The sequence below is a fragment of the Geomonas diazotrophica genome, from assembly GCF_018919385.1.
Taxonomy (GTDB): domain Bacteria; phylum Desulfobacterota; class Desulfuromonadia; order Geobacterales; family Geobacteraceae; genus Geomonas; species Geomonas diazotrophica.
In genome coordinates this window covers 113,340-344,025 of the sequence record NZ_JAHLMF010000001.1, presented here as the reverse complement: position 1 = coordinate 344,025, position 230,686 = coordinate 113,340, and the positions used below count along the sequence as shown (strand labels likewise).

Sequence of the window (230,686 nt, the reverse complement as noted above, 5' to 3'; positions counted from 1 at the left end):
GTGCGTCTGGCACGGGGGGGGGCGGTGCCTATGAAGGGGGTGAGGGTGGAACTGGTCGGGGCAGGAGAGCAACAGGGCAGGCTGCAGGCTACGACGCTGTCGGAGGAGAGCGGCTACTACCTTTTCAAGACGGTACGGCCCGGCAAGTACCTGGTTCGCATACCGGTCGAAGAGGTGCAGCGCCTGAAGGCGAACGCGTTGTCCCCGCGCGGGGTGACGGTGCCGCCGGGGGGGGACATGGTGTCAGGAATTGACTTCGTGCTGGCACAAGACGATGCGGCGCCGGGGAAGATCATCAACGGGTCGGCGCCGGTGGCGGATAAGGAGTAGGGACGGGCTCAGTTTCTGGCGGGGAGCAGGGTGGCCTGCAGCAGGTCCCGCAGTGCCTTGTCCGAGCCGGATTCGCGGTTCACGATGGTCTTTCTTTCCCGGCGGGAGATGAGTATGGCGAGGTGCTCGGCGGCTTCGGCGGTCCCTCCGGCGATGGAGGCGGAGAGCTGGCAGAGGATCTGGACCGGCAGGCCGTTTCTGAAGCCCTGCACCAGCTTGGCGATCTCATCGTGGCGCTGCTCGTAGCTCCAGGTCTGGTAGACCTCGTCGCCGATGTTGTTCAACTTCCCCTGTATGCCGGCCAGCTTGTTCAGCATCTAGATTCTCCTGTAGCCCCGCGGGGCGTCCGCAGCGTGCTGCGTAGTTTATTTCTTGTGTTCGTGGCTGAAGATGTGGTCCCGGCAATAGCCATACTGACCGTTGCACTTGGGGCAGTAACGGAAGTCCATGTCGGGATGCGTCTTCTCGGTGATGCCGCAGGTGGTGCACTTGTGTACCAGTTCCTTTTCACGGAACTGGAGTCCGCCGACCTTCTTCGTGAGCTGCCTCTTGCCGTGGCGCAGGTTGAGGTAGATGTCGTTGGCGAAGAAGATCAGGTAGTTGGCGATCGCGGCCAGTACCATGACCCTGGAGGGCCAGCCGCCGATGATGCATTGGTAGGCGTACCCAAGCCAGGTCAGAAGCGCCAGCCACTTGATCCTAACCGGCAGCACGAAGAAGAGCAGTATCTGGAATTCCGGGAACAACGTGGCGAAGGCGAGGAAGACCGAGCCGGCGAGAAAGGCGTTGCTGACCGGATACGCAGGGATCAGGAAAGAGGACGCGAAGGTGATCAGGCAGCCGAGCACCAGGTAAGCGTTGTAGCGGAAGGCGCCCCAATGCTCCTCGAGGGTAGAGCCGAGCATGTAGAAGAAATACCAGGCGATCAGGGTGAAGATGAGGCTGGACTGCGGCGGATCGAAGGGGATGGTGAAGATGCGCCACCACTCCCCGGACAGGAACAGCTCCGCGGAGAAGTAGGTGGCCATCCGGTCCAGCTTCCCCGTCATGTACATCAGGTAGAAGAACGACTGCCCCGCGATCAGGTAGATGGTGAGGTTGGGGACGGCGTAACGGCCGATCTTTCTTTCCAAACGGTCAATAAATTTCATGCTGATGGGTCCGGTCCTTTTGGTCCTTCGCGCTCTTCAGTGGCGTTGCCTGGGGCAGGTCCTTGTCGTCGGCAGGGCGCGGCCCCTCCGCCGTGTGGACCAGTGGCGGCCCCTTGGGTGGTTCCGGACTCTTCGGAAACTTCTCCTTCATGATCCTGTCGCGCTCCTCGGGGGTGATCACCTTGAGGATGGTCAGCTGCTCCAAGTCGTTGGGCCGGGCGAACTCCACGGCAAAGGCGAAGTCTTCGCTGTCGTAATCGCTCCCCTGCTTGTAGGTGGCGCGCACCATCGATTGCATGGGCGTAGGGTTCTTGGCCAAGTACTGGCGCCAGTCTTCACGCTGCTGCGCCGTCATGCCGGTATACCAGACGTGGTGCGCCAACTCGTGCAGCATCACCGAGCGCAGCTGTCCTTCGCTGTACTGCTGAAAGAGATTGCGATAGATGAGCTTCATGTCCGGGCGGTAGGCGCCGAGGTGAAATTTCACCTCGCTGGGCATCATCACCTCATCGAACGAGGGGCCGGAAACGCGAACGGTGCTGCGGTCCGGGTCGTAGCGGTTGAAAAGCGCGGCAAGGAAAACGTCCTCTTTCGAGAGTTTCTTGACGGTGTCACCCTGTCCCCAGCTGATGGGGACGTAGGTAGTAGCGCAGCCGCTCAGCACCAGGGCAATGAGTGCACATAGCAGTTTTTTCAACAAGCCTTGCATTACAACTCCCTCGGGATGTGACTGCGCCAATGCCGGCCCGGCAGCAATCTATCACAATTACAGGCGGCAACGCAACCAATAGCGCGCTCACGGCGATCTTTGTCTTGCTCACATGAACCGAATAATATTGATTATTCCTCTCCCGTAACCTAAAATGTGCCACTAAAAACCAAGGGAACCCATGACGCGCGTCCTCCTCATCGCAGACACCCAGCGGGTGCAACGAATCTTCCACGACATGTCAGAGCAGGGACTTCTGCAACTGCAGACAGCGTCAACCCTCGCCCTGGGCGAGTTCGAACTCTCCGCCTTTTCCCCCGATATCACCTTCGTGCAAAGCCGTATCTCCGGTTTCTCGGGGGACATCCTGCTGCGTCACCTGGACAAGATGCTCCCCACCGGGGGGGGGCTGGTGCTGCTGGCCGGCGACAGCGAGGATGCCGCCCAGGCCAAAAGGCACGGCAGGGTCTCGCTCGACCTCACCATGGATGATGCGCTGCTGGAGCAGTCAGTGGCGGCGCTGCTGGCGGGGGATCCCCTGGCGGCAGCGCCGCCGGAAGAGCCGCAGCCTGCCAGACCCGCGCCATCCAAGGGGAGAAAAGCCGCTCCCGCCACCGCCGCGGCGCAGGAAGAGGCCCCGCAGCAAGGCGCAGCGCCGACGTGTCCGGAACCGGCAGACCTCGAGCAGCCGACAGAAGAGGCCACCCCTGCTCCGGTAGTTGAGTTTCAGCCACTGCCGGTGGAGCCGGCAGGCGCGGGGGAGTATCCTGCCTTGCGGGGGGGCGGCAAGAGCGACGTCTCCGCCTTCGAGGAGGTCATGCAGCAGGCCGAGGGGAGGAACGCCCCCATGGAAGCGGCGCTCTCGGAGGTGGAAGACCGCGTGGAGGTCAGAAAGGGGGTCTCCGGTAGGGAGCTCCTCGAGGAGGCCACGCCTGCTCCCCCCGCACTCGATTTGGCGACCAAGGAGGGCGGCGGCTACTACACCGGCGAGACCGTTGCCGAAGCGCTGCTTCGGGTCGAGCAAAAGAAGCGGCGCCGGCCCTTTCTGTTCATCGTGCCGGCCCTGGTCCTGATCGCCATTCCGCTGGTGTCGTACCTGGCCGGCAGGAATTCCGCCCCCGAGCAGGCAACCATGCCGGCCGCGAAGCCGGCAGTGAGACCGGCGCCATCCCCGGCCGCCCCGAGCGCTTCCGCGCCGGCCGCCCCGGTGCATGCCCCCGGCGCTGCTCCGGCACCCTCAAAGGGGGTGCCGTCCGCTGCCCCGCCGGCAGCCAAGGCCCCAGCTACCCCACCCGTCCCGGCGGTGAAGCCGCCGACGCCTCCCGGCGCCAAGCCGGGGGGGCAGCCCCAGGCCAAGAGCGCCCCCCGGCGCGGTGTGGAGGGTCTCCCCGCCATGCTCGAAGGGACCAAGCTGGATGCTGAGTACGGCAAGAAGAATCCAGGCTGGGTGAGATACCTCGGCATCCGTGCGGAGTACAAGCTGTTCAAGGAGAATAACGTCTATCGGGCCATCCAGGTCATTCCCGTGCCCGGCGGCACGATCTCTGACGATCTCTTCAAAAGGGTGCTGCGCCAGTTCGGCGGCGCGGACAGCTACCGCGTCGAGTCGAGCGCAGGCAAAGGCGACTACCTCGTCGAACAATGCGCGGCGCCGGGCGGCGCTGCGCTGACGATCTACCGCAATAAGACCAATAAAAAGATGAAGGCCCTGGTGGTCTACTACCCTTGAAAAGAGGCAACCCGATGACCCCTGCCAACAAGGCCGCACTGCTCCTGGCGCTCCTGGTGATCCCTGCCCGGCTCCACGCCGCGACTCCCGAATTCCAGATCGACATCAAGGATTTGGAGCGTCAAAAGCCGGCTGCGGCGCCGAAACCCGTCCAGAAGCCGGCCCCGAAGGAGCACAAGCCGGTGCCCAAAAAGAAAGAGCCGGAGGCGAAGGCCAAGCATGAGGCCAAAAAAGAGCAGGGTACTCCCGGTGCGGAGTACGTGCGCTACACCGTCAAGCCGGGTGACCACATCTTCAAGATCCTGGTCACCCATTTCGGCATGTCCAACGAGGCGGCCGAGCGCCTGGTCCCGGAGATCATCGAGCTCAACGACATTAAGAACATCAAGACGCTCGAGGTGGGGCGGACCCTGCTGATTCCGGCTGCGGCTCTGCACAAAGCCGAGGCGAAGCCGGCCAAGAAGGAGAAGGAACGCACGCGTCCCGAAGCCTTGCCCTCCAAGGCAAAACGGACAGAGGCTCCCGAGGAAACCAAAGCGGCACCGGTTGAGGCTCCCCGGGCCCCCGAGCCCGCCGCACCTGTTCCGGCGCCGGTCCCTGCGCCCAAAGCTGTCCCCGTCCCTGCCCCGGCACCTGCACCTGCACCTGCACCGGCACCGGTCCAGAAGGCCCCGGTTCAGGCTGAGCCGCAACCTGCTCCGGTACCGGCAACCAAGCCTGCACCGCCCCTGCAGCCCGCGCCGGCAACCAAGGCCGAACCGGTCCCGGTCCCGAAAACCGCACTGGCACCGGCACCGGCACCCGCACCCGCACCGGCACCGGCTCGGAAACCCGCTCCTGCTCCGGATGCTACGCCTTCAAAGGTGGCACCTCCTGTCGCCGCGGCGCCGTCCGTGCCGGCCATCCCCCAGGCGGCGACCTGGGTCTGCTCGGTCAGCCGGCATGATGCCGGCAGTGTCGTCGATTCGGTGCTCAACGCCATCTCCGCCGCCTGGAGCCGCAACAAGATCATCCAGTCCCCCGAAGGCTCCGCAACTCCCTTCAGCATAAGGGTCGACCGCTACTTCGAGTACAAGGGGAACCGCTGCATCGTAAGCATCGGCGAGAATGACCCGTATAACTACACCCTGATCCGAATACTGGAGACAGCAGGGTATCGGGTGCTGATGCTGACCGGGAAGGAGGATTTCCAGACGGTGACGGAGAGGTTGTTCAAACTGGTGGGGATCGCGCCCGATTTCGGGAAGCACATCCTGCAGGAGGGGAGGCAGGCGAACGGGTTCCTGGTTCAGCAGGACGACGCGGCCGGGAGGCGCGTCCTGATCACCGACACGGCGCCTTCTCCGGGGCACAAGTGGGTCATGCCCGCCGGATGCGGCGCCAGGTAGCTATGTCTAGGGGATGGGGATTGCCGAGTGCTCCCCATCCTCGGTGTAGTAGCCGATGTTGTCCTGGGAAATGGAGTTGCTCGGGGGAGTCGCCGGTGGGAGAGCGCTCTTCGCGGTGGTCTCGGCGGGAGCGGCTTTTTGCTGCAGCACTTCCTTGGGAGTCGGCACGGTTCCCTTCACCTTCTCCTTGAATTCGTCACTCTTCCCTTTCGCCGCCTCGTCCACCCAGCCGTCCACCTTCTGACGCACCAGAGCCTCGAGGCTGTCCTTGAGAGGCCTGTACTCCGCTTCCTGCCGCACCGGCTTCACTCGCTGCAACTGGTCGAAGACCTTTTTCGAGTAGCGGTCCCGTTTGTCCGGGGTCTGGCTGTTGTAGCAGCCGATCGCCTTCCAGGTGTAACCGTACTTCTCCATGCACATGGAGAGGATCCAGGCGCCGGTCTTCACGCTGTTGCACGGGTCACCAAGGGAGTTCCAGCGCTGCTTGCCGATGGTCGGAGCCCAGCTGGAGTTGATCTGCATCAGCCCGAAATCGTAGGTGCCGTTGGTGTTGTAGTTGACGGCGGCAGGGTTGAAGTTGGATTCTACCTTGGCGATCGCCCGCAGGATTTGCGGGTTGATGCCGTATTCCACGCCGGCTTCTTCGAAGCAGAACGCGGAAGCATCTGTTGCCGCTACGAGCATCAGGGCGGCGGCCGCGTAAAGCAGTCTGGCTTTACCCATCACGGGTTCCTCATCAGGGGGGTGGAGTCATCCGCCGCCGAGGGTGAGGCTGGCACGGGCGGATGCCGGCGGGCGGGTACGGCTGCCGGCCGGAGCGCAATTCCGCTTCATAATACATTTTCCGAATGGGCATGTCATCTGATAAAGTACCGTTGCCGGGCGAGGCGCCTGCAACTGCGGTCGCGCCTGCCGCGATTTTCATGCAAAGGAGCAGCCGATGAGAATGAACCTGACCGAGCTGGAGATCAGGATCCTGGGGTGCCTGATGGAGAAGGAACTCACCACCCCGGAGTACTACCCGCTCACCCTGAACGCGCTCGCCGCGGCCTGCAACCAGAAGTCGAACCGGGACCCGGTGATGAGCCTCTCCGAAGCAGAGCTGCAGCGCGGCCTCGAGGCCCTGGGGGCACGCGGGCTGGCGCGTCTCACCACCACCGGCGGGCGTGTCGACAAGTACGTCCACTCCGTGGGGGACAAGCTGGGGCTGCCCGTTCCCGCCCACGCGGTTCTCGCCGAGCTCATGCTGCGCGGAGCGCAGACAGCGGGGGAGCTGCGCAGCCGCAGCGAACGCATGGCTGAGGTCGGCGACCTGGCGGCGGTCGAGGACATCCTGCTCAAGCTGCAGCAGCACGGCCCCCCCCTGGTGCTTCGGCTGCCGCGCCAGGCCGGGCGCAAGGAAGTACGCTACGCCCAGCTCTTCGCGGGTATGCCGGAGCTTCCGGAGGAGGAGCCGGAGCAGCCGAGCGCCGCGCCGGTTCCCAGGCTCCGGCCGGGCAACGAGCGCCTGGAGCACCTGGAACAAGAGGTCGGGACTTTGCGCCAGGAGATCGCCGAGCTGAGCCGGGAGGTGGAGGAACTGCTGGCTGCCTTCTCATAGGCCGGCGCCACGTTGTCATCCCGCTGTTCCCCTTCGCAAAGGGGGACAGCGGGACAAGTTATTGACAATTGCCGTTTCTTTCCCGGGAGCGGGAGGACCAAAAAAGAAGGCTCGACCGGATACGGTCGAGCCTTCTTCGTTATTCCTGGTCCAGCGGCGCCTCTGACTAGATCAGGCCGTGGGCCACCATCGCCTTGGCGACTTTGATGAAGCCGGCGATGTTGGCGCCGTTCACGTAGTTGCCCGGGGTGCCGTACTCGGCGGCGGTCTCGTAGCAGGTGTCGTGGATGTTCTTCATGATCTGGGCCAGGCGCTGCTCGGTGTACTCGAAGGTCCAGGCGTCGCGGCAGGCGTTCTGCTGCATCTCCAGCGCCGAGGTGGCAACGCCGCCGGCGTTGGCCGCCTTGCCCGGGCCGTAGGCGATGCCCGCCTCCAGGAACACCTTCACCCCTTCCGGCGTGGTCGGCATGTTGGCCCCTTCACCAACCGCGACGCAGCCGTTCTTGACCAGGGTGGCCGCGTCTTTGCCGTTGATCTCGTTCTGGGTTGCCGAGGGCATGGCCACCTGGCAGGGGATGCCCCAGATGTTGCCGTTGGGGATGTACTTCGCGTCCTTGTGGTACTTGGCGTAGTCCTCGATGCGGCGGCGCTCCACTTCCTTCAGCTGCTTGACGAGTTCGAGGTCGATCCCTTTCTCGTGGAAGATCACCCCGTTGGAGTCGGAGCAGGTGACGCACTTGCCGCCGAGCTGGTGGATCTTCTCGATGGTGTAGATGGCCACGTTGCCCGAGCCGGAGACGGAGCAGGTCTTCCCTTCGAAGCTGTCCTTACGCACCTTCAGCATGGCATCGACGAAGAAGGTGGCGCCGTAACCGGTCGCCTCGGTGCGCACCAGGGAGCCGCCCCAGTCGAGCCCCTTGCCGGTGAGGACGCCCGGCTCGAACCGGTTGGTGATCCGCTTGTACTGGCCGAACATGTAGCCGATCTCGCGTCCGCCGACCCCGATGTCGCCGGCCGGCACGTCGGTGTGCTCGCCCAGGTGGCGGTACAGCTCCGTTATGAAGCTCTGGCAAAAACGCATGATCTCGTTGTCGGATTTCCCCTTAGGGTCGAAGTCGGAACCGCCTTTACCGCCGCCGATGGGGAGGCCGGTGAGGGAGTTCTTGAAGATCTGCTCGAAGCCGAGGAATTTTATGATGCCGAGGTAGACCGAGGGGTGGAAGCGCAGGCCGCCCTTGTAGGGGCCGAGCGAGCTGTTGAACTCGACGCGGAAGCCGCGGTTGATGTGGACGTTGCCGGCGTCGTCCTGCCAGGGCACCCGGAAGATGATCTGACGCTCCGGTTCGCAGATCCTCTCGATGATCTTGCGCTCGGTGAACTCCGGGTGTTTCACAAGGACCGGGCCCAGTGATTCCAGGACCTCGCGAACTGCCTGGTGGAACTCGACTTCGCCCGGGTTTCTCTTCAGGACTTCCTGAAAAATGGGCTCTACTTTCTCGTCAATCTGTGGCGACATACATTCCTCCTTTGATCATTGTAGGAGTGGGTTGACCACTCTTTCATCAGCTGTGTCGGGTTGGGGAGACGACGTGCTGAAATATGCCGCAGAGATATGCATGTCATGAACCATTTTTGGGCAGTGCTGTGCATAAAGTGTGCAATTGGTGGAATGATGCTGATTTTGTTGGCAAAACCGACGAGGTCAGGTGGGGTTTGTTGCCGATAAATTAATCAGCAGGAGAAGTGTGAATTACTTTTGTTACTCTCTTTAATCTTTGAGAGTACACAGATGGGTGCGTGCGGCGGGTGCAAGGCGCAAAAAAGGGACCGCGGCACGATCCGTGGTCCCCTGTACGATCCGTGCGGCGGATCTAGTTGGTGAACATGAGCTTGCGCTCCAGGTCCATGGAGTGGGACAGGCGCTTGGCCTCCTCCATGGTGATCTGCTCCTGTTCGTGCAGTTGGATCAGGTGCTGGTCGAGGGTCTGCATCTGGTACTGGCTGCGGCCGTTCTCCATGTGTGCCTCGATCTCGTCCAGGCGCCCCTCACGGATGCAGCTCTGGATGGTGGTGGTGGCGCGCATGATCTCCATTACCGGGATGATGCTCTCGCCGGTCTTGTTCATCACCAGGCGGATAGAGACGGTGGCCACCAGGATGTCGGCCAACCTTTGCCTGACGATCTCCTGCGCGTCCGGCGGGAAGTGCCCGACGATCCTGTTGATGGTGGAAACCGCGCCCTGGGTGTGCAGGGTGGACATCACCAGGTGCCCGGTCTCGGCGGCCATCAGGCAGGATTCGATGGTGTCGGTGTCGCGCATCTCCCCCACCATGATCAGGTCCGGGTCCATGCGGAGCGCGGCCTTGAGCGCCGAGCTGAAGTTGTCGGTGTCGATCCCGACCTCGCGCTGGATGATGCAGCTCTTTTCCGACTGGAACAGGAACTCGATGGGGTCCTCGATGGTGATGCAGTTGTAGCTGAAATTCTCGTTGATGTAGCGCAGCATCGAGGCGAGCGTGGTCGACTTGCCGTTGCCGGTCGGGCCGGTCACCAGGATCAACCCGTTGGGGGCCTTCACGATCTCCCCCAGGACCGGCGGCAGGTGCAGCTCCTCGAAGGTGCCGATGTGGGCGGGGATGACCCTCATGATGATGCCGAAATGGCCACGCTGGCGGAAGATGCTGACGCGGAAACGCGCACCGCTTGGGAGGGAGAAGGAGGTGTCGAACTCCTTCTGATCCGTTTCCCAGCGCCGGCCGTGGTGGGTCAGGATCTGCGCGGCGATGAATTCGGTATCCTCGGCGCTGAGGTTGGGGAGCTTGGAGCGGATGATCTGCCCTTTACCGCGGAAAAAGGGAGGGTTGTCCACCTCGAAATGCACGTCGGACACCTTCTTGCTGAAGGCTATTTCCAGTATCTGGACGAAAATCTTGGCATCCATGGCTGTCCCTCTCTTGCTGCAGCAAATTGAATTGAAGATGGGTGTTCTTTTCGGCGCGCCGGGCGACGGGCTTGAGCGGCCGGCGCTCTATTTCTGGGCGCAGCGCTTGCGGTACAGGATGTTGTCGATCACCAGACCGGCGTGCTGGGCCAGGATCTCCAGCAGCGGCAGTTGCGGGTCGGTTCCGGTCCCCGGGCCGAAGTCGGCGTAGATGACGGCGATGACGCGGCCGAAGCTCTTCACGGGGAGGAGCAGCGCCTTGCCGGTCAAGGGTGTGCCGATGGCCCCGTACATGGTGTCGCGCAGCGGCTGGTCCGCGTCGCAGTAGCAGATCTCGCCGTTGAGGGCGCGCTGGTACAGCGACTCAGGAGGCGCTGTCAGGCGCAGCTTGGCCGAGGTGACGGCGCCGGCGGCGTCCACCCCGATCGCCCGCTCGGCGATGAGCTCGGAACGCACCACCACCAGGGTTACCCCGCGGCGGAAGACGCCGCAGGCCGCCTGCAACAGTGCGAAGGTGACCTCCGGAAGGTCGCGCTGCTCGGCGAGGGAAAGAAACTGGCCGCGGAATTTTCCGGACAGGTCTTGCACCGGTTTGCCGTGGTCCTGCTCCAGGTAGGCCGCCAGGGCTCGGCAGCTGTCGATGGTGTCGGAGATGAAGGTGTCGGGACGCTGGTCGCGGCTGGGGCGCGGCAGCAGCGCGGTCACGCCGTTTTCCTGCGCGGCGGCGCATAGCGCGTAGTCGGCAGGGGTGACGAGTAGCACGATGGCGAGGTCGGGAAAGCGCTCCCGGTTTTGCCTGAGTAAAGCAGCCAGGTCGCGCCCATTTCTCCCGGAGGGCTCTCCTGCGTCCAGCAGCAGCAGCGGGGACTTCTCACGGGAAAGCGCCTGGTCGATGATGGGGTCGAGCTGGTCGGGATCGTCCGTGGCGCAGATGAAGCGCTGGCCGCAGACCGTGGAGCAGCACTCGCGCATGAGTTTCGCGGAGGTGAGAAGGATCACGCCGAGGTCGCTGCCGGATTCCTGGGCACGCCCCGAGAGCTGCTCCAGGTAACGGAACAATTCCTGCTGCTCGCCGGCCGGGATCCCGGACAGTTCCCCCTGAAGCCGGCTGGCCGGGGTGTCGGGGACCTCCTCCTGGAGCGCCGAGAAAAAGGTCGGGATGTGCCTCTCCAGCCCCTCCAATTCCTCAAGCCCAAGGTCGGCGGCGGAGATCTCGGCTGCTGAGCCGCGCTGCGCTTCGGGGGCGGCGAGGTTGCCGAAAATGGACTCCGGGGTGAGGGTGCCGTCGCGCTTGCGCTCGTCGTAGATGCGCAGGGCGTCCATGAGGATACTCTGCGTGTTCATGTTGATCTGCTCGGGGAAGTAGCGGTATTCGTCGGAGACGACGACCTTGTTCACCTCGAGGCAGAAGGTCCCCCGGGTCCAGGTGAGCACCTCGACGATGGTCATCTCGATGAGAGCTTCGAGCCCCTGGTATGCCGCCTGGTTTTCGACGGTACCATTCTCGATCAGCATCTGGATGATCGGCTTGCGGTCGTCGCCGGCGCTGCGCTGCTCGACAAGGGTCTTCTCAAGGGCCTCGCGGCTCAAAAGACCCATGTCAAGCATGACCTGGCCGATACGGATGGAGTTGTTGACGTGGTTCGCGCTGACGATGAAGCCGTCACGGAAGACGAGCTGGCTCTCCCCTTTCACGCTCTTCAGCGTAAGGGTGCCGGTCTTGCCGGTCTGGTGCAGCAGCTGAATGACATCCACTAAGGGAAGGTGTTCCAAATCGCCTTCAAAGGACATGCCGGTACCCTTGTCTGCCTGTGGTGGGTGAGGTGGAGCGGGTCAAGCGGGGAGATTCTAACATGTGACCGGGGGTAAGTAAACCGGTATTGCTAGGGAATTGCCAGAAAGGGGGGGCGGGGGCTAGGCGGCCTCAAGTTCTCCGGTGTGGCTGAGCCAGGCGAGGGCGAGGGCGAGCAGGCCGGCGACCCCTCCCATGGTGAGGCTGCGGCTTACGTAGTGGGCGTTACGCTGGGCGAGGAAGGAAAGGAAATCGTCGCGTTGCGCCACCATTCGTTCCAGCAGCCGGCCGTCTTCGCGGACGGTTTTCAGGCCGCTGCGGCCGCCGCTGCGCAGGGTGGTGCTGTCCTCCACCGTCTGCATCAGCCTTCCCATCATGGCGAACACGGCGCTGCCGCGGTTGCCTCCCTCGGCGAGCTCGCGCCTGTACACGGGAAGTGCCTCGTCGAAGAGGCTGGGCAGGCCGGCCAGGGCCTCCTCGCGGATCCCACCTCCCTGAAAACGGTTGCGCACCCGGTGCGCAGAACCCGGTTCCCCGTGCTCGAAGAAGAGCTCGGCGAGACCGGCGATCGAGGCGCGCAGGCTGGCCTCGTCACGGCCGGGGGCGCAGGCGCTGGCGCAAAGGACCAGCCCCCCCAGGAAGATGTACCCCTTGTGGCAGCTGGTCCCAACGGCCCTCTGGACCGCGCGCTCGGCGGCGACCCCCAGGCGCACCCGGGCCGCCAGGTCCTCGCCGGAAAGGACCGCGTCGCACAGGTCCATAAGGTACAGGGAGACGATCTTCAGCGACGCCTCCATGCGGGGCACGGAGAGCTCGGGGTGGGCGCCGCAGTCGCAGAGGTCGACGAGACCCGGCTTGGGGGTCAGGTAGAGCTCCATGAAGGCGCCGCGCACCAGGTTTTTGGCGAGTTCGGGGAGGTGGCTGGTCATCTCTTGGGTCAGGCTCCGGTTTTGGCTTGGACGATGTGTGCCATAATAGCATTTTTTCGCCGCAGAAGAGAATGTGTATACATTATAAAGGGATAAGGGCTCCGACCGGCGCGCCTCGAGGGGCACGGGCGACGCGGCGAAGGGTGGACGATGTCGGTCCTCGGGATGGCGCGCGACGGGCGGGCGAAGCATAATAACCTTGAATTACTGCGGCAATCTGGGATACTCTTCGTCTTGGCGCCCGGCTCCGGGTTCGGCATAACCAAGGTGCACCCGCAGATTCCCGACCAGCTCTACCCTTGCCGCAGGGGGGCAAGGAGCTTCCCGCCTCCCCGAACATCGGCCTTCCGGGTACGCCAGGCCATGATCCAGCGCACGCATCAACCCGATTGGAGACCCTCTCGACATGGAAATCTACAAGGCGCAGCCGCGACAGCAGCAGCGCAGGTTGAAAAAAGCACCCACGCCCACCCTGAAGTACCTGCTCTGGGTCGCCGCCGGCGGCTCCACCCTCATGCTGCTCGCCTTCCTGGGATATTTCTTCTACCTCCTGGGGGCGCTCCCCAAGGTCGATCGTCTGGCCGACTACCGCCCCCCCATCCTCTCGCAGGTCTACGGCCAGGACGGCACGCTCGTCGGCGAGTTCTACCTGGAGCGACGCACCGTGGTGCCGGTGGACAAGATGCCCAAACGGCTGATCCAGGCCTTCGTGTCCGCCGAGGACTCCAACTTCTACCAGCACAAGGGGATCGACTACGTGGGCGTCGCCCGCGCCGCCTTCAAGAACCTGATCTCCATGCGCAAGAAGGAAGGGGCCTCCACCATCACCCAGCAGGTGGCGAAGTCCATGCTGCTCACGCCGGAAAAAAAGTTCTCCAGGAAGCTCAAGGAGGCGATCCTCGCCACGAGGATGGAGGAGCGGCTCACCAAGGACGAGATCCTCTACATCTACCTGAACCAGATCTACCTCGGTGCGGGGGCCTACGGCGTGCAGCTCGCGGCCGAGACCTACTTCGGCAAAGAGGTGGACAAGCTGAACCTGGCCGAGATGGCGATGCTCGCGGGGCTCCCCAAGGCGCCCAACAGCTACTCACCCATCAAGCACCTGGAAAGGGCCAAGGAGCGCCAGGGGTACGTCCTGGAGCGGATGGTGAAGGAAGGGTACATCACCCAGGCCGAGGCGGAGTACGCCAAGGCGACCCCGATCGTGATCCAGCCCCTCAAGAAGGTGAACGCCGAGCAGTCGGCCTACTTCCTCGAGCAGGTCAGGCAGCAGCTGGTCGAGAAGTACGGTGAGGAACGCATCTACAAGGACGGCTTGAAGATCTACACCACCATGAACGCCGAGATGCAGAAGGCCGCCTACGATTCCGTGGTGAACGGCCTCAAGGCGGTCGACAAGCGCCAGGGTTTCCGCGGCGCGGCCAAATACCTCTCCGAGGCCGAGGTGGAGCCTTTCTGCAAGAAGGTCGAGGACGACATCGACGAGCTCTCCCTGAAGCAGGGGGCGGTCTACCAGGGGGTGGTGACCGGGGTCGACCCGGCGAAACACGAACTGACGGTCCGGGTGGGCGACCGCACCGGCACGCTCCCTAAAAAGAACATGGACTGGGCCGGCCGCGTCGAGCTGGTCAACAGCTACGGGAAGCCGCAGGCCAAGCGGGCCATCGGCCTCGGCGCGGTGCTCGAGCTGCAGGTGAAGGAGCCGGACAAGAACCGCTCCGGCGCCGTGTTCGCCCTGGACCAGTCCCCCGAGGCGCAGGCGGCGCTGATCGCCATCGACCCCATGACCGGCGGCGTGCGCGCCATGGTCGGCGGGTACGACTACAAGAAGAGCCAGTTCAACCGCGCCATGCAGGCCAAGAGGAACCCCGGCTCCGCCTTCAAGCCGGTCATCTACGCCGCGGCCCTCGAGCACGGCATGACCACCGCGAGCATCATCGACGACTCCCAGGTGGAGTACGAAAGCGGCGGCGACAAGGCCTGGAAACCAAAGAACCACGACAACGTCTACCGCGGCCCGGTCACCATGCGCGAGGCCCTCACCAACTCCATCAACGTGGTCAGCGTGAAGATCCTGGAGCAGATCGGGGTCGGTAGCGCCATCGATTACGCGAAGAAGCTGGGGATCACCTCGCCCCTGGCCAGCAACCTCACCCTCGCCCTGGGGTCGTCCAGCGTCACGCCGATGGAGCTCACCAGCGCCTACGCGGTGTTCGCCTCCGGCGGCTACCGCACCACCCCCTACTTCGTCACCAAGGTGCTGGACCGCGACGGCAACGTGCTGGAAGAGGTGCAGGAGCCGAAGGTCCCCGTGTTCGGCCAGATGTCGAGTGTACCGGCCGATGGACCGGCGGAAGGGGAGGAGGGGAAGGCCCCGCCGGCCGTGCCGCAGCCGGGGCAGCCGGTGCTCTCCGAGGCGACCGGCGGCGTAATCCCGGCGATCCCGCCCGAGACCGCCTTCATCATGACCAACCTCATGCAAAGCGTCGTCTCCAGCGGTACCGGCGGGCGCGCGCGCGCCCTGGGGCGCCCGGTGGCGGGAAAGACCGGTACCACCAACGACATGAAGGACGCCTGGTTCGTGGGGTACGTGCCGCAACTGGTGGCGGGGGTCTGGGTCGGCTATGATCAGGAGAGGAGTCTTGGAGCCGGCGGCTCGGGCGGCCAGGCTGCGGCGCCGATCTGGACCGAGTTCATGCAGCGGGCCCTGGCCGGGATGCCGGTGAAGTCCTTCCCGACCCCGGGCAACGTCACCTTCGCGCTCATCGACCCGCGCAACGGCCGCCTGGCCAAGGAGGGAACCCCGGGAGCGGTGCAGGAGTGCTTCGTCTCGGGGACGGAGCCTACCAGCTACAGTGCCGAACCCGCAGTTGACGCGGTTTCAGCGCCGTAAATGACCGGTATTACAGGGTTTATCGGTGTCGGGGGCGGTTGTTTCGCCGCCCCAAACGGGTTCCCGTAAACCCTTGCCAGGAGCGGATCGAGGGGTCAAAATCGGGCTAGAACCGCTCCTGTCGCGGATAAAATGGAAGCCGGCACAAGAAAACCCTTGCAAATTACGAATATATGATTATAGTGGCGTTAATTTAATCCAGCCAAGGAGGGTCTCACATGACTAAAGCAGAACTGGTCGAAGCAGTGGCGAAGTCCGCAAACATCCCCAAGGCCGCAGCCGAGAAGGCCGTCGGTGCATTCATCTCCACCGTGAGCGGTGCGCTGAAGAAGGGCGACAGGGTAACCCTGGTAGGTTTCGGCAGCTTTGAAGTCGCGAGCCGTCAGGCCCGTACCGGCAGGAACCCGCAGACCGGCAAGGAGATCAAGATCGCCGAAGCCAAGGTGCCCAAGTTCCGCCCGGGCAAGGCCCTGAAGGATGCCATCGCTGCCAAGAAGAAGTAGTCTCTGACCAGCCAGCGACGTGCCCCTCCACGACTGTTGCTACGTCTCCGGCACGCACAGGGAACCCCGCCTCCAAAGCGGGGTTTTTTCGTGTAAACGTATACGTTGAAAAGAAAACTTGCCTTTACTGGGTTACTGTAGTAAAGCTGTTCGTCTGACTGACATCAGTTCCACCGGGGTAATACCCCTCCCATCGATCCAACCCCTCGCATTCAGGTTAATCCCCACGAGAAATGCGGCAGCAGCTAATTGGTTGGCAACGATGTATGGTTTGCCGGTCATATGGCGTGTTGCCGATAATATTCAGCTAAGCCTGCGACAATCGTTGTCGCGGCAGGTTTGGCACGCCCCACATTTCACCGCCTTCCGGCGCAGCAGCCACCTTTTCCCGTGGGGATTCCCGGGATACAGCGTGGCCCGGCTTTGTCGCGAGGGTACGTAAAGGAAACACATGTCTTTTGAATCACTGAATCTCTCCGCCCCTCTCCTCAAAGCAATCAGCGCCTGCGGCTACACCGAGCCGACCCCGATCCAGGCCGAGTCGATCCCGCTGGCGCTCTCCGGCCGCGACCTGATCGGCAGCGCCCAGACCGGCACCGGCAAGACCGCGTCGTTCGTCCTGCCTGCGCTGGAGCGCCTGCTGGTCCCGTCGCCGCTGCGCGGCAAGGGTCCGCGCATCCTCGTGCTCACACCGACCCGCGAACTCGCCATCCAGGTGGTGGACGCGGTCAGGACCTACGGCAAGTTCATGCGGGTGCGCTGCGGCTCCATCCTCGGGGGGATGCCCTACCGCGACCAGATGATGCTCCTGTCCAGCCCGGTCGACATCATCGTGGCCACCCCGGGGCGCCTGATCGACCACCTGGACCGCCGTTCCATCAACTTCTCCCGCCTGGAGATGCTGGTCCTGGACGAGGCGGACCGCATGCTGGACATGGGCTTCTCCGAGGACGTGGACCGCATCGCGGCCGCGGCCCCGACCGAGCGCCAGACCCTGCTCTTCACCGCCACCATGGATGACGCCATGGCGAAGCTCGCCCAGCGCCTGCTGAAGGACCCGGTCCGCGTCGCGGTAGACGTCAAGCAGATCACGAGCCTCCAGATCGAGCAGCGCCTGCACGTCGCCGACGACATGCGCCACAAGAACCGCCTGCTGCAGCACCTGGTCTCCGACGCCAGCGTCACCAAGGCGATCATCTTCTCGGCCACCAAGAGGGATGCCGACCAGCTCGCCTTCGAGCTCTACTCGCAGGGGCACGCCGCCGCCGCGCTGCACGGCGACATGTCGCAGGGGGCCCGCAACAAGACCATCACCAACATGCGCCGCGGCAAGGTGCGCCTTCTGGTCGCCACCGACGTCGCCGCCCGCGGCCTCGACGTCTCCGGTATCAGCCACGTCATCAACTACGACCTCCCGAAGTTCGCCGAGGACTACGTGCACCGTATCGGCAGGACCGGCCGCGCCGGCGCCACCGGCATCGCCATCTCCTTCTGCTCCATGAACGAGGTCGCCTACCTGGACCGCATCGAGCGCCTGACCGGCAAGCCGCTGCCCCAGCACGTCATCGAAGGGCTGGAACCGACCCGTCCGCTCAGAAGGAGCAGCTCCGGCCCCGGCGCCCGCAAGGGGCGTCCTGGCTTCGACCCGCGCAAGAAAGGTTTCGCACCCAAGGGACGTCCTGCCCAGGGGGCGCGTCCGGGACAAGGGAACAGCCGGCGCGATCCCCAGCCGTTGGTGGAATACCGCCGCGGCAGGGGCGGGGCAGGAAACTAGCCTTTTCCTTGCTTTAAGTCGTTGGTTTTGGTATCGTTTGCATCTGTGTATACGGCCCCCCGGCATCCTGCCGCGGGGGCCGCTTGCGAATGAGCGCCGCCGGCTTCCGGCAGCCATGAGAGATACGAAGGGGGTAGCAGATGTCAGCAGCAGTCGAACTTGGAAAGGGTCTCCACTGGATCGGGGTCAAGGATCCCAGCCTCACCGTCTTCGACGACCTCTTTCCCACCCAGTACGGTACCACCTACAACTCCTACCTGGTGCAGGGGGAGTCCCATATCGCCATCATCGATACGGTGAAGGCCAAGCGCTTCGACGAGTACCTGGAGAAGATCCGCTCCATCATCGATCCGGCCGACGTCGACTACATCGTCGTGAACCATTCCGAGCCGGACCACTCCGGTTCCCTGTCGCAGCTTCTGAAGCACTGCCCCAAGGCGACCGTGGTCTCCAGCCAGGCCGCGCGCACCTTCCTCGGGAACCAGATCCACCTTCCTTTCGAGTCCCGCATCGTCAAGGACAACGACCAGATCGACCTGGGGGGGCGCACCCTGCGCTTCATCGCCGCCCCCTTCCTGCACTGGCCTGATACCATGTTCACCCTGCTGGAAGAGGACCAGGTGCTCTTCTCCTGCGACGCCTTCGGCTCGCACTTCTCCCCGGACGGGCTTTTCGCCGACGAGTGCCCCGACTTCTCGGGCGAGACCCGCTTCTACTTCGACTGCATCATGCGCCCGTTCAAGGAGCGCATCCTGCAGGCGGTGGCGAAGCTGGACGGGGTCGAGTTGAAGATGCTCTGCCCGAGCCACGGCCCGGTGTACCGAAGCGACGCCAGGAAGGCGGTGGAACTGTACCAGAAGTGGTCCCAGCCCAAGGCGGCCGGGCGCCGCGTTGCCATCTTCTACATCTCCCCGCACGGCAATACCGAGCAGATGGCCGAGGCCGTGGCCAAGGGGGCCGGCGATGCCGGCGTCCACGTTACCCTGTGCCATATCAACCACGCCTCCGTCGCCGACATCCGCGACCTCATGGAGGAGTGCGACGGGCTCATCTTCGGCACCCCGACCATCAACCGCGACATCCCCAAGCCGATGTGGGACGTGCTCGCCTACCTCTCCACGGTGAGCCTGAAGGGGAACGTCGGCGGCGTCTTCGGCAGCTACGGCTGGTCCGGCGAGGCCTGCCGCATGGCCGAGGAGAGGCTGAAGAGCATGAACTTCAAGCTCCCCGCCCCCTTCGTGCGCACCCCCTTCATGCCCAAGCCCGAGGCGATCGCCGACTGCGAGGCCCTGGGACGTGCCGTCGCCGAAGAGGTCCTGAAAAAGTAACACCCGCCTCAACCCCTCTCCCCCCCCCGGGGAGAGGGTGCCCGCAGGGCGGGCGAGGGCAGGGCGCAGCGTCCCGATTTCCCTTCTTCTCCCTCTCCCGACCTCTTACCGCAAGACCCATCTCTACCCCATGCAGACAGACCACCCCCACATCGTAGAGGTCGCCATCCCGCTCCCACTGGAGGGAAGCTTCCACTACCTGGTGCCCGAGCGTCTGTCCCCAGCGGTATCCCCCGGCAAGCGTGTCCTGGTCCCCTTCGGGAGGCGCAAGGTCACCGGGTACCTGCTCGGCGACGCCGATGCGCCGGCTGCCGGTGAGCTCAAGGAAGTGCTCGAGGTCCTCGACGAGGAGCCGCTGTTCACCGCGGCCGAACTCGATTTCTACCGCTGGATCGCCGGCTATTACCTGCACCCCTTGGGCGAGGTGATCAAGATGGCGCTCCCGGCGGGCATCAATCTGGTGAGCCGCTACCGCTGCGAACAATCCGAGGACGGCACCCCGGTGCTCAAGGAGTACCTGGCCGGTGGGAAGAGCGTGCGCACCGAGCGGGTCTACACCGCGGTCCCGGACTGCACGCTCCGCCCGCGGGGCAAGGGGCTGGAGATCCTGGAATACCTGCTGGAGGTCGGCGAATGTTCCGGCCCTCAGCTCAGGGAGCGCTTCGGCCCCTGCACTTCCCAACTGGGGCGCCTGGTGGAGCTGGGGGCGGCGCACCTTTCCCAGCGCGAGGTGTACCGCGACCCGTTCAAGGCGAAGGAGTATGGCCACGACGGCCCCCTCCCCTTGAATCCGGCCCAGGCCGAGGCCCTGGCCAAGGTCGCCGCGGCGCTGGAAACGGGCGAGTTCTCTCCGTTTCTCTTGCACGGCGTCACCGGCAGCGGCAAGACCGAGGTCTACCTGCAGTCCATCGCGGTGGCGCTCGCCGCCGGCAGGAGTGCGCTGGTGCTGGTGCCCGAGATCGCCCTCACCCCGCAGCTGGTCGGGCGCTTCAAGCGCCGCTTCGACTGCGGCATCGCGGTGCTGCACTCCGGGCTTTCCGACGGGGAGCGCTTCGACGAGTGGCGCCGCATCCGGCGCGGCGAGGCATCCATCGTGATCGGTGCCCGCTCCGCCCTGTTCGCGCCGCTTGAGCGGATCGGGGTGATCGTGGTCGACGAAGAGCACGAGGGAAGCTACAAGCAGTCCGAGGGGGTGCGCTACAACGCGCGGGACCTCGCCCTGGTGCGGGGTAAGCTTGCCAAGGCCGTGGTGGTCCTCGGCTCGGCGACGCCGCTGGTGACCAGCTACCACGCCGCCCAGACCGGTCGTCTCGGCTACCTGCAGCTCCCGGACCGCGTGCGCGATCTCCCCATGCCGGAGACGAGGATGCTGGACGCGCGCAACCACAGGGGGGAGATCTTCCTCCCCGAGCTCATCGAGGCCATGGGGGAGAACCTTGACGCCGGCGGCCAGACCCTGCTCTTTTTGAACCGGCGCGGCTTCGCCACCTACCTTGTCTGCGAGACCTGCGGCCACGTGCTGCGCTGCCCCAACTGCGCGGTGACCCTCACCTACCACCGCATCAAGGGAAAGCACGTCTGCCACTACTGCGACTTCACCATGCTCCCCCCGAGCACCTGCCCCGACTGCCAAAGCGGCGCCATCACGTTGCTCGGGCGCGGCACCGAGCGGGTCGAGGACGAGGTGCAGAAGCTCCTTCCCGACGCGCGGGTCTCCCGCATGGACCGGGACTCCACCCGGGGCAAGGGAGGGCACGCACGGGTCCTTAAGGAGCTGGAGGAAGGGACGGTGGATATCCTGATCGGCACCCAGATGATCGCCAAGGGGCATGACTTCCCCGGGGTGACCCTGGTGGGGGTACTCTCCGCCGATGCATCCCTGAACCTCCCCGATTTTCGCAGCGCCGAGCGCACCTTCCAGCTGGTGACCCAGGTGATGGGGCGGGCGGGGCGCGGCGACAAGCCGGGACGGGTGCTGGTGCAGACGCTGGCGCCCGAACATTACGCGCTCACCCACGCGGTGGCGCACGACTATCTCGGCTTTTACCGGGAGGAGATCGCGTTTCGCGAGGAGGTGGGGTACCCTCCCTTCGCGCACCTGGCGGCGCTGACCTTTTCAGCGGTGGCGGCGGGGCAGGGGGAGAGCGCTGCCGCAGAGGCCGCGGCGCTTCTGCGCCGTATCAAGCGCGAGGCACGGCTCAGGGTGGAGGTGCTCGGGCCGGTCACGGCGCCGCTGGGGAAGGTGCGGGGGCGGTTTCGCTGGCAGATACTGTTGAAGGGGGTGGAGCGGGCCGACCTGCACCGGCTCCTCTTCCACTTCCGGGGCGGCTTCAGCCACCCCTCCACGGTGCGCCTCACCATCGACGTCGACCCGGTGGACATGCTGTAACGCCTGGCGCCTTCTCGCCCTCTTGATCTCTCCCTCTCCCGGGAGAGGGCCGGGGTGACGGCGCTGCCACGAAGTAGACACGCCCGGGCTTCCAACCCCCTCACCCCTTCCCCTCTCCCAAAGGGCGAGGGGTTTTTACTGCCCGGCGCAAAAACGGAAAAAAGGGCCTCCCGAATCGGGAGGCCCTTTTTTGTTGCATGGTTCAGCAGCCGCTTAGTGGTGCGGGTGCATGAAGGCGTAGATCATCAGCATCAGCAGGGTGATGCCGATGAACAGCGCGGTGAAGCCGAAGGTCTTCAGGCAGAAGTCGTAGAAGATGCCGGAAGACTTCTTGGCAGCGAACTTCTCGGTAATCCCTTCCTTCTCGTAACGGGCCCACTGGTCGCCACGCTCTTCCACGAACTCATGTTTGGACATCTGGCCGTTGAAGATGACGAAGTCCATCGGGAACTTCTCCGGACGCCCGTGGGTGTTGAAGAAGTGGACCGAGAAGATGAAGCCGGTAGCCAGCAGCGCCTCGTCGGAGTGAACGATGGTGGCCACGTTGAAGGCCCAGCCCGGCAGGAACATGCCGAAGAACTCGGGGAACCAAAGCATCAGGCCGGAGCCGCCGATGGCGAACATACCCCAGAAGACCGCGATGAAGTCGAATTTCTCCCAGTAGGTCCACCTTTCGAAGGCCGGTTTCGGCCCTTTGAAGAAGAACCAGCGGACCATGCCGATGACGTCGCTGATGTCGCGCAGGTTCGGGCAGAGGGAGTCAGGTCCGAACAGCCTCTGGAAGAAATTGCCCTTGATGTCCTTCCTGATGAGCAGGAAGTGGACGCTCATGACCAGGGCCATCGAGAAGTAGATGAAGGTGATGCCGGCGCAGATCCTGTGGAAGAAACCCGCGTTCGGCGCGCCGCCGTACAGATCCATCAGGAACTTCGCCCAGATCTGGTCGCTGAACTTGAGCGGCAGGCCGGTGAGGGAGAGGCCGAGGAAGCTGATGATGACCAGCAGGTGCATGAACACGTGGACCCTTCTGAAGCGGCGGTACTGCTTGTGCCCCTCGGGTACGTGGTGCAGGATGATGCCTTCTTCGAGTGCTGCGGCCTTCTCGCGGTTCTCAACGAAGCCGCGGATCATCCAGAGCAGGGTGTGGATCCAGAACACGGTGAAGGTGCCGACCAGCAGGCCGGTCATCGCGATGAAGGTGTAGAACAGGATGGGGTACTTCTCGCGGTCGTTGTGCTCGCCGTGGGCATAGAACTTCGTGAAGAGCATGCTCCCCTTGCGGTGGCACTTGGAGCAGGTCTGGACCAGGTTCGCCGGGTTGACGGAGGACTTGGGATCCTTGGACGGCAGGATCGCGTGGGCGGTGTGGCAGTCGGCGCAGCCGGCGACCTTCTCCGGGTAACCCAGGCGGTAGTTCTTGCCGTGGTAGCTCTCCATGTAGCTCTTGACGGCGACTTCGGAGATGTGGTTGCGCTCGACCAGTTTCTGGTCTGCGTGGCAGCGGAGGCAGACCTTGGTGTGGAACTCACGGTTCTCCTTGGAGTTCGGATCGCCCAGCGCCTTGATTTCGTGCAGGTTGTGGCAGTCGTTGCAAGCCGCCGAATCCTGGTTCCCGGCGAGTACGCCCTTGCCGTGTACCGACTGGCTGAAGCCGCGCTCGTCCTTGTGGCACTGGGTGCACTTGACGATGACCCTGCGCTTGTCCTTGTTCCAGTAGGTGTGGCTGTGCATGTCGGTGTGGCACTGTGCGCACCCGATGCCCTTCTCGCTGTGGATACTCTTGGCGTGCTCGGCGGCTTCCTTCTTGTGGCAGCGGACGCACTGTACCTTGCCCACCTTGATCTCGCCCCTCATGTGCTTGGCGAGCTCGACAATCTCGATGTGGCAGCTGGTGCAGCCGTTTTTGCCGTGCACGGAGTTGGCCATCTGCTCGGCGGAAATCTTGTTGCCGTGGCAGCCCAGGCAGGTTGCCGGGTCGATGGCCAGGCCCTGTGCGGCGAAACCGGGCCGGGCTAATGCTAGGAGCAGTAGCAGCGGGATGAGGCGTGTGAAGACTTGAACCATTGTATTCTCCTGTATTTAGGATCGTTTTAGAACGCTTTAATCTATTGGGGCGCTCGCAACGGCGCCTACTTTAATACGCGCGGCTTCATAAATCAACTGAAAAAGCGTCAATTAATAAGCAGGATACAACTTTGCTAACGCTGTTTTGCCGGATTGTCTGTCACGAACGATAACGACACAGTAATTATTGTGTACTGCTAATAGAAATTGGTTAAATGCCCGGTTTGACGTTACTGTAAAAGACGAACGGCAACTGTTGGTGCTGAAATTTTTATTAAATCGACAGAATGAAGAGGCGGGTAAATGAGTGCCGGTTGAATATAGATATTGTGTATACGGATCCGGCGGCGGTGTGGGCGGGGCGGGAAATCAAAGCGGAGTAAAAGGATCCAATTAAACCTGGCGGGCGGAGGCCAGCTGCACGATGCCTTCAGCGAGGGCGAATTCCAGGAACTCGCGGGCCTCGTCCACGGAGAGGCGGATCCTGCGGCAGAGGGCCTGTGCGGTTTGCTTTCCGTCCAGTGCCTGCAGCAGCTCGAAATAGGGAGGGGAGACCGACTCGGTGCAAACCTCGCCGTGCGCGGGGTAAATGAGGGCGCAGGAACCCGTCGCGTTGAAGCAGGCGGAGAATTCGGCCAGGTCAGGCTCGCCCGCGTCCAGGATCTCGAGTACCTCGTAGCTGAAGCGCGCCAGGGTGGTGCTGGCGGCGAGCACCAGCGGCTGCTTGAGCGGGTCGAGCAGGCTAAGTTGTTTCGGTGAGGGGGGCTCCGGAGGGGTGGCCATCAGCGCCGCGGCGTAGTGGTGGTGGTAGTCCGCGAGGTCGAGCGCCAGCGGCAGCAGCTTGGCTTTCTTCCTTTGCTTGAAGATCCTCTCCAGGAAGCTTCTCTGCAGCCCCCAGATCTCCTCCTCGGCGATGTCCGCCTCCCCGCGCTCCCCCAAGAAGGCGGCGAAGGCGGACAGGAAGGCGCTCGGGGTCAGCTTGAGGGGGGCGACGACCGAGTTGAACCAGGCGACCGCCTTGCCCCGGCTGTAAAAGACGTCACAGGCGGCGGCGAGACGGCCGGTTTGGTCCAACTGCTCCAGGGTGTAGCCGGCGGTGGCGTAGACCGTGTACGGCGGGTCCGCCAGGTGCCGCAGCCCGAGCGTTTGCGCCTTGCCGTAGAGCCTCGTCCCGGGGAGCACGGCCAGGGGAAAGATGTCCAAGTGGTTCGGGTAGAGCGAGAGGGCGAAATCGAGCGAAGAGCGGAACAGCTCGGGCGTGTCGCCGGGGAGCCCGTAGATCAGGTCGAAGCCGAAGATGGCGCCGCTTTGGTTCAAAAGAAAAGCGCGGTTGACGAAGTCCTCCCGGTCGAAGCCGCGACCGACGGCGCGCAGGACGGCGGCGTCGGCACTCTGCAGGCCGATCTGCAGCGAGCAGGTGATCGAGGCGAATAGTTCCGCCATCTCGGCGTCGATGAACTCGCTGCGCACCTCGAAGTGGAAGTGGATCCCGGGGGCCGTCTTCCGGATCAGGCGCAGGATCTCCTTCGCCCTCTTGGGGTCCTTGTTGAAGGTCGAGTCGAGCACGAAGATCTGGGGGACCTGGAGCCGCGCGAACAGGCGGAGTTCAGCCTCGATGCGCTCCATGGAGAAGCGGCGCACCCCGCCGCTTCCCTTGTGGTCGAAGCAGAAGGAGCAGGCGAAGTCACAGCCGCGCGAGAGCTGCCAGAGCGCACCGCCGGGGATGGTCGGGTCGAGCCGTCCGGACAGGTACGGGGACGGGACCGAGTCGAGGTCCAGCGGCGGGGGAAGGGTCGCCGCCGGCTCTCCCGGCAGCACGATACCCGGAACCCCCGCAGGTGTCCCACCCGCGGACAGCAGCCGGACCGCCTGCACCAGTGCCCCTTCGCCCTCGCCTCGCACCAGGAAGTCGAAGACTCCCTCATTGAGCAGACCCGCCGGGTTGGCGGTCGGCTCGGCGCCTCCGGCGCAAAGGACGGCGCCGGGAAGAAGCGAGCGCAACTCCCTGGCCACGGCTACGGCGTGGTCGCGGCTCCAGACGTAGACGGAGAAGGCGACCAGGTCGGGCGCGTTCACGGCGATTCCCCGGGCGCAGGTGGCGGCGTCGTCGTGCAGGAAGAACTCGGCGATGGTGGTCTGGAGCGACCCCTTCAGCGTCTGGTCGGCGAGGAGCGCTTCCTGCAAATAAGCGCAGGCCAGCGGCACCGCTTGCGGGGAAGGGTGGGGATGGATGGCAATAAGGGCTATTTTCATGTAGTCTTGGGGCGGGCCTTCAGGGAGGGCTTGCCGCCCTCGATCACCACGACGAAATCGACGTCGCGGCAACCGTACTTCTGCATCAGGACGGGCTTTTGCCGGTTGATCGCCTCGGCGACTTTCTCCCTGGTGACATTGTCCACAGGGAGGTTGCAGGCCAGGCGCGCGTTGACGTACTGCTGGAAGACGGATTCCACCTGGGCTTCGGGGGAGGCGGGCGTGGGGGTGGACTTGCTTGGCTTCTCGGCCTTTTCGGCCTGGTGCAGAGACATCCTGAAGCGGTCCCTCTGGAACTTCCCCTCTTCGATCAGACGGTTGGTGCGGGTCCACTTCTGCTTGTGCACGCTCAGCGTGGCGACCAGTGAATCGTACTTGAACCTCTGGCTGGTGTTCGGGATGCTGACGTTCTGGTAGCGTCTGACGGCCCGTTCCACCGCGTCGAGCAGCCGCAACGGCTCCCTCTTCTCGATTCCGAAGAAGTACTGTTCGTACTTGATGACAAGTTCGCGCAGGTCAAGCTCCAGCTTGGCTATGTCCTCGGCGACACCCATTCAAACCTCCACTGCAGGACTATAACGGTAAGTTACGGTTTAGTAAACGATAAAAAGCACATAGGTTGCGCGAATAGCGGGAGTGAAACAGCTTGACCTCACCAGGCATTATTGTTAATAAAGAACAATTTGCTCAGCGGCAAGGGGGACTACGATGAACAAGATATCTGCAATAGTGCTGGCAGCCGGCATGGGAACCAGGATGAAGTCGGACCTGGTCAAGGTGATGCACCCGGTGGCCGGCCCGCCGATGATTGAATGGCCGGTCGCCGCCGCCTTCGCCGCAGGAGTGGAGCGTTGCGTCCTGGTGGTGGGGCACCAGCAGGAAAAGGTGCGGGATTACTTTGCCGGGCGCACCGAGGTTGGGTTCGCGCTGCAGGCCGAGCAGCTCGGCACCGGACATGCCGTGCGCTGCGCCATGCCCGAGATCGAAGAGGATGCCGAGACCGTGCTCATCCTCTGCGGCGACACCCCGCTGCTCACCGCGGACAGCCTGCGCGGCATGCTCGACGCCCACCAGCAGAGCAAGGCATGCGTGACGGTCATGACCGCGACGCTGGATGACCCCTTCGGCTACGGCCGGATCGTCAAGGATGCGGACGGCAAGGTGGTCGCCATCACCGAGCAGAAGGATGCGAGCGAAGCGGAGCGCCTGATCCGGGAGGTGAATGCCGGCGTTTACTGTGTCGACCGTGGCTTCCTCGCGGAGGCGGTTGCCCGGCTCGAGAACAACAACGCCCAGAAGGAGTACTACCTCACCGACGTTGTGTGCCAGGCCAACGCCCGTGGGCTTGCCTGCCGCAGCTACCAGGTTGCCGACCCCCTGGAGATCTCCGGCGTGAACGACCGCGTCCAGATGGCCGACGCGGCGGCGGTGCTGCGCCAGCGCATCAACCGGGAGCTGATGCTCTCCGGCGTGACCATGATCGATCCCTCCGTGGTCTACATCGACCGCGGGGTCAAGATCGGCCGCGACAGCGTGGTCTACCCGGGCGCCGTCATCAAGGGGAACACGGTGATCGGCGAGCGCTGCAAGATCGGCCAGAACGCGCTGATCGAGGGGTGCCGGATCGCCGACGACGTAGTGGTCAAGGCGGGGAGCGTGCTGGAGGATTCCCTGGTCGGCCCCGAGGCGGCCATCGGGCCGATGGCCCACCTGCGCCCCGGCACCGAGCTTTCGGCGCAGGTGAAGATCGGCAACTTCGTCGAGACCAAGAAGGCCTTCATGGGAGTGGGGTCCAAGGCCTCGCATCTCACCTACCTGGGTGACGCCACCATCGGCCGCGACGTCAACATCGGCTGCGGTACCATCACCTGCAACTACGACGGGGTCAGAAAGCACAAGACCGTCATCGAGGACGGCGTCTTCGTCGGGAGCGACGTGCAACTGGTGGCCCCGGTCACGGTGGGGAGGAATGCCCTGATCGCGGCAGGCACCACGGTCACCAAGGACGTCCCCGCCGATTCCCTGGCCATCGCCCGCTCCCCCCAGGTGAACAAGGAAGGGTGGACGCTCAGGAAAAAATAACTGTTGCGGACCTGGCCGAGATGCTATCCTGTACCGTCTGGGCCTGCCCCATTGTTAATTAACAAATAGATTAAACGGAGTCATACATGTGCGGTATCGTTGGATTCACCGGGCGGCAGGAAGCCACCTCCATCATTATTGAAGGGTTGAGAAAGCTCGAATATCGTGGCTACGATTCCGCCGGTATCTGCACCATGAGCGACGGCAAGGCGAGCATCCGTCGCAGCGAGGGAAAGCTTTCCAACCTGGAGAAGCTCCTCGCCTCCAGCCCCGTGCTCGGCACCGTCGGCATCGGACATACCCGGTGGGCCACCCACGGCCGTCCCTCAGAGATCAACGCCCACCCGCACCAGGCCGGCCCCATCGTCGTGGTGCACAACGGCATCATCGAGAACTACCTGCAGCTGCGTGAGGGGCTCAAGGCGCAGGGGCATGTCTTCAAGAGCGAGACCGACACCGAGGTCATCGCGCACCTGATCGACCAGAAGATGAAGGAATGCGGCAGCTTCGAGGCCGCGGTGCGCCAGGCGTTGAGCATCCTTAAAGGGGCCTACGCCATCTGCATCGTGAGCGAGAGCGAGCCGGACCAGCTGATCGCGGCCAAGCACGGCGCCCCCATGGTGGTCGGGCTCGGGGACGGCGAGTTCTACGTCGCCTCCGACATCCCCGCGATCCTGTCCCACACCCGCTCCATGATCTTCATGGAGGACGGCGAGATGGTGGTGTTCAAGGGGGGAAGCGCCGAGTTCAGCAACGTCAACGGCGAAAAGCTGGAGAAGACCCCGCGCCACATCGACTGGTCGCCGCACATGGCGGAGAAGGGGGGCTACAAGCACTTCATGCTCAAGGAGATCTTCGAGCAGCCCCGCGCCGTGCGCGACACCATCGCCGGACGGCTCCGGGAGGAGCAGGGGGACGTCTACCTCGAGGACCTTTCCCTCAGCGACGCGCAACTGCAGAAGGTTAACCGCATCTGCATCATCGCCTGCGGCACCTCCTGGCATGCGGCGCTGGTCGGGAAATTCCTGATCGAGGAGTACTGCCGCGTTCCGGTCGAAGTGGACATCGCCTCCGAGTTCCGCTACCGCAACCCCGTGGTGGACGAGAACACCCTGGTGATGCTGATCTCCCAGTCCGGTGAGACCGCCGACACCCTGGCCGCCATGCGCGAATCCAAGCGCCGCGGCGGTACCTGCGTCGCCATCTGCAACGTGGTCGACTCCTCCATCGCCCGCGAGGCCGACGGCGTCATCTATACCCACGCCGGTCCCGAAATCGGTGTCGCCTCCACCAAGGCCTTCGTGACGCAGTTGATCGCCCTCTACCTGTTCACCATCCGCCTGGGGCGCTCCCGCGGCAAGATGGACCAGGAGCAGGGGAGAAAGCTCATCTCCGCCATCGTGCGCGTTCCGGGACTCATGGAAGAGGCCCTCAAGCTGAACGAGCAGGTGGAAAAGGTTGCGAGAAATTACATCTCCGCCCGCGATTTCCTCTACCTTGGGCGCGGAATGAACTACCCCATCGCCCTTGAGGGCGCGCTGAAGCTGAAGGAAATCTCCTACATCCACGCCGAGGGGTACGCCGCCGGCGAGATGAAGCACGGTCCCATCGCCCTCATCGACGAGCACATGCCGGTCGTGGTGCTGGTGCCGAAGGGAGCGACCTACGACAAGGTCTTCTCCAACATGGAAGAAGTCATCGCCCGCGGCGGCCGCGTCATTGCGGTCTGCTCCAAGGGTGACGCCGAGGTCGCCGGCAAGGTCGAGGTCGCGCTGGAGATCCCGGAGGACGGCGAGGAAGTCATGCCGATCATCATCTCGATCCCAATGCAGCTTTTGGCCTATCACGTCGCCGTCCTGAAAGGGACCGACGTCGACCAGCCCCGCAACCTGGCCAAGAGCGTCACGGTCGAATAAACCGATTCGCACGCCGGGCCAGACGACATAGCCAATTTCACCTGACCAAAAGACCCCGGCCGCCGAAAGGCGCCGGGGTCTTCACGTTTCCACACTATCCACCCGGCTTGTCGGCAAAGAGATGGCCATAAAAATCGGCGCGAGCGTGAATCAACTTACCTAGTACACTATAAGAGCGGGACCAAAACCGATCTCAGCATCATCAAAAGACTAGCGAGGTGGAGATATGACCGTTCTGGTAGGTCGTGAAATATGGGATGCCATCAATCGAGGGGAGATAAGCATCGACCCTTTGCAGGATTCACAGGTAGGCCCGGGGTCGGTTGATCTCACCTTGGGCAACGAATTCAGGATCTTCAAGAAAGAGACGGGGGTGTGTCACGTACACAACGAATCTGACTTTGCCGATGTCACCGAAGCCGTGTCGGTCGCGGATGGAGACTACATAACCATAGCCCCCTGCGAGATGATCCTGGGCATCACCAGGGAGAGGATCACCCTGTCCGAGACCATGGCGGGGTGGCTGGAGGGGAGGAGCCGTTTCGCCCGCTTCGGGTTGGCGGTCCACGTCACCGCCGGCTTCATGCAGCCGGGCATTTCAAACCAGCAGGTGCTGGAAATCGTTAACCTGGGGCACAAGACCCTGGCGCTTTATCCCGGGACGAGAATCTGCCAGTTCGTCTTCGAGCGCTGCCTGGGAGCTGCGAAATATAAGGGACGGTTCGTCGACCAGGTCAAACCGTGACCAATGCGCGCCCGCGCAGTCGCAGGATCGAAACGGGAACCGGGTCTCGGGGCAAAAGAAGGGAATAATGGAAACAGCCGATTCTTTTTTCCCAGGTTTTTCAAGCTGTTAAGAGAATCGACACACACGGTTCCGGGTCACTTCCCGGCGAACCGGACCTGGCACTTAAGCCCCGCCGGTAGTTGGTGTTTCGGGTTTTTCACCTCCACCCGGACCCCGTACATCCCTCCCGCGTCGACCACCGGGTCGATGACCTTGACCACACCCCGGTATTCTCCCTTCCCCGGCGGCTCCGGGCGTATGAACGCCTTGTCACCCACCTTGATACTGCGCAGTTGCGCGGCCGGAACGTAGATCTCGGCGTTGATCGGGTCGATCTGTGCCAGCTTCATGATGGGTTTCTCCTCGACCCGCTCTCCCGGCGAAAGGAACCGCTGCACCACGACCCCGTCCACTGTGGTCCTGATGGTGCGCCGGGCCAGGAACTGGACCGCTTCGTCGTACTCGCGCTGCGCCACCTTCACGGCCGTCTCGGCCTCGTCGATCTCCTGCGAAGAGATGATCCCCTTCTTGAAAAGCTGCTTCTTGCGCTCCTGTTCCCGGGCCAGGTATTCGAGCCGCTCCCGCTTGAGCTCCTTGGTCTGCTGCTCCACCTTGGAGTCCAGGCGGGCGATGACCTCCCCCTTCTTGACGTAATCCCCGCGGTCGACCGGCACCTCGGCGAGCACGCCGATAACCTCGCTTCCCACGTTGACTGTCATGTAAGGGGCCAAGTAGCAGTCCAAATCCTGCGGCAGAGCGGTTGCGACAGTGGCCAGAACAATCACGACAGCAGGTAAAATGGGAAACAGTGTCATAGCCGTTCCTCGGTTTGGGATAGCAACGGACCCAGCAATTATGGGTGCAGTTGCAGTGCTGTCAACTGATGCTCATGGGCTCTCACTGATACTGTCGATATCCTTGCCATGTCTGTGTCGTTATTCTTTACAAGACAATGGGACATATTTGATCCAATTCAATTAAAACTCATGTGGTTTGAATCAGTTTTGGGCAGGTGCCCGGTCGACCAACCATTGGCACAGAAGATGCTCTATTACCAATTGGTGGAGTTCACCCTGAACTCATCCCGGGCTCCCCATTGCCTTTGGTGCCGTTCGCCCCCTTCGGCCTGGCGACGGTGAGCCGCACCCTGCAGCCGCAACTCCCCGAATACCTGCTGGCGCTCGCGAAGAGCGACGGTTTCGACCAGACCCTGGTCCAGGGCGTCAGCGATACCGCCCGCCAGGGCGAGCCCTACGCGGAACTGGGCATGGTACGGCAGCAGGATCCGGCCTGGCAGGACCAGACCGGCGCGCCGCGCGACATCCAGGCCGGCAACATCCCGGGCGGCAAGCGCGACGTGATCAGGAGCTCCGACTTCAACAACGGCAGCACCCAGGCCTTCTTCGCCGACAGCGGCAAGTGGAGCGTGGTCAACGGCAGCCTCAGGGTCGAGGCGACCAGCAGCGCCACCGACGCGGTGGCGGTCTACGATGTCGGCCAGTACCTCCCCAACTACTACGAGGTGCTCGCGACCCTCAAGGCGGACAAACCGACCGCCGGTTGGAAGGCGAACGCCTACATCATCTTCGACTACGTGAGCCCGACCGACTACAAGTTTGCCGGCGTGAACATCTCGACCAACAAGTTCGAGATGGGGCACCGCACCTCCTCCGGTTGGGTGGTGGACGCCCAGACCCCGCTGCAGGTGAAGCCGAACAGCACCTACAACCTCATGGTGGCGGTGAACGGCACCACGGCGACGCTGCTTCTGGACAACACCAAGCTGTTCAGCTACGCCTTCGCGGCCCGCGTCGTCGACGGCATGAGCTTCGGCCTCAACTACGGCATGATCGGCATGGGGAGCGTGGGGGCCAAGGGGTACTTCGACAACGTCGCGGTGCAGAAACTGGCGCCGGTCTTCACCTACACCGGTATGGAAAACTTTGACGCCGCCCCGAGCCTCTTCACCGAACAGCGGACCGGGAGCTGGACCACTTCCGGCGGCTACTTTACGGCCACCCCGACCACAGCCCCGGCGGTGAACTTCATCGACCTGAGCCAGGCGGCGGGTGTCCCGGCCGGCACCTTCTCCATCAGCCCCTCCTCGGTGCTGGTCCTTGAAACCAAGCTCCATTCCACCGGCACGGCGGGTGTGGTGTTCGATGCCTACGGCACGGACAACTATAAGTTCGCCGCCTACAACGCGACCACCAAGGAAGTGGTTATCGGCCACGTGCAGAAGGGGAACCTGGTCATCGATACCAGGATCTCCCGGACCCTGACCGCCGGCGACCATACCCTGGGCGTCACCATCAAGGGGACCACGGTGAGCGTCACCGTCGACACCCAGGCGGTGCTCGGCTACACCTTCAATGCCCTCTCCGTCGACGGTAAGATGGGGCTCTTCGCCCAAGGCGCCGCCGGCTACTTCGACAGCTTCACCGTCAAGACCGACGACCCGGCCTTCACCAAGGTCCAGGCCATGATGGCGGCGGCACCTGCCGATGCGGCACAGGTGGGTGGCGGCGACGTTCTCACCGCCGATAGCTTGGCGCCCATCATCCCGGTGGCGATCGAGTACTGGAAAATCGCCCTGCAGTTGGACGAGCAGGCGGTTGCCGGGCTGCAGAACCTGAAGTTCGTGGTGGCGGACCTGGACGGCCTCACCCTGGCCCAGCGGGTGGGCGACACCATCTGCCTCGACCGTGATGCGGCAGGCTACGGCTGGTTCGTGGACGGCACCCCCGAGGAGAGCGCCGAGTTCGTCAGAAACGACAGTGGCGACTTGGTGGCCCGGAGCGACAGCGCGGCCGCCGGCAACATGGACCTCTTGACCGTTGTGGTCCACGAGGTGGGGCACGTCCTGGGCGTCCCGCATCTGCTCACCGGTGACGATGCCGTGATGGCCCCGACCCTGGACGCCGGCGAACGCGAGACGGCGTCGGTGGCGGGTTACCAGTACGAGGCGCTCCTCTATGACGAGAACAGCGGCAGGTTCGTCCCGGCGGCGGAACTCACCGGGAAGCATGCGGGCGCGCCGGTGGTCGACTGGACCCGGAGCCCGAAACATCCGGCGGGGCTGCCGGGTTGGGTGGTCAACCTGTAGGTCTAACCGGGAATCCGGGGAACAGAGCTTTTAGAAGCTTTCTGCTTGGAAACTGATTGGGCATCATCTTCCGCCGCGTCCACCATCCCCTCTCCCACAGGGAGAGGGGACCAGAGGGAGATTGTCGCCGATCAGAAATTTGAATAGGAGGGGTTATGGCTGACAAGGACAAGAAGGACGAAACCGCCGGAACCGGAACCAACGTCCCGGTCGTCAAGTGGGATGACAGCGCCATGGGGACGAGCTACGCCAACGTCTGCAACGTGACCAGCACCCGCGAGGAGGTGACCCTGCTGTTCGGGACCAACCAGACCCTCTACGCGGGGCAGCAGGAGGTCACCGTGAAACTCGGCAACCGGATCATCCTCAGCCCCTACGCGGCGAAGCGGCTCTGCAAGCTCCTGGAACACGTGGTCGGCCAGTACGAGGCGCGCTTCGGCGAGCTGAGCCTCGGCCACGCGGTCCAGACCACGGAGAAATAGTGCCATGCCCGACACACCTTTTCCTTCAGTGCATCCCGCCCGTCCTCACGGCGACGAGAGCTGGGCCGCCTACAGCGACCCGTCGCTTTGGTCCTACCTCGTGGACGAGGCATCCGACATCGAGTTCTGCAGCGCGTGGCTGCAGCTCATGTCGAAGATCATCTCCGGCGTGAGGACCGGGGTCGTGGTCCTCTCCCAGGGGGAAGACGCCCCCTTCGTCCCGGTCGCCGTCTGGCCCGCCAGCGGCGCCGAAACCATGAAGCACACCGCCGTCATCGAGCGAGCGGCCAAGGAGCGCAAGGGGGTGGTGATCCGCGACGGCGGCGAGGCGGTCGGGCCGCTCAACACCGAGCCCCTGCTCTGCATCGCCTTCCCGGTGCTGAGCGCGGAGCGCATCTTCGGGGTCATGGCGCTGCGCGTCACGCAGCGCAGCGGTGACGCGCTCCAGGTTGCCATGCGCCAGCTGCAGTGGGGCACCTCCTGGATCGAGAGCCGGATGCTCAAGCGCGAGATACAACTGGCCCGTCAAGCCAACGAGCGCGTATCCGGCGCCCTCGAGTTCGTGGCGGGGGTGCTGGAGGAACCCCGCTTCAGCGCGGCCGCCTCTTCCTTCGCCACCCTCCTCGCCACTCGCCTTACGGCCGACCGGGTGAGTGTCGGCTTCGTCAAGGGGCGCCACGTCAAGGTGCGGGCGCTCTCCCACAGCGCCCAGTTCAAGGAGCGCATGAACCAGGTGCGTGCCGTCGCCTCCGCCATGGACGAGAGCCTGGACCAGGAACGCTCCGTCGCCCTTCCCGCGCCAAACGGGGGAGGCCCCGTGGTCTGCCGGGTGCACGGGGAACTTTCCGCAGGCGAGGGTGAGCGCGCCATCTGCACCGTCCCCTTCTTCGATTCCCAGGGGAGGGGACTGGGTGCCATCACGTTGGAGCGTCCGCTGTCATCTCCCTTCACACCCCACGAGATCGAGTTCTGCGAGGTGGTGGCAGCGGTGGTGGGGCCGATCCTTGAGGAGAAGTTGCGGCTGGACCGTCCGGTCCTCGTGCATGCGGCGATCGCCGCCGGCGACCAGTTGGGGAAGCTGTTCGGGCGGGGGCACCTGGTCTACAAGACCGCCTTCGTGCTGCTCCTTGCGCTGGTCGCCTTTTTCTGCGTAGCCAAAGGCGACTACCGGATTTCGGCGCGTACCACGATGGAAGGATCGCTGGTGCGCGCCATTACCGCACCCTACGACGGGTTTATCGCCGAGGCGCCGGCCCGGCCGGGCGACGTCGTGCGCAAGGGAGCGCCCCTGGCCCGCCTGGACGACCGCGAGAAACGCCTGGAACGCCTGAAGACCTACAGCCTTTCCGAACAGTACTCCCGCCAGTACCGCGAGGCGCTGGCCAACGGCGACACGGTGCAGATGCGGGTGTTGAAGCAGCAACTGGAACAGGCGCGGACCCAGCTGAAGCTCCTGGACGAGCAGCTCGGCCGCTCGCGCCTCACCGCCCCCTTCGACGCGGTCGTCTTGTCGGGTGATCTCAGCCAGTCGCTGGGCGCGCCGGTCGACCGGAACAAGGTCCTCTTCGAGGTGGCGCCGCTGCAGGATTACCGGGTCAGGCTGTACGTGGACGAGCAGCGCGTCTCCGACCTGAAGCTGGGACAGCGGGGCATGCTGGTGCTCAATTCCCTTCCCGACAGCGATTTCCCGATCACGGTCAGGAAGATCACCCCCATCGCCATGACCGTGGAAGGGAAGAACCAGTTCCTGGTCGAGGCGTCCCTGGACCGCCTGAGCGCCAGGATCAGGCCGGGCATGGAAGGGGTGGGCAAGATCTTCGTGGAGAGGCGCCTGCTCTTCTGGATCTGGACCCATGAGATGGTCGACTGGCTGCGCCTTTGGGCGTGGTCCTGGCTCCCGTAGGTGACGAGATGACCCAACAGCTTTTCAGCTCATCGTGGTACCGCATCTGCCGGCTGCAGCCCCGCCTGCGCCGCCATGCCCAGTTGCATCGGCACGAGTACCGGGGCGAGGTGTGGTTCGTACTGCAGAACCACGTCACCGGCCAGCTCTACCGTTTCAGCCCGGTGGTCTACCACGTCATCGGGCTCATGGATGGCAAGCGGAGCGTCGAGGACCTCTGGAAGTTCTCCGTCGATTCCTTCGGGGACGATGCGCCCACCCAGGACGACCTGCTCCGGCTGCTGGCGCAGCTCCACTCGGCGGACGTACTCTTGTGCGACATACAGCCCGACACCCGGGAGCTGTTCCAGCGCGGCGAGAACCTGCGCCAGGGGAAGCTGCGCCAGACGCTCCTGTCGCCCCTTTCCTGGCGCTTCCCGATCTTCGACCCGGACCGGCTCCTGAACCTGCTGCAGCCGCTCTCCCGCGCCATCTTCAGCCCGGTGAGCGGCGTCATCTGGCTTGCCGTCGTGCTCGCGGGGGCGGCGCTCGCCTTCGGGCACCGGGCCGAACTCTCGCACGACGTGCTGGACCGGGTGCTCTCCATGCACAACATCGCGCTCCTCTGGGCGGTGTACCCCCTGGTCAAGTTCTGCCACGAGATCGGGCACGCGCTCGCCGTGAAGAGATGGGGTGGCGAGGTGCACGAGGTGGGGATCATGCTCCTCGTGCTGATCCCGGTCCCCTACGTCGACGCCTCGGCCGCCTCGGCCTTCCCGCAGCGGGGGCGGCGCGCCATGGTGAGCGCCGCGGGGATCATGGCAGAGCTCTTCATAGCCTCGCTGGCGCTCATGCTCTGGCTCTGCGTCGAGCCGGGGTTGTTGCGCTCCGCCTTGTTCAACGCCATGTTCATCGGCGGCGTATCCACCATCTTCTTCAACGGCAACCCCCTTCTACGCTACGACGGCTACTACATCCTCTCCGACCTGCTGGCCATCCCGAACCTCGGGCAGCGCGGGCAGCGCTACGCGGCGTACCTGGTGCAGCATCACCTGTTCGGCCTGAAGAAGCTGGAGGCGCCGCACCTGGCCCCCGGAGAACCGTTCTGGCTCCTCGCCTACTTCGGGACATCGTTTGTCTACCGCATCTTCGTCTACCTCGGCATCGTCCTCTTCATCTCGCAGAAGTTCTTCTTCATCGGGGTGATCCTGGGGGGGTGGGCGCTCGTTTCCATGGTGGCCCTCCCGCTGGGGAAGGCGATCTACTTCATCTGCTTCAACCCCGCCCTGTACGAGCGGCGCCTGCGCGCGGCGTGCACCGCCGCGGCCCCGGTCGCCCTCCTCGTCGCGCTTTTCTGCGCCCTTCCTTTCCCCTGCTGGAGCCGGGCGCAGGGGGTGGTCTGGGTCCCCGAGGAGTCGGTGCTCCGGGCCGGTGCCGGCGGGCTGATCCGGAAGGTGAGCGTGCTGCCGGGAAGCGTGGTGCGACGGGGCGAGACGCTTTTGGAGAGCGACGATCCCGAACTGGAGGCGGAACGCAAGGTCCTGGCGGCGCAGCTCGCCCTGCTCAAGGCGCGACGCGACTCCGAGCTCTTCACCGACCGGCTCAAGGCCCGCATCACCGCCGAGGAGATGGTCCCGGTGCGCGAGCGGATAGCCTGGGTCGACGAGCAGTTGGCGCGGCTCAAGGTGGTGAGCCCGGTGGCGGGTAAGCTGGTCCTGCAGCGCGACAGCGACCTCCCGGGGCGCCACCTGCAAAAGGGGGAGGTGGTCGGCTTCGTGCTGCAGGGGGACCGCCCGACGGTGCGGGTGGTGGTGACCCAGGCGGACCTCGACCTGATCCACACCCGCAGCCTCTCCATCGAGGTGCGCCTGTCGCGCCGGCTGGACCGGAGCATCCCGGCGACGCTGCTGCGCGAGACCCCGGCGGGGCTGGAGCGTCTCCCTTCCACCTCCCTGGGGAGCGCCGGGGGGGGGCGGCTCCCCACCGATCCCAGCGACCGCGACCAGGTGAAGACCTTCGAGAGGACCTTCCAGCTCGACCTCCGGCTCCCGCTGGCGCTCAACGAGGTGAGCGTGAACGAGCGGGTCTATGTCCGCTTCAACTTCCAGCCCGAGCCGCTGGCAAGCCAGTGCTACCGGTCGGTACGGCGGCTGTTCATGAGGCGCTTCGATGTTTGACCTGAGCCTTTTCCCACCCGCGCGCCTGCACGGCCGCTACCCGGAGAACCTCCTGACCGAGTCACGCCTGGAACACGCCCTCCGCGCCGGCCTTGGGAGGCTTCCCCTGGCGGCGACGGTGCGCCCCTCACTCTTGCGGCGCCTGGCCGGGCGGGTGGAGCAGGCCGGCGAGTCCATGCGCCTTCTGGATGATCGCGAACTTGCCGCCGTCGCCCGGACCTTGAAGCCGCAGCTGCGCCGTGCGGGGTTGCGCCGCGACCTCGTGGTCCGCGCCTTCGCCCTGGTGCGCGAGGTGGCGTCCCGGCGCGTGGGCATGCGGCATTACCCGGTGCAGGTAATGGGAGGCTTCGTGCTTTTGCTCGGCATGGTGGCCGAGATGGAGACCGGCGAGGGGAAGACACTCACCGCCACCCTCGCCGCATGCACCGCGGCGCTGGCCGGGATCCCGGTGCACGTCATCACCGTGAACGACTACCTGGCCCGGCGAGACGCGGGGATCACCCGCCCCATCTACGATTTCCTCGGCCTGTCCGTCGGCACCATCGTCTCCGGGATGAGCCCGGCGGCGCGCCGCGAGACTTACGCCTGCGACATCGCCTATTGCACCAACAAGGAAGTGGTTTTCGACTACCTGAAGGACCGCATTGCGCTCGGGAGCCGCCCCGGAGCGATCCAGCTTTCGGTGCGGCGGCTGTGCGGCAAGGGGGGGCAGGCGTCGCTGCTCATGCGCGGGCTTCCCTTCGCCATCGTGGACGAGGCGGACAGCGTGCTGATCGACGAGGCGAGAACGCCGCTGATCATCTCCGGTCCCGGGGCCGAGGTCTCGGACGGCGAGGAGCTCTACCACAACGCCATCGAGACCGCCGCCCGGTTCGAGGAGGGGGCGCACTTCACCATCGACCACGGCAAGAGGACCCTGGAGCTGACCGAGGACGGCAAGGGGCTGATCGCCCTTCTCGCCGCCGTCTTGGGGAGCGCGTGGCAGGGGGCGCGTCGCCGCGAGCAGCTGATCACCCAGGCGCTCTCGGCGTTGCACCTTTTCAAGCTGGACCGCGACTACCTGGTGCACGACGGCAAGGTGAAGATCATCGACGAGTACACCGGCCGGGTCATGGCGGACCGCTCCTGGGAGCTCGGGCTGCACCAGCTGATCGAGGCGAAGGAGGGATTGGCCATCTCGCCGCGCAACGAGACCATCGCCAAGATCAGTTACCAGCGCTTCTTCCGCCGCTACTGCTTTCTCGCCGGCATGACCGGGACCGCCCGCGAGGTTGCCGGCGAACTCTGGTCCGTGTACAGGCTCAACGTGGTCAGGGTAGGCACCAACAAGCCGCTGATCAGGACGGCGCTCCCCTTCCGCTACTACAAGAGCCTCGAGGAGAAGTGGCGAGCCCTGGGTGAGCGGGTGCGGGAGCTGCACCAAAGCGGGAGGCCGGTGCTGATCGGGACCAAGACCGTGGCGGCCTCGGAGGAAGTGAGTCGCAGGCTCTGGCGGGCGGGTGTGCAGCACGTGGTGCTGAACGCGAGGCAGGACGAAAACGAGGCGCAGATCATCGCCGAGGCGGGGAACGCCGGGAAGGTGACCGTCGCCACCAACATGGCCGGGCGCGGCACCGACATCCATCTGGGGCCGGGAGTGAAGGAGCTGGGGGGGCTGCACGTAATAGCGACGGAGTTGCACGATGCCAAGAGGATAGACCGCCAGCTTTTCGGCCGCTGCGGCAGGCAGGGGGATCCGGGGAGTTACGAGGCGCTGGTTTCCTTCGAGGACGAGATTTTCTCCAGGAGGAGCAAGACCCTGGTGGGTGTGGTGGCCTGTCGTTGCGGGGGCGAAGGCGTGTTGGGGCGGGTGGTGGCCCGGCTTTTCTCCGACGAAGTGCAGCGCTGGATGCAGAACGCCCACTTCCACCTGAGAAGCGAGCTGCTCCGGTTCGACGAGCAGAGCGAGAAGAGCATGGCGTTTTCGGGCAAAGGGGAATAAAACCCGTTCTACGTTCTACGTTCTACGTTCTACGTTCTACGTTCCCATTATTCCCATCGCTCCCTCTTCCTTGACGGGAGAGGGACTCAGTGTTTGCCCGCCAACAGCTCTTCGACCGTCCTCCCGTTCACCGTTATCCCCTCCCGCTCCAGCAGCTCGCCGGTTGCCTGCAGATACTGCGTCACGGCGGTGACGTAGTTCACCTGCGCCTTGATCTGGTTGCTGCGCGCCCGCGCCAGGTCGTTCTCCACGTCCAGGACGTCGCGGGCGGTCGCCAGGCCAACCTCGGACTTGGAGATGTAGGCGGAGAGCCGCTCCTCGGCGAACTCCTTCTCCCTGGCCGTCACATCGAGCTGCTTGAAACTGGCATCCATGGCCCGCAGCGCGGAACGCACGTCGGTCACCACCAGCGAATTCAGGTTGTTCAACTGGGTCTTCGACTGGTCCAGCCGCAGCCTGCTCTTCACGTACTCCGCCTCGGCGGCATCGTTGCCCAACGGGTACTCGAACTGCAGCCCGGCGGTCCAGACCGGAGTGTCAGCGCGAACCAGCCGGTTCATATCCTGGTTGTACTGCTCCCCCATGCCGCCGTAGGTCCAGGTACCGTACAGGTTCAGGCCGGGCAGGGTCTTGTTCCTCGCCCCCCGGCGCTGCGTCTCGGCGCTCTCGATCTGCAGCTTCGCCTCGTCCAGTTCCGGCCGCAGGGCAAGCGCCCGCCGGATCCCTTCGGCCTCGTCCGCCGTGACCCTGGTCAGGTCGGGAGCGTCGACCGCGTTGATCTCGCCGGGAGGCATCTGCAGGATCTGACGCAGGAGGTCGACCTGGTCCCGCAGCGCCTTGTCCGCGTCGATGACCTCCTTCTCGCGCGCAGCCACCCCGTACTTCGCGTTCAGGATCTCCATCGGCGGGAGCACGCCGGCCTTGACCCGTTCCTCGATCTCCCCGAGCACCCTGCGGGACAGCCCCAGCGACACCTCCCGCGACCGCAGGTCCTCGCGCAGGCTGTGCAGCTTGAAATACTCGATGCGGATCTGCGCCACCAGGTTCTGGATCCTGCCGGCCACGCGTTTCACCGCCCCTTCCCGCGCCTGCTCAGCGACCACGATATTCAGGTTGGTCACCTGCGGTCCCAGGTTTCTCAATAGCGGCTGATTAAGGGCGAAGGTGACCTCGCTCTGCCAGTAACGGGGATAGGTGGAGGAGCTGTAGTCGGTCTCGTTGTAGTAGTTGTTGAACTGAAAACCGAAGGTGCCGCCGGTGGGGACCAGCCGATTGATGCCGGTGAGGAGCTTCAGGGTCTTTTGCCTGCTGGGCCCGCCGGTGCTGACGGGAAAGGTGTCCGAATCCTGCCACGACGCGCCCAGGGTGAGCCCGGTATTGTAGATGCCGCGGGTCTTGCGCACCTCTGCCTGCGCTATGGCGGCGTTGTACAGTTCCGCCTTCAGGGCCAGGTTCTGTTCGACCCCCAGCCTGACCGCCTGTTTCAACGTGAGATCGACAACCTCCGCCCACGCCTCGCACGGGATCAGCGCGAGGGCTGCTGCAGTCACCAGGGCCGGCACATTCATGCAGATGCTCCTTCTGCCCCGGACGCGTAGAGGAGAGGATGGGCAACTACGAGATATAAGGAGCGTATCACATAACTACTGAATCTGAAGCGGATGTAACTGACATAGCAAAATAATCAACTGTATCAGGGCCGCCTCTGAGTCAGACCATAGATGGATATAAATTACGGCAAGATGGTGAGTAGTCAGAGAACTGTTTTCTTAAAGGGTCTGGCTGGAGACCCCGAGGGGGGGCGGCGTGCCGGGAGATCAGGGTAAAGCCAATACGTTCCCCCCTTTGCGAAGGGGGGACAGGGGGGATTTGTCTTTGAGGTGTGGCGCTTCGTGGGGAAACTGCTTACGTCGTGGTCCACCTTTCGATCAGTTCCTGGAGCTGTGCCAGGTTGAAGGGCTTGCTGAGAAAGTCGTCCATGCCGGCGCTCAGGCAGCATTCACGCGATCCGGCCATGGCATGGGCGGTGAGCGCGATGATAGGCGTGTGCCTGCCGGAGCCGCGCTCCTGCTCCCTGATGGCGCGGGTGGCCTCGTAGCCGTCCAGCTCCGGCATCTGGCAGTCCATGAAAACCAGGTCGTAGGCCTTGCGCGCCAGGGCCGATACCGCCTGGCTCCCGTTCTGGGCCACGTCCACCTGGCAGCCCAGGGCGGTCATCATGGCGTGGGCCACCTCGCAGTTGACCGGGTTATCCTCGGCCAGGAGCACGCGCGCGTCGAACCGCGCTTGGCAGGGGGGATCCTCCAACGGGTTCTCCAGCTCTATAGGAAGGTCCTCGTCCTCGGTCGCGGCCTCGGGGGGGGCGTGCAGGTAGACGATGAAGGTGAACACGGAACCGCGCCCCGGCTCGCTTTCCACCCCGATTTCTCCCCCCATCAATTCCACCAGTTGCTTGGCTATGGCCAACCCGAGACCGGTTCCCCCGTACTTGCGGGTCGTCGAACCGTCGACCTGGGTGAACAGTTCGAAGATGGTCGGCATGGCCTCGGGGGGGATGCCGATGCCGGTGTCCCTCACCTCGAAGCCGACGTAGTGGCCGTTGCCGCTTTTCTCGACCAGGGAAGCCCTGACCTGAACGGAACCCTTCTCGGTGAACTTCAGGCCGTTGTTGACGATGTTGAGCAGCACCTGGCGCAGGCGGTTCGGGTCACCCAGGGCGCGGCGGGGGACGTCGGCGGCGATATGCAGCTCCACCGCCACCCCCTTGCGGCGCCCCACCTCGTGGTACAGCTCCACGGCCCCCCGCACCGTCTCGTGCAGGTCGAAGGGGATTTTCTCGATCTCCAGCTTCCCCGCCTCGATCTTGGAGATGTTGAGGATGTCGTTGATGATGCCCAAAAGCGACTCGCCCGACTGGTGCAGCATCTCGACGTAGCCACGCTGTTTCTGGTTCAGCTCGGTGTGCAGCAGCAGTTCAGCCATCCCCAGCACGCCGTTCATCGGGGTGCGGATCTCGTGGCTCATGTTGGCGAGAAACTGCGACTTCGCGCGGTTGGCCGCCTCGGCCGCCTCCTTGGCCTCCCTGAGTTCGGCGATGATCGCCTTTTGCTGCAGGTTCGCCTTGGAGATCTCCGCGGTGCGCTGGGCGACCTTTTCCTCCAGGTCGCTGTTCGCCGAGCGCAGTTCCGCCATGATGCGGGTGTTTTCGATGGCGAGCTCGGTCAGAGTGCGCACCAGGTGGTCGTGCGCCTCCAGCAGGCGGCGGCGCTCCAGGGCCCTGTTCACCGTGGCCACTACCATCTCGAGGTCGTCGAAGGGCTTGAACAGGTAGTCCTGGGCTCCCAGCCGCAGGGCCTGGACCGCGGTCTCCAGCGACACGTGACTGGTCATGATGATCACATCGGTCCAGGGATGGTCGTCCGCGATGGCGCGCAGGACCTCTATGCCGCCGATGCCCGGGAGGCGCACGTCCAGCATGACCAGCTTGTAGCCTGCCCGGCGCAGCTCTTCCAGGCATTCCTCGCCGCTGGCGACACCTGCGCTGTCGTACCCTTCCTTGCGGAACAGGTCGACCAGGACATCGGTCACCACCTCGTTGTCGTCGACGATCAGTATGTCTCGTCCCGCGCCCATGCAGATCTCCCGGTCAAGAAAGCACATTGGTGGATATTAACAAAAATGGCGACTGCCACAAGCAACTGATTGGATGGAATCAGCCCTGTTTCCTGCCCGCAGCGGCGGCGCAGGTGCAAAAGGAGCCGTCATGGTGCATCAGTTTCTCTTTTCCGGCCGTTCAATCCTCGTGGCGGCCGTTGCATATTGCGTTTGGGGTGCTTAACTTCTGCTGTTGCCTCACGGGCAGACGAGCTCATTGTGGGGAGAACTCTGACAGCAATTCTGACTTCTTTGTCAGAACAACTTCAGTTGAGCGCGACACAGGATTTGGCAGATACTGCAAACACTTCAAGAGGTGCACATGCACGTGTTGGTGATAGAGGACGAGAAGAAGGTGGCCGATGCCCTCAAGGCCGGGCTGGAGGCCGAGCAGTACCGGGTCAGCGTGGCCTACAGCGGTGAAGAAGGTTTCTTCCAGCTGAGCGCCGGTGCCTTCGACCTGGTGCTCCTCGACCTGATGCTCCCCGGGCGCGACGGGCTGGAGATCCTCACCACCATGAGAAAGCGCGGCTTCGATACGCCGGTGCTGATCCTGACCGCACGCGACTCGATCGAGGACCGCGTGCTGGGGTTGGATAGCGGCGCGGACGAGTACCTGGTGAAGCCGTTTGCCTTTCCGGAGCTCCTGGCCCGCATCCGGCTCATACTGCGCCGGGAAAAGAAGGAGGCCCAGGTGCAGCTTTCGCTGGGGGGGCTGGAGATGGACTTGGTGGGGCGGAAGGTGAAACGCGACGGCGAGGGGATCGATCTGACCGTGAAGGAATTCCAGCTTCTTGAGTACCTTCTGCGCAACCGGGGCAACGTGGTGACCCGGGAGATGCTGTCGCGGGACGTCTGGCAGGTGAAGGAGCGTTCGACCCCGCTCGACAACGTGATCGACGTGCACATCGCGCGGCTCAGGCGCAAGGTGGACGGCCCGTTCGAGCGCAAGCTGCTCAAGACGGTCCGAGGACTCGGTTTCACCATGGAGGAAGGGGAATGACCCTCAGGCCGCGCAGCATACGGGTGCGCTTGGCCATCTGGTACGCCGCGGCACTTGCCGCCATCGTCGTTGCCTTCGCGCTGGGTATCTATCTCTTCGTCCGCTCCAGCCTGCTGCGCGAGGTGGATGCGCAACTGGAACGCGACCTCGCGACGGTGAGCCGGGTGCTGCGCGAGGAACCCTTTGAAATCAACGAGCTGGCGCAGCACGGCTCAGTGGAATTTTTCCAGGTAAGCCAGGGAAACGAGGTGGTCGCGGAGACCCCGGGCTGGAGCCGGGAGGTGCTGGAAAAGGCGCTGGCGGGGCTGCCGCACGGCCCGGGACGCTCCTGGCGCTCGCACAGCGGGCAGGCCTTCCGGATCAGGAGCGTCGTCTTGCCGGGGGCGGGGCAGAGTCGGGTGGTCGCCGTAGCCGAGAGCGAACAGACACTGAGAACGAGCCTGGAAAGCATCGGGATGATCCTGCTCTTCGGCATTCCCATAGCCGTGGTGCTGGCGGTAGCGGGCGGCTACTTCCTGGCGGGTCGGGTGCTCAACCCGATTGAGGAGATCACGGCGCTGGCGGGCGCCATCACGGCGGAGCGGCTGTCCGAGCGGCTCCCCGTGGACAATCCCGGCGACGAGTTCGGCCGCCTGGCGCAGATGCTGAACGGCACCTTCGCGCGGCTGGAGGATTCCTTCGAGAGGTTACGACGCTTTAGCGCTGATGCTTCCCACGAACTGCGCACGCCGCTCACCGCCCTCAGGAGCGTGGGGGAGGTTGGGCTGCAGCGGGAACTGGACGCCGCCGGCTGTCGCGAGGTGATCGCCAGCATGCTGGAGGAGACCGACCGGCTCACCAAGCTGGTAGACTGCCTGCTGACCTTGAGCCGCGGCGACGCGGGGGGGCTCACGGTGACACGGGTGCGGGTGGACCTCGCCGAGATGGCGGCGGATGCCGTGGACATGATCGGCGTACTGGCGGAGGAAAAGGGGCAGGTGATCGAGCTGGAGGCAGGAGCTGGGGTCTGCGCCATGGTGAACCCGGAGATGCTGCGCCAGGCGCTGATCAACCTGCTGGACAACGCGGTGAAGTACTCGCCGCCGGGACGCATCGACCTGCGCGTGTACCGGACGGAGCGGGGCGAAGCCGCCCTCGAGGTGCAGGATCAGGGGCCGGGGATAGCGAGGGAGCACCAGGAGCTGATCTTCGACCGCTTCTACCGTGCCGACCCCGGACGATCGCGCGAGCAGGGGGGGGCGGGGCTCGGCCTTGCCATCACGCGGCAGGCGGTGGAGCTCAACGGCGGCAGGATCCAATTGGAGAGCGAGGCGGGGCAGGGCTGCAGGTTCACCATTCTGTTCCCGCTGGTATAAATCACCCTGGACGGGGTAAAAAAGGCGGCGCAGCCGCTACGGAGGAAAAATGAAGAGAGCCATCGTATCAGGATGCACGGGAGCCATTGTCATGCTGTTGGCCGGTGCGGCGCTGGCCGCTGCCGCGGGGGGGATGGACTTCCCGCAGGGAACCGCCACGCCCTCCGAGACCTGCGGCGGTTGCCACAAGGCCATTTACCGCGAGTTCGCCTTCGGTTTTGGCAGCGACCTGCACTACCAGCCGACCACCATCCCTCAGAAGGAAGGGGAGGCGATACCGATGCCGGCAGGGGTTTCGGCAACGGCTACCGCCCACGCCTTCGCCGGGGCCGAACGGTACCCGGTGCATGCCCGGGAGGCAGAGGAGGAGGGACGCTCCTGCAACGCTTGCCACTACCCGGAGCCATTTGCCATCCCCGACATCAACGTGGTCGAGATGACCAAGCCCAAGGCGCGCGGCAAGGAGAAGGAGGCAGTCGGCATCACCTGTGCGAGCTGCCACCTCACACCGGAAGGGAAGATCCGTTCCGCCCATGCCGTCACCGCACCGCACCAGACGGTGGCCGATCCCGCCATTCAGACCTCGGCCATGTGCGCCTACTGCCACAGCATGGGCAAGCGGGCGGTCGGCAAGCAGACCCAGACCTTCCTTGAGTGGCGCGAGGACTTCTTCAAGCCGGGGCTGGGCAAGCAGCAGTGCCAGGACTGCCACATGCCGCGTACCATGCGTAAGGTTGCCGAGGAGTTCGACAACCCCGAGCGCCCCGTGGCGCGGCACCTGTGGACCGGCGGGCGTTCCCAGCAGCGTCTGGCGAGCGCGCTCAGCATGGTGATCAGCCAGCCGACCGAGGGTAAACCTGATCTCGCCTTCCACCTGATCAACATCGGCGCCGGGCACTCGGTTCCGACCGGCTCCAACCGTCGCGCCGTGTACCTGAACATCACGGTCCTGGACCCGATGGGCAAGCCGGTGGCGACCAGGGAATGGATGTTCGCCCCCTCCTACGGTCCCCGGCCGGACGACAGGAAGTTCCTGGAAGAGGACAAGAAGCGGCCCGATGCGGTGGCGGCGAGCCAGGCCGATGCGCAGGGGCCGCACGAGGCGATCATCAGGGCCGGCGAGGAGCGCATCCTCACCTGGACACCCGCACTCCCTTCCGGCGATTACACCGTGAAAGCGCGTCTGATCTACGACCTGAACCGTTACAACAACCGCTCCTTCACCGACGATCAGACCGACATGAACGGGGCCACCCTGGTATTGAAGATCAAGAAGAGCTGACGAGCTGAGGAGCAATACCCGCTGTAAACGGTCGATTGTCAGCGACGCCGCGCGTGTTCCACCGCCCCTCCCCCCTCCGGGGGGAGGACGCCTGGGCAGGTTGCTGGGCGCGCCGAAAAACGACGGCAACGCATGAGTGCCGGCAGGAGTGCTGAAAGATGAGCCAGGTAAAGAGAAGCGGCAGGAAGATCGTGATGTGTGTGGTGGCGGCGCTGGCAATGGTCGCGGCGGCGTTACCGGCCCTGGCCAAGGGGGCGCAGCAGATCGGTTTTGCCAGGGAGGCACCGGGAGCCGAGGCGCGGAGTTTCAGCGCACTGGTCGGGACGTGGCACGTTGACCGGGACGGCTCCCGCCCCGTCTACGCGGTGGATGGTCGGAACTGGGAGCAGGGTGTAATGGCTCCGGGGGGCGCAGGCAAGGCGAAGGCGCTCTACGGAGCGGGTTCCGCGGAATTCCTGGCCGGGCTGGAGCGCTACCGTTACTTTCCGCTGTCGGTCTGCAACGACGTGAAAAGCTTCCGTGGCGGGAGCATCGAGGTGGCCTTCAAGGGGGTGAGCGGCAGGATAGACCAGGCCGCGGGGATTGCCTTCGATATCAAGCCCAACGGCGATTACCTGTTGTTGCGCGCCAACGCGCTGGAGGACAACCTGGTCCTGTTCCGGATGGAGCAGGGACGGCGCGCCACGGTGCAGTGGGCCGGCAAGGTGCCGGTCCCGTCCGGCCAGTGGCACGATCTCAAACTGGTGCTGGAAGGGAAAAGGATCCTGGGATACCTGGACGGGGTCAAGTATGTGGACCAGGCCTGGACCGAACCGGTCAACGGCCGCATCGGTCTATGGTCGAAGGCCGATTCCTACGTTTTCTTCGACAAGTTCACCGTCTCGGAAAAATGACCTGCCGCATGGCTGTTGGAAGGCTGAGGTGGCGGCGCCGGTGTATACGCATCGCCGGCGCTGCCCACCTTGCCTTTTGCGCACCACCTGCTTCATAATGCGCCGGTAACTCTCCTGGAGGAGATATCGATGCCGAACAAGATGAAGCTTTCCGACGCAGACCTCCTCGCACTATTCCACGCCGACCCCGACTTCCAGGCCAACTTTACCCCGCGCCACTACGCCAAAAAGACCCTCGTCTATTCCCCCTTCGAGGAGAAGAACCTCGTGTTCGTGGTGAGAAGCGGCCGGCTCCGCATCTACCTCGCCTACGAGGACAAGGAATTCACGCTCGCGCTGCTGGAAAGGGGCGATGTCTTCAGCACCCATACCCCCGCTTTCGTGCAGGCCCTGGAGGGGACGGAGATCCTGGTCTGCAGCACCGCGACTTTCGGGCGGGCGCTCGCCCGCCGCCCGGAGCTTTCGCTCACCATGGTCAAGGTGCTCGGCGAGCTGCTGCAGAACTCCATCCAGACCATCGAGGGGCTCGCCTTCAAGGACGTCCGGCTGCGCCTGGTGGACTTCCTGCTCGGGGCGGCGGCCGACAGGGGACGGATGACCCCGGAAGGGACCGTGGTGCAGTTGGGCCTCGGTACCGAAGATATCGCCCTCCTGGTCGGCACCACGCGCCAGACCATCTCGCAGATCATCAACGACTTCATCAAGACCGACCTCCTTGTGAAGATCGACCGCAAGACCCTCCTCATCAAGGACCTCGCCGCGTTTAAGACGTTGAAGGAAACCCCGTAACGCCGCGGCTGCGGCCGTCTTTTCTCCAGCCGCTTTCCCCAGACAAACAGCCCCTTTGCAGCAGAACTTCTCCGGGCATCCAATATCCCCCTCTCCCCCCGGGAGAGAGCCGGGGTGAGGGCGTTGCAATCTGTGATGCTTCCGCTTCGCGACACCTCTCCACCCACCGTCCGCCCCCCTCCCCCTCCGGGAGAGGGGACTGGCGGGAGGTCATAATTAATCCCGAAAAAAACATAACTGTCGGCTGCCCGACAGACCGCCACCCGTTTTTCACCTACATTGCCGCCCATGCTGCAACTTGTCTGCAACGGGGAGAGCGCGATGCACATCGAGGTAGAAGAAACGGCAGTCGGGCCGGTGCGGCTGTTCCGCATCAACACCGGGTCCTGCAACGGCTGCGACGTGGAACTGGCGGTGACCTCGGCGGTGACCGAATTCGACGTGGAGCAACTGGGCTGCCGCTACACAGAATCGGCGCACGAGGCGGACATCGTCCTCATCACCGGCCCACTCACCATCCGCGCCAGGGACGAAGTGCTGCGGCTCTACGCGCAGGCGCCACGGGACAAGGTAACCGTCGCTGTGGGCGTTTGCCCGGTGTCCGGTGGCGTCTTCCGCGACAGCTACGCGGTGGACGGTCCGATCGAGCGTCACCTGCCGGTGGACGTGAACATCCCGGGCTGCCCGCCGCGCCCCCAGGCCTTGTTGGCGGGAATCGGCGCAGCGCTGGAGATCCGACGGGCCCGGCGCGATGGCGAGGAGCCGGCCCGAAACCCCGATCACCGGAAGCATCATGGAACCGATAACTTCCCCGCCCGCGGCAGGATGAGCTACGACGCCAAGGCCTGCGTGGACTGCCGCATGTGCCGCCACGTCTGCGCGGCGGGAGCTATCCGCTTCGAGGCGGGAGACGGTGGCGTCCGCCTGACCCTCTGGCACAACAGCTGCGTCTTCTGCGGCCTGTGCAGCCACTACTGCCCCACCGGCGCCCTTTCCGTCACCGGCGACTGGCGCCTCGACCACCGCGCTGCCGATGCTTTCACCCAGATCGAGCGGGGCGAGGTTCCTTACGCACCCTGCACCGGCTGCGGCGAGGCCATCATCCCCACCGCCCCGCAGCTCCTGCACGCCGCCTTCCGCCGCCCCAACCCCGAGATCGAGAAGCTCAAAAACCTCTGCCCGGCCTGCCGGCAGTTGATGAGCATAGGAGTGCCCAGACGATGACTGATTTGACGACCAACGTTGCCGCCGCGCTGGCGATGGCAGCGGGCGAAGAAATAAACGTGCTGTGGCGCCGGGACCGCAAGGGCGTCCTGACCGGCTGGTGCCGCCTCCCCTGCGGCGAGGCGCTGCTCCCGGCGGCCCGCGCCGTGGCGGAACTGGAGGGGCGCCTTGCGATGGTCACCCCCTACCTCCCGGAACGGGCCAAGGAGAAGGGAGAGCGCGAAATCGCCTACCACTTCGACCTGGACGGCGCCACCCTCACCCTCACCGTGGTGCTCCCCCTGGAGTGGGCGCGCGTTCCCTCCCTCACCCCGATCTTTCGCAACTGCGACTGGCAGGAGCGGGAGCTGATGGAACTCTATGACGTCCAGGTGGTGGGGCACCCCGACCCGAGGCGCCTGTTCCTCGACCACACCCTGCCCCACGCCCCCTTCGAGCGCCTGGTCCCCTATTCGACTTTCACCAACGCGGCGACCGGCAAGGCCCTCTGGGACAAGGTGCTGGCGGGCGAACGGGAGGACGCATGACCACGAAAATCATCGAACTGGGGGCGCACCAGTTGGCCCTCGAAGAGCCCATGTATTTCCGGGTGAAGCTGGAAGGGGACCGGGTGGCCGACCTGGACGTCCTGCCGGGACAGGTGCACCGCGGCATGGAGCACCTGGTGATGCGCCGAAACCTCTACCAGAACATCACCCTCCTGGAGCGGCTCTGCTCGCTTTGTTCCAACAGCCACCCGAGCACCTTCTGCGCGGCCGTCGAGGAGGTGGCGGGCATCGCCATTCCGGAGCGGGCCGAGTACCTGCGCGCCGTGGCCGACGAGATCAAGCGCATCGCCTCGCATCTTTTCTGCTGCGCGGTGCAGGCCAACGCGATCGGCGAGACCCCCCTCTTCAGGCGCATCATGGAGGTTCGCGAGATCATGCAGCGCGCCAAGGAGGCGATCTACGGCAACCGGATGGACCTGGCCGCGAACGTGATCGGCGGCGTGCGCTACGATCTCACCCCCGAGGCCGCAGCCTACCTCGCCGGGGCGATGGAGGAGATGAAAAGGCCGCTGGACGAGCTCTACCTGCAGTTCGGCAACAACCCGGCGCTCATGGCCCGCATGGCGTGGGTGGGGGTGCTGCCGCGCGAGGCGGCGGTCGAGTGCGCCGTGGTGGGGCCGGTGGCCAGGGCCTGCGGCATCGACTACGACGTGCGCAAGAAGAGCCCCTACGGTGCCTACGACCGGCTCAAGTTCGAGGTGCCTTCGCAAACGGCAGGGGACGTCCGGGCGCGCAACCTGGTGCGGCTAGCTGAGGCGCGGCAGTCGGTCTCCCTCATCGAGCAGTGCCTGGCGCAACTCCCCGCGGGCCCGCTCTGCGCCGACAACCTCCCCGAGATCCCGGCCGGGGAGGCCATCGCCAAATCAGAGGCGCCGCGCGGCGAGCTCATGTACTACCTGAGGACCGATGGCTCGGACTTCCCGGTGCGGCTCAAGTGGCGCGTCCCCTCCTACATGAACTGGGACGCCCTCAAGGTGATGCTCAAGGGTGAGCCGGTCGGGAACATCCCGCTCATCGTGAACAGCATCGATCCCTGCATCGCCTGCACGGACCGCTAGGGGGCGCCATGCACGAGATCACCCTGGTGACGGGGCTTTTCGAAATCATCAACGAGCAGGTGGCAGTGCGCGGCATCGAGTCCATCTCCAAGGTGCGCCTGAAGGTGGGGGAGCTGGCGGCGGTGGAGCCGATGACCCTTGCCGCCTGCTTCGAGGTGGTGGCACAGGGGACCGTGGCCGAAGGGGCAGAGCTGGAGATCGAGGAGGTGCCCCTTGCCGGCCGCTGCCGTGGCTGCGGGGAACGCTTCAGGATCGTAAATTTCAACTTTATCTGTCCCTGCTGCGCCGGAGGCGACGTCGAGATGACCGGCGGCAGGGAACTGTACCTGGAGAGCCTGGAGGCGAACATTAATCCGGATCGGCCGATGGTTTCTCCCTCGCCCTCCGGGAGAGGGTGGCCGCAGGCCGGGTGAGGGGGGCGCCACGAAGTGAGGAGAGTGCTACTGCAGGCGCCCTCACCCTGGCCCTCTCCCGGAGGGAGAGGGGATGTGGACGAGAGCGGGCGGAAGAGCTTGTGTAATAAGGACATGCAAAGGAGATCACAATGAAGCGACAACGTGAAAATGCCATCGTATTTGCCGACCCCGAGCGCTGTCTCGGCTGTCACGGCTGCGAGTTGGCCTGCGCCGTGGCCCATTCCGGGAGCGGGCTGCACCAGGCGGCGCTCTCGGGGCTCACCCTGAGGCCGCGCAACAAGGTGGTGGCGGCGGGGGGTGTCATGATGCCGGTGCAGTGCCGCCAGTGCGAGGACGCCCCCTGCGCCGCGGCCTGCCCCACCGGCGCCATGCTCCAGGAAAGCGGGCAGGTCGGTGTACGCGAGAAGAACTGCGTCGGGTGCAAGGTCTGCGTCATGGTCTGCCCATTCGGCGCGATAAGCGTGAAGCACGAGGGGAGCGATCCGGAGAGCTTCCGCACCAACGGTGGTATCGCGCGTAAGTGCGATCTCTGCGCCGGCACCGGGCGCGACGTACCGGCCTGTGTCGAGGGTTGCCCGACCAAGGCGCTCTCGCTCATCGACCTGGAAGAGTACCGTCAGACCCTCATCGAGGCGCGGGCCGCCGAGCTGGCCCAGTCGCTACAACATCTCAAATCAAGGAAGGCAAGGATATGACCATGAAGCTCAGCACCGATCCGTCCGCGGCGACCCTGTTGCCCATCGCCAAGAAAGAAGGGATTGCCACCGTCTGGGACCGCCACCGCGCCATGCAGCCGCAGTGCGGCTTCGGCCAACTCGGGGTCTGTTGCCGCATCTGCTGGAAGGGCCCCTGCCGCATCGACCCGTTCGGGGACGGCCCCCAGCGCGGCATCTGCGGCGCCGACGCCGACACCATCGTGGCCAGGAACGTGATCCGCATGATCGCGGCCGGTGCGGCGGGACACTCCGAGCACGGCCGCCACGTGGCGCTCGCCCTGCAGGGTGTCGCCGAGGGAAGGCTCCCTGCCTACCAGATCCGTGACGAGGCGAAGCTGCGCGCGGTTGCGGCGAAGCTCGGCATCTGCACCGAAGGGCAGGACGTACCTGCCATCGCGGCTGCGGTGGCCAAGGCGACCCTGGAGGACTTCCAGAACCAGGACCACGACGCCCCCTGCAACTGGATCGAGGCGACGCTCACGAAGAAACGCCTGGAGCGCCTGCAGGCCCTGCACGTCTTGCCGCACAACATCGACGCCGTGATCACCCAGATCATGGGGCGTACCCTGGTGGGATGCGACGCCGACCCGGTCAACCTGATCCTGGGGGGCATCAAGGGGGCGCTCGCCGACTTCGACGGCATGTGCCTTGCGACCGAGCTCTCCGACGCCCTCTTCGGCTCACCGACCCCGGTGGTCACCGCCGCCAACCTCGGCGTGATCAAGCCGGACGCGGTCAACATCGCGGTGCACGGCCACAACCCCCTTCTGAGCGAGGTGGTCTGCGAGGTCGCGGGGCAGATGGACGAGGAGGCACGCAAGGCGGGCGCCAAGGACGGCATCAACATCGTCGGCATCTGCTGCACCGGCAACGAGGTCATGGTGCGACACGGCATCCCGCTGGCCGCGAACTACCTCTCCCAGGAGCTGGCGCTGGTCACCGGCGCGGTGGACGCCATGGTGGTCGACGTGCAGTGCATCATGCCCTCGGTGAGCGAGATCGGCGCCTGTTTCCACACCGCCGTGATCACCACCATGGCGGAGAACAAGATTCCCGGGGCCACCCACGTGGACTTCAAGGAGGAGGCCGCCCTGGAGAGCGCCCGTCGCATCGTGGCTACCGCGATCGAGGCCTACAAGCGCCGCGACCCGCGCCGGGTGAACATCCCGGACGTGAAACAGACCGCCATCGTCGGCTTCGGCGTGGAGTCCGTGGTGGGTGCGCTGGCGACCTTGAACGCCGCCGACCCGCTCCAACCGCTCATCGAGAACATCGCCAACGGCAACATCCGCGGCATCGCCCTCTTTGCAGGGTGCAACTCGACCCAGGTGGCGCAGGACAGCAGCTTCGTGACCATGGCCAAGAAGCTCGCGGCGAACAACGTGTTGATGCTCGCCACCGGCTGCGGCGCCGGCTCCTTCGCGAAGCACGGGCTGATGACCCAGGAGGCGACGCTGGAGTACGCCGGGGAATCGCTCAAGGGGGTCATGACCGCCATCGGCACCTCGGCGGGGCTGAACGGGCCGCTGCCGCTCGTGCTGCACATGGGCTCCTGTGTGGACAACAGCCGCGCCGTACAGGTGGCGGTGGCCGTGGCCGACAAGCTCGGCGTCGACCTCGACCAGCTCCCGCTGGTGGCCTCCGCGCCCGAGGCGATGTCGGAGAAGGCGGTCGCCATCGGCACCTGGAGCGTGGCGCTGGGCATTCCGACTCACCTGGGCACCATGCCGCAGGTGACCGGCTCGGCCAAGGTGACCGAGCTCCTGACGCAGACCGCTAAGGATCTGCTCGGAGGGTATTTCCTCGTGGAGCTCGACCCGAACCTCGCCGCGGACAAGCTCCTGGAGGTGATCGAGGAGCGCAGGAAGGGACTGGGGATTTAACGGGGCAGGGCGTCGGCGTCCACACCCCCTCTCCCCCCCGCGGACCATAGCCCTTCGGAGGGCGAAGGCCGGGAGGGTGAGGGGATGACCAGCAAGTTTGCATGAAAGAGGGAGAAGGAACTATGTGCGACCATCACAACCACGCGCATGACCACGACCATGAGCATGATCACGATCACGAGCATGATCACCATCACGACCACAGTCACGACCATCACCATCCCCGCCTCCACGCGGTGCCGCAGCGCGGAGCGGGACTGAAGATCGCCATCACCGGCAAGGGGGGCGTGGGGAAGACCACATTCGCGAGCCTCCTTTGCCGCGCCTTTACGGCCGACGGCGCCAGGGTGCTCGCCGTCGACGCCGACCCGGACGCCAACCTGGCCGCGGCGCTCGGCATCCCAGCCGATCGCGCCGAAAGCCTGCAGCCGGTGGCGCGCATGAAGGAACTCGCGGAGGAGCGCACCGGGGCCAGCGGGGGCTACGGCTCCTTCTTCAAACTGAATCCCAAGGTGAGCGACCTGCCGGAGCAGTTCTGCCTGGAGCACGACGGCGTCCGTTTCCTCTGGATGGGGACCCTGGAACAGGGGGGGAGCGGATGCGCCTGCCCGGAAAGCACCCTGGTCAAGCGCCTGATGGGGCACCTGCTCCTGGAGCGTGACGAGGTGGTGATCATGGACATGGAGGCTGGACTCGAGCACCTGGGACGTCGGACGGCCGAATCGGTGGACGCCCTGGTGGTCGTTGTGGAACCGGGGCAGCGCAGCCTGCAGACTGCCCGCCAGATCGAACGGTTGGCGGGCGACCTCGGTATCGAGGAGGTCTTCGTGGTGGGAAGCAAGGTGCGCGACGACGAGGACCGGCGGCTTATCGAAGGGGAGATCCCTTCGCGGCAGCTGCTCGGGACCATCTCCTTCTGCGAGGAGGTGCGCCGCGCCGACCGCGAGAACTGCGCGCCGGACCGGCTCAGCGCACAGGCGCTCAGTGAGGTCCGGAAGATCAAGGAACGCCTGCTCTCGTTGCGGGGGAAGTGACGGCAGGGGAGTCCCCCGCCCCCTTCCCCCTCCCGCAAGGGAACGGGGACTGCAGGAAGAAAAATATTGGGGCAACCTGAAGGGCCGCGCAGCGATGCGCGGCTTTTTTTCAGTTTCTGCCCAAACCTGCCGAAGAGTTGGTGGTCAACCAGCGGCTTGACTTGCCCGGCCCCACAGCGTATTTTATTCGAAAAAATCTATATTCGAAACTGGAAGAAGGGAGGTGCGCCTTGCAACCCACCATACTGCTCGTGGATGACCTGCAGATGTTCCTCGAAATCGAGAGGGATTTCTTCAAGCATACCGATGTGAACATCGTCACGGCGCGCGACGGCGTGGAGGCTCTCGAGGTGGTCAAGAGCGAGAAGCCGTCCCTGGTCTTCATGGACCTGCAGATGCCCAACATGGACGGGGCCGCCTGCTGCCGGGCCATCCGCTCTCATCCGGATCACGCCGACGTCCCGGTGGTGATCATCTCCTCCACGTCGGTGCAGCAGGACAAGGACGACTGCCTTGCCGCCGGCTGCAACTATTTCCTCACCAAGCCTGCCGGGCGGGACCGCTTCCTGGAGATCGCCCGGGAGTTCATTCCCGGCATCGACCGGCGCGAGAGGCGCCGCCCCTGCAGCCTGTCCGGGACCCTGCAGCTCAACGGCGAGGCATCCTCCTGCACCCTGTACGACCTCGGTGTGGACGGGACTTACGTGGTCACCGACCTCCCCGCCAAGTCCGGCAACGTGGTGAATCTCTCCTTTACCCTTCCCGATGGCACCCTGGTGGATTCTCCCTGCAAGGTGATCTGGTCCGGCGAGAAGACGGCGCTGCGGCCCAAGGGGCTTGGACTGAAGTTCGCCCTGCTCCCCAAGCCGATCCGTTCCGCCCTGGCCCGGTCGCTGGAAAGGCTCTAGCGACATTCCCTTTTGACCTGGCTGGGGCTAAGTGGTATAAATAGGCGCTCGGCACCCCGCGGCGCCTAAGCCCCGGCAGGTCTTAAGGAAAATCATGAAACTGCTCCACAATCTGAACCCTCCCCAGCAGGAGGCGGTGCTGCACGGCGAGGGACCAATGCTGGTCCTTGCCGGCGCCGGCTCCGGCAAGACGCGCGTCATCGTGCACCGCATCGCCTACCTCATCCACGAGCGGGGAGTCCCACCCTGGCAGATCCTGGCCGTAACCTTCACCAACAAGGCCGCCGGCGAGATGCGCGAGCGCATCAAGCACATGCTGGGGGAGGGGGACGCTCCTCTCGTCTCCACCTTCCATTCCACCTGCGCCCGCATCCTGAGAAGCGACATCAAGAGCCTCGGTTACGACTCGAACTTCGCCATCTACGACGACAAGGACTGCGAGCGCCTTTTGAAGGACTGCGCCGCCGAGCTGAACCTTGACGAGAAGCGCTACCCGGTGAAGCTCTTGGGGAGCGCGATCGACGAGTTCAAGAATCAGGGGATGAGCCCCTTCGACGTCCCGGCGGATTCCCCCTACCAGGCGACCCTGGCCCGGGTCTACCGCTGCTACCAGGAACGCCTGAAGCGCTGCAACGCGGCCGACTTCGGGGACCTGCTCCTTTTGACCGTGCAGCTCTTCGAGGAGCACCCGGAGGTGCTGGACAAGTACCTGCAGCGCTGGCGCTGGATCATGGTGGACGAGTACCAGGACACCAACCCCGTGCAGTACCGCCTGGTCCAGCTTCTGGCCGGCGCCCGCCAGAACCTTTGCGTGGTGGGTGACGACGATCAGTCCATCTACGGCTGGCGCGGGGCGGATATCCGCAACATCCTGGAATTCGAGAAGGATTTCCCCGGGGTCAAGGTGGTGAAGCTGGAGCAGAACTACCGCTCCACCAAGACCATCCTGGACGGCGCCTGGCACGTGGTGCAGAAGAACAGGGGGAGAAAGCCCAAGCGCCTCTGGACCGACAACCCCGAGGGCGAGCGCATCGTGTACCGGACCCTCCCCAACGAGTGGGAGGAGGGGCGCACCGTCTGCCGGGAGGTCGAACGTTTCCTCGCCGAAGGGGGCGATCTCTCCGAGGTTGCTGTCTTTTACCGGACCAACGCCCAGTCCCGCGTCATCGAGGAGGCCCTGGTCGGGGCCCAGATCCCGCACCACATGGTCGGAGGCGTGCGCTTCTATGCGAGGCTCGAGGTGAAGGACATCCTCGCCTACCTGAAGGTGCTGGACAACCCTTCCGACGACGTGGCGGTGAAGAGGATCATCAATACGCCGCCGCGCGGCATCGGCAACACCACGGTCCAGAAGATCTCCGATTTCGCCAACGAAAAGGGGCTCCCTTTCTACGACGCCATGCTGGAAGGGGCCTACGGGCCGCTGCTCCCCGCCGCCGCCCGGGGCAAGGTCGCCGCCTTCGTCAACGAGTTGGAGGGGTACAAGAGCCTGAGCGAGAAGCTCCCGTTGTCCGAGCTCACCGCCGCCGTCATCAACGATTCCGGCTACTACGCCCGCCTGAAGACCCAGCGGACCGACGAGGCCCAGGAGCGGATCGACAACCTGCAGGAGTTGGTGACCGCCATGCAGACCTACGAGAGTGGGCCGGGCGAGCACGGGCTGGCCGATTTCCTGGAGCGGGTCGCGCTGGTCTCCGACCTGGAGCACGAGGGGGAGGGGAAGAAATCCTCCGCCACGCTGATGACCCTGCACTCGGCCAAGGGGCTGGAATTCCAGCTGGTCTTCATGATCGGCATGGAGGAGAAGCTCTTCCCCCACGTGCGCGCCCTGGAGAACCCGGAGCAGATGGAGGAGGAAAGAAGGCTCTGCTACGTGGGGATGACCCGCGCCAAGAAGCGCCTGTTCCTTCTGAACGTGCGCCGCCGCCACATCTTCGGGCAGGAGCAGATGAACGCCCCCGCCCGCTTCATCGCCGACATCCCCAGGGAACTCCTGGACAGCGGCGACCTTTGGCAGCGCCCCGAGCCCTCCCGCGACTTTTCTGCCTCCTCCCACAACCTCGCCGCCCTGTTCGAGGACGAGATCGAGCCGGAGTTCGAGGACAACGAGGTGCGCATGGTCCCCGACGATGAGGACGACAGCATCTGGGTCGGCATGAAGGTGCGCCACGCCCAGTTCGGGCCGGGGACCATCAGGAAGATAGAAGGGGAGGGGGACAACCAGAAGGTGATCGTCTGGTTCAATTCCCTGGGGGGGCCGAAGAAGCTCCTGGTGCGCTTCGCCGGGCTTGAGCGGGCCTGAAAACCGGTATATAGTTTAGTATCCGTCACTAATGAGAATAACAAGGAGACAACCCATGAGAAAACTAGCCGTCTTCATGATAGCCATGCTGCTATTCTCCGGATGCACCCACTACAAGAGCCAGTACGTTTCCTTCAGGCCGCCCGAGGCGTACCAGAACCACCTGGAACAGTCGGGCGTTTCGCTGGGCGGTGAGGCGTATGCGACGCCGGACGCGGCGGAGAAGGCCTTCGGCTTCGACATCAAGGGAGCGGGGCTGTTGCCGGTCATGCTGGTCATGGACAACAAGAGCGGCAAGACCCTGGAGCTCATGGCCGGGCAGACCTTCCTGGTGGACGAGGGGGGGAACTACTGGCCCATGGTCACCAACAAGGTGGCCTTCGACCGGCTGGAGAGCTCGACCCAGTTCGCCTCCTTCTTCGGCAAGGGGGCCGGCAAGGGTGCCCTGCTCGGGGCCGCGGCAGGCACGGTCCTCGGGGCGGCGTTGGGGATCGTTTCCGGCAGGAGCGTGGCCGGGTCGCTCGGCAAGGGTGCCGCACTCGGTGCGGCAGGGGGCGCCGTCATCGGCGGCACCCAGGAGGGGACCTCCAACGACCGCGAGAACCGTATCTCGGACGACCTGAGGAGCAAGGGGTTGGAGGGTAAGCCCATCCCGGCCGACAGCCTCTCCAACGGTTTCGTTTTCTTCCCGGGCGAGGCCCCGAGCGCCAAGGAGCTGAGGCTGCAGTGGCGCGAGCGGGAGACCGGCTTGGTGCAGAAGCTGATCCTGCCGCTCAACGTGCGCAAATAGGTGCCTGGGGCGCAGGTGGGGCTGGCTCCGCCGGCTGCCTGCCCCCTTGGCTGAAACGCGGATAGGGGCTCACCGGCCCCTATTCGTTTGTGCGGTATCCCTCACCCCTGCCCCTCTCCCGGAGGGCGAGGGGGGGACGGGCGCGCCGCTGTGGGCAAGTGCCCTGATGGTTCTTTACCCTCGCCACCGAGGGTCTATGGTCCGGGGGCGGGAGAGGGTGGCCGAAGGCCGGGTGAGGGCGCTGGCCCGGGCCGTGGAGCTGCTGGAAGGAGACCAAGTTTGGAAAAACCGATCATAGCCGTCACCATGGGCGACCCGAGCGGCATCGGCCCTGAGATCATCGCGGCGGCGCTCGCCGACCCCGCCGTCACCAAACTGTGCCGCCCCCTGGTGCTGGGCGACCGCGCCGCCATAGAGCGCGGCATAGCCGTGGCCGGGGTCGACCTCACGGTGGTCTCGGCGCCGGACCTGGTACCCCCGGCCGATCCGCTGCCCGGAACCCTCTACCTGCGCGAGCTCTCTACCCTTGCCCCCGAGGAAATGGTCTTTGGCAAGCCCGGCCCGGCCGGTGGCGACGCCTGCTACCGCTACATCTGCGAGGCGGCCACGCTCTGCATGGACGGGGTTGCCGCGGCCATGGCGACTGCTCCCATCAACAAGGAGTCGCTGAACAGCGCCGGGCACCGCTTTCCGGGGCACACGGAGCTGCTGGCCGAACTGACCGGCGGACAGGAGGTGGTGATGATGCTGGCGGGGGACCGCCTCAGGGTCACCCTGGTCACCATCCACGAGGCGCTTTCCCGCGTCCCCGAGCTGGTCACCTTCGAACGGGTCCTCTCCACCATCAGGATCACCCACGACTCGCTCTCCCGCTGGTTCTGCAAGTCTCCCCGCCTGGCCGTGCTGGCGCTCAACCCGCACTGCGGCGAGGGGGGGATGTTCGGCGACGAGGAGAGCAGCATCATCGCACCGGCCGTGGCCGCGGCCCGGGAAGAGGGGATCGACGCGGTGGGACCGCTCTCGGCGGACACCCTGTTCCACTTCGCGGCCCAGGGTGGCTACGACGCGGTGGTCTGCATGTACCACGACCAGGGGCTCATCCCGCTCAAGCTTCTGCACTTCGACGACGGGGTGAACGTCACCCTCGGCCTCCCCATCATCCGCACCTCGGTCGACCACGGCACCGCCTACGACCTCGCCGGGACCGGCAAGGCGAGCCCCGCCAGCATGAAGGCCGCCCTGGTCATGGCTTCCCAGATGGCGCAGACGGGGCAGGAAAACCAGTAAAGGAACCGCTGCTATGAAATGGAAGAAATACCTCATCTGGGGCGCCGGTCTCTGCGCCGTGTACGCGGTCTACGTCTCCGTCTCGCTCTTTTTCCTCCCGCCGGTCACCGCGCTCAAGGACAAGAAGACCAACCTGACCATCCAGGTCAAGGACTGGCAGGGGAACTACCACCCGTTGGTGGTCGGCCCCAAGAACCGCTACTGGGCCCCCCTGTCGCAGATCCCTTCCGAGATGAAGTGGGCGGTGATCCTGGCCGAGGACGCCTCCTTCTACAAGCACGAGGGGATCGACGTCAAGGCGATCAAAGAGGCGATCAAGTACGACCTTGAGAAGCAGAGCTTCGCCCGCGGCGCCTCCACCATCACCCAGCAGGTGGCCAAGAACCTGTTCCTCTCCCGTGAAAAGACCCTGACCCGCAAGGCCAAGGAGCTCTACCTGGCCAAGCGGATGGAGCAGGAGCTCACCAAGGGGCGCATCATCGAACTCTACCTGAACGTGATCGAACTGGGCCCCATGGTGCACGGCATCGGCCACGGTGCGCGCTACTACTTCGGCAAGTCACCGGCCGCGCTCACCCCGCGCGAGTGCGCCTTCCTGGCCGCCATGCTCCCGGGGCCGCGCGTCGCCTACAACCCGTACAAGAACCTGGACAAGGTGCTCAAGCGCTCCAACATGATCCTCAAGCTCCTGGCCAACAAGGGGGTGCTCTCCTCCGGCGAGTACCAGGCGGCCCTGGCCGAGATGCCCAACGTCGGGCGGATGCAGAGGAAGGTCGACGAGAGCATCAAGCAGGTCGAGGTCATGGCCAACCGCACCAGCGCGACCGTCCCGCAGGGGCTTGTCTCCGAACCGGACAAGGGGCAGGGCGAGCCCGCCGGCGCCCCGGCCGAGCAGCATCCGGCGGCAACGGAACCTGCACCGGAGAAGCCGCAGGACGGTGCCGCCCCGGCGAAGGAAGGGGCGCCCCAGGAGAAGCAGTAGGACCGTGCCGCCGGACCGGTCAACCCGGCTCCAGAAGCCCAGGCAACCGCCCACTACAAGGCTCCGCCCCAACCCACACCAATCTACTTCCGCCCCCGGCCCTCTCCCCCCGGGAGAGGGCCGGGGGGAGGGTGCAGCGATCAGCCACGGCAGCATTTCTGGCAACAACCCTCACCCCTACCCCTCTCCCAGGGGGCGAGGGGACAGGCCTGCCTGCCTCTCACAGCTCTCACAGCTCCCACAGCTCCCACAGCTCCCATAGCTCCCATAGCTCCCATAGCTCCCATAGCTCCCCCCACGCGGACTTTTCCGCCACCTCGCTTAGACTTATCTTAGAATTCTCCCCCTCAAGTTCCCATTAAATTTGCCGAAAACTAACAAGAAGACGATTCAGCGTCCCCAGCTATTGGAGAACTGTGATGGAAACAGCTATATCAGGCCGCGTCATCTTGGTAGATGACGACCCATATGTCTTGGAAAGCGTTGCCCTGCTCCTTTCTGTGAGCGGCTTCGAGGTGCACCCTTGCTCAAACGGCATGGATGCGCTGGAACTGCTGCGCCAATCCCCTCCCGATGTCGTGCTCACCGACGTGAACATGCCGCAGATGTCGGGGATCGAGCTCCTGGAACAGATCCACGAACTCGACAAAGACATCCCGGTGATCCTGATGACGGCGTACGCGGAGCTGGAGATGGCGGTATCGGCCATCAAGAAGGGCGCCTTCGACTTCATCATCAAGCCTTTCAAGACTCCCTACCTGATCTACGCGGTGGAAAAAGGGATCAACTACCAGAGGCTGTTGCTGGTGGAGAAAAACTATAAGGCGGAGCTGGAGCGCCAGGTGCTGGACCGGACCCGGGAACTGGGCGAGGCGCTGGTGCAGATGCGCAGCATGAGCCGCGAGACCATCGAGAGGCTGACTGCCGCGGCCGAACTGAGGGACGAGGATACCGGCAAGCACATCGCCCGCATCGGGCTCTACGCCAAGCGGCTGGCCGAACAGCTGGCGATGCCGCGCGAGTTCGTGGACGGCATCGCCATGGCCTCGCCCATGCACGACGTCGGCAAGATCGGCATCCCGGATGCCATCCTCCTGAAGGCCGGTCCGCTCACCACGGAGGAGTTCGGCATCATGAAGAGCCACACCACCATCGGGGGTAAGATCCTCGCCGGCTCCAACCACCTGGTGCTGCAGATGGCTGCCTCCATCGCCAACACACACCACGAGCGCTGGGACGGCGGCGGCTACCCGCGAGGCCTCGTGGGGGACGCGATCCCCATGGAGGGGCGCATCGTCATGCTGGTGGACCAGTACGATGCCCTCAGGAGCAAGCGGGTCTACAAGCCCGCCCTGGATCACGAGAGGACCGTGGAGATCATCACCAAGGGGGATGGCAGGACCATGCCCCATCATTTCGACCCCCAGGTCCTGGAGGCATTCGAGGCGACGGCCGCCGATTTCGCGGCCATCTACGCCACCCACAACGACTAAAAACCGAGAAACGATGGCTAGGTTCAGCCTGAAAATAAAACTGGCCCTGGTGGTCTTCCTCCTGATCGTGATCGTGAGCACGGGGGTCGCCGGACTGGGCCTCATGTTCTTCATCAAGGAGTTCAAGGCCAGCATGGCCAGCCGCCAGTATTCCGTGGTGACCGCCATGGCCGCGGACCTGGACGACCGCATCGCATCCGCGCAGCGGGAACTGGTCGCGGTGGCCATGAGCATCCCCCCCTCCCTGGCGACCGATCCGGAGCGCCTGCAGCACTTCCTCGACTCACGCCTCGACCTGCACCAGGTCTTCAGCGACGGCACCGGCTTCTATTCCCCCAAGGGGATCCTGCTCGCCTCGGCCCCGGGGCAAACCCTCTTCATCGGCAAGGATTTCTCCAGCCGCGAATACTTCATCCGCACCGTCGGCTCAGCGAAGCCCTTCATATCCGAGCCGCTGATCTCGGCGCGGGGAAGGCTCCTGGTGGTATTCACCGCGCCGGTACTGGGTACCGACGGCAACGTCATCGGGGTGCTCGGGGGGAGGGTGGAGCTCGCGGAGGAGAACTTCCTGAGCCGGTTGGGGCGGCTGCGGGTCGGTGATGGCGGCAACTTCTTCCTCTTCAACGAGCAACGGCGGATGATCGTGCACCCCAATCGGGATCGGCTCCCGCTTCCGCTTCCCCCCCCGGGGAAGGATGACCTCCTGGACCGGGTGATCGGCGGCTACGAGGGGAGCGGGGAGATGGTCGGTCCCTCCGGCGTCGACGGGATCTATTCCTTCAAGAGGCTGCAGACAACCAGGTGGATCCTGGCGGCGGAGCGGCCGCTCACGGAGGCGTACGAGCCTATCTACCGGGCCCGTGCCCTGGTGCTCTACAGCCTTTCGGCACTCCTTCCCGTCGCCCTGGCCTTCGTCTGGGTCTTCGTCGGGCGCCTGACCACCCCGTTGCTGGCCTTCGCCGCCAGGGTGCGCAGCATGGGGGAGGGGACCTCCTTCGAACCGATGCCGCCGCCAAGCCGGGACGAGTTCGGAGAGCTGGTGCAGGCCTTCAACACGATGATGCAGGAACTGACCAGCCAAAGGCGCCGGCTGGAGCACGAGAAGAGCTTCGCCGTGCAGCTGCTGCAGCACAGCGCGCTCCCCTGCTTCGTCATCGACGCGGAGCACCGGGTCATCATCTGGAACAAGGCGATGGAGGAGCTGACCGGGGTTGCCGCAGAGAGCCAGGTGGGGAGGGCGGAGGCATGGCGCGCCTTCTACCCGGAAAAGCGCCGGGTGCTGGCCGACGTCGTGGTGGACGGCGCCCTGCACGAGATGGCGGACCTGTACCAATGTTACGCGGATTCCGAGCTGATACCGGAAGGGTTGCGGGCCGAAAGCTGGTTCCGGCTCAAGGGGAAGCAGCGCTACCTCTGCTTCGACGCCGCCCCGATCAGGGACAGCGAGGGGAACGTGGTGGCCGCCATCGAGACCCTGCAGGACGTGACCGTCAAGGCGAAGACCGAGGAGCGGCTCACCAACATGGTGGCGGCCATCGGAGAGAGCGAGGAGCGCTTCCGGCGCCTGGTGGAGCTGTCGCTGGACGGCATCGCCATCCTGGTCGGGCGTCGCTTCGTCTTCATCAACCCCGCCGGGAGCGAGCTGCTGGGTTGCCAGTCACCGGACCAGCTCGTGGGGCGGGAGATGGTGGAGTTCATCGAGCGGGAGTCGGCGGAACTCTTTCTGGAACAGGTGCTGTACGCTGAGCAGGGGGACAGCAGCGCCCCCTGGATCGAGGAGCGGCTGTTGCGCAACGACTCGACCAGCATCGAGGTGGAGCTGGGGGTGGGGCCGTTCGTCTATCGCGGCGAGCGGGCGCTGCAGGTGATCTTCCGCGACATCACCGAGCGCAAGCTGGCCAAGGCGAGGCTGGAGACCCTGGCCCACTACGACTCGCTCACCTCGCTACCGAACCGGGTGCTCTTCTTCGACCGGCTGAGGCACGCGCTCTCCGAGGCGAAACGCTACCACCACCCGATGGCGCTCATGTACCTCGACCTGGACTGCTTCAAGGAGATCAACGACCGCTTCGGCCATGCCGCCGGGGACGCCGTGCTCCTGGAGGCCGGTCAGCGGCTCAAGGACTGCGTGCGTGCCTGCGACATGGTGGCGCGCATGGGGGGGGACGAGTTCACCATCATCCTTACCAAGATGGCGGAGCCGCAGGATGCGACGGTGGTGGCGGAGAGGATCCTCGACGCCTTTGCCCGCCCCTTCCTGGTGGAAGGGGCGGAGGCGGGTGTCGGCGTGAGCATCGGGGTCTGCATCTATCCGAGCTGCAGCGAGGACCCCGACAGCATTGTGCGCTGCGCGGACAGCGCGATGTACCGCGCCAAGCAGGAGGGGAAGAACGTGTACCGGATCAGCCAGCAGGAGCCGGGGGCGTGTTGCGGCGGGAGCGGGGCCTAAAGCCGGACGCTCTCCACGGCCGCCTCGTCCATGGCGTTGGTAGTGGCGAATTCGGTTTCCGCGCCGTCGCAGGTGACGGCGATGGTGGCCGCGGCTCCCGGCTCCGCCTTGGTGTAGCGCAAAAGGATCTGGGCGGCGCGCTCCAAAAGTTCCGGCGAGCTCTCGCCCATGAGCGCCGCCAGGGGGCTCTTGCCCTCCTTCCAGCGCAGTGCCGCCTCGCCGGGCTGGATGGCCCGCTCCAGAAGCTCGTTCTCGGCCTCGTTTCTCCCCATGACCACCTTGGTGCGGCGCCCGATCCTGAAGTGCCTGCCGAGCTTCAGCATCCGGAAGTCCCTGAGGTTCAACTGGTCCGAGTGGTCGAAGACGTCGCGGATCTTGCCGACGAAGGAAAGCTCGGTCAGGAGGCAGCCGCCGGCCGGGCAGGGGTAGTTCTTCACGTCCAGTTCCTCGGCCAGTTCGAACTGCTCCTTGCGGGAGCGTCCCGAGATGGAGAGGAGCTTCTCGCGGTCCACCCACCCTTCCTGCTCGGGGATGGTGGGCTGGAAGTGTTTCGCTGAGAGGGGGCGCAAAAGGAGCCCTTCCAGGCCGCTCTCCCGCTCGATGATGCGCAGGGTGTCGCGGCGCTGGCTCATCGGGCGCTGTCCCAGCACCTCGCCGGTGATCACGAAGTCGGCACCGGATTCCTTCATGTACTCCTTGGCCTTTTGCAGCAGGTAGATGCGGCAGTCGATGCAGGGGTTCATCCCCTTGCCATAGCCGTGCTTGGGATTCCTGATGATCTCCAGGTAGTCGGCACCCTTGTGCATCACCTTGATGGGGATCTTGAATTCCTCGGCCACCCGCACCGCCTCGGACTTGCAGCCGGCGTTCTTGCCGGTGCAGGTGCAGAAGGGGGAGGTGAAGTTGAGCGCCTCGACGGCGATCCCCTGTTCCAGGAGCACCTTGACGGCGAGGGTGGAATCGAGGCCGCCCGAGAGCAGGGCGATGGCTTTTCTTTGCATGCAAACTCCTTATTCAATTGACAATTGATAATTGGCAATTGACAATGTGTGGTCTTTTTCTGTAATGATGGCAGTGACTTGCAACGCGACTGACAGATAAGCGGGAAAGGGATCTGCGTTGAGGTTCTGCTTGGCCGAGGTAGTGCATCCGGGGTATTGGTGCCATCTGGCAGCGCGGGCCTTGTCACTGGCCCTGCCGCGTCGGCATCGTTCAATTGTCAACCGTACATGTCAATTGAGTCCGGCCATTGTCAATTGTCCACTGTCAATTGTCAATTGATTTGTCTGCTCCATTGTCATTGTCAGTTGATTTGTTTTCGGGTACATTTGCCCCTGGCACCGCCACCTGCAGCATCCTGGAGGTTATGCAATGAACGGGCTTGTCAAGGAAGGGTCCATCGGTGAGGTACTCTTCAAATCCCAGATCATCACCGAGCACGAGTTGAGGGCCGCCCTCGAGGCGCAGAAGGTCTCGGGATGCCGGGTCGGCGAGGCGCTGGTCCGGATGGGGGTCGTCACCCAGGAGGACATCGACTGGGCGCTCGCCAACCAGCTGAACATCCCCTACGTACGGCTCAAGAAGGAAAACATCGACCCCGCCGCCGTTGAGAAGGTCCCGGGCCAGCTGGCCAGGCGCCACAGCCTCTGCCCGGTGGTCCTCTCCGGCAGCGAGCTGTCGGTGGCCATGGCCGACCCGCTCGACAAGGAGGCGATCGAGGAGCTCTCCCGCGTCTCCGGTTGCCACGTCAACATCTCGGTAGGCCTCATCCGTGAAATCCGGGAGATGCACGAGACCCTGTACGGGCCGGACGTCACCCAGCCGGAGCTGGGCTTTTCCTCCGGGCACTTCAGCGCCAGCGTCCTCGGGGCGATCAACGCCGACCTTACCGGCGCCATGCTCCTGAATCACCTGCTGCTGCGCGTGGTGCAGAAGAAGCTGACCGGCATCGCCCTGCAGCCCCTGGGGGACCAGGTCCGCGTGCTGGCGCGCAGCGGCCACAAGAGCGCAGAGCTTGGCCGGATCGCCATCACCCACTACGCCCGCCTGACCGAGCGGATCCGGCGCCTCTCCAACCTTCCCTCCGAGGGAGAGGGGGCGGCCAGCGGCGTGCTGAAGTTCCTCTGGCAGGGGAAGAAGATCCCCTTCCAGGCCCTGCTGATGGCCGGCGACGGCGGCGACTACGTGACCCTCAGGCTGCACGCCGTCGCGCCCCAGCTGAGCACCATGGACGACCTGGGGCTCACGCCGCGCCAGCGCGACGACCTCGGGGCCCTCACCGCCGCCAGGGAGGGGCTCATCCTCTTTGCCGGCCGCTCCGCCGAGGAGCGCAGCCGGTTGATCGACCTCTTCATCGATTCCTGTGACCATGCCGGCCGCACCGTGCTGCTGATCGGCGACCGGCTTGGCCGCGGCAGGACCCGCTTCCCCCGCCTTTCCAGCGTCCGCTGCTGCGTGGATGACAGCGCCGCGGTGATCGGGGCGGCCCTGGAGCACGACCCGGACACCCTGGTGATCGAGGACGTGACCGACCTTCCCACCTTCATCGCGGCGAGCAAGGCGGTCATGCGCGGCAAGCTGGTGGTGGCGGGGATGTCGCAGGCGAGCAAGACTGAGGTGCTGAAGCAGCTCATCTACCTGATCCAGAAGAACTTCCTTATTCCGACCCACATCAGGGGAGTGGTATCCAGCCGTTGCGCGCTGCTTTTGTGCCCCGAGTGCAAGGAGCGCTACGTCCCGGCGCCCGAGGAGCTGGCGGCGCTCAGGCTGGGGGGCGGCGACCGCAACTACTACCGCCCCGCCGGCTGCCCGGCCTGTGACCAGACCGGCTACCGCGGCAAGAAGTACCTCCTGGACGTGATCCGGTTCGACAAGGACCTCCTGGAGGCGTTGGAGATGATCCGCAACAGCGACGAAGTGGTTCGCTACCTGAGGGACACCGGCTTCCGCGGCATCGCGGAGGAGGGGGCGGAACTCCTGGAGCGGGGCGAGATCGCCCCCGGCGAATACGTCGCTTCAATAATACTGTGACGGAGATAAGACATGGCAAGGATTGATGCGCTGTTCAAGCTGCTAAACGACGCGGGAGCATCCGATTTGCACCTTTCCGCAGGCTCCCCGCCGATCTTTCGTTTGCGCGGCGAGATGGAGCGCCAGAACTTCAAGACCCTCTCGCACGAGGAGCTGAAGGCGATCCTGTACGAGATACTGACCCCGAAGCAACGCGAGCACTTCGAGGAGAAGCACGACCTCGACTTCGCCTACTCGGTTCCGGGGCTGGCGCGTTTCCGCGGCAACTACATGATGCAGCATCGCGGCATCGCGGCGGTGTTCCGCATCATCCCGAGCAAGATCCTCTCCGCCGACGACCTCGGTCTTCCCGAGGGGGTCCGCAACATGACCAAGCTCAGGAAGGGGATGGTGCTGGTGACAGGCCCGACGGGGAGCGGCAAGTCGACCACGCTGGCCGCCATGATCGACCTGATCAACAGCACGCGGCGCGAGCACATCCTCACCCTCGAAGACCCGCTGGAGTTCATCCACGAGAACAAGATGTCGCTGTTCAACCAGCGCCAGATCGGCGAGCACTCCGAGAGCTTCGCCAGCGCCCTCAGGGCGGCGTTGAGGGAGGATCCGGACGTCATCCTGGTGGGTGAGATGCGCGACCTGGAGACCATCAGCCTCGCCATGAGCGCCGCCGAGACCGGCCACCTGGTCTTCGGCACGCTGCATACGAGCTCCGCCGCCAAGACCGTGGACCGCATCATCGACGTCTTCCCCAAGGACGCCCAGGAGCAGGTGCGCGCGATCCTCTCCGAATCGCTCAAGGGGGTGGTCTGCCAGCAGCTTCTCAAGACGGCGGACGGCAAGGGGCGCGCCGCGGCCCAGGAGATCATGGTCTGGAATCCCGCCATCGGCAACCTGATCCGCGAAGGGAAGACCTTCCAGATCCCCTCCATCATGCAGACCGGCCGGAAGGACGGCATGCAGCTCATGGACCAGCACATCCTGGACCTTTTGAAGACCAAGAAGGTGGCGCCCGAGGAGGCGTACCGCTGCTGCCAGGACAAGCGGCAGTTCGAGCAGTACCTCACCTCCCCGCCGCAGGAGCACTGAACCGAGCCGACCATTGACCACGCTCGCTACAGCGCGTAGGTACGGAGCAGATCTGAGAACATCCGAGACAGGCAGACCGGACACGGGCTTTTTGGGTTAAACCAAAAGGCATTGTCTTGCAGCCTCTCTCGGATTTCCCCGGATTTTCTCCGTGGCCAATGGTTTTTTCGGTATTGCCTTTCCCGCTAGAGCCGGAACTGGCGCACCAACTGCTGCAACTCCTCGGCGTTGCGGTTCAACAGCGCCGCCGCGGTCACCGAGTCCTGCGCCCCCTGCGAGGTTTCCTGCACCACCAGGGTGATCTGCTGCATCCTGTCGGCGATTTCCTCGTTGGTCGCGCTCTGCTCTTCGGCGGCAACGGCGATCTGCTGCACCTGCAGCGCCACCGAGCTCACCTGTTGCAGGATCTCGCGCAGGGCGCCCCCCGATCCCGAAGCCTCCGAGGTCCCCGCCTCCACCTGCCGCACCCCCTGCTCCATGGCGTCAACCGCTTCCCTGGTCTCCCGCTGGATCGCCTTGATCATCTCGCCGGTCTCGTGGGTCGCCTTGGTGGTCCGCTCGGCCAGCGCCCGCACCTCGTCCGCCACGACGGCGAAGCCCCGCCCCTGTTCACCGGCGCGCGCCGCCTCGATGGCGGCGTTGAGCGCCAGGAGGTTGGTCTGGTCCGCGATGTCCTCGATGGTGCCTATGATGGCTTCGATCTGGTCCGAGCGCTGCCCGAGGCTCTCTACGGTGCGGGCGCTCTCCTGCACCTTCGCCGCGATCTGCGCCATCACCGTCACCGTGTTCTCGACCACGGCGGCGCCGGCCTGGGCCGCCTCGGCGGCGTTATGAGCCCCCTGCGCCGCCAGTTGCGAGTTGGAGGCGATCTCGCTCGAGGTGGCCGACATCTCCTCGCCGGCGCTTGCGACCGCCCCCGTCTGCACGGCCACGCGCTCGGCCCCGCCCGCGATGCGCTCCGCGGTGCCGTGCATCTGTGCGGCCGCGGCGGCCACCTGCGCCGCGTGGTCGGCAACCTCTCCGATGATGCGGCGCAGGTTTTGCGCCATGGTCTGCACCGCTGCGGTCAGCTCGCCGGTCTCGTCGCGGGAGGTCACCGCGACCTCGCATCCGAGATCGCCGCGGGCGATGCTTTGGGCCACCAAGACCAGCTTCGCGAGCGGCACGGTGATGGAGCGTGCCGCCAGGTAACCGAGCAACCAGGCAATGAAGGCGGCTGCGCCGGAGAAGAGGAGGATGCTCACCTTCAGGCGATGGCTGGTCGAGACCGCCTGCTGCGTGGTCGCGTCCATCTCCTTTTCCATGTTGTCGGCGAACCGGATGCTCAACGCTTCGGAATCGTGCGTCGCCGTTTTGTACTCCTCAATCGCCTTGTTGGCGTCCTGCGGAGTGATGATCTCCCCGGCCGCGACGCGGCCGGCCACCTTGCGGAATCCTGTCGCGTAGGCGTCTATGTCCCGGCGCATGGCGGCGAGGCACTCCTGGTCGCGTGCGGCGCTTGGGTAGCCGGGCGCGGAGACAAGCTTCTGCGAGGAATCCACCAACCGGTTCAGTTTGCCCAGCGTATCGTTCCATTTCTTCTGGTACCCCGCCATCTTGGCGGGATCGCCCATGTTCAGGAAGAGGTCCTTCTCGTAACGCCTCATCATATTGATGTGGGCCAGGGCGAGCTGCGAGTTGTCCTGCAGGGCGCCGCGGTTGCTGGTCAGGTCGCTCACGTGGGACTGCATCCTGCTCATGCTCCAGTAGCTCGCTGCCCCGATCAGCACGATGAAGAGAAGTACTGTGTTGAATAGGATGAAAAGGCGTGTGCCTATCCTCAGGTTGGCTAGCATCAATTACCTCCGTAGGGGCTTTTCCCCGGTAACACGGTAGGTTACCGGTGTGGAATGGCTTATCGCCAGCTCGACGGGGCAACTTTACCTTTCTGATCGGGTTTTAACATTATTTGCCGTTTACATGTTTACCAGCCTGGGGATAAACCCTTGGCCACCGAGCGGTCTCCCTCAGATTCCCTCGTATTGTCTCCGTGACCAATGGTTTTAAGTTTTGCTTGCCGCAGGCACTGCAACAGTTGTATTAAGGGGCGTGCGGCCAAGCCGCCGTTGCTCGTGAAGGGGGGGAGTATGAAGTTTCCCGTTTCGGAACTGATTGAGAGGGTCCACCCGCCGCCGATCTCGGAGGTGAAGGGGTGGCTCGCGGCCGCCAACCCGAAGCTTGCACTGATCGATCTCTGCCAGGCGATACCCGACTATCCGCCGCCGCCCGAGCTGATCGATCACCTGGCACAGGTGATGCGCGACCCGCTCACCTCGCGCTACAGCATCGACGAGGGGCTCCCCGAGGTGCGCGAGGCGATCTGCCGCGGCTACCGGCGGCTCTACGACGCCTGCATCGATCCCTCCCAGATCTGCCTCACCATCGGGGCAAGTCAGGCGCTCTGGCTCGCCATGGTGACCCTGTGCCGTGCCGGTGACGAGGTCATCGTGCAGCTGCCCGCCTACTTCGACCACCCCATGGCGCTTGCCGTACTTGGGATCCGCTGCGTTTTCGCCCCCTTCGACGAGTCGACCGGCGGCCTCCCCGACACCGCCGCCATCGCAGGCCTCATCACCGACAAGACCCGGGCCATCCTCCTCGTCACCCCCAGTAACCCCACCGGAGCGGTGACCCCGCCGGAAACCATAAGGGAGCTCCATCAACTGGCACGTCGGCGCAACGTGGCGCTGGTGCTGGACGAGACCTACAACAGTTTCATCACCGGCGGCGTCCGTCCCCACGACCTGTTCCGGGATCCCTCCTGGGGGGACCATTTCGTGCAGATCGCCTCCTTCGGCAAGACCTTCGCGCTCACGGGGTATCGGGCCGGAATGCTGGCCGCCTCGGCGCGGTTCATCGAAAACGCCTTGAAGGCCCAGGACACCATGGCGGTCTGCCAGCCCCGGGTCACCCAGCATGCGGTGCGCTACGGTTTCGAGCATCTCTCCGATTGGGTGGCGCAAAACCGGGTCATGATGGAGCGGCGCCACGAGGTGTTTCGGGCCGAGATGGCGCAGCCGGGGAACCCCTTCCGGCTGGTCGCCAGCGGCCCTTTCTTCGGCTGGGTGGGGCACCCCTGCGCGGGAAAGAGCGGGCGGGAGGTGGCGAAGCGGTTGGTCGAGGAATCGGGGATGCTTCTTTTGCCCGGCGAGGTGTTCGGTCCGGGGCTGGAGGGGTATCTGAGGCTCGCGTTCGGGAACATCACCGAGGAGACCATCCCCGAGGCGGTGGAGAGGTTCAGGAAATTCCAAACCTGAAACTCAAGACATACCCGGCTCCGCCCAGCTTGGTGAGAAAGGCGGAGCCGGGGAGGGGGATCAGCTCTTGGAGACGTCCAGCAACGCCGCGATGAAGGCGGGGTCGGCGAAGAGTTTCTGCATTCCCTGGGCGAGGGCCTGCTCCAGGGCGAGCCGCGCATTGTCTCCGCCGGCGATCATGCCGTTGCGCTCCGCTCCCTCGGTCATGTACTGGCGGGAGAAGAGCAGGTTCCCTTTCTTGCCTTTAACGGTGACGCCGAGGCTGCACTCGGCGAGGGCGTCGACGGAGACGAAGCCCATCTTGAAGTCGCTGTAGAACTTGTTCAGCTCGGCGTCCACGGTGACCAGGGCCTCAGGGCCGATGGCGAAGCCGCGGGCCTTCAGCTCCTGCTCCAGAGCCTTCTTGAAGGTAACATTCACGTCCTCGGCAGTTATGATGCGCGCCATTTCCATGCCGAAACCGTTCTTCTTGCAACTGACCTTGTCCTGGATGAGCCGGTTGTCCTTTACCTTCACGTCCACCACCACCGACTGGGCGCCCGGCAGGGCGGTCACCCCGGACTGGGGCTGGTAGTTCACCGCTATGGTGTCTGTCGTAATGGCGCACCCGCTAATGCCCATCACAGCGATAGCCGTCAACCCCAGTGCTACTAACTTCTTCTTCATGCTCCCTCCTCTGTATTGAATGTAGCTGCCTGCTTAGTTGGTCACCGGGAGCATAAGCGCCGGCCGCCACCAACTGGAAATGATCACGGGCACTTACCGCGCTCATAGTAATCTCCTCCGGCCTCAAAGTGAAGAAAAAACAATTACAATTCGAAAACTCTGACGACAGCCACCTCTCTCCCCGGGACATGCCTGGGTGAGAAGCACATCCCCATCTTGAAAATAACTTCACGAAGGGGTGCAAAAAAACATTCACTTGTCGTTGAACGTATACGGGGGGCGCGGATCCACGACTGGAGCGGATTTTCCCACACCGTGCCTCCGGTCGCACTTTCAAGTCGCGACAGCCTTCGCCGTCCCGCACGACTCCTTTCCTGGCCGTAACTATTCGACAAATAACATGAAAATTATTTTTACCGATGTGGCACGGTCCCTGTAAATACATGGGCATTGGTTCAGCCAAAAACGGGACGGACCTGTGATTGAAACGGCGACATGACAATGACTGGGGGTAAAGGAGGAAACGGTTATGAGGCGATTAATGACGATGACAGCGGGATTGATACTGTCCCTTTCCTTGGCGGTAACCGCGAATGCTGCTTCGGCCGGAAAGGGAACGGCTCCCAAGACAGGGCAGGGCGTCCAGAACGCCAAGAAGGTAGCGCAGTCCAAGATGGAACGGAGCAAGAAGATGCAGGAAGTGGAGAAAAAAGGACACGCAAAGAGACAACAGGGGATGAAGAAGTAAACCAGCAAGCAATGAACCACCTTGATATGTAAAAAGGAGGAAGTTATGGACAGGCTGAGAACAACATTGGTGGCGTGCCTGGCGACGCTGGTGATCACGCTTTGGGGACTCGCTCCCCCGCCGGCACAGGCGATCGATGAAACGAAAGTACCCCATTATTTCGGACCGGCTCCCAACTGGGCGCTGAGCCCGCTGCCGACGGTCGACCCGGTTACCGGTGCGGCCTCCGGCGGCATCAAAAAATTCGTAAACCGTCTGCCCGGTCTGGGCGAGAGCAACTCCAACGACCTGGGCCAGTATCTCCCGGTGGCGGTTGCCGACACCACCACCTATCCCGGCTCGGACTACTATGAGATCGGCCTGGTGCAGTACCGCCAGAAGATGCACTCCGACCTGCCGCCGACCCTGCTGCGCGGCTACGTGCAGCTTTCCACCACCGTGGTCCCCGGCAAGCAAATTCCCCTCACCAACGCGATGGTTGATGGCAGCACGGTATCGATCGCCGGCTACACCGGCGTGACTCCCCCCAACTACCTCGGACCCGTCATCGTGGCCCAGAAGGATCGTCCGGTCAGGATCCTGTTCCGCAACCTGCTCCCCAACGGCGCGGGTGGCGACATGTTCCTCCCCGTCGACTCCACCATGATGGGCTCGGGCATGGGACCGATGTCCATGGTGACCCCGATGGACGCCGGCACGGTAACCGACGACGTGCGCAACCCGATGTGCACCGCCAACCCCAAATCCGACATGTGCTTCAAGGACAACAGGGCCACCCTGCACCTCCACGGCGGCGTGACCCCCTGGATCAGCGACGGTACGCCGCACCAGTGGACCACCCCGAAAGACGAGATGACCCCCTGGCCTGCCGGCGTGAGCGTGAAGAACGTTCCCGACATGCCCGATCCGGGCCCCGGCGCCATCACCTTCTTCTACACGAACCAGCAGAGCGCGCGTCTCATGTTCTACCACGACCACGCCTGGGGCATCACCCGCCTGAACGTGTATGCTGGCGAGGCTGCCGGTTACCTGATCGAGGACCAGACCGAGCAGGCGCTGATCAGCAAGGGGCTCATCCCCGGCCCGGACAGCACCATCCCGCTCATCGTCCAGGACCGCACCTTCGTGCCGCAGGGCGACAAGGTCGCCCGCACCGGCCAGCTCTACGACCAGGACCCGACCTGGGACGCCGACCGCTGGGGCGGCTTCGGCAACCTCTGGTACCACCACGTCTACATGCCCGCGCAAAACCCGAGCGACCCGAGCGGCATGAGCGCCTTCGGCCGCTGGATGTACGGCCCCTGGTTCTGGCCCCCGGCAAAACCGATGTACCCGCCGATCAAGAACCCGCGCTACAACATGGACCCGGCGACCGCCTTCACCACGCCGCTGCCGGTTGCCTGCAACCTGGACGACCCGGCCACCTGGCAGTACCAGACCGACCCGTTCTGCGAGCCTGAAATGATCCCGGGCACCCCGAACATCTCGGTGGGCATGGAGCAGTTCAACGACACCCCGGTGGTCAACGGCACCGTCTATCCGTACACCACGGTCGATCCCAAGGCGTACCGCCTGCGCATCCTGAACGCCGCCAACGACCGCTTCTTCAACCTGCACATGTACGTCGCCGACGCCGCCACCGCCAGCACCGCTCCCAACGCGGACGGCAACCCGATCGGCGGCACCGAGGTGGCCTTCAAGGCAGCCGAGCTGGCAGCGGCACAACTCGACCCGAACGTGTTCCCGACTCCGGACACCACCCTCTCCCCGAAAGGGCCGGACTGGATCCAGATCGGCAGCGAAGGCGGTTTCCTCCCGGCACCGGCCGTGATCCCGCCGCAGCCCATCACCTGGATCACCGACCCGACCCGCTTCGACGTGGGCAACGTGGACCAGCACTCCCTGGCACTGGCACCGGCAGAGAGGGCCGACGTGATCGTCGACTTCTCCAAGTACGCCGGCCAGACGCTGATCCTGTACAACGACGCCCCGGCCGCCTACCCGGCCCGCGTGGCGAGCTACGACTACTACACCGGCGCTCCCGACCTCTCCCCGGTCGGCGCCCCCGGCGTAATCCCGGGCTACGGCCCCAACACCAGGACCGTGATGCAGATCAGGGTCAACCCGCTCCCGGACCCGACCGTTACCCCGGCGTCCTTCGACCTCGCCTCGCTGCAGGCAGCGTTCGCGCACCAGGCCGACGGCTCCGGCGTCTTCGAATCCGGTCAGCACCCGATCATCGTCGGCCAGGCCGCCTACAACTCGGCCTACGGCACCAAGTTCCCGGCGGCCAGCTGGTGCAACGCCCCGGGGAGCACCAACCAGTCTTGCGACGGCTTCGCCCGCATCTCTGACCAGGGGGGTGACCTGTTCGGCTTCAACACGCTGCTCGCGCCGACCACGAAGTTCCAGATCCCGCTGGCGCCGAAAGCCCTGCATGACGAGATGAATGCAGTTTCCTTCGACGAGTTCGGCAGGATGACCGCAAACATCGGCGTCGAGGCGGTTCCGGCCGCCCCGGGCGCACAGAATGTAGTTCTCTACCCGTACGTCAACCCGGCAACCGAGCTGATCGACGGCACCAACCTGCCCAAGGGGGACCTGAACATCACCCCGATCTCCACCCAGGACGGCACCCAGATCTGGAAGATCACCCATAACGGCGTGGACACCCACCCGATCCACTTCCACCTCTACGACGTGCAGGTGCTCAACCGGGTGACCTGGGACAACATCATCATCCCGCCGGATGCCAACGAGCTCGGCTGGAAAGACACCGTGCGCATCAGCCCACTCGAGGACACCATAGTCGCCCTGAGGCCGATCGTCCCGACCCTGCCGTTCGAAATTCCGAACAGCATCAGGATGCTCAACCCGATGATGCCGGCCGGCTCCACCGCGATGTTCGAGCCCACCGACGTCTCCGGCAACCCGACCGACCCGATCGTCAACCAGCTGGTCAACTTCGGTTGGGAATACGTATGGCATTGCCACATCCTGAGCCACGAGGAGATGGACATGATGCGTCCGGTCTCCCTGGCCCTGCCGCCGAAACAGGCTGACGGCCTCGCCTTCACCACCGCCGGCTCCGGTAACAAGGCACGGCTCACCCTGGCCTGGAACGACAACTCGATCAGCGAGACCTCGTACGTGGTGAGGAAAACCACCAACGGCACCACCTGGACCACCGTGGGCAGCATCGCCTCCCCGCTGGACCAGGCCAACACCACCGGCGTGAAGACGCTGCAGGACCCGGCCATCTACAACCCGAGCGTGGTGACCGAGTACCAGGTGCTGGCGCTGAACACCGTCGGCTACGGCGGGCAGATGCCGAGCCTGACCGTGCAGTCGGCCTCCGCGCCACTCTTCACCGGTAGCGCACCGGTTGACCCGACCAACATGACCGCGGCCCTGGTTGCCGGTCCGAAGGTGACCATCACCTTCACCGACAACGCGACCACCGAGACCGGCTTCGTACTCGAGCGCTCGGTGAACGGCGGTGCCTTCGTGCAGATCGCGAAACTTCCGGCCCGCAGCAACACCGGCAACGTGAGCTACACCGATAACCTGACCCTCTCGGCAGCCGACACCACCTACGTCTACCGCGTCGCCGCGGTGAACGTGGCCGGGCTCTCCGGTTACGCGGTTTCCCCGACCATCCTGCTCCCGGCACAGCCGGCCGCCCCGGGGAACTTCACCGCTGCCAACGGCGCGAACAACGGCAACAGCAGGAGCGTGGTCCTTAATTGGCAGGATCTCTCCAGCAACGAAACCGGCTTCACCATCCAGAGAGCCACCGATTCGGCCTTCACCAAGAACCTGAACAGCGTCACCGTCAATGCCGGGGTGACCACCCTGACCCAGACCGGGCTTTCCCGCAACACCAAGTACTGGTACCGGATCAGGTCCAACAACGGCACCATCGTTTCCTCCGGATGGGTGAACGCTACGACGTTCCCCATCACCACCAACCCGTAGCATCAGCCGTCCTGCCTGGGGAGGAGGTGCTGGTCCTCCTCCCCGGGGATTTTTTTCCCGACCAGCAGCAATGCAAAAGGCCCCCTGGCAAGAGCAAGGGGGCCTTCGCTGTGTCCGCTCACGGAGGGGTAGGGTCAGACCCTGAACCACCCCACCATCCCCTTCAGATCGCCGGCCAGGCTCGAAAGCCCGTCGGACGATTCCCGGATGCCGCTGCAGGCCGTCCGCAGTTCGCGGGTGAGCCCGGCGATCTCGTCCACGTTGCCGGCGACCTCGCTGCTCGTTGCCGACTGTTCCTCGGTTGCGACCGCGATGCGCCGCACCATCTCGTTTACCTGGTCTACGTAGCTCGCGATACGGTCTATGGCCTGCTCCGTCTCCTGGACGCTGCCCAGGATGGCGCCGACCGCGGCCCGTTCCTCACCCATCTTGGCAACTGAGCGGTTCACGCTTTCCTGCATCACCCGCACCGTCTGGTTGATATCGGCGGTGGCGACGGCGGTGCGCTCTGCCAGTTCCCTCACGCTGTCGGCCACCACTGCAAACCCTCTCCCCTGCTCGCCGGCACGGGCGGCCTCGATGGCGGCATTCAGCGCGAGCAGGTTGGTCTGGTCGGCGATGTCCCTGATGAGTATCCCGATCTCGCTGATCTGGGCGGACTGGCCGCTTAGCTGCTCCACCATGCCGGCTGTCTCGGAGAAGGTATGCGCGAAGCGCTGCAACTCTTGCGCGGTGAGCTGCATGGCGCGCTTTCCCTCCCGGGCGATCTCCTTCATGGTGTCGGCGGCGCCGGCAGTCTGCGCGGTGCTCTGGGCCATGTTCGCGGTGGTGGCGTTCATCTGCGCCATGGCCGTGGCGGAATCGTGGACCCGGTGCTCCTGGCGGGTCGCGCCCTGCTCGAGGATCTCCGCCGTAGCGGCCATCTGATCGGAACTGGCGGCGAGCGTGCTTGTTGCCGCCCCGATCCTTACCATCACCTCCCTGAGGCTCGAGAGCATGCGCGCCATGGCCCCCTGCACCCGGCCCACCTCGTCGCTGCCGGTCGCCGAGAGGGTTACGGCAAGGTTCCCCTCGGCGGCCTGCTCGGCCGTCGCGACCAGTTGTGCAATCGGACGCGAGATGCTGCGGAAGATCCACATGCCGACCAGGTTCCCGATCAGGGCGGTGGTGACGGCTATCACCAGGATCAGCGTCATGCTGAAGCGGATGGTGCGGTTCACCGTGCCGATGGCCTGCTCCTGTCCCTCCTGCGCCGCTGATACGGTCTTTTTCCCCTGTTCCGCCTGCCTGGCAACCACGTCGCGCAGCCTGGCCCCCCCTTGCTCCGCTTTTTCCTGGAGCTGCATCTTCTGGCGCAGTTTGGCGACGATGCCGTCGGAGGCGAATACGGTCTCCCGCACGCCTGCCAGGGAGGCGGAGACGCCGTTCAGGATGCGCATCTCGCGCTCCGCCCCGGCGGTCTGCAGCAGGGAGGCGACCGATTTCTCCACCGTGGCAAGCCGGGCGTACTGCTGGTTGAACTCCGCCGCGACGGCATCGAGTTCCTTCTGCGTGTTGGCGAAGAACAGTCGGCCCGAAAGCCCCTCGAGCGACTTGCCCAGGGAAACGAGCTCGGTGTTGCCGGACAGGACGTTTACCGCCGCGTTGGCGCGGGAGAGGTAGCCGGGAAGCTTTCCGGAGATCCTGCCGACCTGCAACTGGGACTTGTCGACCTCATCCTCGATCTCGTCCTCCACCTCGGAGAGCGCGTCCAGCGCCTCTTTGAGCTGCGCCTCGGTCCGGCGCGGGTCACCCTCCGCCATGATCTTCATGAACTGTTCGGTCTTGGAGCTGAAGAGGGCGAACTGGCCGCCGATCTTCCTGTTGTTGCGGATGTTGCCGTTTTGCTGGATTTTCTTCTGGGTGGCCAGGTACTGGTTCTGGATCTGCTTTTTCTCGGGCGCCCGCTGCATGTCGTAGAGGAGGTAGCGAAGCTCCTTCAGGGAGACCTTGAGCGTCTCTATGCTGGCGATGTTCTTGGAGGTCTTGTCCGCCTCGTCGTTGGCTTTGGCGTAGGCCGATGAGCTTGACTGCTGCAGGCTCCTGACTTTCCCCTCCAGGTCCTGGAGCCGGGCACTCGCCTCCCGGCTTTTCTCCACGATCATGGCGTGTGCCCGGGCGGATTCCTGCTCCGAGGCGAGCCGGGCGGTCATGGTGGCGAAGAGCTCTTCGGCGATGCTGTTGAATTCCGCGGACGCCTCCAGTTTCTCGCCGGAAACCGCCTCGAGTTTTGCCTGGGTGCCTGACACTTCCGCGAGCGACTTCAGCGCCTCCCCCTTGGCGGCGGCGAACTCGGCCTGGCTGCGGGCCGCTCCCACCTTGACCAGGTCGGCAGTCGCTCCCTGTAACGCCCTTTGGAACTCCATGGTGCGGACCTGGTAGGGGGTGCTTTTCTCGGTGAGGTACGAGAGTTTGCCCTTGATCGAGTTCATGCTGAGGAAACTGGCGACGGAAACGGCAGCCACGGCGATGAGCACGATGGTGGCATTCAGGATCAGCTTGGCTTTGATGGTCACGGTAAGGCTCCTGTGCGGCGGGGGATGCAACGGTCGACGCGCGGCAAGATTCCCGCACGACCTGTGAGGCTATTCGACGCAATATCGCTTTTCTAAAGGAGAAAGCGTCGCGAACCTCATGAGGAAAAGTGGAGATGGCACCTTCGCATTATCCCATCAGGGTGAGAGAAACCGCTTCCCGGCTCGATCGAGCCGGGAGAGAGGGGAGATGAGGAAAGTCCGGGAGGAGAGGCGGGTAGCGGGGCTAGCCGGTTGTGCCCAGTCCGGCGGCGATGGCGTTCACGGTCTCCAGGAGCCGGAACAGCAGTTGGGAAGACATCTCCTTGTTCTGGTGGGCGCCTAGGTGGCGCCATTGGCGCAGCAGGGCGATCTGTCGCTCGTGCAGCACCTTGAGGGCGTCCTCGCGCCGGGCAAGCGAGCTGTGCACGGCGGCGCGCCGCTCGGCCAGCGACCCGCCGTAGATCTCCTCGAGCATCCTGACGGTGCGTTGGTACTCGCCGCCGATGGCGGAAAAGATCTGCTCCCGTATCGCCTGGTCGTGGACCAGTGCGGCGTAGCGCCGCATGATCTCGAGATTGGCGCTGGCGACGCTGGTGGCGGCGTTGCTGATGATGTAGTGCAAGACGGTCCAGCTCTGGCAGTTGCGGACCAGCTCGCCGAACAGGGACGGCTCCTGGTTCATGAGCTCCTCGAGCGCGCAGCCGATGCCGTACCAGCCGGAGAGGAAGTAGCGGGCCTGGCTCCAGCTGAAGACCCACGGGATGGCCCGGAGGTCGGCGAGGCTCGCCTGGGCGGTGCGGCGCGCCGGGCGGGAGCCTATGCTGCTCGATTCGATGACGTCGATGGGGGTGGCCTGGCGGAAGAAGGTGACGAACCCGTCGCTCTCCAGCAACTGCCGGTACGCCGACCGGCTCCGCTCGGCAAGGCGGTCCATGACCGGCTCCAGCGGGTGCCCCGGTCCGGGGGCGCCGCGCCGCGGGATGCTGACGCCGGCCGTTCCGGCCAGCAGAAGTTCCAGGTGGTAGGCGGCGTTCAGCGGGTTGGAGTACTTCTGGGAGATGACCTCGCCCTGCTCGGTCAGGCGCAGGTCCCCCGCGGCCGACCCCTCCGGCAGCCCGCGCAGGAAGCGGCTCGTGGGGCCGGCCCCGCGGCTGATGGTGCCCCCCCTGCCGTGGAAGAAGCGCAGCCGCACCCCCTGGCGCCGCCCCGCTGCCAGCATGGCCTCCTGGGCGCGGTACAGCCCCCACAGGCTCGCCATGATCCCGCCATCCTTGTTGCTGTCGCTGTACCCGACCATGACCTGCTGCACCGGCTCCCCGCCGCAGAGAAGGGCCAGGGTGCGGCGGGTCATGGGATGCTCCAGAAACTGTTCCAGGATGACGGCGCTGCCGGCGAGGTCGTTGATGGTCTCGAAGAGGGGGACCACGGGGAGGAGGCAGGCCAGTCCCTGTCCCGTGCGCACCGCGAGGCCCGCCTCGCGCGCCAGGAGGTAGACCACCAGGAGGTCGGTGAGGGAGCGGGTCATGCTGACGATGAGGGCCCCCAGCGACTCGGAGCCGTAGTTTCGGATCTGGGCCGCCAGCACGCGATAGCAGCTGATCACGCTCTCTGCTTCATTGCCGGGGCTTGCGTCCGGGAGGAGGAAGGGACGGGGCGAGGCGAGCTCCCGGTCCAGAAAGGCGAGACGCTCCGGCTCCTGCCACTGCGAAAAGCCTCGTTCAGTCATCCCGGCCGCAGCCATGAGCTGTTCCACCGCCTTGTCGTGGAAGGCGCTGTTCTGCCTGATGTCCAGCGAGGCCAGGTGGAAGCCGAACACCTCCACGCTGCGCAGCACCGGCACCACGTCGGCAAGGGCGAGCCGGGTGGCCCCCGTCGCCACCAGGGTGTCCCTGAGCAGGCGCAGGTCCTCCTCGAGTTCGCCGGAGCGGCAGTAGCGGGCGCCGGAGTCGCCGCAAAGGGTCTCCTCTTTCCCGGTGACGTCGACCGGGAGCCTGGCCTTCATAAGGTTCACCAGCTGGCGCCAGGGCTCCTCCGGGTTGCGCTTGAGCGCCTCGACGCCCAGTGCCCCGGTCGTCGCGGCAAGCATCTCCAGGCGCCCGGAGAGCTCGGGGGGAGGGGGAAGCAGCAGCCGGGAGATGCTGAGCCTGCTCCCGAGGGTGGTGAGCTGCCCGTGGATCAGCAGTAACGCGTTCAGCCTCAGTTCCCTCAGGGTGGCGGCGGTGACCTCGGCGGTCACCAGGGGGTGCCCGTCCCGGTCCCCCCCCACCCAGGTGCTGAAGGAGACTCGGGGGAGGCGGTCGGTGAGCGGAGAGAGGGGCCTGGTCAGCCCCGTCTCGCGCCAGGCGCGGCAGATCCTCTTGTCCAGGATCGAGATCGCCTGGGGAAAGATCTCGCGCAGGTGGTAGATGATGGTCGCCAGTTCGTTCAAGACCTTCGGCTTTTCCAGGTGGATCTCGCCGGTATGCCAGAGCCGCTCCAGCATGGCCACGATCTCTTTGCGGATCTCGTCCCGCTCCAGGGGGGTCCAGACCGTGTTCTCCCGCTTGACCAGCAAGAGGTAGAGTTCGCGCAGGTGTCTCAGTACCGAGGCCCGCTTGGCCTCGGTGGGGTGGGCGGTCAGTACCGGCTCCACCCTGATCTGTCCCAAAAGGTACGCAACCTGTTCCTGCGGCACCCCGCTGCGGTTGAGCTTTTCCAGCACCCGTCCCCAAAGGCCCGGTTCGGCCACCAGACCCTGGCCGGCCTCCACCGTCCGCCGTGTCTGCACCGCGAAGTTCTCCTCCGCCATGCTGAGCAGCTGAAACGCTATGGACCAGGCCCTGACGAACTTGCAGTCCTCGGAAGGAGCAACCGAGCCGGTCTTCGGCAGGCAGGCCGCGAGCTGCGACTCGCCCAGCCCGTTGAACATCTCGGCCAGGCACTCCATCAGGTAGTCCAGGTCATCCTGCAGTCTTTCCGGTATGGCTGCGCCGGTTTCAGACATAACGGCCCCTCCTTGACGCGCCCCTTGCGAAGGGGCGCGCAGCACGGCTGGTATCGGGCGGAGAACCAGAGATGAATGATACCGTAGAATCCCGCCCTGTGAATGCGGGGGGCGGGGAGGGCAGCTTGTTCATGTGAAGAGCCTTGTGGTAAGGTCTTATTAAGGGAGGCAAAGGCGGCTTATAATGAAAACGATACTGCTTGTGCTCCTGATCATCATAGCGGTCGTCCTGACCATTTGGCTCCTGGTGATTCCCGCCGAAGTGCTGATAGGTTCCTTCAAGGCACTGCGCCGCGGCGAGTGGCGCGGCTGGAGACGAGACAAACCCCGGTAGAGGGGCAGCTTGAGGCGATGCGGGTCTGCGGGTATGGGTGCGGGAAAAAGGCCCTTGGCTGTGCCAAGGGCCTTCGTTTTGGGGAGGGTGGCGTCGAGCGCTACGGGACGCTGTTGAAATCGTCGCGGTGGAAATCCTCGGTCGTTCCGTAGGAGTAGGAGAAATTCACCCGCTTCACGCTTTCCGGCCGGGGGAGGGGGATATCCATGGTGAAAGCTTCACTCCCCGTGAAGCGACCCTCGAAGTTCTTGGTTCCCTTGCCGAGTTCCTTGCCGCTGTCATCGAGCAGCTTGGCGGTCAACTGCAAAGAGGTGTAGGGGAGATCCGGTCGCACGTTCTTGAGGGTACCGTCGATGCGCATCCCCTTGTCGGTGTTTTCCGCTTTCCAGGAGATGTCGAGTTCGTGATTGCTGAAGTGATGGGAACTGTAAGCGGGGTTGGAGTCGAGCTTTGCGCGTGGTACCGCACAGGCGCAGATGAGGGAAAGGATCGCCATTGCCAGCATGAGCTTCTTCACCATAAGTCACCTCCGCAATTTGATGGAAACCTAGTGAGTGTAGCGCCGTTATCCACCCATGCAATGTGACTTTTTCCGTTGCTGGTTTCGAAATTGCCGACCGGTTGTTGCGTCAACTCGGCGGCGACGCGACTGGCGCGCCGGGCGCAAAAACAGCGGGGCGTCCGGGACGCCCCGCTGCAGTGACAGCTTTGCCGTCTGTCGTGGTGCTACTTCTTGTGGCCGGACTCGCGGATCATCGCGGCGGCGTCCGCCTTGATATCCACCAGGTCCTTCTGCAGTTCGGCCAGGCCGTACCAGGTGACGTAGTCGGGGTTCATGTGGAACGCCCCCTGGAAGGCACGCATGCGGTGCTCCAGGAACATCACGTACAGGGTCTGCTCGATCGGGGTCCTGGTGTCGTAGAAGGTGAGCAGGTCCGGATACGCCGGCTGCCCTTTCTGCGGCTTGATGATCCCCTTCTCGTACAGGTCGGCCACGATGGTGATCGCCTCGGCCATCAGCTTGTCCGCCTCTTTGATCATCTGGTCGGCGTTGCCGAGCTGGGTCTTCGCGTAGGTCGCGCTGTGGCACTTGCTGCAGATCCCGATCATCTTGTCGCGGGACGCCTGCCACTCTTCCTTGCTGAGGCGCGCCACCTTGCCCGCCTTGACCAGTTCCAGGCGGCCGGTCGGCTTTCCTGCCGGGTCGAGTACCCCGAGACCTTTCAGTATGGTGACGCGGTATCCCATCCACTCGGCGTCCTCTTCGGGGAGGCGCAGCGCCAGGAAGCCCCAGGAGGTCATCACGTTGTGGTCGCCGTCGCTCATGTGGCAGGTCTGGCAGGTGGGTGCGCGGCCGGTGTCACCTTCCATCTGGTAGATGGAGCCGTGCTTGGAGTTGGACCACATCTCCCACTGCGGGTGATCGAAGCCCATGTGGCAGGTGCGGCAGGCTTCCGGCTTCTTCGCCTCGGCCTTGCTGAACTTGTGGCGGGTGTGGCAGGAGTTGCAGGGGGAGCCGTACTGCCCGTCGGCGCGGGACTTCTCGTCGCGGATACCGACCTTGTGGCAGCCGCCGCAGCCCTTCATCCCCTGGATGTAGGCGTGGGGCTGGATCTTGTTGGTCGGCATGGCGTCCATCGCCACCCAGGCGGCGGCGTGCTTGCCGGAGGCGTACTGGTCGTGCTGCTTGGTGTGGCACTCCTTGCAGGTCTTCTCGGTCGGCATGGTCACCTTGGCGACGTCTTTGGCGCTCTGGTGGGCGGTGCCGTGGCAGCTGGAGCAGTCGACGCTGCCGCTTTTGCCCATCTCGCCGGACAGGAAGTCCTTGACGATGTTCGGCGTCACCTTCTCGTGACAGGTGATACAGTTGCTCTTCCCTGCGAAGGCGGCCCCGGCCAGCATCAGCACCAGCGCCAGCGCCCCTCCCAGCTTCCTCAAACCATGAATCATGTAATTTCCTCCCCATTAATAAGTAAAAAAGCAGGGCACATGTAAACCACATGCCGGGAAGGAATTCCTTGATCTAGATCAAAAAACCGGAAACGACCGGGGTTCCGGCCAGGGGCTCCCAGACGACAAGCTACTGCTCCACGGCCAGTGCCACCATGAACCAATCGTCCTCCGAATCGAAGAGCAGGGTCATTACCTCCGGTTTCTTCGACACGTGAATCGCGTATTGTTTCCCGGAGACGATGGACGGGGTGGAGAGCCGGATGGCCAGGGACTCGGGGGAGAGGTGGCGCTTGAAGTCGCCGGCCAGGACGTTGGCGAGCTCTCCCAGGGCGTCCTCGACCTCTTCCTCGCTCGGCTCCTCGGTGTCGAGGAGCTGTCCCGCCAGGCGCTGGGCCAACTGGGTCGACACGTGCAGCCCGACCAGCCCGTTGTATTCGCCGGCCAACCCAACGAGAGCGCTTATGCAATCCGTGAAGTTGGATGCCGGGTTGACTGCCAGCGGCAGATGCAGCAGGTGGTCCATCCCCATCATGGTTGAGAAGATCTTTCTCACCTCCTGGATCAGCGTCTTTTCCAGGACCGGTCCGCTGGTGCCGATGGTTGCCAGTAAGTTGTCCGAGAACATGTTGGTTCCTCCTCAAGCTCCGATGTGGGCCGCTGTCCCCAGAAGGTGCAGCCGGCCGGCCTGCCATAGCGGAGTAGCAGGGGGTGTACCATCATGCTCTATCGCGAATTTTCAAGGAGTTGCAAAGAAGAGGTGCGGCGCCGGTGTCCGCAAAAAGGACAGAGTGGGTGCCGATGGGACAAAGCGTTGTGCCGGCGAGAGGGGTCGCTATACTGTCAGGCGTCGAATTCCAATCTTGACCGGTGTTGAGAGGGGGAGGGAGGTTCAGCTATGAAGAAGAAGGCGCGTCCCGGTTCCGTTCCGAGTATCACCTTCCAGAAAGAGACCCACTGCGGCAGGATCTACGTCACCGTCACCACGGATCCCAGGGGAAAGCCCTTCGAGATCTTCGTCCGGTTCGGCAAGGCAGGCCACTGTGGGGCTGCCGTCTTCGACGGCCTGACCAGGATACTCTCCTATGGCCTGAGGTCGGGCCTGGACCCCCGGGAGGCGGTGAAGGCCCTGGGGGGGATTGGCTGCTACTACGGGAAGGACACCTGCATGAATGCGGTCTCCGAGGCCCTGCGCGAGGTCGTGGAGTCCCCCGATGCCGCAGCCGCCGGTCACCGGGGCTTGCGGGGACCCGGTGCGAAATAGCGGCCCACCTTGGCATCCATCTCGTCTATCCAACCCGCCTTGGAATCGGGGAAGGCGTCGGCATACGGGACGTACGGTTTGATGTCCAGAATGGGCGTACCGTCCAGCAGGTCCACCCCGCGCAGGTGCAGCGTTTTCCCTTCCACCCTCACCAGTTCCACGGCCGACAGCCCGATGGAGTTGGGGCGGTGCGGCGATCTTGTTGCCAGGACGCCGCGTTTGGGCCCCCCGCGGGGTGGCTTCACGTTGCTTTTCCACCCTTCGCTGCGGTGGAAGGCGAAAATCAGCCAAAGTCTCTGGAAGCCCCCCAGGTCCTGGATCGCCTTTTCCTCCAGCCAGTCCCGGAGTTCCAGGGTGGCAGTGGCGAAGTCGCCGGTTTCGGTGCCGGCTATCACGGTGCCCTGGTGCGGCGCCTCGATGCGGCGGGAATAGGGGGATCGCAAGAGGCCGATGGGGCGGTAGGTAAAGCTTTGCTCTTGAATCATGCAGCCTGACACTTCCTTTGGTTCTAGTGGAGCCGGAGCGAAAACGAAAGCCCTCGGCGTTGGCCTGAGGGCTTTTTCTGTTGCAACGGAATGGAGGTGTTGGGAGGTCCGGCCCGGCAACCTCGGCCCACGGTTGCCTGCGACGGTACCCTAATGAAAATCGTTCCTCTTGTCAAGGACGGTGCCCACCCCGGTCCGGCCTGCCGGAAAGGAAGACGTCAAGGTGTAACCGGGGAGGGTGCGGCTACGGAGTTGATAATCTGTTTCTGTGCGGTATTCAGCCTCTGCACAGTTGGCCCGGAACCGTTGTTCAGGTTCTGATGCGTGCGGGGGGGGCAGAACACCACCGCCGGCGAAGTAATGAAAGAAAAAGAAGAGCCCTCGGCTGTTGCCGAGGGCTCTTCCTGCGTGGCGAACGTGGTGCCGGAAGCCGGTTGCAGCGTTACGGCAGAACCGTGAAGTTGGAACTGGAGGTGCCGGTCCCCCCTGCGGTGGTCACGGAGATCCTGCCGCTCTTGGCTCCGGTCGGCACCGTCAGCAGCACCTTCCCGGCGGAAACCACGGCGAACGGCGCACCGACCCCGCCGATCCTCGCGGACGTCATGCCGCCCAGGTTGGTGCCGGTCACGGTGATGGTGCTGCCAACCTTGCCGGAACTGGGGGAGAAGCTCTTGATCCTGGGAGCGACGCTCTTGCCGGAGACGGAGAAGCTCGAGCTGCTGGTCGCGGTGCCGCCGGTTGCGGTGACGGTGAGCTTGCCGCTGGTGGCCCCGGCGGGGACGCCGGTGACCAGGGTCGTGCCCGAAGTGACGGTGAAGGGGGCGCTCACGCCGTTGAATTTGACGGCGGTCACGCCGGTGAAGTTGGAGCCGGTGACGGTGACGGCAGTCCCGACGCCGCCGTAGCCCGGAGTGAACCCGGTGATGGTCGGGGAGACCAAAACGGTGAAGGAGGTCGAGCTCGTGGCCGTACCGTTGGCCGTGGTGACGCTGACCGGGCCGGTGGTGGCGCCTTGCGGGACGGTGGCGCTGAGCTGGGTCGCGGAGACCTGGGTGAAGCTGGCGCTCGTGCCGTTGAACTTCACCGAGTTGACCCCGACGAAGTTGGTGCCGTTCACGGTGACCGTGCTCCCGGCGCTCCCGGAGGCGGGGGTGAAGCCGGTGATGGCAGGTGCCGGGTAGGTCACGGTGAGGACGGCGGCGCTGCTGGTGGCGGAGCCCGCATAGTTGCTCACCACGGCATAGTAGGAACCGGCGTCGACGGAGCCGGCGGCGGGAATGGAGAGAACCGGTGTCGTTGCTCCGGCGACGGCGCTGCCGTTCTTGAACCACTGGTAACTCAGGGGAGCGCTGCCGGATGCCGCGACGGTGAAGCTGGCTGCACTGCCTGCCGCCACCGTGACGCTGGCGGGATTCTGGGTTATGACGGGGGCGCCGGGGGCGATGGTTACCGTGCCGGTGCCGAGGTTGGAGTTCTTGGCGCCGTCGTAGGCTGCGAAGGTGAACGTGTCGGTCCCGGTGAACCCTTCACCGGGGTAGTAGGTGGCGACGCCGTTGACAAGACCTACGGTGCCGTTGGCGGGTTGGCTCACGATGCGCAGGACGGCGTTCACCCCGGTAACCGGTATGGTCATGACTACCGAAGCTCCGGCCACTCCGGCGCCGGTCACGTTGCCGACGGTGGGGGCGGCTGCACTGTTGAACCCGGAGTTGGACGGCCCCTGGTGGCAGGTGTAGCACCCAATGGTCGCCCCGCGGAAAAAGGACTGGGTGCCGAAGTCGCCCAGACTCATGGTGCGGTCTGCCTGCATCCTGGAGAGGACGGTGCCCCGGTAATCGGTGCCGTGGCAGGCCTTGCACGAGGCAACGCCCACGGAACTGATCAGGTCATGGTGACCGCTGACCCAGCTCTGGCCGACCGGGTGCATCCCGTGGGGGCCGCCGTTGGCGGTGGTGGGCGTGCTGGCATGGCACGCGGTGCATTCGACCGTCACCCCGCCGTGCCCCTGGAGCTGGACGTTCCTGATGTTGTCGTTTCGGTGCGAGGAGGGGAACTCGGCGTGGGTGGAGCCGTGACATGCCGAGCACTGCAGGCCGCCGTGGCCGACCGAGAAGCGGTACAGGGACAGCCCCGGTGCCGGGGTGTCGGGCGTGGTGGCGAAGGTCGGGTCGGCGGGGATACGCGGTCCGCCGGTGCTGTCGAACACGCTGGTATAGCGTATCTGCCCGCTGTTCTTCACCGCGGTGCCGGTGTGACAGTTCTGGCAGTTCGGCTCCATGAACCAGCCGACCCTGGAGCTGGAACCTACCTGGGACATGCTGCCGTGGCAGCTCTGGCACTGCATCGCCATGGAGCCGTCGGTGGCTATGGCGCTGCCCATGGCGCCGCGCAGGCAGCGCGTGGCCGAGCCGGGGTGGCAGCGGTAACAGGCGTTACGGTTTGTGGCATCGTCCAGGGTGACGTTCAGGACCGGGTCTTTCACGGCGGCGTGCTTGGTGTGCATGGAAGAGGTGAGCGGCGGCACCGAACCGTTGCTACTGGTGAAACTGGCAGTGCCGAGTGCCTCGGAGGCATGACAGGCCGCGCAGAGGATCGGTCTTCCAGCGGCTACGGTTGCGTAGAGCCCTCCGGCGTCCAGTCCCTTGGCGGCGAGTGCGTCCCGGTACAGTGCACCGTTTTGGCCGAACTGCTGCTCGTCGTGCAGGCGGATGATGTTCAGGCGGTAATCGCGATCCTTGGTCGGGGCGAAGACCCAGCCGGAAGCGGGTTGCGCCGCCGCCATGGTCCCGGAGCTGTGGCAGACGCTGCAGTCCATCTCGTCGGATACCGGCAGGACGATGTCGCTCTTCGCGATCACCGTGTTGCCCGCGTCCCGGGCCACAAGGCGCATGAGCGGGTACGAGTTCTTGTTCCCCTTGTCGTCGATCGGGGTGATCGGGATCCCTTCGGCGCGGAACCAGTTGACCGGCGTCGAGACGCCGGAAGCCGGGGCGTTGTAGGTCTCGAACCTCATCCGCTGCGGGACGTTGGCCAGGCCCGGCATGCTCCAGCCGGCCAGCCCGTTGTCGGCGCTCGCGGAAGCCGGCAGGCCGTAGAGGGCGTTGGCGAACTGCCCCCAGTTCCCCTTGCCGATGGACGTGGAGTTGATGGATCCGTCGGGATCGGCGACTGCCTCGTAGCTCACCGTGTAGCCCGAACCGCTCTGCATGAGCTTGCCCCCCACGAGGAGCTGCGCCTCGATGGTGTTGTAGGGGGGGAGTATGGAAAAGACGGAGTAGTCGCTGTCCATGCAGTGCATGCCCAGGTTGTTCCAGCCGAGAATGGCGGCGCTTGCCCCGAATGCTTGCGACAGCAGCCCGGAAAGGGTGAGGCAACAGAGTACGACGACGAGTACCAGGCGGGTTTGTTTCATAAAACCTCCTTCTTGCGAAAAGCTTCTGGTTGTCCTTCCCCGGGGGTAAAACCCTCCGGGAGTGCCTTGGGCGAGCGAGTTCGGCTCGCTTACCGTGAACAACTCCGGATGTGCGCACAAAAAAAGCCGGGTTGCTTCGATATCGTGAGATATTTCGGCAACCCGGCTGTCTCTGTGAGACCCTGTAGGCTTTCCGCCCCATCCTCGCGGATGGTTTAGTATTATCGTCTATCGTATTTTACGCTGTCGCGACGCCGGTCGTGCCGGATGACTCGTGCAGGCGTGGCCTTTCAGGCAGATGCAGACTGTGCCGGTTTTGTAAAACGCGGTATTCGCCTGTATGCTGCTGCTCGTTGTGCCATAACGCTGAGTTTTATGCACAGTGTCACGTAGTGCCTGTGACAGCAGCATGCACGATTCTGTCTGGAAAAAAGTGACGAAAAGGTAGCATGTTGCGATGGGGCGAGTAAATAATTTTTTTATGCATATGTTGATATTTGGAATTATAATTATTATAGAATTTTGTTATAAAACCGAAACGTTTGGCGGGAGTCGCTCCAGGCGGTCAGGTTTTTCTCGTGGCGGCAGGCAAGCATTTCGGGAGCTTACAGGGCTCGCAGACGGCACTCTCCCTCATGAGCTAAGAGAGCTGCACGGTATTCCCCTCACCTCGTAGTGCAGGTCGTCAAAACGACGTGACGTTGCCGGCGCGCTTTCAATCCGGGCGCCGACCCGCTGCCGGGGCCAGGCGCGGTTCGGCGGCATCGCCGGCTTATGCCGGTGCCTTGGCAGGGAGGTTGAAAAAGGCGGGGTCCTCAAACTGCCTGATGTTCGCAAGCTGAGTGTCACCGTCCTGATCCGGCGTGCAGATCACCCGCCACTCCAAAAGGGTGGCGAGTTCGTGGGTGATGTCCTTGACGACCAGGGTGGAGGAGCCCTTGTCGTAATCGAAGCAGTGCCACCTGGTCGGCGTATTCGTCCACAGTAGCCGCCCCAGGGGGATTGTCTGGCTGAACTTGTTGCTGTTGAGGTCGTAAAAGGTCCCCTTGCCGGTTGCGAGACTGATGAGGGCCGTATCGGTCTCGGTGCATAAAGCCATGACGCCTGGCGAGGAGACGAACGTTCCCGCGGAGGAGTTCGGATACTGCTTTATGATCCTCAGCTTCGAGTTGAGGACCTTGACGACATTGTCTGAGATGTACACGTTCAGCTTCTCGATGTGGAGGGCGAACAGCCGCATCGGGAAAGTGCGGGCCAGCGGGCTCGAGCCGTGGGGAAGGTCAAGGTTGCTGTTGAGGAGGAAGGTGCCGCTGTCGGTGCATATCAGGAGCGTGTCGGGGTGGTACGAAGCCCTGCTGATACCGCTCACCTCGCCTTTGAGGTGAAAGCTTCTCACCGTGCTGCTATGCACATCGAGGCTCTGTTTCACCACCCTTACCCCGTCACTCTCCTCGATGCACGCGTAGTAATCGTTGTCCTTGCTGCTGGACATGAACATCCCGATGAAGGAAGCACGCCCCTCGTAGGTGTAGTTCCGGTTGACCTCTATTTCGGCGCAGAAACATGCCTCCGCTTCCGACAGCTTTGCCCGCCACACGTTGTTGCAGGTAACGGTGTTGGCGAACAGGAAGATGTCCCTGTCGGGAAGGGAGTCGAGGTAGCCCAGGTTTTTGAAGTGAGGGGACCTGTACCTCGCTGCTCCTGGCCTGGCGAGGTCCACGACGATGATGGTTTCCTCGTCCTCCCTGAAGAGCACATGTCGGGGAGATTCGCCGATCTGGGTCAGTGGCGACCCCGGTTCGCTTGTCAAGTCTAAGGGGGCGTCCGGCGAGACGGTCACGGCAATGGGTTCCACGGAGATGGCGAAATACTCGGCAGTCTCACGGTCGATCGAGGCGACCCGGTCGCGATCGCTGATGGACTCCCGCAGGGAGGCGGCCTTGGCGGCATTGCCGATCAAGAGCAACGTCCGGTAATCATCGAGATTATCTTCCTCGCTGTTTTTAGGGATGTGATACGAAACCGCCAGGTCGATCATGGACCGGAAGCGGGCGACTTCATCGGGTGGCAGCTTCGTTATCGTCCTGCGCAGCCGGGCGGCGAGCACCCTTGCCTCCATCAACGACGAGGCTTCAAAATAGAGCTCCTTCATCAGTTTATCCGCCTCGTTCCTGGCAGCCTCCGACTCGCAAGTTACCAGGCGATCGTACTCCTCGCTGAAATACGGGTAGCTATCAAAGTAGCGCTTGATCTGTTCGAAGCGCTCAAGGCAACCATCCTGGTTCCCGTCCAAAAGCCGCGCCTTGACCGCCACAAGGTCAAGCCATATCTTCTTGGCTTCGGGCGCGGGGAGCTTGAACAGCCTGCGGTTACGGTAGAGCACGGAGAAACTTGGGGCAATGTCGAAGGCGACATCGAACCTCTCAGCGTCGTCCTGGCGAGTCAGCCAATGGAGGATGTCGAAGCATCGCGACCAGTCCTCCCGGGCCGCGAGGGTGGCGAGTTCCTGCAGGCGGTCATCTGCCGTCCTCCGCCTGACCAGAGCCTTCTCTGTAGCAATGAGGCCTTTGATGCGCTCCTCGTTGTTCGTGTCGAGTTCCAGCAGCTTTCCAAGCAAGTCGAGCCTTTGTTCAGGCGCCGCCATCGCCTCGTACTGCGACCACAGGGCTCCGATTTCCCCGGCGGTCTTGATCGCATCCACCTTCCTGAGCAGTTGGCGGGCCTCCTGGTAGCGTGGGGAATGTGCAAGAGCCTGCCGGGCCAGCGATTCCACCTGTTCCAATTCGCCCGCCGCGAACGCGCCCTCAGCCCGCCGCATCAGTTTCTCCGCCTCCGCCCGCATGCACGCCTCGATTTTCTTCCTGAGCTCCGTTTCCGCCGGCAGGATCCCCTCTTTCGCCTCCGAAAGCTGCAAAAGAGCCATCGCGGCGGAGAGGTTGCCGTCCCGGAAAGAGATGTCGGCGTAGGCCAAAAGGGCGCTCTTGCCCAGCTCGTCGGGGCGGAGCGTGTCCAGAAGCGCCCTGGCCTCCGGGATCATGTCCCTGCCGTAGCAGGACAGCGCGAGGAGTTCACGCACCCGTCTCTCGCCCTGGAACTCCGCAGGCTGGGAGAGGATGGTAGCCGCGGCGCTTTCGTAGGCACCCATTTCTTCGACAAGGATGCGCACCCCCTTGATCAGGTATGTCAACTCTTTCCGGTCCCTGATCCGGATCCCCGTGAGGCGCTCCTCCGCGCCGGGGAAGTCGTACTCGGCGAGCAGTTGCTGGGCGGTGTTGAGCGCCTCCCCGGCAGGAGCACCCGGTTCCGCCTGGCTCAGCCGTTTTTTCGCTGCTGGCTTCGCCGTGGCTGCAGGTACCGGAACGGGCGGGGGATCGTCAAGTGCGTCGAGCGCCTTGGCGGACAGCGATCTGATGTGGGTATGGCAGGCGTCGACGGTCGGAATCGACCTGTGTCTGATGAGGAGGATGTTGTCGCTGTAGGGATGCCGGTCGAGCCGGAAGCTCTCGCCGTAGTTCTCCAGGAGCAGGTTCTGCAACTCGCTCTTCAACCGGTAACCCCGTTCCCTATCCGAGTCGGAAAGTGGAAGAGACGTTGGGTTGACCCGCTTGATGAGAGAAATGATCTCCTCGGACCCGGGGATGCGGGAAGCTCGCAGCTTCACTTCTGCCTGCCGGGCATGTGTCTCCCAGTTCATGATCGCCCTCCCTTATGGCATCAAATTAAAACAGGCTAATTTTACCCTCGCCGTCGGCAGGCGCAACAAAGGTGTCAGGGGATTATCGCAGGCGGCGCTGGCGCGGAGCGACCCGAAGCCTTGGGAGAAGGAGAAAATAATTAAATAAAAAAGAGGTATTGGCCGATAGGCAGAAAAAACAGTTGATAGGAGGTTTTATGAGGCCCGGCAAGCGGCTTACCCTGGCTTTTATTGCAGTGCTCGTTTTTCTCTCCGGCTGTAACGGTGGCGGTGCCGACACGGCTCAGTTCCTGCCGAACATGAACCAGTACATAACGCCGCTTGCCCCTCAGGGGGCCCGGTTCGAAACGTTGAACCCGGGGCTGCTCGACAAGCCGGAGTGGCTGGCAGGGCAAGCGGTCACGTCGGTGACGAGCCCGGACAACAAGACCCTGCTGGTGCTGACCAGCGGATACAATCGCGTCTATACCTCCACCCCCACTGCTCCCTATCCCTGGTACACCCCGGACTCCAACGAATACGTGTTCATCTACGACATCTCCTCCGGGACGCCGGTAAAAAAGCAGGTGGTGCAGGTCCCCAACAGCTACAACGGGATTGTCTTCGACCCGTCCGGCAAGGCCTTCTACGTGAGCGGCGGGGTGAGTGACAACGTCCATGTTTTCACCCGGATCGCCGACGGAACCTGGGGCGAGGTCGTGGCACCGCTCGCCCTGGGGCACAACAGCAGCGGCAACGGTCTTCCCTGGAGTGCCAATTTCGGGAATGGCTCCATAAACCTCCAGATCGGCGTGAAGCCGTGCGCGGCCGGTCTGGCCATTTCCAGCGACGGCAAGACGCTCGTGGTGGCTAACTACTACAACGACTCCATTTCCATCTTCAGGGGAGGCCTCAACAACTGGGCGCCTGCAGCGGAATTGGATCTGCGTCCCGGCAAAAGCGGCGGCGCCGCGGGGGTGCCCGGCGGTGAGTACCCGTTCTGGGTGGCCGTTAAGGGTACCGAGGCCGACGGGACCGCGACAGCCTACGTGTCGAGCGTTCGCGACCGAGAGATCGTCGTCGTCAAGCTGAACGGCTCCCCGGCCGTGACGGCAAGGATAAAGGTCGTGGGGCAGCCGAACAAGATGGCGTTGAACAAAGACCAGTCGCTCCTTTACGTGGTCGAAGACCAGTCGGATTCGGTCGACGTCATACGCACCGGCGACAACGCGGTCGTCGGCACCATCCCCGTCATCGCGCCGGCGTCGGTACTCCCTGCTTCGCTCACGGGACTCAGGGGCGCAAACCCAAACAGCGTCACCATCTCGCCCGATGAAAGGCGCCTGCTGGTCACCAACGGGAACCTGAACAGCGTCGCGGTGGTGGAATTGAGCGACACCCGCACAAGCGGTGAGGTCGCCGGGCTCATTCCCACCGGCTGGTATCCCAACTCGGTCAGCGTCAGTGCGGACGGGAGCTGGTTGTACGTGGTCAACGGGAAATCGGCAACCGGTCCGAATGCGGATTTCCGCTACAGTTACGGACCTCCTTCGCGTCCGAACGGCTTTCAGACCAACCACTACAACCCCCAGCTGACCAAGGCCGGGCTCCAGAGCCTCCCGCTTCCCGCTGCAGCACAACTGCAGACACTGACGGGGCAGGTCATCTCCAACAACCGCTTCTCCTATGCCGACGGTGCCAGGGACAGGGAGGTCATGAGCGTTCTCCAGGCCAACGTGAAGCATGTCATCTTCATCATCAAGGAAAACCGGACCTACGATCAGATCCTGGGAGACCTGGCAGTGGGCAACGGGGATCCGGCGCTCGCGGAGTTCGGGGAGCGCTACACCCCGAACCAGCACGCCGCAGCGCGGACATTCGTCACCCTGGACAACTTCTACGACACTGCCGAGGTGAGCAACGACGGCTGGGCCTGGACCACGTCCGGGCGCGCCCCGGATGTGGTGGAGCGCCAGTATGCGGTCGCCTATGCGGGGCGCGGGCTCAGTCTGGACACTGAAGGGACCAACCGCAGCGTGAACGTCGCCTACGGGACCCTCGCCGAACGCAAGGCGGCCAACCCCCTCACCCCGGACGACGACGACCTCCTGCCCGGACAGACCGACGTGGCAGCGCCGGATGGCCCGGGCAACGAGGTGAACAAGGGGTATCTTTGGGACGCGGCCCTGCGCCGGGGTCTTACGGTCAGAAACTACGGCTTTTTCCTGGACACGACCCGCTACAACATCCCCCTGGCTGCAGGCGGCATACCTCTTTTGAAGGATCCGGCCGCCGTTGCCACCCAGGTCGCCTACCCCTCCAGCGCCGCGCTTGCCCCCTGCACCGACATCTATTACCGCGGCTTCGACAACTCGTTTCCCGATTATTACCGGTTCAAGGAATGGGAGCGGGAGTTCGATGCCTACGAGACTTCCGGCACCCTTCCGGCGCTCAGCCTGGTCCGCCTCATGCACGACCACACCGGCAACTTCGCCACCGCGATCGACGGGGTGAACACACCGGAAATACAGCAGGCCGATAACGACTACGCGGTCGGCCTGCTCCTGGAAAAGCTCTCCAAGAGCCCCAAGTACAAGGACAACACGCTGGTCTTCATCATCGAGGACGATTCCCAGGACGGCGGCGACCATGTCGATTCCCACCGCAGCATCGCGTTCGTGGCGGGGGCGTACGTGAAGCAGGGAGCGCTCGTCTCCTCCCACTACAACACGGTGAACTTCCTGCGTACCATCGAGGAAGTCCTGGGGCTTACGCCGATGAACCTGAACGACGCCCTGGCCCGGCCGATGACCGATTGCTTCACCACGACCCCGGCGCCCTGGAGCTTCACCGCCAAGCCGGCAGCGATCCTCTACGGGACGACCTTGCCGCCGTTTGCCGGGCTCGCCCCCCTGGGCAAAAAGGCGCAGGCGCCGAAGCCTACCCACGACGCGCAGTACTGGGCGAAGGCCACCAGGGGAATGGATTTCTCCTCCGAGGACAAGTTCGATTTCGCACGTTACAACCGCATCCTGTGGAAGGGGTTGATGGGCGAAAAGCCCTATCCCGCGGCCCCTAACGGAAAGGACCTGCGCCGAAACCGCAGGGAACTGCTGTCCCGTTACAAACTGGCGATGAATTAGTCGCGAGGAGGGGGGCGAACCGGCGCCGGACGCAGATGTGGCCGGGCCGGTTCGCATAAAACGGAGAGGGGGGATTTCGTGGGCAAAAAAGAGGTGCGGGGCGACAAGCCGGTCTCCGGTATGAGCAGGCGTGACTTCATGAAATGTTCGGCGGGAACCGTCGCGTGCCTCTACCTGGGTGCGTTGAACACGGGGTGCGGGAGCTCAGCGGCCGACGATTTCCCGGTGGTGGTATTCTCCGACGTCCATTTCAACCCCTTGTACGACGGAACGCTTTTCCAGGCGCTGATAGCAGCCGATGCGAGCCAATGGGACGGGGTTTTCAAGACATCGGGCATCACCTCCCCTTCGGCGTGGGGCAAGGATTCCAATTACCCCTTGCTCGAGCTTGCGCTGGAGAGCATAAAGGCGGATCTCGGCGCAAGCCCGTTCGTGATTTTCACCGGGGATATCCTCGGGCATGGTCTGCCACAGATCTTTTACTACCACCTAAACGGCACCACTACCCCCCGGGATGCCGCGGATACCGCGGCCATGCAGGCCTTCACGGACAAGGCGGTTGCCTTTTTCATGGACAAGGTGAGGAAGGCTGTCGGAAAGCTCCCGGTCTTCTTCGCCCTCGGCAACGGCGATTCCTACACCGGATACGGCCCGGACAGTACCTTCCTCTCCAATACGGCGGAACTGTACTACACGGCGCTGCTAAACGGCATGGGCGAGCATCAGGAATTCCTGAAAACCTTCACGAGCGGCGGATATTACTCGGTGGAACCTCCAGGAACGAACCTAGTGGTGATAGGGATGAACACCATAATTTTTTCTCCGCTGGTAGCGCCGGTTCCCGGCGCCAATGACGCCGCCGTAGCCGCGCAACTGGACTGGCTGGACTCAAGGCTTGCCGCCGCAACGGTCGCCGGCAAAAAGGTATGGCTTTTGATGCACGCCCCCCCCGGCGCGGATCTCGGCACCACCGCGCAGCCTGCCCACGTGGATGCCAATGGCCATATTTCCAGCGCCACCATGATGTGGGTGGCAGGGTACCAGACAAGGTTTCTGAAGATACTGGACAATTACCCCGCAGTGGTTTCTCTTACCCTTGCCGGACATACCCATATGGATGAATACCGTATCCTCCCTTCTTCCGGCACGGTCGAAATAACGCCTGCCATAGCTCCATATTTCGGCAACAACCCGGCTTTCAAGGTTTTCACCATTTCCGGCCGTACCCTAAAGCCCGTTGACTACAGCTCATTCAACTACGTCCTTGCCGCTGTTCCTTTAAGCTTCTCCCGTTATTACACCTTCTCGGCGGCCTATTCCCTGACTGGCAACCTGGATGCCTCCCTGGCCCGGCTTACTCCGGCGCTGGTGACCAACACCGCAGACCAGGCGCTCTACCGGGGGTACTACTATTCCGGCCACAATACGCCGGTTTCGGTCAGCGATACCTTCGTCAACACCATTACCGGTACCAACTGGCCCATCTACTGGAGCGGCATCGGGAATATGGATGAAGACGAGCTCGTCGCAAGCGTAAATGCTTATTGAGATAATCTGAACGGGTCAGAAAGAGGCGAAGCAGGGAGCTTCGCGTGGAGTGAAGCAGGGAATGAAAAGGCCCTTGGCATTTGCCAAGGGCCTTTTCGTTTGCCGGCGGAAGGAAAGAGCCCTTTTAGTGCAAAGCAAACGACCTGCGCGGCAGGGCCCAGAGCGGGAATGACAAAAATCGCTGCCAAGCTGGCGACTATGCCTGTTTGACACTCGGAAATGGGCCGGTACATTCTTTTACTGGAAACAATTTCGACAGTTCGCGTTCACTACCCCAACCGCGGTAGAGCCGAGGGAGGAGCACCGGGGATGCCCGGCCTTTTTCACGATGATAACCGGTAATGGAGGTTTCCATGAACGTACCCGAAAGAAACTTGGTTCTCTCACCCCGATGGTTGGTGACCGCCGTGGTCACGTTCCTGTTCGGATTCACGGTGCTGGGCTATCTCGCCTACCGCAACGCCAATGAGGGTCCCCCGGTTCCGCGGGAGGTGAGGGCGACGAACGGCACGCTGCTGTACACCGGCGACGACATCATCGGCGGTCAGTACATCTTCCAGAAGCTGGGGCTCATGCAGTACGGCACCATTTTCGGCCACGGCGCGTATCTCGGCCCGGATTTTACCGCACAGTACCTGCACTTAAGCGGCGAGAAGGAAGCCGGGTACTACTCGGGGCAGGGGCTTTCGGCCGCAGACGCGGCAGCCAAGGTGCGTGCCGAGCTGAGAGAAAACAGTTACGCCGAGGACGGGGGGGTGCTCACCTTTTCCCCTGAGCGGGCGCGTGCACACACGGAGCTCATCGACTACTACCGCGGCTGGTTCGGGCCGCCGCAGTCACAGCAGGGGTTGCAGCGGCCTTACCTGGGCGACCCCGAGGAGATCAGAAAGCTCACCGCCTATTTCTCCTGGGCTGCCTGGGCAAGCACCGCCCGGCGTCCCGGCACCGACCACTCCTACACCAACAACTGGCCGCCCGATGAGCTGGCGGGCAACCGCCCCACCCCCGGGATAGTGATGTGGAGCGTGTTGAGCCTGATAGCCCTGCTGTGCGGTACCGGCGCCATCCTTTTCGTGTTCGGCCGCTACGAGTTCCTCGGCTGGCATGCGGCGGATGAATACTCGGCGAAGATGGAGGCGCCGGAAAAGGTGCGGCTCACCCCCTCGCAACGCACGGTGGCCTGGTACTTCGTGGTCGTGGCGGGCCTCTTCCTCCTGCAGGGGCTGCTGGGAGGGGTGAACGCCCACTACCACGTGGAGCCCGCCGGATTTTACGGCTTCTCTTTGGGGGACGTTCTGCCGTACAACCTCTCCCGCATGTGGCACGTCCAGCTCGCGCTCTTCTTCGTCGCCTCAAGCTTTCTCGCCATGGGGATCTTCCTCACCCCCATGATCGCGGGAAAGGAGCCGCCGCATCAGGAGAAGCTGGCGCTGATCCTTCTGGGAGCGCTGGTGGTAGTGGTGGTGGGGAGCCTCACGGGGGAGGCCATGAGCCTCAAGGGGATGCTTTCCACCGCCGGGCCATGGTTCTATGTCGGGTCGCAGGGGTGGGAATACCTCGATCTGGGGCGGCTGTGGCAGATACTGCTGACGGTGGGGATGCTGATATGGCTGGTCATCCTGGTACGCGGAATGAGGGAAAGGCTCCGGGGGGAGCATCCGGGAAACATGCCGTGGCTCTTCATCTACAGCGCCGTTTCCATCCCCCTCTTCTATGCCGCGGGGATGCTCTACGGCAAGACGGCCCACTTCAATCAGGTGGAGTTCTGGCGCTTCTGGGTGGTACACCTGTGGGTTGAGGACTTCCTGGAGCTCTTCACCACCATCATGGTGGCCTACGTCTTCATGCTCCTTGGGGTGGTGCGCATGCGGGTCGCCACCACCATCATCTACCTGGACATCATCCTCTACTCCATAGGCGGGGTGCTTGGAACCATGCACCATCTCTACTTCAGCGGTCAGCCTGAGGTGCACATGGCGTTCGGTGCGTGCTTCTCCGCCCTGGAAGTGATCCCCCTGCTGCTACTCACCTACGAGGCGTGGAAGTTCATGGGCCTCGGGGCCCCGGCCGGCAGCTCCATGCTCAGCACCGCCGCCGAGGTGTTCCCGCACAAGTGGGCGGTGATGTTCCTGATAGCGGTCGGGTTCTGGAACTTTCTGGGAGCGGGGGTGTTCGGCTTCCTGATCAACCTCCCCATCGTGAGCTACTACGAGATCGGCACCCAGTGGACCGCCAACCACGGTCACGGTGCCATGATGGGAGTGTACGGCATGCTCTCCCTGGGCTTTTTCATGTTCGTGACGCGCTACTTCGTCCCCCTGGACCGTGCCAGCAACCGCGCCATGGCCATCGCTTTCTGGTGCACCAACCTGGGGCTCGCCTGCATGCTTTTTTTAAACCTCTTTCCGGTGGGGCTGCTCCAGTTGAGGAAGATCCTTGCCACCTCTTACTGGCAGGGGCGGCAGCCGGAATTCTTCGCCGACCCTGCGGTGCGCTTCTTCGAGTGGCTGCGTCTGCCGGGTGACATCCTCTTCATCGTAGGGATCCTCCCGGTGGTGTACCTTGCCGTGCGCATGTTCCTGAACCGGAACCATCCGCGTGTTCTCTAGGTCCGACGCTGCCCCCCGCTTTGCCGGCGGATAGAAACCGGGAGAAATCCTGCATCGAAAAAGGCCCTTGGTGCCATCCCAAGGGCCTTTTGTCATGAATCGCGGCAGTGAGCGCTTCGTGCTTCAGCGCCGGAGCCGGCGCTGCGCCCTTGTTAGGCCCCGGCCGATTCGGATTCCGGCTCCGTGCTGTACTGCTCCAGTACTTCCCTCAACGCCTTGAAGTCCACCGGCTTGGTAATCACCTGGGTCACCCCGCCCGCCAGGAAGCGCTCCTGGGCTTCACCCATGACGTGAGCGGTGAGGGCGAAGACCGGGACTTCGCGGTTGGGGTTGTCTTGCGGCAGCTGCCGGATGGCCTGCGTGGCGCTGAGCCCGTCTATGTCGGGCATGGAGATGTCCATCAGGATGACGTCGAACTCTTCCTCGGCCACGCGGGAGAGGGCCTGCCGCCCGTTGGCCACCACCGTGGTACGGTGCCCCGACCGTTTGAGCATCTGCGTCAAAAGCTCCCGGCTCACCGCGTCGTCCTCTGCCAGCAGGATCTTGAGGGCGTTGTCACGGTGAGGGGACGCCGCATCCCTGCCTTTTTGCTCGGCCGCCCCCGAACTTGCGCTCTCGGCGACCTGGCAGACCACGGTGAAGTGGAATACCGCACCCCGCTCCGGCTTGCTGGCCAGCCAGATGGTCCCTCCCATAAGTTCCACCAGCTGCTTGCAGATGGCGAGCCCGAGGCCGGTGCCGCCGAACTTGCGGGTGATGGAGTCGTCCGCCTGGGTGAACGGCTCGAACAGGTGCTGCGCCATCGAGGGATCGAGCCCGATCCCGGTGTCGGCGATGATGAAGTGGAGCCGCAACTGTCCGGGACCTGCGGGGGAGGTCTCCACCTGCAGCGAGATCACCCCCTGATCCGTGAACTTGATGGCGTTGGACAGCAGGTTGGAGAGCACCTGTTTCAGGCGCAGCGGATCGCCTATCAGTCCCAACTGCAGCGCGTCCAGCGGCGTGCAGTCAAGTTTCAGCCCCTTCGCCAGAAGTCGCGGCGTGTGCACGCGCAGCGTCTCGTCCATGACCTCGCCCAGCAGGAACCGTTCCTTTATGATGCCGATTTTGCCCGCCTCGATCTTGGAGAAGTCGAGGATGTCGTCGATGATGGCGAGGAGGTTCCCCGTCGCCTGCTGCATCGTTTTCAGGAAATCCCGCTGTTCGGCCGAAAGCGAGGTCATCTCAAGGAGCTGCACCACACCGAGGATGCCGTTGATCGGCGTGCGGATCTCGTGGCTCATGTTGGCGAGAAAGAGGCTCTTCGCTACGTTCGCCTTGTCTGCCGCCTCCTTGGCCAGCCGCAGCTCCTGGGTGCGCTCGTCCACCTTGCGCTCCAGCTCGCGGTTCGAGAGGTTCGCCTTTTGCTCCGCGCGCTTCAGGTCGGTGATGTCGGTGAAGGTGAGCACCACCCCGTCCACCGACCCGGATTCGGTCCGAAACGGAAAGATCCGGTTCAGGAACCATTGCCCGTCGCCGCTGCAGTCCTCCTTCTCGATGTGCTCCCCGGTTCTCAGCACGGTCTTGGCATCCTCCAGCATCGATTGCCGGTGGGTGAGATGGTACGCGATGTGGTCGATGGGGCGGCCGATGTCCTGGGGGAGCAGCTTGAAGATCCGCTCCAGTGATGAGTTGTACCTGCGGATGCGCAGGTTGTGGTCGAGGAAGACGAGCCCGACTTCGATGCTGGAGAGCAGGTTGTCGTGGTCCCGGTTGAGCTGCAGCAGCTCCTTGTTCTTCAGCTCGAATTCCGAGTTCACCGTGTAGAGTTCCTCGTTTACCGAGTGGAGCTCCTCGTTGGTGCTCTGCAGTTCCTCGTTGCTGGCCAGAAGCTCCTCGTTGGTTGCCTGGAGCTCCTCGTTGGAGGTCTGCAACTCTTCGATGGTGGTGCTGAGGCTCTCCTTCACGGCCTGCAGTTCCCCCTCGAGCTCGATCATGCGCTGTTTGACGTGCTCCGAAGCAAGCTCCGCGGTCGGGGGTGGCTGGTCCCCTTCCTGGGCGGCCCGGGGATGCGCTTTCGAGGGGGTAAAGGATATGAAAAAGTGAGTCAGGTGGGCCTTTCGGTCCTGAATGGGGCGCACCAGCAGGTCGAAGCGTCTCTGCTTCTCGCCGTCCCGCACCACGATCTGTTTCATGCTGATGTCGGTGTTGGCCTTTTCGGCGCGATGGAAGGCGGTGCTCAGGGGTATCTTGAGGGCGTCGTCCACCAGGGTGAGGATGTCGTTTTCGTAGCGCCCCGTCGGGAGTTTCAGGAGCGACGAGGCGTCCCCGAAGTGGTGCAGGATCTGGCGCTTCTCGTTGACCAGCACGCCTGAAGGCATGTACTGGCCGAGCAGGAGATCGTAGTCGTACAACAGCTGGCGGTCCATGCTGACCGAGGGGCGTTCCGTGCGCTGCAGGGCTGGAAGGACGGAGCGCGCCGGTACGTTCTTGATGTCGATGTCGCTGGCGAACTTGAGATCGCGGGTCTTGCGGAACATCTTGGACGGGCTGTCCAGCGTCTCGAAGTCGGCGGCACGCTTGCCGAGTCCCTCGCTGCTGCCGAGGAACAAAAAACCCTTGCTGCGCAGCGCGAAGCTGAACAGTGCCAGCACCTTGTCCTGGGTCGGCTGGTCGAGGTAGATGAGCAGGTTGCGGCAGCAGATCAGGTCCATTCTGGTGAATGGGGGATCGCTGATCAGGTTGTGGGTGGCAAAGACGATCATCTTGCGCAGCGCCGGGCTCATGTGGTAGTGGGTCCCCTCCTGGTGGCAGAAGTGGAGCAGGCGTTCCTTCGACATGTTTCTCAGGCGCTGCGCCTCGTACTTCCCGTGGGAGGCGAACTCGATGGATTTGCGGTGCGCATCCGTGGCAAAGATGGTGATCTTTCCGGTGAAGCCGAGTTCCTGGGCTTTCTGGGTGCAAAGGATGGCCAGCGTGTAGGCCTCCTCTCCGGTGGCGCACCCGGCTGACCAGATCCTCACCTCGTCGTGGTCCTTGCGGTCACGCAGTATTTCCGGGATGACGATGTCTTCCAGCACCTTGAACGCCTTCGGATCGCGGAAAAACTCGGTCACCCCTATCAGCAGGTCGCGGTACAGTGCGTCCAGCTCCTCGGGGTCCCGGGCGAGCAGCGCCGCATAGGCGGTCGATTCCCCGACATGGCAGAACTCCATCCGTCTCTGGATACGGCGCGTTATGGTTGGCGGTTTGTACTTGGAGAAGTCGATGTTGTACTGGCTTCTCAACAGCGCGAAGATCTGCTGGTACTCGCCGTTGTACTGGTCGTCGGCCAGGTAGCCGTACAAGGCCTGCCGGCGCTCCGCGGCAGGTGTGCGGGCGTAGCGCACGATCGCGGCAGGCATCTCGTCCGGGTCGAGCATGAGGTCGCAGAAGCCGGTGGCGATGGCGCTGCGCGGCATGCCGTCGAACTGCGCCGAGTCCACGGTCTGCACCAGGACAAGTCCCCCGGCGTCGTGGATGTCACGCACTCCGCGCGAGCCGTCGGTGCCGGTGCCCGACAGGATCACCGCGATGGCCTGCGGACCGGAGTCCTCAGCCAGCGAGCGCAGGAAGACGTCGATGGGAAGTTCGGAGTGTTGCGCCGGCAAAAGCTCCGTCAGGTAAAGCTTTCCCTTCGCGACGGTCATGTGGGTCTTGGAAGGGATCAGGTAGATGGAGTTGCTGCGCAGGGTGATGCCGTTGGTCACGCGGTGGATGGACATCTTGGTGTGTCGGGCCAGCAGGTCGTCCATCAGGCTTTTGAAGTCGGGAGAGAGGTGCTGTATGACTACGAAGGCCATGCCCGAGTTAGGCGGCATGGCGTCGAAAAATTTTTCCAGGGCAGCGAGTCCGCCGGCCGATGCCCCGAGGCCAACGACGAAAGACGGTTTAGATTTGGACGCAACGGCGGTGCCATTGGTGGATTTTTTCATGGCCAAACCCTCCTCTACTATAAATCACGCAAAGCCCCGGGGGGCTAAAGAAGAGATACCCTCCTATATTGATCAAGTAGGTGAAAGTGACTGATTGGGCCGTGTGCCTTGAGAGTGTCTCCTTCTTTGGTTCTGGACAAAAAGTCAATACTTCCCTGTACTTCACATTAAATCCTTCGCTCAATGAAATGTCAATGACAACTATCGGACAGATTCGGTCTTGTTCAATATCCATTACTGGCACTGGCACAGTCGACTTCACACACAGACGGGTAGAAGCCACAGCAAAGAGAGCCTCGCGCGGCCCGGAGGGGGTGAACTTACGCGCTGGTCAGTTCCTCGATCCACCCCGACACCATCGATGCCAGGCCTGACTCCACAGCTACGTGAACGTGTTGGCAGTCATCGTTGAGGTTAACGATAGTTGCTTAAGTTCTTGTGCAGGGACCCGATAGTTAAATCATCTTGAGTCTCCTTGGTCGCTACGTAGATCGGTGGCATGTAGGGGGCATATACTACCGAGCGTGGAGGTGAGCATGAATTGGTTCTTGAATCTGGGGATCGGAAAAAAGCTGATGGGAAGCTTCGTGGCGCTTGCTTTGATTGCTGGCGGGGTCGGATGGATCGGAACAGCTAAGATCCATACGATCAAGGCAGCCGACACGCTCATGTACGAAAAAGTCACGATTCCCTTGGAGGAGATAAGTGCCATCGCAGTTGCTTTCCAGCGAGTCAGGATCAATCTGCGCGACCTGGTAGAGACCAACGACCATGCAGAGAAGGAGAAGATTCTAGGGACCATCAAGGGGCTGCGCACCGGTATCGGGGAGAAGGTCGCCGCCGTCGAGAAGACCATCCTGACCGAAGAGGGGCGCAAGCTCTTGGAAGACTACAAGCAGGTCCGGGTGGAATACGGGCAGTACATAGAAAAGGTCATGGAACTTGCCAAGATTGACCGTGATGCCGAGGCGCGGAGCATCCTCCAGGGGGGCGGGAAGAAGTCCGCCATACACTACCAGGAGGTGCTGGATCGGTTGGTGGACTCTAAGGTAAGCCAAGCCAAGCTGACCGCCGAAAAGAATGAGAAGGTAGCCAGCGAAGCGACCTCTTTCATGATCGGAGCCGCGGCGGGGGGAATGGTCCTCGCACTCCTTCTAGGATTCTTCATTTCCCGGATGATCACCGCCCCGTTGCGCAAAGGAGTGGATTTTGCTCACGCCGTCTCCAAGGGAGATCTGACCAAGACCCTCGAAGTAGGCTGCAAGGACGAGGTCGGGCAATTGGCCCAAGCGCTGAACGAAATGGTTGGCGGCCTGAAGGAGGTCGTAGCATCAGTGCAGAGCGCCTCAAGCAATGTCGCCGCGGGAAGTGTGGAACTCTCTTCGAGTGCGACTGAGATGAGTCAGGGGGCGAGCGAGCAGGCTGCTGCAGCCGAAGAGGTCTCCAGCAGCATGGAGCAGATGAGCTCAAACATCAGTCACAATGCCGACAATGCGTCCCAGACCGAGAAGATTGCGGCGCGTAGTGCCGAGAACGCGAAGGAGAGCGGGAAGGCAGTGGAGCAGACCGTCCGGGCCATGCGGGATATCACCGGCAAGATCAACGTTATTGAAGAGATAGCTCGACAGACCAACCTGCTGGCACTGAACGCAGCCATCGAGGCGGCTCGTGCCGGCGAGCACGGTAAGGGATTCTCAGTGGTCGCAGCGGAGGTCCGCAAGCTTGCCGAACGGAGCCACAAGGCTGCGGTGGAGATCTCGGAACTCTCAGCTAATAGCGTCGATGTTGCGGAGAAGGCTGGAGCGATGCTCGTACAGATGGTGCCGGACATCCTGAAGACAGCCGAACTGGTCCAGGAGATCAGTGCTGCCAGTCGGGAGCAGGGGGTCGGAGCAGAGCAGATAAACAAGGCGATACAGCAACTCGACCAGGTCATCCAGCAGAACGCTTCTGCCAGCGAGGAAATGGCTTCAACCGCGGAGGAACTAAGCTCGCAGGCCGAGGTGTTGCAGTCGAGTATCAGCTTCTTCAAGATCGATGGAGGCCGCACTGCCCCTCGCCCCACCGCCCTGGGACAGGCGAAGCCATCCAAGGGGATTCCCATTGCCCATGTTGTGCGTAAGCCTACTGTATCGTCGCGCACCAGCGAACATGGGGTGAACCTAGACATCAAAGAAGATCAGTTCGATCATAGCTTCGAGGCCTACTGACGTAAGGCCTGATGACCACTGCTGCGCTGTAGCCCCCAACCATAGTGCACACGGGCGGCAGGAAAAACTCTCCAACAATCGCAAGGAGAATCCTTCGCGGACCGGAGGGGGCGGAGCGTCAACGTAAAAAGGCCCTTGGCGGATGCCAAGGGCCTTTTTCAATTAATGGTCGGAATGAGAGGATTCGAACCTCCGACCCCCTGCTCCCGAAGCAGGTGCGCTACCAGGCTGCGCTACATTCCGGTTCTGAAACTCTGACGGGTCAATCAGGAGGAGAGATATATCAGCATTTATCGCCGATTGTCAAGCAATAAGAATCTTTCTTCTTCAAAAAATCCGTTTTCCGTTGTCTCCTCCCCCGTCAATCGGTTGAAATCACAAAAAAACTATTTCACCCTCACCTTGTAATCGAGCCTGAAATTCCCGCCGGCCCTGATAGTGCCGGACATGGGGATGCGCCAGGTGGTGATGTTGCCGTCGTAACCTGCGGGCGCTCCGCCGGCACCGGGCGCGGGCGCATAGCCCCAGGTGGCCCCCTTGTCACTGGAGTATTGGGGAACCCCCAAGGAGACGCCGGAAGCGGGCGCGCCGTCCGTGAAGGTGAAGGGTGTGCCGCCGCCCAGGTAGAAGGAGACGTAGGGACTCAGGTCGTCGGTGAGGACGACGTTGCTTCCGGCGCCTCCGCCGGTGTTGGCAACTTCGATGGTGTAAAGCACGTCCTGCCCCGGGTCGGCGCTGGAACGGTTGGCCGATTTGAGGATGGAGATGAGGGGCATGGCCGCGACGTTGAGGTCGGCGCTGGCGCTGCTGCCGGCAAGGCTGACCGGACCGGCGGCCAGCGGAGCGGTTGTGGTGTTGGTCAGGGTGCCGTAGCCGGAACTGGCCACGTTCAGGGTGACCTGGCAGCTTGCGCCGGGAGCGATGGAGGAAGAGGAGAAGCGCACGCCGTTGTCCCCGGCAGCGGATGCCGCTCCCGAGCTGTTGGTCACGCTGCCGCAACCGGCCGGAGTAAAGCTGAAACCGGTGTTGCGCAGCACCATTCCCGCGGGGAAGGTGTCGGTTACGCTCACTCCGGTCAATGGCGCCGCGTTGGCGGCGGGGTTGGTGAGGATGAGCGACAGGCTCACCGGTGCTCCCATGGCTACGGTGGCGGCTCCGAAGGATTTCGCAACCGTTGGGGGCGTGAAGACGTTGAGGGTAGCGCTTGCGCTGCTGGTATCGAGCCCCCCCCCCTCGCCGCTGAACCTGGAGGCGTTGTTCAGGTACGAGGCGGCGGCATCGCCGCGCACCGTCGCGCTGAAATTGCAGTTGGCGGTGCCCGCTGTCATAGCCCCGGCAGACAACGACACCGCCGACGTGGTGAAGGAGGGGGTGCCGCTGCAACCGGTGCCGGTGAGGGGGGCCACGCCGGTGACGGTGAGCCCGGCGGGGAAGGTGTCGGTGAAGGCGAGGTTTCTCTGCGCAGGCTTGGTGGTCGGCTCGTTCACGATGTTGAAGTTCAGGGTACTGCTTCCGCCCAGCGCGATGCTGCCGCTTGTGTAGCTCTTGGAGAGGGCCGGGCGCGGGGTGTTGGTGAAGGTGCAGGTCAGTTCGTCTCCGGCTACCGGCGTCAACGAGTAGCTGGAGGTGAAGAGCTGGTTCGGGAGGGCAGCCGCCGGGGTGGCGCCGCTGCCGGTGTAGGCGTTGCTGCAGGTGAGGCTGCCCGCGTATCTGGTGGCGGCAGTGCTCCCTGCCGCTTTCGTGTCGTTGAGAGTAAGAGCGATCCCGGGTGAACTGTTGAAGACGGTGCTGGCGGAAGTTTGCGTTCCCGAGGTGCTGACCGTGGTGGTTCCGGTCAGGGTGCCGCCACCGCTCGCGCTGACGGTGAATTGATCGCCGGCGTTAATCCTGGCGGCCACGTTCTTCACCAGGGTCACCCGGGGGCGCTTCGTGTTGGTGATGGTGCAGGCCCCGGCCGAGTTGGTCGTGTTCAGCGCGGCGCTCAGGCTGCGGGCGGCCGGGGTGGTCGTGAACGTGGGGGAGCCGGTTACCGGGGCGCAGGCGATGGCAGCGGTGTTGTCCCAGTCGCCTCCCGCCGCGCCCTCGGTGATGGTAAGTGTCTGGTCCGTGGCGAGCGCGTTGATGAAGACGCGGGCGGTCTCGTTGTCCTTTAAGGTGAAGCTGACGCTGTTGCCGGCCGCCGCGATGGTCGACGGCGAGTAGGTGCCGCCGGAGGCCGAGGTCGCGGTAAGGGTGGCGCCGGTCAGGACGACCACCTTCGACCCCGCCGGCCCGGTCGCGGTGAAGCTGAAGGGCTGGGTGCTCCCGTCCGGGAGGGTCTGCTTGGTGACGTCGACGAAGGCACCGGTGAAGACGCTGACGTTCCCGGCGACGGTGGCGACGCCGGCGTTGCACTTGGAGGGGGAGCCGTTACTGACGTCGCCGGGGCCGGTGCAGGCGTTGCCGGGGTTCTGCCAGTAGGTGACGACGTAGGGAATTTTGAGGGCGCCGGAGTTGTCGCCGGTGCAGAGGACCTTGATCTCGTCGACGGTGGTGGTGAAGTTCGCCCCGCCTTTGAAGTCGCCGCAGCCGTCTCCGTCCAGGTTGAGCCACGGGCTAGGGCTGGTCGGGAAGGCCGCGACGGAGCAGATGTTGCCGGGGGTCGTGTCGCGCGGGTCGTTCCCCTGCTGTCCGACGAAGAAGCCGACGTCGTAGCGGTCCGTATTGGTGCCTGAGAGCCCGAGTTCTACCTTGAAGCTGAAGGCGCCCCCCGCGATGCAGAAGGGGGGGGTATCGGCCTGGGCCGTGAACACCGGCGCTATGGTGAACTCCCCGGCCGTGCAGTTGAGGCCGCCGGTGCGGTAGCCGACGCAGGTCTGGTCTTTCCAGGCGCTGGTGGTGAGCGCAAGGGAGGCAGAGGAAGTCCCCAGAAGCGCAAGGAGCGCTCCCGCTACGATACCCGGAAAGTGCCAGTGCCGGCGCCTTCCGTTACCCTTTGTGACTGTCTTTGGGTTGTCGACTTTATGCATCACGTCTCCTGAGGCCGTTGCTGCAATTCCTACGGCCTTCGGTCCACTGTCTCTTTATGCTGCTAATCACCCCGGTTCAGCGCGGCCAGACCTTCCTTCACGGAATTCTGGTCGAACTTGAAGCGAAACTGTACGAACGGGCCCTGGGCGGTGTAGTTGGCGGCCGAGAAGTCGCGGTCGCGGAAGCCGAGCAGGTTGTAGCCCAGGCTCAACCAGGCGTTCTGCATGACGTTGCAGCCGATCGAGGCCCCCAGGCTGTAGTTCACCTGGCCCGCCTGCCAGCTGTGCAGGGCCGAGCCGCGCAGCCCGATGTCCCACGTGTCGCTGAGATCATGCCGTCCTTCGGCACCGACAAGATCGGTCACTCCGCTGAAATCCTGGTCGTCCAGCTGCTCCAGCACGTACTTGACCCCGTACTGTAGCGAGAGCTGGTTCCGCTTGTCCGGACGGAAGTTGGCGTTCAGGTTGTTGACGATCCTTCTCCCCTGGGTGGATGTGCCGGGGCTTTTCTCGTCCTTGAGGAGCAGGTCGAGCCGGTCCAGGAGGATCCAGCGGGTCACCGGCGGCCGGTAGGCGAGCCCCAGCCTGAGGTCCGCATCGGCGGTGCGGGCTCCGTCAGTCGAGCGGGTGTGCAAGACCTGCAGTTTCCCGGTCCAGCCCCAGAACAGCCCCTGCTCGTTGGTAAGGCCGGTGATCACACCCCACTTGTCTTCGGTTTCGCCGTTGCGGTACTCGACCCGGTTCGACCACAGAAGTTTCTTCTCCTGGTAGGTAGCTCCCAGGGATATCGCATTGTAATCCTCGCCGCCGGAGGCGCTGGGGACCTTGGCATCGAACTGGTAGCCGGCGCTTCTCCTGATGGTCTGGCTGCGGTCGAAGCCGCCGTCGACGGACCAGAAGCTGTTGACCTGCCATTTCTGGGCGAGACCCACGTTGGCGAAGGTCCGCTCGTCGTTCTCCTTCCGGTCGTTGGCCACCGAGCTCGAGAAGGTGCCGCCGCTCCAGGGGGTGGCCTTCATGCCGACCCTGGTGGTGTTGGTGTCCGCGTCGTCGGCGTGGGTGAACTCCTGTTGGGCGAAGAGGAGCAGCGACGGGATGACCTGGAAATCGGCTCCCAGCACGGTCCGTGTCGGGTAGTCGGCGTTTTGGTTCTTGCTGAAGAGCGCCTGTTCGTGATCGGCCCGGAGGGTCAGGCGCTTGTTCAGCGTTTTCCAGCTCGCCCCGACCGTGCCCAGCACCGAGGTGGCATCGCTGCCGTCGGCGAGCGTGTCGTTGGCGTAGCGCAGTCCGGCCTTGCCGGTGAATTCCTTGTCGGTGTAGCCGATCTGGCCTTCGGCGAAGTCCCTGACGGTACCGCCGGTCAGGTTGTACTGGCGGTAAAGCTGGGAGCCAAGGGTCAGCTCGTTGCCCAGGCGGTAGGTCCCTTCAGCTCCGAACTTGCGGGTCCCCGCCTCGCTCCCCTTCTGCTGTCCCAGGCCGAAGTCCTCCTGCTGCTCCCGGAAATACGCCTTCCCTTCCAGTTTCTGGTCCAGGTGGGTGACCTCGGCTAAGTACGCGTTTCCGGACGCCTTGTCCGTCGGCATGTTGCGCTGGGTGGTGGCGATCTCCGCACGCGCCTTGGTGCTGGGACCGAGGGTCACGGTGGCGTCGGCGCCATAGAGGTTGCTGTCGCCGCTCACATGCCCTTCATGGATGTAGCTGCCGCCGATCCTAAGGTTCCCATCCATGAGCTTCACCCCGGCACGGCCGCCGTAGGTGAGCGCGTCGCCGCCGGCGTCGGTGACCTCGTAGTCGACCACGATGTAGACCGGGTTCAGCTGATCGTCCTTGCTGAAGACGGGGCTCTTGAAGAAGATGGTGCCCGCCTCGTAGTCGATGCTGTAGTCGATGAAGCGGGTGAGCGTCTTGCTTTCGACCACCAGCTCGCTGTGGAAGCGGTCGCGCGACTCGATGGTGACCTGCTCGGAGTTCGCCACCACCCCCTTCCGGCTCAGGCGGTACAGGCCGGAGGTCCCGTCGCCGCGCAGCTCGTCTTTGACGAAGGACTGTCCGGTCTCGCTGCCAAAAGCGGTCACCTCGAAATCCTTGGAGCGGTATTCGGTCTTGACGCCGTTGAGCCTGCGGCTGTAGCGGGAGAGCTCGGTGACCGACAGGCCGGTGTCGAAGTCCCCCAGCATGGCGTTGAACTGGTCGCGCTCCACCTTCAGGAACACCTTCCTGCGGCTGGAGGCGTCGTAGGCCTGGGCCGTGGCGTCGCCGTAAAGCGTGTAAAAGGCGTTGGGGTCGATGTTCTGGAACAGCGAGTTGCCCGAAACCCCGGTGTTCTTCTTGGCGCTGTCGTAGGACATGGTGAGCAGCCACTCTCCCTTGACGCTCCCCTTGGCGTAGAAGGCAAGCCGCTCGTCGTCGTAGAGGTGCTCCTCCCCCCCCGCGTCCTTCAGGTTCTGCATGTGACCGGTCGCCGTGTTGTACCCCACCGTCCCCTCGGCGAGGCCGACCAGGATCCAGTTGCGCATCTTGGGCTTCACGTAAGTTTCCAGGTCCAGGGTCGCCCTGTTGTAGGCGAGCTGTGCCCGGTACAGGCCGCTCGCGGTCACCGGCTGGAATTTCATCCATCCCTGTGCGTCGACCGGGATCAGTCCGCTCCCCGCACTGGCCGCAAGCGTTCCCGGCTCCAGGTAGGGGCGCAGTTCGCCCCCCTTGAGCGCCAGCTCGGCGTTGGCCGGGACCGGTTTGCCGTCCTGGTCCAGCAGCTCAATGCGCACGCGCACCGGGGTCCTGCCGTCGGCGACGTTGCCCTCGGCGGAAACCAGCCGGATCGCGGCGATCTCGCCGGTGCGGGCCAGTTTGGCGTTCTGCTCGAAGCGCGCGACCCCGAAGCCGTCCATTCCCTTCAACTGCAGGACGTGGTCGCCCTTGCTGCCGAAGTCGATGCCGATGTAGGTGTACAGGCTCTTTTCGCTCTCGAGGTCCTTCATCTTGAAGCCGATTTTCTCGGGCGGGATCGTTTGCCCGTCCAGGGTGAGTACCGGCGTGAGCGCCGAGTTGAGCACGATCTGGACCGCATTGATCTGCGAGGCGAGTACGGTGCCGTCGGCAGGGGAGAGTATCCCCTCCTTCTCTTTGACGTGCAGGTCGGCGTTCGGATCGGCGGCCTGGGCCTTGCCTTTGCTGACCTTTTCCTCGAAATCGCTGCTGTCGACCGGGTCCTTCTCTGTCTTGGCCTGGACCTGGACCGAGCCCGGCAGCGGGATGAGGTCGGGACGGGTGATCTCCTCCATGCTGTCCGTGAGCTCAGTAGAGGCGTTCAGCGTCTTGAGAGGCCTCCCCTTGGCATCGCAGATCTGGACGGTCACGCTGCTGTTCGAATTCTCTTCCTTCACGTCCGGGTCCAGCAGCGCTTGCAGGCGCAGGTCGAGCTTTCCATTCTGCGGCAACTTGTCGAAGCGGTAGACCAACGCCGTGTCGGTTACCTGCGGGTCCGGGGTTTCGCTGCCGCAAAGACGGGAGGTGCCGTTCATGTAAAGGAGGCTCTTGGGAAGCGTCAGGTTGACCGCGACGTTCTGCAGGGCCTTGTCCACTCCCGCCAGCTTGATGCGGTGGTGCACGACCCCCTCCTCAAGCGCGGCATAGAGCTCGACGCGCTCCGCCTGCTGGCCAGGTGCGGTGGCCGGCGCTGTCGGAGCCGCTGGACCGGCTGCAGCCGAGAGAGCCGCCGGGCGTGCCTGTGCGGGTGCCTGTGCGGGTGCGGCCGCGGGTGCAGTTGCGGAGGGCGCAACGGACACCGGGCTGCCCAGGCCCCCGGCCACCTGCTGTTTCTTCACTCCGCTTCTCTCTTTCACCATGACAACCCGCGTAGTCTGTACGCTCTGCGACAGCGAAACCTTCACCTCGACACGGCGGTTCTGGGCACGCCCGGACTCGGTCCTGTTGCTGGCCACCGGTTCCTTCTCGCCGCGGCCATTCAGGTAGAGTGTCTCGGGGGGAAGATGCAGGGCCGCCGTCAGGTAGCGCCCCACGTTCTTGGCCCGGGCGAAGGAGAGGGCGGTGTTGTCGGCGTAGATGCTGCGGCTGCGCGGGGCGATACGCACCATGTCGGTGTGCCCGGTCACCTCGATGCGGTCGATATTGAAATGCCCCAGAAGCTCAGCCAGGGTTGCGAGCTGCTTGCGATCATCGTCGCTGAGCTCGGCTCCGAAGGTCGGGAAGTGCGGGTGCAGAACCACGGGCGACAGCGACACGCGGCTTTCCTCCTTCAGCAGCGAGAGGATGTTGTCCACCTCGGGCGCCGCGACACCCTTGGCCCCGGGAGTGTCGAAGCTGAGGCTCGCCTTGGTTTGCAGGCTCCCACTCTGACCCGCGCGGTCTATGCCGGCCTTGAAGCGGAGTTCCCTGCCCCAAGCGGCGTCGGCGGCTCCCAAGACGTAACTGAGCCGGTTGCCGTTCACGACAGGGTCGGCATAGGAAGCCCCTTCCAGGGTGCTGCTCCCCTTGCGGTAGCTGGCGCCGGTAGGTAGATCCACCGTGAGACGCAGGTTTTCCAGGGGAACCCCGGCGGCCTGCATCGGAATGCGGTACTCGATCACCTCGCCGTTTTGGCTGCTGATCATCTCCAGGCTCACTTCGCCCTGGTACCTCGGGTCTGCCGCCGGCGCTACAGCCGGTACAGCCGTGGGGGACGGCATGGACGACATGGACGACATGGACGACATGGACGACATGGACGACATGGACGACATGGACGGCGCGACTGGGCTTGCCGAGCCTGCAGAGCTGGTAGAGCTGGTCGAGCTGGTCGAGCCGGTCGAGCCGGTCGAGCCGGTCGAGCTGGTCGAGCTGGTCGAGCTGGTCGAGCTGGAGGTCGCGGGCGCCGCGGGCATCGGCGCCGAGGTGGCTGCGGTTGTGCCGGTGGATACAGCGGGTCCCGCAGATGCCGCCTTCTCTCCCAGGCGGGCCAGGTAGAAGTCGGTGCGCCACATGGTTCCGCCCTGGAGTTCGGCGAACTGCGAATAGGCACGCCCGGCGAACCGGCTGTTCTGTTCGCATTGCTGCACCCGATACCCTTCCGGGATGGAATCGATGTCGAGCTGGACCACGTGCGTCCCCGAGGCTACCCCCTCGAAGTGGAACATGCCACGCTTGTCGCTGACCACGAAGGTGCCATCCTCGAGGTAGATACCGACCCCCTCCATCCCCTTCTTGTTGTCTTCGGGGTTCTCGCTGCAGGCACCCACGAAGACGCGTCCCATGATGATGTTACGGCTCTGCAGGAACGCCTCCTGCACTGTGACCGATGCGGTTGCGGGCGTCGCGCTGACGGGCGGGTTGCTGCTGGCCGAGGCGACGTTTACCGCGGTGCCGGGTTTTGCGCCCACCCCAACCAGGACCACGTAACGGAGCAGCTTCGAGGCCCCGGGCCCGATGTCACCGGCGTTGAAGGTGAGGGTGCTGCCATCGCTGGATATGGCCGGATCGGCTGTCACCGACCCGTTCAGCCGCGCGGAGCCTTTCTGATAGCGGAAACCGGCCGGGAGCCTGTCGGTAACGACGGTGTTGAAGACCGTCCCCACCGTGTCGGAGTTCTGCAGCGTCACCTCGTAGCTCAGGTACTCTCCAGCGGACACGACGCTCTTCCCGGCACTCTTTCTAAGCCACAGGGTGCCTATCTTCGGGTCGATCGGGATGTCTACCCGGATGGCCGGCCCGGCCTCGACGGTGAACGCCTCGCCGCGCGAGCCCGGCTCCAGGATGTTGAAGGGGGCGTGGGGGAGGGTTTGTAGCCTCGCCGTGGCGACGGTTGACGGAGCGGTATAGGTCTGCGGCGGCGTCACCTTCAGCAGGTACTTGCCCGGGGCGACGAAGGGGAAACGGTACCCACCCGGGGTGAAAGCATAGGTTCTTCCCTCACTGTCGTGGGCTATTGATCCGGAGACCACCGTGCTCGGGTAGATGTTGCCGGCGAGGCCGTTGTCGCCCAAAACGGTGGCGCCGAGACCGGTCGTTGCGTCGATCAATTCCACCGTGACACCGTCGACCGGCTTCCCGGTGACGGAATCGAAGACGATACCGAAGGGGTCGACGATGGCGGCCGCTGCGGAACTGTCGCTGCCGTCGACCTTGTCGACGTACTTCGCCTCGATGTCAGAGGATTCGGTCACGCTGAGCACGCCGTTTCTGGCGGCGCTGTTCTCTGAAGTGGTCTGGATGTACCCCAGGAAGGTGCCGGTATCCGGCCCGGTTTCGGTTAGCTGGAGAAGTTCGGTGTCGCCGGTGGTTGGGTCGGTGATGGTGACCTCTACCGTCTCCGCAACCGTGCTGTCCAGGTTCTGGTCCGGGTCAGTTACCCTCACGAAGAGGGGTTCGCCGGCGTGGAACGTGCTGGAGGTGGTCAGTGTGACCGGTGCGGAGAGGTCGATGGTGCCCTGGTTGCCGACGGTAACAGGCGCCGGGAGGGTGGCCAGACCACCGGTGCTGTCGTAGTAAGAGGTGGCTGGAACGGTCATGCTGCTTGCGCCGGTCGTTCCGGGTGCGTACTTGAGGAACTGTGCCGTCGACGCCGTACGCACCATCACGGTGACCGTGACCTGGCTGGTGACGGTGGGGAGTTGCCCGCAACTGAAGCTGGCCCGGTTCACGATCTGGTCGCCGTTGACGGCTGCCCGCCCCTCGTGCCCGGAAAGGAGAAGGGTGAGGCCGAGAAGGAGCGGGACGAACAGGGCGGTAAACCGGCAGCGCTCCGGACGCAACTCCGCGGCAGCCCGCGGCACAGACGTGCCGCGGCCCCGCCGGTCGCCGCGGGCGCCGGCAAGCTCCCCGGCCCGGAGGCCGGAGAGGCTGCTTAGGATGTTGTCGATCGGGTTCATCATCACGCTGCCGTGTGTCTCCCTACTTGATCTTCACCTGGTAGGCGATGGTCACGCCTTTGCCGATCGGGATGGTCCCGGGGGTGGTGGCGTTGGCGTTGACACCGACGTTCACCACGAGGTTCGGGGAGTTCCCCGCCACGTAGCTCGCCTGGTAGACGCCGGCCGCCCCGGCCGTGATGGTCGAGGTGACGCCGTTGGTGTCTATGTAGAAGATCTGCCTGGAGCCGGTGTAGGCGGCCTGCGGATCGGTGACGTAGGTGGTCGGCACGTAGTCCGAGACGGCGCACGAGGTGAGGTCGAAGGTGCTGGCGCCGCTGTTGGAGGCTTCGATCACGTACTCGATGGTGTCCCCGGGCTTGCCGGTGACCCCTCCGGTGTAGTAGGGAAGCGAACCCGCCCCGGTATTACCCTCGACGGAGGTGTTGTAGTGCGCGGTGCCGGTCCCTGCCACCGGCGCGGTCACGTTGCGGGAGTACTTCTGGAACGTGATGGTCGGCGGCGTGGAGGTCCACCTGTTGGCCGGAGCGGTGGTTGCGGAGTTGGTCGGGAAGCTGGGCGCGGTCACCTCGGCCTTGACGGTCGTGGTGATGTCCAGGCCGAGGGTGCTGATGGTTCCCGGTTTGGCGGTGAGGTTCACCTGCTGGCGCTCACCCACCTGGACGCCGGCCCCGAGGATGTCGGCAGCGGGAATCGCCTCGGTGTTGGCCCAGTTGATGGTGAAGGTGTTGCCGCTTGCGTTGTACTGGGTCGAGGTGACCTTCGGGGTGTAGGTGTGGCTGTTCACGGTGAAGACGATGATGTCGTTCACGGCGATGCCGTTCACCTCGGAATCGGCGCTGATGGCGCCGCCGATCGGCGCCGGGACCACGATCGAGGTGGTGCTGCCGCTGCCCGCGGTGATGGTGGCACCGAGGATCACGCTGGTGCCGCCGGTTACACTGGCGCCGGTGGTGTTGCTCGAACCGGTCACCGAAGGGGTCACCGTGTAGGTGGCCGGGCCGTTGGCGGACGAGGTCACGGTGACGGTGTTGGAAATGCCCGGGGTGTCGGGACCCTGGTAGGCGGCCACGCCGGTGGTGATGGTGACGTTGGGCAGTGCGGGCACCAGGTCGACCTTGACGGTCACCGAGCTCTCGGCGGTCAGACCGCCGTTGTAGGAAAGAACCGCCCTGTTCACGATGGCGGTGTTGGCGGCCGTGCTGGCAAAGGAAGCCTGCGCGCACAGCACCGCCGGAGCGGCCAGCGCGAGCGCCAGCAGCAATTTCATTGCAGCTCTCATGTTGTTCTACCTCCTGGGCGAGCCCTCCGGCACCGTCACCGGTGCCGGAGGGGCGGGCCGGGCTAGTCCACCTTCACGCGGTACTTGATGGTGTAGGTGCGGTTCCAGGTAAAGGGGGCAATGCAGAGGGCCTGGGTGTTCTTGGTGCTGTCGCTGCACGAAGGCACGGTGCCCCCTGCCGAGGCGCTGGAGCCTTGACCGAGGTAGAAGTTGAGTGCTGCACCCGCAGTGACGGCGGCAGCCTTGCCGAAGCCGACGCTCGGAGCGGGGGATAAGGGCTGGGCGGCGACTTCGCCGCTGGCATCAACGGTGAGGTTCACCGTGTTCACGCCGTCGAAGATCTGCGCGAAGTAGCCGGTACCGTCGGTGGATACCGTTCCGCCGTAGGTATCCTGGAAGGTGACCAGTTTGGTGTAGGTGGGGATGTTGTCGATGACCGCGGCAGAGTTGGCCTGACCGCCGTTGTTGGTCACGGTGACGAGGTACTCGAGCACCTTGCCCGGGTCACTGGTGGCGGTGGCGCCGAAGCTGCCGTTGTCGGTGAAGTTCCTCACCTGCTTCAGGATCTCCAGCTTCGTGGCCAGGAAGTTGCCGGCGGGGCAGGTGTTGGCCGGGCTGTTGGTGGCGCTGCCGACGTACTGGGTGTTGTTGGCGGAGCTGTCGGTGACGGTGAGCTTGTAGTCGACGCTGGCGTCGAGGTCCTTGGCGCTGGAAACTGCAGTGACGTCGATTTTAACGATGGCCATCTCGCCAACCACGGTGCCGACTGCGGGAGCTGTGGTGTTGAAGGCCGGGGCGGTGCCGCCGTTACCGATGCCGTTCACGTTGACAAAGGCTTCGACCTGGACCTGGTCGCGCTCCTCGTCGGTCTTTTTGCCGGTGGCGGTGCTGGCGATGGCGCCGTTCACGGTGTAACCTGCGGCGTGGCCGAGGGTCACGTTCTTGACCAGGTACGCGGTCTTGGTGGCACCGTAATCGACGACCACGATGTCGCCGGCGGCGAAGCCCCCGTCGGCCGCGCTCTTGAGCGAGCCGCCCGGGAAGAGCAGGGTGTCCGTGCCGGAGGTGCCGACCACGATGGCGCTGTTCAGCACGAGGTCGCTGGCGGCCGAGGTGGCGGCAGCCTGGACGTTGCCGTCCGCTTTCAGGATGGTGTAGGTCGCGCTGCTGGTGCTGGCATTGTGCGAGGCCTGCTCGATGTTGAGCTTGTAGGTGTCCTGGCCGTTGGCCGTTGCGGTCATGGCGTAGACGGCGCTGAAGGTCCCGCCGGAGGCGTAGCTGTCGAGGGCCGCACAGCTGAACGCGGGGGTGTAGTTGGCGGTGCTGGGGGCGGTGGTGATGTTCAGGCCGGCCTTGACCAGGTTGACGCTGACCGAGGTGGAGAACGCGGCGCTGAAGGAGTTGGTGTTGGTCGCGTCCTTGTAATCCACGGTTACGACGTTGAGAATGGTGGTTCCGGCGGTGGTGCTTGCCATGGCGGTGGCGGGAACGCCGACTGCTGCCACGGCGCTGAGTGCCAGGGCAGCAAAAAGATTGCGTTTCATATGGTCTCCTTTTTGTGATGCTTCATTTCAAATAAAATTAAAAGACCTGCTGATACTGCTGATACTGCTGATACTGCTGATACTGCTGATACTGCTGATACTGCTGATACTGCTAGTTACGCTTCAGATTTGGATCATAGGCACTCCTTTTCAGATAGTTTTCAATTTTGTCATCGAACTGCTTATTCCGCGTTCAGCCCTGAAATTACTTCACCTTTACCTTGAAGCTGACCGACCCCGTGCCGCCGGCCGGCACCTGCGGGATAGTCCAGCGCACGTCGGTGTACTCATCCGGAGATGCCACCTTTTTCTCCATCTTCCCGGTGTTTCCCTTCAGCTCGTAAGTCAGCAGGGTCGGTTTCTTGAACGTTTTCCCTTTGTCGATGGAGAAGGCGAGGTCGCCGGTTTCGCTGGCACTGCCCGGGATGTAGGCGGTGCCGGCGGGGATCGGGTCGCTGATGACGACATCCTTGGCGGCTTCGTTCCCGGAATTCTGGTAGCTGAGGGTGTAGATGATTTCTTCCCCCGGCTGCACGCCCTTGGCCGCCACCCGCTTCTTCACCTGTTTTCCCTTGGCCGTGACGCTCACCTCTTTCTCCGCCTTCATGGTGATGGTGACTTTGGGTTGTGCCCAGGCGACGAGCGGCATTGCTGCCAGGATGAGGGCGACGGCTGCGGTAGCTAACTTCTTGTTTTTTTGCATTTTACTTCTCCTTTTTGTGCGTTTGCTGCTCTGGTTGACGGCTGATCGTTTTTATTTTGTTTACGTCACAAATCCTGCTTATACGGCTATTTGCGGCATCTTGTGCGTTTGATGCAAAAATGCCCGTCTTCATGTACACGGAGACGGGCATCTCTGCCGTAGGGAGGACGTTATTGTCCTCCCCCGGGCCTGACTCCAGATGCTCTTCGGTAGCCCAGCTGTCCCCTTTTCGTAAAGTGGACCCGTGGCTTTGCGTCGCCGGATTGCTCCGGGTTTGCCATTGTCGGAGTGAGGTATGGGAATGGTTAGGCTCAGATCATGGGGGCTCCAGAAGAGTTCTGTTTTACTTCAGTGATTTAAAGTGTTTGCATCGCCTTTTTCTGGGAAGACTACGCTGCCGCCAGCTTAATGCCTACAAAACGGCGCAACAGTAGCAAATTACATGAAAAATATAAAGTTTTTTTCCAATGAGAATGTGGTCGTGTGATTTTGCCTAGACTGTCGTTGCCTTTTTCGGCGTGAACGGTGTGGAGTGGCTTCTTGTTGCTGCGGCTACGCTCGCGCAGCGGAAACATCGAGTAGATAGGGGGATTGGGCGTCGTCGGGAGGCTGATACAACCGGGGAGCCGGCGCGGTGCCGGCTCCCCGCAGGAGCGAATCAGTTGGTGTTGAGCAGCACCTTGAGAGCGGCGATCTGGTCTGCGGTGAGGGTGACTCCCTGGTGTCCGGCCTGTCCCGCTGCGTATCTGGCCGGGACCTCTCCCCCCTTAAGCGCAAGATCGGGAGCACCGGAGGCGCTGGTGTCGTAGCCCCCCAAGGCGTGGCAGGAGGCGCAGTAGGACTGGTAGGCGGGCTGTGCCGCCAGTGCCAGCGAGCCGGGTGCCGGGAGCACCGCGCCGTAGCTGCCGATCACGAAATCGAAGCTGGCGGCGATGGTGTAGGTCGGCTTTGCCGGGTCGTTGTCGTCTTCCACCACCGCGTTGTAAGAGCCGCTGACCCGGTCGCCGGAGTTGCCGCCGTAGCGGCTGAAGCTGATGGTGCCGCCCACGGTGCGCAGGAGGGTCGACGGGTGTCCGTTCAGGAAGTAAAGGTTGCCCGGGAATGACGGCGCGCCGCCGGCACTCCCCAGTGCGTAGGTCGTCTGCGCCGTGATGGTGGCGCCGGGGACGATGTCGATGCGTGAGACAGTCTCGTAGGCCGGGTCGTTGAGACTGGAGGCTATGGCGGCGCGGAACACGATGCCGAGGGTCGAGACGCTGGAGGAGAGGTAGGTGGCCTTTTCCAGTCCGTAGCCGTCGCTGGTGACGGTGTAGGAGTTGCTCGCAACGGGATCGGGGGTCGTGTTGATGCCGGTCGGGGTGGTCCCTCCGCCGCCTCCGCCGCAGCCGGCCAGAAGCGCGATCGAAAGTGCCAGGGCGAGTGTTCTGATCCTGGAAGCGAAGCCCGTTTTGCCCAGATAGCATTTTGTTGTTGTGTCAGTGTTCATGGAAGCCCCCTGTTTCGTGGTTGTTACCTCTGTTACACACAAGGTGCCAGAAACATTTAATGTGAGAATCCCGTCCTATGTGCTTCACTTATCGGCATTAATTCTTTTGAACTGCAGAGATTTTGCAGCCGGTTTTCAAAAAGTTGCTGTTCAGTGTTTGCGCAGTTTGGCTGTCTGCTGTACCGAAGCTGGACTGCCGGATAGTCGAGGAAAAGAGCCAGCCTCTTTCATGAACGCCGTGCCGCCGGGACCGTTTTTTAAGTCGGGAAGCCTGAGCGCTCTGCGGGAGGGACAGGGGGAAGAAAAACGTTGTCATCGACGGGTGGAAGTGTTAAAAACTTGCACTTCAGGTTATTTGCGGAGTGTGCATGGCCATCAGGGACTTACGCGGTTTTCTCGCCGTGCTCGATGCCGCAGGTGAGCTGCATCGGGTGGATGCGGAGGTCGACGCCGAATTGGAGATCGCCTGCATCACCGACCGGCAGAGCAAGCTTCCCGGTGGCGGCAAGGCGCTTCTCTTCAGCAAGGTCAAGGGGAGTCCCTACCAGGTTGCAACGAACATCTTCGGCTCCCCCTCCCGCATGGCGCTTGCGCTTCAGGTCGAACACCTCTCCCAGTTGACGGGCAAGATGGAACAGTTGCTTCAATCTCCGGAGAGTGCGCCGGCGCCATTACTGGTGCGCGAGCCACCCTGCCGCGAGGTGGTCGAGCAGATCCCGGATCCGGGACGTTTCCCTTTTCTGAAGAGCTGGCCTGCCGACGGCGGGCGCTTCATCACGCTCCCCCTGGTGTTCACCCGGGATCCCGAGACCGGCGCGGACAACTGCGGCATGTACCGGGTCCGGCTCTTCGACGACGGCTTTGTGGGGATCCGCTGGAAGCCCGGCAGCGGCGCGTTCAGCCACCACCAGAAGTACCTTGCGGCCGGGTTGCCGATGCCGGTGGCGATCGCCGTCGGTGCCGCTCCCGCGCTCGCGCTGGCAGCCATGCTCCCTCTGCCGGAACCGCTGGACGAGATCTCCTTCGCCGGCTACCTGGACGGGGCACCCATAGGCATGGTGCCTTGCCTGGGGTCGGAACTGACGGTTCCCGCCGATGCCGAACTGGTCATCGAGGGTGTCATCGAGCCGGGGGCGACCCGCCTGGAGGGCGCTTTCGGCAACCACACCGGGTGCTACGATCCGGGTGAAGTCGTGCCGCTGGTGCGTGTCACCGGCATCACCCGCAGGCGCGATCCCATCTGCCCGGCGACCGTGGTCGGCCCGCCACCGATGGAAGACTGCTACCTGGCCCAGGCCGCCGGGCGGCTGCTGCTCCCGCTGCTGCGCAGGCAATGTCCCGAGATCGCCGACCTGGTCATGCCCCTCGAGGGGATCTTCCACGGCTGTGCCATCGTCTCCATCGAGAAGAAGGCGCCGGGGGAGGGGCGACGGGTGCTGGAGCAACTGCGCAGCGGCGGATGGTTGAAGCGTGGGAAGCTCCTGGTGGTCGTAAATCGGACCGAAGGAGAGCTCACGCTGGCGCAGGGATTTTGGCAGGCGTTGAACGCGGTCCGTTTCCCTGCCGACCTGGTGGTGACGCAGGATGGTTGCCTCGGGGTCGACGCGACGCGCAAGCTCCCGGAAGAGGGTGGAGAGCGGTCGGAATTGTTGCAACAGGATGCATCGGTCAGCGCCCTGGTTGAGCGGAGATGGCGGGAATACGGCTTTCTCTGAGCAAGGGGCGGGAAAGGAACTCATGAGCTGTCAGGCAGGAGTCGAGATGACGATTTACGCCAGGATCAAGGTATTCCTGGAGATGATAAAGTTCAGCCACACCATTTTCGCGCTTCCCTTCGCCTTTACCGGCGCGCTGCTGGCCGCTAAGGGGCTTCCCACGCTGGCGCAGGCGGGGTGGATCGTGCTGGCCATGGTGGGCGCGCGTACCGCGGCCATGGGGCTCAACCGGGTGATCGACGCCGAAATCGACGGCCGCAATCCGCGCACCGCCGGGCGCGCCATCCCGGCAGGCCTGCTCGGGCGCGGGTCCGTGATCTTTTTCATCGTCCTTTCCGTGCTGCTCATGCTTTTCGCGGCGAGGATGCTGAACCCGCTCTGCCTCTACCTCGCCCCGGTGGCGCTCGGCTTCATCCTCCTTTACTCCTACTGCAAGCGTTTCACCTCCTTGGCGCACGTGGTGCTGGGGATCTGCCTGGCGGGGGCTCCACTCGGGGCCTGGATCGCCATCCGCGGCAGCGTCGATCTGCCGGCCTTTCTCCTGGCCTTCGCCGTTCTCTTCTGGGTGGCCGGTTTTGACATCCTCTACGCGCTGCAGGACATGGAGTTCGACCGGCAGAGCGGGCTGCACTCGATCCCGGCGAAGCTCGGCGTCACCGGTTCGCTCTGGACCTCGCGCATCTTCCATCTCCTTTCCTGCCTCTTCCTGCTGGGACTCTACGTCAACCTCGGGCTCGGCACCTTCTTCCTGGCCGGTCTGGTTGCCACCTGCGGGATGCTTCTGTACGAGCACCACCTGCTGCGCGGCGGCAACCTGGACTGCCTCGACGCCGCTTTCTTCAACATGAACGGTTACATCAGCGTGACCCTGTTCTTTGCCACGCTGCTGGATACCCTGACAGCGGGGGCGGCGTGAAGCAGCGGCATTTCGTAGTCGCCATAACCGGGGCCTCCGGCAGCATCTACGCTCTCAGGACGATCGAGGAGCTGCTGCGCTCAGGCGCGCGCGTCAGCGTGCTGATCAGCGACGCCGGCTTCGCCGTGCTGCGCGAGGAGTGCGGCCTCGAATGGGGCGGGGCGGCGCAGGTGGTGCAGGAGCAGTTGCGCCAGAGGGTCGGTGGTGCAGACGGTTCCCTTCGTTATTTCGCCTGCGATGATCTCTTCGCCCCAATTGCCAGCGGGTCGTCGGCCCCGGACGCCATGCTGGTGGTCCCCTGTTCCATGGGGACCCTGTCCCGCATCAGCTGCGGAAACGCCGGCAACCTGCTGGAGCGCGCCGCCGACGTGATGCTCAAGGAGGCGCGCCCCCTGGTGCTGGTGCCGCGCGAGACCCCGCTGAACGCCATCCACTTGGAGCACATGCTGAAGCTCTCCCGGTTGGGGGTGAGGATAGTCCCCGCGATGCCCGGCTTTTACCACCAGCCGCAGAGCATGGAGGACTTGGTGGACTTCGTGGTCGGCAAGGTGCTGGACAGCGTGCAGGTGGAGCACACCCTGTTCCGCCGCTGGGGCGGTGAGTAAACCGAACCCGGCCGTCCGACTGTCCGACGTCAGACCCGTCCGACCGGTCTGACTAGTCCGACTGGTCCGACAAGAAAGGAAAGAACCTTACAATGACATTTGCAGCCTTAGCAGACAAAGTCCTGGCTGGAGCGCGCATCGACGAGGCCGAGGCGCTCCTTTTGTTCCGGCATCCGAATCTCCTGGAGCTGGGGGAGCTGGCCCAGGCGGTGAACGAGCGGCGCAACGGCCGCAAGGTCTTCTTCAACGTCAACCGCCACATCAACCACACCAACATCTGCGTGAACCGCTGCCGCTTCTGCGCCTTCTTCCGCAGGCCCGGCGAAGCCGGCGCCTACCTGATGTCGCTGGACGAGGTGCGCGCCCGCGCCGAGGAGGCACTCCAGCAGGGCGCCACCGAGATCCACGTGGTCGGCGGCCTGCACCCGGATCTCCCCTTCGAGTTCTACCTGGAACTCCTGGCCACCATCAAGGCGGTCTCGCCGGAGCTGCACGTGAAGGCCTTCACCGCGGTTGAGATCGCCTACCTGGCGGAGCTCGCCGGGCTTACCATCCCGCAGACCCTCGAAAAGCTGAAGGAAGCCGGGCTCGGCTCGCTTCCGGGAGGGGGCGCCGAGATCTTCGCCCCGGAGATCCGCAACCAGCTCTGCCCCGAGAAGATCAGCGGCGTTCAATGGCTCTCCATCATGGAGCAGGTGCACCGGGCCGGGCTGAAATCCAACGCCACCATGCTCTACGGTCACCTGGAGAGCGTCGAGGACCGGGTCGATCACATGCGCCAGTTGAGGGAGCTGCAGGACAGGACCGGCGGCTTCCAGGTCTTCATCCCGCTCGCCTTCCAGCCGGAGCATTCCCAGTTGAAGATCGGCGGCAGCGGCACCAGCGGCGTCGACGACCTGCGCACCCTCGCCGTCGGCCGCATCTACCTGGACAACTTCGCCAACGTCAAGGCCTACTGGGTGATGCTGGGGGAGAAGATCGCCCAGGTTTCGCTCTGCTTCGGCGTGAACGACCTGGATGGTACCGTGGTCGAGGAGCGTATCGGTCACGAAGCCGGGGCGGACACCCCCCAGGCGATGAGCCGCGACTCCATCGTCGCAATGATCCGCAAGGCGGGCCGCATCCCGGTCGAGCGCGACACCCTTTACCGCGAGCTCGAGGTCTATTGATTTCTGCCCGTCCACCGGGTCCACACGGTCCACCGGGTCCACACCCCGCTGCCCTTAGCCACAGAAAGCCGCAGGTTCACCATGCTTAAAGCCATCACCGAAAAAGTTGCCGCCGGCGCCGACATAACCTTCGAGGAGGCGCTCTGGTGCCTGACCGAAGGAGAGCTCCTTGCGGTCGGCCGTATCGCCGATTCCATCCGCCGCAGCATGCACCCCGAGGGCTGCGTCAGTTTTGTCGTGGACCGCAACGTCAACTACACCAACGTCTGCGAGTCCCAGTGCAAGTTCTGCGCGTTCTACCGGAACCCCGATGCCGAGGATGCCTACCTCCTTGGCAACGAGGAGATCATGGCCAAGATCCAGGAGCTGGTGGACCAGGGGGGGACGCAGCTCCTGATGCAGGGCGGGCTGCACCCGTCGCTGGACATCAGCTACTACGAGACCCTGTTTCGAGAGATCAAGCGCCGCTTCCCTGGCGTCCAGAACCACTCCCTCTCCCCGGCCGAGATCACCCATACCGCGAAGCTCTCCGGCCTCTCCATTCCCGAAACCCTGAAGCGCCTGAAGGAGGCGGGACTGGATTCGGTTCCCGGCGGCGGGGCCGAGATCCTGGTGGACAGCGTCCGTGCCGAGATCTCTCCGAAGAAGATCGGCTGGCAAGGGTGGGCGGACGTCATGCGCGAGGCTGCGAAACTGGGCATGCCGACCACCGCGACCATGATGTTCGGCAGCAAGGAGCGCATCGAGGACGTGGCCGAGCACCTGTTCCGCGTGCGCGAGCTGCAGGCGCAGGGGGGGAGCTTCACCGCCTTCATCCCCTGGACCTACCAGCCCGGCAACACCGAGCTTGGCGGGGAGACCGCCAGCGGGGTGGAATACCTCAAGGTTCTGGCCCTGTCCCGCATCGTGCTCAGGAACATCCCGAACATTCAGGCGAGCTGGGTGACCCAAGGGGCGAAGATGGCCCAGGTGGCGCTCTTCTTCGGCGCGAACGACGTGGGGGGGACCATGCTGGAGGAGAACGTGGTGGCCGCGGCCGGGTGCCGCTTCCGCATCTCCCAACAGCAGATGATCGAGCTCATCAAGGGCGCCGGCTTCACCCCGGTCCGCCGCACCACTCTTTACCGGGAACTGGAGCGGTATTGACGCGGAAATCGAGGGTTCCGTCCCGGCCTCATGAGGCGGAGCCTTTGACTTTCTTATTGAATTCCGGTTATAGTCACAGATCGAAATTCGCCAGCAAAGGAGTTGCCATGATCGCCCTGCGGCAAAACATCGCAGCGATGGCAGGCTACGTCCCGGGCTTCCAGCCCGAAGATGTGGCCTCCTACATCAAGTTGAACACCAACGAGAACCCCTATCCTCCCTCCCCTCAGGTGATCGAGGCGATCGCCAGGGAGGTCGGTGAGGGGCTGCGCCGTTATCCGGACGCGGCGAGTCGTCTGGCACGCGAAGAGGCCGCGACGCTGTACGGTTTCGACCCGTCCTGGATCATCATGGCCAACGGTTCGGACGAGGTGCTCAACAACCTGATCCGCGCCTTCGCCGGTGAGGGCGAGGAGATCGCGTACATCCATCCCTCGTACTCCTACTACGGCACGCTGGCCGAAGTCCAGGGGGCCAAGGTCCGCACCTTCGGCCTGACCGAGGAGTTCGAGCCGGAAGGGATGCCGGAGCGCTACGACGGCAAGCTCCTCTTCCTCACCAATCCGAACGCCCCGCTTGGCTTCACCTACAGCCAGGATTACATCGCCGATCTGGCCGGGCGCATTTCCGGGATGCTGGTGGTGGACGAGGCCTACGTGGACTTTGCTGAAGAGAATTCGCTGGAACTGGTGCGCTCCTTCGAGAACGTGGTGGTCACCCGTACCTTCTCCAAGAGCTACTCCCTGGCCGGGATGAGGCTCGGTCTCGCCATCGCGCGACCGGAGGTGATCGCCGCCCTGAACAAGATCCGCGACCACTACAACCTGGACCGCCTGGCGCAGGCTGCCGCCACCGCGGCGCTCCACGACCAGGCCTACTTCCTGGAGTGCGTGGCCAAGATCAAGGAGACCCGTGCCTGGTTCACCGCCGAGCTCGCCAAGATCGGCTACCACGTCATCCCCTCCAGCGGCAACTACGTCTTCGCCACCCCCCCTGACCGTGACGGCACCCGCGTCTACCAGGGGCTTTACGACCGCAAGATCCTGGTGCGGCACTTCACCGACCCCAAACTGAGCCACGGCCTGCGCATCACCATCGGCACCAAAGAGGAGATGGCGCGCACCATAGAGGCGCTGATCGAGATCGGGCCGGGATGTTGATCCCTCGAAAGATGTTTTTTTCGCGGAAAGCGGATCTTGACTTGTACACAAAGTGAAAAGGTTGTAATCTTTCCGGCTGGCGCAGTCGCCATGGCCACCGCAGGTTGCCAACGCCAAATATCTTGCAAGCATATATAGATGCAGAAACGGACGGAACCATTTGCAGAACAAAACTAAGGCAACAAATCCCGCAGCGGCACATCTCGTCACCGACCAAAAGACCCTGGATGAACTCGTAGAGCGTCTCTCTAAGGAGTCAGTTCTCGCCTTCGACCTGGAGGCAGACTCGCTGCACCACTATACGGAGAAGGTCTGCCTGATCCAGGTTTCCTCTCTGTCGGAGACCCGCCTGATCGATCCGCTGGCGCCGGTCGACGTCCGGGCGCTGGCACCGATCTTCGCCAACCCGGCCATCAAGAAGATCTTCCACGGTGCGGACTACGACATGCGCTCGCTGTACCGCGACTTCGGCATCGAGGTGGTGAACCTCTTCGACACCATGATCGCCAGCCAGTTCCTGGGCGAGAGCGAGTTCGGCCTGGCCGCCCTTTTGAAGAAGCGTTTTGGCGTCGAGCTGGACAAGCGCTACCAGAAGGCGGACTGGAGCAAGCGTCCCTTCTCCCAGGAGATGCTGGAGTACGCCATGAAGGACACCTCCCTGCTGATCGAACTGTACCGTCAGCTGGAGGCGGAGCTGGTGGCCAAGGGACGCCTGGCCTGGGTGGAGGAAGAGTCCGAGCTGGTGGCCGGGGTGAGATCCCCTTCGCGCGAGGGGGAGCTCATGTGCCTTCGCTTCAAGGGGGCCAACAAGATGAAGCCGCGCGAGCTGGCCGTCCTCGAGGAACTCCTGAAATTCCGCGACGAGAAGGCCCGCATCGCGGACGTTCCCCCCTTCAGGATCCTCAGTAACGACCTGTTGCGCGAGCTCGCCGAGAAGCAACCCAGGAGCAACTTCGAACTGGTGGGCATCCACACCATGTCCTCCAAGCTGATCGAGAGGCTCGGGCGCGGGCTGCTGCAGGCCATCGCCAACGGTCTGGCCCTGCCGCAGGACAAGCTGCCGCAGGTGCAGGCGAACCGCCGTCCGGTGCTGGACCGGCTCCAGGACGAGAAGGTGAAACGGCTGAAGATCTGGCGGGAGGCGAAGTCGGCGCAGCTTGGGCTGGGCGTTGGGCTGGTGGCGAACAACACGCTGCTGGAGGCGCTCGCCGAGCCGGGCTCCTCGCAGAACGCCCTGCTCAAGCGCTGGCAGCGCGAGGCGTTCGGTGACGAGCTGGCGTCCTTGATCTCCTGAAAATACAGACATGGCTGACTGACGGGCGGGTTCCTTATGAGGAACCCGCCTTTTTTCGTCCTATGAGCACGACGCAGGGAGGATTTACATTAGAATGTCTTGTACAGATGGTCCGCTGTTGTATAACATGAAGCTGTGGACGAAGCGAGGCACAGCGAGGCACAGCGAGGCACAGCGAGGCAAGAAGCAGAGGCAAGAAGCAGAGGCAAGCAGAGGCAAGCAGAGGCAAGGGACGGAGGGGCGGGCCATGCTCCTGTACATAGGGACAAGCGGTTTTTCCTACACGGCGTGGAAAGGGAGCTTTTATCCGAGCGACCTGCCCCCCGGGGAGATGCTGCGCTATTACGGCGGGCAGTTCAATAGCGTGGAAATCAACAACACCTTCCACCGCATGCCCCGGGATTCCGTGTTGGCAGGGTGGCGCGAAGAGGTCCCTGATGCCTTCAGGTTCGTGCTCAAGGCACCGCAGCGCATCACCCACGTGAACCGGCTGCGGGACGTCTCGGACGCGGTCTCCTACTTCTTCGATGTCGCCGGAGTGATGGGGAGCCGCTTGGGGGCGGTGCTCTTCCAGCTTCCGCCCAGCCTCAAGAAGGATGTCCCCCTGTTGCACGATTTCCTGGCGCTGGTCCCCCCGGGACGCCGCGTGGCCTTGCAGTTTCGCCACCGCTCCTGGCTGGACGACGAGGTCTTCGCGTTGCTGCACAGAAACGACGCCGCGCTCTGCCTCGTCGACGTCGAGGGAGAGCCGGAAATTCCGCCGGTCGCTACGGCGACCTGGGGGTACCTGCGGCTGAGACGCCCCGATTACCAGGTGGAGGAACTCGGGAAGTGGGCGGAGCTGGTGCGGGGGAGGGGATGGAGCGAAGCCTTCGTCTTCTTCAAACACGAGGACGAGGCCAAGGGGCCGCTTTTCGCGCGCCGCTTCGCGGACCTTGTTTCCGCGGGGTGAGTGGGGGGCGGGCGCAGTGATCCGGCAGAGCGCGAGCCTCGGGATTGCCGGACTCGGGATTGCCGGTTTCCGGAACAGGGCGGGAGTACCACAAACTTAAGGATTGAAGGATAAAGGAGGAGCCATGAGCATCTGGAGCATAGCAAAGATCGCGGCAACCAGGATCCCGTGGGGGAGGTTGATGGAGAACCTCCCGGTGGTGGTCGACATGGCCAACCGAGCCAAGGGAAGATTCATGGGAGCCGGGTCTCCCAGCGACATCGAGGCCAGGCTGCACCATCTGGAAGAGGAGAACCGGAAACTGGAGAAGGCGCTCCTTGAGACCTCGGGGCACCTGCAGCTCGCCATCAAGACGCTCAAGGTGGTGCTGGCCCGCGAGAAGCTGCTCATGGCGGTTGCGGGGGTGTCTCTGCTGGTCTCGATAGCGGCCTTGGTCGTCGCGCTCAGTTAGCGGCCGGTTCCGTCGGTCCCCTCCCCAAAGGGGAAAAGGGGGGCGGCCGCGACCGTCACCCCAGGTCTCCCCAGTAAAACTGCAGAATCGAGACGAGCGCCAGTCCGGCCGTCTCGGTGCGCAGGATGCGCCTCCCCAGCGTCACCGGCGTGAAGCCGCAAGCGAGGGCTTCCTCGACCTCTGCGGCACTCAGCCCACCCTCAGGGCCTACCACCACCGCGACACTCTCCGGCGCCTGGTGCTGGTCCAGGCATTCCCGCAGCGTCGTCTTTTCTTCCCCTTCGTACAAAAGCAGCCGCACCGTGTGCCGTGCATCCCGGAGCACTTCCCTCAAAGTCCCGCCGATGGCGACCCGTGGCGCGGAACCCCGCCCGGATTGGCGGGCGGCTTCCTGCACGATCTTCTCGAAGCGGGCCAGTTTCCCCGCGCTCTTTTCACCCCGCAGCTTCACGATGGAGCGTGCCGCGTCGAAGGTGACCACCTCGGAAATCCCGAGCTCGGTGCACTTCTGCAGGATCAGGTCGAGCTTGTCCCCCTTGGGAAGCCCCTGGTACAGGGTGATCTTCAGCCCGCCTTCGGGCTCGGGCACGGCCTTGGTGGCGGCGATACGGACGGTGAGGCTCTTGGTGCCGACCTCGCCAACGACACCGCAGTGGCGTCGGCCGTCGGCGTCGATCAGTTCGACCTCCGCCCCCTGCTTCAGCCGCAGCACGCGTGCCATGTGCCGGTACAGCTCGCCGGTGACGGTTACTTCCCCGTCGCAGACCGTGTTGTCGCCGAGAAAGAAGCTGCGCATTTCTAGAGCGGCTTCCTCAGGGTGAGGCAGGACCACTCGGCCTCCCGCGGGTTTTCCACGAGTTCAAGGGCGGGGAAGCCGGCCCGGACGAACTCTTCCTTCTCGGTGAGGATGCCGGAGAGGATCAGCCAGCCGCCGGGAGCGACCCGCGAGGTGAGCTGGTCGGAGAGGCGCACCAGCTCCTCGGCGAGGATGTTGGCGACCACGACGGCGTAGCCGTCGGGAAGCTGGGAGAGGTCGGTGGTAGACGCTTCCACCACCCCGTCGACGCCGTTCAGCTCCAGGTTTTCCTGCGTCACCCTGATCGCCTCGGGATCGATGTCGACGGCGGCGATCTCGGTGGCGCCCAGAAGCGCTGCGGCGATGCTGAGCACGCCGGAGCCGGTGCCCACGTCGAGGACCGGGTCAGGGAGCCTCGCCCCCTCGGAGGCAAAGGCGATCCGCTCCAGGGATTCCAGGCACATCTTCGTGGTGGGATGGGCGCCGGTGCCGAAGGCCATCCCGGGGTCGATCTGGATCACCAGGTCCCCCTCGACCGGATGGTACTCCTCCCAGGTCGGCTTGATCACCAGACGCTTGCCGATGCGCACGGGCTTGAAGTGCACCTTCCAGTTGTTGGCCCAGTCCTCGTTCTTGATGATGGTGACAACGGGAGGGGTGTAGACGAAGCCGGGGAAGTCGGGGCCGTGCTGGGCCAGGAACTGCTCTACCTTGATGCGCATGTCCTCCAGGGAGTCGTCCAGGGGGAGGTACCCCTTCACCGTCTTGATGCTGGTGTCTTCGAGGGTGTCCAGGGTAAAGGTGTCCAGATGCAGGTTGTCCACGCCGACGCCGTTGCCGGTCAGTTCGACTAAGAAGTCCGCTAATGTGTCGACCATCTCGGCCGGGACGTCACAGGCGATTTCCGCCCAGTCTGTAATCATAATGAGTTTGCGTCTCCTTTGGGGTTGCGAATTGCCGCATTAAACTAGCAGAGAAATAAAGGGAATGGCAATGAAAACCTTGACATCCAAAAAAACTAGGGCGTAATTATAATTAAAATTTTTCCGGTCTCTGCCGATAAGAATTTACAGAAGGTTTTCCCATTAAATTTTAGTTTTGCCTAAAATGAAAAAACATGGTATATATCTAATGAGTTTGACGGTAAGGCCGATAAGGTCTTGGTAGGGCAACAGTTTTCGGGTGACAACGGATGTACCACGTTTACTTACTTTCGGATGCAACTGGCGAGACGGTCGAGCGGGTGGCGCGGGCCGCGCTGACCCAGTTCAAGGACGTGGACGTTCGCCTGCGCCGGGTCGGGCAGATCAGGAACCGCGAGGATATCCTGAAGGCCCTGGACGAGGTCGACCGGCTCCCCGGCATCATCTTCTACACCCTGGTGAACACGGAGTTGGCGCAGTTCGTCAGGAACGAGTGCGAGGCGAGGCAGTTGGAGGCGGTTGACCTGATCACTCCGCTTCTCTTCAAGCTGGCCGAGTTCCTGGAGATGAGGCCGCAGAAGCTCCCCGGCCTGCAGTACGAGATGAACTCCGAGTATTACCGCCGCATGGAGGCGGTTGATTTCACTGTGAAGCAGGACGACGGCCAGGAGCCGCGCAACCTGCACAAGGCGGACATCGTCCTGATCGGCGTGTCCCGCTCCTCGAAGACGCCGCTTTCCATGTACCTGGCTCACAAGGGGTACAAAGTGGCGAACGTGCCCATCATCCAGGGAATCGATCCTCCCCCCGAGTTGGAGGAAGTGGAACCGGAACGGGTGGTAGGCCTCATTATCGACACGCAGCGACTTGTCGATATCCGGAGCGCGCGGCTCAGGAATCTTAGGCAGAGCCCGCGCGGCAGCTATGCCGACTACAGGCAGGTTGAAGAAGAGCTTGCCTACTGCCGGCGTTTTTACCGAGCCCACCCCGCCTGGCTGGTTATCGACGTAACCAACAAATCGGTTGAGGAGTCTGCCGCCGAGATTCTGAGCAGGCTTCATGGTGATATCAGGCACGATTAGAGGTCGACATAATTTCAAAGAGAGGGAATCAACATGAGAATCTTGGTGGTTGAAGACGAGAAAAAGGTTGCCAGCTTCATCAAGCGCGGCCTCGAGGAGGAGCAGTACGAAGTCCACACGGCAGCAGACGGTGAAGAGGGGCTTAAGCTTGCGCTGGAGAAGCCGTTCGACCTGATTGTGCTCGACTGGATGCTCCCGAAAAAGGACGGCCTTTCCGTGCTGAAGGAGCTCAGGGAGCGCAAGAACGTGACCCCGATCCTGATGCTCACCGCTAAGGACTCGGTAGAAGATATCGTGGCTGGCCTCGACTCCGGTTCCGACGACTACCTGACCAAGCCGTTCGCCTTCGCCGAGCTTTTGGCCCGCGTCCGTGCGCTGATGAGAAGGAGCGAACTCGACCGCGGCGCCGAGATCCGCTTCGCCGACCTGCGTCTCGACCCGGTTACCCACAAGGTATGGCGCAAGGACAAGGAGATCGATCTAACCGCCAAGGAGTACGGCCTGCTCGAGTACTTCATGCGCAACCCGCACCAGGTGCTCACCAGGACCATGATCGCCGAGCACGTCTGGGATTACACCTTCGACAGCTTCACCAACATCATCGACGTCTACGTGAACTACCTGCGTAAGAAGATCGACCGTGAAGCCGACAAGAAGCTGATCCACACCGTGAGGGGCGTGGGTTACATCCTCAAAGAAGAAGAGTAGCCCCCTCCGGCGCCACGCGCTGCAGTCCGAAACGGACCTCTCCTTGCCATAGCGGCCGGGGAGAGGTCCGTTTTTTTGTTTACGGAAGCGGCTTTGGGTGGGGCTTGACAAACAACCGGCGCAGTATTAGCTTAACCGTACTCAAATCCCAGGAGGTAGCCATGCAGGCAGCAATCGTAGCAAGATTTCTGGTGTTTAGCTTATTTCTCTCCTCCGTTTTCTCAACCGTCGCGGGAGCCGCGACGCTCACACCCGACTTCGCGAAACTGGCCAAGAAACTAAAGCCCGCGGTAGTCAACATCAGCACCTCCAAGAACGTCGCCATGAAGAAGCGGCAGCACCCCAACGGCGACCCGTTCCAGGAGTACTTCGAGAAGTTCTTCGAATCCCCGCGTCAGCATCCCTACAAGCAGCAGAGCATGGGGTCGGGCTTCATCATCAGCGATGACGGCTACATCATCACCAACAACCACGTGGTGAAAGACGCCGACGACATCAAGGTGAAGCTCTCCGACGGCCGCGAGTACAAGGGAGAAATCAAGGGGCGCGACGACAAGCTCGACCTGGCCCTGGTCAAGATCGAAACCAAGGCGCACCTGCCGGTAGCTCCCTTGGGCGACAGTGACAAGATGGAGGTGGGCGACTGGGTTATGGCCATAGGCAACCCCTTCGGCCTGAGCCAGACGGTCACCGCCGGCATCATCAGCGCCCAGGGGCGGGTGATCGGCAGCGGGCCGTACGACGACTTCATCCAGACTGACGCCTCCATCAACCCGGGCAACTCAGGCGGACCGCTTTTCAACACCGACGGCGAGGTGATCGGCATCAACACGGCCATCGTGGCCGGCGGGCAGGGGATCGGCTTCGCCATCCCGATCAACATGGCCAAGGATATCCTGCCGCAGCTCAAGGACAGCGGGAAGGTCACCCGCGGCTGGCTCGGGGTCTCGGTGCAGATGGTGACCCAGGACCTGGCCAACTCCTTCGGGATGGATAGCGAGCAGGGGGCTCTCGTCGCCGAGGTCATCAAGGACAGCCCCGCCGAGAAGGCGGGCGTGAAGGGGGGCGACATCATCCTCGAGTACGACGGGCACACCATCAAGGAGATGGGGGAGCTGCCGCGCCGCGTGGCGGCAACCCCGGTAGGCAAGAAGGTGAAGCTTGTGGTGCTGCGCGACGGCAAGAAGGTACCGCTCGAGGTGGCCATCGAGAAGCTGAAAGAGGGTGAGGACGAGGATGCCGCCGTGACCGGGGACCGGCTCGGGCTGAAGGTCATCGACCTGACCCCGGAGCGTGCCCAGCAGATGAGGCTGCAGGGGGAGAAAGGGGTCCTGGTTGCCGACGTGCAAACCGACAGCATCGCCGAGAGGGCAGGCATCGTCGGGGGTGACCTGATCAGGGAGATCAACGGCGTGCGCATCTCCGGCGTGAAGGAGTACAACAAGGCCATTGCAGGCGTCAAGAAGGGCGGTTACCTGAAGATGTTGCTCAGAAGGGGCGAAACGTCCCTCTTCGTGGCGCTCAGGATCGACTAGCGGGACGGCAGGCAATGAGAACGAGAAAGGGGGACCCGGCAACCGGGCCCCCCTTTTCATATTTAAGGAGTTAAACAGGGATGGAGGGGATGCCGTGGAGGAGTTAATCCCCCTTATCCCCCTTATCCCCTTTATCCCTGTTATCCCTGTTATCCCTGTTATGTCGGGGTATTTCCCGCGAACGCCTCGTCGACCTCGCGGCGCAGTTCATCCTCCGCCTCCAGGTGCCTAGGGGAGAAGTGGAACGGGATCACCCGCGCAGCGCCTGCCTCGCGCGCCAGTTCCCCCGCCTGTCGGGCGGTCAGGTGCGCCCGCTCGCGGGCACGGTCGGCATCGACGTCCAGGAACACCGCCTCGATGAAGAAGTAATCGGCGCCCCGAGCCAACTCGACGATGCGGCGGCGGTTGTCGGGGGTAAAGGCGGTGTCGGTGACGTAGGCGATCTTTTCTCCCGGCACCACCTGCAGCACCTGTTCTTTCAGAGCGCCGATGGTCAGCCGCTGCCCTTCGGCCACCCCGGGGAGCGGTGCCGTCATCACCGTCTCGTCCGGCTCACCGCGCAGCACGGCGCGCTTCACCTCCGAGAGCCACGGTCCGACCGGGAGCCCCAACTCGGCCAGCCGGTTCTTCATGAAGTTCACATGCAGCTTCTCCTCGAAGGCGTAGGCGAGGCAGGGGATGCTGTGCTCCAGGAAGGCGACGCGCAGGCGCAAGTTCTCCTCGTCCAGGATCACGCCATCCTCGAAGACGAAGCTCTCCTCCGCCTCCCGGGCGAAGACGCGTCGGGAACTGAAGCGGGCCCTTTGCGCGCCGCCGTCGGGGTGCAGCTCGGTAACGGTGATGACGAACTCGGTGGGGTAGCTCTGGATCAGGTTCCAGCTGTAGGAGGCGAGCCGGTGCTCGACCTGCCGCAGGATGCCGGGGGGGCCGAACAGGCGCAGCGCCATGTCGCGCCCCAGCATGACGCGCAGCATGAGGTCGAAGCCGATGAAGTGGTCGATGTGGGTGTGGGAGATGCAGACGTCGCTTAAGCGAAGGATCTTGCGGGGACCGAGACGGTGGATCTCCCCCAGGTCGAAGAGGATGGCCCGCCGGGCGAACTGGAAGTCGACGTAGACCCCGGGGTCGCCGAAGGGTGGGTTCACCAGCTTGGGGAGGAAGTGGGGCGTCATCCGGCCTCCGGAACCGTAGGTGCTGAGCAGTGGCTAAAGCCACCCATTGCTATATATCCCCAGGGGCCGGAGCGCAAGACGAAAAAAAGGGGACCGTCACCGGATCCCCTGATTTCTTAATGCAGCTCTCTCCGCCCTGTCGTTTGGTTGGGGGGCCTCACAGCGAGTTCCCATTCAGGTGGGCTCCTGTAGACCGCTTTAGGCAATTCCCGCGCAATGGGGCAGCTCACCACGATCGAAACAGGCTCCCGTGCAATAAATTATTCCGCAGGGGCGTTAATAACCTCACGGGCACGGCAGAGAGAGCGTGTCAGTGGCTGTATTGTAGATCCGTGCTTATGAGAAATCAACCTTGTTTTCTTTAATGACAACACCTCTCATGCAGGTCCCAAACCTGTTGCAATTTTGCCGGGTTGACGTACAATGCGCCAAACCGAAACCCTTTAATAAACGGGAGGCAAGATGCGTCTTAAGGATGAACAGATCGCGCGCCTGGCGGAGAAGGTGCTGGGGGACCTGGAGCGCGCTCAACTGGTGGAGCAGAAACAGGGGCGCGGCGCCGTGCTGGCGGGGATCAAGGCCGCCATCGCAGAGGACATCAGGCAGGAGGAAAGCCTGGAGCACGACGCGGAGGCGCTTTTGGAGCAGACGCTCAAGGCCGTGGGGGGACAGGGCATCGACCGGCACAGGATGCTCAAGATGATCAAGGACAAACTGGCCAAGGAGAGAAAGATCGTTCTGTGATAGACGCAGGCCAGCCGGCCAGCCATCCAAGGAGAGACCATGCATATCTCGGAAGACCGCATCTCGCATATTGCCCACAAGATCTACGACAAGCTCTACAACGACGACCTGGCCGATTTCCCGGACGAGCGGCGCGCGCTCGATTCGATCAAGGGGGCCATCGAGGGGTTCTTCTCCATCATGGAACAGGTGGACCAGGCGGTGCGCGCGAAGCTTGCCTCGTACAGCCAGGCGAAGGTTCCGGGGAGCCGCGAATGGGAGATCCTGTACCAGAAGTTTTACGCCGAGGAGCTGGCAAAAAGGAAGTGGTAACAGGGACATAGCCGTACGAAAATTATTTTTCAGACCGCCCTTGATTTTTAAGGTCATGCTGTTTATATTTAGCAGGCAATTAGCACTCGGCAGTTTTGAGTGCTAATATTTTTTTCAATATCAAGAGATCGGTGCATCTCAAGAAAGGAGAGGAAAGCATGAATCTTAGACCGCTGCAGGACCGTATCATCGTGAAGAGGGTTGAGGAAGCTACCATGACCGCCGGTGGGCTGTACATCCCGGAAACCGCCAAGGAAAAGCCGCAGCAGGGCGAAGTCGTGGCAGTGGGCAACGGGAAGAGGGGCGAGGACGGCAAGGTATACCCGATCGATCTCAAGGTGGGCGACAAGGTGCTGTTCGGAAAATACGCAGGGAGCGAAGTGAAGCTCGACGGTGAGGATTTCCTGATCATGCGCGAGGACGACATCCTCGGCGTAATCGAGAAATAGGTAGAGGGAAAGCCCCTCATCACACGTTCCGCGACTAGAATCAATTCCAAGGAGGATATTTGATATGGCAGCAAAGATCATAAAATTCGACCAGGAAGCACGCAATTGCATCCTCAAAGGCGTCAACACCCTGGCAGATGCGGTTAAAGTGACCCTGGGCCCCAAAGGGCGCAACGTCGTCATCGAGAAGTCCTACGGCGCTCCGCTCATCACCAAGGACGGCGTCACCGTCGCCAAAGAGATCGAGCTCGAGGACAAGTTCGAGAACATGGGCGCGCAGCTGGTGAAGGAAGTCGCTTCCAAGACCTCCGACGTCGCCGGCGACGGCACCACCACCGCTACCGTTCTTGCCCAGGCCATCTACCGCCAGGGCTCCAAGCTGGTCGCCGCGGGCCACAACCCGATGGAGATCAAGCGCGGCCTCGACCAGGCCGTCGAAGTGCTGGTCGGCGAGCTGAAGAACATCTCCAAGCCGATCAAGGACCACAAGGAGATCGCCCAGGTAGGCACCATCTCCGCCAACAACGACAAGACCATCGGCGACATCATCGCCCAGGCCATGGAGAAGGTCGGCAAGGAAGGGGTCATCACCGTCGAGGAAGCAAAGGCGATGGAGACCACCCTTGAGACCGTCGAGGGTATGCAGTTCGACCGCGGCTACCTCTCCCCCTACTTCGTGACCGATCCGGAGCGCATGGAAGCGGCCATGGACAACGTCGCCATCCTGATCCACGACAAGAAGATCTCCAACATGAAGGACCTCCTCCCGGTTCTCGAGCAGACCGCCAAGTCCGGCCGTCCGCTGCTGATCATCGCCGAGGACATCGAGGGCGAGGCTCTCGCGACCCTGGTGGTCAACAAGCTGCGCGGCGTGCTGAACGTCTGCGCCGTCAAGGCCCCGGGCTTCGGCGACCGCCGCAAGGCGATGCTCGAAGACATCGCCATCCTGACCGGCGGCAAGGTGATCTCCGAGGAAGTCGGCTTCAAACTCGAGAACACCACCCTCGACATGCTCGGCCAGGCCAAGAAGATCACCGTCGACAAGGACAACACCACCATCATCGACGGCTACGGCTCCGACGCCGACATCCAGGGCCGCGTGAAGATGATCCGCGCCCAGATCGAAGAGACCACCTCCGACTACGACCGCGAGAAGCTCCAGGAGCGCTTGGCGAAACTGGTCGGCGGCGTTGCCGTGATCAAGGTCGGCGCAGCCACCGAGGTCGAGATGAAGGAGAAGAAGGCACGCGTCGAGGACGCCCTCCATGCGACCCGCGCGGCCGTCGATGAAGGGATCGTCCCCGGAGGCGGCGTCGCTTACCTGCGCGCCCTCAAGTCCCTCGACTCCCTGCAGCTCGCTCCGGAGCAGCAGTTCGGCGTCAACGTCATCAAGCGCGCCCTCGAGGAGCCGATCCGTCAGATCGCCCAGAACGCAGGCGTCGACGGCTCCATCGTGGTCGATAAGGTGAAGAACGGCAAGGATGCCTTCGGCTACAACGCTGCCGACGACATCTACGTCGACATGATCGAGGCCGGCATCATCGACCCGACCAAGGTCTCCAGGAGCGCGCTGCAGAACGCCGCTTCCGTGGCCGGTCTCATGATGACCACCGAGGCCATGATCGCCGACAAGCCGAGGGAAGAGTCGGCGATGCCGGCGATGCCGGGTGGCATGGGCGGCATGGGTGGCATGGGCGGCATGATGTAAGCCCTGCCCTTCAAAGCAGTGACCATAGGGAGTCGGCCTCGAGCCGGCTCCCTTTTTTTGTGGCGCAAATTTTAATGGAAGGCACGAAACGCCGACGCCGGCAAAGGGGCTCTCTTTACACAACGTGAAGGAAAGCGTATGCTTACGCCGGTGATGGAAGATGCAGGGGCCTAATGAATCGAGAGGTTCGAAGGGCGGGGCGGAGCTTAGGGCGTTCGGAGTGGACGGAAACACCACCGCAGGCGAGGACGGAGCATGATGGAACAGGCTGTTGAGCAACCGGACGTCGGCAAGGAAGAGCTTGCCTCGGTGACCCAGATCATCCTGGCGATGATCAAGGTCTCGAAGGCTCTCAGGATCTACCTGCCCAACAACCCGGTGCTGATCGGCTTCATCTCGGAGCTGGGGACCAGGATGACCGTGCATCTGGCGCGTTACGGGGAGCTTACCCTCGACGTGGAGCAGTTCGTGCTGCGCTACCACGGTGCACAGGTCTACGAGAACAAGGCCCCCAAGGAGAGCCTGGCGAGCCGGCTCCATGCCGACGGCATCAGGACCCTGTTCTTCGACCAGGGGGTGGAGCAGGCGGAACTGGTGGCGTTTCTCGGGGTCGTCGGCTTCGAGCGCCCCAGCAGCGACGACGACGTGGTGACGCAGCTTTGGGAGCGCAACCTCCAGCACATCGGCTACCTCACCGAGGACGACTTCAGCGATCCCTACCTCATGCGGGAGGCCGAGGATTCCCACCAGCAGCGTGATGCCCTGGAACGGATCCGGCAGGCGCTCGTCGAGCACCCCCCCCCGGCGCCACGGATGATCCCGAAGCACCTGCTCATGCTAAATGCGGAGGAGGAGACCTGGCTGCGCAAGGCCGTCGACGTCGAAGGGCGCTGCAACGGGCTCGATGACGTGATCAGGATCCTCGCGGCCATCCTGGGCGAGGTCCAGGAACCGGAGCTTTTCGCCGACTTCACCGCCATCCTTGGAACCCTGACCGTCAACCTCGTGGTAGCCGGCGACATAGCGCATGCGCTCCAGCTGGCGCGGTTCCTGGACCGCCTGCAAAAGCTGCCGATCACGGCACCCGAGCAGCGGCAGCAACTGGCCGCGGCCCTGGCCGGGATACTCTCCGCCTCCACCGTTGAGGTGCTTAAGGTGGCGCTGGACAGCGCCGAGGCCGGGATAGATTACGTGCAGTTGAAGGAGCTTTTGCTGATCCTGGGCATCCCTTCGCTGGGGGCGATCTGCGAACTGCTCGGGCGCGTGGAGAAGCTCAAGGTGCGCAAGCTGATCGTGGAGGTCCTGGTGGAACTGGGGCGGGGGGACCCGGCGGTATTCGAGCCCTTTCTCAGCGACCCGCGCTGGTACCTGGTGCGCAACGTGGTGCTGATCCTTTCCCTGATCGGGACGCCCGCGGCGCTCAAGATGATCCTCGGGCTGATTTCACACCGGGAGCCGCGCATCCGGCGAGAGGTGCTGGGCTTTTTGGAGCGCACCAGCGACGCCAAGGCCAAGACGTACCTGCTGAAGTACCTGCGGGATGAATCGAGCGCCCTGCGCATCAAGGCCCTGCAGATCCTGACACGGGAGAGGCTTCCCTTCGCACTCAAGCCGATCGTGGCGCTGGCCGGGGGTGACGATTTCCAGGAGCGCCCCTACGAAGAGAAGAAGGAGGTCTTCCTGGCCCTGGGTGAGTTGGGACAGGAGAGCGTGATCCCCCTGCTGCGCGAACAGCTCATGAAGCGCTTCTGGTTTCAGAAGGGGAACGAGAAGGAATCCGTGCAGCTCGCGGTGCTGGGGCTGGGACGGATCCGCAGCAGGTCTGCCCTGCAGCTCCTCGAAGAGGCGCGCGGCCAGAAAAAGGGAGGAGAGGTCCGGTCCATTCTGGACCAGGCCATCGCTTCCCATATGTCCCAGGAAAGAAATCCGGCCGGGACGAGGTGAGGTTGGGCCATGGCGCTTGATATGAACCGGGAACCTGTGGGAGACGAGTTGGCGAGGCTGGGCAAGACCCTGGTGTCGCATTTCTTCGTCCTGCTCAAAAGTTCCGTCAATTACGGTGCCGGCCACGCGGCGATCGTGCAGCGGGTCGGCAACCTCCTCGAGGTGGTGCGGGCGATCGCCGGGAAAGACGAGGACGCCTCCCTCATCCTCAAGGGGGGGCATCTCTACCTGGGAGAGCTCCGGCTCAGGCCGGACATCGCCAGTTTCGAGGGGCCGCGCTACATCATCGAGCTGATGCGGCGCCATCACCTGGGCCGGGTCACCTTCGGCCCGGGTGTAACCAGCACGGACCTGCAGCGTTTCGTGTACCTGCTGCAGGAACCCCAGGAGGATGAGGCGGATATCTTCCAGAGGTTGCTGGAAGCGGTGCAGCAAAGGGGGATCGGCAACCTGGAGCTCGACCTGCTGCGTGAGGATGAGGTGCTGACCATAACGCCGCAGCACAGGCGGGTCAGGGCGGCCGGGGACAAGGTGCGGCCGCTGTACCGCAAGCTCCTCTCCACGATGGACGAGGTGGCGGCCGAGGTGGCGTCCGGGCGCAGGCTGCGCCTGCGGGAATCGAAACGGGTGGTGCAGCAGATCATCGACCTTCTCTACACGCACGAAGCCGACCTCCTGGGGCTCAGCACCATGCGCTCCCATGACAGCTCCTCGCAGCATCATGCCGCCAACGTCTGCATCCTCTCGTTATTGATGGGAAAACGGCTGGGGATGAACAAGTTCCATCTCTGCGAGCTGGGGCTTGCCGCTCTCTTCCACGACATCGGCAACTGCGACGTCCCCGGCGATATCCTGGACAAGCCGGGCGAGCTCTCGGTCGAGGAACGGCAGGTGATGGAGAAACATCCGCTGTACGGGGTGAGGAAGGTGATGAAGCTGAAGGGGCTCGACGATCTCACCGCTCGCATCATCACCGGCATCTTTGAGCATCACCTGATGGCGGATTTTTCCGGCTATCCGCGCGTGGGGTACCGTAAGCTGGGGCTTTTGGGGCGGATCATCAGCATCGCCGACAGCTACGACGGCCTTACCTCCTCGCGGGTCAGCGGTCGGACCGCCTATCCTCCCCACAAGGCCCTCAGGGTGATGCTGTCGCAAAGCGGGAAGTCCTACGATCAGGCGCTCCTGAAGGTTTTCGTCGGTTGCGTCGGGATCCATCCGGTGGGGTCGCTGCTGCTTTTGGACGAAAAGGACATCGCGGTGGTGGTGGGGAACAGCGAGGACCCGGCCCAGTGGGACAACCCCTTGGTCCGCATCATCGCCGACCGGGAGGGACGCGAGACGGAGGGGGGAGAGGTGATCGCCCTCGGCTCACCCGGCTCCCCCCAGACCATTACCGCTGTTTTGGATCCCTACCTCTACGACCTCGACGTGAGCCGGTACTTCTAGAAGTGCACCACCGTCAGCCTCGGCTCGTTCGCCACCGTCGCCTCGTCGATCTCGACGATACCGGGGACGGTGGTAAGCAGGTCGTTGTCCTGCAGGATGCGCACCTGGAAGTCGGGCAGTCCCCTGAACTGCGCCTCGGCCATGAGCGAGGTCACGTCGATGTTCACCTCGCGGTTGACGTCGGCAGATGTGATCGGAGGCGAGACGACGGTGGCTGCCAGCGGGAGCAGGATGGCGCGGTCGAAATCGTTTGTAATGATTGGCGGATCGAACGAGACCAGCTCGATGCGAAGCGGTATGGTCGCCGTCGGAGGGACCACGGTTACGCTGCGAATGACGACGCTGAGGGTCGCCGAACTGATGGCATGGTTCGCGGGAACCCTGGTCAGCGGGAAGTGCAGGAACGCCCGGTAGACGTCGTCATTTACCGGATCCACCCCCGCCAGCACCCCTGGAAGTCCATCCCTGTTCACAAGGGATACGGTCCGCACCCCTGCCGCATCGACAATATCCCCGTCCACAGCGGGGTCGCTGGAGATCGTCGTCTCAATCAGGGGACGGTCGCTGCTCCCGCAACCCGCCAGGGCAACAAGCACCACGGCGAACACCAGCCACAAAATTCTCCTCTTCATGTGGGCCTCCTTTTCTCCATCCCAATTAAAAACCTTCCCGATTCGGGACCAGCAAATGGTACCAGAGGATAGGCAAATTTAAAGCGAAGCACAAGCAAGGATTCCGCCGCGCCCGGTTCTTCCAGTCCCGGCATAATACCTTTCGCGCCCGGTTGCAGAAACGAAAGCACTGGGTACAATTCAACTTGCCAATTTTCTAATGTATTTAGAGCAGTACCGTCGTCTAATTCTGTCGGAACCGCCCCTGCTCCTGCTGGAGTTGACCGAAGAGGCTGCGCGGTAAAGACTTTGCAAAAGTAAAGGGCGCGGGCGTATAATTTTTTTGGATGTCAAAATCAATTAAAACGAAGACCGCAGCTTAATAACACGCGGAGGGAAACCATGACTGCCAAGAACGAAACGCTCCGTCAGCACCTGGCCGCCGTCAAGGCGGGAGAAAGGGTTTTTGAAAACGCCTTCCAGGGGATCATTCGGATGATCCTGGAGCCGGGTTTCGAGAAGGTCGTCGTCAACGGCAAAACGACCTACGACTTCAACATCTTCCGGACCGGACGCAAGCACACCATCGGCATGTACGACGAGATCAACAGCTTCGTCTCGTTCGTGAAGGACGCGGCCGAGGGGGGCTCCAGTAAGGAGATGGCGTTCGTGCTGGTCGGCGAGCCAGGCAACGGCAAGACCTTTTTCGTGGAGTTCCTCTGCGGCAAGTACCGAAATTTCCTGCAGGGGCGCAACCGCAAGTACAGCTTCCGGTTCCTCAACATGGACCAACTCGGCAACTACGGCAGGATACGCGAGGTCGATTCGGAGACCTACGAGGACCCGATGATCTTGGCCATGAACCTCTTCGACGACCCCGAGGAAAGCCGCCGCTTCATCGGGGAACAGGGGTTCTCCGACGCCGAGATCGAGACCCTGTACCGGAACTACCGCCCCCTGGGTGCGAGCACCGGCTACATCCTCAATGAAATCCGGCAGTACCACGACAACGACATCGAGAAGGTGCTCGAAAGCATCGCCATTCTTCCGGTCCCGATGAGCGAGAGCCTCGGGACGCTGACCGGCAAGTACCCGGCCAAGGACAAGATCACCTCCTCGGCGGTGGACCTCCTGGGCGAGGAGTCGATCCAGCGCCTGTTGCACCTCTCCGACACCAACAACCCGTACCGCTTCGACCTCCGTCGCGGCGCCCTGGCCCGGGTGGCGGGAGGCGGCATCCACTTCTCCGACGAGATCTTCAAGAACAAGAAGGACCTGGTGCAAGTCTACCTTGGCGTGATCCAGAACCGGGCCATCGAGATCGACGGTTACAAGTGGCCCATCGATTCCATGATCATCGCCACCAGCAACAACTCCGAGTTCAACCGCTTCCTGGCGGAGAAGGAGGAGGCGCCGATCGTGGACCGCTGCAGGATCTGCTACGTCTCGCACAACACCAACTACCGGATGCAGGAAGGGCTCACCGCCTACGCCATCGGCAGCGAATCGAAGACCACCCTGACCAAGGAAGTGCTGCACCAGGACCCGAACCTGAACTACGCCGCCTCGGTGGGGGTGGTGCTCACCAGGCTCCCGAGGTCCGAGAAGCTCACCCCGATCGAGACCATGAAGCTTGCCGCCGGCGAGGTGGCGGGCGAGAAGAGCATCAAGGCGCTTGCCGAGGTGATCGACACCCTGGGGCAGGAGCCCGACATCACCAAGCGCTTCGGGCAGCGCGGCCTCGGGCACAGAAGCCTCGGCCGCAGCATCCAGATTCTCAAGGAAAGCTCAGAGACCAACGAGGGGCGCTGCATGGTAGCCTACGACGTCTTCAGGAGCCTGGAGCGGGTCGTCCTCGACTACGTGGTCGAGCCCAACGAGCGCGCCAAGTACCTGGAGGACCTGAAGACCGGCAAGAAGCTCTACCGCGAGCGGATCATGACCGAGATGTTCAACGCGTATATGGACGAGCCTTTCGCCATCAAGAAGGACGTGCAGAACTACGTCAACATGATCATCGGCATCGACGCCGAGAATCTCGGGCCGGACCGGATGTGGAAGTACAAAGATCCCCAGACCGGCGAACTGAAGGCGCTCAAGATCGACGAGCGCTACGTGAAGAGCGTCGAGGAGCGGATCGGGCTTAAGACCGAGGAGCAACGCGCGTCCTTTAGGACCTCGATCAGGAAGATCTATGGCCAGAAGATCTCGGTCGACCCGAGCTACGACTTCATGGACAACCTTGAGCTGGTCAAGGCGGTCACCGACGTACGGCTCAAATCCGACATAGCCGGTGCCGGGAGCCTGATCGGCGCCCTGGCCAACCGCACCAACGAGGAAAACCAGAAGCTCTACGACCGGATGATCGTGACCATGCTGGGGAAACTCGGCTACTGCCGCACCTGCGCCCAGAAGACCATCGAGTACTTCTGCACGCAGGAGGACGAGAGCTAACGGGTGCTGAGTTTTACCCTCTCCCCCCGGGAGAGGGTGGCCGAAGGCCGGGTGAGGGAGTTGCCACAAGAAAGGGCGTGCCCCGAGCCGACGCCCTCACCCCCGCCCCTCTCCCAAAGGGCGAGGGGAGACAGACCACGTAAGGGCGAATACGTATTCGCCCGCCTTTAGAGGCGGCAGACGCCATGAAAGATCCCGAAAAATACCTCGAACAACTGAAGGCCAAGGGGCTCGATCCCGAGCGGGAGGCGCGTTTTCGGGAGGAGCTGGCGGGAACCCGGGAGATCTCCGTCTCCGACCGGCGCGGCCCCTTCCCCGACTTCTCCCGCAGCCTCTACGCCTGGCACGACCTGGCGGTGCTGCAGGACCAGGGGCGGGTCCCGAACCCGTACCAGCTCCACATGAAGGCGCTGGACGAGCTCCTGGAGCGTGACCGGCAGCGCGAGAAGGACGGCTTCCCCCGCAAGATCAGGGTGGGGAGGCTGATCAAGCCGGGCAAAGGGGGGAAGGGGAAGATCGTCGTGGTCCCTTCAACCGAGGAGGAGAAGTTCCTGCACGATCCGACCGTCCGACCTCCCGGCGAGGGGGGCTCGACCGGCGGCAGCGGCAAGGGGGAGGAAGGCGAGGTCATCGGCGAGCAGAAGGTGCGCGAGACCGGCGAGGAGCCCGGGCAGGGGCCGGGGCAGGGTGAGGGCGAAGCCCACGAGATGGGGGCCTCGGCCTACGAACTAGGGCGGGTGCTCACCGAACAGTTCCAGCTCCCCAACCTGAAGGAAAAGGGGAAGAAGCGCTCCTTCACCCGGTACATCTACGACCTCACCGACCGAAACCGTGGCTCCGGCCAGGTACTGGACAAGAAGGCGACCCTCAGGAAGATCGTGGAAACCAACATCTCGCTTGGCAACCTCCCCGATCCCTCGGACATGGACCCGACCCGTTTCCTGATCTCGCCGCGGGACAAGGTGTACCGCATCTTCTCCCAAGAGAAGGATTACGAGCCGCAGGCCATGGTCTTCTTCCTGCGCGACTACTCCGGTTCCATGGCGGGGAAGGTGACCGAGCTGGTGGCGACCCAGCACGTGATGATCTACAGCTGGCTGTTGTACCAGTACGCCGGGCAGGTGGAGTCGCGCTTCATCCTGCACGACACCGAGGCTAAGGAAGTGCCGGACTTCGACACCTACTACAACTCCCGCGTCGCCGGCGGAACCGAGGTGGCGAGCGCCTACAAGCTGGTGAACGAGATCGTCGAGAAGGAGAACCTGGCGGCGGACTACAACATCTACGTCTTCCACGGCACCGACGGCGACGATTGGGATACCGGCGGCGACAAGTCCATTCCGGAGCTGGTCAAGATCCTCAGCTACGTGAGCCGCATGGGGGTCACCATCGCCGAGCACGCGGGGACGCAATGGACCGAGGTGGCCCGCTACCTGGAGAACTCAGGGCTTTTGCGTGACAAGCCGGACCTCTTGCGCATGGACATCATGCACGAGGACGCCGAGGAGGCCCGGGTGATCGAGGGGATCAAGAGGCTCATCTCGTAGAAGCAGATTAAGAGTAAGAGGTGAAGCAGATTAAGGCTGAGATCGAGATTTCGAGTCGTGTGATACAGCTGATGTGCGGGACCAGGGCCGATCTTCTTAATCTTAATCTTAATCTTGATCTGCTTTTTTGAGGCCATTATGGAACTGATCAACCAACATACCAAGGCGATCATGGAAGGGTGCAAGGAGCGGGCGCGCGCCGCCGGGCTTTCCTTCACCGACGAGAGCCTCGAGTACATCGTCACCAACCGTGACCTCATCGAGCTCTCCCCGAAAGTCATGATCCCCACCCTGTACGACTACTGGGTGCACGACGTCGAGGTGCTCCGGGGCAAGGGAGAGTACGAGCTCTACCCGCACAACCCCTACGAGACGGTGATCAACACCCGTCCCCCCATCTCGTTCTACAACGACAACAACCCCGACTGGCTCAACGTGATGATCTTCTACCACGTGCTGGGCCACATCGATTTCTTCCAGAACAACCTCTACTTCCGGCACACCTGGGAATACGACTTCACGGGCCAGGCGCTCTCGGACAAGCGGGTGATCGCGAAGCTCAGGGCGGAGAAGGGGCGCTGGGTGGACTACATCCTCGAGTTCGCCCGCTCCATCGACAACCTAGTGGCCTACCACGACGAGCTCTCGCCGCTGTTCATGGCGCCGGAGACTGCCACCTCCAGCCGCCTGGACTATTACTTCGACGTCTTCCTGCAGGTCGAGAAGAAGCTGCCGGTAGGGGAGTACCTGAAGGAGGTGGCGCGCTACAACGAGTCCGTCGCCCAGAACAAGGACGAGGGGGAGCGGATCTTCTTCGCGGAGGTGACCGCCAAGTATCCGGAAATGGAGGCGCACTTCGCCAAGAGCCAGAACGTGAAGCGGGTGGAGCGGCGCGACCTCATGAAGTTCCTGATCGAGAACTCGGAATTCCTGGCGCGCGACGAAAACCAGTGGATGCGCTCGGTGCTCGAGGTGGTGCGGAAGACCTCGATCTTCTTCCAGCCCCAGATCCGCACCAAGATCATGAACGAAGGATGGGCGAGCTACTGGCACGAGAAGCTCTTCCTGGTGGACGACCGCATCAAAGGGCACGAGGTCGATTTCGCCCGCGTCCATGCCGGCGTCACCTCCATGCCGCGGGTCGGCATGAACCCATATGCCCTGGGCATGCGGCTCATGTACCAGTTGAAGGAGAACGGCGACAAGGGTAAGACCGGCTACGAGTTCAACCGGCTCTCGGACCGGGAGGAGAGGAAGCGGTTCGACGCCGCTTCCGGCCAAGGGGACGAATACCTGTTCAAGATCAGGAGCAACTACTGCGACTACCTCTTCATCAAGGACTTCGTGGACCAGGACTTCACCGACCGCTACGACCTCTTCGTGACCGGTAAGCGGCTCGACCCGCAGCGCATGGTCTGGCAGTACTACGTCAAGAGCCGGGACGCCAACGACTACCGCGACATGGTGCTCGCCTCCCTGTACCATCCGCCGCACATCGAGATCGCACCTGAGCGCGGCGAGGAAGGGATGCTCTACCTGGTACACCACTTCGAGGGGAAACAGCTGGTCAGCGAGTATATCGCCAACACCATGGTCGGCATCGAGTACCTTTGGGGGGCGCCGGTGCAGCTGGAGACCAGCGAGGCGGCGATAGAGCAGTCACGAGGAGGCGCGGGGCGGGAAGGGATGGAAGAGCCGGAAATCACCTGGCAGCGGGTGGTCTACACCATGAAGGACAAGGTCCTCAGTCGGCAGATACTGTGACAGGCGGATAAGCTATGCCAGATCTAGAGACAGTCATAAGGCATTTGAGCCGCACCATCGTCGAACACAAGAGCGCCTCGCACATGTCGTTCGAGGAGTTCATGCAGCTCGTCACCGAGCAGCCGGAACGGATGATGCGCAACATCTTCCAGCTCTTCCACGACATGGTGAGAAGTTACGTCAGCGAGGGGAACGACGAGTATCCCGAAGATCCCGAGTCGATAAATTTCGTCCCCTACGACACCCGGAAGCTCTTCGTGCAGAACTCCGACCGCCCCTTCTTTGCCGACCGCTTGTTCGCCAACCGTTTCTTAAGCCACGTCGCGGACATGAAAAGCGGCGCGCGCCAGAACAAGATCTACATCTTCGAGGGGCCTCCCGGTTCCGGCAAGAGCACCTTCCTGAACAACGTGCTGATGAAGTTCGAGGAATACGCGAGCACCGAGGAGGGGAGAAGCTACGAGGTGGTCTGGCACCTGGACCGCCGCGTCCTGGGGACCTTCAAGGAGCACCAGGTCAACGCCTTCGTGGAGAAGCTCTCCCACCTGCTGGACGAGTACGAGCTGGAGAGCCACGACCACATAGACACCAGGGCGCTGCTGCGGGGGGGCGACGTGGTCGAGGTGCCCTGCCCGTCCCACGACAGCCCGCTGCTCATGATCGACAAGGCGCAGCGGCGCGCGTTCTTCGACGACCTGTTCCAGAACGATTCCTTCAAGTGGAAGCTTTTCACCGAGAAGGAGTACGACTGGGTCTTCCGCGACTCCCCCTGCACCATCTGCACCTCCATCTTCCAGGCACTCTCGGCGCGGCTCGACGACCCCACCGACATCTTCCGGATGATCAAGGTGCGCCCCTACCGCTTCAACCGCAGGCTGGGCGAGGGGATCACGGTCTTCAATCCCGGCGACAAGTCGATGAAGCAGAACATCCTCACCAACGACATGCTGCAGAGGAAGATCGACCTGCTCCTGGGCGACAGCAACGAGGTCAAGTACATCTTCTCCAACTTCGCCAAGACCAACAACGGCATCTACGCCCTGATGGACGTGAAGTCCCACAACGCCGAGCGGCTTCTGGAACTGCACAACATCATCAGCGAAGGGATCCACAAGGTGGAGGACATCGAGGAGAACGTGAGGAGCCTGTTCATCGCCCTCATGAACCCCGAGGACGAGCGGAGCATCGAGGGGGTGCAGTCCTTCTCGGACCGCATCGAGTTCATCAACATCCCCTACGTCATGGACCTGAACACCGAGGTGGAGATCTACCGCAACATCTTCGGCAAGCACATCGATTCGAGCTTCCTGCCGCGGGTGCTGCACAACTTCGCCCGGGTGATCATTTCGACCAGGATGAACGTGAAATCGGACGCGCTCCTGGAGTGGATCGGCGATCCGGAGAAGTACCGGCTCTACTGCGACGAGAACCTGCAGATCCTGAAGATGGAGATCTACACCGGGCACATCCCCGAGTGGCTCTCCGAGGACGACCGGAAGCGGCTCAACGCCAAGCGGAGGAAGAAGATCATCGCCGAGAGCGAGCACGAAGGGGATCACGGCTTCTCGGGGCGCGAATCCATCAAGATCTTCTCCGACTTCTACTCTGCCTACGCCCGGAAGGACAAGATGATCACCATGAACAGCCTGTCCACCTTCTTCACGCGCTGGCACAAGGAGCTGAAGGAGTCTATCCCGGACGGTTTCATGGAGTCCCTGGTGCACAACTACGACTACGTGGTGCTCCAGGAGGTGAAGGAGGCGCTCTACTACTACAACGAGGCCCAGATCGAGCGGGACATCCTGCACTACATGTTCGCCGTTAACTTCGAGCTCGGCGCCGTCGAGGTTTGCCGGTTCACGGGGGAAAAGCTGGAGATTACCGAGGAGTTTCTGGCGGGGATCGAGCGGCGCCTGCTGGGTGCCAAGGTGGAGGATGAGGCGCGGTTCGCATTCAGGCAGGAGACCCAGCACGAGTACACCGGCAGGACGTTGACCCAGGAGATCATGGTGGAGGGGAAACGGGCGCAGGATACGGCGTTGTTCCAGTCGCTGCATGACCGCTACGTCTTCAACCTGAAGGAGAAGGTGCTTGAGCCGTTCCTGGAGAACGCCAACTTCCGCCGCGCCATCAAGGACTTCGACACCGAGGCCTTCAAGACCTACGACAAGCGGATCAGGGACGACGTGACCTTCCTGATCAACAACCTGAGCTCCGAGAAGTTCAAGTACACCAAGCAGTGCGCCAAGGAAATCTGCGTCTACGTCATCGACAACGACCTCGCCCGCAAATTCCACGTCTAAACAGACAGGGATGAAGGGGATAAAGGGGATAGCCGAATAAACGGGCTTTCATCCCTTTCATCCCCTTCATCCCTGTTCGCATTTACGCCGCGACCTTGAACTGGTTCACCATGTTTTGCAGCGACCGCGCCGAGTTGGCGAGATCCTCCGCCGCCCGGGCGGATTCCTGCGCGCCCCCGGCCGTTTCCTGCACCACCCCGATGATCTGACGCATGCTTTCGGAGATGTTGGTGGTGGTCGCGGACTGCTGTTCGGCCGCGGTGGCGACCTGCGAGACGTACTCCAAGAGCGGGGTGATATGTTCCTTGATGGTCCCGATGGCGTGGCTGGAATGCTGTACGTCATCGGTGCCGCTTCTGACACTGGTTGCGCTGCGCTCCATCAGCGCCACCACGTTTTTCACATCCCCTTGCAACGACGCGATTATCGACTGAACTTCGCGGGTGGACGAGGTGGTGCGTTCCGCCAACCTCCTGACCTCGTCGGCGACCACCGCGAAGCCGCGTCCCTGTTCGCCGGCCCGCGCGGCCTCGATGGCGGCATTGAGCGCCAGGAGGTTGGTCTGGTCGGCGATGTCCTCGATGGCGACCACGATGTTTCCGATCTTGTCCGAGTTGGCGCCCAGGGCCTTGACTGCGTCGACCGTGCCCGACACCATCTGCTCGATCTCTCCCATCACCGACGTCATGCGCGTGATGGTCTCTTCCCCCTTGCTGGTCGCGGTGCTGGTGCTTCCCGCCCGGTCGGCCATCTTTTGGCAGCTGAGCGCGATGTCGCTGCTGACGCCGGCCATCTCTCCGACGGCGCTGGAGACGGAGCTGGACTGCTGCGAAGCGTGCACCGTCCCCTCCGCCATCCTGAGCGAGGTATTGCTCAGTTGGCTGGATGCGCTGGCGAGTTCGTCTGCGGTCTGCTGGATCCCCTGGATCATCCCCCGCATGGACGCCTGCAGTTTCTGCAAGGCCCTTAGCATGTCGCTGATCTCGTTGCGGCGGTTGACCACGATCTCTTCGCTCAGGTCCCCCTGCGCCATGGTCTCCAGGTATCTCATGGTCCGCACCAGCGGCGTCCTGATGGACCAGATGTTGATCGCGCCGAAGATCCCGCCCATGATTATGAAGAGGGCGAGCGATCCGTACTTTATCAGCAGGGAGTCCGCTTGGGCGGCAACCGCGGTGGCGATCAGGCAGAAGCTGTAACAGACGCACAGCAGGCCGAGCCTGAACCTGATGGTGAGGTTGAGGTAAAAGTTCAAGATTTCCTTCATGTTCTTCTCCTTGCCGGTGCCGCGGTCAACTGTCTCTGTCGAACAACGTTCCACTCCCGCAGGAGACTTATCGGGAAAAGTGGTCTGTACTTGAGATATGCTGTAAACAAAAAGCGATGAATTTAAGAAAAATAATGTGATGCTGAGGCAGTGCGAAGAGCCGACAAGGTCCCCTTTAAAGAGGGCTGTGCCAGATACGCAAAAAAAGTGGCCGCTTTCGTAGAACATGATAAGCTATGTTCCCGCTTCTTCCCAAGCCAGGAGGTGCCACGGATGAGAGACACGCTTTGCCGGATGATGATGCGGTTCGTGCGCGAGGAACCGGGCAACCGTTTTCCGGAGGAGGGCTCGCCTTACTTCGCAGAGCCGTTGATCGGTTTTGCGGCGGCGGATGATCCGCTTTTCGCGCAGTACAAGACGGTGATCGGACCCTTCCATCTCACGCCGGCGGAACTGGCGCTGGAAGAAAGCCCACCCTGGCGCCCTGCCACCGTGATCTGCTGGGCGCTGCCCATCTCCGAAGAGACCCGCCGCAGCAATCGCTCCGAGACGACCTATCCTTCCCGCGCCTGGGCCCTGACCAGGGAGCACGGCGAAGCCTTCAACGCGGCGCTGCGCCGGCAGGTCGTGCAGTTGCTGGTCGATGCCGGATACCGTGCCTTGGCTCCGCAACTGCACCCGGCCTGGCGGGAGTACCGGGACAGCCCGGTCGGCATCGCTTCCTCCTGGTCGGAGCGTCATGCCGCCTATGCGGCGGGGCTCGGAACCTTCAGCCTCAACGATGCCCTCATCACCCCGGCCGGGATCGCCCACCGTCTCGGCAGCGTCATCACCGATGCCCATTTGGAACCCACTGCGCGCACCAGCACCGATCACAGGTCCAACTGCCTCTGGTACCGGGAGGGGAGTTGCGGGGCCTGCATCGGCCGCTGTCCGGTGGGAGCGCTGTCCCGGGACGGGCACGACAAGCGCCTCTGTCGCGAGCATGTCTACGCGACGGTCCCCGGGGCGGTCGGGGAGAAATTCGGGGTCACCAGTACCGGCTGCGGACTGTGTCAGACGAAGGTCCCCTGCGAGGACAGGGTGCCGGCGGGTAAGTTTTCCCCTTTGGCGGTGAGGCAACCTGGAGCAGGGGGCGAGTGAGGCTGACAACCAAGGCCGTTGTGGGGTTCCGAGCGCGGAACGGTGGCTGCCGGTTGATGGCTGTGTCGGGTGTCGATGCTGCTAGGCAGCGTGGCTGTTGATCAAAAAGGAAAGGGCACCCCCACTTCGGGAGGTGCCCTTTTTACTGTGAGGCTTGCCGGTAAATTACTTCTTCTTGCCGTTTACCTTGGCGGCGAGGGCCATCTGCATCGCCTCGCCCATCTTGGTCGGGCTGGACGCGACCGTTACGCCGCACTCGGTGAGGGTGCGGATCTTGTCCTCCGCCTTCCCCTTGCCCCCGGTGATGATGGCGCCGGCGTGCCCCATCCTCTTGCCCGGCGGTGCGGTGACCCCGGCGATGAAGGCCGCCACCGGCTTTTTCATGTGTTCCTGGATCCAGTGCGCCGCGTCCTCCTCGGCGGCCCCGCCGATCTCGCCGATCATGAAGACCCCTTCCGTGCCCGGATCCTCGTTGAAGAGCTTGAGCACGTCGATGAAGTTCATGCCGATGATCGGGTCGCCCCCGATCCCCACGCAGGTCGACTGCCCGAGCCCCATGTCGGTGAGCTGCTTCACCGCCTCGTAGGTGAGTGTGCCGGAGCGCGAGACGACGCCGATCTTGCCGGGCTTGTGTATGTGGCCGGGCATGATGCCGATCTTGCACTCGCCCGGCGTGATCACGCCCGGGCAGTTGGGGCCGACCAGCCGCATCTTGCTCTGCTTCAACACCGCCTTCACCGGGACCATGTCGCGCACCGGAATCCCCTCGGTGATGCAGACGGCGAGCTCGAGCCCGGCCGCCGCCGACTCGAGGATGGCGTCAGCCGCCCCCGGCGGAGGAACGAAGATCATGGAGACGTTGGCGTTGGTGTACTTCACCGCCTCGGCCACCGTGTTGAACACCGGTATCCCTTCGATGTGGATGCCCCCCTTGCCGGGCGTCACGCCGGCGACGATGTTGCTGCCGTACTCGCGGCACTGCTGGGTGTGGAACAGGCCGCTGCGGCCGGTGATCCCCTGGACCACTATCCTGGAAGAGTTGTTGATCAATATGGACATATGACAAATCTCCTGTTTGAGTCCCCTCCGCCCCGGCGGGAGAGGGTCAGGGGGGGAGTGCTATCCCAGCATCCCCACGATCTTCGAGGCCGCGTCTCCCAGGTTGTCGCTGCACTGAACGTTCAGGCCGCTCTCGGTGAGGAGGCGTTTTCCTTCCTCGACCTGGCTGCCGTCCATGCGCACCACGATGGGGAGGGTGCAGTTCACCTCGCTGGCCGCCTCGATGATGCCGTGGGCGATCACGTCGCAGCGCATGATGCCGCCGAAGATGTTGACGAAGATCCCCTTCACGTCCGCGTCCTGCAGGATGATCTTGAAAGCCTCGGCCACCTTTTCACGGGTGGCGCCGCCCCCAACGTCCAGGAAGTTGGCAGGTTCCCCCCCGTACTCCTTCAAGACGTCCAGGGTCGCCATGGCGAGGCCCGCGCCGTTCACCAGGCATCCGATGGAGCCGGAGAGCTTGATGTAGGCGAGGTCGTACTTGCCGGCGTTGATCTCCAGCGGGTCGAGCTGGGAGTAGTCCATCATGTCCGGGTACTCCCGGTGCCTAAAGATGGCGTTGTCGTCGAAGGTGATCTTCGCGTCCATGGCCATGAGCCACCCCGCCCTGGTCACCACGAGCGGGTTGATCTCCACCAGGGCGCAGTCCTTCTCCAGGCAGACCCGGTACAGATTCTGGATCAGGTTGACGCAGTCCTCGCAGACGCTCCCGGAGAGGCCGAGCTGCAGGGCGATCTGCCGGGCCTGGTACGATCTGAGCCCCAGGAAAGGGTCGATGGTCAGGGTGTGGATCTTCTCCGGGGTCTTTGACGCGACCTCCTCGATCTCCATTCCCCCCTCGGCGGATGCGATGAGGACATAGCGCGAGGCGCTCCGGTCCAGGGTGATGGAGAGGTAGAATTCCCGGGCGATCTCGACCGCCTCCTCCACCAGGATGCGCCGGACTCTGAGCCCCTCCGGGCCGGTCTGCGGCGTCACCAGGGTCTTGCCGAACAGTTCCTTGGCGTACTCCTGGGCCTGTTCCGGGTGGTGCACGAGCTTGACGCCCCCCGCCTTGCCGCGTCCGCCGGCGTAGATCTGCGCCTTGACCACGCAGCGTCCTCCCATCTCCTTGGCCGCCCGCTCCACCTGGTCCGCGGTGAGCGCTACGCGGCCCCGAGGGATGGGGATGCCGAACGAATTCAGTATCTCCTTGGCCTGATACTCATGAATGTTCATCCTGATCTCCTATGGTGCAGCTTTGGAATTAACCGGATGCAGCCTGTTTCTCAGAGGTAAGATCTCAATATCGTAGGGGTGTGGCCGGGGCGGCAATCGTCGTGCCCCAGGTTCTCTTCGGCATTGCGGGGTGAAAATTCAAATTAAGACTAAATACTATCACAATTAAAAAAAAGAGAAGCCCGCGGGGGCTTCTCTTCGGATCTTTCCTTTGCCTGGTTTTCCTGCCGCTACCTGGTCTGCAATCTGCGGCGCACCACGAGGTTGTCGGCCCCCTTGCTGCACTGCAGGTCGACATCGGAAAACGCGGTGAAATTGCCGCCGGGGTTCTTGCGGGCGGCCCGTGCCTGGCGCTCCAGGGCGATCTTCCTGCATTTTTCCAGAACCGCCTGGATGTCGTCCCCGGTCACGTCGGCGACCTCGAAGCGGTGCTTGCGTGCGACGATCCCTTCCCCCTGGGTGCTGACGATGTTACCCCGACAGATGAGCTCTTCCGCGCCGGCCGTTCCGGAAAGTAACAGCAGCAAGGACATCAGGATCGTTGTTTTCATGACGGCTCCGTTGTAGATGGGTCACTCCTCGCCGGCATGGTTGCCGCGCCTGCCCAAGGCCCTGAGTTCCCGGCGGGACAGCCTGCCCGACGGCCGGGTTGCGCTTTGAGCGGGGGGAGCGGGCTCTACCACCGGCGCGGCCGGGGAGGGAGCGGCGACCGGGGGCACGGCCGGAGCTGCCGGCTGTGCCGCCGATGCCGGTGGCGGCGACGTCTGTGGCGGCGACGCAGGCTGCCCCGTCGGGGCCTGCTGCACCAAAAGCGGCGGGGCGTTCGGTGCGGGTGGCGCGCCTGGCGCCGGCGCAGACGGTGTTGCCGGTTGTGCCGTCGCCAGCCCTCCCAGCTTGCCGGTGGCCACGTCGAGCACCCGGGCCTTTTTCAGGTAGCGCGCGGGAATCTCGTGCAGACTGTTGGTGTAGAACCTGGTTCCGCTGTTGTCTTTCCAGGTGTAGATGTCGGCAAACGCCGTCGTCGCACACGCAAATACCATCAGAACTACGGCAAGACCCTTCATTTCTCCTCCCAAGCAATGCAGGCAACGTCACCTATTATTCAGGATAACCACTCCGGCTTCAAGCCAAAAGGTGAAGATACTTTTCGGCAGGTGCGCCGGTTTCTCAAGTAGGAGGCGGTCATGCAATATTCTGCACGCTATGTTATCCTAAGGGCTGTGCAACAGGGCATGTTTCAACAACCTACAGGAGATGCGCCATGAAGTATGGAAGATTGTTTCTGGGTTTTCTGTTCTTTGTCGCGGCGGCAGTAGGTATCGACGCTGACGCCGCTTCCCGTATCAAGGTCTATTCGGCTGAAAAAGGGAGCTACGTAATGTCAGACGAGGTAGTGAAGACAAACGCGGAATGGAAGAAGATACTCACGCCGGAGCAGTACCATATCCTGCGGGAGAAGGGGACCGAGCGCGCCTTTACCGGCAAGTACGCCGCGACCCATGACCACGGTATCTACCGGTGCGCCGGGTGCGGCTTGGACCTCTTCCGGTCCGAGGACAAGTTCGAGTCCGGAACGGGGTGGCCCAGCTTCACCCAGCCCATAGCCAAGGAAAACGTGAAGACCGAGACGGACCGCAGCTTCTTCAGCACGCGGACCGAGGTGCTGTGCCGTCGCTGCGGGGGGCACCTGGGGCACGTGTTCAACGACGGTCCCAAGCCGACCGGGCTGCGCTACTGCATGAACTCCGCGGCGCTGCAGTTCGTGGCGACGAAGTAGGAGGGGGCAAAGGCACGGAGCGTCAAAGCGAAAGGCTCTAACGCAAAGGCGCAAAGGCGCAATGGCGCAGAGGCGCAGAGGCGCACAGGCGCAAAGACCCCGTAATGCAGGGGGTAAACCAACAGCTTACCTTGGCGTCTTGGCGCCTCTGCGTCTTCGCGTTAAGGTTTTAAGGTTCAAGGGGGGCTTTCCATGAAAGCACTTACCGTAGTAGCGATTGCCTTTACGTTCATCCTCGCGGCGGCAGGCTCCCTGCCGGCCGCGCAACTGCAGAAGGCCACCTTTGCCGGAGGCTGCTTCTGGTGCATGGAGCATCCCTTCGACGAGTTGCCGGGCGTGGTTTCGGTGACTTCCGGCTATACCGGCGGACAGGTGAAGAACCCGACCTACGAACAGGTCTCCGCAGGGGGCACCGGCCACGCGGAATCGGTGCAGGTGGTTTACGATCCGGCCAAGATCAGTTACGAGAAGCTGCTCAACCGTTACTGGCACAACATCGACCCGACCGTGAAGGATCGCCAGTTTTGCGACATCGGGCACCAGTACAGGAGCGCGATCTTCTATCACAACGAGGAGCAGCGCCGCCTGGCCCTGCAGTCCAAACAGGCACTCGAGAAGAGCAGGCAGTTGAAGGCGCCGATCCAGACGGAGATCGTCGCGGCGACCGAGTTCTACCCGGCGGAAGAATATCACCAGCATTACTACAAGAAGAACCCGCTGCGGTATTCTTACTACCGCTTGAGCTGCGGCCGGGATCACCGGCTGAAGGAACTCTGGGGGGGCCAGGCCGGGAAGTGAGATCGGAGCGTCTGAGAAAGGTTTAAACGTCGCACAGAGAACTCGGGGTTTGCCGGGGGATGCCATGAAGAACCGAGAGATAGCCCGCATGTTCGAGGAGATCGCCGACATCATGGAGATCCGGCAGGACAACATCTTCAAGATCAGGGCCTACCGGCGGGCGGCACTCAACCTTGAAGGGCTGAACCGCGACCTGGCCCAGATGTCGCACAAGGAACTCCTGGAGATACCGGGGGTGGGGGCGGACCTGGCCACACGCATCGAGGAATACCTGCAAAGCGGCACAATGGCCTACCATGAGCAGCTGAAAAAGGAGGTGCCGGCCGGCGTTTTCACCCTGCTTGCCGTGCCCGACCTGGGGCCGAAGACCGCGAAGGCGATTTACGAGGCGCTGCAGATCACGAGCCTGGAGGAGCTGGAGCAGGCGGCACGTGAACATCGCCTGATCGGGATAAAGGGGATCCAGCAGAAGACCGAGGAGAACATCCTCAAGGGGATCCAGGCGGTGAAGCGGGGGCGCGAGCGGCAACCGCTGGGACGGATGCTGCCGGCGGCGGAAGAGCTGGTGGCGGCGTTGCAACAGAAGGCGCCGCTGGACCGGGTCGAAATTGCAGGAAGCATCAGGCGCCGCCGCGACAGCATCAAGGATATCGACATCGTGGCGACCTCGCCTGAGCCCGCGAGCGTCATGGAGGCCTTCCTGAACCTGCCCCAGGTGCACGACGTGATCATGCGCGGCCCGACCCGGGCGAGTGTGACCATCCGGGAAGGGGTGCAGGTGGATCTGCGCGTGGTGGAGCCGGTCTCCTACGGCGCCGCGCTTGCCTACCTGACCGGGAGCCAGGCGCACAACGTCCGGCTGCGGGAGATGGCGCAGAAGCGGGGGCTGAAGATCAACGAGTACGGCATCTTCCGAGAGGAGGACAACGTGCGCCTTGGTGGCGAGAACGAGGAGGATGTCTACCGCCTGCTCGATCTTCCCTTCGTACCGCCGGTGCTGCGCGAAGACCGCGGCGAGCTCGAGGCGGCACAGGCGGGTAAACTGCCGCAGTTGGTGACCCGGGAGGAGATCAAGGGGGACCTGCACGTCCATTCCCGCTGGAGCGACGGCGCCCACGGCATAACGGAGCTGGCGGAGACGGCCCGGCTGCGGGGTCTTTCTTACATCGCGGTCACCGATCATTCGCAGGGGCTCGCTGTGGCGCGGGGCCTCACGGTGGAGCGGCTTAAGGAGCAGCAGGCGGAGATCCGGGCGCTGAACCGCGAACTGAAGGGGTTCCGGGTGCTCCACGGTACCGAAATGGACATCCACGGCGACGGCACCCTCGATTTTCCGGACGAGGTGCTCGAGGAACTCGACGTGGTGGTGGCGTCGATTCACTCCGGTTTCAACAACTCGAAGGAAGTGATGACCGCGCGCATCGTGGCCGCCATGAGAAACCCGTACGTCCACATCATCGCCCATCCCACCGGTCGCATAATCGGCGAGAGGGAGGGGTACCAGCTGGAAATGGAAGAGGTGCTGCAGGTGGCCAGGGAAACGGGGACGGCGCTGGAGATCAACGCCTACCCGCTGCGGCTCGACCTGGAGGACCGTTACGTGCGCCGCGCCAAGGAGCTGGGGGTGAAGATCGCCATCAACACGGACACCCACGCAAAGCTGCAGTTCGAGACCCTCCCCTGGGGGATCTCCGTCGCCCAGCGCGGCTGGCTGGAGCGGGAGGACGTGCTGAACACGCTCGAGGCGGATGAGCTGTTGAAGTTGTTGAAAAGGAAGAAACGCAACACCCGTAGGGGCGAATAATTATTCGCCCGAGGCCGTGCCATCATTTTCTATGAGGAAAGGAACCCCAACATGCCCAACTACTGGCTCTTCAAGAGTGAGCCGTCAAGCTTCTCGCTCGACGACCTGAAAAGCCGTCCCGCCGCCACCGAGCATTGGGACGGCGTCCGCAACTTCCAGGCCCGCAACTTCCTGCGTGACCAGATCCAGGTCGGCGACCAGGTGCTCTTCTACCACAGCAACATCGCCGAGCCCGGTGTAGTGGGGATCGCAGAGGTGGTCCGGGCCGGCTACCCCGACTTCACCGCGTTCGACCCCGACAGCAAATACTTCGATCCCAAGAGCACGCCGGAGAAGCCGACCTGGTACATGGTCGACGTGCGTTTCGTGCGCGAGTTGCCGCGGCCGGTGACCCTCGCCGAGCTGAAGACCGTCCCCGAGCTCTCCGGGATGGCACTTTTGAACCGCAGCCGCCTCTCGGTCCAGCCGGTGCGCAGGGAAGAGTGGGACCGGATCATGAAGCTGGCAGGGGTGCCACATTGAGGTTTCGCCTCTTCTTTGATTGAAATTGAACGTTTTGACGTTGAAAGTTGAACGTTGAACGGGAATTAAGGATTGCCATGACATCGATAAAAAAACGCTCGAAGAAGGTAGGCTTGGCCCCCGGGACGCTGATCCACATGGGTCGCGACAAGGGGGGAGCCACCAAGGTCGACCTGGTGCGGTACGACGAGACCCACCTGGAAAAGCGCCCGGTCACCTCGCTGGATGAGTGCCTGATCGAGAAGGGCGCTGCCGGTGTGACCTGGATCAACGTGGAGGGACTCGCGGACCTCGAGGTGCTGCGGCACTTCGGGAGCTGCTACGGCATCCACCCGCTGGTACTGGAGGACATCCTGGCCACGGACCAGCGCCCCAAGGCCGCCGACTACGGGGAATACCTCTACGTGGTGCTGAAGATGATCGGGCTCGACGAGGGGGGGGGAGAGATCAAGAGCGAGCAGGTGAGCCTGGTGCTCGGGCAGAACTACCTGATAACCTTCCAGGAGGGGCTGGAAGGGGATGTGTTCGAACAGGTGCGCGCCCGCTTGGGCAACGAGAAGGCGCGGCTGCGGGCGATGGGGCCGGATTTCCTGCTGCACGCCCTTTTGGACGTGATCGTGGACCACTACTTCCTGGTGGTGGAGAAGCTGGCGGACCGCATCGAGGACGTCGAGGACGAGCTGGTCGACAACCCGACCACTGCGACGGTCCAGGCGATCTACCGGCTCAAGCGCCAACTGCTCTTCCTGCACAAGATCTTCTGGCCGCTGCGCGAGGTGGTGAGCAGCCTGCAGCGCCGCGATTCACCGCTGGTCCGCGACACAACGGTCATCTACCTGCGCGACCTCTACGACCATATCGTCCAGGTGCTCGACACCCTGGAGACGTTGCGCGAGATGCTCTCGGGGATGCTCGACATCTACCTTTCCAGCGTCTCCAACCGGCTCAACGAGGTGATGAAGGTTCTGACCATCATCGCGACCATCTTCATGCCGCTTTCCTTCGTGGTGGGGTGGTACGGCATGAACTTCAAGCAGATGCCGGAGCTGGAATGGCCCTACGGCTACCCGGCCGTGTTCGCCCTCTGCCTCGTGCTCGCCGGCGGGATGCTGGTTTATTTCAAAAACAAACGGTGGCTGTGAGGCGGCGCTGCGGGCGGAACCCACCCCGGAGTAGTGGCGGAAGGCTTCCTCCAGATTCTCCCTCAGGTCCGGCTCGCTCCACGGTTTGTACATGACCTTGTAGATCGCCCCAAGGTTTACCGCATTGGTGACCGCGTCGATGTCGGCGTAGCCCGAAAGCATGATGCGCACCGTCTCCGGATAGAGCTCCTTCACTCGCCCCAGGAACTCGGCCCCGTTCATCCCCGGCATCCTGAAATCGGAGATGACCACCGCCACGCGGTTCAGCGCGAGCAGGGCGAAGGCCTCGTCGGCGCCCGACGCCGACAGCACGTTGTACCCCTCCACGAAAAGCATCCGCTGCAGCGCGTTCAGCACCCCCTCATCGTCGTCCACGACCAGCACCGTCTTGTCCGGGTATCCCGCCGCGTGCGAGGGGACGGCAATGGGTTGTCCCTGCAGCAGCCTCATGAACTCCCCGGCGGCAACGGGCCTGCTCACGAAGTATCCCTGGATCTCGTCGCACCCCTGGTCGTGCAGGTAGTTCAACTGCCCCTGCGTCTCCACCCCTTCCGCGATCACCTTCAGGTGGAGGGAGTGCGCCATGGCGATGACCGCCTTGGCGATGGCCGCGTTGTTGGGATCGGTGGTGATGTCGATGACGAAGGACTTGTCGATCTTCAGCTTGTCGAAGGGGAAGCGCTTGAGGTAGGCGAGGCTCGAGTAGCCGGTGCCGAAATCGTCCATCGCCAGCGATGCCCCCATCCGCTTCAGCTCGTTCAGCACGGAAGCGACCCGCGTCGCGTCCTGCATGACCATGCTCTCGGTGATCTCCAGCTCCAGAAGGTGCGGGGGGAGGCCGGTTTCGGCCAGCGCCTCCGCTATCACCGCCGTGATGTCCTGCTGCCGGAACTGCCGCGGGGAGAGGTTGACCGCGACGGAGAGCGCGGGGAAGCCGGCGTCGTACCATGCCTTGTTCTGGGCGCAGGCGGTCCTAAGCACCCAGGTGCCGATGGGAATGATCAGCCCGTTCTCTTCCGCAAGCGGAATGAACGCGTCGGGGGGGACGCTGCCCAACTCGGGGCTGTCCCAGCGCAAAAGGGCCTCCATCCCGACGATCTGCCCCGATGGCAGGCTCACCTTTGGCTGGTAGTGGAGCACGAATTCCCCGCGGTCCAGGGCCCGGCGCAGGTGGTTCTCCAGGGTGATCCGCGCCAGGGAGCGCTCGTTCATCTGGGCGGTGTAGAAACGAAACGAGTGCCTCCCGGTTTCCTTGGCCCGGTACATGGCGGCCTCGGCGTTTCCGAGCAGAGTCTGCATCTCGTCGCCGTCCCGGGGATAGATGCTGATGCCGATGCCGGCCGTTACCGTCAGCTCCTGCCCCTTCAGGTTGAGGGGACGGGCGATCGCCTCCTGAAGTTTGACGGCGATTACCGCGGCGCTGTCCGAGACGCCACGGTCGGCGATCAGCACCACGAACTCGTCGCCGCTGTAGCGCGCGACGGTGTCTTCCGCCCTGACGCACCCGGCCAGGCGCTCGGCGACCAGCCGCAGCACGGTGTCTCCCGCCTCCTGTCCCAGCGTGTCGTTCACCAGCTGGAAACCGTCCAGGTCGAGCATGAAGAGGGCGACCTCGTGACGGCGGCGACGGGACATGAGCAGGGCCTGCTTCATGCGGTCCGCAAGCAGGTTCCGGTTCACCAGCCCGGTCAGGGAGTCGTAGTTGGCCTGGTACTCGAGCTGTTCCTCGTAGCGCTTGCGCTGGGTGATGTCCTCCAGGGACTCGATCACCGCCAGGAGCTTGCCGCTGCCGCTCTGGATGGGGGCGGCCTCGAACATGATGTAGCGCTCCTGGCCGTTCAGGTTTTGGTACCACCCCTCGGCGTGCAGCCCCTCGGGGATCAGCACGGACTGCCTGACCGAGCTGTACCCTCCCCGCGCGCGTTCCAGGTCCCCCGAAATGACCACCTCGGCAAGCACCGGGTGTTCCTCCGGGTAGAAAGCCTGCCAGGCCCGGTCCGTCCCCACCATCTCCCTCGCGCTCCTGCCGGTCAGTTCCTCGCAGGCGCGGTTCCAGATCAACACCCGGCGCTCGGGATCCAGGACGAAGATGGGCACGGCGCTTTGCTGCAGCAGGCTCCCCAGGAACTCCTGCTGCTCCTGGGCCGCGGCGAGCGCCTGTTTCAGCTGTCGGATGTCGTGGACTATGGCGATGAACCTGCGCCCTTTCTGCCGCGCCAGCCTCCCCAGCGAAACCTCCACGGGGAAGACCGTGCCGTCGCGATGCCGGCCGCAGCTCTGGTTGGCGGCGTACAGCGCCTGCCCCGGGGGGGCTGGCGCGCCGGCCGCGCCGGGGAGCCAGCGGGCGACCTCAGGCAGGATGAGGCCGATATGTTCCCCCTCCATGTGGTGCGGGGGGTAGCCGAAGATGGACTCGGCGGCGGGATTCAACGAGTCGATGGTCCCGTCGCAATCGAAGGTGATCACAGCGTCGGTGATCGACCGCAGCACCGCGTCGGCCTTGGCGGATGCCTGGAGGGCGATCCCCCGCAGCGGACGCACGACGAGCCACCACACCGCGGGGGCACTCAGGGCGGTCAAAAGCAGAGCATCGGTGAGCGTGGCGGCCAGGCCCTGCAGTCCCGGGAACACGCGGGAGAGCAGGGCCATCACCCCGGCTTCGGTGCCGAAGGTAACCAGGAGGAGCAGGCCGAAAACGGCCAGGGGCTTGGCTGCCAGTTGGGACTGCTGGACGTAGTACTTCATGGGTTTTCCAATCCGTTACGCTAAAAGGCCAAGGAGGGTGCGGGCGTCTGCCTCCTATCTTGTCGGAAATCCATGAGGTTACTTGAGGGGAAACTGCGTGGGAACGCGTGGTTTTCGCGGGGCGCCTCCGGGGGCGGCTGAGCGCCGTCCCCGGAGGTGGGTAGGATTACAGGCTTTTGGCCGCCAGCTCGTATACGTCCCTCGCCAGGCCGGGCTCGGCCAGGATGCGCTCCAGCTCCTTTTTCATGAGCCCCTGCCGGTTGGGGTCGAAGCGCCGCCAGCGGCTGAAGGGGGTGAGCATGCGCGCGGCGATTTGCGGGTTGATGCCGTTAAGACGCAGGATCTGGTCGCCCAGGAAGCGGTACCCCCTGCCGCTGGCATCGTGGAAGCGGACCTGGTTCCCCTGGCTGAAGGCGCCCACCAGCGAGCGGACCCGGTTCGGGTTGCGCAGGTCGAAGTCGGGGTGCTCCAAAAGCGCCAGCACCCGGTCCATGGTGTCGGGCAGACGCGAGATGGCCTGGTGGGTGAACCACTTGTCGATGACGCCGCGGTCGCCGCGCCAGCGCTCGTAGAACGAGGCGAGCGCCTCCTCGCGCTCGGGGCAGGCGCAGCTCGCCAGCGGAGCCAGGGCTCCCAGGCTGTCGGTCATGTTGTCGGCGCTTTTGAACTGGGCCATGCAGGCGTCGATCGCCTCCTGCCCCCCCGCCGCCATCAGGTAGGAAAGGCAGAGGTTTTTCAGCCTGCGGCAGCCGGCGAGACCGTCGTCGGGGCGGTAGGGCGCCCGGGCGGCGCAACCCTCCCGCGCGGCCGTGAGCTCCGCAGTCAGCCGCTCGCCTACCGTGGCCCGCACCAGCTCGCGGGCCTGGTAGATGGCGTCGGGGTCGATCACCTGCATCTGCTCGGCGAGATAGCTCTCGGTCGGCAGGGTGAGCGCCTCGGCCAGGAAGGCGCGGTCCTGGCGGTCGTCGCAGAGAAGCCTTCTGAAGGAGTCGATGAAGCTCTCCTTCACCCGCGCCTCGCGCCCGGACTGGATGTCGGCGATGAGACCCAAGATCAGCTTCACCGCCTGGACCTGTCCCGCCTCCCATCGAACGAAGGGATCGCTGTCGCTGGTCATCAGGAGGTCCAGGTCCTCGTCGCTGTAGGGGTACTCGAGCTTCACCGGCGCGCTGAAGTTGCGCAGCAGCGACGGCACGGGACGCTCTCCGAGTCCCGTGAAGGTGAACGTTTCCGTCTCCTGCCTCAGCTCGAGGACCCGCGAGGTCCCCGCCGGCTCCGTCTCCCCGGCCAACTGCAGCGGCAGCTCGTTCCCCTCCCGGTCCAGCAGTCCCATGACGAGCGGGATGTGGAAGGGCTTCTTTTCCGGCTGACCCGGAGTCGAGGGGCAGCTCTGGGCCACGGTCAGGGTGTAGCTGCCGTCTTCGGCCCGGTAATCGTCGCGTACCGTGAGGAGCGGGGTCCCGGCCTGGTCGTACCAGAGCATGAACTGGGACAGGTCGCGCCTCCCGGCGTCGGCCATGGCCTGCACGAACTCGTCGACCCGCACCGCCTGCCCGTCGTGGCGCTCGAAGTAGAGGTCCATGCCGGCGCGGAATGCCTCGCGTCCCAAGAGGGTCTGCAGCATCCGGATCACCTCGCCCCCCTTGTGATACACGGTCATGCTGTAGAAGTTGTTGATCTCCACGTACGACTCGGGGCGCACCGGGTGGGCCAGGGGACTGGCATCCTCGGGAAACTGCGCGCTGCGCAGGCTCTTCACGTCCGCGATGCGCTTCACCGGGCGCGACTGCATGTCCGCGGAAAATTCCTGGTCGCGGAAGATGGTGAGTCCCTCCTTCAGGGAAAGCTGGAACCAGTCGCGGCAGGTGATCCTGTTGCCGGTCCAGTTGTGGAAGTACTCGTGGCCGATCACCTCTTCGATGGCCTGGTAGTCGTCGTCGGTGGCGCTTTCCGGGCTCGCCAGCACGTAGCGGGAGTTGAAGACGTTTAGCCCCTTGTTCTCCATCGCCCCCATGTTGAAGTCGTCGACGGCCACCACCATGTAGGTGTCCAGGTCGTACTCGCGGCCGAACTGCTCCTCGTCCCAGCGCATGGCGCGCATGAGCGACCTGAGGGCGTGCTCGCACTTGTCCTTGTTCCGTTCCTCGACGTAGATCTCGAGCCGCACCTGCCGGCCGCTCATGGTGGTGAAGCTGTCGGCGATGTGGACCAGCTCCCCGGCGACCACCGCGAAGAGGTAGCTCGGTTTCTTGAAGGGATCGTGCCAGACCGCGAAGTGGCGCCCGTCGGGGAGGTCGCCTTTCTCCACCAGGTTGCCGTTGGCCAGAAGCACCGGGCAACTCGCCTTATCGGCCCGCAGGGTCACGGTGTAGACCGCCATGACGTCGGGGCGGTCGGTGAAGTAGGTGATGCGTCTGAACCCCTCGGCCTCGCACTGGGTGCAGAGCATGGGGCCCGAGGCGTACAGGCCGGAGAGGGCGCTGTTCTCCTTGGGACTGATCCGGGTCTCCACCTCGAGGAGGAACTGCTCGGGAGGGTCGGGGAGCGCCAGGGAGGTCCCGTCGACCCGGTAGGCGCCCTGTTCCAGCTCGACCCCGTCCAGCTTGAGCGACAGCAGGGTGAGTTCCTCGCCGTCCAGCACGAGGGGGCGGACACCGCCGCTGCGGTCGTGGTTGCTGTGGATGGCGAGGCGGGATACCACCCGGGTGTGCTCCGGGGAGAGGTCGAAAGAGAGTTCGACCGTATCGACCAGGTAGTCTGGAACCTTGTAGTCCTTTTGGTGTATGGTCTGGTGCTGGCAGTGTGACATGTTCATTCCCTCTTCTCTCACCTCGTAATAGCTGCGCCAAGGGTGCTATTGTATCGGGAGCCGGGCGCCTTTTCAATGGTTAGGGACGGTGGAGAGGTAGATTTGGTGAATAATGCCGCATGTTTGGAAAGCCTGCCGGCGACGGGGCGTGGCCTTGGACGGTGCCGCACTCGCGGGAACTCCCGCAATCTGTTGACTTTATTGGAGAACAAGGCTATACAGTCCGCATGAAACGTCTGCTCCTCTCGATGCTTTTCCTGCTCTTCGCTTCTCTTGCCGCTCCGGTCCTACCCGCCAGTGCCACAGAGATCTATGCCCAGCAAACCGGAAGGAGCTGCGATGCCTGCCATGTCGATCCGGCGGGAGGGGGTGAGCTGACCGCGGCCGGGAAGGAATTCGCCGCCTCGCGCGCCGTGAAAAGCGAGGCGCCGCGGGGCGTCACGGCCGGCAAGGTGGTCCGCTTCCTGGCGGGCTACCTGCACATGCTGATCGCGATCCTGTGGTTCGGCACCATTCTCTACGTGCACCTGGTCCTGAAACCGGCCTACGCGGCGGGGGGGCTCCCCCGTGGCGAGGTGAAGGTCGGCGTGCTCTCCATGGTCGTTATGGGGATCACCGGTGCCATCCTCACCCACTTCCGGGTCACTTCCCTGGAGATGCTGCTTCACACCCGCTTCGGGGTGCTGCTGCTCGTCAAGATCTCCCTCTACCTGGTGATGGTTCTCTCCGCCGCCTACGTGGTGCTGGTCATCGGGCCCAAGCTGAAGGGGAAGCGTCGCGAGCCGGTGTCCCTTCCCGCCGGGAAGGAGCTGACGCTGGACGAGCTCGCCTCCTTCGACGGCAAGGAAGAGCGTCCCGCTTACTTCGCCTACGAGGGGAGGCTCTACGACGCGAGTGCCAGCCGGCTCTGGAAACAGGGGGTGCACATGGGGCGCCACCATGCCGGTGAGGACCTGAGCGAGGCGCTCAAGCTGGCACCGCACGGATCGGAGAAGGTGCTCCTCATGCCCGAGGTGGGGACCCTGGCCGATGTGACCCAGCGCAAGGCTCCGCTGCATGAGCGGGTCTTCTTTTTCATGGCCTACATGAACCTGACCATCGTATTTCTGATCGTGCTGATCCTCTCGCTCTGGCGCTGGGCCTGACAGCATGATGCCCGGGCCTGCCGGGACAAGGATTGACCGTGAAGCTATTCCGCACCATATTCCATGCCGACGCGAGGAAGGATCCCGATTCCCTGCTGCGCCTGTTCGTCGCCGTCGCCCTGGTTTCCATCATCCTGATCACGTCGCTTGCCGGCTACGCCTTCTACCGGGTGCTGCAAAAGAACCTGGTGGACAGCGCCGAAGAGGACGCGATCAAGGTCAGCACCGCCCTTTCCGAGGATGAGAGGGCCCGCTTCACCGTGGCCAAGAGCGACGGCACCTTCGCCGTCGAGGTGCTGCCCGAAAATTTCTTCATCCTCGACCGGGATCTCAGGACGTTCCTCTCCCCCTTCGACATCGTCAAGATCAAGATCTACTCCTCCGATTGCCGCATCGTGTACAGCACGGAGGCCAAGCTGATCGGCGAGGTCGACCGCGACAACCGGAGGCTCGCCCGGGCGCTGACCGGCGCCTTCGACTCCAAGCTCGAGCGCAAGGAAGAGGTGAAGGATCTCGCCGACGAGCTTAAGTTCAACGTGGACGTGGTGGAAACCTACATCCCGATCCGCGCCCGCGGCAAGGTGATCGGGAGCTTCGAGGTCTACATCGACGTCACCAAGTACCGCCAGCAGACCGTGAACGCGGCGTTTCTTTCGCTGGCGGCGCTTTGCGGCACCCTGATGGTGGTCTTCGGGATCTCCTTCGTGCTGATCCGAAGGGGGACCAACGAGCTCAAGGAAACCCAGGAGGTTCTCAGGAAGCAGACCCTGATCGACGGGCTGACCGGGACCTTCAACAAGATGCAGATAGAGATGATCGGGCGCAGGGAGTTCGCGCGCGCCCTGCGCCGCAGGGAGAAGGGACTGACCGACGCGGAGGTCGGTTTCATCATGATCGACATCGACCGGTTCAAGCAGGTAAACGACCGTTACGGTCACCTGGCCGGCGACCACCTGCTGCAGCTGTTCGCGGAGAGGGTGAGCGCGTCGTTGCGCAGCTACGACTCGCTCGGGCGCTTTGGTGGCGAGGAGTTCCTGGTGGTACTGCCGGGCTCGGACCGGGAGCAGACGCTCAGCGTGGCGCACAAGATCTGGTCGCTCATCCGCGAGGAGCCCTTCCTGGTCGATGGTGAACCGTTGCGGATCACCGCCAGCGCCGGCGTCGCCAACGTGCAGCACAATGATGACGACCTGCTGCAGGTGTTGAAGCGAGCCGACCAGAACCTGTACCAGGCCAAGAGCGGCGGCCGGGACCGGGTGGTCTAGCTAGCGCTTCTGGTTACACTGCGCGATGATGCCGTCGATCTCCTCCTGGGAGATCTCGTCGATCCTGATGGCGCCGTCGGCCTCCCTACGCAGGGCGGAGATGCCGGGGTAGCTCTTCTCCAGGTACTTGAGCTCCTGCGACTGGTGTCTCACCGTCCTTAACAGACGCCGGTTTTCCTCTTCCAGGTCGTATTTCTCCAGCGCGCTCTTCAGCGCGAGCTTCAGTTCCGTATCATTCCAGGGCTTGGTGAAGAAGCGGTAGATCTCGCCGCTGTTCACCGCGCGCATGGTGGCCTCGATGCTGGCATGACCGGTCAGCATGATGCGCACCGTCTCCGGGTACAACTCCTTCACCGTCCCCAGGAACTCCGCCCCGTCCATCCCCGGCATCTTCTCGTCCGAGATCACCACCTTGAAACGGCGCTGCGTCATGAGCCGGAGCGCCTCTTTCCCCCCGGGCGCCCCCTCGATCAGGTAGGGCTCCTCGTCGAGCCCCCGCATGAGGGCCGAGATCACGTGCGGCTCGTCGTCGACTATCAAGATGCTGTGTTCGGCTTTTTCCTCACTGGACATGTTTTCACCTCGTTGCGTCGATTGACGTAAATTGTTCCCTGACTGCGATGATCCCCGCTGGCCCCCCTCCCAGCGGAAGAGGCGGCTCGTGGCTTGGCGCCGCCGTCATCCATGGGGTTCCTTCGGCGTGCCGCAGTGTGGGCAGTTGAGCCACTGCGGCTCCAGCGGCACCTTGCAGCTCTTGCAGAAGTTCCGGCGCATGGAGCCGCAGAAGGGGCAAAAGAGGAACTTGGCGTCGACCGTGCGCTGGCAGCATTCGCAGCTCCTCTGGTACAAAAGCTGCGGCCCCATCACCCGCAGGAGCTCCTCCAGCGTGGTCATCCCAAGCTTCACCTTCTCCAGCCCGTCCTCCATCAGGGTCCTCATGCCGCTGCCGCGCGCCATCTCGAAAAGCTCGCTCTCGCGGTAGGAAGTGCTGATGAAGTGCCTGAAATCCTCGTTCATGGTGAACAGCTCGAAGATGCCGGTACGCCCCCGGTACCCGGTCTTGTTGCACCGCTCGCACCCCTTGCCGCGGTGCACGGTCTCGCCGAGCAGCCCCGGCGGCACCCGCAGCAGCTCCGCGATCTCCTGGTCTACCGGCACCTCGATGCTGCAGTCGGGGCAGATCCGGCGCACCAGGCGCTGCGCGAAGAGCCCCTCCAGGGCCGAGGCGATGATGTACGGCTTGATCCCCATGTCGACAAGGCGCGTGATGGAGGCCACGGCCGAGTTGGTGTGCAGGGTGGAGAGGACCATGTGGCCGGTCAGCGCCGCCTTGAACGCGACGTCGGCGGTCTCGGCGTCCCTGATCTCGCCCACAAGGATCACGTCCGGGTCCTGGCGCAGCGTGGCGCGCAAAACGTTCGCGAAGGAAAGGCCGATCTTCTCCCGCACCGCGACCTGGTTCGCGTCTTCCACGAAGTACTCCACCGGTTCCTCGATGGTCTCGAAGTTCTTGCTCCCCTCGAGCATGGTGGCGAGGATGGAGTAGAGCATGGTGGTCTTGCCGCTTCCGGTGGGGCCGGTGGCGATGATGACCCCCTGCGGCTTCTTCACCATGGTGCGGATCTTTTTGAGGTCGCCGGGGAGCACCCCCAGGTCGGGGAGTTCCTTGATGGCGGCGCTCTTGTCCAGGATGCGCAGCACCATCTTCTCGCCGTTCAGTGTCGGCATCGAAGAGACCCTCATGTCGACGATCCTGGTCCCCGCCTTCACCGTGATGCGCCCGTCCTGCGGCTTTCTCCGCTCGGAGATGTCCATCTTGGAGAGGATCTTGATGCGCGACACGATGGCGGGGTGCAGGTCGGCCGGGATCTTGATCTTGCTGTGCAAAAGGCCGTCGATCCGGAAGCGCACCAGGGTGTACTTGGTCTTCCCCTCGATGTGGATGTCGCTGGCGTGGTAGCGGATCGCCTCCGAGATCACCGCGTTCACGATCCGGATCACCGGCGGCACCTCCGAGGAGCCGATCAGCTCGGTGACGCTCACCTGGCTTTCCTCGTCGTCGATGATGATGTCGATCTCGTCGATCGGCTCCAGATCGGCGCCCTGCTCGAGCAGCAGCGGCCCCTCGGCGTAGACCCGCTGCAGCAGCGCTACGATCTCCGAGCTTGCCGCCAAAAGCGGCGTCACGCTCAGCCCGGTCATCATGGCGATGTTGTCGATCTTGTAGATGTCGGAGGGGTCGGCCATGGCGACGGTGAGCTGCCGGCCGGTCATCCGGATCGGCACCATCCGGTTGCGCTCGCACAGGTCGCGCGGCAGAAAGCGCACCGCCTGGCTGGCGATCTCGGCACAGGAGAGGTCGACGTATTCGATGTTGAGCGACGCCTGCAGCGCCTTCACCACCTGCGATTCGGTGAGCGCCCCCAGCCGCACGAGCGTATCGCTCAAGAACTCCCCTTCGCTGCGCTCCTGGGCGGCCCGGGCCAGCTCTTCCTTGCCGAGCAGCCCCGCCTTCACCAGGATGCCGCCGATCATGCCCCGGTTCTCGTCGAAGAGGTTCGCGTAGTTCTTGATGCGCTGCTGCTGGGAGCGGGTCAGCTCCTTCAGGGTCTGGTTCTCCTGCATCAGCAGGTACTGCTGCAGGGCGAGACTCACCGTGAGCCTCAGGTCGTCGTCGTTCCAGGGTTTGGTGATGAACTTGTAGACCGCCCCGTCCTTCACCGCCCCCATCACCGAGCTGACGTCGGCGTGCCCGGTGAGCATGATCCTGATGGTCTGCGGCCAGCGCTCCTTCACCGTCTTCAGGAGCTCCGCGCCGGTCATGCCGGGCATGCGGTGGTCCGAGACGATGAGATGCACCTCGTTGCTCTCCATGATGGCCAGCGCCTCGGCACCCCCCGGCGCAACGAACAGCTGGTAGTTCTCATCCATGAAGATGCGGCGCATGGCGGAGAGGACCCCCGGCTCGTCGTCGACGAAGAGGACGCCGAAGCGTTTCGCCTCCGCGGCTGGAGGGGCGCCTTCCCGCTCCTCCCCCTTCATGGCGGCCTTGAACAGTTCCGAATATTTGGCCATGCGCTATTCCTTCTTTGCGGGGATGGTGATGATGAAGTCGGCGCCTCCCCCCGGCGCGTCGGCCACGGCTATGGTTCCCTTTAGTCTCAGCACCGCCTCCCAGACCACGGCCAGCCCCATCCCGGTGCCGGAGCCGACCGGCAGGGTGGTGAAGAAGGGGTCGAAGATCTGGCCGCGCAGCGCGGCGGGGACGCCGGGGCCGTTGTCGGCGATGCCGATCCTGATCCGCTCCCCGTCGAAACAGCTGGAGAGGGTGATGCGCGGCGCGCCCCCGGCATGGGTCAGCGCGTTCTGGATCAGGTTCAGGAATATCTGCCCGGGGAGCTGCCCCTGGCAGGTGACCGGGGGGAGCGGCTGCAGCTCCTTGACCACCTCGGCCCGCCCGGCAAGGAGGTGCGACAGCACCCCCAGGGTCCGCTCCAGCTCCTGGTTCAGGTCCACCCGGACCTCGCCCGCCTCGTCCACGTGGGAGAACCCCTTGAGGTCGGCGACGATCCGGCTCACCCGCTCCGCCCCGGCCAGGCTCTCGGCCATCAGGTCCCCGACGTCGGCGAGCACCTGGGGGAGCTTGAGCTCGCGCCACTTGAGCTCGGCCTCCTCGAAGAGCGTTTGCAGCGGCAGGTCAGGCCTGAGGCGCTCCCGGTAGAACTGGAGCATGGCGCAGCAGCGCGCCGTGTACTTCTGCAGGGTGTGCAGGTTGGAGGTGATGAAGCCCAGGGGGTTGTTGATCTCGTGGGCGACGCCTGCGGCCAGCTGCCCGATGGCGGCCATCTTCTCCTGCTGCAGCATCCGGGCCTGGGCGCGCTTCAGCTCCGCGCTCCGCTCCTTCACCCGCAGTTCCAGGTTTTCGGCCAGTTCCCGGTAGCGCGCCTCGCTCCTTGCGAGATCCGCGTTGATGCGCAGGAGCTCCTCGTGAGAGCTGTTCACCACGCACGTGTGGATCTCGGTGGTGAGCACCCGTTTGAGGTTGTTCCGGAGCAGCGTGTCCAGCGCGGCCACGAGCAGCGAGGCGAGCGGGACCAGCCGGTCGCGCTGCTCCGGGGAGCCGAACAGCTCCAGCCGGGCCACCGGCTCGCCCTCCAGGTACAGGGGGAGCCGGGCCAGGAGCTCGCCCCGGCCGCCGCCGTCGCTCTCGCTCCAAAGCTCCTCCCCCTCCTCGTTCACCACCCGCGCGCCGCCGGCTCCGGCCCGCAGCGCCCCCTCGAGCAGCGGCAGTACGTCGCTGTCCAGGAGGAGCTCGCGCAGGCTCTTCTCCTCGCCCACCAGGAATTCCAGGGTATCCTCGCTCATGGCTCCTCCTTGAGCGAGGTGAGCTGCCGCACGAACTGGTCACGGGTCAGGCCGTGCTCCCCGGTGAGGGCGTAGCGGGCGTCGATCCGGTCGTAGACCAGCCCGGCCAGCCGCGCGAAGGTCTCGGCCACCCCCTCGCCGTGCAGCGCGCTGGCCATGACCACCGCGACCCCGGTGGGGTCCCAGGCGGCGCGGATCTCCCGTTCGGAAACAGCCTGCGGCAGGTCGCGCTTGTTGAACTGGATCACCAGCGGGAGGGTCTCGATGTCGAGCCCCACCAGCGCCAGGTTACGCTCCAGGTTGTCGAAACTGGTGAAGTTGCTCTGCGCTTCGGCCGGGCTGGAGTCGGCGATGAAGGCGACCCCGTCGGCCCGCTGGAGCACCGCCTTCCTGGTGGCGTCGTGGCAGACCTGCCCCGGTACCGTGTACACCTTGACCTTGATCTTCAGGCCGCTCGGCGCGGTAAGGAAGAAGGGGAGCAGGTCGAAATAGATGGTGCGGTCGCCGCTGGTGTCCAGCACCATCAGTTCCCCGCGCCCCTGCCGGGTGAGCAGGTCGTGCAGCTGCAAGAGGTTCGTGGTCTTGCCGGAGAGGGCCGGGCCGTAGTAGACCAGCTTCAGCACCATGCGCCGCTCTTTTTCGCTGTACTCGATCATTTCCGTTTCTCTTCGACCACCCATACCCCGCAGGAAGGGGGGTCGATCCGGTAGTAGCGCAGCACCGCGTCGATCGCGCCGCTGTTCAGCACCGTCCCTTCGGTGAGGAGCAACAGCCCCGTGCCGCTGTAGAGGTTCCGGGTGAGCTTCATCCCCTCCGCGAGGCGGTCGGGCGCCACCTCCTGCTCAGCCACCGGGACGCTGGCCGTGAACCGGGCCGCGCTCCCCTCGCTCCCCCCGGAGGGAGCCCAGCTGACGAAGATCCCTCCCTGGGGAGGGTCGACCTGGTAGGCCCGCCCGACGGCCATGATGCGCCCGGCGTCGAGCACCGTGCCGCGCTCCAGGACCAGGGCCCCCGAGGGGGTATGGAGGTCCCGGGTCACCGTCATCCCCTCCAGGAGCTGCTTGGGGCGCAGCTCCTTCTCGGCCACCTCGGCGCGGCGCGAGTAGGTGGGGAGGTACAGGTCCCGCACGTGCCGCTCCACGACCGGGAAGATCTCCGGATCGAGCCCCCGCCCCAGCTCCCTCTCCATGCGCGCGAAGAGCGCAGCGAGCGGGTCGTCCCCCCCAAGCTCGGTCAGCTCGCGGTCCGCGAAGTCGGCCATGGCGATGATCCGGGCGCCGAGCGGGATCTCCTTTCCCGCCAGCCCGTCGGGGAAGCCGCCGCCGTCGTAGCGCTCGTGGTGGTGCCGGATCAGGACGCCGGCCTCGCGCAGCTCCTCGACCGCGTCCAGCGTGGCCTGCCCCCGGACCGCGTGCTGCAGGAAGATGCCGAGCTCCTCCCGGTTCATGGAGGACATCCGCTTCTGCAGGATGTCCTGGCTGATGCCGATCACCCCGACGTCGTGCAAAAGCGCCGCGGTGCGCACGGTCTCCGCCTCGTGCTCGGAGAGCTTCAGGTCGCGGGCGATCCTGACGCAGAGCTCGGTGACGTTCCTCGTGTGCTCCTGCAGCCGGCTGGAGTGGAGCTCGATGAGGCGTGAGAAGGCGAGGATGGTCTCGCGGAAGGAGTGGGTCACCCGCCGGTTGCGCTCCTTGAGCTCTTCGTTTTGGCGCCTGATGGTCGCCGTCTGTTCCAGGACCCGCCCCTTCAGGCTGTCGTTCCAGGCCGAGAGCTCCCTGTTTTGCTGCTCCACCAGCGCGGTGAGGCGCCGGTTCTCCCGGACCAGGCGGTACTGCTCGACCCCCTCCCGGATGGTGCGCACCAGGACCTCGTCGTCCCAGGGCTTCAGCAGGTAGCGCGAGGCTCCCCCCTTGTTGATGGCGTCCATGGTGGCCGCCATGTCGGCGTAGCCGGTGAGCACCATGCGCACCGCCTCGGGCGCCAGGCTCTTCGCCTGCTCCAGGAACTGCGCCCCGGTCATGCCGGGCATGCGCTGGTCCGAGAGGATGAGCGCCACGTCTGGGTGCGCCTTGAGCTGCTCCAGCCCCTCGGCCCCCGATACCGCGCGCAGCACCTCCAGCTCCAGTTCCTGCTCCATGAGGAGCCGGGCTATGGAGCGGGTGATATTCTCCTCGTCGTCGACCAGGAGGACTTTATGCGGTTCGCTCTGCGACTGTATGTCCATGTCCTTCTTCCTTTATGGCAACCTCGTGCTATCCGGCGGGTGCGGCGCGCCTCAGGCCCCCGGGGCTATGGTGATCAGGAGCTCTCCCGCGTCCTGGTCGAGCGAGCGCACCTCAAGCTTTAGCTGCGTCCCCCCGGCCTGCACGCTGCGGCACCCTGGACCGGGGAGGCGGGCTTGCTCGGCCAGTTGCGCAAACTGCGGCGGCAGGGCCTGGGCCAGCCGTTTCCCGACCAGTTCGTGGCATCCCACCTGGAGCAGGTGCGCCGCCTCCCGGTTCATCTGCAGCACGGTGCCGCCGCCGTCCAGGGTCAGCACCCCCAGGGGGAGGTGGTCCAGGGCGACGGCCGCGTGCAGCAGCGAACCGTGTTTCTGCATGAAGCCGCAACTGCAGGATACCGCCCGCTGCTGCAGGTCCGCGTTCAGTTCGCACAGCTCCTGGTTCTTGCGCCGCAGCTCCTCTGCCAGCTGCTCGTTGCGGCGCTGGATCTCGAAGTGTTCCAAGGCCTTGGCCACCGTCACCCTCAGCTCGTCGTCGTTCCAGGGCTTGGGGATGAACTTGTAGATCTTCCCTTCGTTTATGGCCGCGACCACCGCGGCGGTATCGGCATAGCCGGAGAGGACGATCCTGATGGTCTCGGGGTGCCGCGTGAACACCTCCTTGAGGAACTCCACCCCGTTCATCCCCGGCATGCGGAAGTCCGAGATCACCACCTTCACCTGGGGCGATTCGCTGAGAAGCTGCAGCCCCTCCTCCCCCGACGCGGCGGTCAGGATCTCGTAGTCGTCGTCCAAAAAGATCCGCTCCAGGGCGCGCAGCACGTTCCGCTCGTCGTCGACGCACAGTATCCTTGTCTGGTCATTCATCTAAGGCACCCCCCTCGATCGGAAGCCTGATGGTGAAGGTGGTGCCCTGGCCGACGGAGCTTTCCACCTCGATGCTCCCCTTGTGCTTCTTGATGATGTCGTAACTGATGGAAAGGCCGAGGCCGGTTCCTTTCCCCACCTCCTTGGTGGTGAAGAATGGCTCGAAGATGCGGCTCTTGATCTCGTCCGGGATGCCGGCTCCCGTGTCGGAAAAGGCGATCAGCACCTCTTCGCCTTCCCGCCTGGTCCGGATGGTGATCTCCCCCTGCTTCTCGATGGCGTGGGCGGAGTTCACCAGCATGTTCAGAAACACCTGGTTCAGCTGCTGCGGGCGGCACTTGATCGGCGGGAGCTCCCCGTAGTCGCGCACCAGCGTGGTCTTGTACTTAAGCTCGTTCCAGGCGATGGTGACGGTGCTCTCCAGGCACTCGTTCAGGTCGACGTAGGTGGCCTGGGCGTCGTCGACGCGGGAGAAACTCTTCAGGTTCTGCACGATGCTGCGCACCCGTTCCGCCCCGTCCTGGGACTCCGCCAAGAGGCTCCGGGCGTCCCCCAGGATGTAGTCGACCTTGAACTTCTTGCGTGCCTCGGCGACCTCCTGCCGCACCTGTTCCGGCGCGACCTCGGCGATGCCCGCCGACTGGACCTCCAGAAAGCCTTCCAGCCGTTCCAGGTATTTCACCATGGTGCCCAGGTTGCTGGATATGAACCCCATGGGGTTGTTGATCTCGTGCGCCACCCCCGCGGCGAGCTGCCCGATGGAGGCCATCTTCTCCTGCTGCAAAAGCTGCGAGTGGGTCGCCTTCAACTCCTGGTAGGCGACCACCAGCTCCTCGGAGACCTGCTTGATCTCGGTCAGGTCGTGCAGCATGATCACCTGCCACCCCTGGTCGCCGTAGGGGTAGATCCTCAGGGTGAGCCAGCGCCCGCTCGCCTCGTGGTAGAGCTCGCTCTGGCCGGCCTCCAGCGGCTCCAGGGCCATCCCCGCCCCCCGCAGCAGGTCGTGCCAGTTGGCCGAGACCAGCCTCGAATAGGAACTGCCGGTCAGAAGCTTGAAGGCGCGGTTGCAGCGCCGCACCCTCCCCTGGGCGTCCACCATCGCCACCAGGTCGTCGACGCAGTCCATGGTCTGTTCCCACTCCCGCTTCCCCTTCTCCACCTGGCGGAAGAGCTCCGAGAGCTGCTCGTGCTTGAGCACGAGCTCCGCCTGGTTCTTGAGCAGCTGCCGCTCGGCGTCCTTGCGGGCGGTGATCTCCTCCTTCACCCCCAGGTAGTGGGTCACCTTGCCGTGCTGGTCGCTGATGGGCGAGATCAGGGCGCTCTCCCAGAAGAAGCTCCCGTCCTCGCGCTTGTTGTAGAACTCGCCGTGCCACTCCTTGCCGGCGGTGATGGTCTCCCAGAGCTCGCGGTAGCTCTGCTCGGGGAGCCGCCCGGACTTCAGGATGCTCGGCCTGCTCCCCAGCGCCTCCTCCTTCTCGAAGCCGCTCACCTCGCAGAACTTGCGGTTCACGTACTGGATCACCCCGCCGGCGTCGGTGATCACGATGGAGCTGGCGCTCTGCTCGACCGCCTGCGAGAACAGGCGCAGCGATTCCTCGGCGCGGGCCCGGTCGGTGATGTCGTAGAGCGTCTCCACCACCGCCACGACCTCGCCGTTTCTCAGCACCGGCGCCGCGTCGAAGCAGAGGTAGCGGTCCAGGCCGTTGAGGTTTCGATACCACCCTTCCGCCCTGATGATCCCCTTCATGACCACGTCGCTGCTGTAGGTCGGGTAGAAGTCCGCTATCTGCTGGGTCTGGCCGGAGAGGACGACGTCGCACAGGGTCGGGCGCTTTTCCGGGTAAAACGGCTCCCACTGCCGGTCGGTCCCCAGCATCTCGCCGGCGGTCATGCCGGTCATCTCGGCGATGGCGCGGTTCCAGACGATGACCCGGTGGTTGCTGTCGATGACGAAGAGCGGTGTCGACGTGTTTTCCAGCAGGTCCTCGGCGAAGCGGCGCTCCGTCTCCAGCATCCCTTCCAGCAGCCGGTCCTGGGTGATGTCCCTGAAGCTGCCGCGCAGGCCGAGGTATTCGCCGTCGGGTCCGGTCACATCGCGGCAGATGTACTTGAACCAGCGGGTCTCCCCCTGCCGGGTGAGGAGCCTCAGCTCCACCGGGGCGGCCGGTGTGCCCTCCCTGGCGCAGAGGTTGCGCTGCTGCCAGATGTCGCGGTCCTCGGGATGAATGATGTCGTTCAAAAGCCCCGGGGATTCCAGGAACTGCCGATCCGCGTAGCCGGTCACCCCCTGGCAGTTGGAGGAGATGTAGCGCAGCGATCCGTCCGGGTTGCAGACGACGGCGATCTCGGAGGTGAATTCGGCGATGATGCGGTAGAGTTCCTGGTTCTCCTCCAGGGCCTCCCGCCGCCTGTCCATTTCCTCCACCATGGTGTTCACCGTCGAGGCTAGGTCCTCCAGCTCGTCGCCGGTGTTGAGGACGAGCCGGCGCTCGCCGCTGGTCTTAAGAGGAAGGTTTCGGATGTGGTCCACCAGGCGGGCCAGCGGCTGGGTGATGCGCCGGATCAGGCGCCAAAGCGTCACCTGGGTCAGCAGCAGGAGTATCACGAGGGCCGCGACGAAGACGAGCCGGGCCTGTTGCAGAGGCTGGTAGGACTCCGATTCCGGGTACTGCACGGCGACGATCCAGTTGGCGTTGGTGAGGGGGAGGGCAGTGGTGATCCAGGTTTCGCCCCGCGCATCCCGGACCTCTCCCTCGGACAGGCGGTTTTCCTGCAGGGCGTCGTCGATCCCCGGGTCCTCTCCGGGAGCCATGTGCTGCATGACCCGGCCGGGATCGGGGTGCCAGATGATGGTGCGGTTGCGTTCCAGGACGATGAGGCGTCCCCGCTGCCCCACGGTGTGCAGCGCCCGGTCGGTCTCGTTGTCCCGGGTGAGATCGTGGTGCCCGGCCAAAAGGCCGGCGACGCTGCCGTCGGGGCGCAGTACGGGAATCCAGAGGCTGATGGTGGGGCGGTGCGGATCCCCCTCGGCGAGGTAGGGGGGGGAGACTGAGGGTTTGCCGGTTGCCAGCGCCATTGCGGCGTAGCCGTTGCCGCGGCCGGTGGGGCTGCTCGTAGCGGCTAAGCTCCTGGCCACGCTTTGCCTGCGGTCGTCGATGATCTCCAGGCCGCCGTTGAAGAAGGTGCGGGCCATCTGCATCTGCCCCAGCGCCCGTCGCATCGCGCGCGGGTCGCGCATTTGGGCGGGTTCGAGCCCCCTGGCGAGCAGCTCCAGCATCTGCCTCGAGTGCAGCAGCTCGTCGTCGATGTATCTCCCGGCCATCCGGAGCATCGCCGCATGCTGCCGGGCCACGCTCAGCTTCAGGGCATGGGCGAGGTACTGGTATCCCGCGAAGGTGAGCAGCCCCATCAGGAGAGCCACCAGCAGGAAAATCGGGCCAGATATCTTGGTCTTTATCCTCATGTCAATGCCGGTCTGCAATGGTTGCGTGGTGAACGCCGGTAGTGGGACGCGTCCCGCAGCGTGCTCGGCACCGAGCGGCGTTCGCGTTCCTTCACCTATCGGAGAAAACGGTCCCCGCTTGAGCGAATCTTGTCTAAGTGAGCGTAGTTATTGGATTAATTTATACTAACCTTGACAGGGGTGCCTGGGAAGGCGCGAGGGGGATTTCGACCCGGACGCAGGTGCCCGAGGTGTCGCTGGAGACGAGGATGCGGCCGCCGTGCCCGGCGATGAAGCGCTGGGCGATGGTGAGCCCGAGCCCGACATGGCTGTCGGGGGACTTGGTGGTGAAGAAGGGGTCGAAGAGGGAGGAGATCTGGTCCTGCGGGATCCCGGGGCCGCTGTCGGAGATGGTGATCTCGGCCAGCTCCTGTTGCGAGCCGATGGAGACGCTGATGGTGCCCGGGACGCTTCCCAGTGCCTCGCAGGCGTTTTTCAGGAGCGCGACCAGCGCCGTGTTCAGCAGGGTCAGCGACCCCTCGACGAAGATGGGCCCCTCGGGCTGGGACCAGCGCACCTCGGTTCCCGGCGGGGCGAGGACCGTGATCATGTCGACCAGCGGCTTCATCAAGCCGACCAGTTCCAGCTCCTGTACCCCCTGGTTGGCGAGCCCCAGTTCGAGCTGGGCCATCTGCTGCACGATGAGCGCGATGCGTCCCCCCCCTTCCCGGGTCTCCTGCAGCAGTGCGGGGAGGTCCAGGGTGATCTGGCGCAGGCGGTGTTTCTTCTCCAGCTCCGCGATGCGCTCCTCGCTGTCGGGGTCGGCGGTGCGCAGCAGCTCGGTGAGGTCGGCCGCGTGCGTTTGCAGGGCCAGGGCGTAACGCTCCAGCGTCGAGAGGTTGCTCATGACGAAGCCGAGCGGGTTGTTGATGTAGTGTGCGGCGCCGGCGGCCAAGCGCGCCACGGCCCCCACCTTTTCCTGTTCGACCAGCTTTCGCTGGGTCTTCTGCAGTTTGGCGAGGGTCTGCTCCATTTCCTGCCTGGCGCGGGCCAGGGCTCCCTTCTGGCGTGTGCTGCGCACGGCGGCGCGGATCCTGGCCAGGAGGTCGACCTCGTGGAAGGGCTTGATCACGTAGTCGTCGGCGCCGAGATCGAGCCCCAGGGCGATCTGATCCTGGGCGGATTGCGTGGTGAAGAGGATGACGGAGTAGATGCGGTTGTGCAGGGCGGGGGTGCGCAGCACGTCGAGGCCGGAAAGCCCCGGCATCTCCACGTCGAGGAGCACCACGTCCGGCTGCTCCGCCTGCAGTGCGGCGAGGGCGCCGGCCCCGTCGACCGCCTCGCGTACCCGGTACCCCGCCGTGGCTAGCAGCGAAGTCACGTAGCAGCGGATGGCGGCGCTGTCGTCGACGACGAGTATTTTAGGCTGCTCGCAAAAATCATTCATGATGCATCGGTCCGCGCGGTGTCGATGGGGTCCCCTCCGCCGGTTCAACCGACCGATCCGGAGGCACCACTACCTCATCGGCGCAGCGAACATGCTACTGAAGCGTTTTTGCGCAACCGGCTTTTCCGGATGACGGCGCAGGCGAAAAAAGGTAGTATCGAAGGCCGGCCGGCCGCCGGCAGACAGGACCCACCAGGAGAGACATATCATGACGGACAAGAACCTGCGCCTCGAGGGGATCTACCCCCAGCGCCAGAAGGAATTTTTCATGCAGCGCGTCAAGCTTCCCGCCGGCATCATCTCGGCAGACCAGGCCCTCAAGGTGGCGCAACTGGCCGGGCGCTACGCGCGCGGGGTGGCCCACCTGACCACCAGGGGGAGCATCGAGCTGCACTGGCTCACCGAGGGGGACCTCCCGGTGGTGGCCGCGCAGCTGGCCCAGGTGGGACTGTACAACCGCGGCGCCTGCGGCGGCGCCGTGCGCGGCGTCATCTGCGGCAGCCTCTCGGCCGCGGGCGCCCCCACCCTCGAAGCCCTGGTGAGGAAGATCCACCGGCATTTCACGGGGAACCCCCGTTTCGAGAAGCTCCCCAAGAAGTTCAAGATCGGCGTCGAGGCCGACACCTCCAGCAAGAGGCACCTGATCCAGGACCTGGCCTTCGTCCCCGCTCCTTCCGATGACGGCCGCCCCCGTTACGACGTCTACGCGGCCGGGGGGCTGGGGCGCGAGCCGGTACCTGGCTTTCTGCTGGCCCCGGGGGTTGTCGAGGAAGCGGTGCTCCCCCTGATAGAGAGGGTGCTCGTAGAGTACGAAGCCAACACCCCGCCCCCCAAGCGGCTTAAGTTCCTCGTGGGGCAGATCGGGCAGGAGGAGTTTCGGCGCAGGGTGCTGGGGGAGGCGCTTGCAGAGCTGCCGACGTCGGCGCCGACCCTGACCGGGAGCCTTTTGCCGGTGCCGGCGGCGGACGAGGACCGTCTGGAGGCGCGCGTCTTCGCGGGGGAGCTCTCCGCCGACGGGTTGGCCGCGCTGGCGGAGATCGCCGGCAGGTTCTGCGGCGGGATGCTGATGGTGACCGGGAACCAGACCGTGGTGATGCACCTAGTCGAGGGGAGCGGCCGGGAAGAGGCGCTCAAGGCGCTCTCCGAGGCGGGGTTTGCCAATGAAAGCGCCGCCGAGCGGGTGGTGTTCCGGGTCTGCCCGGGCAGCCACGAGTGCATCATGGGGCTGGCTGCCACACGCGACGTCGCGGCGGCGGTGGTGGCGGAGCTCGGCGAGGAGGCGCTCAAGCTTACCTGGGCCATCTCCGGCTGCCCCAACTGCTGCGCCCAGCCGCAGCTCGCGCAGGCGGGGATCGTGGCGTCGCGCCTGGTGAGCGACCAGGCCGGGCGTGCCCCGCGTTTCGACCTGTACCGGGCCGGTGCCGGCGCCTTCGCCGAACCGGAGCAGCAGGGGCTGAACCTCACCGAGCTGCTGGCGGCGGTCAAAAAGATCTAAACCCTCTTTACACCCGTTCAAGGTACAACGTTCAACGTTGCCGGCGGCCGCTTCTGCACGGTTGTACATCCCGGGGCAGCCGCCGGCACTTCCGCGGACTTTTCACCCAGCCCCCTCACCGGTTCATCCCCTCTCCCCCGGGAGAGGCTCGATGCGGACTGATCCCCTCTCCCGGAGGGCGAGGGGAGTCCCCCCTCCTGTCGTGTCACTTTCAAAGCGCGCCGTACACAGGCCACCGAACGTTCGACGGCCTCCGTAGTTCACTCGTCCAAAAGCTCCCGCACCCGCGCCAGCAGCTCGTTGATCTTGATCGGCTTGGAGACGAAATGACGCGGGTCCCCCATGGTGAGGGTGTCGGTGATGATGTCGGCGGTGTAGCCGCTCATGAAGATGACCTTGACCCCGGGGGACAACGCGGATATCGCCTGGTAAGCGTCCCTGCCGTTCATGCGCGGCATGATCACGTCCATGATGATCAGTGCCACACTCCCGCCAGCCGCCTGGAACTTCTCCACGGCATCGACCCCGTCCACCGCGGTGATCACCCGGTAGCCGAAATCCTGCAAAAGCTCCCGCACCATATCGCGTATCACCGCGTCGTCCTCGACCAGTAGCAGGGTCTCCTCGCCGCCGTGCACGGCATCCTCGACGGCGATGCTCTCGCTTCGCGCGGGGAGGTCGATCAGGGGGAGGTATATCCTGAACACGGTGCCGTGCCCAGGCTCGCTGTAGCAGTTGATGAATCCAGAATGCTGCTTGACGATGCCGTACACCATGGCCAGCCCCAGGCCGGTCCCCTTCCCCGGCTCCTTGGTGGTGAAGAAGGGTTCGAAGATCCGGTCGCGCGTCTTCTCGTCCATGCCGATGCCGGTGTCGGCCACCGTGATCAGGGCGTAGCTTCCGGGGAGGCCGTAGCCGTGCGCCGCCACGAACTCCTGGTCAAGGATGATCCGATCCGTCGCGATGCTCAGGATGCCGCCATTGGCCATCGCATCCCGGGCGTTCACCGCGAGGTTCATGATCACCTGCTCGATCTGCCCTGAATCCGCCAGAACGGAAAGCTCTTCGCCGGCTAGATGCATCCTCAACTCGATGTGCTCGGGGATCAGGCGGCGCAGCATGACCTCCAGGTTCACGAGGATCGCGTTCAGCCCGACCGGCACCGGGTTGGTCACCTGCTTCCTGCTGTAGGCCAAAAGGCTCCGGGTGAGGTTTGCGGCCCGCTCGGACGCCCGCAGGATCTCGCTTACCTTCGCCTGCTGGGGATGATCATCCTCCAACTGCACCTGCATCATGGTGCCGTAGCCGATGATGGCGGTGAGGATGTTGTTGAAGTCGTGGGCGATCCCGCCGGTGAGGGTGCCGATCGCTTCCATCTTCTGGGACTGGGTCAGCTGGTGCTCCAGCGCCCTTCTCTCCTCCTCGGCCTGGAGGCGGTCGGTCACGTCGTAGCAGGTCCCTATGTACCCCGCGAACCTGCCATCCAGTCCGTTGAAGGGCCTCCCCATGTCGACGATCCAGTGGTAGCTGCCGTCCACGTGGTGCAGCCGGTACTGCATCTGGAAGGGGGCACGCTGCGCGAAGGCGTCACGGTAGGTTTTCATGCAGTAATCCTGGTCCTCGGCGTGCACCCCGGCGGCCCAGCCGTCACCGAGCTCGTCGGCCAGGTCGCGCCCGGTGAAATCGAGCCAGGTCCGGTTGAAGTAATTCACCTTGCTGTCGGTGCCGGCACGCCAGATCATGGCGGGGAAGTTGTCGAACAGGGTCAGGTAGAAGTCTGCGGAGCGCTCCAGTTCCAGGAGCATGGTGTTGAAGGTGCGGGCCATCTGGCCGATCTCGTCGTCGGAGGCGACCGGCGCCAACTTTTGGGCGAGGTCCCCCTTGGCCGGAAGCTGTTCCAGGTGCCTGGTGAAGGAGACCAGTGGCCTGGTCAGGTACTGCATGAAGGGCCAGACCAGGCAGAGCGAGAGGAGGGCGGCGGCCAACGAACCGGCCACGAAGTAGTTCCTGGCGGTGTACACGGCGGCATACGCCTCTTCGATCGGGTAGCTCACCGCCAGCACCCAGCCGGTCGACTGCAGCCGCTTCACGGAGCGCAGCACCGGGATTCCCGTCCGTGTCATGGTTTCCGCCGTCCCCTGGAACCCCTGCAGGGCGCGCTCCAGCATCTCGTTGGTCCCGGGCGGGTCCTGGCGCAGCACCCTCCGCTTGTCCGGGTGCATGAGGACGTTGCGCCGGGCGTCGTAGAGCGACAGAAAACCCCTCTTCCCGAGCTTGAGGGCGGCCAGCGAGCGCAGGAAGTGCTGCTCGCGCAGGTCGATGCTCCCTCCGAGGATGCCGGCCAGCTCATGCTTCTCGTCGAAGATCGGGACGGTGAACATGATGATGGGGCGGCTTTGTTTCTGCAGCGAGGCGAAAGGGGGGGAGATGTAGGTGGCGCCGCGCTTTACCGTCTCCTTGTAGTACTCGCGGAAGGAGAAGTCCATGCCGATGAAGTTGAGCCCTTGTGGGGTGGCCGCGACGAGCTTGCCGGAGGGGGAAAAAAGGAACAGCGAGTTGTCGAAGAACGCCCGCTGTCTCTGCTCGGTATCCAAAAGGAGTTGGGCCTTTTCGGGGTGAGCCACGGCATCCCGGGTGAGACGGCGGGAGAGGTTGTGCAGTTCGGAGGTGAAGTCGAAGATCCGGTCGTCGATCTGGGCGGAGAGCGAGTCCAGCAGGACGGCCTGCTGTTGGGAGATGCTCTGCTTGAAGGTCTTCTCGAAGAAAAGGAATGAGCCGACCGCGGAGACAGTCATCAGGACCCCGACCAGCAGGAACACGGCCAGGGTCATCTTGGTTTTCATGCTGGTTAAAAGCACAAACGCTCCGCTGGCTGCTGGTTCCCGGTCCCCTGGTTTTTGTCACGCCTCTGGTCGGTACCGCTGCTAGAGCAGGCAGCCTGTGTCAGTCATGAAAACTCTTATAAACCTTCCTGACGAAATAACAACTTAGCCGTCAGTCTTTTATTATTTGTGCTTACCAATATATTGACCGGTTCTCCTGGAAAAACCACTTTTCCTGATAGTGTAATTTAATCTTATGAGAGAGTGCATTTGTATGTTGCAGTAATTAAAGGGCTTTTTGAATGTTGGCCGGCACAGGGAAGGGCACGTCGGAGGGTGGGGTGGCGTCTTTCGCGTCAATATACTGTCGTTCCGTCCGGGAAACGGGGCAAAGTGGACAACTATCAAGGTCTTAGCGGCGTTTACGGTGTAGATAGCGGCTGGCAGTAGTTCTTCTATCCACGTCACCTGTGGAAAACCATGTGGAGAAATCGGGTCCTGCGGCATGAAAACGGCGTAATGGGGACGTCTCCAGCAAATTGCACTAATTTTAGGCAGCTGAAATGGGCGAGATTACTGGGCACGCCAACGATTTGGCGCGGGGCATGCGGACACAAAAAAAGGGGGGCCGAAGCCCCCCTGTGACAGTTGTGGATTTGCCTATGCCATTACGAAAAGGAGCTCCTCTTTTTCCACCTTGCCCCCTTCCTTGCATTTGACCTCGGCGACGGTGCCGTCCTCCTTGGCCTTGATGTTGGTCTCCATCTTCATGGCCTCGGTGACCGCGAGGATGTCCCCCGCCTTCACCGCGTCACCGACCTTGACGTTCAACTTGATCACCTTGCCCGGCATCGGCGCCCCGACATGCTTGGGGTTCGACTTGTCGGCCTTCTCGTGGCCGGCCTCGTCGCTTTGCACCGACTGGTCGCGCACGGTGACGCTCCTCGCGTTGCCGTTGAGCTCGAAGTAGATCTTCTTGGTGCCGTCGGGCTGGGTCTTGCCGATGGCGTTGAGCTTCACGATGAGCGTCTTGCCCGGCTGAAGCTCGATGGAGGTCTCCTGCCCCGGCTCCAGGCCGTAGAAGAAGATCGGGGTGGGGATCACCGAGACGTCGGAGAACTCCTGGCGGTGCTTGGCGTATTCCACGTAGACGCTCGGGTACATCATGTAGGACATGAGTTCCTCGTCGTTCACCGGGTGACCCACCTTGGCCTCGGCGGCGGCGCGCTCCCTCTCGAAGTCGGCCGGCTCCAAAAGCTCGCCCGGACGGCAGGTGATCGGCTCCTGTCCCTTGAGGATGATCTTCTGCAGCTCCTTGGGGAAGCCCTGGTAGGGCTGGCCGATCATCCCCTTGAAGAAGCCGACTACCGACTCGGGGAAGGCGAGGTCGGCGTCCGGGGCGAAGACGTCCTCGGGCTCGAGGTTGTTCTTCACCAAGAACATGGCCATGTCGCCCACCACCTTGGAGGAGGGGGTGACCTTGACCACGTCGCCGAAGAGGAGGTTCACCTTGTGGTACATCTCCTTGCACTCTTCCCAGCGCTCGATGAGGCCGAGGCCGGCCACCTGCGGCTTGTAGTTGGAGTACTGCCCCCCCGGGATCTCGTGGTGGTACACCTCGGCGGTGCCGCTTTTCAGCCCCGACTCGAACGGCGCGTAGTAGTCGCGCACCGTCTCCCAGTAGTTGGCGAGCTGCTGCAGGCCGCGCTCGTTCACCTGCGGGTCGAACTCGGTCCCCTTCAGGGTCGCCACCAGAGCGTTCAGGTTCGGTTGCGAGGTGAGGCCGGAGATGGAGGAGAGTGCGGCGTCGACGATGTCGACCCCGGCCTGCGCCGCCATGAGCAGCAGCGCGCCGCCGTTGCCGGAGGTGTCGTGGGTGTGCAGGTGCACCGGGATGCCGATCTCCTCCTTGAGCGCCTTGACCAGCTGGTAGCCGGCGTAGGGCTTCAACAGGCCCGCCATGTCCTTGATGGCCAGGATGTGGGCTCCCATCTTCTCCAGTTCCTTGGCCATCGAGACGTAGTAGGAGAGCGGGTACTTGGTGCGGGTGGGATCGGAGATGTCGCCGGTGTAGCAGATGGCGGCCTCGCAGATCTTGCCGGACTTCTGCACCGCCTCCATGGCCACCTGCATGCCGCGGGTCCAGTTGAGCGAGTCGAAGACGCGGAAGACGTCCACGCCCGACTCGGCCGCCTGCGCCACGAAGCGCTGCACCACGTTGTCCGGGTAGTTGGTATAGCCGACCGCGTTGGAGCCGCGCAACAGCATCTGGAACAGGACGTTGGGGATCGTCTCGGAGAGGGCGTGCAGCCTCTGCCAGGGGTCTTCCTTCAAGAAGCGCATGGAGACGTCGAAGGTGGCGCCCCCCCAGAGCTCCAGCGAGAACAGGTCGCTGGCCAGGTGCGAGGTGGCGTCGGCCACTTTCAGGAGGTCATAGGTCCTGACGCGGGTGGCCAAAAGCGACTGGTGCGCGTCACGCATGGTGGTGTCGGTGAGCAGGAGCTTCTTCTGCTCCAGCACCCACTTGGCGAGCCCCTCGGCCCCCTTCTCGCGCAGGATGTCCTTGGTCCCCTTGGGCTTTTGGGCGAAGAGGTCGATCTGCGGCACGGCCGCCTCGATCAGGTCCGCGGAGCGCAGCGGCTTGGCGACGCCGGGGGAGCCGTTCACGATGACGTCGCCCAGGAAGTTAAGCACCTTGTTGGCGCGGTCCTTCTTCTCCGGGATCACCAAAAGTTCCGGGTGCTGGTCGATGAAGGAGGTGTTGCACTCGCCGGCCAGGAACACCGGGTGGGTGATCACGTTCTCCAAAAAACCGATGTTGGTCTTCACGCCGCGCACGCGGAATTCCTGGAGGCTTCGGTCCATGATGTGGGCGGCCTCGGTGAAGGTGAGCCCCCAGGCGCTGACCTTCACCAGCAGCGAGTCGTAGTGCGGCGTGATCTGGGCGCCGGTGAAGGCGTTGCCCGCGTCGAGGCGGACACCGCAGCCGGCGGAAGAACGGTAGGTGGTCAGGGTGCCGAAGTCGGGCGCGAAGTTGTTGGTCGGGTCCTCCGTGGTGATGCGGCACTGGATGGCGAAGCCGCGCATCTCGATGGAGCCCTGGTTGGGGATGTTGATCTCCGGGTCGGAAAGGCGTTTCCCCTCGGCGATCAGGATCTGCGCCTGCACCAGGTTGCGGCCGGTGATCATCTCGGTGACCGTGTGCTCGACCTGGATGCGCGGGTTCATCTCGATGAAGTAGTAGCGCCCTTCCTCGTCCAGGAGGAACTCGACGGTGCCGGCGTTACGGTACCCCACCTGCTTGGCGATCTTCAACGCATCGGTGCACAGGGCGAGGCGGGTGTCGCCGGGGAGGGCCAGCGAGGGGGCGAACTCGACCACCTTCTGGTGGCGGCGCTGGATGGAGCAGTCGCGCTCGTAGAAGTGCACCAGGCTGCCGTAGCCGTCGCCTAACACCTGCACCTCGATGTGCTTGGGGTTTTTCAGGTAGCGCTCCAGGAACACGGAGGGGTCGCCGAAGGAGGCCTTCGCCTCGGAAGAGGCCGACTGCAGCCCCTCCAGCAGCTCCTTCTGGTTGGTGGCGACGCGCATGCCGCGCCCGCCGCCGCCGGCCGCCGCCTTGATGATGATCGGGTAGCCGTGGTTCTTGGCGAAGATGAGGGCTTCTTCCTCGTGGACGATGGGTTCCTCGGTGCCGGGCACGGTGGCGACCCCGGCGGCCTTGGCCACCTTCCTCGCGGCCACCTTGTCCCCCAGGGCGCGCTGCATCTCGGCGGTCGGTCCGATGAAGGCGATGCCGTTTTGCTCGCATTTCTCGGCGAACTCGGCGTTCTCGGCCAGGAAGCCGTAACCGGGATGGATGGCGTCGACCTCGCGCTTTTTGGCCAGGGCGATGATCTCGTCGATGCCGAGGTAGGCGTCGATGGGGGCTTTCCCCTTGCCGACCTGGTACGCTTCATCAGCCTTGTAGCGGTGCAGCGAGAGCTTGTCCTCTTCCGAATAGATGGCAACCGTGCTGATGCCGAGTTCGGTGCAGGCGCGGAAGATCCTGATCGCGATCTCCCCGCGGTTGGCTGCCATCACCTTCCTGAATTTCCGTGCTTCCATTTCCGCTCCTTTAGTGGGGGTATTTTTTTACCGAGACTAAAACAAATGATGGAAATTTTATTGCCGTTTTAAAACACCCCTGGCTATATTGGTAAAACCAATTTCCTTTTAAGTTTTGAGGGTTTAATCGTGTATTCAAAGGGAGGCATATAAAAACAGATTCCCCTTCGAATGTCAATCCTGGAATCATGTTATATTTTTGTATACTTTCCCCAAACCAGAAAGGCTACCATCCGGATAAGGTTTTGCTTGCCTTAGCGGGGAGAAATTCCTATCTTTGCCCGATGATCATGCAAGGAACGGCGGTAAACGCGGCGGCAATCGTTATCGGCAGTGCCCTCGGCCTCAAGGCGGGGCACCTCATCTCCAGCAAGGTGCGGGGCACCGTCATGGCCGGGCTCGGCCTTGCCGTACTACTTATCGGCATCCAGCTCGCTTTCAAGAGTCAGCAGCCGATGATTATTATTGGCTCGCTTATCGGCGGGGGGATCATCGGCGAGTTGCTCGGCATCGAGGCGCGCCTGGAGGCGCTCGGCAACTGGATCGGCGACCGCTTCAAGGGGAGCGGCCGGATAGCCGAAGGCTTCGTCACCGCGAGCCTGCTCTACTGCGTCGGGGCCATGGCCATCATGGGGGCGCTCCAGGACGGTCTCGGCTCCCGCCCGGACATCCTCTATGCCAAGGCGGCCCTGGACGGCATCGCCTCGGTGGCGCTCGCCTCCACCCTGGGGGCCGGCGTGCTCTTCTCGGCGCTTCCTCTTTTCGCCTACCAGGGCGCCATCACCCTCTCCGCCACCCTGGCCCAGCAGATCCTCACCCCGGTCGTGGTCCAGGAGATGAATGCGGTCGGGGGGCTTTTGATCCTCGCCATCGGCCTCGACATGCTCGGCGTCAAGAGGGTCCCTGTGGGGAACCTGCTTCCCGCCGTGTTCCTGGCGCCTCCCCTGGTGATGCTCTTCGTGTCGTAAACCTTGACATTCCATTTGAGAATTTAATAACATGCAGTGCTTCCCACCTTTGCGCCCCGCGCTCGGGTGGGCGGGCGCCGGTCTTGAAGCTAAAGCCGTTACGCGGGGGACGTTCAAGCAGCCGCGACGCATGCGAAGAAAGCTTGAAGCGTCGAACCTCGAAGCTCGCTTCGCGTACCTCGCGCGCTCTTCTTCGGGTACCTTGCGTAACTCCTTTTGAGTCCGGCGCAGAGTCGCATCAACAAGTATTGGAGAAAAGAACTTTGGCCTGGAAAGCAATCGGGATATTCGACTCCGGCGTGGGGGGCTTGACCGTTCTCAAGGAAGTGCTGCAGACGCTCCCCCAGGAGGACACCATCTACCTCGGGGATACCGCCCGGGTCCCCTACGGCACCAAGTCGCCGGAAACGGTGATCCGCTACTCGCGCCAGATCGCCCGCTACCTGATGAACCGCGACATCAAGCTCCTCGTTGTCGCCTGCAACACCGCTTCCGCCGTGGCGCTCTCTGCGCTGCAGCAGGAGTTCGACATCCCCATCGTGGGGGTGATCGAGCCGGGCGCCCGCGCCGCGGCCGCGGCGACCAGGACCGGCAAGGTAGGCGTCATCGGCACCGCCGCCACCGTGGCCTCCTCCGCCTACACCAAGGCGATCAAGAGGATCAACCCGGACATCGAGGTGGTGAACCGCGCCTGCCCGCTCTTCGTCCCCCTTGCCGAGGAGGGGTGGGTGGACAACGAGGTGACCAGGATGACAGCGCGCATCTACCTCGAGGACCTGAAGGCGCAGGGGGTGGACACCCTGGTGCTCGGCTGCACCCACTATCCCATCCTCAAGGAAGTGATCGCGCAGGTAATGGGGCCGGAGGTGACCCTGGTCGACTCCGCGGCCGAAACCGCCCGCACCGTGGCGCAGATCCTCACCGAAGAGGGGCTTTTGCGCCCGGTGAACGAGCGGGGCAATCACCACTACTACGTCACCGACATCCCGGCCGGTTTCATCAGGGTCGGCAACCGTTTCCTCGGCGGCGAGCTGGGGGACGTCTACCAGGTGAGCCTGGAGCAGGATCTGCAGGAAGGAGGGGACGGTGAAGAGACGGAGTAACAGGGCCAAGGGGGTCCTGCTGATCGCCTTCCTGGTCTTTGCGGTGGTCGTGGGGGGCATGGTCTTCAGGAAATACCAGACGGCGACCAAGGTGACGCCGCCCGCCGCGCCGGCCGAACAGGTCGACACCCGGGTGGTGACCCTGTTCTTCTCCAGCCAGGACGGTTCGTCGCTGGCGCGGGAAGGGCGCGAGATCGCGGTGGAGGATACCACCGATGACATGATAGCCAGCGTGGTGGATGAGCTGGTGGTCGGGCCGCTGGGAGACCTGGCGCCCACCCTGCCGCACAACGCGCGGGTGCTCGGGGCCCAGTTGAAGGGGGACGTGGTGCAGGTGAATTTCTCCAAAGCGCTGGTGGAGAGCCTCCCCGAGGGGAGTTCCGCCGAGATGAGCGCCGTCTACTCCGTGGTCGACACCGTCGTCGCCAACTTCCCGCAGGTGAAAGCGGTGCAGTTCCTGGTCGACGGCGTGCCGGTCAAGGAGCTGAAGGGGCACCTCGACCTTTCCGCGCCCATCCCGGCCGACTTCACGCTGGAGAAGAAAGAGGCGCCTGCGGCGCCGGAAAAACAGTAAAACCAAAAGCGAGAGCACGAAGGGCCACAGAGGACACGAACGTCCATTGAAGGACGGGGATCCATTGAGGGCACGGAGGAAAAGGCGGTGATACGCTGGTTCCCTCTCCCTCTGGGAGAGGGTGCCCGAAGGGCGGGTGAGGGCTTGCCGGCTGCGGTCATTTAGCCTTTGGCAACTCCCTCACCCTGACCCTCTCCCGGGGGGAGAGGGGATGTGGCCAGATGTGGGAGATGATCTCCCTGGTGTCCTGTGTCGTTAGCGTTTTTTTCCGATTTTCAAATTTCCTTTTCAGGGGTGACCGATGAAGATGCCGTTTATGCAGGCGGTTAAGGAGCGGGTGCTGGTTTTGGACGGCGCCATGGGAACCATGCTGCAGGAGCGCGGGCTGAAGGCGGGACAGTCGCCCGAGGAGATGAACCTGACCGCCCCCGAGGTTGTGGCGGGGGTGCACCGCGCCTACCTGGAGGCGGGCGCCGACATCATCGTCACCAACACCTTCGGCGGCACCAAGGCGAAGCTCGAGCACTACGGCCTGGGGGACCAGGTGGCCCGGATCAACGCCGAGGCGGTCCGCATCGCCCGCGAGGTGGCAGGGGACGACGCCTACGTGGCGGGCTCGATCGGGCCGACCGGACGCTTCGTGGAGCCGGTCGGGGACATGAGCTTCGACGAGGCCCACGCGCTCTTTAGCGAGCAGGCCAAGGCCCTGATCGACGCCGGCTGCGACGTCATCTCGCTGGAAACCTTCCTCGACATCAAGGAGATCCGCGCGGCGCTCATCGCTATCCGCGAGCTTTCCGCCGACATTCCGGTCATCGCCATGCTCACCTTCGAGGAGAAGGGGAGAAGCGTGCTGGGGTCGCCCCCGGAGGCCGCGGCCATCACCCTCGAGGCTGCGGGTGCCTCCATCGTCGGCTCCAACTGCGGCCTGGGCGTGGACGGCATCTACGACATCCTCTGCGCCATGAGGAAAGTGAGCGGTCTGCCGCTCATCTCCCAGGCCAACGCCGGGCTCCCCGTCCTCAAGGACGGCGTTACCATCTTCCCCGGCACCCCCGACGAGATGACCGCCTACCATGACCGGATGATCGGCCTGGGCGTGCGGGTCATCGGCGGTTGCTGCGGCACCACCCCGGCGCACATCTCCGCCATCAAGGTGGCACTCTCCGGGAAGCAGACCCCGTTCATCCCCAGGGAAGACGACGGCACCACCTGGATCTCCAGCCGCGGCTCCTTCGCCCCCATCGGCAAGAAGCACCCGGTGGCCCTGATCGGCGAGCGCATCAACCCGACCGGCAAGAAGCTCTATTCGCAGGAGCTGCGTGAAGGGAAGGTGAGCTACATCAGGCGCGAGGCCCTGGAGCAGACCGAACTGGGCGCGACGCTGCTCGACGTGAACGTGGGGACCCCCGGCATCGACGAGCCCGCCGCCATGGAGCGCGCCGTATTCTGCGTCACCGGCGCGGTGCAGACCCCGCTGGTGCTCGACTCCTCCTCGGTGGATGCGCTGGAAGCGGGGCTTAAGTCCGCCGACGGCAAGGTGCTCATCAACTCGGTGAACGGCGAGGAGAAGAGCCTGGCCGCGGTGCTGCCGCTCGCCAGGAAGTACGGCGCGGCCCTGGTCTGCCTCACCCTGGACGACGCCGGCATCCCGGCCGAGGCCGAGGGGAGGGTCGCCGTGGCCCAGAAGATCGCCGAGCGCGCCGCCGCGGCGGGAATCAAGCGCAGCGACCTCGTGGTCGACTGCCTCACCCTCACCGTGAGCGCGGAGCCGAAGGGGGCGCTGGTCGCCCTGGAGGCGGTGCGCCGGGTGACCGAGATCGGGCTCAACACCACCCTCGGCGTATCCAACATCTCCTTCGGGCTCCCCTGCCGCCCGCTCATCTCGTCCACCTTCTTCTCCATGGTCATGGCTGCCGGTCTCACCTCCGCCATCGTGAACGTGAAGGAGGCCCCCATGATGTCCGCCTGGAGAAGCGCCATGGTGCTTTTGGGCAAGGACGTGAACGCCGCCGGCTACATCGACGCCTACCGCGGACAGTCCGTCGGCGCCACCGTGCAGCCTGCGGCTGCCGCCGGGGCCGCGGCGCCCGCCGCTGAGGCCGCCGGGCCGGAAGGGATACGGGGGCGGCTGGCCAAGGCGGTCATAAACGGCGAGCTGGAAGCCGTGGTCCCGCTGGTGGAGGAGGCCCTCGCCGAGGGGCTCTCGCCGATGCAGATCAGCTCGGAGGCGCTCCTCGTCGGCCTTGACGAGGTCGGGAGACGCTTCGGCAACGGCTCCTTCTTCCTGCCGCAGGTGATGGTCTCCGCCGACACCATGAAGGCGGCCTTCGCCCGGCTGAAGCAGGAGCTCTCCAGCGGCGCTCTGGAAAGCGCAGGGAAGATCCTCATGGCCACCGTCGAGGGGGACATCCACGACATCGGCAAGAACATCCTGGTGACGCTTCTGGAGAACAACGGCTTCGAGGTGATCGACCTCGGCAAGAACGTCCCGGCAGCGAAGATCCTGGACGCGGCGCGCAGCCACCAGGTGGACGCGGTGGGGCTCTCCGCGCTGATGACCACCACCATGGCCCAGATGGACAAGGTGGTGACCCTTTTGAAGTCGGAAGGGGTGAAGAGCTTCACCATGGTGGGGGGCGCCGTGGTTACCCAGCAGTACGCCGACGAGATCGGCGCGGACCTCTACGCCAAGGACGCCATGGAGGCGGTGGCCCGCATCAAGGAACTGCTGGCAAAATAAACGCTTTTTTGCGGTGACGGGAGCCGGCATCGCCCCGAATATCGCTTGCAACGCCGCTCCCGCTGTGCTAATTTGCGACGGGTCCGCCATTTGGCGTAGAGGTAAGGCATGGTCCTTGGTTTCAACCACAACATCAGATACAAAGGGGAATTGTTCCACGTCCAGACCGAGGACAGCGGAGTCGCCAATCCCCACATCATCACCTTGCTTTACCGCGGCGGGGTCATCCTCGCGTCCGCCAAGACCAGCTATGCCGACATCATCAAGGTGGAGCAGCTGGAGCTGGTGGTCGAATCGATCATGAAAGAGCAGCACAAGGACATGATGCGCCGCCTGAAAAACGGCGAGTTCGATGCCCGCATCTTCCCCGGCGGCGTGCCGGCGACCGCGGCCGAAGAGCAGAGTCCCGCTGTCGAACCACCCCCGGCACCCCCCGCGCCGCAGGTCGCCCCCGCGCAGCCCGCACCGGCGCGCCCCCCGCGGCAGGAGGCACCGGCGCAGCCGACCCCCGCCGTACCCCCGACATCTCCAGCCCATCGTAGCCTGGATGAGGTGATCCTCGATTACCTGATCACGGGCGAGGACAAATAAAGCCAGCCTGAAAGGAACCTTCGTGAAAGAAAAGATTGCAGATCTGGAAGAAAAGGCGAGGCGCCTGCGCGTCGCGATCGTGAAGACGCTGCACAAGTCGCAGTCGGGCCACACCGGCGGCTCGCTTTCCGCCATCGACATGGTGTGCGCACTGTACTTCCACAAGATGCGCCACAACCCGGCGGAGCCCGCCTGGGACGGCAGGGACCGCTTCGTGCTCAGCAAGGGGCACGCGGCACCGGCGCTCTACGTGACCCTCGCCGAGTGCGGCTACTTCCCCGCCGAGGACCTGATGATGCTGCGCCGCCTGGGGAGCCATCTGCAGGGGCACCCGGACAGCAAGGGAACCCCGGGGGTCGACGTCTGCACCGGGAGCCTCGGGCAGGGGCTTTCCATGGCCAACGGCATGGCGCTGGGGCTCAAGCTGGACGGCAAGGAGAACCGGGTCTACGCGGTGCTCGGCGACGGCGAGCTGCAGGAAGGGCAGATCTGGGAGGCCGCCATGGCCGCCGCCCACTACAAGAGCGACAACCTCTGCGCCCTGATCGACTCCAACGGCCTGCAGATCGACGGCGACGTCTCCAAGGTCATGAACGTCTCCTCCATCTCCGACAAGTTCAAGGCCTTCGGCTGGAACGCGATCGAGATCGACGGGCACGACATGGGGCAGATCGTGGCCGCCCTGGACCAGGCCGAGGCGCACAAGGGGGCACCCACCGCCATCGTCGCCAAGACGGTGAAGGGCAAGGGGGTGCACCTGTTCGAGAACAAGGCATCCTACCACGGCGTCACCCCGAACGACGAGGAGCTTCCCGAGGCGCTCAGGTGCCTGGGGTGCTGCGACTAGAACCGTTGGCTTCCGGCGCTTCCCCGAATTCCCATCCCCCCGGAGGGGGAGGCCGGAAGGGGGAAAGCCGTAGCTGGAAAGCCATTCTACCCCCTCCCTGACCCTCCCCCTCCGGGGGAAGGAACGTGGACGGACACATACAGAAAGGGACTAATTATGATCGCAACGAGGGACGCTTACGGCGAGGCGCTGGCCGAGCTGGGGGGCGAGAACGATAAGATAGTGGTGCTGGACGCGGACCTCTCCGGGTCCACCAAGACCGGCGTATTCGCGAAGAAATTCCCGAACCGCTTCTTCAACATGGGGATCGCCGAGGCCAACATGGTGGGCACGGCCGCAGGGCTTGCCGCGGTGGGGAAGGTTCCCTTCCTCTCCACCTTCGCCATCTTCGCCGCCGGCCGCGGCTGGGAGCAGATCCGCCAGTCGGTCGCCTACCCGAAGGCCAACGTGAAGATCGTCGCCACCCACGGCGGGGTCACCGTCGGTGAGGACGGGGGCTCGCACCAGTCGGTGGAGGACGTGGCCATCATGCGCGCCATCCCCAACATGACCGTCATCGTACCGGCCGACGGCGAAGAGACCAAGGGGGCCATCCGCGCCGTCGCCGCCTACAAGGGGCCGGTCTACGTGCGCCTGGGGCGCAACAAGGTTCCCAGCGTGTTCCCGGCAGGGCACAAGTTCGAGATCGGCAAGGGTGTGGTCGTGGTGCCCGGCACCGACCTCACCTTCATCACCACCGGTCTCATGACCGCCGCCGCGGTTACCGCCGCCGAGAAGCTCAAGGCCGAGGGGATCTCCGCCCGGGTGCTGCACATCGGCACCATCAAGCCGCTGGACAAGGAGCTGGTGCTGCAGGCGGCCCAGGAGACCGGCGCCATCGTCACCGCCGAGGAGCACTCCGTGGTGGGCGGCCTTGGCGGCGCAGTCGCCGAGTACCTGGGCGAGGCCTGCCCAACCCTGATGAAGCGGGTCGGCGTGTACGACCGCTTCGGCACCTCCGGTAAGTCCGACGAACTGCTCAAGTATTTTGGGCTCAATGCCGAAACCCTCATCGAAGAGGCCAGGGAGATCGTTTCGAGGAAGAAATGATGCCAAGGGTACTCCGGTCCACGGGTGGCTTCACCTATATCGGTGCCCTGGTCATGGCCGTGATCGTCGGGATCATGGCCAGCCAGGCGGCGGTGGTCTGGAGTACCGCCATGAAGCGCGAGCGGGAGGAAGAACTGATCTCCCGTGGCACCCAGATCCGGGACGCCCTGCGCAGGTGGTACAAGGTCAGGGTCATCGACGGGAAACTGGTGTCGAACCAGGTTCCCGGCAATACCGGCAACGTCAACGCCGCGCCGCCGGCGGTGGCGGGCCCTCCCGAGCTGAAATCGCTGCTCCAGGACCCGAACACCCCCGGCAAGTTGCGCTACCTGCGCCCCTACGCCCTGGTCGACCCAATAACCCTCAAGGAATGGGACGTGATCAGGAAGGACGGCAAGCTCGTCGGGGTCAAGTCGAAGAGCGAGCAGGTCCCGATCAAGCAGGGGAACTTCCCCTTCGATCTCCCCCCCGCCGACTTTGAGAAGAAGACAAAGTACAGCGAGTGGGAGTTCGTGTACGACCGCGTTCCGCCGGTTACCGCAACCGGTGGGGCAATAACGGGGCTGAATCCGAGCAGCAGCCCGACCCCGAGTACCAACAAGAGTAGTTCCACCACCCCCTAGGCTGCAGATGGCCCCTCCCGGGAGGGGGGACAGCGCCCGAAACCGGAGGCACCCTGATTTTCAAGAGTCTCACATCGCGGGTTATCGTGCTTTCCATCTGCCTGCTCGTGTTCGGCATCGGGACCTTCGCCTTCCTGACGCTGCGGCGCGAACAGATGCAGCTCGTCAACTCCGCCCGTGAATCGAGCGAGCTTTTGCTCGACACCATCGAACGCTCCCTGTACAACTCCATGCGCCACGGCAACACCGAAGACGTGAAGGTGATCCTGGAGATGGTGGGGCAGAGCGAAAACCTGGTGGGCGTGCGCATCTTCCATCCCCACGGCGTCATCCTGAAGTCCTCCCAGGCCTCCGAGGTCGGGCGCGTCGTGGACCAGCACGACTTCAAACTATTCCTGGACAACAAGCGCGAGGGGGTCTTCACCCTGGACGGGTACGGCGAGGTGCTCGGCATGGTGAAGCCGATCTACAACAACCGCCAATGCAACCTGTGCCACGGTGCCAAGAGCAGGATCATCGGCCTGTTGAACGTCAACTATTCGCTCGTGGAGACCAGGCGGCGCATCGTCGAGCTGACCAAGCTCTTCGTCATGTCCACCGTCGCCATCATCGGCTTCCTGTCGCTTGCCATCTCGCTGGTCATGCTGAAGTTCGTGAAGAAGCCGCTGAACCAGCTGGCCAAGAACATGGCCCGGGTGGAGGCGGGAGACCTCTCCGTGCGCATGACCCCGGAAGGGAAGGACGAGATCGGCCGCCTGATCGTCTCCTTCGACTCCATGGTGGACCGGCTGGACCGGGCCAAGAAGGAGCTGGAGACCTACCACTACCAGCAGATGGAGCGTGCCGACCGTCTGGCCTCGGTGGGCGAGATGGCCGCCGGCATCGCCCACGAGATCAAGAACCCGCTCACCGGGATCGCCGCCGCCATCACCGTCCTGAAGGACGACTTCTCGCCCGAGGACGGGCGCGCCCTGATCATCGGGGAGGTGCTGGAGCAGATCTCGCGGCTGGACAAGACGGTCAACGACCTCCTCTTCTTCGGCAAGCCCACCGTGGCCGAGCCCACCTGCACCGACATCAACAGCGCGCTGAAGAAGATCCTGATCTTCGCCTCGCAGCACCGAGGCGGCAAGAACATCGAGAAGAAGCTGGAGCTCGCCGAGGACCTCCCTCCGGTCTACGTCGACCCCAAGCAGATCCAGCAGGTGTTCCTGAACCTGTTCCTGAACGCGGTGCAGGCGATGCAGTCGGGGGGGACCCTCACCGTGGCCAGCACGCTGGCCAACGTCGACGGCATGGACATGGTGCGGGTGCGGGTGACCGACACCGGCCCTGGGATCCCGCCGCAGATCCTGGAAAAGATCTTCACTCCGTTCTTCACCACCAAGGCCCAGGGCACCGGACTTGGCCTGGCTATCAGCCACCGGCTCATCGAGCAGCACGGGGGGCGCCTCTCCTGCGTCAGCCAGGATGGCGTCGGCACTACCTTCTCGGTTGAGCTCCCGGCGTATTGCCCGAGCCAGGAGGAGCTGGAACGGGCACATTTGAGCACCGGCATAATCAGTTGAGCGATCGCAGCAGAAAGCAGTACGGCAGACCCCGACCACTCCGGGCCAGCAAGCCCGGCACCACATCCTAAGGAGCCGCCATGCGCAGAGCAAAAATAATGGTCGTCGACGATGAGCACCTGATCCGCTGGTCCCTGGAGCAGAACCTCAAGAAGCAGGGGTACGAGGTATGCACCGCCGGGACGGGCGAGGACGCGCTCAGGATCGCCCGGGAAGAGCAGCCCGAACTGGTGCTGCTGGACTACCATCTCCCCGGCATCAACGGCCTTGAGGTTTTGCAGCGACTCAAGGAGATCGACGAAGAGATCCTGGTGATCATGGTGACCGCCCAGGGAGGCCTGGAGACTGCGGTGAACACCATGCGCCACGGGGCCTACGACTACATCAACAAGCCCTTCAACCTGGACGAGATGGCGCTGGTGGTCAGGAAGGCCCTGGAGACCTCCGAGCTGCGCCGCGAGGTGGTGCAGCTTCGCAGCGAGCACAAGAAGCAGGGACCGCCCAAGATCCTGGGGAGCTCCAAGCACATGAAAAACGTGCTGGAGATGATGGCCAAGGTGGCAAAGAGCGACGCCACAACCGTCCTGGTGCAGGGGGAGTCGGGTACCGGCAAGGAACTGGTGGCGAAGTACATCCACTACGAATCCGCCCGTGCCGACAAGCCTTTCGTCGCCATCAACTGCGCCGCCGTTCCCTCCACCCTCTTGGAGAGCGAGCTCTTCGGTCACGAGAAGGGGGCCTTCACCGACGCCAAGACCTCCAAGAAGGGGCTCTTCGAGTTGGCCGACGGCGGCACCGTGTTCCTGGACGAAATCGGGGACATGGAGATCGGCATGCAGGCCAAGCTGCTGCGTTTCCTCGAGGACCGCACCTTCCGTCGCATCGGCGGCGCCAAGGTGATCCCCGTCGACGTCAGGATCATCTCCGCGACCAACAAGGACCTGATTAAGGCGATCGAGGACAAGTCCTTCAGAAACGACCTGTACTACCGGCTCCAGGTCATCCCGATCTTCCTCCCCGCCCTGCGAGAGCGCAAGGAGGACATCCTGGTGCTGGCCAACCACTTCATCGAGGTCTTCTCGAGGGAGTTCAACAAGCCGACCAAGGGGATCTCCAGCATGGCGGAGAAGCTCCTGGTCGAGTACAACTGGCCCGGCAACATCCGCGAGCTCAAGAACGTCATCGAGCGCGCCATCATCCTGGGCAACGACGAAAACCTGCTTCTCGAGAACCTGCCGCTCGAGATCGTGGCCAAGGCCTCGCAGGCCACCGTGCCGCTTACCACCTTCAAGCTCCCCCCCGAGGGGATCGACATCGAGGAGGTGGAGCGCGAGCTGATCAAGCAGTCCCTGGAGATGACCGACTGGAACCAGTCCAAGGCCGCCAAGAAGCTGAACCTCGGCATCGATGCGTTCCGCTACCGCATGAAGAAATTCGGTTTCCTGAAGTAGGAGAGCACCCGGGAGGTTCCACTGCACCCTCGCGGGTAACGGACCGCAGCACCAGGTGCGCCGGATGCCGCTTGAATCGACGACCCACAGCTTGATACCTCGCCCTGGCAGATCCTCTGCCGGGGCGTCCTTCGTTCCGTGCCTGTTGCTGGCGGCGCTTTTCGCCGCGGCACCTCCCCCCGCCGGCGCCTCGTATCCCGAGCCCGGCCCGCCCGCCGCGTCCGCTACGTCTCTCCCTGCCCAACCTGACATCTTCCCCCTGCAACTGCCGGGGCTTCGCCTGGATGCACCGTCCCCCGTCGCTCCCGGCTCTCGCACCGAATTCCGGGCGGAGTACCCTAAGGAGCCCGGGAGCGGGGTCCCCGCCTTCGTGCTGCAGCGAGGCGAGTACGGCGGCAGCGGCTACAAGCTTTTGGTCGAGATGGGCGACCTGCAGCTGAAGCAGACCAGGAACACGCTGCAGGAGGTGCGGGGGCGGGGCGGACGCTTCTCATTCCTCACCGGGAGCTTCGGCAACCGGGCCACCCTGGAGACCTTTGCGACCTCGGACGCGCACGGGGAGGGGGCGGACGATACCCTGGTGGGGGCAACCGGCGAGCTGTCGCTTCTGGACGAGAGCGCCAGCTTCAAGACCATCCTGCTTTCCGGCCGCAAGTCCCTGGACCGGGAGGGGCGCTGGCCCGCGGCGGGCGCGAGGCGGGGTGACGTGGCCGGCTTCGTGGCGCAGCTGAAGCCACTGAAGGGGCTGGTTGCGGCCGAGGCGGAGTACGATTGTTCGAGCTACGATGCCAGCACCTCCGACCTGACTTCGCCCATGCGCGACACCGCCTACCGGCTCAAACTCTCGGGGGGGTGGGGCCCCAGCCGCTACACCGCGCTCTACGAGCGGACCGGCCCCAGGTACCTGCTCATGAGCGCCGGTCCCCCGCGCGACAGGGAAGGGGGAAGCTTCGGCGTGGAGACCGTCCTGGCTTTGCACGCCTTCGACGTGAAGCTTTCGCGCTACAACGACAACGTCGAGAACAACCCGCTCGCACCCAGGGCGAACCGCTACGAGGGTGTCTTCGGCTACCGCTTCCGGGGGGTGAAGATGTTGCCCCTGGCGCTGCAGTACCGCAAAACCGTTATCGACAGCGGCAGGGAGCCGCTCGGCACGCTGCCCAAGGACGTGGCGGAGGACGCGGTTTCGGGGCAGCTGAACTACCTGGCGGGTAGCTGGGATTTGGGGGTGCGCGGGGGGATGTCGCAGCGTATCGACCGTCTGCGGCAGCAGCGGGAGCTGGCCACGACCAGCCTCGGCTTCCTGCCCAGGTTCTCGGCGGGGAGCTTTACGCTCCTTCCGGACCTCTCCTTGAAGAGGATCACGGACTTCAACGCGGCGCAGCGCACCGACCAGTACGCGCTGAACCTGGGAGTGTCCGGGAAGCTGCTCGAGAAAAGGGTCGACTACGAGATCAAGGGGGGGTACAAACGGGAGTGCACCGGGGTGCCGGGCACCGGCAAGGAGACGTTCGGGGCCAAGTTGAAGGCCGTTTATCCCCTGGCGCGGTTCTTCAACTGGAGCCGGCAGCCAAGCCTGGCTGTGAAAGGCGAGTACAACGAAGTGAACAACCTGACCGAGGACCGCAGGGAGAACGATTTCTCCCTGCTGATCTCGCTGGATGGGGGGAGCTTCTTGTAAGACAGGTTTAGGCTGAGGTTAAGGTTAAGAAATTCCTCAACCTCAACCGTAACCTCAACCTGTTACTCAGATTCTGACCAGCTCGTAGCCCCTGGTCCCGATCCCGATCTTTTCGGCGTGCTCCAACTGCACTTCCCAATCGATCTCCGGGTGGACGCCGCGGAACTTGTCGCCGCCTGGCTCGTGGCCGCTGGCGAGCGCGGTCTCCTGGTTGCCGCGGGCGTTGTTGACCAGGTCGGCGCAGGCCTGGTCCAGCGCCACCGGGTCGGCCGAGGCGCAGATGCCTATGTCGTTGACGATGGGGGCGTCGGCGTGCCCGTAGCAGTCGCAGGCGGGGGAGACCTGGGTGATGAAGTTCAAAAAGAGGGTCTTTCCCTGCTTCCCGTAAAGGGCCCCCTTGGCGTATTCGGCCATCTTGCGCATGACCAGCGACGCGCTCTCGTTCCACTGGATGTTGATCGCCTTCCTCTGGCACGCGGTGATGCAGCGGCTGCACCCCACGCAGGCGGCGGGGTCGATCTGGGCCTTCCCTTCGATGATGGCGATTGCGGCATGGGCGCAGGACTTCAGGCAGACGCTGCAGCCGTTGCAGAACCGCTCCGCCACCTTGGGCGCCACCGTGGAGTGCTGCTGCATCTTCCCTGTGCGGCTCGAGCACCCCATCCCGAGGTTCTTCAGGGTCCCGCCGAACCCGGTCAGTTCGTGGCACTTGAAATGCGAAACCGCGATGAGCGCGTCCGCTTCGAGGATCTCAGCGCCGATGTTGACCGTCTTCAGTATCTCGCCGTCCACCTGTATATCCTTGGCATTATGCCCCTTCAGGCCGTCGCACATGATGAGCGGCGCGTTCACGACGGCGTAGGCGAAGCCGTTTTCCACGGCGCAGGCCAGGGCGGAGACCGCCTCCTTGCGCTCGCCGGGGTAGAGGGTGGAGGAATCGGTCAGAAACGGTTTCCCCTCCAACGCCTTGATCTCGTCCACCACGCGGCGCAGGAATATCGGACGGATGAAGGTGTGGTTGCCCCGCTCGCCGAAGTGGACCTTCACGGCGACCAGGTCCCCGGGCGCGACGCTCTGCGCCAATCCGGCCTGCTGCATCAGCCGGCCGATCTTGCCGAACAGATTTTCCTTGGCCCCCGCCCTCATATCCGCAAAAAACACCTTGCTCCTCATAGCTTCCCCTCCTATAGGCATGCCTGACAGACGACCAGCGATTGGTATCATATATCGCCGGCCAATTCAACAGCTCGCAACTTTTTCTTGCTCTGCGGGTAAAATATGTTATTTATTAAAAATTCTCAGTGTACTCTGCGGGGAATGGATCGAAACTACGCTGTGGGAGCGGCATTACGGCTGGTGGCCGTCAGTCGGTTCCGTGGCGGCGCGCGCTGCAAACCATTAAAAATTCGACCCCCGGAGCTGTCCCGCCCGCCCTGACAGAGGCAGCGGGAGCGCAACGGCGGGAACGATAAAGGAGCACCGATGATCGAATGTGACGAGCGAGAACTCTGGATCATGGGACTGGGCGAGAGGGTGGAGCGCGGCGCCATCGTCTGTAGCTACCTCGCCGAAGGGGGGCACCGCGCCAGGACGGCCAAGGTGTCCGAGCTCTCCGGGTGCACCCCGCGGGCGATCCTTTTGGATCTTTCCCCCTGGTCCGACGACGGCTGGGGGGTGCTGCTGGCCCTGAAGGAGAACCAGGCGACCCGGGAGATCCCGATCCTCCCCATGTACCTGAGCGAGATCGGCCAAGTCGGCGCCGTCTTCCCGGTGGCGGGCTTTTTCACCCTCCCCATCGACACGCCCTACATGACCAGGAAGCTGAAGCAACTGGGGCTCACCGACGAGTCGGACGACTACGACCTGCAGGTGATGCTGGTGACCCGCAAGGGGGAGGAGCAGGTGCAGCACGCCATCACGAAGCTCGGCTTCGAGGTGGTGAACGCCTACACCGCCAAGGAGGCGGTGGCCCTGGGCACCATAGTGCATCCCTACATGATGTTCTGCGCGCTGATGCTCCCGGACCAGGCCGCGTTCGAGCTCCTGGAGCGTTTCCGGCTCTACCCGCAGACGCGGAACATCCCGTTCTTCGTGCTGCTCAAGGGGGAGATGAAGGACGGCGAACGCCTGGCCATGAGCCGCAGCATCGAGCACCTGGTGCGCAAGACGTGGCTCACGCGCCAGGAGTTCCTGGCCTACTTCAAGAAGCACAAGGAATGACGCAAGAAGGGGGGACGGCAGCAGCCGCCCCCCCTTTCGCATTATGATCCCTCCCTTCCGGTCTTTCCCCTCGTCCTCCGGGAGAGGGGCAGTTGGCGAGGTATCACTTACCCTTTCCGTCTAGCCGCGGAGAAAACCGCGGCGGCCGCGATGGTGCCGGCGACCAGGGCCCCCAGGCCCCACTTGCGCTGCGAGAGCCAGACCTGGGTGCTGAACCCCTTGGATCGGGCGTCGAAACGCCCGTGCGCGCCGTAGGGGCCGGGCACGCTTTCCCAAAGGTTGGCGGCGCGGTCGGGCCGCTCCGGTTCGTCGGTCTGCTGCGACTTGTACCCGGTGAGGCCGAGGTAGAGGTCGAGCAGGCCACGGGCGACCTTGTTGCCCCACATCGCCTTGAGCGTGGGCAGCCCGACGTAAATTTCCCGGCGCCTGCGGTGCGATGCCCAGACGATGGTATCGGCGGCCACCTCCGGCTGGTAGATGGGAGGGACCGGCTGCGGCCGGTTGGGGAGGCGCGACTCGACCCAGTCGAACTGCGGGGTGTTCATCGCCGGGAGTTGCACCATGGTCAGGTGCACCCGGCTTTTCTCATGGATCAGTTCGCAGCGGATCGAGTCGGTGAAGCCCCTCATGCCGTGCTTGGCGCCGCAGTAGGCCGACTGCAGCGGTATGCTGCGATCCGACAGCGCCGAGCCCACCTGGATCACCATACCCCGGTTGCGCGGCAGCATCCGTTTCAGTGCCGCCATGGTGCCGTGCACCGCCCCGAGGTAGGTCACCTCGGTCACCCGCCTGAACTCCTCCGCAGTCATCTCCTTGAAGGAGGAGAAGACCGAGGTCATGGCGTTGTTCACCCAGACGTCGATGGGGCCGAACTCCCGCTCCACCTCGTCCGCCGCCTCCTCGACGCGCCGCGCGTCGGCCACGTCCCCCACCAGCACCAACGCCTTTCCCCCAAGGCGCTCCACCTCCTCCCTGGCCGCCTCCAGCCGCTCGCGGTTCCTGGCGAACAGCCCAATGTGCGCCCCCTCGCGGGCAAAGGCCCGTGCCGTGGCGCGCCCTAGCCCGGCCGAAGCGCCGGTGATGACGACGACCCTGCCTGAAGTTCCGTTCATCTGTGACCTCCTGCCCGGTTCTGAATCGTACCGTCACCCGCAGAAAAGTCATGATCCCCACGGGGCAACGCCCATTAGGATACCAGATATGAAAGCATTAACCTCTGGGGGGCCGTAAACCGGAAGGAAAATCCCGCGAGAGGGGTGGGGGGGCTGCTTGAGATGCTGCACTACCGGTTAGGAGTTGTTCCATCAGGTGCGTGCTCACGTGTGCCCCTCCGGTCCGGCTTTGGGCTGCAGCTTGAAGCGGTATTGCCGCTTCGTGGTATCCTTCATAAATCTCACACAAGGAGGTTCTTATGAAAAGAAGAATGATCTCCATCGTTGTGGCATCTCTGCTTGCCGTGGCATTCGCCGCGTCGGCGTGGGGAGCTCCCTGGCAGGGGTGGCGCGGCAGTGGTGGATGGGGCATGAAAGGTGCCTACCAGCGGCTCTACGACCCGGCCAAGGTTGAGACGGTGAGCGGGGAGGTGGCCAAGGTTGAGCTGATGTCGGCCAGGAAGGGGCCGGGCAACGGCGTGCACCTTCTGCTGAGAACCGGGCAGGAGACCATCCCGGTTCACCTTGGCCCGGCCTGGTTCCTGGAACGCCTCGACACCAGGATCGAGAAGGGGGACAGGGTGGAGGTAAAGGGGGCACGGGTGACCTTCGACGGAAAGCCCGCCATCATCGCTGCGGAAGTCAAAAAAGGGGACGCGGTGCTGCAGTTGCGCGACCAGGCGGGTGTCCCGGTGTGGGCCGGGTGGCGCAGGTAAGGGGAGCCGCAAGGAGTGTCGGAAGGAGGCGCGTGAAGTTGCGCCTCCTTTTTAATGTCCGCTGAGGCGGCCGCCCGCTACCGCTTGGCGCCCTTCCTCTTGTTCCGTTTATTTTTATTACCCGCCTTTTTCGTCTTCGCCGGTTTGCTAGGCCGGGACTTCTGCCTTTTCACATGGTGCTTCGTCTCGGCACTCAGTTTGTTCCAGAGTTCGACCGGTTCCAGCATGTCGGGGTCGGATTTCCTGGCAGCGGCGAACGCCTCCCGCGCCTTCTCCCGGTTTCCCTCCTTCAGGTACAGTTTCCCCATCGCGTTCAGTGCCCGGGCGTGGTCCGGCTTCAGCTTGAGCGCCGCCTCGAACTGACGTAGCGCCTTCTCGTCCTCCCGTTTGAACGCGTAGATGACACCGAGGCGGTATTGGCTGTCCGCGCTCTGCGGGTTGAGTTGCGCGGCCTCTTCCAGGAGCGTGGTGACGTCGTCGTAACGCTTCTGCTTGACGAAGAGGGAGATGAGGGTGTCTCTTGCCTGCGAGTTCCCGGGGTCGAGCGTTAGGACCTCGCGCAGGTGCTTCTCGGCCGGATCGGGCTGTTTCAGGCGCAGGTACAACAGGGCGATGCTGCGATGGGCCTCGCTGTTGGAGGGATCCAGCCTCAGCGCCTGGTCGTAGGCTGACGCAGCGTCCCGGTAAGCTCTCTGCTTTTCCAGCAGGCGGGCCAGCTTCAGGTAGTTGAGGGGGTTGTCGGCCTGCTGCGAGACGAGCTCCCGGTACGAGGCGACGGCCTCATCGAGATCGCCCCGCAGGGCGTGGATGTCGGCGAGCCGCCTGCGGGGTTCGCTGTTGGAGGGGTCGAGCTTCAGGGCAGCGGTGAAATTCCGCACCGCCTCGTCGAGGTCCCCCTTGCGCTCGTAGAGGGTGCCCAGGTGGTAGCGAAGGCGGGCGGAATCCTCCTTCATCTGCAGGGCGTCTTCGTACGCCGCGATGGCCTCGGCGTCGTGCCCGGCGGCAAGATGGGCGTCTCCGAGCTTTTCGCGCACCCCACGTGTATCCGGGTTCTTCACCAGCAGGGAACCGTACTCGGCGGCGGCCAGGGCGAACTCGCCGGTTTCCTCGTATTTCGCCCCCCGCTTCAGGTGGTCGGCCACGGTGACCGCCCGCTGCACCCCCGCGAGTGTGTATTCCTTCTCGGCCTCCTTGCGTTTGCCCATCACCTCCAGGAGCTGCGCCAGCCTGAAATGGGCGTTGGCGTTGCCGGGAGCAGCGCTGATGGCCTGGCGCAGGTGTGCCGCCGCCTGGTCGTACCGGTTCCGGTCCTGGTACAGCGCGGCGAGCTCGAGGTGGACCGTGGCGTTTGAGGGGTCCAGTCGGAGGGCTTCCTGCAGCGACTCCAGCGCGTGCTGCTGCTCGCCCAGGCCAGCGTAGCTGCGGGCGAGCCCGAGGAAGAGGTTGACGTCGTTGGCGAAGGCGGGCTGGGCCAGCCGGTACTGATTCAGGGCCAGCGCGTACAGTTTTCCTTCGAGGAAGATATCGGCAAGGGCGCGGGCGTAACGCGGGTCGCCCGACTGCCTGGCCGCCTGAAACAGCGGGACGGAGGCCTCCTCGCGGTTTCCCTTGGCCAGAAGCAAAAGCCCGAGGCGTCCGCGAGCCTGGAGGAGCTGGGGATCTTGGGCTAGGGCGTCGCGGTAGGCTGCCATCGCCTCATCGGTCTTCCCCTGTACCTCGAGGGACACCGCCTTCAGGTACAGCGCCGCTCCTCCGTCGCGGCAAAGCGCCTGGACCTTTTTCTCCGTCTCGGCCCGGTCGGCCGACGGGGTTTCCGGTGCTACTTTCTCCACGGCTTCACGTGCTTCCGTGCACTTGTCCTTGCCTCCCCAGGTGAAGCCCATGGAAAGGCAGGCGAGCAGGACGATGCCGGACCGTAAGGTCCGGCTTGTCAGTGTATGGTTCATGGCACACCTGAAACGTCAAGGGGCCGACGTTGCGGCCCCTCTCGGTTACTTGTTGATGGTGAATTCATCGCGCCTGTTCTTGGCCCAGGCTGCCTCGTCGTGACCGGCGACGGCGGGCTTTTCCTCGCCGTAGCCGATGGTGGAGAGGCGGCTGGCGGGAATCCCCAGGGCAACCAGGTACTTCATTGCGGACTGGGCACGGCGCTCGCTCAGGGCGAGGTTGTATTCGTCGGAGCCGCGCTCGTCGCAGTTCCCCTCGATGCGGATCTTAACGCTCGGCATCGCCTTCAGTTTCGCGTAATTCTCGGTCAGCGTTTTCCTGGCCGCATCGCTCAGCACATCGGAGTCGAAGTCGAAATAAACCTTCTCGAGCGCGCCGGCCAGGGTGGCTTCCTTCTGGGTAAGCGGTGCCGGTTGCGACTGGATCTGCTCCGATTTGATGGTCGAGGACGGGAGTGCGGAGGTTGCCGGCGCCGTCTGCTGCGTTGTCGCAGGAGCGGCTGCCTTGGCGGGTGCTGACTGGGTGGTTGCCGAAGGAGCCAGGGGCTGGTCGGTTTTCACAGACTGCTGCTTGGCGCAGCCGCTTACGATGAATACGCCGGTGCAAAGAACGGGAACAAGCCTTTTAAGATTGAGTTTCATGGATTTCCTCCCTTGATGCTTTGGTTATTGTGGACGCGACAAGGCGCGCGGACGCGAGCGACGCTGTTCATTCACTTTGGTGACTGTGGAGATCTAAGGTTCCGGAGAGCCGGTGTCAGACAGCGGGAGCAGGGGGGCCCCGGGAGAGGACCGAGAAAAGCGGGGAGGCTGCCACGCCGCGGAAGGCGGGCGGATATACGGTGTGGAAAACGGTGCGGACAACGGGTTCGCACCCCTGCGCAGGTTCGGCCTGGATGTGGTCGAAAGACTTCTTGACCACGCTCTCCTGCGACTTCTTGAACTGCTCTTCGATATAGGCGCGGGGCTTCGGCTTGGGGCGATGTGAGCGCGACAGATCCGGACCCCGCATCCCGAAGGCGAGGATCGAGATCGAGGCGATGCAGGTGATCAGAAGCAGCAGGCTTTTATGAGTGAGGCTCTTTTTGATCATGGACATTTGTTTGCCGACAAAGTTGTACCGAGCAACAATTTATATCCTATCCCTACTAGAAAAACAACTACCTACTTGATGCAGATCCGGCGCAACTCGTCGATGTCGGTGTGTCCCTGCGTGCATTTCAGTATCCCGTCCTGCTTCAACCTGGTCATGCCGTCGGCAAGGGCGGAGGTTGCCGGACGAATGGATCTCGTTGATCTTCTCCATGGACCTCTTGCGGTGTTCGAGCTGTTCCTTGAGCAGGTTGCCTTCTGCCATCTCGTTCCATCCTCTGTGACACTCTCCCCCGGTTTTTACTCTGGCACAGAGCTTCTTTTAAAGTTTCAGAACCTATTCCCGAAACGTTATAAGGTGGGGACGGCGGCCCTGACCCGTATGGGCTGTATCGTCGCTGCCGTCCTGGTCCTGTTCAGCCGCTTCGGGGTCTGGATCAACCTCGCCTCCCCCTGGGCAAACGTTGCCTGCAATGTTCGCCTCGATAACGGTCTGGAACTCCACGGTGGAGGTCACCTCCGGCACCGGACACGCCGTCTCTGCCATCATCCCGATCATCACAAACAGTGGGGCACCACCGCCGGCAACTGGTCGGGAGCCCTCGATTTCTCCGGCAACAGGGGCGTTGTCAACGGCACCGGCAACGTACAGTTGAACGGCGCCGCAGCCGGCAGGATAAACAGCAACGGCGCCGGCACTTTCAGCGGTACTGCCGCCGGCAGGGTGAGATAAGTCAAAGGAAGGTGCCATGCTCAATTTTTCCGCCAAGAGAGCTTTCGTGCTGCTCTACTTGGCCTCCTACCTGATAGTGGCGGTCGCCATAGTCCTTACTGTCAACCACCAGCAGCGCGAGGCGGCCCTTGACGAGGCAAGGGAGAAGGCACGGCTGATCCTCGACAGCAAGCTCGCAGTCCACAGCTACTTCTCCAAGCAGCTGAAACCCAAGCTGTTCCAGCTGACGGACCGGTACCGTCCGGGGGAGTACTTCGATCCGGTCTGGATGTCCTCCACCTATGCGGTGCGGGAGATCGACCGCTACAACAATGCCTTCTCCAATAGCAATTACTACTACAAGGAGTGTGCGGTAAACGCCAGAAGCCCCCTGAACGAGGCGGATGACGTGGAGCGCGCCTTCCTGGGTGAACTCAAGAGGAACTCGTCGATCGACGTGCGGTCGGAGATCCGGCTTTTCAGCGGCAAGCCGTTCTTCGTGGTAATGCGCCGGGGTGAGAGCATGGAGAAAGACTGCCTGCGCTGCCACAGCGTACCGCAGAGGGCTCCGGCCGACCTGGTGCATGAGTACGGACCTTTGCGCAGCTTCAACAGGCACGAAGGGGACCTGGTTTCGGCGGTGTCGATCCGGATACCGCTGGAGAAGGCGTACGCCGATGCCAACCGGCTCTCCTTCCAGCTGTCCGTCCTGCTGCTGGCCATCCTGGGCGGCGCCTCGCTGCTGCAATTCCTCCTGATGGAAGGGGTGCTGTTGAACCCACTGGCTGCGCTGCGCGACCGCACCGATGCCATCCTCCGGGACGAAAGCCGCCTGGGGCAGGATATCCCGCAATTGTCGCGGGCCAGGGAACTGGTGGAACTGACCGGCACCTTCAACGACCTTTCCAGGCACCTGCGTGCCGAAAAGGAAGGGCTGGTGGGGCAGGTGCGGCAGAGGACGGCTGAGCTGCAGGAGTTGAACCAGACCCTGGAGCAGGACGTGGCACAGCGCAAGGCGGTCCAGGCGGAACTCGCGGCGAAGGTGGAGCAACTGGAGGCGGCACTGGCAAAGGTCCGCATCCTTGAAGGGGTGATACCGATCTGCTCCTACTGCAAGAAGATCCGCAACGACGAGGAGAGCTGGCAACAGATGGAGCAGTACATCTCGGAGCACACCGATGCCATGTTCAGCCACGGCATCTGTCCTTCCTGTTTCGACGAGCAGTGCAAGGTGGTGAAGAGAAGGGAGGAGGACGAGGACGAGGAGTGACGTCCTGCCGGCAGCCCCCGCGGGGAACCACGAAAGAAGCCGGCCCCGGGGCCGGCTTCTTTTTTACCGTGACCGGCCGATGTCGGCCAGGTAGATGCTGTATATGTCGCTGAAGACCACGTAATTGCCGTAGATAGCGGGGGTGTACCGGTCTTTGCTCCCGCCGGCGATGGCGGTCTCCTTGCCGGTGATCAGGTCCAGGAGGTGGATCTCCTCCAGCTCTGCATTGGAATTATCCACGAATACTACCCGGGTGCCCCATATGCGCGGGAACCTCTGGTTGGCGTCGCTCTCGGTGAGCCTTCTCTCCTGGCCGCTGTTGATGTCGTAGAGGTAGATGTCGTAGTTGGGCAGGACGTCCTTGTTGCGGTTGTCCTCCCATACCACGAGGTTGCCGTACGCAGAGGGCGCCCACTGTGCCTCCTCGTTCGAGGTCACCCGCACCTCCTTCCCTTTGACCAGGTCGTACAGATAGATGTCGCCGGAGTCGTTGCGTTCATCCTTCCAGACCAGGTAGTCGGCAGCCAACGCGGGGAATCCCTGCGGCGCCTGTCCCGTCTCCATCCGCTTTTCCTTCTTGGTCGCGAGGTCGTAGAGGCAGACCCTCTCTTTGCCGTCGCTCAGGTCGGTCCAGGCGAGGTAACGCTCGGACACGGCCAAGTCGACCTTGGGGGCGGCGGAGATCACCACGGGGGCTTCCTTGCCTTCGGCCAAGTCGTACATGTAGATGTCGGAGGTCCCGTTGCGGTAGTCCTGCCAGTAAATCCTGCTCCCGTAGATGCGCGGCTTCTTGTGGTCCGCCCCTCCCTGGGTGATCCGCTTCTCCGTTCCCGTCTCCATGTCGTAGAGGTAGATATCGGCCTTGCCGTTGCGGGTGTCCTGCCAGACCACGCGGCTACCGTAGATATCCGGGTACTGCCTGGCCCCCGCCCCGTAGCTGATCTGTTTCACCACGATCTCCTCAGCGCTGCACCAGGAGCCGATCAGCAGGGACGCTGCCAGCGCTAGAATCATCCTTTTCATTCGCACCTCACTTGGGTTCGCCGCCTCTCGTTTTCCACGCCAGCAACTTGTATGAAATTTCCCTCAGCATGTCAAGATAGGCATTTCACCCTACCCTGTGGTGTATAACACCCAAAAAGGTGGGGTGACCCACCCGGTTGCCAGCCACGAAGAAGTTTGTCTCCGGATTTTAATTAGATAAAACGGCTACTTATTACGATCGGCAAAGTTGGTATAAGGGTTGCTTATTGGCGGAGGTTTGTGGAAAACAGCGACCGTGGCCACGGCAGACTGTCAATAACCACTGCAGGGAAAAATTCAAAGGAGGCAAACATGAAGAAAACCTTACTGCTAGGAGGCGTGCTGCTGGCATCCTTCTACGGGACCGCTTTCGCCGCCACACTCTCCGTGCAGACGGCGACCAACAAGCTGAACTACGGCCAGAGCTCCGTCGTCACCGTGAAGGCCAACGCAGAGAACGGTACCAACAGGATCACCACGTCGCAGATCCGCTACGCCAACGTCACCATCAAGAACCCGAGCGGCACCACGCTTTTGAACGGCGTTGCCATGAGCAAAGACACCACCACCGGCTTTGCCTACTACAACTACACCCTCTCCAGCTCTGCGCCGAAGGGGACCTACACCGCGACGGTGAGCTTCACCGACACCAGTGGCAACACCGGCAGCGGCTCCACCACCTTCAAGGTCCAGCTCCCGGTGCCGAGCCACGTGAGCTACGTAACCTCCTACAACGGCCCCGCCACCTGCATCACCAGCGCCTGCCACGCTGCCCAGGCGACCGCGATGTTCGGCTCGGTGCACTACCAGTGGACCGGTGACAACCAAAAGGCGATCGAACTGGCCGCCTCCGGTTCCAAGGCCTCGAAGCTGGGTGGCATCAACAACTTCTGCATCCAGCCGGACATGAACTGGCTGACCATCTTCCAGAAAACCGACGGCACCACCGGCCCCGGCGGCTGTGCGGTCTGCCATGCGGGCAACGGCCTGAAACCCTCCACCACCTCCAGCCAGGCGCAGCTCGAGAACATCGACTGCCTCATGTGCCACGGCAACGGCTACTCCAGGAAGGTCGTTCAGAACGCCGACCTCACCTTCTCGATGGTCCCGGCCGACGGTCTGAACGTGCTGTCCATCGCCCAGAACGTGATCCGTCCGACCCGCGTAGCCTGCATGCGCTGCCACGAGAAGTCCGGCGGCGGCGACAACTACAAGCGCGGCGACATCGAGTCCACCAACAAGACCTGTACCAAGGCCTACGACGTGCACATGGGCTCCGACGGGCAGAACTTCCCCTGCCAGGAGTGCCACAGGACGGAAGGGCACAAGATGGCAGGCCGCGGCTCCGACATGCGCGCCCTCGACACCACCCGCGTGCTCTCCTGTGAAAACTGCCACTCCCGCATCCCGCACCGCTCCACCAACGTGAGCTACAGCGACCTGAACCGCCACAGCGACAAGGTCAACTGCTCCGTCTGCCACGTGGCGACCTTCGCCAAGACCATCCCGACCGACATGTACAGGGATTGGTCCGTGATGGAGATCGACACCGCCAAGGCGCTCTGGGACCCGACCATGACCAAGGCCACCAACGTCATGCCGACCTACGCCTGGTTCAACGGCTTCAGCCACTTCTACAAGTTCAAGGATCCCGCGAGCCTCGACTCCCGCGGTGTGCAGGTGATCAGCAAGCCCGACGGCGCCTTCGAAGACCCGGCCGGCAAGTTCTCCAAGCTTTTCCCCTTCAAGCTCCACACCGGTTCCCAGCCGATGGAGACCACCACGAAGCAGCTGCTGCCGGTGAAGAACAAGTACGCCTTCGAGACCGGTGACATCACCACCGCCATCCAGCTGGGCGCCGCGGCTCAGGGGATGACCTACAACGCCCACAGCTTCGTCCCGACCGAGCAGTACGAAGGGATCTTCCACGGCATCGGTCCCAAGACCACCGCGGTTTCCTGCGCCAACGGCGGCTGCCATCCGCAGATAACCGCCGGTGCCAACCGGATTCCGTTCTCGAGCCTCGGCTACACCCGTCGCGGCACCACCGCGCAGATGTGCGACGTCTGCCACGGCGCGAAGAGCTACACGAGCTTCACCTCGCTGCACAGCAACCACCGCGACCGCAAGAACTGCGCGGCCTGCCACGGTACCGGCTACCCGCTGAAGGAGCCGGTCACCACGCTGTGCGACAACTGCCACAGCAGGGAGACCTTCACCAGCGCCAACTCCGTTCACAGCAGGCATGTCCAGGGCAAAGGGTATGACTGCAGCAACTGCCACACCTTCAGCGCCGGCATGACCGGCGGGCACAGCGAAGAGCACTAAGTTGCAACTGGAAGTCCGGCAGCACCGAAAAGCCACCCGTCCGGGTGGCTTTTCCTTTTTGCCAGGCAGTTCGCGGGTTTTTCCTGCAAGGGTGGCCGGGGCTGTAGGGGCGAATAATCATTCGCCCAGCCGCCGGTGCTCAGACCACCTCAATTGCGAGATAAGTGCTGGCTCCAACAGGGCGAATATTTATTCGCCCCTACATGTGAAAATTACACGACTGCCACTGTTTTGGGTGCATCCGGCCGTTTGTGGTATATTGTTAAGCGGCGCGCTACTAAGATTGGCGGCAGCGCCGCTTGTGAGCTACCTACAACACCTACTGAGGAAATGGAGGACGACATGCGAAGATTGCGTTACGGCTTCATTGTACTGGGGCTGTTGTTCTGTCTGACGACTACTGCGACAGCCTCGGTCAGCGTTGGCATAGGCATCGGGCTCCCCAACGTGAGTATCGGCCTCAACCTGGGAGGATACCCCGATCTCAGGCCGATTCCGGGATATCCCGTCTACTACGCACCAAACGTCTATGGCAACTATTTCTTCTACGACGGCATGTACTGGGCTTTCTGGGATGACAACTGGTACGCCAGTTCCTGGTACAACGGCCCCTGGGCCCTGGTCGACCCGTACGCGGTGCCGGTGTACCTCCTGCGTGTCCCGGTCAGGTACTATCGGCAACCGCCGGTGTACTTCCGCGGCTGGGGCCCCGATCGGCCGCCGCGTTGGGGCCAGCATTGGGGACGCGGCTGGGAGCAGCGCCGCCATGGCTGGGACCGCTGGGATCGCAGCCGCGCCCCGAGAAGGGCGCCGTTGCCGACCTACCAACGCAGCTACACGGGCGACCGCTATCCGAGCGTCGATCAACAGCGCAGGCTGCACAGGGAAAGCTACCGGTACGAGCCGAAGAACACCACGGTGCGCAAGCACCTGAGGGAGGTCGATCAACGCCCGCCGGCACCGGTGCAGCGCCAGGAACGCCCCGAGATGAGGGGGCCGGCAACGGCGCCGCCGGCACAGATGCGCCGCGGACCGGAGCACGAGCGCCAGGCTCCGATGAGGATGGAGCAGCGTGGGCCGCAAGGCGTCGAGCCAAGGCCGATGGAGCCCAGGCATGAGCCGCGCATGGATCGGATGGAGCGCCAGGAGCGGATGCCGATGGAAAGAATGGATAGGGGCGGAGGCGGCGAGCGCGGTGGCGGCCCCGAACGGGGACGTGGCCCGGATAAGGACGAAGGGCGCGGCCGCTGATACCGCAGCTGATTGACGAAAAGAGCCCCTCCCGTTACCGGGAGGGGCTCTTCATTTCTGGTGTTTATCCCCTCAGGGTGAGGGCGAAGCTGTTGTCAGTGCTGCAGGCAGCTCACCTTGAAGCGGAGCGACTTACGCCTGGTTCCCGGCCTGTGCGTAGTTACGTCCCCAGTCGCACATCAATTCCAGTATCGGGAAGATGGTCCGCCCCTGCTCGGTCAACGAGTACTCGACCTTGGGCGGGACCTGCGGGTAGACCTTGCGGTTCACCAGTCCGTCCATCTCCAGTTCGCGCAGCTGCTGGGTGAGCATCTTCCGGGTGGTGTCGGAGAACTGCCGCTGCAGATCGGAGAAACGCATGGTCTCCTGCGCCAGGTGCCAGAGTATGGAGGCCTTCCACTTCCCCCCGACCAGCGCCAGCGTCACGTCGATGCCGCACTTGTACTCCCTGTCCCGAAACGTCATAAGCTCCGCTGCCGATTGGTTTTGCTGCATCACGTCCCCTGTCTTTGTCATGGTTTCCAAAAAGGTACTGTGTTTCGATGTGGGTACTACGTTTCGTAAAAGTTCGTTATTGACGATACTGAACTAATGGTCCTATATAGCGCATCCGGCAAAAAAAGAAAAGCGTCCGGTTCACCCAGACCGGCTCAACGGGAGGAACAGTCATGAAGGTCGTCGCATTCAACGGCAGCCCCAACAAGGAAGGGAACACTTACCACGCCATCAAGCTGGTGGCCGCGGAACTGGAGAAAGAGGGGATCGAGACCGAGATCGTCCACGTGGGCAACAAGGCCATTCGCGGCTGCATCGCCTGCTATCAGTGCTTGAAGAACCAGGACGAGCAGTGCGCCATCAAGGACGAGGTGAACGAGTGGGTCCAGAAGATGAAGGAGGCGGACGCCATCATCCTCGGCTCCCCGGTGCACTACTCCGGCGTGGGGGGTACCATGAAGTCCTTCCTTGACCGTGCCTTCTTCGTTGCCGGTGTGAACGGGGGGCTCTTGCGTCACAAGGTAGGAGCGGCGGTCGTGGCCGTGCGCCGCTCGGGCGGGGTGACCACCTTCGACGAGCTGAACCACTTCCTGAACTACTCCGAGATGCTGCTGGCCACCTCCAACTACTGGAACGTCATCCACGGCAGGACGCCGGGCGAGGCGCTGCAGGACGGCGAAGGGGTGCAGATCATGCGCGTTCTGGGCAACAAGATCGTATGGCTTTTGAGGCTTTTGGAAAATGGCAAAGGGGTGGTGCCCGAGCCGGAGCGTGAAGCGAAGGTCTATACCAACTTCATCAGGTAACCCGGGAAACGAGAACCTAAAAGCGGTTACGCAAAGAACGCCGGGTATTCGCGAAGGGCGCAAAGGAAACTCTTTTCAGCTGGAAGGCAAAAAGTTGTTAACCCATTATTCAAGTTTTCTTCGTGTTCTCCGCGCACCCTCCGTGTGCTTTGCGTAACTGCTTTTCACTTTATGCCTTAGGATTTTTGAGGGGAGAGCATGCTGGATTTCAAAATAGCCAAGGATAAATGTACCCGGTGCGGGCTCTGCGTCGCCGACTGCCCGGCTCACGTCATCGATACCGCGGAAGGGTTTCCTGTCATTACCGCGGAGAAGGAAGCAGGCTGCTACCGCTGCCAGCACTGTTTCGCGGTCTGCCCGACCGGCGCGGTTTCCATCCTCGGTCTGGATCCGGGGGAGAGCACGCCGCTGACCGGCGACTGGCGCCCGGACCCGGCGCAACTGGAGACCCTGATCAAGGGGCGCCGCTCGGTGCGGCGTTACAAGCCGGAAAACCTGGAGCCGGAACTGATGCAGCGGCTCCTCGAGGTGGCCTGGCATGCGCCGACCGGGGTCAACACCCGGCAGGTCCGTTTCACCGTCATCGACGACCGCGACAAGCTGGCCGCCTTCCGCGACGAGCTCCTGGCCGGCATTAAGCGCCTGGTACGGGATAACGCGCTGCCCGAACAGCTCGCCTTCTTCGCGGATTTCGTGAAGCTTTGGGAGGAGCAGGGGGTGGACGTGCTGTTCCGTGGTGCGCCGCACCTCTTGGTGGCGTCGGTCTCCAGCAAGGCGGTGTCGCCGCTGCAGGACTGCGTGATCGCGCTCAGCTACTTCGAGCTCTTCGCGCAGGCCAACGGCGTCGGGACGGTCTGGGACGGGCTCGCCAAGATCGCCATAGCCGACCTGGTGCCCGAAGCGCAGGCAACCCTTGGGCTCCCGGAGGACCACACCCTCGGCTACTGCATGGCCTTCGGCAAGCCCGCCGTCCAGTACGCCCGCACCGTGCAGCACCGCGGCGCGCTTATTCACCGGGTTTAGCAAGGCAAATCCCCTCTGTACCCCCTTCGCGAAGGGGGCGCGCGGGGGCACGTGCAGCGAAAAGGGGACTGGCTCCGCAGGTGCCAGTCCCCCTTTTCGTTCACTTTGCGACGTCCACTACTGTAGGGGCGAATAAATATTCGCCCCCTGAGCAGCCCCGGCGTCTTGCCCGGCGCAGGCAATGGTGGTATCAGCGCTGGGCAAATAATTATTTGCCCCTACAGGGTATCTGCCGGAAGCTACCGCGCCGCCTGACTCCCGTTATTCACCCCCATCAGCCTCGCCATGGTATCCAGCGGGTTCCCCGCGACCCGGCTCCCCTCGTGATAGAAGGTCACCAGTTGCAGCGAGCCACCCTTGACCGCCTTGATGGCGACGTCGTCGGGCGTGAAGGTGGTGCGTCCCAGCGATTTCTTGGTGGGCCAGTCGACCCCGCTGTAGCTCAGGTAGACCAGCTTGGAGCAGTAGACCCGCCCCTTGGACTCCACGTCGAAGTTGAAGTCGTACGGCTTGCCCACCTGGCGCAGCGCCTGGATCACCGTATTGGCGCGGTCGGGACGGGTGGCGCCGGTCTTGCGCATGATGCCGATGCTGTCGATGTTGAGGAAGTGCTGCATGGTGTTCATCTCGACACCCGAGCGCAGCGCCTCGATCACCTGGTGCCCGCTTCTGATCTGCTCCTGGTAGGGGCGCACCACCGGGTGATCCCAGATGCCGAGCTCCTTAAGCTCGGCTTCGCTCCCGGTCCAGACCGCGGCGTGTCCCCAGTAGCCGGGGATCAGCTTGTCGGTCAGCCGGAACGGCGTCTTCTCCAGCAGGATGTCGCCCGCCTGCAGCGTCTTCTGTACCTCGGCCCGCACCTCGTCGCGGCCGTAGAGCTTCCCCTTGCGCGTCTCGACCAGTCCCACCGCGTTGCCGAAGATCATGCTGAACAGGCTGGTCCCTTCGCGCTCCAGTCCGACCACGGTATCGGTAGTTACGGCCCCGAAGAAACCGAGCTTACGCCCCACCACGTAGAAGGGGGACCACTTCTTTACCATGTCGTAAGACGGGCTCTGCTTGATCAGGGTCGACACGTAGTCCATGGCCAGCGTGTCGGAGGAGAAGGGCGATTTCCTGATCTGTTTCTCGTAGAACTTGATGGCCTGGCGCACCCGCTGACGGTTGGAGATGGAGTCGTAGCTCATGGTCACCTTGGCGAGCTCGGCGCTCCTCACAGCGTACCCAGGGTCGCGCTCGTTGAGGATGCGGCGCAGCTTGCTGTCCCCTTCGAACAGGGAGACGGCGAGGAGGTAGTTGTCGTAGAGGACGAGGGCGGAGGAGAGCGAGAGCATCACCCCCTTAAGCCGGCTCTCCGGTGTCACCCCCAGCGCGCTCAGCTCCTTGTCGCCGGCGTCCAGCCAGCACTCGTGCGCCTCGGCCAGGGCCAGGAGTTTCTGGCGCAGCGCCATGTGCTGGATGATCCCCTGGTTGATGAGCGCCAGGTCGTCGCCGGTGAGCGGCTTGCCCAGTTCCATCTCCTGCTTGATGCGCACGCCGGTCTTGATGGTCTCCGCCCTGAGCGAAAGCGCCTCTTCAGCGAGGGTCCTGAACTCGGTCAGCTCCCTGGTCAGCCCCTGCTCGACAGACGCCTTGCTGCAGCCGTGAACCTCCAGGAAATGCCCGGTGCAGGAATTGCTGGATTCGCCTTCGCCGCACAGCCCCTTCCGGGCCAGCTCCTTGAGCGAGTCGCCGGCGGTGGCGGGCACGACGCAGGAAAGGGTGACAAGAAGCGAGAGCAGGATGCAGCGTTTAAGTCTCATTGAAATCCTCCCGGGACACCCCCTCTTCCTCTAGGAGAGGGGGGAGCAAGCTGTTCTGCTGCAACGGAACTTAAATTCTCCCTCTCCCTCTGGGAGAGGGCTGGGGTGAGGGCGTCGCGATAACTGATACCCTAGCCTGAGCCACCGCCCTCACCCGGCCTTCGGCCACCCTCTCCCGGAGGGAGAGGGGATAGCTAGCGGCTTTGCAGCGACGGGACGCAAATTCTCCCTCTCCCTCTGGGAAAGGCTGGGGTGGGGGAGCGGGGGAGCATTAGCCAAACGCGGCAACGATACCGGCAGTTTGCCGCCGTGACAACTAATTTGTTGCCGCGAGCGCCAGCTCCTTGAGCCCCTTCAGGTCGAGCTTTCCGGTGCCGAGGATGGGGAGGCTCTCCACTTCGATGAAGCCGTCGCGCGCAGGCTTCCAGAGGTTGGGGAGCTCGCTCTCCGCGATGAGCCGCGACAGGTCAGCCGCATCGGTGGTCCCGCGGGTGTAGACGACCACCAGCCGCTCCCCCTTCTTCTCGTCCGGAACCGCGGTCACCGCCAGGACGCCGGTCTGCCCGAGCCGGCCGTGCAGTTCGTCCTCGATCACGCCGTGCGGCACCATCTCGCCGCCGATCTTGCTGAAGCGCGAGATGCGGTCGGTGATCCTGATGAAGCCGTCGTCGTCCATGATCCCCAGGTCCCCCGTCGCGTACCACCCGTCCCGCACCACTGCCGCGGTCTGTTCTTCTTTCCCCAGGTAGCCGACCATCACGTTGGGCCCTTTCACCTCGATCATCCCGCTCTGTCCCGGGCTCAGGACTGCGCCGCTCTCGGGATCGACCACCCGGATGGCGACCCCGGGGATCGGGTGCCCCACGCTCCCTTCCTTGGCCCCTTGCTGCCTCACGCCGTCGATTTCCACGTCGGGAAGGCTCAGCGAGATAACCGGGGATAGCTCGGTGGCGCCGTAGCCCTCCATGGGACGCACGCCGAACTTCTCCTCGAAGGAATCCGCCACCTTGCTCTTCAGCTTCTCGGCTCCGGTGATAACGAGGCGCAGCGTGGCGAAGTCCTCGCGCCTGGCGCGGCGCAGGTAGGAGAGGAGGAAGGTCGGCGTGGCCAGGAGCAGGGTGGACTTGTGCTCCCGCACCACTTGGGCGATCTTCTCGCCGTCCAGCGGGTTGGGGTGGTAGGCCGCGGAGAAGCCGCTGGTGAGCGGGAACCAGAGCGTCGCCGTGAAGCCCAGGGAGTGGAAGAAGGGGAGCGCCGAGCAGATGTTGTCGTTCAGGTCCACCCGGAACACCATGCGTAGCGCCTCGATGTTGGACATGATGTTGTGGTGGCTGAGCATGACCCCTTTGGGTTCGCCGGTGCTTCCCGAGGAGAAGATCACCGTGGCGCTCTTGTCGGCATGGAAGCCGTTGCCGCGGCAGAGAAGCGACGCGGGGTAGAGGCGCGCCTTGAACAGGGCGACGAACTTGTCCAGGCCGGAGATGGTCGGGGCGATGTCTTCGAGGCAGATCATCCCCTCCAGGCGCGGCAGGACGGGGAACCTTTCCAGGAAGGCACGCGAGGTGATCACGGTGCGGATGCCGCATTGATCGACCGCGGAGCGCAGGGACGCCTCGGAGGCAGTGAAGTTGAGGTTGACGGTGACCCGCCCCAGCATGGAGAGCGCGAGGTTGGCCAGCACCCCGCCGGCGGAAGCCGGGAGCAAGAGCCCCACGTGCTCCTCATCGCCGATCAGCCCCTCCAGCTTGTCCGCGAGCGCCACGGCCCCGGTCAGGGTGCGGTCGTAGCCCAGGTTCTTGCCGGAGGTGTCGGCCACGGCCCGGCGTCCCCAGTTCTGGCGAGCGGTGCGGATGAAGTACTCCGGCAGCGGTCTGCGCTGTCCTTTGCGCGAGGTGAAGTAATCGCAGGAGAGTTCCGCCACCTTCTGGCGTACCTCGGCGGCGAGGCTCGTGGCCGGCATCGGGGCGCCGAACAGGATGGTCACCGGGTAGGGGGAGAAGGCCGGGAGCCGCGAGAGAAGCTTGCCGTGGGCGTAGGAGAGGATGCTCCCCCAGGCGCCGCCGATGTAGACCGGGATGATCGGGTGGCCGCTGTCCTTCACGATCCGCTCGAAGCCGCCCCGAAACTCGCCCAGCATGCCGTTTCGGGTCAGCGCCCCCTCCGCGAAGATGCAGACCATGTACCCCTCGTCCAGGGCGGCGCGGGCACGCTTGATGAAATCGAGCATCTCGCGGCGGCCGTCGGTCGAGGAAACGGGGATCACCCCCATGAGTTTGAACAGGCCGCGCAGCACCGGGGTATTGTAGATGCTCCGCTCCATGACGAAGCGGATGCGGCGCTGGCAGGTGGCGGTGAGGAGCAGGGCGTCGGCCCAGGTGACGTGGTTCGGGATCAGCAGCGCCGGTCCCTCAACCGGGAGGTTGTCACGGCCGATGATGCGCAGGCGGTAGAAGATGCGCATGGTGACAAGGGCTATGAAGCGGATCAGGAAGTCCGGCAGGATCCGGAAGGAGAGGATGGTAAGGACCAGGGTGAGCGCTCCTATGGCGCTGAAACCCTGGGCGGCGGAAAGCCCGAGCGGGCCGCTGAAGACCCAGGTGAGCCCGGAGGCGAAGAGGATGCCGATCCAGTTGATGAAGCTGGAGGCCGCCAGCACCTCGCCGCGCATGGAGGCGTCGGCGCGCAGCTGGATGAAGGTCTGCAGCGGCAGGCTGAACACCCCGGCGGAGATGCCGAAGCCGACGATCACGGCGAGGCTGACCGGGAGGCTTGCCGGCAGCACGTGCAGAAGCCACGGTGCCACGGTGAGCCCTGCGGCGCCCAAGGGGACGATGCCGAATTCGACGTCGCGGCCGGAGAGCTTGGCTGCCAGCAGCGAGCCGATGCCGATCCCGAGCGCCGCGGCCAGGAACAGGTAGCCGCTGTGGGCCTCGGAGAGCCCGAGCCGTTCCATGCCGTACCCGATCAGGTTCAGCTGCGCGAAGGCCCCGATGAACATGAACCAGGCCAGCCCGATGATGGCAAGCATCAGGTGACGGTCGCGGCTGATCCCCTTGATGGTGCGCAGGATCTCGGTGGGAAGGAGGGCCACCGGGCGGGCGGCGTCGCAGCGCTCGCTTTTTCCGATGAGCCTTGCCGAGCAGAGCCCGGCGACGGCGATGGCGAGGCAGAAAAGGGCGGCCAGCCAGAAACGCCCCTCGGCCAACTGGGCCAGCCCCGAGGCGAGCCCGGTGCCGACGATGATGGCCATAAAGGTGCAGGATTCCATCGCCCCATTGACCCGGGAGAGCTCTTCCTTCTCCACCAGCTCCGGGAGGATGCTGTACTTGGCGGGGGCGAAGAAGGCGCTGTGGGCGGCCATCAGGAAGATCACCAGGTAGAGCGCCTGCTCCAGGCGCAGGGCGAATGAGGCGACGGCCAGGAGCGTCACCGCGACTTCGACCAGCTTCACGTTAGCGATCAGCTTCGCCTTGGGTAAACGGTCGGCAAGGCAGCCAGCCGGTGCCGAGAAGAGCAGGAAGGGGAGCACGAAGGCGGCGCCCACCGTGGCGGTGACGGCGCCGGCGTGGGCGCCGCCGTGGCTGCCGATCAGGAAGAAGATGATCAAAAGCTTCAGGATGTTGTCGTTCAGCGCCCCCAGGAACTGGGTCGTGTTGAGCCAGGCGAAGGACTTGGATGAAGTGGTGGCGGTGCTCATTGCAGTGCTCCTGGCGGCCTAAAGCCTGATGATGGACTGCGCGTTGGAGAAGATCTGTTCCGGCACCCCGAGTGCCTCCTTGAGGGCCACGTCTTGGTCCCACGGGTTGGCGATGCGGGATATCTCAAGTATGCGCCGGGGGGAGAGTCGGTTCGGGAAGCCGAACGGAGTCACGGCTGCCGTGTTGGGAATGGGCATGTCGGTGCCGTACAAGAGCCGCCCGAATAGCTCCGGGTGCTTGAGCAGGCGCTGCAGGTGCGTCAGGCGGTTCAACTGGGTCAGTGCGGAGATGTCAGCGTACAGGTTGGGAAACTCGCCGCAGAGCCTGAGGAAGCGGCGGTGGTTGCTCTCCCCCTGGTTCCTGCCGTTGCTCGCCGCGTGAGCCGCGATCACCGTCACCCCAAGGGAAAGGGGGAGTCTCAGGCGCTCGGGGTCGGCCAGGTGGTTCTGCGCCTTGGTGAAGGATTTTTCCGAGCCGGTGTGGGTCAGCAGCGGCAGCCCGAGTTCCTTCAATTTCAGGTAGAACGGGGTCAGGCGCCGATCAACCGGGTCGAAGTGCTGGATCGAGGGGAGCCACTTGAGGAGCACCGCACCGTCCGCCGCGGCCTGCTCCAGCCGCTCCAGGGCGTCGCGGCGCAGCGGGTTGATGCTGGCGCCGAAGAGGAGGTTCGGGTGTCTGGCGGTTTCCGCCGCCACGAACTCGTTGGGTATGAACATCTCGGTCCGGGCCCGATCCAGCTCCCCCTTGTCATCCACCGCGCCGTCCACGGCCAGGATCACCGCGGCCGAGACCCGCTGCGAGGCGGCGAGGCTCTCCGACGTGCGCCGCATCACCAGTCCGTCCCCCTCCTGGAGCAGTTCCCGTTCCGTTACGCCGAAGGCCTTGAGGAACACCTTGTATCTCCAGCTCCTGCGCATGGCCGGGGAGATGAAGCAGCCGCTGTTTCCCGCGCCGATGCCGGCGGTGTGACAGTGGATGTCGATGATGGTCTTTGCAGTGGCAGCGTCCATGTCAGTCTCCTGTAAGTCGGATGTACTAGCTATTACAGATACTATGCCAATGGCCCAATGCTGGATTGTGTCTTTATAACATGCTGAAAGTGGGGCAGTCATGGCAAAGACGCCGCCAAGTCTGGAAAAGTCGCTTGACATTAAATGTACATCGGCAATACATACAGTGTATGACTACCTTGAAAATGACAGATCAAGAATGGGCTTTTCTCGAGACAGTCGCGCGCGCCGCCTTTGCCAATCCCTTCGGGGAAACGAGGGACGACCTGGACCTCGCCATCGGAGGAGCCCCCCGGGGCTCGTCGTCTGAGGAGATTCTCGACTCGGTGCTTTCCCGGGTGGCGACGCAGCTGGAGAGCCTGCGCCGCCGGGGTTTGGCCGACCTGCAGGGGCAGGGGGGCAACCGGCGCGAGGTGCTGCGCAGGTTCTGCCTGTTCCACGTCTTCCACCGCTACGTCGACCACTTCGACC

General features: G+C 63.7%; 158 protein-coding genes, 1 tRNA gene, 1 other RNA gene, 2 pseudogenes and 2 riboswitches (2 of these 164 only partly in view). Of the genes and pseudogenes, 97 read left to right on the top strand and 65 right to left on the bottom strand.

What is annotated here, in order from left to right; translation table 11 throughout:
* Window positions 1-330, top strand: partial view of a carboxypeptidase-like regulatory domain-containing protein gene (locus tag KOM00_RS01315; RefSeq protein WP_216497029.1) — the final stretch only. It extends 2,349 nt beyond the left edge of the window; 330 of the gene's 2,679 nt are visible here — the last part of the coding sequence; its start codon lies off the left edge, out of view; it ends in the stop codon at window positions 328-330.
* A gap of 8 nt (window positions 331-338) precedes the next feature.
* On the opposite strand, the gene KOM00_RS01310 is transcribed toward KOM00_RS01315, so the two are convergent.
* From KOM00_RS01310 to KOM00_RS01300, 3 genes are read right to left on the bottom strand one after another with little or no spacing between them, the layout of a single operon-like run.
* A complete protein-coding gene (locus tag KOM00_RS01310) occupies window positions 339-647 on the bottom strand; it encodes a hypothetical protein (RefSeq protein ID WP_216497028.1) in 309 nt (102 codons plus the stop codon).
* A 48-nt stretch (window positions 648-695) separates the two neighbouring features.
* The gene (locus KOM00_RS01305) at window positions 696-1,481 is read right to left on the bottom strand and encodes a rhomboid family intramembrane serine protease (RefSeq protein WP_216497027.1); all 786 of its coding nucleotides are present in this window, start codon (window positions 1,479-1,481) and stop codon (window positions 696-698) included.
* Window positions 1,468-2,190 (bottom strand): SprT family zinc-dependent metalloprotease, encoded by a 723-nt coding sequence (locus tag KOM00_RS01300; RefSeq protein ID WP_216497026.1) that lies wholly within the window; start codon window positions 2,188-2,190, stop codon window positions 1,468-1,470. Before KOM00_RS01300 ends, KOM00_RS01305 begins: the two co-directional genes overlap by 14 nt.
* A 181-nt stretch (window positions 2,191-2,371) precedes the next feature.
* On the opposite strand from KOM00_RS01300, the gene KOM00_RS01295 reads away from it, so the two are divergent.
* Together KOM00_RS01295 and KOM00_RS01290 are read left to right on the top strand one after the other, a co-directional pair.
* On the top strand, window positions 2,372-3,919 hold the full coding sequence (locus KOM00_RS01295; RefSeq protein ID WP_216497025.1) for a hypothetical protein: 1,548 nt from the start codon (window positions 2,372-2,374) through the stop codon (window positions 3,917-3,919).
* Between the two features lie 14 nt (window positions 3,920-3,933).
* Window positions 3,934-5,307: a LysM peptidoglycan-binding domain-containing protein gene (locus tag KOM00_RS01290; RefSeq protein ID WP_216497024.1), complete on the top strand. Its 1,374-nt coding sequence runs from the start codon at window positions 3,934-3,936 to the stop codon at window positions 5,305-5,307.
* A 6-nt stretch (window positions 5,308-5,313) separates the two neighbouring features.
* Here KOM00_RS01290 and KOM00_RS01285 read toward each other — a convergent pair whose 3' ends face one another.
* The gene (locus tag KOM00_RS01285) at window positions 5,314-6,030 is read right to left on the bottom strand and encodes a lytic transglycosylase domain-containing protein (RefSeq protein ID WP_236026671.1); all 717 of its coding nucleotides are present in this window, start codon (window positions 6,028-6,030) and stop codon (window positions 5,314-5,316) included.
* Window positions 6,031-6,247: 217 nt separating this feature from the next.
* Here KOM00_RS01285 and KOM00_RS01280 point away from each other — a divergent pair, with 217 nt between their 5' ends.
* Window positions 6,248-6,907, top strand: coding sequence for a YceH family protein (locus tag KOM00_RS01280; RefSeq protein WP_216497022.1), 660 nt, complete (start codon window positions 6,248-6,250; stop codon window positions 6,905-6,907).
* 166 nt (window positions 6,908-7,073) lie between these two features.
* Here KOM00_RS01280 and gdhA read toward each other — a convergent pair whose 3' ends face one another.
* The 4 genes from gdhA to KOM00_RS01260 all read right to left on the bottom strand — a co-directional run bounded on the left by gdhA (window position 7,074) and on the right by KOM00_RS01260 (window position 12,570).
* On the bottom strand, window positions 7,074-8,423 hold the full coding sequence (gene gdhA, locus KOM00_RS01275) for an NADP-specific glutamate dehydrogenase (RefSeq protein ID WP_216497021.1): 1,350 nt from the start codon (window positions 8,421-8,423) through the stop codon (window positions 7,074-7,076).
* A gap of 355 nt (window positions 8,424-8,778) precedes the next feature.
* On the bottom strand, window positions 8,779-9,849 hold the full coding sequence (locus tag KOM00_RS01270; RefSeq protein ID WP_216497020.1) for a type IV pilus twitching motility protein PilT: 1,071 nt from the start codon (window positions 9,847-9,849) through the stop codon (window positions 8,779-8,781).
* Window positions 9,850-9,936: 87 nt separating this feature from the next.
* Window positions 9,937-11,640, bottom strand: a complete 1,704-nt coding sequence (locus KOM00_RS01265) for a DUF4388 domain-containing protein (protein ID WP_216497019.1) — start codon at window positions 11,638-11,640, stop codon at window positions 9,937-9,939.
* Window positions 11,641-11,763: 123 nt separating this feature from the next.
* Window positions 11,764-12,570, bottom strand: coding sequence for a triphosphoribosyl-dephospho-CoA synthase (locus KOM00_RS01260; RefSeq protein WP_216497018.1), 807 nt, complete (start codon window positions 12,568-12,570; stop codon window positions 11,764-11,766).
* 406 nt (window positions 12,571-12,976) lie between these two features.
* On the opposite strand from KOM00_RS01260, the gene KOM00_RS01255 reads away from it, so the two are divergent.
* From KOM00_RS01255 to priA, 5 genes are all read left to right on the top strand, one after another.
* Window positions 12,977-15,466: a penicillin-binding protein 1A gene (locus KOM00_RS01255; RefSeq protein ID WP_216497017.1), complete on the top strand. Its 2,490-nt coding sequence runs from the start codon at window positions 12,977-12,979 to the stop codon at window positions 15,464-15,466.
* A gap of 218 nt (window positions 15,467-15,684) precedes the next feature.
* Window positions 15,685-15,969 carry an HU family DNA-binding protein gene (locus KOM00_RS01250; RefSeq protein WP_015718556.1) on the top strand — a complete coding sequence of 95 codons (285 nt, stop codon included), beginning with the start codon at window positions 15,685-15,687 and terminating at the stop codon, window positions 15,967-15,969.
* Between the two features lie 451 nt (window positions 15,970-16,420).
* A complete protein-coding gene (locus tag KOM00_RS01245; protein ID WP_216497016.1) occupies window positions 16,421-17,743 on the top strand; it encodes a DEAD/DEAH box helicase in 1,323 nt (440 codons plus the stop codon).
* Between the two features lie 140 nt (window positions 17,744-17,883).
* On the top strand, window positions 17,884-19,071 hold the full coding sequence (locus tag KOM00_RS01240; protein ID WP_216497015.1) for an FprA family A-type flavoprotein: 1,188 nt from the start codon (window positions 17,884-17,886) through the stop codon (window positions 19,069-19,071).
* A 130-nt stretch (window positions 19,072-19,201) separates the two neighbouring features.
* Window positions 19,202-21,460: a replication restart helicase PriA gene (gene priA, locus KOM00_RS01235; RefSeq protein WP_216497014.1), complete on the top strand. Its 2,259-nt coding sequence runs from the start codon at window positions 19,202-19,204 to the stop codon at window positions 21,458-21,460.
* 213 nt (window positions 21,461-21,673) lie between these two features.
* Here the strand turns inward: priA and KOM00_RS01230 are convergent, their stop codons facing one another.
* From KOM00_RS01230 to KOM00_RS01220, 3 genes are all read right to left on the bottom strand, one after another.
* On the bottom strand, window positions 21,674-23,524 hold the full coding sequence (locus KOM00_RS01230) for a cytochrome c3 family protein (RefSeq protein ID WP_216497013.1): 1,851 nt from the start codon (window positions 23,522-23,524) through the stop codon (window positions 21,674-21,676).
* A gap of 393 nt (window positions 23,525-23,917) precedes the next feature.
* Window positions 23,918-25,777 (bottom strand): B12-binding domain-containing radical SAM protein, encoded by a 1,860-nt coding sequence (locus KOM00_RS01225; RefSeq protein ID WP_216497012.1) that lies wholly within the window; start codon window positions 25,775-25,777, stop codon window positions 23,918-23,920.
* Window positions 25,774-26,331, bottom strand: coding sequence for an MXAN_5187 C-terminal domain-containing protein (locus KOM00_RS01220; RefSeq protein WP_216497011.1), 558 nt, complete (start codon window positions 26,329-26,331; stop codon window positions 25,774-25,776). The genes KOM00_RS01225 and KOM00_RS01220 overlap by 4 nt, the downstream gene beginning before the upstream one ends.
* Before the next feature lie 154 nt (window positions 26,332-26,485).
* Between KOM00_RS01220 and glmU the strand changes: the two genes are divergently transcribed.
* The 3 genes from glmU (at window position 26,486) to dcd (ending at window position 30,520) form a co-directional block, all read left to right on the top strand.
* Window positions 26,486-27,859 (top strand): bifunctional UDP-N-acetylglucosamine diphosphorylase/glucosamine-1-phosphate N-acetyltransferase GlmU, encoded by a 1,374-nt coding sequence (gene glmU, locus KOM00_RS01215; protein WP_216497010.1) that lies wholly within the window; start codon window positions 26,486-26,488, stop codon window positions 27,857-27,859.
* An 86-nt stretch (window positions 27,860-27,945) separates the two neighbouring features.
* A complete protein-coding gene (glmS, locus tag KOM00_RS01210; protein WP_216497009.1) occupies window positions 27,946-29,775 on the top strand; it encodes a glutamine--fructose-6-phosphate transaminase (isomerizing) in 1,830 nt (609 codons plus the stop codon).
* Window positions 29,776-30,001: 226 nt separating this feature from the next.
* Complete coding sequence (dcd, locus tag KOM00_RS01205) at window positions 30,002-30,520, top strand: dCTP deaminase (protein ID WP_216497008.1); 519 nt, start codon at window positions 30,002-30,004, stop codon at window positions 30,518-30,520.
* Window positions 30,521-30,657: 137 nt separating this feature from the next.
* Here the strand turns inward: dcd and KOM00_RS01200 are convergent, their stop codons facing one another.
* Window positions 30,658-31,377 (bottom strand): efflux RND transporter periplasmic adaptor subunit, encoded by a 720-nt coding sequence (locus KOM00_RS01200; protein ID WP_268898969.1) that lies wholly within the window; start codon window positions 31,375-31,377, stop codon window positions 30,658-30,660.
* Between the two features lie 290 nt (window positions 31,378-31,667).
* On the opposite strand from KOM00_RS01200, the gene KOM00_RS01195 reads away from it, so the two are divergent.
* From KOM00_RS01195 to KOM00_RS01175, 5 genes are all read left to right on the top strand, one after another.
* A complete protein-coding gene (locus KOM00_RS01195; RefSeq protein WP_239027676.1) occupies window positions 31,668-33,668 on the top strand; it encodes a matrixin family metalloprotease in 2,001 nt (666 codons plus the stop codon).
* A 155-nt stretch (window positions 33,669-33,823) separates the two neighbouring features.
* Window positions 33,824-34,150 (top strand): DUF3467 domain-containing protein, encoded by a 327-nt coding sequence (locus KOM00_RS01190; RefSeq protein ID WP_216497005.1) that lies wholly within the window; start codon window positions 33,824-33,826, stop codon window positions 34,148-34,150.
* A gap of 4 nt (window positions 34,151-34,154) precedes the next feature.
* On the top strand, window positions 34,155-36,053 hold the full coding sequence (locus KOM00_RS01185; protein WP_216497004.1) for an HlyD family efflux transporter periplasmic adaptor subunit: 1,899 nt from the start codon (window positions 34,155-34,157) through the stop codon (window positions 36,051-36,053).
* A gap of 8 nt (window positions 36,054-36,061) precedes the next feature.
* Window positions 36,062-38,209 (top strand): peptidase M50, encoded by a 2,148-nt coding sequence (locus KOM00_RS01180; RefSeq protein ID WP_216497003.1) that lies wholly within the window; start codon window positions 36,062-36,064, stop codon window positions 38,207-38,209.
* The gene (locus tag KOM00_RS01175; protein ID WP_216497002.1) at window positions 38,202-40,190 is read left to right on the top strand and encodes a preprotein translocase subunit SecA; all 1,989 of its coding nucleotides are present in this window, start codon (window positions 38,202-38,204) and stop codon (window positions 40,188-40,190) included. Before KOM00_RS01180 ends, KOM00_RS01175 begins: the two co-directional genes overlap by 8 nt.
* An 86-nt stretch (window positions 40,191-40,276) precedes the next feature.
* Here the strand turns inward: KOM00_RS01175 and KOM00_RS01170 are convergent, their stop codons facing one another.
* Both KOM00_RS01170 and KOM00_RS01165 read right to left on the bottom strand, forming a co-directional pair.
* Complete coding sequence (locus KOM00_RS01170; protein ID WP_216497001.1) at window positions 40,277-41,758, bottom strand: TolC family protein; 1,482 nt, start codon at window positions 41,756-41,758, stop codon at window positions 40,277-40,279.
* Window positions 41,759-42,095: 337 nt separating this feature from the next.
* Window positions 42,096-43,823 carry a response regulator gene (locus tag KOM00_RS01165; protein WP_216497000.1) on the bottom strand — a complete coding sequence of 576 codons (1,728 nt, stop codon included), beginning with the start codon at window positions 43,821-43,823 and terminating at the stop codon, window positions 42,096-42,098.
* A gap of 343 nt (window positions 43,824-44,166) precedes the next feature.
* Here KOM00_RS01165 and KOM00_RS01160 point away from each other — a divergent pair, with 343 nt between their 5' ends.
* The 19 genes from KOM00_RS01160 (at window position 44,167) to KOM00_RS01070 (ending at window position 66,256) form a co-directional block, all read left to right on the top strand.
* A complete protein-coding gene (locus KOM00_RS01160) occupies window positions 44,167-44,847 on the top strand; it encodes a response regulator transcription factor (protein ID WP_216496999.1) in 681 nt (226 codons plus the stop codon).
* Window positions 44,844-46,202: a sensor histidine kinase gene (locus tag KOM00_RS01155; protein WP_216496998.1), complete on the top strand. Its 1,359-nt coding sequence runs from the start codon at window positions 44,844-44,846 to the stop codon at window positions 46,200-46,202. Before KOM00_RS01160 ends, KOM00_RS01155 begins: the two co-directional genes overlap by 4 nt.
* Window positions 46,203-46,251: 49 nt before the next feature.
* Window positions 46,252-47,484 (top strand): hypothetical protein, encoded by a 1,233-nt coding sequence (locus KOM00_RS01150; protein ID WP_216496997.1) that lies wholly within the window; start codon window positions 46,252-46,254, stop codon window positions 47,482-47,484.
* Between the two features lie 158 nt (window positions 47,485-47,642).
* Window positions 47,643-48,377, top strand: a complete 735-nt coding sequence (locus KOM00_RS01145; protein WP_216496996.1) for a LamG domain-containing protein — start codon at window positions 47,643-47,645, stop codon at window positions 48,375-48,377.
* A 129-nt stretch (window positions 48,378-48,506) separates the two neighbouring features.
* Window positions 48,507-49,166 (top strand): Crp/Fnr family transcriptional regulator, encoded by a 660-nt coding sequence (locus KOM00_RS01140; protein WP_216496995.1) that lies wholly within the window; start codon window positions 48,507-48,509, stop codon window positions 49,164-49,166.
* A gap of 321 nt (window positions 49,167-49,487) precedes the next feature.
* Window positions 49,488-50,390, top strand: a complete 903-nt coding sequence (locus KOM00_RS21130) for an NADH-quinone oxidoreductase subunit B family protein (protein ID WP_216496994.1) — start codon at window positions 49,488-49,490, stop codon at window positions 50,388-50,390.
* Window positions 50,387-50,917: an NADH-quinone oxidoreductase subunit C gene (locus KOM00_RS01130; RefSeq protein ID WP_216496993.1), complete on the top strand. Its 531-nt coding sequence runs from the start codon at window positions 50,387-50,389 to the stop codon at window positions 50,915-50,917. Before KOM00_RS21130 ends, KOM00_RS01130 begins: the two co-directional genes overlap by 4 nt.
* Window positions 50,914-51,996, top strand: coding sequence for a hydrogenase large subunit (locus tag KOM00_RS01125; protein WP_216496992.1), 1,083 nt, complete (start codon window positions 50,914-50,916; stop codon window positions 51,994-51,996). The genes KOM00_RS01130 and KOM00_RS01125 overlap by 4 nt, the downstream gene beginning before the upstream one ends.
* An 8-nt stretch (window positions 51,997-52,004) precedes the next feature.
* The gene (hypA, locus tag KOM00_RS01120) at window positions 52,005-52,409 is read left to right on the top strand and encodes a hydrogenase maturation nickel metallochaperone HypA (protein ID WP_216496991.1); all 405 of its coding nucleotides are present in this window, start codon (window positions 52,005-52,007) and stop codon (window positions 52,407-52,409) included.
* Between the two features lie 131 nt (window positions 52,410-52,540).
* Entirely contained in the window at window positions 52,541-53,107 is a 567-nt protein-coding gene (locus KOM00_RS01115) for a 4Fe-4S dicluster domain-containing protein (RefSeq protein WP_216496990.1), read from the top strand.
* Window positions 53,104-55,011 carry an anaerobic carbon-monoxide dehydrogenase catalytic subunit gene (gene cooS, locus KOM00_RS01110; protein ID WP_216496989.1) on the top strand — a complete coding sequence of 636 codons (1,908 nt, stop codon included), beginning with the start codon at window positions 53,104-53,106 and terminating at the stop codon, window positions 55,009-55,011. The genes KOM00_RS01115 and cooS overlap by 4 nt, the downstream gene beginning before the upstream one ends.
* Before the next feature lie 122 nt (window positions 55,012-55,133).
* The gene (locus KOM00_RS01105; protein WP_236026669.1) at window positions 55,134-56,045 is read left to right on the top strand and encodes an ATP-binding protein; all 912 of its coding nucleotides are present in this window, start codon (window positions 55,134-55,136) and stop codon (window positions 56,043-56,045) included.
* A gap of 230 nt (window positions 56,046-56,275) precedes the next feature.
* Window positions 56,276-56,953, top strand: a complete 678-nt coding sequence (locus KOM00_RS01100) for a response regulator (protein WP_216496988.1) — start codon at window positions 56,276-56,278, stop codon at window positions 56,951-56,953.
* A 94-nt stretch (window positions 56,954-57,047) separates the two neighbouring features.
* Window positions 57,048-59,255, top strand: coding sequence for an ATP-dependent helicase (locus KOM00_RS01095; protein ID WP_216496987.1), 2,208 nt, complete (start codon window positions 57,048-57,050; stop codon window positions 59,253-59,255).
* A 55-nt stretch (window positions 59,256-59,310) separates the two neighbouring features.
* Window positions 59,311-60,045 (top strand): glycine zipper family protein, encoded by a 735-nt coding sequence (locus tag KOM00_RS01090; RefSeq protein WP_216496986.1) that lies wholly within the window; start codon window positions 59,311-59,313, stop codon window positions 60,043-60,045.
* 306 nt (window positions 60,046-60,351) lie between these two features.
* On the top strand, window positions 60,352-61,332 hold the full coding sequence (gene pdxA, locus KOM00_RS01085; protein ID WP_216497195.1) for a 4-hydroxythreonine-4-phosphate dehydrogenase PdxA: 981 nt from the start codon (window positions 60,352-60,354) through the stop codon (window positions 61,330-61,332).
* Between the two features lie 13 nt (window positions 61,333-61,345).
* On the top strand, window positions 61,346-62,314 hold the full coding sequence (locus KOM00_RS01080; protein ID WP_216496985.1) for a transglycosylase domain-containing protein: 969 nt from the start codon (window positions 61,346-61,348) through the stop codon (window positions 62,312-62,314).
* 419 nt (window positions 62,315-62,733) lie between these two features.
* Window positions 62,734-63,807, top strand: coding sequence for a response regulator (locus KOM00_RS01075; protein ID WP_216496984.1), 1,074 nt, complete (start codon window positions 62,734-62,736; stop codon window positions 63,805-63,807).
* Between the two features lie 13 nt (window positions 63,808-63,820).
* Entirely contained in the window at window positions 63,821-66,256 is a 2,436-nt protein-coding gene (locus KOM00_RS01070; RefSeq protein ID WP_216496983.1) for a sensor domain-containing diguanylate cyclase, read from the top strand.
* Here the strand turns inward: KOM00_RS01070 and KOM00_RS01065 are convergent.
* Window positions 66,253-67,257 (bottom strand): hypothetical protein, encoded by a 1,005-nt coding sequence (locus KOM00_RS01065; RefSeq protein ID WP_216496982.1) that lies wholly within the window; start codon window positions 67,255-67,257, stop codon window positions 66,253-66,255. The two genes, KOM00_RS01070 and KOM00_RS01065, sit on opposite strands and share 4 nt — an antisense overlap.
* Window positions 67,258-67,627: 370 nt before the next feature.
* On the opposite strand from KOM00_RS01065, the gene KOM00_RS01060 reads away from it, so the two are divergent.
* Entirely contained in the window at window positions 67,628-69,286 is a 1,659-nt protein-coding gene (locus KOM00_RS01060; protein ID WP_216496981.1) for an ATPase, T2SS/T4P/T4SS family, read from the top strand.
* Window positions 69,287-69,298: 12 nt separating this feature from the next.
* Window positions 69,299-70,372: a type IV pilus twitching motility protein PilT gene (locus tag KOM00_RS01055; RefSeq protein ID WP_216496980.1), complete on the top strand. Its 1,074-nt coding sequence runs from the start codon at window positions 69,299-69,301 to the stop codon at window positions 70,370-70,372.
* 185 nt (window positions 70,373-70,557) lie between these two features.
* Here KOM00_RS01055 and KOM00_RS01050 read toward each other — a convergent pair whose 3' ends face one another.
* Window positions 70,558-72,207, bottom strand: a complete 1,650-nt coding sequence (locus tag KOM00_RS01050) for a methyl-accepting chemotaxis protein (protein ID WP_216496979.1) — start codon at window positions 72,205-72,207, stop codon at window positions 70,558-70,560.
* Between the two features lie 291 nt (window positions 72,208-72,498).
* Here KOM00_RS01050 and KOM00_RS01045 point away from each other — a divergent pair, with 291 nt between their 5' ends.
* A complete protein-coding gene (locus KOM00_RS01045) occupies window positions 72,499-73,668 on the top strand; it encodes an aminotransferase (protein ID WP_216496978.1) in 1,170 nt (389 codons plus the stop codon).
* A gap of 60 nt (window positions 73,669-73,728) precedes the next feature.
* On the opposite strand, the gene KOM00_RS01040 is transcribed toward KOM00_RS01045, so the two are convergent.
* On the bottom strand, window positions 73,729-74,334 hold the full coding sequence (locus KOM00_RS01040; RefSeq protein WP_216496977.1) for a YajG family lipoprotein: 606 nt from the start codon (window positions 74,332-74,334) through the stop codon (window positions 73,729-73,731).
* 541 nt (window positions 74,335-74,875) lie between these two features.
* Here KOM00_RS01040 and KOM00_RS01035 point away from each other — a divergent pair.
* Together KOM00_RS01035 and KOM00_RS01030 are read left to right on the top strand one after the other, a co-directional pair.
* Window positions 74,876-75,082 (top strand): hypothetical protein, encoded by a 207-nt coding sequence (locus tag KOM00_RS01035; RefSeq protein ID WP_216496976.1) that lies wholly within the window; start codon window positions 74,876-74,878, stop codon window positions 75,080-75,082.
* Window positions 75,083-75,127: 45 nt separating this feature from the next.
* The gene (locus tag KOM00_RS01030) at window positions 75,128-79,060 is read left to right on the top strand and encodes a multicopper oxidase domain-containing protein (protein ID WP_216496975.1); all 3,933 of its coding nucleotides are present in this window, start codon (window positions 75,128-75,130) and stop codon (window positions 79,058-79,060) included.
* A 134-nt stretch (window positions 79,061-79,194) separates the two neighbouring features.
* Here KOM00_RS01030 and KOM00_RS01025 read toward each other — a convergent pair whose 3' ends face one another.
* Both KOM00_RS01025 and KOM00_RS01020 read right to left on the bottom strand, forming a co-directional pair.
* A complete protein-coding gene (locus KOM00_RS01025) occupies window positions 79,195-81,615 on the bottom strand; it encodes a methyl-accepting chemotaxis protein (RefSeq protein ID WP_216496974.1) in 2,421 nt (806 codons plus the stop codon).
* 244 nt (window positions 81,616-81,859) lie between these two features.
* Window positions 81,860-84,598, bottom strand: coding sequence for a phosphoenolpyruvate carboxylase (locus KOM00_RS01020; protein WP_216496973.1), 2,739 nt, complete (start codon window positions 84,596-84,598; stop codon window positions 81,860-81,862).
* A 184-nt stretch (window positions 84,599-84,782) separates the two neighbouring features.
* Here KOM00_RS01020 and KOM00_RS01015 point away from each other — a divergent pair, with 184 nt between their 5' ends.
* Entirely contained in the window at window positions 84,783-84,932 is a 150-nt protein-coding gene (locus tag KOM00_RS01015; RefSeq protein WP_216496972.1) for a hypothetical protein, read from the top strand.
* Window positions 84,933-85,032: 100 nt separating this feature from the next.
* On the opposite strand, the gene KOM00_RS01010 is transcribed toward KOM00_RS01015, so the two are convergent.
* The 3 genes from KOM00_RS01010 to KOM00_RS01000 form a co-directional block, all read right to left on the bottom strand.
* Window positions 85,033-85,452, bottom strand: coding sequence for a hypothetical protein (locus KOM00_RS01010; RefSeq protein WP_216496971.1), 420 nt, complete (start codon window positions 85,450-85,452; stop codon window positions 85,033-85,035).
* Window positions 85,453-85,658: 206 nt separating this feature from the next.
* On the bottom strand, window positions 85,659-86,882 hold the full coding sequence (locus KOM00_RS01005) for a multiheme c-type cytochrome (protein WP_216496970.1): 1,224 nt from the start codon (window positions 86,880-86,882) through the stop codon (window positions 85,659-85,661).
* A gap of 130 nt (window positions 86,883-87,012) precedes the next feature.
* A complete protein-coding gene (locus KOM00_RS01000; protein ID WP_216496969.1) occupies window positions 87,013-87,510 on the bottom strand; it encodes a chemotaxis protein CheX in 498 nt (165 codons plus the stop codon).
* A gap of 270 nt (window positions 87,511-87,780) precedes the next feature.
* Here KOM00_RS01000 and KOM00_RS00995 point away from each other — a divergent pair, with 270 nt between their 5' ends.
* Window positions 87,781-88,146, top strand: coding sequence for a TSCPD domain-containing protein (locus KOM00_RS00995; protein WP_216496968.1), 366 nt, complete (start codon window positions 87,781-87,783; stop codon window positions 88,144-88,146).
* Here KOM00_RS00995 and tsaA read toward each other — a convergent pair.
* The 3 genes from tsaA to KOM00_RS00980 form a co-directional block, all read right to left on the bottom strand.
* On the bottom strand, window positions 88,113-88,631 hold the full coding sequence (gene tsaA, locus KOM00_RS00990) for a tRNA (N6-threonylcarbamoyladenosine(37)-N6)-methyltransferase TrmO (protein ID WP_216496967.1): 519 nt from the start codon (window positions 88,629-88,631) through the stop codon (window positions 88,113-88,115). The two genes, KOM00_RS00995 and tsaA, sit on opposite strands and share 34 nt — an antisense overlap.
* Before the next feature lie 442 nt (window positions 88,632-89,073).
* Window positions 89,074-92,043 carry an IPT/TIG domain-containing protein gene (locus KOM00_RS20805; RefSeq protein ID WP_216496966.1) on the bottom strand — a complete coding sequence of 990 codons (2,970 nt, stop codon included), beginning with the start codon at window positions 92,041-92,043 and terminating at the stop codon, window positions 89,074-89,076.
* Between the two features lie 153 nt (window positions 92,044-92,196).
* Window positions 92,197-92,273, bottom strand: a riboswitch (cyclic di-GMP riboswitch).
* A gap of 542 nt (window positions 92,274-92,815) precedes the next feature.
* Complete coding sequence (locus KOM00_RS00980) at window positions 92,816-95,737, bottom strand: DUF4175 domain-containing protein (protein ID WP_216496965.1); 2,922 nt, start codon at window positions 95,735-95,737, stop codon at window positions 92,816-92,818.
* Between the two features lie 197 nt (window positions 95,738-95,934).
* Here KOM00_RS00980 and KOM00_RS00975 point away from each other — a divergent pair, with 197 nt between their 5' ends.
* The 3 genes from KOM00_RS00975 to KOM00_RS00965 all read left to right on the top strand — a co-directional run bounded on the left by KOM00_RS00975 (window position 95,935) and on the right by KOM00_RS00965 (window position 103,016).
* Window positions 95,935-98,859 carry a beta-propeller fold lactonase family protein gene (locus KOM00_RS00975; protein ID WP_216496964.1) on the top strand — a complete coding sequence of 975 codons (2,925 nt, stop codon included), beginning with the start codon at window positions 95,935-95,937 and terminating at the stop codon, window positions 98,857-98,859.
* A gap of 78 nt (window positions 98,860-98,937) precedes the next feature.
* Window positions 98,938-100,407, top strand: coding sequence for a metallophosphoesterase (locus tag KOM00_RS00970; RefSeq protein ID WP_216496963.1), 1,470 nt, complete (start codon window positions 98,938-98,940; stop codon window positions 100,405-100,407).
* 353 nt (window positions 100,408-100,760) lie between these two features.
* Entirely contained in the window at window positions 100,761-103,016 is a 2,256-nt protein-coding gene (locus KOM00_RS00965; RefSeq protein WP_216496962.1) for a nitric-oxide reductase large subunit, read from the top strand.
* A 152-nt stretch (window positions 103,017-103,168) separates the two neighbouring features.
* Here the strand turns inward: KOM00_RS00965 and KOM00_RS00960 are convergent, their stop codons facing one another.
* On the bottom strand, window positions 103,169-106,969 hold the full coding sequence (locus tag KOM00_RS00960; protein WP_216496961.1) for a chemotaxis protein CheB: 3,801 nt from the start codon (window positions 106,967-106,969) through the stop codon (window positions 103,169-103,171).
* Window positions 106,970-107,505: 536 nt separating this feature from the next.
* Here KOM00_RS00960 and KOM00_RS00955 point away from each other — a divergent pair.
* The gene (locus tag KOM00_RS00955; protein WP_216496960.1) at window positions 107,506-109,179 is read left to right on the top strand and encodes a methyl-accepting chemotaxis protein; all 1,674 of its coding nucleotides are present in this window, start codon (window positions 107,506-107,508) and stop codon (window positions 109,177-109,179) included.
* 166 nt (window positions 109,180-109,345) lie between these two features.
* Here the strand turns inward: KOM00_RS00955 and KOM00_RS00950 are convergent.
* From KOM00_RS00950 to KOM00_RS00920, 7 genes are all read right to left on the bottom strand, one after another.
* A tRNA-Pro gene (locus KOM00_RS00950) sits at window positions 109,346-109,422 on the bottom strand.
* A 143-nt stretch (window positions 109,423-109,565) separates the two neighbouring features.
* Window positions 109,566-112,187 (bottom strand): DUF7933 domain-containing protein, encoded by a 2,622-nt coding sequence (locus tag KOM00_RS00945; protein ID WP_216496959.1) that lies wholly within the window; start codon window positions 112,185-112,187, stop codon window positions 109,566-109,568.
* A 62-nt stretch (window positions 112,188-112,249) separates the two neighbouring features.
* The gene (locus tag KOM00_RS00940; RefSeq protein ID WP_216496958.1) at window positions 112,250-119,053 is read right to left on the bottom strand and encodes an OmpA family protein; all 6,804 of its coding nucleotides are present in this window, start codon (window positions 119,051-119,053) and stop codon (window positions 112,250-112,252) included.
* 19 nt (window positions 119,054-119,072) lie between these two features.
* Window positions 119,073-120,332, bottom strand: coding sequence for a hypothetical protein (locus KOM00_RS00935; RefSeq protein ID WP_216496957.1), 1,260 nt, complete (start codon window positions 120,330-120,332; stop codon window positions 119,073-119,075).
* Window positions 120,333-120,394: 62 nt separating this feature from the next.
* Window positions 120,395-121,876 carry a hypothetical protein gene (locus tag KOM00_RS00930; protein WP_216496956.1) on the bottom strand — a complete coding sequence of 494 codons (1,482 nt, stop codon included), beginning with the start codon at window positions 121,874-121,876 and terminating at the stop codon, window positions 120,395-120,397.
* 205 nt (window positions 121,877-122,081) lie between these two features.
* Window positions 122,082-122,579, bottom strand: a complete 498-nt coding sequence (locus KOM00_RS00925) for a DUF11 domain-containing protein (protein WP_216496955.1) — start codon at window positions 122,577-122,579, stop codon at window positions 122,082-122,084.
* Window positions 122,580-122,784: 205 nt separating this feature from the next.
* Window positions 122,785-122,868, bottom strand: a riboswitch (cyclic di-GMP riboswitch).
* A 369-nt stretch (window positions 122,869-123,237) separates the two neighbouring features.
* Entirely contained in the window at window positions 123,238-124,065 is an 828-nt protein-coding gene (locus KOM00_RS00920) for a c-type cytochrome (RefSeq protein WP_216496954.1), read from the bottom strand.
* A 368-nt stretch (window positions 124,066-124,433) separates the two neighbouring features.
* Between KOM00_RS00920 and KOM00_RS00915 the strand changes: the two genes are divergently transcribed.
* The 9 genes from KOM00_RS00915 to KOM00_RS00875 all read left to right on the top strand — a co-directional run bounded on the left by KOM00_RS00915 (window position 124,434) and on the right by KOM00_RS00875 (window position 133,473).
* Window positions 124,434-125,780 carry a UbiD family decarboxylase gene (locus tag KOM00_RS00915; protein WP_216496953.1) on the top strand — a complete coding sequence of 449 codons (1,347 nt, stop codon included), beginning with the start codon at window positions 124,434-124,436 and terminating at the stop codon, window positions 125,778-125,780.
* A gap of 46 nt (window positions 125,781-125,826) precedes the next feature.
* Window positions 125,827-126,696, top strand: coding sequence for a 4-hydroxybenzoate octaprenyltransferase (locus KOM00_RS00910; protein ID WP_216496952.1), 870 nt, complete (start codon window positions 125,827-125,829; stop codon window positions 126,694-126,696).
* Window positions 126,693-127,301 (top strand): UbiX family flavin prenyltransferase, encoded by a 609-nt coding sequence (locus KOM00_RS00905; protein ID WP_216496951.1) that lies wholly within the window; start codon window positions 126,693-126,695, stop codon window positions 127,299-127,301. Before KOM00_RS00910 ends, KOM00_RS00905 begins: the two co-directional genes overlap by 4 nt.
* A 92-nt stretch (window positions 127,302-127,393) precedes the next feature.
* The gene (gene mqnE / locus KOM00_RS00900) at window positions 127,394-128,470 is read left to right on the top strand and encodes an aminofutalosine synthase MqnE (RefSeq protein ID WP_216496950.1); all 1,077 of its coding nucleotides are present in this window, start codon (window positions 127,394-127,396) and stop codon (window positions 128,468-128,470) included.
* Between the two features lie 81 nt (window positions 128,471-128,551).
* Window positions 128,552-129,616, top strand: coding sequence for a cyclic dehypoxanthinyl futalosine synthase (gene mqnC / locus KOM00_RS00895; protein WP_216496949.1), 1,065 nt, complete (start codon window positions 128,552-128,554; stop codon window positions 129,614-129,616).
* Window positions 129,617-129,723: 107 nt separating this feature from the next.
* Entirely contained in the window at window positions 129,724-130,776 is a 1,053-nt protein-coding gene (hisC, locus tag KOM00_RS00890; RefSeq protein ID WP_216496948.1) for a histidinol-phosphate transaminase, read from the top strand.
* 160 nt (window positions 130,777-130,936) lie between these two features.
* The gene (locus tag KOM00_RS00885) at window positions 130,937-132,070 is read left to right on the top strand and encodes a ribonuclease D (protein ID WP_216496947.1); all 1,134 of its coding nucleotides are present in this window, start codon (window positions 130,937-130,939) and stop codon (window positions 132,068-132,070) included.
* Between the two features lie 247 nt (window positions 132,071-132,317).
* Window positions 132,318-133,022 (top strand): DUF72 domain-containing protein, encoded by a 705-nt coding sequence (locus KOM00_RS00880; protein WP_216496946.1) that lies wholly within the window; start codon window positions 132,318-132,320, stop codon window positions 133,020-133,022.
* Between the two features lie 124 nt (window positions 133,023-133,146).
* Window positions 133,147-133,473 (top strand): hypothetical protein, encoded by a 327-nt coding sequence (locus KOM00_RS00875; protein WP_216496945.1) that lies wholly within the window; start codon window positions 133,147-133,149, stop codon window positions 133,471-133,473.
* A gap of 55 nt (window positions 133,474-133,528) precedes the next feature.
* On the opposite strand, the gene KOM00_RS00870 is transcribed toward KOM00_RS00875, so the two are convergent.
* Both KOM00_RS00870 and prmA read right to left on the bottom strand, forming a co-directional pair.
* Window positions 133,529-134,269 carry a 16S rRNA (uracil(1498)-N(3))-methyltransferase gene (locus KOM00_RS00870; RefSeq protein ID WP_216496944.1) on the bottom strand — a complete coding sequence of 247 codons (741 nt, stop codon included), beginning with the start codon at window positions 134,267-134,269 and terminating at the stop codon, window positions 133,529-133,531.
* A 2-nt stretch (window positions 134,270-134,271) separates the two neighbouring features.
* Window positions 134,272-135,192 carry a 50S ribosomal protein L11 methyltransferase gene (gene prmA, locus KOM00_RS00865; protein WP_216496943.1) on the bottom strand — a complete coding sequence of 307 codons (921 nt, stop codon included), beginning with the start codon at window positions 135,190-135,192 and terminating at the stop codon, window positions 134,272-134,274.
* A gap of 269 nt (window positions 135,193-135,461) precedes the next feature.
* Here prmA and KOM00_RS00860 point away from each other — a divergent pair, with 269 nt between their 5' ends.
* The 3 genes from KOM00_RS00860 (at window position 135,462) to KOM00_RS00850 (ending at window position 138,517) form a co-directional block, all read left to right on the top strand.
* Window positions 135,462-136,274 (top strand): pyruvate, water dikinase regulatory protein, encoded by an 813-nt coding sequence (locus KOM00_RS00860; protein WP_216496942.1) that lies wholly within the window; start codon window positions 135,462-135,464, stop codon window positions 136,272-136,274.
* Between the two features lie 33 nt (window positions 136,275-136,307).
* On the top strand, window positions 136,308-136,982 hold the full coding sequence (locus tag KOM00_RS00855; RefSeq protein WP_183344735.1) for a response regulator transcription factor: 675 nt from the start codon (window positions 136,308-136,310) through the stop codon (window positions 136,980-136,982).
* 161 nt (window positions 136,983-137,143) lie between these two features.
* Window positions 137,144-138,517, top strand: a complete 1,374-nt coding sequence (locus KOM00_RS00850) for a DegQ family serine endoprotease (protein WP_216496941.1) — start codon at window positions 137,144-137,146, stop codon at window positions 138,515-138,517.
* Window positions 138,518-138,675: 158 nt separating this feature from the next.
* Here the strand turns inward: KOM00_RS00850 and KOM00_RS00845 are convergent, their stop codons facing one another.
* A complete protein-coding gene (locus KOM00_RS00845; protein ID WP_216496940.1) occupies window positions 138,676-139,689 on the bottom strand; it encodes a ribonuclease Z in 1,014 nt (337 codons plus the stop codon).
* A gap of 124 nt (window positions 139,690-139,813) precedes the next feature.
* A non-coding RNA gene (gene ssrS / locus KOM00_RS00840) (6S RNA) lies at window positions 139,814-139,995 on the bottom strand.
* Window positions 139,996-140,151: 156 nt separating this feature from the next.
* Between ssrS and KOM00_RS20960 the strand changes: the two are divergent.
* The 5 genes and pseudogenes from KOM00_RS20960 (at window position 140,152) to KOM00_RS00810 (ending at window position 146,295) form a co-directional block, all read left to right on the top strand.
* Window positions 140,152-140,745, top strand: a pseudogene (locus KOM00_RS20960) (DUF507 family protein).
* A gap of 158 nt (window positions 140,746-140,903) precedes the next feature.
* Window positions 140,904-141,194: a co-chaperone GroES gene (gene groES / locus KOM00_RS00825; protein WP_216496937.1), complete on the top strand. Its 291-nt coding sequence runs from the start codon at window positions 140,904-140,906 to the stop codon at window positions 141,192-141,194.
* A gap of 64 nt (window positions 141,195-141,258) precedes the next feature.
* A complete protein-coding gene (groL, locus tag KOM00_RS00820) occupies window positions 141,259-142,902 on the top strand; it encodes a chaperonin GroEL (RefSeq protein ID WP_216496936.1) in 1,644 nt (547 codons plus the stop codon).
* Between the two features lie 258 nt (window positions 142,903-143,160).
* Window positions 143,161-144,846: a HEAT repeat domain-containing protein gene (locus KOM00_RS00815; protein ID WP_236026667.1), complete on the top strand. Its 1,686-nt coding sequence runs from the start codon at window positions 143,161-143,163 to the stop codon at window positions 144,844-144,846.
* A 9-nt stretch (window positions 144,847-144,855) separates the two neighbouring features.
* A complete protein-coding gene (locus KOM00_RS00810) occupies window positions 144,856-146,295 on the top strand; it encodes an HD-GYP domain-containing protein (protein ID WP_216496934.1) in 1,440 nt (479 codons plus the stop codon).
* Here KOM00_RS00810 and KOM00_RS00805 read toward each other — a convergent pair.
* Window positions 146,292-146,927: a hypothetical protein gene (locus tag KOM00_RS00805; RefSeq protein ID WP_216496933.1), complete on the bottom strand. Its 636-nt coding sequence runs from the start codon at window positions 146,925-146,927 to the stop codon at window positions 146,292-146,294. The genes KOM00_RS00810 and KOM00_RS00805 overlap by 4 nt on opposite strands.
* Before the next feature lie 381 nt (window positions 146,928-147,308).
* Between KOM00_RS00805 and KOM00_RS00800 the strand changes: the two genes are divergently transcribed.
* The 4 genes from KOM00_RS00800 to KOM00_RS00785 all read left to right on the top strand — a co-directional run bounded on the left by KOM00_RS00800 (window position 147,309) and on the right by KOM00_RS00785 (window position 154,974).
* Window positions 147,309-149,360, top strand: coding sequence for a serine protein kinase PrkA (locus KOM00_RS00800; protein WP_216496932.1), 2,052 nt, complete (start codon window positions 147,309-147,311; stop codon window positions 149,358-149,360).
* Between the two features lie 185 nt (window positions 149,361-149,545).
* A complete protein-coding gene (locus tag KOM00_RS00795; protein WP_216496931.1) occupies window positions 149,546-150,907 on the top strand; it encodes a DUF444 family protein in 1,362 nt (453 codons plus the stop codon).
* A gap of 138 nt (window positions 150,908-151,045) precedes the next feature.
* Window positions 151,046-152,671, top strand: coding sequence for a SpoVR family protein (locus KOM00_RS00790; RefSeq protein ID WP_216496930.1), 1,626 nt, complete (start codon window positions 151,046-151,048; stop codon window positions 152,669-152,671).
* 14 nt (window positions 152,672-152,685) lie between these two features.
* On the top strand, window positions 152,686-154,974 hold the full coding sequence (locus KOM00_RS00785) for a serine protein kinase PrkA (protein WP_216496929.1): 2,289 nt from the start codon (window positions 152,686-152,688) through the stop codon (window positions 154,972-154,974).
* Between the two features lie 82 nt (window positions 154,975-155,056).
* On the opposite strand, the gene KOM00_RS00780 is transcribed toward KOM00_RS00785, so the two are convergent.
* Window positions 155,057-156,241, bottom strand: a complete 1,185-nt coding sequence (locus KOM00_RS00780; protein ID WP_216496928.1) for a methyl-accepting chemotaxis protein — start codon at window positions 156,239-156,241, stop codon at window positions 155,057-155,059.
* A 273-nt stretch (window positions 156,242-156,514) separates the two neighbouring features.
* Here KOM00_RS00780 and KOM00_RS00775 point away from each other — a divergent pair, with 273 nt between their 5' ends.
* The gene (locus KOM00_RS00775) at window positions 156,515-157,384 is read left to right on the top strand and encodes an epoxyqueuosine reductase (RefSeq protein WP_216496927.1); all 870 of its coding nucleotides are present in this window, start codon (window positions 156,515-156,517) and stop codon (window positions 157,382-157,384) included.
* A 165-nt stretch (window positions 157,385-157,549) separates the two neighbouring features.
* Here the strand turns inward: KOM00_RS00775 and sucD are convergent, their stop codons facing one another.
* The 4 genes from sucD to KOM00_RS00755 form a co-directional block, all read right to left on the bottom strand.
* The gene (sucD, locus tag KOM00_RS00770; protein WP_216496926.1) at window positions 157,550-158,443 is read right to left on the bottom strand and encodes a succinate--CoA ligase subunit alpha; all 894 of its coding nucleotides are present in this window, start codon (window positions 158,441-158,443) and stop codon (window positions 157,550-157,552) included.
* A 60-nt stretch (window positions 158,444-158,503) separates the two neighbouring features.
* Window positions 158,504-159,661 carry an ADP-forming succinate--CoA ligase subunit beta gene (gene sucC / locus KOM00_RS00765; RefSeq protein WP_199396509.1) on the bottom strand — a complete coding sequence of 386 codons (1,158 nt, stop codon included), beginning with the start codon at window positions 159,659-159,661 and terminating at the stop codon, window positions 158,504-158,506.
* A gap of 230 nt (window positions 159,662-159,891) precedes the next feature.
* On the bottom strand, window positions 159,892-160,212 hold the full coding sequence (locus tag KOM00_RS00760; protein WP_216496925.1) for a hypothetical protein: 321 nt from the start codon (window positions 160,210-160,212) through the stop codon (window positions 159,892-159,894).
* 21 nt (window positions 160,213-160,233) lie between these two features.
* A complete protein-coding gene (locus tag KOM00_RS00755; protein WP_236026666.1) occupies window positions 160,234-160,701 on the bottom strand; it encodes a hypothetical protein in 468 nt (155 codons plus the stop codon).
* Window positions 160,702-160,922: 221 nt separating this feature from the next.
* Here KOM00_RS00755 and msrB point away from each other — a divergent pair, with 221 nt between their 5' ends.
* The 5 genes from msrB (at window position 160,923) to corA (ending at window position 165,704) form a co-directional block, all read left to right on the top strand.
* Entirely contained in the window at window positions 160,923-161,438 is a 516-nt protein-coding gene (gene msrB / locus KOM00_RS00750; protein WP_216496924.1) for a peptide-methionine (R)-S-oxide reductase MsrB, read from the top strand.
* A gap of 192 nt (window positions 161,439-161,630) precedes the next feature.
* Window positions 161,631-162,236, top strand: a complete 606-nt coding sequence (msrA, locus tag KOM00_RS00745; protein WP_216496923.1) for a peptide-methionine (S)-S-oxide reductase MsrA — start codon at window positions 161,631-161,633, stop codon at window positions 162,234-162,236.
* 64 nt (window positions 162,237-162,300) lie between these two features.
* Complete coding sequence (polX, locus tag KOM00_RS00740) at window positions 162,301-164,040, top strand: DNA polymerase/3'-5' exonuclease PolX (protein ID WP_216496922.1); 1,740 nt, start codon at window positions 162,301-162,303, stop codon at window positions 164,038-164,040.
* A 51-nt stretch (window positions 164,041-164,091) separates the two neighbouring features.
* On the top strand, window positions 164,092-164,562 hold the full coding sequence (locus KOM00_RS00735; RefSeq protein WP_216496921.1) for an EVE domain-containing protein: 471 nt from the start codon (window positions 164,092-164,094) through the stop codon (window positions 164,560-164,562).
* A gap of 77 nt (window positions 164,563-164,639) precedes the next feature.
* A complete protein-coding gene (corA, locus tag KOM00_RS20550) occupies window positions 164,640-165,704 on the top strand; it encodes a magnesium/cobalt transporter CorA (protein WP_236026665.1) in 1,065 nt (354 codons plus the stop codon).
* Between the two features lie 63 nt (window positions 165,705-165,767).
* Here the strand turns inward: corA and KOM00_RS00730 are convergent.
* Together KOM00_RS00730 and pepN are read right to left on the bottom strand one after the other, a co-directional pair.
* Window positions 165,768-168,353, bottom strand: a pseudogene (locus KOM00_RS00730) (EAL domain-containing protein); the annotation flags it as partial.
* A gap of 262 nt (window positions 168,354-168,615) precedes the next feature.
* Window positions 168,616-171,258: an aminopeptidase N gene (gene pepN / locus KOM00_RS00725; protein WP_216496919.1), complete on the bottom strand. Its 2,643-nt coding sequence runs from the start codon at window positions 171,256-171,258 to the stop codon at window positions 168,616-168,618.
* A 227-nt stretch (window positions 171,259-171,485) separates the two neighbouring features.
* Between pepN and KOM00_RS00720 the strand changes: the two genes are divergently transcribed.
* Together KOM00_RS00720 and KOM00_RS00715 are read left to right on the top strand one after the other, a co-directional pair.
* Window positions 171,486-172,403 (top strand): CopD family protein, encoded by a 918-nt coding sequence (locus KOM00_RS00720; RefSeq protein WP_216496918.1) that lies wholly within the window; start codon window positions 171,486-171,488, stop codon window positions 172,401-172,403.
* A 38-nt stretch (window positions 172,404-172,441) separates the two neighbouring features.
* On the top strand, window positions 172,442-173,668 hold the full coding sequence (locus KOM00_RS00715; protein WP_216496917.1) for a GGDEF domain-containing protein: 1,227 nt from the start codon (window positions 172,442-172,444) through the stop codon (window positions 173,666-173,668).
* On the opposite strand, the gene KOM00_RS00710 is transcribed toward KOM00_RS00715, so the two are convergent.
* From KOM00_RS00710 to KOM00_RS00675, 8 genes are all read right to left on the bottom strand, one after another.
* Window positions 173,669-174,241, bottom strand: a complete 573-nt coding sequence (locus KOM00_RS00710) for a response regulator (protein ID WP_216496916.1) — start codon at window positions 174,239-174,241, stop codon at window positions 173,669-173,671. It lies immediately after the preceding gene.
* A gap of 105 nt (window positions 174,242-174,346) precedes the next feature.
* Window positions 174,347-176,743 carry an ATPase, T2SS/T4P/T4SS family gene (locus KOM00_RS00705; RefSeq protein WP_216496915.1) on the bottom strand — a complete coding sequence of 799 codons (2,397 nt, stop codon included), beginning with the start codon at window positions 176,741-176,743 and terminating at the stop codon, window positions 174,347-174,349.
* Between the two features lie 3 nt (window positions 176,744-176,746).
* Window positions 176,747-178,033: a sensor histidine kinase gene (locus KOM00_RS00700; RefSeq protein WP_216496914.1), complete on the bottom strand. Its 1,287-nt coding sequence runs from the start codon at window positions 178,031-178,033 to the stop codon at window positions 176,747-176,749.
* Window positions 178,030-178,689 (bottom strand): GTP-binding protein, encoded by a 660-nt coding sequence (locus KOM00_RS00695; RefSeq protein ID WP_216496913.1) that lies wholly within the window; start codon window positions 178,687-178,689, stop codon window positions 178,030-178,032. Before KOM00_RS00695 ends, KOM00_RS00700 begins: the two co-directional genes overlap by 4 nt.
* Window positions 178,686-180,257: an HD domain-containing phosphohydrolase gene (locus tag KOM00_RS00690; protein WP_216496912.1), complete on the bottom strand. Its 1,572-nt coding sequence runs from the start codon at window positions 180,255-180,257 to the stop codon at window positions 178,686-178,688. Before KOM00_RS00690 ends, KOM00_RS00695 begins: the two co-directional genes overlap by 4 nt.
* 51 nt (window positions 180,258-180,308) lie before the next feature.
* A complete protein-coding gene (locus tag KOM00_RS00685; RefSeq protein WP_216496911.1) occupies window positions 180,309-181,121 on the bottom strand; it encodes a response regulator in 813 nt (270 codons plus the stop codon).
* Window positions 181,114-184,584: a PAS domain S-box protein gene (locus KOM00_RS00680; protein ID WP_216496910.1), complete on the bottom strand. Its 3,471-nt coding sequence runs from the start codon at window positions 184,582-184,584 to the stop codon at window positions 181,114-181,116. The genes KOM00_RS00685 and KOM00_RS00680 overlap by 8 nt, the downstream gene beginning before the upstream one ends.
* Window positions 184,585-184,744: 160 nt before the next feature.
* Complete coding sequence (locus tag KOM00_RS00675; RefSeq protein ID WP_216496909.1) at window positions 184,745-186,010, bottom strand: sensor histidine kinase; 1,266 nt, start codon at window positions 186,008-186,010, stop codon at window positions 184,745-184,747.
* A 208-nt stretch (window positions 186,011-186,218) separates the two neighbouring features.
* Here KOM00_RS00675 and KOM00_RS00670 point away from each other — a divergent pair, with 208 nt between their 5' ends.
* Complete coding sequence (locus KOM00_RS00670; protein ID WP_236026664.1) at window positions 186,219-187,505, top strand: nitrite/sulfite reductase; 1,287 nt, start codon at window positions 186,219-186,221, stop codon at window positions 187,503-187,505.
* 260 nt (window positions 187,506-187,765) lie between these two features.
* On the opposite strand, the gene KOM00_RS00665 is transcribed toward KOM00_RS00670, so the two are convergent.
* Together KOM00_RS00665 and KOM00_RS00660 are read right to left on the bottom strand one after the other, a co-directional pair.
* Entirely contained in the window at window positions 187,766-190,363 is a 2,598-nt protein-coding gene (locus KOM00_RS00665) for a cache domain-containing protein (protein ID WP_216496908.1), read from the bottom strand.
* Between the two features lie 624 nt (window positions 190,364-190,987).
* Complete coding sequence (locus KOM00_RS00660; RefSeq protein ID WP_216496907.1) at window positions 190,988-194,434, bottom strand: pyruvate carboxylase; 3,447 nt, start codon at window positions 194,432-194,434, stop codon at window positions 190,988-190,990.
* A 290-nt stretch (window positions 194,435-194,724) separates the two neighbouring features.
* Between KOM00_RS00660 and KOM00_RS00655 the strand changes: the two genes are divergently transcribed.
* The 11 genes from KOM00_RS00655 to KOM00_RS00605 all read left to right on the top strand — a co-directional run bounded on the left by KOM00_RS00655 (window position 194,725) and on the right by KOM00_RS00605 (window position 207,672).
* Window positions 194,725-195,402, top strand: coding sequence for a DUF554 domain-containing protein (locus KOM00_RS00655; RefSeq protein WP_236026663.1), 678 nt, complete (start codon window positions 194,725-194,727; stop codon window positions 195,400-195,402).
* A gap of 263 nt (window positions 195,403-195,665) precedes the next feature.
* Window positions 195,666-196,505, top strand: a complete 840-nt coding sequence (gene murI, locus KOM00_RS00650; protein ID WP_216496906.1) for a glutamate racemase — start codon at window positions 195,666-195,668, stop codon at window positions 196,503-196,505.
* Window positions 196,489-197,079: a GerMN domain-containing protein gene (locus KOM00_RS00645; RefSeq protein ID WP_216496905.1), complete on the top strand. Its 591-nt coding sequence runs from the start codon at window positions 196,489-196,491 to the stop codon at window positions 197,077-197,079. The genes murI and KOM00_RS00645 overlap by 17 nt, the downstream gene beginning before the upstream one ends.
* 301 nt (window positions 197,080-197,380) lie before the next feature.
* Complete coding sequence (locus KOM00_RS00640) at window positions 197,381-199,822, top strand: homocysteine S-methyltransferase family protein (protein WP_216496904.1); 2,442 nt, start codon at window positions 197,381-197,383, stop codon at window positions 199,820-199,822.
* A gap of 108 nt (window positions 199,823-199,930) precedes the next feature.
* Window positions 199,931-200,413: a hypothetical protein gene (locus KOM00_RS00635; RefSeq protein WP_216496903.1), complete on the top strand. Its 483-nt coding sequence runs from the start codon at window positions 199,931-199,933 to the stop codon at window positions 200,411-200,413.
* Between the two features lie 22 nt (window positions 200,414-200,435).
* The gene (locus tag KOM00_RS00630; protein ID WP_216496902.1) at window positions 200,436-201,260 is read left to right on the top strand and encodes a transketolase; all 825 of its coding nucleotides are present in this window, start codon (window positions 200,436-200,438) and stop codon (window positions 201,258-201,260) included.
* 156 nt (window positions 201,261-201,416) lie between these two features.
* Window positions 201,417-202,349: a transketolase family protein gene (locus KOM00_RS00625; RefSeq protein ID WP_216496901.1), complete on the top strand. Its 933-nt coding sequence runs from the start codon at window positions 201,417-201,419 to the stop codon at window positions 202,347-202,349.
* Window positions 202,349-202,972 (top strand): type II secretion system protein, encoded by a 624-nt coding sequence (locus KOM00_RS00620; protein WP_236026662.1) that lies wholly within the window; start codon window positions 202,349-202,351, stop codon window positions 202,970-202,972. Before KOM00_RS00625 ends, KOM00_RS00620 begins: the two co-directional genes overlap by 1 nt.
* A gap of 86 nt (window positions 202,973-203,058) precedes the next feature.
* Window positions 203,059-204,540 carry a HAMP domain-containing sensor histidine kinase gene (locus KOM00_RS00615; protein WP_239027582.1) on the top strand — a complete coding sequence of 494 codons (1,482 nt, stop codon included), beginning with the start codon at window positions 203,059-203,061 and terminating at the stop codon, window positions 204,538-204,540.
* A gap of 80 nt (window positions 204,541-204,620) precedes the next feature.
* Entirely contained in the window at window positions 204,621-205,991 is a 1,371-nt protein-coding gene (locus KOM00_RS00610; protein ID WP_216496899.1) for a sigma-54-dependent transcriptional regulator, read from the top strand.
* Window positions 205,992-206,055: 64 nt separating this feature from the next.
* Window positions 206,056-207,672, top strand: coding sequence for a hypothetical protein (locus KOM00_RS00605; protein WP_216496898.1), 1,617 nt, complete (start codon window positions 206,056-206,058; stop codon window positions 207,670-207,672).
* 66 nt (window positions 207,673-207,738) lie between these two features.
* On the opposite strand, the gene KOM00_RS00600 is transcribed toward KOM00_RS00605, so the two are convergent.
* Complete coding sequence (locus tag KOM00_RS00600) at window positions 207,739-208,845, bottom strand: DUF362 domain-containing protein (protein WP_216496897.1); 1,107 nt, start codon at window positions 208,843-208,845, stop codon at window positions 207,739-207,741.
* 309 nt (window positions 208,846-209,154) lie between these two features.
* Between KOM00_RS00600 and KOM00_RS00595 the strand changes: the two genes are divergently transcribed.
* The gene (locus KOM00_RS00595; protein WP_216496896.1) at window positions 209,155-209,892 is read left to right on the top strand and encodes a PleD family two-component system response regulator; all 738 of its coding nucleotides are present in this window, start codon (window positions 209,155-209,157) and stop codon (window positions 209,890-209,892) included.
* Window positions 209,893-209,999: 107 nt separating this feature from the next.
* On the opposite strand, the gene KOM00_RS00590 is transcribed toward KOM00_RS00595, so the two are convergent.
* On the bottom strand, window positions 210,000-211,004 hold the full coding sequence (locus tag KOM00_RS00590) for an SDR family oxidoreductase (protein ID WP_216496895.1): 1,005 nt from the start codon (window positions 211,002-211,004) through the stop codon (window positions 210,000-210,002).
* Window positions 211,005-211,303: 299 nt separating this feature from the next.
* On the opposite strand from KOM00_RS00590, the gene KOM00_RS00585 reads away from it, so the two are divergent.
* Window positions 211,304-211,759: a DNA-binding protein gene (locus KOM00_RS00585; RefSeq protein ID WP_216496894.1), complete on the top strand. Its 456-nt coding sequence runs from the start codon at window positions 211,304-211,306 to the stop codon at window positions 211,757-211,759.
* 77 nt (window positions 211,760-211,836) lie between these two features.
* Here the strand turns inward: KOM00_RS00585 and KOM00_RS00580 are convergent, their stop codons facing one another.
* From KOM00_RS00580 to KOM00_RS00570, 3 genes are all read right to left on the bottom strand, one after another.
* Window positions 211,837-213,705, bottom strand: a complete 1,869-nt coding sequence (locus tag KOM00_RS00580; protein WP_216496893.1) for a tetratricopeptide repeat protein — start codon at window positions 213,703-213,705, stop codon at window positions 211,837-211,839.
* Window positions 213,706-213,750: 45 nt separating this feature from the next.
* The gene (gene pal, locus KOM00_RS00575) at window positions 213,751-214,347 is read right to left on the bottom strand and encodes a peptidoglycan-associated lipoprotein Pal (protein WP_216496892.1); all 597 of its coding nucleotides are present in this window, start codon (window positions 214,345-214,347) and stop codon (window positions 213,751-213,753) included.
* A 115-nt stretch (window positions 214,348-214,462) separates the two neighbouring features.
* Window positions 214,463-214,804, bottom strand: coding sequence for a hypothetical protein (locus tag KOM00_RS00570; RefSeq protein ID WP_216496891.1), 342 nt, complete (start codon window positions 214,802-214,804; stop codon window positions 214,463-214,465).
* On the opposite strand from KOM00_RS00570, the gene KOM00_RS00565 reads away from it, so the two are divergent.
* Both KOM00_RS00565 and KOM00_RS00560 read left to right on the top strand, forming a co-directional pair.
* Window positions 214,775-215,530: a hypothetical protein gene (locus tag KOM00_RS00565; protein WP_216496890.1), complete on the top strand. Its 756-nt coding sequence runs from the start codon at window positions 214,775-214,777 to the stop codon at window positions 215,528-215,530. The genes KOM00_RS00570 and KOM00_RS00565 overlap by 30 nt on opposite strands.
* Before the next feature lie 16 nt (window positions 215,531-215,546).
* Entirely contained in the window at window positions 215,547-216,779 is a 1,233-nt protein-coding gene (locus tag KOM00_RS00560) for a Tll0287-like domain-containing protein (RefSeq protein ID WP_216496889.1), read from the top strand.
* A 63-nt stretch (window positions 216,780-216,842) separates the two neighbouring features.
* Here the strand turns inward: KOM00_RS00560 and KOM00_RS00555 are convergent, their stop codons facing one another.
* Complete coding sequence (locus tag KOM00_RS00555) at window positions 216,843-217,802, bottom strand: hypothetical protein (RefSeq protein ID WP_216496888.1); 960 nt, start codon at window positions 217,800-217,802, stop codon at window positions 216,843-216,845.
* A 312-nt stretch (window positions 217,803-218,114) separates the two neighbouring features.
* Between KOM00_RS00555 and KOM00_RS00550 the strand changes: the two genes are divergently transcribed.
* Window positions 218,115-220,130, top strand: coding sequence for a hypothetical protein (locus KOM00_RS00550; protein ID WP_216496887.1), 2,016 nt, complete (start codon window positions 218,115-218,117; stop codon window positions 220,128-220,130).
* A 342-nt stretch (window positions 220,131-220,472) separates the two neighbouring features.
* Window positions 220,473-221,381: a hypothetical protein gene (locus KOM00_RS00545; RefSeq protein ID WP_216496886.1), complete on the top strand. Its 909-nt coding sequence runs from the start codon at window positions 220,473-220,475 to the stop codon at window positions 221,379-221,381.
* 132 nt (window positions 221,382-221,513) lie between these two features.
* On the opposite strand, the gene KOM00_RS00540 is transcribed toward KOM00_RS00545, so the two are convergent.
* Window positions 221,514-221,876: a winged helix-turn-helix transcriptional regulator gene (locus KOM00_RS00540; protein ID WP_236026661.1), complete on the bottom strand. Its 363-nt coding sequence runs from the start codon at window positions 221,874-221,876 to the stop codon at window positions 221,514-221,516.
* Between the two features lie 173 nt (window positions 221,877-222,049).
* Here KOM00_RS00540 and KOM00_RS00535 point away from each other — a divergent pair, with 173 nt between their 5' ends.
* Both KOM00_RS00535 and KOM00_RS00530 read left to right on the top strand, forming a co-directional pair.
* Window positions 222,050-222,682, top strand: coding sequence for a flavodoxin family protein (locus tag KOM00_RS00535; protein WP_216496885.1), 633 nt, complete (start codon window positions 222,050-222,052; stop codon window positions 222,680-222,682).
* Window positions 222,683-222,880: 198 nt separating this feature from the next.
* A complete protein-coding gene (locus KOM00_RS00530; RefSeq protein ID WP_216496884.1) occupies window positions 222,881-223,705 on the top strand; it encodes a nitroreductase family protein in 825 nt (274 codons plus the stop codon).
* Window positions 223,706-223,944: 239 nt separating this feature from the next.
* Here the strand turns inward: KOM00_RS00530 and KOM00_RS00525 are convergent, their stop codons facing one another.
* The 3 genes from KOM00_RS00525 to KOM00_RS00515 all read right to left on the bottom strand — a co-directional run bounded on the left by KOM00_RS00525 (window position 223,945) and on the right by KOM00_RS00515 (window position 230,215).
* Window positions 223,945-225,507 carry a YiiX/YebB-like N1pC/P60 family cysteine hydrolase gene (locus KOM00_RS00525; protein ID WP_216496883.1) on the bottom strand — a complete coding sequence of 521 codons (1,563 nt, stop codon included), beginning with the start codon at window positions 225,505-225,507 and terminating at the stop codon, window positions 223,945-223,947.
* Window positions 225,508-225,823: 316 nt separating this feature from the next.
* Window positions 225,824-229,204 (bottom strand): acyl-[ACP]--phospholipid O-acyltransferase, encoded by a 3,381-nt coding sequence (locus KOM00_RS00520; RefSeq protein WP_216496882.1) that lies wholly within the window; start codon window positions 229,202-229,204, stop codon window positions 225,824-225,826.
* Between the two features lie 18 nt (window positions 229,205-229,222).
* Window positions 229,223-230,215: an amidohydrolase family protein gene (locus tag KOM00_RS00515; protein WP_216496881.1), complete on the bottom strand. Its 993-nt coding sequence runs from the start codon at window positions 230,213-230,215 to the stop codon at window positions 229,223-229,225.
* A gap of 185 nt (window positions 230,216-230,400) precedes the next feature.
* Here KOM00_RS00515 and KOM00_RS00510 point away from each other — a divergent pair, with 185 nt between their 5' ends.
* Window positions 230,401-230,686 carry the beginning of a sigma 54-interacting transcriptional regulator gene (locus KOM00_RS00510; protein WP_216496880.1) on the top strand. The gene runs 1,193 nt beyond the window's last position, so 286 of the gene's 1,479 nt are visible here — the first part of the coding sequence; it begins with the start codon at window positions 230,401-230,403; the stop codon falls past the right edge of the window.

Coding starts and splice junctions, on each gene's coding strand:
- KOM00_RS01310 (WP_216497028.1), bottom strand. CDS start 647: ATGCTGAACAAGCTGGCCGGCATACAGGGGAAGTTGAACAACATCGGC.
- KOM00_RS01305 (WP_216497027.1), bottom strand. CDS start 1,481: ATGAAATTTATTGACCGTTTGGAAAGAAAGATCGGCCGTTACGCCGTC.
- KOM00_RS01300 (WP_216497026.1), bottom strand. CDS start 2,190: ATGCAAGGCTTGTTGAAAAAACTGCTATGTGCACTCATTGCCCTGGTG.
- KOM00_RS01295 (WP_216497025.1), top strand. CDS start 2,372: ATGACGCGCGTCCTCCTCATCGCAGACACCCAGCGGGTGCAACGAATC.
- KOM00_RS01290 (WP_216497024.1), top strand. CDS start 3,934: ATGACCCCTGCCAACAAGGCCGCACTGCTCCTGGCGCTCCTGGTGATC.
- KOM00_RS01285 (WP_236026671.1), bottom strand. CDS start 6,030: ATGGGTAAAGCCAGACTGCTTTACGCGGCCGCCGCCCTGATGCTCGTA.
- KOM00_RS01280 (WP_216497022.1), top strand. CDS start 6,248: ATGAGAATGAACCTGACCGAGCTGGAGATCAGGATCCTGGGGTGCCTG.
- gdhA (WP_216497021.1), bottom strand. CDS start 8,423: ATGTCGCCACAGATTGACGAGAAAGTAGAGCCCATTTTTCAGGAAGTC.
- KOM00_RS01270 (WP_216497020.1), bottom strand. CDS start 9,849: ATGGATGCCAAGATTTTCGTCCAGATACTGGAAATAGCCTTCAGCAAG.
- KOM00_RS01265 (WP_216497019.1), bottom strand. CDS start 11,640: ATGTCCTTTGAAGGCGATTTGGAACACCTTCCCTTAGTGGATGTCATT.
- KOM00_RS01260 (WP_216497018.1), bottom strand. CDS start 12,570: ATGACCAGCCACCTCCCCGAACTCGCCAAAAACCTGGTGCGCGGCGCC.
- KOM00_RS01255 (WP_216497017.1), top strand. CDS start 12,977: ATGGAAATCTACAAGGCGCAGCCGCGACAGCAGCAGCGCAGGTTGAAA.
- KOM00_RS01250 (WP_015718556.1), top strand. CDS start 15,685: ATGACTAAAGCAGAACTGGTCGAAGCAGTGGCGAAGTCCGCAAACATC.
- KOM00_RS01245 (WP_216497016.1), top strand. CDS start 16,421: ATGTCTTTTGAATCACTGAATCTCTCCGCCCCTCTCCTCAAAGCAATC.
- KOM00_RS01240 (WP_216497015.1), top strand. CDS start 17,884: ATGTCAGCAGCAGTCGAACTTGGAAAGGGTCTCCACTGGATCGGGGTC.
- priA (WP_216497014.1), top strand. CDS start 19,202: ATGCAGACAGACCACCCCCACATCGTAGAGGTCGCCATCCCGCTCCCA.
- KOM00_RS01230 (WP_216497013.1), bottom strand. CDS start 23,524: ATGGTTCAAGTCTTCACACGCCTCATCCCGCTGCTACTGCTCCTAGCA.
- KOM00_RS01225 (WP_216497012.1), bottom strand. CDS start 25,777: ATGAAAATAGCCCTTATTGCCATCCATCCCCACCCTTCCCCGCAAGCG.
- KOM00_RS01220 (WP_216497011.1), bottom strand. CDS start 26,331: ATGGGTGTCGCCGAGGACATAGCCAAGCTGGAGCTTGACCTGCGCGAA.
- glmU (WP_216497010.1), top strand. CDS start 26,486: ATGAACAAGATATCTGCAATAGTGCTGGCAGCCGGCATGGGAACCAGG.
- glmS (WP_216497009.1), top strand. CDS start 27,946: ATGTGCGGTATCGTTGGATTCACCGGGCGGCAGGAAGCCACCTCCATC.
- dcd (WP_216497008.1), top strand. CDS start 30,002: ATGACCGTTCTGGTAGGTCGTGAAATATGGGATGCCATCAATCGAGGG.
- KOM00_RS01200 (WP_268898969.1), bottom strand. CDS start 31,377: ATGACACTGTTTCCCATTTTACCTGCTGTCGTGATTGTTCTGGCCACT.
- KOM00_RS01190 (WP_216497005.1), top strand. CDS start 33,824: ATGGCTGACAAGGACAAGAAGGACGAAACCGCCGGAACCGGAACCAAC.
- KOM00_RS01185 (WP_216497004.1), top strand. CDS start 34,155: ATGCCCGACACACCTTTTCCTTCAGTGCATCCCGCCCGTCCTCACGGC.
- KOM00_RS01180 (WP_216497003.1), top strand. CDS start 36,062: ATGACCCAACAGCTTTTCAGCTCATCGTGGTACCGCATCTGCCGGCTG.
- KOM00_RS01175 (WP_216497002.1), top strand. CDS start 38,202: ATGTTTGACCTGAGCCTTTTCCCACCCGCGCGCCTGCACGGCCGCTAC.
- KOM00_RS01170 (WP_216497001.1), bottom strand. CDS start 41,758: ATGAATGTGCCGGCCCTGGTGACTGCAGCAGCCCTCGCGCTGATCCCG.
- KOM00_RS01165 (WP_216497000.1), bottom strand. CDS start 43,823: ATGGGCGCGGGACGAGACATACTGATCGTCGACGACAACGAGGTGGTG.
- KOM00_RS01160 (WP_216496999.1), top strand. CDS start 44,167: ATGCACGTGTTGGTGATAGAGGACGAGAAGAAGGTGGCCGATGCCCTC.
- KOM00_RS01155 (WP_216496998.1), top strand. CDS start 44,844: ATGACCCTCAGGCCGCGCAGCATACGGGTGCGCTTGGCCATCTGGTAC.
- KOM00_RS01150 (WP_216496997.1), top strand. CDS start 46,252: ATGAAGAGAGCCATCGTATCAGGATGCACGGGAGCCATTGTCATGCTG.
- KOM00_RS01145 (WP_216496996.1), top strand. CDS start 47,643: ATGAGCCAGGTAAAGAGAAGCGGCAGGAAGATCGTGATGTGTGTGGTG.
- KOM00_RS01140 (WP_216496995.1), top strand. CDS start 48,507: ATGCCGAACAAGATGAAGCTTTCCGACGCAGACCTCCTCGCACTATTC.
- KOM00_RS21130 (WP_216496994.1), top strand. CDS start 49,488: ATGCACATCGAGGTAGAAGAAACGGCAGTCGGGCCGGTGCGGCTGTTC.
- KOM00_RS01130 (WP_216496993.1), top strand. CDS start 50,387: ATGACTGATTTGACGACCAACGTTGCCGCCGCGCTGGCGATGGCAGCG.
- KOM00_RS01125 (WP_216496992.1), top strand. CDS start 50,914: ATGACCACGAAAATCATCGAACTGGGGGCGCACCAGTTGGCCCTCGAA.
- hypA (WP_216496991.1), top strand. CDS start 52,005: ATGCACGAGATCACCCTGGTGACGGGGCTTTTCGAAATCATCAACGAG.
- KOM00_RS01115 (WP_216496990.1), top strand. CDS start 52,541: ATGAAGCGACAACGTGAAAATGCCATCGTATTTGCCGACCCCGAGCGC.
- cooS (WP_216496989.1), top strand. CDS start 53,104: ATGACCATGAAGCTCAGCACCGATCCGTCCGCGGCGACCCTGTTGCCC.
- KOM00_RS01105 (WP_236026669.1), top strand. CDS start 55,134: ATGTGCGACCATCACAACCACGCGCATGACCACGACCATGAGCATGAT.
- KOM00_RS01095 (WP_216496987.1), top strand. CDS start 57,048: ATGAAACTGCTCCACAATCTGAACCCTCCCCAGCAGGAGGCGGTGCTG.
- KOM00_RS01090 (WP_216496986.1), top strand. CDS start 59,311: ATGAGAAAACTAGCCGTCTTCATGATAGCCATGCTGCTATTCTCCGGA.
- pdxA (WP_216497195.1), top strand. CDS start 60,352: ATGGGCGACCCGAGCGGCATCGGCCCTGAGATCATCGCGGCGGCGCTC.
- KOM00_RS01080 (WP_216496985.1), top strand. CDS start 61,346: ATGAAATGGAAGAAATACCTCATCTGGGGCGCCGGTCTCTGCGCCGTG.
- KOM00_RS01075 (WP_216496984.1), top strand. CDS start 62,734: ATGGAAACAGCTATATCAGGCCGCGTCATCTTGGTAGATGACGACCCA.
- KOM00_RS01070 (WP_216496983.1), top strand. CDS start 63,821: ATGGCTAGGTTCAGCCTGAAAATAAAACTGGCCCTGGTGGTCTTCCTC.
- KOM00_RS01065 (WP_216496982.1), bottom strand. CDS start 67,257: ATGCAAAGAAAAGCCATCGCCCTGCTCTCGGGCGGCCTCGATTCCACC.
- KOM00_RS01060 (WP_216496981.1), top strand. CDS start 67,628: ATGAACGGGCTTGTCAAGGAAGGGTCCATCGGTGAGGTACTCTTCAAA.
- KOM00_RS01055 (WP_216496980.1), top strand. CDS start 69,299: ATGGCAAGGATTGATGCGCTGTTCAAGCTGCTAAACGACGCGGGAGCA.
- KOM00_RS01050 (WP_216496979.1), bottom strand. CDS start 72,207: ATGCTAGCCAACCTGAGGATAGGCACACGCCTTTTCATCCTATTCAAC.
- KOM00_RS01045 (WP_216496978.1), top strand. CDS start 72,499: ATGAAGTTTCCCGTTTCGGAACTGATTGAGAGGGTCCACCCGCCGCCG.
- KOM00_RS01040 (WP_216496977.1), bottom strand. CDS start 74,334: ATGAAGAAGAAGTTAGTAGCACTGGGGTTGACGGCTATCGCTGTGATG.
- KOM00_RS01035 (WP_216496976.1), top strand. CDS start 74,876: ATGACGATGACAGCGGGATTGATACTGTCCCTTTCCTTGGCGGTAACC.
- KOM00_RS01030 (WP_216496975.1), top strand. CDS start 75,128: ATGGACAGGCTGAGAACAACATTGGTGGCGTGCCTGGCGACGCTGGTG.
- KOM00_RS01020 (WP_216496973.1), bottom strand. CDS start 84,598: ATGTCTGAAACCGGCGCAGCCATACCGGAAAGACTGCAGGATGACCTG.
- KOM00_RS01015 (WP_216496972.1), top strand. CDS start 84,783: ATGAAAACGATACTGCTTGTGCTCCTGATCATCATAGCGGTCGTCCTG.
- KOM00_RS01010 (WP_216496971.1), bottom strand. CDS start 85,452: ATGGTGAAGAAGCTCATGCTGGCAATGGCGATCCTTTCCCTCATCTGC.
- KOM00_RS01005 (WP_216496970.1), bottom strand. CDS start 86,882: ATGATTCATGGTTTGAGGAAGCTGGGAGGGGCGCTGGCGCTGGTGCTG.
- KOM00_RS01000 (WP_216496969.1), bottom strand. CDS start 87,510: ATGTTCTCGGACAACTTACTGGCAACCATCGGCACCAGCGGACCGGTC.
- KOM00_RS00995 (WP_216496968.1), top strand. CDS start 87,781: ATGAAGAAGAAGGCGCGTCCCGGTTCCGTTCCGAGTATCACCTTCCAG.
- tsaA (WP_216496967.1), bottom strand. CDS start 88,631: ATGATTCAAGAGCAAAGCTTTACCTACCGCCCCATCGGCCTCTTGCGA.
- KOM00_RS20805 (WP_216496966.1), bottom strand. CDS start 92,043: ATGAAACAAACCCGCCTGGTACTCGTCGTCGTACTCTGTTGCCTCACC.
- KOM00_RS00980 (WP_216496965.1), bottom strand. CDS start 95,737: ATGAACTGGGAGACACATGCCCGGCAGGCAGAAGTGAAGCTGCGAGCT.
- KOM00_RS00975 (WP_216496964.1), top strand. CDS start 95,935: ATGAGGCCCGGCAAGCGGCTTACCCTGGCTTTTATTGCAGTGCTCGTT.
- KOM00_RS00965 (WP_216496962.1), top strand. CDS start 100,761: ATGAACGTACCCGAAAGAAACTTGGTTCTCTCACCCCGATGGTTGGTG.
- KOM00_RS00960 (WP_216496961.1), bottom strand. CDS start 106,969: ATGAAAAAATCCACCAATGGCACCGCCGTTGCGTCCAAATCTAAACCG.
- KOM00_RS00955 (WP_216496960.1), top strand. CDS start 107,506: ATGAATTGGTTCTTGAATCTGGGGATCGGAAAAAAGCTGATGGGAAGC.
- KOM00_RS00945 (WP_216496959.1), bottom strand. CDS start 112,187: ATGCATAAAGTCGACAACCCAAAGACAGTCACAAAGGGTAACGGAAGG.
- KOM00_RS00940 (WP_216496958.1), bottom strand. CDS start 119,053: ATGATGAACCCGATCGACAACATCCTAAGCAGCCTCTCCGGCCTCCGG.
- KOM00_RS00935 (WP_216496957.1), bottom strand. CDS start 120,332: ATGAGAGCTGCAATGAAATTGCTGCTGGCGCTCGCGCTGGCCGCTCCG.
- KOM00_RS00930 (WP_216496956.1), bottom strand. CDS start 121,876: ATGAAACGCAATCTTTTTGCTGCCCTGGCACTCAGCGCCGTGGCAGCA.
- KOM00_RS00925 (WP_216496955.1), bottom strand. CDS start 122,579: ATGCAAAAAAACAAGAAGTTAGCTACCGCAGCCGTCGCCCTCATCCTG.
- KOM00_RS00920 (WP_216496954.1), bottom strand. CDS start 124,065: ATGAACACTGACACAACAACAAAATGCTATCTGGGCAAAACGGGCTTC.
- KOM00_RS00915 (WP_216496953.1), top strand. CDS start 124,434: ATGGCCATCAGGGACTTACGCGGTTTTCTCGCCGTGCTCGATGCCGCA.
- KOM00_RS00910 (WP_216496952.1), top strand. CDS start 125,827: ATGACGATTTACGCCAGGATCAAGGTATTCCTGGAGATGATAAAGTTC.
- mqnE (WP_216496950.1), top strand. CDS start 127,394: ATGACATTTGCAGCCTTAGCAGACAAAGTCCTGGCTGGAGCGCGCATC.
- mqnC (WP_216496949.1), top strand. CDS start 128,552: ATGCTTAAAGCCATCACCGAAAAAGTTGCCGCCGGCGCCGACATAACC.
- hisC (WP_216496948.1), top strand. CDS start 129,724: ATGATCGCCCTGCGGCAAAACATCGCAGCGATGGCAGGCTACGTCCCG.
- KOM00_RS00880 (WP_216496946.1), top strand. CDS start 132,318: ATGCTCCTGTACATAGGGACAAGCGGTTTTTCCTACACGGCGTGGAAA.
- KOM00_RS00875 (WP_216496945.1), top strand. CDS start 133,147: ATGAGCATCTGGAGCATAGCAAAGATCGCGGCAACCAGGATCCCGTGG.
- KOM00_RS00870 (WP_216496944.1), bottom strand. CDS start 134,269: ATGCGCAGCTTCTTTCTCGGCGACAACACGGTCTGCGACGGGGAAGTA.
- prmA (WP_216496943.1), bottom strand. CDS start 135,192: ATGATTACAGACTGGGCGGAAATCGCCTGTGACGTCCCGGCCGAGATG.
- KOM00_RS00860 (WP_216496942.1), top strand. CDS start 135,462: ATGTACCACGTTTACTTACTTTCGGATGCAACTGGCGAGACGGTCGAG.
- KOM00_RS00855 (WP_183344735.1), top strand. CDS start 136,308: ATGAGAATCTTGGTGGTTGAAGACGAGAAAAAGGTTGCCAGCTTCATC.
- KOM00_RS00850 (WP_216496941.1), top strand. CDS start 137,144: ATGCAGGCAGCAATCGTAGCAAGATTTCTGGTGTTTAGCTTATTTCTC.
- KOM00_RS00845 (WP_216496940.1), bottom strand. CDS start 139,689: ATGACGCCCCACTTCCTCCCCAAGCTGGTGAACCCACCCTTCGGCGAC.
- groES (WP_216496937.1), top strand. CDS start 140,904: ATGAATCTTAGACCGCTGCAGGACCGTATCATCGTGAAGAGGGTTGAG.
- groL (WP_216496936.1), top strand. CDS start 141,259: ATGGCAGCAAAGATCATAAAATTCGACCAGGAAGCACGCAATTGCATC.
- KOM00_RS00815 (WP_236026667.1), top strand. CDS start 143,161: ATGGAACAGGCTGTTGAGCAACCGGACGTCGGCAAGGAAGAGCTTGCC.
- KOM00_RS00810 (WP_216496934.1), top strand. CDS start 144,856: ATGGCGCTTGATATGAACCGGGAACCTGTGGGAGACGAGTTGGCGAGG.
- KOM00_RS00805 (WP_216496933.1), bottom strand. CDS start 146,927: ATGAAGAGGAGAATTTTGTGGCTGGTGTTCGCCGTGGTGCTTGTTGCC.
- KOM00_RS00800 (WP_216496932.1), top strand. CDS start 147,309: ATGACTGCCAAGAACGAAACGCTCCGTCAGCACCTGGCCGCCGTCAAG.
- KOM00_RS00795 (WP_216496931.1), top strand. CDS start 149,546: ATGAAAGATCCCGAAAAATACCTCGAACAACTGAAGGCCAAGGGGCTC.
- KOM00_RS00790 (WP_216496930.1), top strand. CDS start 151,046: ATGGAACTGATCAACCAACATACCAAGGCGATCATGGAAGGGTGCAAG.
- KOM00_RS00785 (WP_216496929.1), top strand. CDS start 152,686: ATGCCAGATCTAGAGACAGTCATAAGGCATTTGAGCCGCACCATCGTC.
- KOM00_RS00780 (WP_216496928.1), bottom strand. CDS start 156,241: ATGAAGGAAATCTTGAACTTTTACCTCAACCTCACCATCAGGTTCAGG.
- KOM00_RS00775 (WP_216496927.1), top strand. CDS start 156,515: ATGAGAGACACGCTTTGCCGGATGATGATGCGGTTCGTGCGCGAGGAA.
- sucD (WP_216496926.1), bottom strand. CDS start 158,443: ATGTCCATATTGATCAACAACTCTTCCAGGATAGTGGTCCAGGGGATC.
- sucC (WP_199396509.1), bottom strand. CDS start 159,661: ATGAACATTCATGAGTATCAGGCCAAGGAGATACTGAATTCGTTCGGC.
- KOM00_RS00760 (WP_216496925.1), bottom strand. CDS start 160,212: ATGAAAACAACGATCCTGATGTCCTTGCTGCTGTTACTTTCCGGAACG.
- KOM00_RS00755 (WP_236026666.1), bottom strand. CDS start 160,701: ATGGTATTTGCGTGTGCGACGACGGCGTTTGCCGACATCTACACCTGG.
- msrB (WP_216496924.1), top strand. CDS start 160,923: ATGAAGTATGGAAGATTGTTTCTGGGTTTTCTGTTCTTTGTCGCGGCG.
- msrA (WP_216496923.1), top strand. CDS start 161,631: ATGAAAGCACTTACCGTAGTAGCGATTGCCTTTACGTTCATCCTCGCG.
- polX (WP_216496922.1), top strand. CDS start 162,301: ATGAAGAACCGAGAGATAGCCCGCATGTTCGAGGAGATCGCCGACATC.
- KOM00_RS00735 (WP_216496921.1), top strand. CDS start 164,092: ATGCCCAACTACTGGCTCTTCAAGAGTGAGCCGTCAAGCTTCTCGCTC.
- corA (WP_236026665.1), top strand. CDS start 164,640: ATGACATCGATAAAAAAACGCTCGAAGAAGGTAGGCTTGGCCCCCGGG.
- pepN (WP_216496919.1), bottom strand. CDS start 171,258: ATGTCACACTGCCAGCACCAGACCATACACCAAAAGGACTACAAGGTT.
- KOM00_RS00720 (WP_216496918.1), top strand. CDS start 171,486: ATGAAACGTCTGCTCCTCTCGATGCTTTTCCTGCTCTTCGCTTCTCTT.
- KOM00_RS00710 (WP_216496916.1), bottom strand. CDS start 174,241: ATGTCCAGTGAGGAAAAAGCCGAACACAGCATCTTGATAGTCGACGAC.
- KOM00_RS00705 (WP_216496915.1), bottom strand. CDS start 176,743: ATGGCCAAATATTCGGAACTGTTCAAGGCCGCCATGAAGGGGGAGGAG.
- KOM00_RS00700 (WP_216496914.1), bottom strand. CDS start 178,033: ATGAGCGAGGATACCCTGGAATTCCTGGTGGGCGAGGAGAAGAGCCTG.
- KOM00_RS00695 (WP_216496913.1), bottom strand. CDS start 178,689: ATGATCGAGTACAGCGAAAAAGAGCGGCGCATGGTGCTGAAGCTGGTC.
- KOM00_RS00690 (WP_216496912.1), bottom strand. CDS start 180,257: ATGGACATACAGTCGCAGAGCGAACCGCATAAAGTCCTCCTGGTCGAC.
- KOM00_RS00685 (WP_216496911.1), bottom strand. CDS start 181,121: ATGAATGACCAGACAAGGATACTGTGCGTCGACGACGAGCGGAACGTG.
- KOM00_RS00680 (WP_216496910.1), bottom strand. CDS start 184,584: ATGAGGATAAAGACCAAGATATCTGGCCCGATTTTCCTGCTGGTGGCT.
- KOM00_RS00675 (WP_216496909.1), bottom strand. CDS start 186,010: ATGAATGATTTTTGCGAGCAGCCTAAAATACTCGTCGTCGACGACAGC.
- KOM00_RS00670 (WP_236026664.1), top strand. CDS start 186,219: ATGACGGACAAGAACCTGCGCCTCGAGGGGATCTACCCCCAGCGCCAG.
- KOM00_RS00660 (WP_216496907.1), bottom strand. CDS start 194,434: ATGGAAGCACGGAAATTCAGGAAGGTGATGGCAGCCAACCGCGGGGAG.
- KOM00_RS00655 (WP_236026663.1), top strand. CDS start 194,725: ATGCAAGGAACGGCGGTAAACGCGGCGGCAATCGTTATCGGCAGTGCC.
- KOM00_RS00640 (WP_216496904.1), top strand. CDS start 197,381: ATGAAGATGCCGTTTATGCAGGCGGTTAAGGAGCGGGTGCTGGTTTTG.
- KOM00_RS00635 (WP_216496903.1), top strand. CDS start 199,931: ATGGTCCTTGGTTTCAACCACAACATCAGATACAAAGGGGAATTGTTC.
- KOM00_RS00625 (WP_216496901.1), top strand. CDS start 201,417: ATGATCGCAACGAGGGACGCTTACGGCGAGGCGCTGGCCGAGCTGGGG.
- KOM00_RS00620 (WP_236026662.1), top strand. CDS start 202,349: ATGCCAAGGGTACTCCGGTCCACGGGTGGCTTCACCTATATCGGTGCC.
- KOM00_RS00610 (WP_216496899.1), top strand. CDS start 204,621: ATGCGCAGAGCAAAAATAATGGTCGTCGACGATGAGCACCTGATCCGC.
- KOM00_RS00605 (WP_216496898.1), top strand. CDS start 206,056: ATGCCGCTTGAATCGACGACCCACAGCTTGATACCTCGCCCTGGCAGA.
- KOM00_RS00600 (WP_216496897.1), bottom strand. CDS start 208,845: ATGAGGAGCAAGGTGTTTTTTGCGGATATGAGGGCGGGGGCCAAGGAA.
- KOM00_RS00595 (WP_216496896.1), top strand. CDS start 209,155: ATGATCGAATGTGACGAGCGAGAACTCTGGATCATGGGACTGGGCGAG.
- KOM00_RS00590 (WP_216496895.1), bottom strand. CDS start 211,004: ATGAACGGAACTTCAGGCAGGGTCGTCGTCATCACCGGCGCTTCGGCC.
- KOM00_RS00585 (WP_216496894.1), top strand. CDS start 211,304: ATGAAAAGAAGAATGATCTCCATCGTTGTGGCATCTCTGCTTGCCGTG.
- KOM00_RS00580 (WP_216496893.1), bottom strand. CDS start 213,705: ATGAACCATACACTGACAAGCCGGACCTTACGGTCCGGCATCGTCCTG.
- pal (WP_216496892.1), bottom strand. CDS start 214,347: ATGAAACTCAATCTTAAAAGGCTTGTTCCCGTTCTTTGCACCGGCGTA.
- KOM00_RS00565 (WP_216496890.1), top strand. CDS start 214,775: ATGAGTGAGGCTCTTTTTGATCATGGACATTTGTTTGCCGACAAAGTT.
- KOM00_RS00570 (WP_216496891.1), bottom strand. CDS start 214,804: ATGTCCATGATCAAAAAGAGCCTCACTCATAAAAGCCTGCTGCTTCTG.
- KOM00_RS00560 (WP_216496889.1), top strand. CDS start 215,547: ATGCTCAATTTTTCCGCCAAGAGAGCTTTCGTGCTGCTCTACTTGGCC.
- KOM00_RS00555 (WP_216496888.1), bottom strand. CDS start 217,802: ATGAAAAGGATGATTCTAGCGCTGGCAGCGTCCCTGCTGATCGGCTCC.
- KOM00_RS00550 (WP_216496887.1), top strand. CDS start 218,115: ATGAAGAAAACCTTACTGCTAGGAGGCGTGCTGCTGGCATCCTTCTAC.
- KOM00_RS00545 (WP_216496886.1), top strand. CDS start 220,473: ATGCGAAGATTGCGTTACGGCTTCATTGTACTGGGGCTGTTGTTCTGT.
- KOM00_RS00540 (WP_236026661.1), bottom strand. CDS start 221,876: ATGCAGCAAAACCAATCGGCAGCGGAGCTTATGACGTTTCGGGACAGG.
- KOM00_RS00535 (WP_216496885.1), top strand. CDS start 222,050: ATGAAGGTCGTCGCATTCAACGGCAGCCCCAACAAGGAAGGGAACACT.
- KOM00_RS00530 (WP_216496884.1), top strand. CDS start 222,881: ATGCTGGATTTCAAAATAGCCAAGGATAAATGTACCCGGTGCGGGCTC.
- KOM00_RS00525 (WP_216496883.1), bottom strand. CDS start 225,507: ATGAGACTTAAACGCTGCATCCTGCTCTCGCTTCTTGTCACCCTTTCC.
- KOM00_RS00520 (WP_216496882.1), bottom strand. CDS start 229,204: ATGAGCACCGCCACCACTTCATCCAAGTCCTTCGCCTGGCTCAACACG.
- KOM00_RS00515 (WP_216496881.1), bottom strand. CDS start 230,215: ATGGACGCTGCCACTGCAAAGACCATCATCGACATCCACTGTCACACC.